Source organism: Vagococcus sp. 211 (assembly GCF_056322705.1).
Genome location: NZ_CM150475.1, coordinates 1,843,416 through 2,074,101 on the forward strand (window position 1 = coordinate 1,843,416; position 230,686 = coordinate 2,074,101).

The following is a 230,686-nucleotide window of genomic DNA, read 5'->3' on the forward strand; positions in this document are numbered from 1 at the left end:
TTCACATTATATTATCTTATGACAAATACTTTCTCAATTAGTATGCTGAGATTGATAACCATTTAACAAAATATTTCTTTATTTCTCCCTACAACGATTGTCTATTAATTAACAATAAGAATTTTTATATTATAATTACTATTCCATTACTCCAAAAACTGTTATAGTACAATTTCATCTTTTTATTTTAAAAAAATAAGTATCACCCTAAAAAATAACTAGTTATTTAACTTAATTCCATAAAACGTTTTTTAATTTTTTTATAGTTTCACAAAAATTAAAGTTAACACTCAATAAAAGGCGCTGATATAGATTTTAAAAAACCGTTACCATTAGGGACATCTTTATTAGTCATATTTAAAAATGTCTATTAACTTGTCTTTTCATACAAAAAAAGAGTAAATGTAAGTGATTAATCACTCACATTTACTCTTTTTTTTGATTGGAAAAATGACCTCTGATACAAATTCATTAGGATCCTTGGTCGTCCAGTAATCTATCACATAGCGTTCATATACATTGGGTCCATAATCATAATCATGACTAATAGCCCAATCTTTCAATCTATTATATGTATCTATTATTTTCTCAGGGTTTCCTATGTGGTAAGCACACAAGAACATATCTCCACCAAATTCTTTTTGCATGATACTTGAGTTCAATCTACCAACAGGTTCTTGCATGATACAAACGGTGCTAGTCTTAAAATTCATACGATCTTCAACAGATCTAAATTCTAAACAAACCGGTCCTGTTATAGAACAACCCTTTTTTTCTAAATGATTGACCCAAGCTATGTTAATGATTGAGTCTTGATAGCATTCATTAAACCTTTGCTCTAGAAAGTAATAATTTTTCCGTTCAAGGTATTTAATATTGATTGTATCTATCTTATTTTCTAGTACCATTGATCCTTCTCTTAATAAATTCAACCAATCCTCTACTGCGGTATAACGATTATTAATTTGAACTCTCTCTTCTTCTAGATCATCTAATTTATAAACAAATTTATTTTCATGATAAAAACGCGATCCCTTTTCAGTAACACCAAGCATTTCTTGTAATTTAAATCCCATTTGCTTATAATACTTAATAATAGGAATTAATAACATCGTATTTTCGTTATAATAGCGATACCCATTTGCCTGACAAACATAATCTGGTTCAATAAGGCCTAATTCTTCATAATACCTTAACGTCTTTTTCGAAATATTACATCTTTTAGAAACTTGTCCAATCGTAAATAGTTTTTCTTCACAGTGTGGCATAAGTTCACTCCTTCACGACGCATCCACACTTATTATTAAATCATAGAGTTCATATTGTCAAGTTATTTTCTCATGTTTTTATCATTTAATTTAATAACTACTGATATCTATTTCATTAATTACCTACGTTAATAGTCTATTATGTAACAAAAAACCCCATCACTTATGATAAGGTTCTCCGTTATTAATTCGAAACGTGCGATACACTTGCTCAATTAAAATCAGTCGCATTAACTGGTGAGGATAAGTCAATCGGCCAAAAGAAATTTGACTATTGCTTCGTTTAACTACTTCTTTGGATAACCCTAGAGAGCCACCGATAACAAACGTAAAATTACTTTTTCCTCTGATACTCTGAGTATCAATCTCATGAGCTAGCCCTTCTGATGTGATTTCTTTGCCTTTGATCTCAAGGGCAAACACATAATCATTATCACCTATCTTACTAAGGATACGTTCTCCCTCTTTCTCTTTCACTTGTAGCATCTCTGTCTCGCTCAGATTTTCTGGGCATTTTTCATCAGGAACTTCAACAATCTCAAATTTACAGTACTTCCCTAATCTTTTTTCGTACTCAGCAATGCCTTGTTTTAAATACTTTTCTTTCAATTTACCAACAGCAATTATTTTTATTTTCATCTTTATCACCTTTCTCACGTGTTATACACATCTATCCACAGAGTTATCCACCTTTAAAACACTCTCATTACAGTTATCAACACACTTACACACAACACTGTGGATAACAATTGTTAATAACTTACTACCATTTCTCTTATTTTTCTCATTTTACTATAAATTAATCTAAAGAAGTTCACTTATTTTTCAAATCTGAGGATTAGACTTAGCTTATAATAATAAATATAATAGATATATACATTTAAAGGAGGCAAGGTGGCGACACCGAATACAATGAGAAAAGATGTAACCCCTAGATCTAAACGTTCTACTCAAGAAAAAGTGATTCAACCTAAAAAATCAGGGAGCGCGTTCGCTCGGATTACCACCTCTTTGATTGCAGGTGCCCTAGGTGGCATGTTAGTCATAGGTGGCTATGGATATATTAATAAAGATAATGCTATCACGTCTCCCACTGAAAAGACAGAACAAAATACGAAATCAATTAGCGAAGGAAAAAATACGGTGAGTCAGATGAAAGTTGACGTTCAAACAGACACAACGAAGGCTGTTGAAAAAGTAAAAGACGCTGTTGTATCTGTGACCACCCTTAGAAAACAACAATCTCAATTATCAGATTTAGAGCGTATTTTCGGTCCTTCTAACAATGAAGAAAAAGAAGGTGAACTTCAAGAATCTGGTGAGGGCAGTGGTGTCATCTATCGTAAAGACGGCGACAAAGCTTATATCGTGACCAATAACCATGTGGTAGCTGGAGCTGATGCTGTATCTATTATGATAAGTAATGGTGAGCGTGTGGATGCTAAAATTGTTGGGACTGATGTTTACAGTGACTTAGCAGTTCTTGAGATTCCATCAAAAAACGTGACTACAGTTGCTGAATTTGCTGATTCAGATGACATTAAAGTAGGAGAACCTGCTTTAGCGATTGGGTCTCCTCTTGGGTCAACCTTTGCTAACTCTGTATCTCAAGGGATTGTCTCTGCCAAAGACCGTATGATTAGCAACAAAACAGAAGATGGACAAACCATTAACAGTAACGCCATTCAAACGGATGCTGCTATTAATCCTGGGAACTCTGGTGGGGCTTTGGTGAATACTGGTGGACAAGTGATTGGTATTAACTCTAGTAAAATTGCACAAGCAGCTATGGGTGTGTCAGCTGAAGGAATGGGCTTTGCGATTCCTAGTAACGATGTGGTATCCATTATTAACCAATTAGAAACAAGTGGTAACGTGATTCGACCAATGCTAGGGATTAGTATGATTAACCTTAACATGGTGAGTGCTGAAGAAAAAGAAAGTGTTCTTGGCATCAAAGACGCTGATTTAGACGGGGTTGTTGTGGGTACCGTAGAAAAAGGCTCTCCTGCTGCGAATGCTGGCATTGAAAAATACGATGTGATTACACACTTAGATGATAAAAAAGTCACATCAAACTCTGAACTTCAAGCCATTCTTTATAACAAAAAAATTGGCGATTCTTTATCCGTTACTCTCTATCAACAAGGTAAAAAGAAAAAGGTGGATGTCTTACTTGATCAAGACTCAAGTAAACTAATGGAGAAAAAAATGCAACAACAAGAAGAAGACTCTTCTAAGAGTCCTTTCTAAAAAAATAACCTAAGACATTACAAAGTCTTAGGTTATTTTTAGTTTGAATGACTTAGTCTTGACCGTATGTTCTTAGCTGTCCGTAAGTACCAAATTTATCGATAACTTCGTCTAATTGTTCTTCATTTAATAACACCGGTGTGCCAATTGATCTTGCTCTGTAATACAGTTTAGCAATAAACTCTATGTCTTTGGCGACAGAAAAAGCATCCGCTAAATCAGATCCAATGGCAAGAGTCCCGTGATTACCGAGTAAAATACCTTTGTCCTCTTCAATTGCTTCAAATGCAGCTTCTGCCAATGCATAGGTTCCAAAGGTTTCATAACGACAACATCTGATTTTTTTCCCCACAGAACCAATAATATAATGAAGTGGTAAAATATCTTCCTGTAAACAAGCAAAGACTGTCGCAAATTCTGAATGAGTATGAACCACACTATTAACATGGGGGGTTCTTTGATAAAAAATACGATGCATGTCATATTCGCTAGACGGTTTTTTATCCCCTTCTAGAATCTCTCCCTCTAGTGTCATTAACACAATGTCCTCTTCAGTGGTTAAATGATAGGCAATGCCACTAGGCGTAATTAGCATCACGTTGTCTTCTCTAATGAAGATGCTTAAGTTGCCACCCGTTCCTGTGGTCAGCTGTTCCTCCATCATTTTTTTACCATATAATACTAATTGTTTCCGTTCTTCTCTGTACTTCATGTTGTTCTTCCTTCCTAACTTACTAATAAAAACGAGTGCTTTCTTTGTCAAAATAAGCTTCTAAATCATAGGCTGAATAGACCCCTTTATCTGTGACAATCCCACTGATTCTTCCAGGAGGAGTGATATCAAAGGATGGATAAAGTCCCTTCACACTCGGTAAAGTATTAGGAATCCCTCGGTATTCTAATACCAATTTCGGATCCCGTTCTTCAATGATAATATCCTCTCTTACAAACTTATCACTGTCAGGAATCCCCGTCACGTAATAAGGTACCCCGTAATGATGGGCCAAAATAGCGATTTGGTTGGTTCCTATTTTATTAGCAATGTGTCCATCTCTTGCGATGGTATCTGCAGCGGAGGTAAACACATCGATCCCTTTATTTTCCATAATGTAGGCAATCATATTATCCGTGACCACTGTGGTAGGAAAGCCTAAGTCAGCCGCACAACTAGATGTTAGTCGAGCACCTTGTAAATAAGGTCTCGTCTCAGCACAGTAAACTTCTAACTCATACCCTTCTTCTTTGGCCGCTCTTAGTAAGGTTCCCACAATCGTCTCACCAAAACATTGTGTCAAAACACGCCCTTTTTTGGGCATTTTTTTTAGCAGTGTACGTCCTACCGTATCCATAATAGTATATCGTCGGTTCAAGGACTCTAAGGTTGCGTTAAAAATAGCCTCAATCGGATCCTCTTCCTTATCGATAGCTACTTTCCCTACCTCAGCACAATTCATGGTAATCTGGCACATTCTGTTAGCTGTTGTTGGCCTCGCATAACCAATGGTGTGAGCCGCTTTATCCAAGTAGTTTTTTTGTTCTTCTTTACTTGCCTCTCTTACTTCATAAGCAGCCAAGGCCATCCCCATCCCAGCAGCTGTATAAGGACCCGCACTTTGTGTCACCATATCACTAATTGCTTGAGCCACTTCTTCATGTCTATGACATTCCACAAACACAATCTCTGTGGGATAAATACGTCGATCTAATATTCTTACCTTTCCCTCTTCGTACCATGCCACGTTTTCATATTGTAACAAAAACGGCATACCATAATCGGCTCTTTCCATATCCACTATCTTCCTTTCTCCCCTTGAATATCCTCACATCTTCTCATTAATTCTGTCCCACTCTTAATATCATGCCTGTTTAAAATAAGTTCTGTCCCTAAAGCTAATACGGCTTGTTCCATAGAAAGACGTGCCGAGCCCATCGGTGCTTCTGAGATTTCTTTTACTTTAGAATCTCCTATGGTACGTCTAATCATCTCTGTCCCAGCATATCCTAAGCTATCTGCCATTACTTCATCAATGTATGCTCTTTTGAAGGATTCTGTTTGGTAAATAGAGAGAGACACTTTCTCTTCAAATGCTTTACCTAGCTTACTCTTTACCAAATCAAATATCGAGACAATCGTTTGTGACAACCATGAACCAAACGCATCATCCGTATCAAAATAAGTATTTTTAATCAAAGGAAAGAATAGATTACCAATCACATTCCCAATGTCATAACCCATAGGTCCATAAAAAGCAAATTCCGGATCAATCACTTTAAGCCCCGTCTCATTGATAAAAATTGAGCCCGAATGAAGGTCCCCATGAACTAAAGCTTGAGCGTAGTTCATGTATTTCTCTCGTAATTTACCGACTTCACCTATTAAATCCTCGTTAGCATAAATCCTTTCTTCTACAAAGGATTGATTGCCTTCTGAGATAATGTTTTGCTTTTTATAATCATTGTAAGGTTCTGTAAAGACTAAATCCTCACTAATGTCACACATATCTACATTAACAAATGCCTTAACTTGCTGTTTTTTGTCCTGACGATTCCAAACCAAATCTGTTGTAGATAACAAGGTTTCTACTAAAAAAGTACTGATTTCCTCAGCTAGTTTTGGAAAGTATTTATGCTCTAATAATTCGTAGCGTAAATTTTTATAATCTGAGATATCTTCCATTATTAAGGCTGACATTGTTTCATCGTAGTGATACACTTCCGGTATAAAATCAGGAACCAATTCATACTGTATCTTAAGAATGTCCGCTTCAATTTTATTACGATTAATATCCAAAGGGCGACCTGATGAACGTAATAATACATCTGCTTGCTTAACCACAATACTTTTTCCTGTGATCGTATCCACCACTTTAAACACATAATTGATGTTGCCATCCCCAATTTCTTTTACTTCCAGTGCCTCTGATGTTTCAAATAACCCTAGGTGATTGGTGACATATTCTTTAATATCCTCATGTGACATTAAGAAATGATTGATAAAACGGTTCATGCCTAACTCTCCCTTCTCTCTTTCAAAGCTATCTGTGTCCTGTTTCAATACCCTTTACCACAATACCACAGACCAAGAAACATGTTAAACGTCTGGCAAAAAATAGCCTCCTAACTATGTAACTGTTAGGAGGCTATTTTTCTGCTACTTATTAATTAAGAATATTTACCATAACTTGTCCTCATTCTAAATTGCAAACAAGTCACATGCTTTATCTGGACTGGTATCAAGCACCTTTAGTGCTCCACCAGCATCAATGTCTCTAGTTCTTAAAGTATGACTCATGGTCATATTAGCCAGTTCTTTTAAATTATTTTCTTTACTCAAATGTCCTAGATAAATACGTTTCGTATTATCTCCAATCACATCTGCAGCCACAATAGCACCATCTTCATTAGATAAATGCCCTTTATCGCTCAATATACGTTGTTGTGTTGACCAAGGGTATTTACCCATACGTAGCATATTAATGTCATGGTTACTTTCTAAAAGGTACGCATCTGCTCCCTTAATAGTTTCCCTAACACGATCGCTGCAATAGCCTGTATCTGTTAAAACAACAAAGGATTTATTATCCTTATAAAACCGGTAAAATTGTGGTTCTGCGGCGTCATGAGAGACTCCAAAACTTTCGATATCAATATCCCCAAGAGTCAATACTTTTCCACAGTTAAAGATGTTTTTTTGATCAAACGTCAGATTCCCAATTAAAGGGTCCATAGCTGACCATGTTTTTTCGTTCGCATACACATCTAATTTATACTTTCTAGCTAACACCCCAACACCATGAATATGATCCCGATGTTCATGTGTTACTAATATGGCATCCAAATCTTCTGGTGAACGCCCTATTTCATTAAGTAAGCCTGTGATTTTTTTACCGCTTAATCCAGCGTCTACTAGTAAACGACGCTGTGGTGTTTCGATATACAATGAGTTTCCTGTACTGCCACTGGCTAGGACGCTAACTTTAAATCCTGTTTCCTCCACAAAAAACGCTTCCTTCCTAGCTTTATACTTTTCTTTATTTACTAACTTCTGACACATTGGATGAAGAAATAATCGCGCTTGTAAAGGCATTAATACGCTCTACTTGAATGTTTCCTTTTCCATTATCTAACCCAATAAACCATGCTGGAATGTAGACATTTTTTCCTTTAACCTTAAAAATCCGAGTGTATCCCAATTCAATCCAAGCAACATCTGTTCCTCCTGGAATGCGGTTATTGGTATACAAGCTAATCATAGCTTCTCTTTCTGTGATAAGGTTTTGAGGCTCACGCAAAGGTTCTACATTCTCTAACATGCTCTGTTCGTAACTATCAATCATGGGATGATTGTCTTGTCCCTTTGCAATACCAATAATTAATTCTGACGTGCTATCAAAGAAAGGAACACCTTCCCATTCTTGATTGTATACATATTTTTGTGTTGGTACTGTTTCATAGGGATTTAAGCGATACTCTTTACCATGTAAGACATTATTACGCTTAGTTATAAAGCGGGTGATTGCTTTTTCTTCTTTTGGGTCGTTAATTTCGTACTCTTTATTATTCGGGTAATGACTGAGCAAACGATTGTCAGATAATTGCCATTCTTGGTTGCTAAGTTCTAACTTAGCATCTTGTAATAAATCTTTCTCTTCTCCTGACAGGTAATACCCTTTTAATTTTTTTTCTGATAGGTCATGAGGGATGTCTATGTCATCTGCTCTAAGACGGGCCTCCAAATTATCAGAAATGGTTCCTGATGTTGTTACTCGTTGTTCATTCTTACCTTCTTGATACACATAAAATAAAAACATATTCAAAAACAAGAAGACAATTAAAAAGATGCCCTCTACTCGTTTAAAGTCCATCTAGCGTCCCCCCTTTTTGCAATACATTTTGCAATTCTGGTTTGGCAATCCATGTGTCTTGATACAAAATATACCATTCAGGAATAAGTTCTATCACCTGTTTTGTTTCTGGGTTCCCTTTCCAACTATATCCTATTTGGATATCTGCTACATCATCTAAATCCACTCCGTCTGCCAATAGATCATCTAAAACTTCTCGTGTTGAGTTTAATACCACTTCTTCTTCTGACGGGATAGGTATTTGAATGGTTTCTTGATTCGTTCTAACAAGGACATTTTTATTTTGGACAGCAACTTCTAATAATCCCCTCATGTCTTCACCGAACACCGGATAGCCCTCAACATAATTTCGATAAACAATGTCTCCATTTTCGGGATTAGAACCAAAATAACGCAGTGTACCTAACGAATTACCCAAACTTTCTACATATTGAAACGAGGTATAGTAATCATTCTCTATGACTTTATTTGTTGGACTTTTAACTTTTCCAAAGTAATTAACTTCCCCAGTTTTGGACTGAATCGTTAATGACTCTCCCTCTCCATTAGACAAGCTAACGTTGCTTCCTTCATTCGAAAAAACATCATTCGATTGGTTAAAGAATGCTTTAGAAAATGTCGTAAAGGATTGCGTTGCTACAATATAGCTATATGTTTTCAATTTTAGTTCTTCCGTTAAATAATAAAGTTGCGAAATATTATCTGGCTCTAAACTGACACTGTAATATTTCTTATTCTCATTTAATATCTTCTCAATCCCATCAAAATTACCTTTAACTTCTGCTTTTGCCCCTTCTTCGAGATTGCGGCTCATAAAATACACCGCCTCTTCCTCAAAAGAAACCAATATTCGGTTAATATTAATGTCGCTCATATCGTCCAATACTTTCGCCTTCAAATGATAGGTATCTGCATACACGGATAACGGTAATTCTTTTGGAAATAAGAGTGATACTGTTTTTGACTGTGTCATTATTTTTTCATTGTCTTCTTTGCTAACCTTTTTTACGGATTCAAAGTCAAAGTCACTGACTTTATTCTGAATATCTGTGATGGTAGACTCTCTGTTGGTATATAAAATGTCATCTTTTGTTTTATGATAAAACAATTTTGTTGGGACGTACACTTCAGCGATGTCCTTTGTTTGAACCACACTTGAGAGTTCCTTTTTGTTAATTAAATCAAAATTACGATTAGTAGGCTTTGTCCAAATTTTCCAAGACAGTAACACACTCAGCCCAATCATCAAGGCTAAACTAATTTTTACCAGTTTATCTCCGATTGTTTTCATTCCCAAAGGTCCTCCTCATATGGTTCATAAGGTAAGGAGATAAAGAACGTTGATCCTTTTCCTTCCTCACTTTCAACCCAAATACTACCTCCATGGGCTTTGATCGATTCTTTTGAAATAGCTAACCCTAGACCGGATCCGCCCATTTCTCTAGACCTTGCCTTATCCACTCGATAAAAACGGTCAAATACTCGACCTAGGTTCTGTTTTGGAATTCCTAGACCTTCATCAGCAATACTGATAATAACGTTTTTGTGAGTCTCTAACAAACGACACGTGATGGTTCCCCCAGCTGGAGAGTATTTCATAGCATTATTTAGAATATTATCAAAGACTTGAATCATTCTATCTGTATCAATTTCAACCCAAATAGAACGCTTCGTAAATTCTCGCTTAATTTGATAGTTTCGTTCACTGTCTTTTATTACCATATCAAACCGGTCCAACACATAATTAAACAGCTCATTTAAATTGACCAATTCTTGTTTCAACTCAATTTTATTAGCGTCCATTCGTGATAATTGAAGCAAATCATTAATCATACGAATCATCCGATTTGTCTCATCCTGAGTTACTTTTAGAAAGGCTGGGGCAATCTCTGGGTCTTGCCACGCGCCTTCTACTAACGCTTCAATGTAGCTTCTCATACTGGTTAAAGGTGTGCGTAATTCATGAGAGACATTGGAAACAAATTGACGTCGTTCTTCCTCGTCTTTTTCTTTTTCCGTTACATCATGTAGCACACACACTAACCCACTAATAAACCCTGAATCTCGGCGAATCATCGAGAATTCTGCTCTCAGCAACATGGCTTTATCTAACTGTTCTGTAAAATCTAATAAGATCTCCTCTTGTTCTTCTAACAACGTTCTAAAAGAGTAATCTTCCTCGATGTTTAACAGCGTAAGAATAGAACTGCCCAAAACGTCTTCTGTTTTAATACCGAGTAGGTTCAGAGCCATATCATTAATTAGTATAATATTACCTCGACGATCTGTTCCAATAACACCATCCGTCATGTGGGAAAGAACACTGTCCAATCGACTTTTTTCTGCATCCATTGTTTCTTGCGCTTCTTCAACTCTTGCTGATAACTCATTAAACGTTAAACCCAATTGACCCAGCTCATCTTTACCATAGACTTCAACCTGACCAGAATAATCCCCATTGGCAATTCGCATGGCTTGTTGCTTCATTTCGCCTATCGGTTTGGTTATGGTTCTAGAGACAAGCAAAGCAATAATCAACGAAAACACAAGGGCAATCATTGATGCATAAAAAAAGATCAACGCAATTTCGTTTACTTGTTGATACTTACTCTCTATGTCACTCTTCACATAAAGAAAGCCGATGACAGTATCACCGGTTGGAGAATACACAGGCTGAATGTTGACGTGTACTCGGTTCCCTGTCACAGGATCTTTGCGTTCTTCTTTCTTTTGGCTGTACACATTAAACATTTCATAATCGTTTTTCTTTCCTACTTCACCTTGTAAGTTGGCATCGCTTGTGGCAATCACAATTCCTTTGTCGTCTACTAACCTCGCTTCTAAGATATCACTCTTAGAAAACTCAACCAAGGTGCGTTTTAAATTACTGTCGTTCTTATTTTCTTGGTATTTCAGCATTTCACTACTTAAATTAGTAGAAAGTGTCTCCACTTGAGAGGACACACTCTCTTCAAAATTTTGAATCGTTGATGATTCCAATTCTCGAATAAAAATAGCCCCGATAATTTCAATTGAAATTAGTAGCAGCAAAACAAAAACTAAGGCAATTTTAAAATGAACAGAAGAAAAGAAACGTATTTTCTTTTTATTCATACCCAAACCCCTAATCTTGTTCTGGGTTTCTTAAGTAATAACCCACACCACGTCGTGTTACTAACCATGTTGGATGACTTGGGTTGTCTTCGATTTTTTCACGTAAACGGCGAACGGTTACATCCACTGTTCGAACATCGCCAAAATAATCATAGCCCCATACAGTTTGTAATAAGTGCTCTCTTGTCATCACTTGACCTGTGTGTTTTGCTAGGTAGTGCAGTAATTCAAACTCACGGTGAGTTAACTCGATTGTATCTCCACGTTTTGTCACCATATAAGCTTCTGGATGAATCGTTAGAGCACCAATATTTAATTCATTGTTTGTCTCTTCTTCTACTTTTGCAGGTGCATTTCCGTGACGTCTTAAGTTGGCTTTAACCCTAGCCACTAATTCTCGATTAGAAAAGGGCTTTGTTACGTAATCGTCTGCCCCTAATTCGAGTCCTAATACTTTATCAATTTCAGAATCTTTCGCTGTGACCATAATAATCGGAATATCATAATTTTTACGAATCTCCCGGCACACTTCTAGCCCATCTTTTTTGGGTAACATTAAATCCAATAATACTAGATCTGGCTCAATCTCTGTGACGGCTTCAACTGCCTCTTCACCATCAAAAGCTGTGTATACCTCATAACCTTCTTTGGTTAAATTGAATTTTACAATATCTGAAATTGGCTTCTCATCGTCTACTACTAATATTTTTTTCATGATTGTCCTCCTATGTATCTTCGTACTTTAAAAGATATCATTTCTATTATACCTTATTTTCAACTAGGACAGAAATGTTTCATTTTCTACCCTCTTTTTCACTCTTTCTTCTTATTATATTCACTCAAAAAAGCGGTTTTACTCTTTTAATACATATCCATATGTAATTTTTGGGAAAAGAGAAACCTTATTTAGATAGCGTTTACCTAGTCTTTTTTCTAAACAAGAATAATTATAATGTTTTACTATTGTCTGTTTTTGAAATATGCTATAAGCTTAATGTATAAATTAATTTATTTAATTTATTCGGCTAATAATTTTTTTGACATTAGATAAGTTTTCCCCTTCCCTTACAAAACTTATCTTTTGTCGAGGTAGAGAAGCAAGGAGCTCCCACTCCTTGCTTTTTTATTTGCCTTATTACATTGTTTTTGACGTTATTTAATTAAAGTATATTTTACTTTATCTACAATAAATCCTCTTATTAACCCTCAACTTGTCCTATAAATTCACTATTTTTCACAAATTATTTCACATAAATCTTGCTTAATCAGTTAATGGAAACACTACTTTTTCTTGATGTGCCAGACCATCTCCTTTTAATAAAACATATTCTTCCATGTCATTTCCTTCATTATCCACATACTCAACATAATCCATTCGGTCGAATCGATCCGTCACAATACCCTTGTTTTGACTCTCATCTGCCGTCATATCTTTTAAATAATCAATTTTTTCTTTATCATACTCAATGGTTTCAATAATCTTAGCACCTTCCGATGTATAGCTAATCAAACTTACTTGAAACGGTTCGTGGTGCTCAAATAAGATGTGCATTTTTTCTAGTTCTTTCGCATATCTTTCATTGTTGTTGACTTCTTCCCCGTATCTTAAACTAATATAATTAATGTAAGGTCTCTTCAATACTCTTTTTTCCTCTGAACCATCTCTCACAATCAGTGCTTTTTCTATCAATTCAAATTGAATGTGTTTACTTTCCTTATCCAGGCTTTTCCCGTAAATAACATTGCCTTCTGTTCGAACAATATCATACCACTCTTGCTCAAATAAAATAGTCTCTTCTCTCAAACGAATCATTGTCTTAGAATCATCTTGCTCTACTGATGGCTTTGTCACATACCACGTACCTAAAATACTATTGATTATCTCTTGATTCACAGCTGCATTCAAGCCAGGCTCTTTTGTCCCTTGTCCTTGACAGCTCATAAACAAAGGTATCGTCATAAAAAATAACATGGCAAGACCGATTTTTTTTATCTTGAGATCTTCCATCCTATCTTGCCCTCCATTTTTATTAATCACCTTAGATATAACTGTTTGTTACTGTATATCATAGCATCCTTAACTTTCAAAAAAGTGGGACTTTCTTTCAATTATCATTTGTTTAATCAAAATATAATACAATAAGATCTTTTAGTTGCAAAAAAAGAACCACTTCCGTCGTTCTTTATGTAATATTAATAGGGTAAATGTGTCTCTTTTTCCGTGTTGTTCTTTGAAATCACTTTTGAATTCATTCTACAGAATAACACCGTAAACTAAAAAAAACGCTGATAACTAAGCATCTAATAAATGCCTACCTATCAACGTTCCTACCGTCTGACGTATGGGTTGTGGGGGGTTCGAACCCTCGACCCACGGATTAAGAGTCCGTTGCTCTACCAACTGAGCTAACAACCCGTTCAGTACAGTATTTATAATAACACTTTTTGTTTTATTCATCAATTGATTAACACTGATTTTTTATCTTAAATGCGAGCGGTTTGTGCAAATTCTACAATATTCCCTTTACCTTCAATAGATCGAGAGAGTTCAAACCACTCCATTAATTGATACAAGCTATCTATCTCTTTCATATTCGACATATCTAAACCTAATTCCTCTCCTAGTAAGAGTATCTCTTCTTCCACACTATCTTTTAATACTTTCTCCACTTCTTCTAGCATTAATGGGTGATAGCAAGCAAGCCCTTCAGATAAACTTAATCCCTCTGTAACGGATTCTTGGTAGTATAAATACAGAAAGAATTGGTTCAGTACAGGGGCAATCATCTCAAAAAAAGATAGATTTGCAACTATTTTATAAGGAAAAACTGATAAAAGTACCTCTTGCATAGCACGCTCATCCCAATTACTTAGGGTTTGTAAGTGGTAGTCAAACATGAATTCACCAAAGTACCGAATAATATCTCTGCTCCCTTGTTGTTCCATATATGTTAATTGTTTATAACCTAGCGTTTTTTCGAAACGATTTATTCTTTCTTCTATTTCCTGCAACATTTCTTTGAACAGTGCTTCTGTTTCAATTTTATCGAACTCTTTATATTCTTGGCTCATCATGTGTTATCACCGTCCACTTTAATTTTGTCGTCTTTTAGCATATCAAATAAACACGCACTCTGTTCAATAAACATACCATGTAAATTTATTTATTGCTACTTCTTTTATTACAACACTCTCTATCCTTATCTATAGTTGTATTATAAAGAAAAACCAATTAAGTTATTTCCTTAAATCCGTCGCCTGATACGACAAAAAAACACCTTTCACTTTACAGTAGTACACGTTTCAATAAAGCAGGTATTTTAATAAAATTTATTTTTTTAAGCTTTCCTTATTCCTCAACCTCTTCCAACCTTTCTCCCTTTTCCTTTCACAAAATGAAAAACAGTGAAAGCTTGATATTATCGACTTGTTAGGCTTTTCATACAAAGGATAGTGGGTCGTAGTAAAAGAGACACTATATCTTGTGTTTTGATTTAATAGGAGGTATACTATTAATTACAAACAACAGGGCAACACGTTGCCCTGTTTAATAGATCAAAACAGGAGTGATTAAATATGAACACATTGACGTTATACACAAAAAACAACTGTCCTCAATGCAAAATGACAAAAAAATTCTTATTAGATAAAGACGTTTCTTTTGAAGAAATCAACTTAGATACTGAACCACAACATATTGATACCTTAAAAGCACAAGGCTTCCAAAGCGTTCCAGTCTTGACAACTGCTGATGAAAAAGTTACGATCGTTGGGTTCCGTCCAGATCAATTAAGAACGTTGGCTGTTTAATATGAAACTAGTCTTCTTTTCTTTAACTGGGCAAACAAGACGTTTCGTAAAAAAGTTGGCTTTACCTGCTTATGAAATTGATGGTACCAACCCTTTCCATGAGCTGAATGAACCTTACTTACTGATCGTTCCTACTTATGACGCCGAAGTCACAGAAGTAGTGAACGATTTTATTGAGTACAAATCAAATCAAGACAATCTAAAAGGCGTAGCTGGGGGTGGCAATTTAAATTTTGCTGACCTTTTTATTTTTACCGCAAAAGACATTGCTCGTGATTACCAGGTTCCTCTGCTTTTCTCTTTTGAGTTTAGTGGAACGGACCAAGATGTAAAAAATTTTAAGAAAGTAGTGGATGACCTTGAATCTTAAACAATTAAAAGATGTTAGTTATTTTGAACTAAATAATGAAATCAATCGTCCTGTGGATGATCAAATCCCTTTATATAAGGATCAAGAAGCCCTAAAGGCTTTCTTTAAAGAAAATGTGGAACCTTGTACTATGACGTTCCCTACTATAGAAGAAAAAATAACTTATTTAATGGAAAATGACTATATTGAAGAAGCTTTCATTGGCAAATACTCAATGACGTTTATCGCTTCTCTTTTCACCTACTTGGATGAGCAGCATTTTACCTTTAAATCGTTTATGGCAGCTTATAAATTCTATTCACAATATGCTTTAAAAACAAATGACGGGACTCAATACTTAGAACGTTACGAAGACCGTGTGGCGTTCAACGCTTTATACTTTGCTGACGGCAATGAAGACTTAGCAATGAGTTTAGCAGAAGAAATGATCTACCAACGTTACCAACCTGCAACACCCTCTTTCTTAAACGCTGGACGTAAGCGTCGCGGTGAACTTGTTTCTTGTTTCTTAGTCCAAGTAACCGATGACATGAATAGTATTGGTCGTTCTGTTAACAGTGCTCTGCAGTTATCTCGTATTGGTGGTGGTGTTGGGATTACACTATCTAACCTACGTGAAGCTGGCTCTCCTATTAAAGGATACGAAGGCGCTGCAAGTGGTGTGGTACCTGTTATGAAATTATTTGAAGATAGCTTCAGTTACAGTAATCAGTTAGGTCAACGCCAAGGTGCAGGTGTTGTTTACTTAAACGTCTTCCATCCGGACATTGAAATGTTCTTATCTACTAAAAAAGAAAATGCGGATGAAAAAATTCGGGTTAAAACACTTTCTTTAGGACTGGTTGTTCCTGATAAATTCTACGAGTTAGCTCGTAAAAATGAAGACATGTATTTATTCAGCCCTTATAGTGTTGAACGTGAGTACGGTGTGCCTTTCTCTTATTTGGATATTACCAAAGAATACGATAATTTAGTGGCTAATCCTAATATTCGTAAACAAAAAATCAGCGCTCGTTACTTAGAGAATGAAATCAGTAAATTACAGCAAGAATCTGGTTATCCTTATATCATCAACATTGATACAGCTAACCGTGCCAACCCTGTTTACGGAAAAATCATTATGAGTAACCTATGTTCTGAAATTTTACAAATTCAAGAGCCATCAATGATTAATGACAAACAACAATATGAAACACTCGGAACAGATATTTCTTGTAACTTAGGATCAACTAACATTGTTAACTTAATGGATAGTCCAAACTTTGGTAAATCTGTCAGAACAATGACGCGTGCACTGACTTACATTACAGATGCATCTAGTATTGATGTTGTTCCTTCGATTAAAAATGGGAATGATTTAAACCATACTATTGGTTTAGGTGCTATGGGATTACATACCTATTTCGCCAAAAATCAAATGGAATACGGTTCTGAAGAATCATTAGACTTTACTAACGTGTACTTTATGTTACTGAACTACTGGACATTAGTAGAAAGTAATAACATTGCTAAAGAACGTCAACAAACCTTTAACCACTTTGAAAAATCAGATTACGCCAACGGTTCTTATTTTGACACCTATATCAACGAACCCATTGCGCCACAATTTGATAAAGTGAAAGACTTATTCCAAGGTGTTGAGATTCCTACAGCAGAAGACTGGAAAGCATTACAAGCCAATGTAGCTGAATTCGGCCTGTACCATCAAAACCGTCTAGCAGTAGCGCCAAACGGCTCTATTTCTTACATTAACGATACAAGTGCTAGTATTCATCCAATCACTCGCTTGATTGAAGAACGTCAAGAGAAAAAAATCGGGAAAATTTATTACCCAGCGCCTCATTTAAGCAATGAGAGCATGCCATATTACACATCCGCTTACGACATGGATATGCGTAAAGTGATTGATGTTTATGCTACTGCTCAAAAGCATGTGGATCAAGGAATGAGTTTAACACTGTTTATGCGTTCTGAAATGCCTGAAGGGTTATACGAATGGAAAGACACGCCAAAACAAACAACACGTGATTTAAACATTTTACGTCACTACGCTTTCCATAAAGGCATTAAATCGATTTATTACATTCGTACATTTACAGACGATGCAGAAGAAATTGGTAGCAACCAATGTGAAAGTTGCGTTATTTAAGGGAGGATCATCATTGTGACATATCAATACTATAAAGCTATTAACTGGAATGCCATGGAAGATATCATTGATAAATCAACATGGGAAAAACTAACAGAACAATTCTGGTTAGATACACGTATTCCACTATCAAACGACTTAGATGATTGGCGTACCCTATCTGAAGATGAAAAAGAAACCATTGGACTTGTTTTTGGTGGTTTGACTCTTCTAGATACCATTCAATCAGAAAGTGCCATTGAAGCACTCAGACCTGACGTTAGAACGCAACATGAGGAAGCTGTATTAAACAACATCCAATTCATGGAATCGGTTCATGCGAAGAGTTATTCATCTATCTTTTCAACCTTAAACACAAAATCCGAAATTGATGAGATTTTTGAATGGACTAACAACAATGAGAGTTTACAAAAAAAGGCTGAAATCATTAACGATATTTACTTAAATGGCACACCTTTGCAAAAGAAAGTTGCCAGTGTCTATGCAGAAACATTTCTTTTCTATTCAGGTTTTTATGCCCCTCTTTACTATTTAGGGAATAACAAAATTCCTAACGTAGCTGAAATCATTAAATTAATTATTCGCGATGAATCAGTTCATGGGACTTATATTGGGTATAAATTCCAATTAGGTTACAATGACTTACCTGAAAATGAACAAGAAGAGATGAAAGATTGGATGTATGATCTTTTATTCAAACTGTATGAGAACGAAGAAACATACACAGAGATGCTTTACGACAAATTAGGTTGGACAGAAGAAGTCAAAACATTCTTACGTTATAACGCCAATAAAGCCTTAATGAACTTAGGAATGGACCCTTTATTCCCAGATACTGCCAATGACGTTAACCCTATCGTTATGAATGGCTTATCAACAGGAACAAGCAACCATGACTTCTTCTCTCAAGTAGGTAATGGTTACCTATTAGGAACAGTAGAAGCGATGCAAGACGACGATTATTTAATCGGTATGGACTAAAAAAAGAGCTACGAAGCGAAAGCTTCGTGGCTCTTTTCTTGTATTCTAAACACAATTTTCTTAGATACGACGTAATTAATCACCGTTGCTAATATTTGAGATATAACAGTAAAAATAAATTCATTCAATAGTAACGCATTTCCCATATAACGATAAGCAAAAGAATTAGCGAAAAAAGGACTGGCATAATTAATTCGCTGCAGCCTCAAAAGGTGGATAAAATAATGATGGTATTTATCAACAAAGAAATAAGCAATGCCTAAATCTAATGCAAACACAAATAAGCGTCCCATGCAAAATTCAAAAAATTGCTGGCATGTTTCTTTAAAACTCGTGCCATTATTTTTAAAGACAAAATATTTATTAGCAAAAAAAGAAAAGACTATGGCGCATACCTGACCGATAATAACCGGGAGCAACACACTGTCAGTCATCCCTTTGGATGTAAATCGAGCAAAAAAGTAAATGACCGTCCCTGTTGTTCCAGCAATAGTATAGAGTAAAAACTCTTTTTTATTAACCATATCTTCCCTCCTAAAAAAATAAAAGAGGTCTGTCATTTGACTGATAGACACTCTCTTATTTATGTCTTATTTAAAGTAATATCTTAATAATTCTATTGCGCTACGTTCCATGATTAATTCACCATATTCATCTAACACATCAGGCGTCACATTCGTTTTATTACTAAATTCATAAAGCAAGGACATATCATTCTTAACTTGGTACTCTGTTGTGTTTTCTAAATAAAAAACAACATGTAAAAAGTAATGATCTTTAAAATGATACAAATTAGTTGATACATTATGTAATCTGATATTTTTAGCTAAACGCACGGCATCTTCAAACTCATCAAAGCTAAAGACCGCATTTTTTTGATCTATCAACGCTTCGTCTATGTAGTCCATTACCTCTTCTATCTCTTCAGCAGATATTTTTTCTGATTTTTCTTGAGAAATCAGTTGATCTTTCAAAAAGTCTGTGAAGCCAGAGTCTTCGATATTAGCTGCCATTTCACTCAGTTCATCTGAACCTGACATGGGTAAATTTTTACTAATAAATAATTCTAATCCATCATGATTGGGTAGCACTTGGAAAGTAACCGAGTCCGTTTCTTGAAATTGTTCTTCTACATCAACTTCTTCTAAAATGCTATAGAAAAAGCTTTCAATTTGTTTTTGATTACCTAATAAGTCTAAGAACGTGATTCCTCTTTCTTCCAAATCCTCGTTACCTATCGATACACGAATCGTGTTCTCGTTAATTCGCTCCATTTCCATATCCGCTACACCTCTTTTCTATATTACTTTCTTTAGCACTATTGTATCTTAATTTATTAAAAAGTAAAGAAAATACCTTTAGCTTGTTTCTTTATCTTTTTCAAAAGATAAAAAACAGCATGATTGATAGTATCTCTCACATGCTGAATACAATATTTAAACAATAGTAGTCATTTTTAGATTCCAGCCATTAGTTGCGCTTGTTTTAATTCAATAGCTCTGACTTCTCTTGGTAAGAAGCGTCTAATTTCATCTTCATTGAATCCTACTTGTAATCTTTTTTCATCAATCATAATAGGACGACGTAACAAACCTGGGTTTTCTTGGATTAATTTTAATAATTCGGGGAGTGGTAACTCATCCAAATCAATATCCAATTTTTGAAATACTTTTGATCGGGTTGAAATTATTTCCTCTGTCCCATCCTCAGTCATTCTTAAAATTTCTTTTAATTCATCTTGAGTGAGTGGTTCTGAAAATATATTTCGTTCAACGAAGGGAATTTGGTGTTCTTGCAACCAAGCTCGTGCTTTACGACAAGACGTGCAACTAGGTGAAGTATATAATTTTAACATATCTTTCTTCACTCCCTTTCAAATTTAATAGTTTAACAGACGTCTACACTGTTTACTACCTTATATTCATTATACTATAACAAGGCCATAATTACTAGGTATTTTTGGTTTTTACGACTATTATTTAGACGCAATAGTTATATAACAAACCTTATAATAACAACGTTTATAACGCTTTCTATTAATATTCTTAATAATTTCACACTTTATTCAAACATTAACAACTAAGTAGTACAGACAAAAAAACTGTACCACTACTCACAATCTATCTTATCCTTTAAAAAAATTCTTTTTACTTTTTTTATGTTTTTCTATTGTTTTTTAGTATAATAGATTTATTAAGTTTAAAAAGGTGGACATAAAAAATGGAAATTATCTTTTCAGGTATTCAACCAAGTGGTATTCCCACAATTGGTAATTATATTGGTGCTATGAAACAATTTACTGAATTACAAAATGAATACAAATGTTATTTTTGTATTGTAGATGAACATGCAATTACAGTTCCTCAAGATCGATTGAAATTGCGCCAACAAATATTACAACTGGCATCTCTCTATTTAGCTGTCGGATTAAATCCTGATAAATCAGCTATTTTTGTACAATCTGAAGTACCTGCTCATGCTGAAGCGGCATGGATTGTACAATGTAATACCTCTATTGGTGAATTAGAACGCATGACACAATTTAAAGACAAGTCTCAAAAAACAACGAAAACATCTGTTAGTGCTGGTCTATTAACTTATCCACCTTTAATGGTAGCTGACATCGTCTTATACAACACAAACCTTGTTCCTGTTGGTGAAGACCAAAAACAACATTTGGAACTAACACGTGACTTTGTAGAGCGTTTTAACAGTCGTTATGCAACACCAAAACAACCCATTTTAACTGTACCAGAAGTTAAAATTCCTAAAAAGAACGACGGTGGACGTATTATGAGTTTACAAGAGCCTACGAAAAAAATGAGTAAGTCAGACGACAATGCAAAAGGGTTCATTTCTATGCTTGATGAGCCAAATGTGATTCGTAAAAAAATTCGTTCTGCTGTCACTGATTCAAGTGGTATTATTGAATATGATCCAGACAACAAACCGGGTATTTCTAACTTATTGGTGATCTATTCAGCGATGTCTGACTTCACCATCGACGAAGTGGTTGCTAAGTATGAAGGCGCTGGCTATGCTGACTTCAAACAAGACTTAGGTGAAGTTATTGTTAATGTATTAGAACCTATTCAAGCCACGTACAAAGAACTACTAGATTCTGATGAATTGCATGACATTTTAGATAAAGGGGCTGCTGAGGCCTCTATCGTTGCTAATAAGAGTCTTCAACGTATGCGTAATGCTGTTGGTCTTGGCCGCAAACCTCGACGTTAATACTACCAAAAAAGGAAGCTAAATAGCTTCCTTTTTTTTAATATAATAAATTAATTAAATCTTCTTTTTCAATGTTACCAAAGTATTTTTTTACATCAATTGAATCCACCGCTTTAACAATCGCTGTTTTTTCGTATTTCACATTCGTTAAGAGTTGTTCCACGTCAGAAATATCCCCTAACCCGAAGAAATCACCAAAAATACGAATGTCTTGCATCGTTCCCTCAGATACATTCATTTTAGCTTCAATAGAACCAATAGGGAATCTTTCTCTTCTTACTAAATCAAATTCTGGCGAACGACCGTAGTTCCAGTCCCAATTACGGTATAGTTTATCTGAAATTTCATTGATTCGTTTCCAGTCGCGCTCTGTTAATTCATAATGATTCACATCAGAAGCGTCCGTTGTTTCAAATATTTTTAATAAGATTTCTTGTCTAAAATCTTTTGTTGACATGTTTTGATGCTCATCTGCCAAGAAAGGTTTAATGTTTGTCACGCGTGAACGAATGGATTTAATCCCTTTTGATTCGATTTTATCTTTACGAACTTTCAACGCCTTAACAACTTCGTTAACATCGCTATCAAACATCAATGTCCCATGAGCAAACATGCGGCCATTAGTTGAATACATCGCGTTTCCAGAGAATTTTTTACCGTCAATTACTAAGTCGTTACGTCCCTTTAGCTCCGCGCCATCAACACCCATGTCATGCAAAGCATTAATAATTGGTTCTGTTACCTTTGCAAAATTTCTGAAAGAATTTCCGTCATCAGGCATAATAAAGCTGAAATTCAAGTTACCAAAATCATGATAAACAGCCCCGCCACCACTTAAACGACGAACCACATGAATACCTTGTTCTTCCACATACTCTGTATTAATTTCTTCGATTGTATTTTGGTTACGGCCAATAATAATCGATGGCTCATTAATATAAAACAATAAGATCGGTTCATCTAATGGCATCTCTTGAACCAGATATGTTTCAATGGCCAAGTTAATTCTTGGGTCTGTTATTTCTTCATTTGATACAAATATCATAGTGTTCTCCCCTACATCCTTATTTTTAAGTGACCTTTTCCTATCACTTAATATCTCCAAACATCTCTTCCAATACGTTTTTTAGTAAACATATCAGCTCGCTCCTTAATTCGGAGGTATCACTATTACTTTACGTCTAACTTGAAAAATAAACAATCAAATTGCTACTTTTCTCTCTTTTTTTTTATTTTCCGATGAAAAAGCAAGGCCTTTCAAAACAATTTTGTTTATTATAGATTGGGTTTGTCTTTCTTCACATACCTGTTTATAATACAACTTATAACCATTTGGAGGTATACTATGAAGAAGTTATTTACAGGCGTTGTAATTAGTTTTATAGCAGTCATTAGTCTTGCGGCTTGTGGTAGTGGAAGACCACAAGGAAAAGAAGCCGCTGAAACATTTATGAATGCTGAATTTTACCAAGGAGACAAAGAACTTTACAAAGACACATTTGGCATTGCTTTAGATAATAGAGAATCCTCTATAAAAAAAGAATATGACCGTACATTTCTTGCTATGGGCTTACCAAAAGAAGCTGCTGATGTCTCTTTTAAGAGTGTTTTAACGGCTTTAACAGATCGAACGAGCTATGACATCTCAGACGTTAAAGAGTCAAAAGAAGGAACTTTAGTGACCCTACAAGTCTATGGTCTTGATACTACAGACTTTGAACAGCACGCTGACACTCTAACTGAACAAAAAATGATGGCCCTTTTTAAAGAAAAAGGCCTACCCATCCAATCTTTAGATGATCTAGCAACCTTAACATCGGATGAAGAATTTGCCATTGCTGAAGATGTGTTATCTGATCAAAAATTAATGGCTAATCTAGCCTCAGATATTCTACCCGAATTAATCAATGGTTTACAAAAAAGTAAAGAACCTACCACAGTAACATTAACTCTTATCACTAACCCTGATAATAAAAAACAATGGACAGTCAAGGACCGAGAAGCTACTATTGATGCCATCATTGATGTTCTCATCCATATATAAGATAAAAAAACTAGACGACCAAGATTAACCCTTGGTGTCTAGTTTTTTATCTTAATAAGTTGTTAATTCTTTAACTTTATCTGCATCTAGGCGTTTCACAACTTCAGTGACTAATTTAACCGTATTTAAATAATCATCTTCGTGAATAATTGATGTATGAGAATGTAAATAACGTGTTGATACTGTAATAGCTAATGATGGAACACCGTTACGTGTTACATGTTGTGAACCAGCGTCTGTTCCCCCACCTGTAATAACTGTATATTGGAAAGGAATATTCAATTCTTCTGCCACACCAATCACAAAGTCACGTAATTTTTTATGTGGAATCATTGACGCATCAAAAATAATGATTTGAGGTCCTTTTCCTAATTCTGAATCAGCCTCTTTAGGTGTCATACCCGGCGTATCTCCAGCTGTTCCTGTATCTAAAGCAAAAGCAATATCAGGATTAACTAAATGTGTGCTTGTTTTAGCCCCACGTAACCCAACTTCTTCTTGCACATTACTTCCTGCAAACAAGATATTTGGGTGTCCCTCTTTCGCTAAGTTTTCTAATACTTTCAATGAGACTGCTGTTCCGATACGATTATCCCACGCTTTAGCTAATAGGAATTTAGACCCATTCAAACGTTGGTATTCAATATGCGGTGTGACCATATCTCCTGGCTTAATGCCCCACTCACTTGCTTCCTCAGCGCTACTAGCACCAATATCAATAAACATATCCGCAATCTCGTAAGGTTGCTTACGTGCCTCTGCTGATAATACGTGAGGTGGTTTAGAACCAATCACACCATGGATTTCTTTTCCTGTTGCTGTTGTGATTGTCACTTGTTGTGCTAACATGACTTGTCCCCACCAACCACCAAGTGTTTGGAATTCGATAAAACCTTTGTCTGTTACTTTTGTCACCATGAAACCAACTTCATCCATGTGACCAGAAATTAAGACACGAGGGCCTTCTTTGTCTCCAATATGGCGAGCATTGATACCACCTAAACCATCATACATGATTTTATCTGCATGTGGTTCAGCGTATTTTTTAAAGACCGCACGCACTTGATCTTCGTTCCCAGGAACACCATTAGCGTCTGTTAATTCTTGTAAAAATAATTCATCTTTTTTTTCTAACACACTCTTCACCTCTATATAATTGTTGTAAGTTTAGTATACCATTATCCCTTGATATTGGGTATCGCTAGCTTTTTATCCCTCTTGCTGAATGGTTTTATAATAGGATGCGGAAGTTCCTAAATAAAACAAGACATAAATAGTGACTAAAAATATCATAGACAGATAGGTCAGTGCCATATCGGTCTTAGCCATTAAAGCATATAGCACCTCAAGAGCAAAAATAGCATGACATAGACTGACGAATAAGGGAACAAAAAAGATAACAGCATTCTGTTTGTAAATGCTCTTTTTGATGATACTTTTAGGTGTTCCTATCTTTCGTAACATCTCATAACGACCCACTTCTTCTTCTGCCTCAGATAATTGTTTGAGCATAATAATACTGCCTGTTGCCAACATAAAGACAACCCCTAAAAAAACGGCTACATAGACAAGTAGTCCCATGTTCATTCGTAACGACTGTTGGTAGGGGTACCGATTAGAAAAAAGGAGCCTGGAGCTGTAATGAGCCGTATCAGGATATTTCTCCTCTAATTCTTCTTTAGGCATCTCTTCCACCGTATCAATCATCCGACCCTTGTCTTCCCGTGTTCTATTATAGACATAGATTCTATCCGTATTTGGAAATAGTTCAGCCAATTTTTTTGCCTCATCAGCATCCGTCATTAATTCCTTCTTAGGTAGATTAATGAGTGAGTAGCCATAGTCATAGTCTGCTGCTAAAGCATGATAAGTCTCATCCGATACCACAACCGTTGGAACAGGAAACCTCATATCTCTAGGGTTTCCAATTTTATCCGAGGTCAAACCGATTAATTGCAACTCCCCTTGATTTCCCAGTAATAGGGTCTCATCTGGCTCCATCATCTCATCCATCGCAAACTGATTGGCCTCATTAACAAGTAACATGACGTCTTTTTTTCCTAATTCAGGAATAGGCGATAGCTGAGGAATGACGTGAGATAATGACTGGTAATTACTCTGACTCATCACATTATGAAAGCCTGTTCGCTTTTCATAGTTGCCGTTAACAAACATTCCTATCACACCACCCACAAATTTAAAAGCGACTGACTCTTCTTCCATCTCTTGCTCTCCGATTTCTTTCACTAAACGGTCCCGGTTATCTAGTGAAACGCTGTAAGACACGGGATTAATCGTATCTACCATTGCTAACGTAAACGATTGAACACTCGCTGCCCCACCAATCGCTGCAATCGCTGTACCGGATAAAACCGCAATTGTCGCTAAAATCCGAGCATTTTTCTTCAATTGAAAACCAAGGTTACCCGCTGTCACCATATTAATGTCGCGGTAATAGAATCTCTTCCATTTCCGAATAAGAACCAAAACAATCAATAAAAAATAGTCGAATAATAAATACGTGCCTACCACACATAACCCTAAAATAATTAACGGACTCACCAGCATAGCCATCACATCCAAACGAGTGTGTGTCTGCATATACATCATAAATGAAATAAAGTGGTGCGCTAGGGTGTAACCTAATCCAAGCAATGATAGACCGAGTATTCCTAATAGCCAGTGATACCACCTTAATCGTAAAGGGGTTTCTATGGTTTCTTCTGCTTTAAATAGCGTAATTAATTTATACCGATACACAACAAAACCAGTACGGATAGAAATAGCTATTAGTATTATGACAAAAACAACCACTGTATGCTTAATCGCTTCTAAGGACACAATGATTGAGGTCGTAACAGCAACATACATCGCCTTCATAAGTAGCATGGCAAATAATTTTGAGAATACTATCCCGAGTATTAAGCCTAACACCAAGGAAAGAAGACCAAGTAAAATGTTTTCTACAAAAAATAAGCTAGCTATTTGTCGCCGTCTCATTCCCAATAAACTATACAGACCGATTTCTCGCTTCCGGCGCTTCACAAAAAAAGTGTTGGCAGACAGCATAAAAATCACAATAAACAAAAGAATCAGCATACTACCTGATTTTAACCCTGCATCAATCCTCATATCCTGAGAAGCTCTAGACATTAAATCTTGATCGTAACTCATAGAAATAAAACTATAATAGACCATCACAGAAAAAGTCATGCTCACCACATACATTAAATAATACCGAAATTGGGTGGTCACATTTTTTATAGCTAATTTAGATAACATCGTGGCCCACGCCTCCCCCTATCATGGCTTGCATATCTATCACCTTTTGAAAGAAATCTTTCTGACTGCCTTGTCGCACAATCTCTGAAAAAATAGCGCCGTCTTTAATAAATAAAATCCGATGACAGTAACTCGCTGTAAAAGCATCATGGGTCACCATAAAAATCGTCACTTGTTCCTCTTGATTGACCTTACTCAAATACTGTAATAACTCCGTAGCTGATTTGGAATCCAAAGAGCCTGTCGGTTCATCTGCTAGAAGTAATGTTGGTTCTGTAATGATTCCTCTTGCCGCAGCCACGCGTTGCTTTTGTCCAATAGATATATCTGATGGATAAGACTCTAACAAATGATAGATACCTAACACTTTTGTTACTTTTTCTAAGCGCGCTTCCATTTCCTTCACAGGCAAACGTTCCAAAGCAAGTGGTAGCACTATATTATCCTTCACATTCAACGAATTCATCAAATTAAAGTCTTGAAAAATAAACCCTAACTCCCGTCGTCTAAAATCACTCAATCGCTTTTCTTTCATTCGTGTGATATCTTGTCCCCCTATTTTAATTCTGCCAAGGGTTGGTTGATCAATGGTGGATAACATATTAAGTAACGTTGTTTTTCCCGCCCCACTCGGGCCCATAATACCAACAAATTCCCCCTTAAACACATCAAAGGATATATTATCTAACACTCTCACAGGGTTTATTTTTTTTCCATAGGTTTTGGATAAGTGATCCACTTCTACAATTGGTGTCATCTCTCAAGACCTCCGTTCTTTTTATCATTACTATCATACCAATTCTTCGTCCTCGACAACATATATACGGGCTAACTTTAACTTACATTATTGTCATTCCCTTATCTCCAACTTAAGTCCTATCCTTTTTCTCTCTGTTCTTGCTATAATAAAGGACAGGCAAACCTGTTAGGAGGGGACTTATTTATGAAAATTATGATTGTAGAAGATGATGATACCGTTCGCGAACTCATAGCCGATTCCTTAAAAAAATGGGGATTTGATACCATTGAAGTGACTGATTTCAAGAAGGTCCTCACTCTTTTTCAACAAGAAGAACCACACCTGGTTTTATTAGACATTACACTGCCTGTTTTTGATGGCTATTACTGGTGTCAAAAAATCAGAGAAGAGTCCAAAGCACCAATTATCTTTATATCAAGCCGAGACACAAACGCTGACTCTATTATGTCCATGAATTTAGGGGGAGATGATTATGTTAACAAACCCTTTTCAATGGATATCTTGATTGCGAAAGTGAATGCCCTTCTTCGCCGCACCTACGATTATTCAAAAGCAGAAAGTGCTGTAATTGAACACAATGGGCTACAACTTAATATGGAAAATAGCACGGCAACAATTGAGGATACGACGATTGAACTAAGCAAAAATGAATTCAAGTTACTTTTAATCCTCATGAAACAGCACGGAAAAATCATTAGCCGTGAAAAATTATTACGTGCACTATGGGACGATGAACGATTTGTTGATGACAACACTCTAACCGTTAATATCAATCGTCTCAGAAAAAAAATAGAAGGAGCAGGGGTATCCAACTACATCGAAACAAAAGTTGGCCAAGGCTACATTATTCCCTAACTAATACTATGACTTTTTTATCCTATCTTAAAGACCAAGCTGCTCTCATTATGACCTGGGTGTTATTCTTTATTCTAACTATTGTTATTCTCTGGTTAACACCTGATCTAAAGCTCAACACTTCTTCTATGGCTTATCTTGCTTTACTTAGCGGGATATTAGTGTCTGTTTTTTTAATCACTGACTATATAAAAAAAAAGAAATGGTGGGAACAACTAGATATTGGCCAGCAGGGCGGGCTAGAAACACCTACCCTAACAGCCGCAAGATCTTGTGAAGAGCACTTATACCAAGAGTATTTAAATGAATTAAGCCGAGAACACTACCAAGAACGCAATGATATCAGCGAACAAGTTCAAGAACAAAAAGACTACATTGATAGTTGGGTACATGAAATCAAAGTCCCACTTTCTTCTTTAACTTTACTAACAGAAGCGATTGAGGACGATATTAGTGAAAAACGCTACACTCAACTACTCAAAAACATCAAAAAAATGGATGATTATGTGGAACAAGTCATGTATTATTCTCGACTGGATCATTTTTCAAAAGATTACCTAATCCAAAGTCATTCTCTGAAAAAAATGATTCAAAAAAACATTAAACATGGAGCAGATGACTTTATTCAGCAAGCTATTTCCTTCCATCTAGAAGGAGAGGATTACACGGTCTTAACAGATGATAAATGGCTTCATTTTATTCTAAACCAACTACTAAATAACGCCTTGAAATATACTGATCCCGGTGGTTCTATTACCATCTCATTATCTGACAATGAGCAAGGAGTCTGGTTAAACTTGACGGATTCTGGCATTGGTATTCCAAAAGAGGACATTCGACGGATTTTTGATAAAGGCTACACTGGACAAAATGGACGAAATGAAGAAAGAAACTCTACTGGATTAGGACTTTATTTAGCTAAATCTCTCACACATAAATTAGAGCATCAGCTATTTGTTACCTCTACGGTTGGGGAAGGAACCACATTCAGTCTTTTATTTCCAAAACTCAATTATTACAACCAAGACAAGCACTCCTTCATTATTTAATAGCTTTTCAAGAGTTTGTATGCCTTCATCACTCGTATCAAGCACAAGAAGATTATATTGTCTCTTACATTCTAAATAAGCGGGTATATTAAGGGAATATGAGTACTTATTAATCACTTTTTAAATTCTTGATTAATATCTTCTTCGGTGGTAGGATGAATTTATCAAACAATTGTTGGGAGATAACTATAATGAGTCGTAAAAAGAATCTTTTTGTGTCCTTTATCATGATATGTTTTATCAGTCTTATCAGCCTTAATAATCAAATCTATTCAGCGGAAACTACCAATAAACAAGTTGACACACTGACCCCGATGAACCAAGATTATTTTTATTATACGTCTGTTTTTGTAGGTAAAAAATTAGAGCCTCAACAGTTCAAAGAAAGCATTGAAACGTTTCACCACTTACAAATAAAGAACATTTCCTTTGCTAAAAATCAACGGGCCAATACTTCTAAAATAGGAACGTATGCCACAACACTAGAAATCACAACCACGGATGGCTCCTTTTACGAGTTAAAAGCACCTTATTTGGTCCAACAAGGAAGTCCTACCATTTCTTTATATAATATTGACTTTCATCCTAGAAAAAAAAGATTGACCTTATCTAGTTCGTCACCAGAAGTGGCCTTGTTTATTTCCGATAATGGGAAAGAACCTGTCTATAAAACAGAATTGACCCACTCGAAAAATTTTGAGACTAAATGGAGCAAACCCTCTGATTATATCCAAATCGTAGCTGCTGATAAAAAGGGGAATTACAGTGATATCATTACCTACTTTATGCCTTCTAGTAAAAAAGACAAACAGCCAATGATTAAAGAAGTGGCTTTTGATCCAAGTACAAAAAAACTCTCTGGAACAACAGAGAGTGGAACAACGTTAGTAGCCACTACCAACAAGGAGAAAAAAGAGCTAAACGTGTCAGGATCTGGAACGTTTGAGATGTCCCTTGCTGAGTGCCAACAACCTCTGACACTCACCTCAACTCGTCTCGATAAAACAGAATCTCATACTTTTGTCCCCGATAACTTAACTAACGATGGCAGTCACCAGTTTAATCAACTCCAAGTTAATGCTAAAAACATCGACTTAGCCCATGAATCCATTGAATTGACACGAGTCCTTCTTGTGATTCTACTGGTTTTTGGTATCATTGTATTCTTTATTATTAAAATTAAACTGGCTTCAAAAAGACAAAATTAAGAGTATTCTTTACTTTAAAGACAGAAATTAGTCATACTTTCGTCACATTTGAAGACTAATATATAAGTATACCAACAAACAACCCAAACAAACTTTTTCATTTTATTTACTCCTCCAAAGTAAATAAAACAACTCCTTTTTGGACCCAGCAGAGGCTGGGTCCTTTTTTTGTTAAAAAAATAAGCGGAATGTCCGCTTATTTGTCATAGTATCGCTCAGCATCCAAACATTTTTCCCAGACAACGGCTTCTCTTTGCTCTAGTGACTTGGCCACGTCCAAAATACGTTGATTACTGCTACCCCTGAATTGTAACGTTAAATCACGACGACTCAGATCAAATCGACCGTCAACTAACACATCAATCTCTTCAAGTAATGCTTGTTTATCTTCTGTATCCATCAATAACTCTTCAAAAGTATAACCTGTCCAAGACCAAATATCTTTAGTCGCACCAAACTCTTGTCTCACACGTTGAACTAATGCTAAACAGACTTGCGTGTTTAAAAAAGGTTCCCCGCCCAGTAGTGTCAACCCTTGAACGTAATCATGACTTAGATCTTCTATTATTTGATCCTCTAATTCTTTCGTGTACAAGGTCCCCATCTTAAAGTTTTGAATGGCTTTATTAAAGCAGCCCTCACAAGCAAACAAACAACCACTCACATAAATGCTACACCGGACCCCTTCACCATCAACAAACATAAACGGTTTATAATCAGCAATCCGTTGTTGACTCCACTCTTCTGCTGTCCACTCTTTCGGTTTTGGTTGTCTCATACTCTCTCTCCTAAAAAAAGAGTAGGAACACAAACGGGTTCCCACTTCTTTATTATTTCATGTGTTTAACACGTGATGCTATTTCTTGATGTCGACCATGTACCATCGGTCTGGCTTGTGGATTACCTAGATAACCACAGGTCCGTTTCACAACATCACAGGTCTTAGGATCTCTGTTGCCACATTGCGGGCACTCAAATCCTCTTTCTGTCGGATGAAAATCACCCTTGTAATCACATTCGTAGCAGTGATCAATTGGTGTATTGGTACCTAAATAACCAACTTTATCGTACGCATAATCCCACACTGCTTCTAATGCTTGTTTGTTTTGTTGTAACACTGGATACTCACAGTAATGAATAAAACCACCGGAGCAATACTCTGCATACTCTTCTTCAAAATCAATTTTTTCAAATGGTGTTGGTGTTTTTCTAACATCGTAGTGAAAACTATTCGTGTAGTAATCTTTATCTGTAATATCAGGCACATTGCCGAATTTTTCTTTATCCAAACGACAGAATCTGTCCGTCAAACTTTCACTTGGTGTTGAATACACACTAAAGTGATAACCTGACTCATCTCCCCAAGCATCTGCATGTTGTTTTAAGTACTTCAAAATAGCTATCGTAAATTGTTTGGCTTCTGGGTTATGTTCCCATTCACCACCATAAAAACTAGACGCCACTTCGTATAAACCAATATAACCCATAGATACAGTCGAGCGTTTATTCTTAAATAATTCATCCACTGAGTCTGTTTTTTTCAACCGCTCACCAAATGCTCCGTACATATAAAGAATAGGTGCATTCTCCGGCGTAGCTTCTTTGCATCGTTGAATTCTAAACATTAAGGCATCTTTCATTGTCACTAGTCGCTCATCAAGTAATTGCCAAAATTTCTCTTGGTCTCCATTCGCTTCTAATGCCACTCTAGGCAAGTTTAGTGTCACAACCCCTAAGTTCATACGACCTGCGTTAATCTCTTCACCTTGCTCATTTTTCCAACCTTGGAGGAAAGAACGGCACCCCATAGGCACTTTAAAACTTCCTGTTAATTCCACAATTTTATCGTAGTTCAATACATCAGGGTACATTCTTTTCGTTGCACACTCTAATGCCAGTTCTTTAATGTCATAGTTAGGGTCTGTTTCTGCTAAATTGACCCCTTCTTTTATTGTAAAGATCAACTTAGGAAAAATAGCGGTTCGGTGTTCTTCCCCTAATCCTTTAATGCGATTTAAGAAGATTGCTCGTTGTATCTCACGCTCAAACCAATTTGTCCCTAAACCAAAACCTAGGGAAGTAAACGGCGTTTGGCCATTAGACGTAAACAAGGTGTTGATTTCGTATTCCAAGCTTTGCATGGCATCATAAATATCTTTCCTTGTTTTCTCTTTAGCATAAGCATCGTGCTTCCCAGTATCCTCAATCCACTCTTTAGCATCAGCCAAATGTTTGTCGTAATTTTTCTTAGCAAAAGGGGCTAAAAACTCATCAATTCTATCTGCTGAACACCCACCGTACTGGCTAGACGCCACATTGGCAATGATTTGTGAGATTTGTGCTGTGGCAGTTTGAATCGACTTAGGTGATTCTACTTCCGCATTCCCAATCTTAAAACCATTGTTCAACATTCCCTCAAAATCAATAAGACAACAGTTCGTCATGGGTGAATAAGGATGGTAATCTAAATCGTGGTAATGAATGTCCCCTTTTTGATGGGCATTAGCAACATGGGCAGGTAATAATTTAAGGCCTATTGATTTCCCCACAATCCCTGCTGTTAAATCCCGTTGAGTGTTAAAGACATTACTATCTTTATTCGCATTCTCATTGATTAGACGACTGTCTTTATTTAATAACTTCCCAATAGTGACATTAATATCTGTTGCTTTACTGCGTTCGAAATCACGACGCGTCCGGTAGTTAATATATTCTTCAGCTAATTGATACGCCCCATTATCGAGAAGTGTGTGTTCTACAATGTTTTGAATTTCATATATTTTGATATTAGTTGCGAAACGTTCTTTAATTTCTGCTTCGATTAAAGTTACCACGTTTTCAATGCGACGAAGAGTGACTGGCGACAGTTCCCCATTAATTTTCTTCTCAGCTTTGATTAAGGCTTCTGTTATTTTAGTTTCGTCAAATTCTACTCTACGACCATCTCTTTTAATCACTTCTAATTTGTGTATCTCTACACTTTCTACCTTTTTTTCTGATGTTACGTCGTTCATTTCAATCACTTCAAGCAACTCCTTGTCTCTTTTATCTCCATTTATCATAGAACATAACACCTACATTTTCAACCATATATAGTGTTTAAATTTTCGTTTTTGCTATTGACATCTATATATAGTGTATCACCATTGACTTTCTATTCATAAAAAATAGCAAAAGTTATTTTTAGTGACCGTATTCACAATTATTTTTATTTATTCCCCTTTTCCCTGTCATTCTAGCTTATCTTAACGCTTGTTTCAGGAAGAAAAAACAACTAATCCTATCCACTTTCCTCTTTCTTTTTGTTTTTTTATACTTGGTTAGTTGTAGAATCAAGTTAACCACTCTAAAATAAATAAAAAACACCGTTCCTTCGAAGAAAGGCAACTTATTGAGTTTTGGCACAATGAGGGTGTTTCTAATAGAGAAATCGGCAGACGATTAGGACGACATCATCAAACTATAGCTAATGAACTCAAACGTGGCACAACAACCTAAATTAAAGAAAAGAGAAAGTCAAAGCTACTCTATTTCGCTGATACAGGACATACTATCTATAAAGAAATCAGAAAACGTTGTGGTTCTAAATCTAAGCTAATAAGTGCATCAGACTTTATTAATTTTGCTTGTAAACAAATCATTGACCTTAAGTGATCACCAGATGCTATTGTTGGTTTCATCAAGTCCCTTGGGACTTGGAAAATCAATTGATCAACGTCCTGATTCTGTTAACAATAGAACATCGTTTGGTCATTTGGAAATTGATCGTGTGATTGGTTCTAAAACAAAAGATGATAACGCTCTACTAACACTTTTTGAAAGAAAAACACGTTAGTAAATAAGGGGTTGAATAAGATAACACTGATATTTAGATGTTTTTACCAAAGTGGCTAACTTATTGTTGCAATTTAGGTTTTTTTATACTTTATTAAATAAGAAATAAAAAAAGCATCTAATCTAAGACTAGTTGCTTTTTCTAATTATTATAAATAAAACAAAATTAAAATCAGAGGTAATACACTGTTCATGAAATTAAATAGCCAATGAACGATAATCGACATCCATATATTATCAAATAAAAGATAAATTAAACCAAAATATACAGCAATAACCATGTAAGGGATAGTTGCTAAAGGATTCCCATTAAAATTAAAGGTATGAATTAAACCAAAAAACACGGCTTGAATAACCAACATGATTAGTTTAATTAACGGGCTTCTCATTCGATCAATCATCACATACCTAAAAAGAATTTCTTCATAAAAAGGGGCCATTAAGGCCTGAATAGCTGGTAATAGCAGTCCGATAACACTAATAGTATAAACGATATCTTCTTCAGTACCGCCAGTGGCCAACCATTCCGGAGGTAATATTGAGCGAGTCACTTGCAACAAACCTATAATTCCACCCATCAAAAAAATGGACAGTATTATTTTTAACCAAAATTTATTTTCCCTAAATCTCGTCCACTCTGTACTTAATTCTTTACCATACATCCGATACAGATTACGAATAGAACACCTAACAAACCTACTATTGAAACAGTTTAAACCTGTTCTTCTAATCTTAATAATTGACTGACAATAAAAGTTCCTACAAAAAATACTATAAACAAGACCGTAAACCAAGTGTCCTTCTTACCCCAACTCGTGGCTACTCCCTGCTTACGCCTATCCATTCTGGATGTATCATTCGTTGGTTATTCTCCTCTCTACAACGTGTGCACATTCATGAAATTCATCGCAGCACCTATTAAATTAGCATCATTGCCAAACTTACACGACACAACTTCAGGTAAAATCGCTTCGACACCTTGTTGCGCCAATAATTTTTCTAACCGCTGACTAATCTCTCGACTAATTTCTGGTCTGGCAGAAATACCACCACCAATGATCACCATCTCTGGATCTAAGGCTACTTGAAGGTTGTATAAGACATGAGCAATATCATCGTACATCGTAGAAACAAGTGCTGTCGCAAGTTCGTCTTGCTCTTCTAAAAGGGTAAAGATGCGTTTCCCATCTACCTTCTGATCCGTTAATTTACTGTATTTATTAGCTACTTTGACCATCGTTCCCTCATTACTTAAAATCTCATGGCGTCGGTTCAACATTAAACCAAATTCACCACCAAATAAATGAGCACCTTTATATAGCTGCCTATTAATAAAAATAGCCCCGCCGACACCTGTACCCAATACAAGGAAAACAGCATGATTCACAGATTTTCCTATTCCTAATTCAATTTCAGCGATTCCCGCACAGTTCGCATCATTCTCAATCGCAATAGGGAGTCCTAACGCTTCTTCTAACGCGTCAAATATAGGAAAGCCATGAAGGTACTTAACCGCACTTAACCCATCAATTCTTCTGGTTACCCCATTCACCACACCTGGTGAACTAATGGCAACTCCTTCTATTTCTCCAGTAATCGTCGTCATTGTCTCCTGCATCGCTGCAACCATCTTTTCAAAACTATCAGGCGTAACAAACTGACCGGTTTGCTCTAATCTCTGATTTTCCCAGTAGCCAAACTTAATCGCTGAACCACCAATATCAAATACCATTAATCCCATCGTTATCCCCCATTACTCTCTATTTATTATATTAATTGTACCAAATAAGTAAATGCAAACGCAAACGTCCTCGTTAGTTATTTGGCCGCACTAAAAAAGCAGTTGTTATCATCACAACTGCTTGTCATCTTGTCTTATATCAAAAGTAAACCGACTAGTATAGTGAACCTGGTGATTTGGTTCTACTACCGGTGATACTTCCCCTTCATTGTTCATCCCATTCGGACAAAATTGCGTTTCCAAACACACCCCACTGTGTTTATGATACATAGCGCCTTTTTTACCGTCAATCGTGTCCAAAAAGTTTCCAGTGTATATTTGTACTCCCGGCATATCCGTTTGAACCGTCATCTCAATTCCTGTCTTACTAGCACTTAATATCACACACTTCTCTGCGTCTTCTAAAACAAAATGATGGTCCAAACCAGTGCCTATACGTAACTGCTCATTCTTTTTAGCTAGTATCTCACCAATGAAGACTGGCTGTCTAACATCAAAAGGCGTCCCAAAAACAGCTTCTCTGTAGCCTAAAGGAACTGAATCCAAGCCTAATGGCATAAAATAATCAGAAGGTATCTGCAAAGAATGCTGATAGATATCCCCACTGTTATGCCCATTTAAATTAAAATAACTATGATTCGTTGGATTGAATAAAGTCGCCTTATCAGAGATCCCTTGATAAGAAATACTTAGCGTATTGTTCACTATTCCGTAAGTAACTGTCATGTCCAATTCTCCAGGAAACCCTTGGTCCAGATGGGGACTATGTAAAGCAAACGTCAGGCTCTCTTCTGTCTGATTGTTAAGTTCCCATATTCTGACATGATACCCGTTCGGTCCGCTATGCAGGTTATTATCTCCCTCGTTGCGTGGTAATTGGTACTCTTGTTCATCGATTTTAAAACTAGCACCTTTGATTCGGTTAGCATTTCGCCCTATGGTTGAACCAAAACACGGGGCATTATCGTCAATATAGGTTCTAGGATTATCATAACCTAAAACAACATCTATCCAGTCGCCTTTATCATCCTTCACCTCTAAAGACATTAAAGACGCACCCGCAGTAGTGACTCTTAATCTAATATAACTGTTTTGTAATGAGTAAGTTTCTATGTGTTGTCCCATCCTCTATTACCCCTATCTTAATACGATTGTCGCACTTCATAAGTTGTTCCAATTTCTAATCGTACGGGAATATCATTTCCTTGTGTTAACAAGGTTAGTAACGTATCAACAGACATTGAGCCCATTTTTTCCGTGTACACTTTTACCGTTGTTAAAGGAGGCGTCATATATTTTGCCACGCTGATATCATTAAAAGAAATAATCCCAATATCATCAGGAACTCGAATGTTTCTTTCTCCCAATGCTCTTAATGCACCAATTGCAATAGCGTCGCTCGAAATAAAAAACACCTCTGGGTAATGTGTTGCTTCTGTTGTATCAAGAAATGTTGCCATTGTGTGATACCCAGACTCTACAGAAAACAAACTTTCTAATTGGTGCGTCACTTCTAGAGATGTTTTTCGAAGTTCAAATAACAAATACTCTAAACGCATGTCTGGTATCGTTGATCCTAACGTTTTGGTTGTTTCTTTTCCTGAGATTAAGCCAATTTTTTGGTCCTTCTTCTCTAAAATACTCGCTACAACCTGTTTCATCCCTTGTTTAAAATCCACAATTAAGGAAGAATGGCCTAAGCTTGTACGGTCATCGTCAACAAATAGTAAAGGAACGCCTTGCTTCTCTAGCTCTTCCACTTCTTCTTTATCGAATTTCCCTAACGCAATGATGCCATCACTTGCCGCAGTTGTCATCTCACTGTATTTTTCTTTCAGTAACGTAATGCCTAATTCTTGCGCTCTTTTTTCAATTCCTAGACGAATCGATAGATAATAAACATCCTCTAGCTCTTCCGTTTCATCAAACCATTGAATCAACTTAATCTGACGGTTCTCTTTTCCCATTTTTTTTTGGTGCTTCGTATAGTTAAGTGTCTCTGCTGCTTCAAAAATACGTCGTTTGGTCTCCTCGTTTATAGATAAACTCGTATCATAATTTAATACTCGTGAGACCGATGCTGACGAGACCCCAGCTAGCTCCGCAATATCTTTAATTGTTGCCATATCATCATCCTTTGTCTTGCAAGTGCTGAATAAATCGAGCCATCCCTTCTTTCCCCGAAGCATCGCGTTTATAAACCCCTGCATCTTTTAATACTTCTAAAAAGATTAATCCTACTTCTGTTTGTACAATATCTGTCACATTGTCTTCAGTGAACACATACCGTTGTTTCATACTCTCTACCCAATCTTTATGACTCTCACAAACTGTTGTTTTATTTCCTAATAAATGTTCTTTAATTTCTTCTAATTCTTCTTTTAATCGTGGCGGTAGAATAGCTAATCCCATTACCTCAATCAACCCAATGTTTTCCTGTTTGATATGATGTCTTTCTTGATGTGGATGAAAGATACCATCTGGATGTTCTTTTGAGACATTGTTGTCTCTTAGCACAAGGTCTAATTCATAAAGATCATCCCTTTTACGAGCAATGGGTGTCACCGTATGATGAGGGACCCCATCTTCAGTATAGGCGATGATGTCTAATTTTTCATCTGAATAATCTTGCCACTGTTGAAAAATAGTATCGGCTGCTTCAATCAGCTCTGATTCCTTTGAGCTACTTAAACGAATCACCGTCATCGGCCATTTCACCACGCCTGCTGCTACATTAGGATATAGTGGTAACTCAAAAGAAAAATCTAAGGGCATGTTTTCAATCGGAAAGTTACATCGTCCAGCTTGGTAATGCTCATGAGATAAAATAGAGCCTCCTACGATAGGCAAGTCTGCATTAGAACCAATGAAATAATGCGGAAACACGTGTAAAAAGTCAATTAAACTTTCAAACGTTTTTTTATTGATAGACATAGGTCTGTGTGTTTCTGAAAAGGCAATGCTATGCTCTGGGTAGTATGCATAAGGTGAATATTGAAAGCCCCAAGGCTCTCCTAATAAATTAAAACGAATCACTCTATGATTGAGTCGCATGGGATGATTAATTCTCCCAGCGTAACCTTCATTTTCAATACATAACATACATTTTGGATAGTTGATTGTCTTTGCTTTTCCCTCTAAAGCAATTTGTTTCGGGTCTTTCTCAGGCTTGGATAAGTTGATGGTTATCAATAACTCACCATACTCCGTACCTACTGGAAATTCTATGTTTTTTGCAATGTGTTCTGTTTTAATATAATCATTTATTCGACTAAGTTCAAAAAAATAATCCGTCGCTGCTTCAGGAGATTCCTTATACCTTTGATTAAATGTCTCATTTAATCTTTTGGGTGACGGGGTTAAGAGGTCCATCAATTGTCCCTCCAACACTTCTCGTTCCCGGCTAGTATCTCCTATGGCTCGGTTCAATACCCCTTCTTGAACCAGCTGTTTCACCAGACATAAGGGAGTCTCTTCCCCGTGACTTTCTGGCAACCCAGCGATTTCTTCTTTTCCTATTAAAAATAACACTCGGTTCGTTAAATACACTCGATCTAATTCATCCCATTGTCCGTAAATAATCCCTTGGTCTACAAAAGCCGTTACAATATGTTTCATGTTATTCCCCTAACGTTTCTTGATCTTCATACCCTTTTGGGTGAGTATAATGCCAGTTCCAAGCTGTTTCAATAATGGACGTAATCTCTGTATATTTAGGGTCCCAACCCAATACATCTTTAGCCTTTTCATTGGATGCAACGAGAACAGCTGGGTCTCCAGCACGTCGCTCTTGAATAACGTAATCAATAGACTCTCCGGCTACTGTTTCAACCGCAGTAATTAGCTCTAAGACAGAAAAGCCTGCATTACTGCCTAGATTGAATACATTGCTCTCATTGCCATCTGCTAAATATTGTAACGCTAAAATATGAGCGTCTACTAAATCAAGCACATGAACATAATCTCTGATACAAGTGCCGTCTGGTGTGTCATAGTCATTACCAAACACACTTAACACCTCACGCTGTCCCAAAGCCTTTTGAATGATAATCGGTAAGAGGTGACTTTCTGGCTGATGATCTTCCCCAATCATGCCATTCGTATGAGCCCCAACAACATTAAAATAACGCAACGAAACAAAGGTCATACCATAGGCTAAGTCGCACCATTTCATCATTTTTTCCATCATTAACTTGCTTTCACCATAAGGACTCTCAGGAGAGGTTTTAGTGGTTTCTTGAATAGGCAACTCAGCAGGTTCACCATAAGTCGCTGCGGTGGATGAGAAGACAATGCGCTTCACATCCTGTTCTTTCATTACCTCAAGAAGGACTTGCATCCCATACACATTGTTATTAAAGTACTTCAAAGGTTGTTCAACAGATTCTCCCACAAGTGAACTGGCAGCAAAATGAAGTACCCCATGAATCTCTTCTTTCTCAAAGACAGAGGTTAAAAAGAGTTTATCTCTGATATCACCTTCATAAAAAGTCGCACTTGGATGAACTGCCTCTTGATGTCCTGTTAATAAATTATCTACCACTACTACTTCTTGTCCCTCTTCAATTAAACGAGACACTGCGTGGGAGCCAATATATCCGGCACCACCTAATACTAAAATACTCATATTTACGCCTCCAATCTATTTTTTCGTTGTACCATCACCGATTTTAGCTTCATAGAAATCAGCAGAGTAACCTATTTTTTCTAAATATTCTTGGCCCACTTTTTCTTTAAATGACGCTAGCATGCCTTCTTTCACCAAAGCAATTCCACAACCACCAAATCCTGCTCCTGTCATACGAGCTCCTAAGACACCTTCTTGTTTTTGCGCTGAGGCAACTAAGGTATCTAATTCGAGTCCTGTGACTTCATAATCTGTCTTTAAAGAGGCGTGAGAGGCATTTAACAAGTGACCAAAAGCCGTCAAGTCACCCTTTACCAAGGCCTCTTTAGCTAGTAATGTTCGCTCATTTTCTGACACAGCATGTTTCGCCCGGCGACGTAAGGTATCCGTTGGCAAGACATGGCTGTGTTGATTAAAGGTGGCTAAATCTAATTCACATAAATAGCTAATTGCCGTCTCTTTTTTCAAATACGATAGTGCTTCGTCGCACTCACCACGACGCTCATTGTACTTAGAATCCGCCAATTCCCGACGTTTGTTGGTATTCATAATAACCACAAGATACTCTTTAAAGTCAGCAGGGACTAATTCATACTCTAAGGTGTCTGTGTTTAATAAAATCGCTTGATCTTTTTTTCCCATACCAATGGCAAACTGATCCATTATACCTGAATTAACACCAATGAATTCGTTTTCAGTTTTCTTGCCTAATTGGATCAACTCTAACCTAGAGACAGACAACTCAAAATTATCTTTTAACATTTCTCCCATCAATAATTCAAGAGAGGCAGAGGAAGATAATCCTGCTCCGTTAGGAATGTTTCCATTAATGTAAATATCTAATCCATGAGTGATATCATGACCTTCTTCTATAAGAAATGCCAACATCCCCTTAGGATAGTTAACCCAAGTATCAGCCTCATCGTAGGACACATCGTCTAAAGATACGTCAATGATTCCTAAATCTGAAAAATTCTCAGAATAAAAACGAAAAAGTCTGTCTTCTCTTTTACAAGACAAGCCATACGTTCCAATGGTAATCGCTGCAGGAAACACGTTGCCTCCGTTATAATCCGTGTGTTCCCCAATTAAATTAATTCTACCTGGCGAAAAATAAGTATCTGTTGCTTCTTTGCCAAACACTTGCATGAATGTTTTTTTCATTTCCTCTACCTCTTCCTTAATTTTAAGTAAAAGTTTTACTAAAACTATTATATAGTAATTCAAGCACTTATTCAATCCATGGTTTCCTTTTTAAACAAAAAAGCATGCGCTTTGGACTAGCTGCTTCTTCTAAAAGAAAGACAACTTAGTCCAAGCCCATGACTTTATGTAGATAGAATGCCTCTTTCTATCTAAGGCTTAATGATACTCAGGCAAATAAGAACCGTGTGCCTCGATTAATTCATCCACTAATGAATGAATGTCATCTAAAGATAACTCTGAGCTAGTATGAGGGTCTAACATCGCTGCTTGATAAATTTTACTTCTATCAAGGGTCAATGCTGCTTCCACTGTTAGTTCTTGTACGTTAATATTGGTCCGATTAAGAGCGGCTAATTGGGTTGGTAAGTCACCTACAAAGGTCGGTTGTACCCCGTTTTTATCAACCAAACAAGGAACCTCTACACAACAATCATTAGGTAAATTCGTAATTAGACCTGTATTCAGGATATTTCCAGCTATCATTGTGGGGTTCCCTGTTACAATCGCATCCATAATATAGGATGCATACTCTCTACTACGCTCATGGGTCAATTCACCATTATTAACCACCTCATCACGCTGTGCTTCCCAGTCTTCAATTTGTTGCTCACATCGTCTTAAATACTCATCAATAGGAATGCCTAATTTATCTATTAATTGTGGGTATTTATCTTTGATAAAGTAAGGATGATATTCCGCATTATGCTCACTGGATTCTGTGATGTAGTAACCAAAATGCTTCATTAATTCAAATCTCACTGCATCAGGATGAGGATTAGACTTGGCTAAGGCTTTTTCTTTAATCACAGGATAAAAGTCGTTTCCATTTCTAGTAATTTCTAATAACCACGCCATGTGGTTAATCCCCGCAATTTTCCATTGGAAGTCATCTAAATCATACTCTTCCTCAATCCCTAAATGTTCAAACAATTCAGGCACGCACACTTGCACACTGTGGCATAATCCCACTGTTTTGATGCTTGTTTCTTTTAAAACAGCCATCGTTAAAATAGCCATCGGGTTAGTATAATTTAATAGCCAGGCATTCGGACAAACTTCTTCCATCTCTTTAGCGAATGCTAACATCACAGGAATCGTACGTAATCCTCTAAAAATACCACCTATCCCTAGTGTGTCCCCAATCGTCTGTTGTAATCCATATTTTTTAGGTATCTCAAAATCGATCACCGTAGAGGGTTTGTAACCTCCTACTTGAATGGCATTGATGACAAAATCTGCCCCTCTTAGAGCTTCTTTTCGATTATCATAGGACTGGATGCTCGCACGTCCTTTATTGACATTCTTATTGATAGTTTTTAGCATCATTTCTGATTCTTTCAACCTAACGGGATCAATATCATACAACGCAATATGTGCGTCTTGTAAGCTTGGTGTCAACATGGCGTCACCTAATACGTTTTTAGCAAAAATAGTACTACCTGCTCCGATAAATGTTATCTTAACCATGAGTCATCTCTCCTATTCTTCAATTGTTGTCATATAAACAAAGGATGTTTCAAAATCACCAAAGGGTTGTTGATGGGTCTTGTTCAGAACATAATACCCCATATTCATCCATTCATCCCCGTAAGCAACACGTCCTTCATCACTTCTATAACGTTTATTTGGATCTAATCCTGTCAGTTGTAACACTTTCAATGAAGGCGATGCTTCAGCTAATACTTCAGCATAAAACACAATCGCTTCGCTTTTATCTGGTGAGACAAACATCCATGAGGTTCTATTGCCTTCAAAAGGAGAATAAATCCTGTGGAATGTTCCGTACTGAATCAACCGTCGGTGCTGTTTGTAAAAAGTAATTTGTGCCTTCATGGCTTCTTTTTCTCCATCACTTAACGTTAACACATCTAACTCATATCCTAATAAACCCGACATTGCCACATCCCCACGCGTTTCAATGTGCGTCCGTCTTCCGTTTTGATGATTAGGAGAAGCTGATACATGGGCACCCATACTTGATACAGGGTAAACCAAACTTGTCCCATACTGAATTTTTAAACGTTCCATCGCATCAGAGTTATCACTAGTCCAAGTTTGTGGCATGTAATACAACATCCCTAAATCAAAACGGCCACCACCACCTGAACAACTTTCAAACAGAATATCTGGAAATGCTTTAGTAATACGCTCCAACAACTCATATAATCCTAACGTATAACGGTGACTCACTTCACCTTGTCTACTAGCCGGTAATACAGTGGAATAAGCTTCTGAAAAATTACGATTCATGTCCCATTTAACATAACGTATGTCTGCACTATTTAAGACATCCGATAGCGTGTCTACTAGATAATCTCTCACTTCTTGTCTTGTGATATCTAAAATATATTGATTTCTTGCTGGGGAAATACCTTTTGTAGGATAATGAAGTACCCAGTCTGGATGTGCTCTGAATAAGTCACTTTCTGGACTCACCATCTCTGGTTCAAACCATAAACCAAACGTCATACCAAGAGATTTGGCTTCATCTGCTAATCCCTTAAGCCCATTAGGTAATTTTTCCTCATTGACCCACCAATCACCAAGACTTGTGGTGTCATCGTTTCTCTTACCAAACCAACCATCATCCAGGACAAATAGCTCAACACCTAAATCTGCCCCTTCTTTCATCAAAGCTTTAATTTTATCCTCTGTAAAGTCCATATAGGTTGCTTCCCAATTATTCATTAGTACAGGTCGTTCAATCCCCTTATAACGAGATTGCACAATATGATGATTCACAAACTCATGCATATGAATCGAATAATCCGTTAGCCCCTTATCTGTATAACTCATCACCACTTCAGGTGTCATAAAGCTTTCCTCTGGTGCTAATTCCCACGAAAAAGTCTCATGGTTGATGCCCATTTGTACCCTCAGTTGATCATAAGAATCTCGCTCGATTACCATTTCGTGATTGCCACTATACATCAACGCAAAACCATAAACGTCACCCATAGTTTCTGTGGTTTCTTTATCAACTAAAGCAAAGAACGGGTTCTGATTATGACTACTCGTACCTCGGCGGCTATCTAAAAACTTAATCCCACGATTAATAGGTTCCCGAACAATCTGTCTTTCAGCCCCCCAGGTTCCTGATAAATGAATCAATTCTTTTTCAGATGCCGCAAAATCTAAACTCAGACTGCTCATTTTATTAAGAGTAACTGCCTCTTTCGATCCATTATAGATGGATGCCTTACGTAATAAAATTGGGCTCTCTGCAAACACGGTAAAATACAGACGTAATTCTAATTGATCCTCTTTATCTTCCAATCGAATTTCTAATGTCTCAGACTTATTCCCCTCTATATCCGTACTACTAGGCATCCCCTCTACTGCTACGACCCCAGAGTGAATGACGTAATCTTTGTACAAGAAGCGGGTATTATTATGTCCAGATATATGAGATGTTACCTCAATACTACCGCTACGATAATCCCCTTGATTGGTGCCAGGATATTCTTGAAGCAGAGAAGCCAAACTTACTCTGTTATCCAGCTCTCCTGGTAAATTAGGAGCAAAAGAACCCCGTGTGTGGGTTGGGTAATCCATTCCCCCAGAATAATTTGATACTTTTTTTCCGTAATACTTATGAACCAATATCCCGTCTTCTACTGAAAAAATATAGCTCATCCATTGATTAGATAAATGAAAAATGCCTTGCGTTTTGTCTACTGAAATTAATGTCATGTCCATTCCCTACCTCACTATAATTTCCCACCAGATGTTGAGATTCCTTCGATGAATTTTTTTTGAAAAATAATAAATAACACAATCATAGGCCATACAGCTAAGAGTGAACCTGCCATAAGTTGTGGATAATTGGTTGTGTATTGTCCTTGTAAATTCGCTAGTCCTGAAGACAATGTCATTTTATCAAGAGACATATTAACAATTAAAGGCCACATTAAATCTTTAAAGGCAAACAAACCCGTGAAAATAGCTAAAGCAATCAATCCTGAACGAGCTAGAGGTAGCATAATCTTAAAGAACGTCTGCCACACATTACACCCATCAAGCTTCGCTGCTTCTTCCAGTTCATCAGGTAGCCCTAAAAAGAACTGGCGTAATAAAAAGGTCCCAAAAGCACTCACAATACCTGGTAAAACAAGGGCTGGTATCGAGTTAAGTAAATTCATTTTTTGAACCAATAAGTACTGAGGAATGATAAACAGTTGCGTTGGTATCATCATCTGTACCAATACTAAGCCAAAGAAAACATTCCGTCCTGGAAATTCTAACCTCGCACAGGCATAAGCAGCCATAGCGCTAAATAATACGGATCCGATAATTCGAAAGACAATCATTAGGCCTGTATTGAGATAAAACGCCATAAAGGGAAGTTTATCTAATACCACACGAAAATTATCCCATTGAAAAGACTCTGGAAAAATTAGCGGTGGCATTTGGACAGACTCTGCCAACGTTTTTCCAGAAGTTAACACCATCCAAACAAAAGGTAAGACCATCAAAACGGCACCAATGATTAACAAAGTATGTACGATTATTTTTCTTTTAGTTGTTAATTGTTTCATGTTTTCTCCTCCTAGTAGTTCACCCATTTTTTCTGAGCTTTCACTTGAATAACAGTAATCACCATGATAATCATGAGTAGTACCATGACAATAGCTGAACCATAACCTTTATCATTCATAATGAAAGACTGTTTATAAAAGAGATAAACAAGGGATTGGGTTTTTGGTAAGGCCGCATTTGTCTTATCGATCATCATAAAAATAAGGTCAAATACTTGTAGAGAATTAATAATCGTTGTTACCATCACAAAAAATAAAGTGGGGGTTACTAGTGGTAAAGTAATCGTGAAAAACTGTCTGATCGGCCCTGCCCCATCAATCTCTGCAGATTCATAGTAATCTCTAGGTATTTCTTGTAACCCTGATAAGAGTAAAATCATGTTGTACCCCACTGTGCTCCAGATACCAACTATGGCAATGGCTAAAATAGCCGTGTTAGGATTGGTCAACCAATTCGGTCCCGCAATGCCTACTTTCGATAATAAATAGTTAATAATCCCGTAATCTCCATTAAATAACCAACGCCAGATCATCGCAACCGCTGCTGGTGTCGCAACCACTGGTAAAAAATAAAGGGTTCTATATACAGAAATCCCCTTGATTTTTTGATTCATTAGTACCGCTGCTAACATTGATAAAATAACAATAAAAGGCACTGCAACTAGCGTATACAATAGAGTATTCCAGATGGCTTGAAGTACCTCTTTATCAGCAAACAGTCGCTGATAATTGGCTAATCCTGCCCATTCTGTTTTTCCAAAACCACCTGATTTTTGGAAGCTTAAAATTAAAGTATCCACTGCTGGTTTAATGTTTAAAACGATTAACCCAATCAAGGTTGGGGCTATTAAAATCAAGCCCCAAAACACTTGCTCTTTTTCGTATTTCTTTTTCCCAATTTTCATAGCCCGCACTCCCTGTTATGTTCTTTCACTTATTTCAAGACATTATTAACGTCTGCTGCAATAATATCTGCTCCTTCTTTCGCTGTTTTCGCCCCACTTAACACATCTGCTAAATTATCCGTTTCAATTGTTTCTACTTTGATTGTCTCTTTAGAGAACGGACGAATCACAGCATAATCTAACATATCAATATACACTTGCACATTATATTCTTTGCTGCTATCTACCCATTTTGTCGCAGTTCCTTCATAAGCTGGAATAGCAGACCCTTCTTCAGCTGAAATAAGATTCGCTTCTTCTGATCCTAAAAATTCCACAAATTTAACCGCTGCTTCTTTATGTTTGGTATCTGCTGCAACAGCATTTCCTAATCCGTTATAAACAGAAGCTTGTACTTTACCTTTTGGCAAGACAGCCACATCCACATTCTCTTTCATGTAATCATTGGCTTTAAAGTCTGCTAGCATCCATGAACCAAAAAGCCCCATCCCTAAGCGACCTGACTGCATAAACGAAACGGGTTTATTTTCCGCCATTTGATCGGCTGTTGGTGATACTTTGTGTTTGGTTATAAAGTCAGCGTAAAATTGTAAAGCCTCCACACTGTTTTTTTGATTGATTTCTGATTTATCATGAGTGCTATTTAAAATAGTTCCTTCATTTTGGAAAATAAAATTCCAATACCCTTCATGCCCATTATTTGGTGCCGCAAACCCATAAATCCCTTTAGATTCGTCCGTTAATTTAATCGACGCTTTCACTAAATCATCCCATGTCCAGTTAGCATCTGGATACTCAACTCCTGCTTCATCAAACAACGTTTTGTTATACCATAAACCAATTGTGTCAATGTCTTTAGGAATGGCATATTGTTTACCTTCTAGGGAATAAAATTCAACAATATCTTTAGGGAATTTCTCTAACTCTACGCCTTCAGCTTTCGTTGTACTATCAGTTAAGTCCAATAACATGTCATTTGACATATAACGATACGCTTCATTTGAATGCATCCAAAAGACATCTGGTAGGCTTTCACCTGTTGCCGCTGCATCTAATTTTGTCCAGTATTGATCCCAAGGTGTTACTTCAACGTTTACTTTCACATCCGGGTTCTTTTCTTCAAATTTTTCAGCCATTTTTTTCATACCTGGCTCTTGATTTGTATCCCAAATAGCATACGTTATCACTTCTTTACCATCTTTTGTCTTGTCACCTGCATCTTCTTTCTTAGATGAACACCCGACTAACATTGCTCCTACTGCTAAGACTGATAACCCACGAAGTAACCAATTTTTTTTCATCCTTGTTCTCCTCTTTTCTTTTTGATAAGACCACTGTAACATGAAGCGCTTTCAAATTGTTTCACATTATTTTAGTAAAGTTTAGCATAATTTTAGATAATTTATTTATCTTTTTATTATTTTTTTAAGTAAATATTACTGTTATTAAGTTTATAGCACTTATTTATTTCATCTTGTTTCACCTTTTTTTATACTATTTTTGTTATTTTTTGTTTTTTCCTTCATAATATACCAACAAAATAAAAGTTTTATCATTATCTGTAAAAAAATAAGAGCCTAACATAATGTTAGACTCTTTCTTATGATCCTTATCTATTGATTGAGCGTGCCATCATAGATACCGTATGACGCATCCCTCTTAATGCTTTGCTCAAAGCAAAAATATTTTCAACAGGAGCAACCCCGCCGTACCCAGCATCCCCTATATGTTGGATATCTACGCCACAAATTTTATTACGAATAGCGAAGTCTCTGATGGTTGCTTCATCAGAACTTTCTTGACTAGTACCAATGGCTGTCATAACCAAACCACCGTGTAAATGAACTTCCTTCACAACAGCTTTCAAATCATTCTCATCAAAACCAGGTACTGTCCCAACCGCAGGAACCAGAATAATATCCGCTCCAGCGGCGATGAATTTTCGAACCGTTTCAAGGTCAACAATCGCTTCGCTTACACCTGCTCCATGCATCTTACCAGCAATGATAAGACCTGAAAAATGTTCTTTAGCTAAAGAAATTGCTTTTTCAATTTCTTTATTCGTGACACCCGTTCCTGGATTCCCTGTTAAACAAACAAAGTCCATTCCCAAGTCTTCAATTTGTTTGATGGTATCAAGATTTAATTGGCGGCCTGTTTCAATCACTAATTTAGTCTCTGCCATGTCCGCTTCTGGATCAACAGGTTCTAAGTTAACCCCCACTGGTCTACCTACTAAACGATGCAATTCGTCTACAAAATTATCATTATTATCTAAGCCAAAAATACTTGGATGTAACACGTCCACACCATTCAGTAAAATCATGTCTGCTCCAAATGCTTTAGCAATTTCAGCATTCGTGATGTCGCCTATAAACGATTCTCTAGGCGCTACATTTTCCGATAAAATAACTCGTCCTTCACTTGCTTTAATACTTTGTTTTAATTCTTCGGCTGTAAAATTTAAAATATCTGAAGCGTTCGCACTAATTAATCTCTTTACCATTTTTATTATCCCCTTCATTTAATCCATTTATGCTAAGCGTTGACTGATTCATCCATTAAGTTTTGTTTTTCAACAGAACGATAGAATGGTAAATAAATCAACACATCCACAATAATACAAATTAGTTGTAAAATAGAACCACTCACGTGACCTGTCGCTAAAAATCCACTTAAAATCGGTGGCATTGTCCAAGGAACCGCTGCACCCGTTGTTAGGTGAACTAAGCCCATACTCATTGTTGTATAAGCAATGACCGCATTAGCAATTGGTGCTAAAATAAATGGTATTAATAATCGAATATTTAAAACAACTGGTAGACCAAACATCGCTGGTTCATTAATATTAAATAGCCCTGGTGTTAATGTCAATGGAGCCATTGTTTTAGTTATCTTACTTGAATGAGCTTTGCTTGCTAAAATCGCGATAACAATGACTAAACCAATAGTAGCTCCCCCACCACCAATATAGACAAAGTTATCCATAAAAGGTTGTGTAATAACATGAGGCAAAGCAGCTGTTTTATCTGCTTGAAAGACCATTCTATTGGCATCAGTGTTCATTAACCAAATCGGTTGCATGACACTGTTAACAACGTTTCCACCATGAATACCCATGAACCAAAACAAACTGTTCAAAGTGACAATAACAATCGTTCCTGCAATCGTTCCTCCCAGTAAACCAAGAGGTCCACCAAGAATAGTTAATAATAAATCATGAATGTTACCAAAACTAGTATTGTCAAATATAGCAAAAATAACTAACCACAACGTAATAATAGCTGAACCTGGAATTAAAGCACTGAAACTTTTTGCCACAGCTGGCGGTACTGTTTCAGGTAATTTAATTTGAATGTCGTGTTTAATGAACCATTGAAAAATCATAGCTGTTAGCATCCCTAAAATCATAGCAACAAACAGACCCTTGCTTCCCATGTAACCAACTGGGATTCCCTCTGCTGGTGCATCACCACCACTTAAAATATTAGGTGTGACAATTAAAAAAGATGATAATGAAATAATACCTGCTGAAATACCGTCTACTTTGTATTGATTAGCTAAGCTATTAGCAATCCCAAAACTTGCTACAAGTCCCATAATACCAAAGCTACCATTGACTCCTTTATTCAAGTAGACATTCATCCCTGAACTTTCCAACCAATTGGTCCATGCATCAACTGGGAAACTCCCAATAATTAAAAACAATGAGCCAATAACGATTAAAGGCATCGCCAATGTGATACCATCACGAATGGCAATTAAAAATTTGTTAGCTCCCAACTTTCCTGCAACCGGTAACATTTTTTCCTCTAAAAACTGGTTAATCTTTTTCACGATTACCCCTCCGTTTTTTTAATTATAAAATATAATTATCTAAAGATTAATAAAGGTAAAACAAACTTTATTAATTATATTTTATTACCAATAATATAGGACAAATCCTGTTATTTGTCAACGAAAACATTATATTTATTTATAGTTTATAATCAATATAGTATAATGATAGAGAAGTTTGGAGGTTAGTACAAATGAAATTAACAAAAAAACAACAACTACTTTATGCCACTGTGTTGGAATTAATTTATACAGGAGGCCCTATCTCTCGTATCGATATCTCCAATCACACTGGAATCACACCGGCAACCGTCAGTGATATCACTGGAGTCCTTATTCAATCAGGCTTAATCCATGAAATCGGAGAATCTCCAACGCATCAAAAAAAATCGGGCAGAAAAAAAATTCTTCTATCCACACTCGCAAACCATAGTTATTATCTGGGTGTAGAGCTCTCAGAAAAATGGATGACTTTTCTTTTAACTGATAATGTGGGGAACGTAAAAAAACAAGAAATGATTCCCTTGACTATGAGTCATTCGGAAACATCTCTTGATCATGTCTTTCTATTAGCTGAATTACAGTCCTTTATCAACCAATGTGACGCTTACCGAATAAGCGCTATTGGTATTGCTATTCCTGGACATTACAATCAAGACCAAAAAAAAATCGATACCAATAACGCCAAATGGAAACATCTTGACATGGCTCCTATTATTGATGCTTTAGATATTCCTATTTATTTTGAAAACAACGTTCATTGCATGACCTTATCAGAACGCTTATTCAACCCAAATATGACCGATAATAACTTTATTCTCTTTCATGTTGGACGAGGCATGTTCAGTTCTTATCTTTATGAAGGAAAACTCTATGGTCTCGATAATTTCTTAGTAGGAGAAATTGGTCATTTAATTGTGAATCCTATGGGCGAGCTTTGTGAATGCGGGCGTCGTGGGTGTCTACAAACTTATTCTAGTGAATCTTGGATTATCAATAAAGCAAGCTTACTCTATGATAATAGCGAGCACACATACCTAAGACAGCTCGCAGCCGAACGGCAAATGATTACGATTGAGACCGTTCTTCAAGCTTATCAAATGGGAGATGAAGGTGTTATCACTATTTTAAATAACGCTATTACTTATTTAGCCATTACGTTAAATAACATTTATATGCTAATTGATTCAAAAAAAATCCTACTTCATGGTCAGCTATTTAGTGAAGCATCCTTGGTTGAATTACTAGAAGAAACCATCAATGCCAATCAGATTCTTTTAGATCAAGTTCACCCAAAAGAAATTCTTATAAAAGACTACTCTATCTACAACGGAGCGAAAGCTGGGTGTGCCTTGGCTATCTCACATACCCTTTTCACCATTGAACGATGGAACAAAAAACGTCACGATTAGATTCGTGACGTTTTTATTATTCCCAAATCAACCAACATCCTAATGACATATCTTTTCCATTTAATCGATAATTTGCTGGCAATTCTGGTCCACAACTATTACTACCAATACCACTCTGAGCAACATCCAAATGAAGATAAATAACCTCTTCTGTTACTAATTCATCATGATGCTTAGCTTCTGTTAACTGCTTATTAGAATAACGGGAGGTCGTAAAACTTATTTTGTCATCACTCACGACGGTTACTTGTTGTTCCTCATCTCTTAAAGAAAGATAACTTGTATCCATATGTTGTCCATTTTCTTGCGGGTTTAAAAATGGTTCAAACATATTCTCAACCGTGTTTTCAAAATAACCCACATAGGTATTTTCTTCCATATCAAGATAGTTAGCTTTAGGCCCTCTTCCCTCATAAGTCACCTTACTTAAGGACTTAGGTAACATCAAACGTAACCCAAATCGCGGTAAAAATGGTAAGTCTGGGTGCTTATTACCTGTAAGAGTGACATGAATGTTACCATCTCCGTAAACATGCCATATTAACTGTCCTTTTACCATAGGTGCACGATACGGTGTTACTAAGGAATAATCGGTCTTAATTTCTACATAGGAAGTCGTTCTAGATAACTCCGTACCATAACATCTCATACTAACATCGTCATATCCTGCAGACATCCATTCGTATTTAACTTTACGATCGTTGTCTGTTGGCGCTCGCCATATACTCACTTCTATTGGGTCATTCAGATACGTTTTCCCTTGAGACTCAACAGATTGAAAGCTTCCATGTCTTTTACTATATACCAGTTGACCATGTGGAACATTCATTAAGAACGTCTCCTCAGTCTCAACAATGGATATCTTATCGCTTTCGTTGTCTTTTCCTACTAACTCAGTCAGCCTTTTATATGGTTTGTTTTCCATAAACTGATATTGTTCTAACCCTAGACTCGTTCCCTTTTCTAACAAGCCGTGATTCTTGGATACTATGTACCTAAAGACAACAGAATCACTCGTGCCTAAGCAGTCCTTACTAACACCTAAGAGATATTCTTTAGTCCTGCCTGGCATTAAACCTTGTACCCCAATCCTGCTTGTTTCTTGCACTTTTCCCTCAACAAGAAAACTAGCCTCCACATCAATATATCTAGAAACGTCTAGAAAGGCTAATTGATTTTTAAATGTTACTGTTCCAGTATCTCTATCCACTTTCTCTAATTTAATTGGAGAATGATTACTTTGGAATGCCCAATACCCACTATGAGGGGTTCTATCTGGAGCTATAATGCCATCTACACAGAAATTACCATCATGGTAACGTTCACCAAAATCACCACCATAACGGAAGGTTGGTGGGTTATCTTTAATGAGGATAGCATGATCGCACCATTCCCATACAAATGTCCCACAAAAAGCAGGATATTTTTCCACAAGAGCTTCGTAGTCTCTCAGACCTCCTGGGCCATCTCCCATAGCATGAGCGTATTCACAAAGCATGAAAGGCTTATCCACACCTTTATCGAGAATCCCCTCTATCTCTTCAATAGATGGATACATGCGGCTAATCACATCTAACCCAGAAAAATCATGTTCCTTCCCTTTTTCTGCATAAAAGGCTCCTTCATAATGTACAGGACGCGTTGGATCCAATTCTTTTGCCAAATGAGACGCCTTTTCAAAGTTACAACCAAATCCGGATTCATTTCCCAAGGACCACATGATAACAGAAGGGGCATTGATAAAAGGAATAATAGAAGAGTCTACTCTATCTAAAATAACAGACTCATATGTTGGATCGTCTGCTATTAGATTGTAGCTATCAAAATACCCTCCGCCAACTAATTCTACGACACCATGAGTCTCAATATCCGCCTCACTCATAACATAAAAACCAACCTCATCACATAGGTCATAAAAATACGGTGCTTTAGGATAATGAGCCGTTCGAATCGCGTTAAAATTCCCTTCTTTCATTAATTTTAAGTCGATTAATGCCTCTTCTGGTGTCACTGCCGCTCCTTTCTCAGGATGACTATCATGATGGTTGACCCCTCTTAAAATAACAGATTCGCCATTAACCAATAACTGATTACCATCTATGGTAATCTCCCGGATACCCACTCTTTCCTTCACAACTTCCGTATCAGTCATTAAGTATAATGTGTATAAATATGGCGTTTCTGCGGTCCAGAGATGGGGATGAGTCACGTCAATGTTGAGCGTATCATTTGTACTCGGAACAGGGCCTCTAGCAATAAGGTTTTCCTCTGCGTCAACTAACAGGTAATCCACAGTTGGTGTTCCCTTTACCCTCAGAATATCTAAGGAAATTGTCGCAAGATTCGGAGATTGTATAGATGTTCTTACTCTATAATCTTCCAGCCGCGCCTTGTGACGCTCTAAAAGATAAACATCTCTGAAAATGCCTGACATTCTAAATTTGTCTTGATCTTCAAAATACGTGCCGTCTGACCATTTAACTACCAGAACGATTAACTGATTCTCACCCTCTGTCACATAAGCAGTCACATCAAATTCTGATATACCATGAGCAATCTGACTATAGCCTACAAATGTATCATTCAACCAGACATAATAAGCTGAATCTACGCCTTCAAAAGTTAAATGATAGTCACGCGCCTCATTATAATTAGTCACTTCAAAGACTTTTTTATATAAACCTGTTGGGTTTTCCACAGGAACATATGGGGGATCAAAAGGGATAGGGTAACGAACGTTAGTATACTGATGTTCATCATAACCAAGCATCTGCCAATTAGATGGGACTATTACGTTATCAAAAACTGTCTCACTTGCTTCTTCTACTGCTTTAAAGGCTAAAGATGGTTCCGAAAAATAAGCAAATTCCCAAGAACCCGTTAAATCATTATACACGTCCTGCGCCTCACGGTTCATCCCTTTTTTAGCCTCTTCTAAATCTCTAAACGGCACATAATAACACCGTCTTTCTAATGTGTTCACATGCTGTGTTTCTAAGGATTCATGATAGTTTATAATGGGCATTTGTGTGTCTCCTCCTTACAAATCTCTTTATTCATGACTCCATCATAAGCCTTTTCATTCTTCTTTAACATAGCTTAATCCGCTTCATACATGGTATAATGTTTCCAAATAAATCATAAAGAGGTTCTATATGACACAATTATGGCACACATACCACAAAGAACATGTGGAAATTAACTTAGATGAATCCGGGGAAGAACAAGTGAGACCTGGTATCTCTTATGAGTACAACGTTGGAAAGCAGGCTGTTATCCACATTGTGGAAAAAGGGACTGGCGTCCTCACTTATGAGGGGAAAAACTATTATCTACGTCCAGGAGATGCCTTTTTACTTCAAGAGGGCATGCCCGTTAAATACACGGCTAGTATGGACGATCCTTGGCAATACTACTGGGTAGGTTTTAGTGGCTCCCATGTTAGTTACTACTTAAGTCAATCTTCTCTCTTAGATCATCCAACATTTCATTGTTCTAAGGACTCACGTATCCCTTTACTGGTGGATACTCTTTGTCAGTTGTCACTCTATCCTTCCGAAAAAAACAATCGATTAAAAGATTTAAAACAAATGGCTCTCTTATATGAATTAATGTATTCTATGTGCGAGGAATTCCCTAAAATAGAGCCACAGCACAGTCAGTCTATGAATCAACCTCACATTCAAAATGCCTTACAATACATCGACGAACATTACATGGAACCTATTAGTATTACTGATATCTCAGAACATATTAATGTCAGTCGAAGCTATCTTTATAAACTATTTATCAAACATTTAGGCCAATCCCCTCAGCACTATCTCATTCATCTAAGGCTTTACTATGGCTCTCTGCTTCTAAAAGATAGCACCTTAAGCATCACTGAAATCGCTCAAAGCGTGGGGTATTCAGACCCCTTACTATTTTCAAAAATATTCTCAAAACACTTTTCCATTGCTCCTTCTCATTACCGTAAAGAACACAAAAAACAACAGAGATGAATCAGATCTCTGTTGTTTTTTTAATTTTGCCCTTTGTATTTTGATGGAGCAATTCCAAAACGTTCTTTAAACGCTCTAGAGAAAGAGGCTAAATTATCATACCCTACCATCATTGCTACTTCTTGCACATTATGCTGACTTGACTCCAAAATGACCGAAGCTTTATGTAACCTTACCTCTTTAAGATAACTCATGGGAGATATCCCCATTTCTTTTTTGATGACTTGGCTTAAATAGGCTGGGGATAAATTCATCGATTCTGAGATACCACGAATACTTAAATCATGGAGATGATAACTATTATTGACATACAGCATAAAGGTATCACTGTATAATTTTTTTCGTTTTTGACTATCATTTGGTAAACTTGGATTATTACGCTTTCCTCCATTTACCCGACCAAAAAGAGTAAAAAACACACCATATAGTGTCATTTTTTCTTGGCTATCAAAATGGTTCGCGTTAATTAAATACTCAAACGATTCTCTTACTTTCTTGTCTTTATCTTCAAACTTCCCCACATACGTTTCGTCTGTAATATTTTGCAAATGCATCAGCTCCCGCACTTTCTCGCCATTAAAACCAAGCCAGTAATACTCCCAAGGGGTTGTTTCATCAGCTTTATAATAGACTTTTTCATTCGGTCGAATTAAAAAAAATTGGCCTTCTGATAGAGTATAACTTTCATCCCCAATATGATACGTTCCATTCCCCATCATAATGTAGTGAATAATGTAATCTTGTCTAACATTCGGTCCGTAAGAATGATTCTTCTGACACTTTTCATATCCCACATTATAAAAATAGATATCCGAAAAAATTTCATTGCTACGAAAGACGTCGCGGTAGTCCCGCTTCCCAATACTTGGCATCCCCATCCCTCATCATCCATCCTTTCCAAGACTCTTCTTCTACTGATTGTAACAGGATTAATCAATCTAGTCATAAAAAAACACCTAACTTATTTAAAGTTAGGTGTTTAAAAGGCAATCAAGGTTATTTACCTTTTATTTTTTATTTCTTTTTACGCTTGTAAATGTAGAACGTTGAACCTATCACAATAACTCCTAACATCATTGGCCAATAGTACACACTTTCACCTGACTGAGGTAATTTCTTTTGTGTTTCTTTTTTATTACCTGGACCTTTGGCTCCTTCTGTACCGCCAGAACCTCCTATTTGAGTACCTTCAACTCCTTCTTTCACATAGGTATTAGTGATAATAATGTTACCTAAATCTTGGTTATTAACACTTGATTGGTACCCATCAACTTTTGTTATTTCTTTTACTTCATACGTCATCTCTTTCCCGTTCACTTCTACAGGTAGATTCTCCCATGTTATAGTCCAGTTGTTACTATCAGATAGTCGCACTTTTTTACCACTTTTTACTCCATCTTGATAAAGTTGAACGCTTATATTCTCTGGGCGCTTACCTGACTTATCATGATGATCATTCCAAAATTTCGTAGCTGTCACATTGGTCTGACCTGGTGTATAGGTATTAATCACATCATATCCTACAATCTTCGTTTGATAGTTATCCACACTATTTTCTGTGATTGTGTAATTAATTTCCTCTCCTAATTCATATTTAGGCAAATGATCAAAAGCATACACCCAATCATCATTTTCTCCACGTCTTACTCTCTCCGATGTATAAGGCTCTCCATTTTTCAACAGATTAATCGTTATTTCCTCTGGACGTTCCAGAGCCTTATCTTCTTTATCATCCCATGTTTTCGTTCCTGAGACTTCCGTCGTTTCTGGTATATGGGTGTTAGTAAGAATCGTATTACCAGGATTATCAGTATTGGTTGTTGTGGTATAACCTGGAACTTTAGTTACCTCTTTCACCTCGTACTGAATCTCTTGTCCATTTTCTTTTTGATTTAAATCAATCCAGTTATATTGCCAATGGTTCCCTTCGTTCAGTGATACTTCTTTACCGATTTTTTGATCGTTGCCATATAACTGAACCTTGATTTCATTTGGTCTTTTACCGTCTTGATTGTTACTATCGCTCCATGCTTTAGAAACAAAATGATTGGTTTTTCCTGGGGTATGTTTGTTTTCTATGTCATACCCTGACACCTTTGGTGTGTAGTTTTCAACATCATTCTCTGTGACAGTATATTTAATTTCTTCACCTTGTTCATATTTGGGTAAGTTTTCAAATGCATATACCCAGTTACTTTCTTCATTAGCTCTTACTTTTTGTGACACGTATTCTTGTCCATTTTTCAAGACATTAATCACGATATCATTGGGTCTCACACCGTCTCGATTGTTATCATCATCCCATGTTTTCGTTCCTGAGACTTCCGTCGTTTCTGGTTCATGGGTATTAGTAAGAATCGTATTACCAGGATTATCCGTATTAACAGCTAACATATAACCTGGAACTTTAGTTACCTCTTTCACCTCGTACTGAATCTCTTGTCCATTTTCTTTTTGATTTAAATCAATCCAGTTATATTGCCAATGGTTACCTTCGTTCAGTGATACTTCTTTACCGATTTTTTGATCGTTGCCATATAACTGAACCTTGATTTCATTTGGTCTTTTACCGTCTTGATTGTTACTATCGCTCCATGCTTTAGAAACAAAATGATTGGTTTTTCCTGGGGTATGTTTGTTTTCTATGTCATACCCTGACACCTTTGGTGTGTAGTTTTCAACATCATTCTCTGTGACAGTATATTTAATTTCTTCACCTTGTTCATATTTAGGTAAGTTTTCAAATGCATATACCCAGTTACTTTCTTCATTAGCTCTTACTTTTTGTGACACGTATTCTTGTCCATTTTTCAAGACATTAATCACGATATCATTTGGTCTCACACCGTCTCGATTGTTATCATCATCCCATGTTTTCGTTCCTGAGACTTCCGTCGTTTCTGGTATATGGGTGTTAGTAAGAATCGTACTACCAGGATTATCAGTATTGGTTGTTGTGGTATAACCTGGAACTTTAGTTACCTCTTTCACCTCGTACTGAATCTCTTGTCCATTTTCTTTTTGATTTAAATCAATCCAGTTATATTGCCAATGGTTCCCTTCGTTCAGTGATACTTCTTTACCGATTTTTTGATCGTTGCCATATAACTGAACCTTGATTTCATTTGGTCTTTTACCGTCTTGATTGTTACTATCGCTCCATGCTTTAGAAACAAAATGATTGGTTTTTCCTGGGGTATGTTTGTTTTCTATGTCATACCCTGACACCTTTGGTGTGTAGTTTTCAACATCATTCTCTGTGACAGTATATTTAATTTCTTCACCTTGTTCATATTTGGGTAAGTTTTCAAATGCATATACCCAGTTACTTTCTTCATTAGCTCTTACTTTTTGTGACACGTATTCTTGTCCATTTTTCAAGACATTAATCACGATATCATTGGGTCTCACACCGTCTCGATTGTTATCATCATCCCATGTTTTCGTTCCTGAGACTTCCGTCGTTTCTGGTTCATGGGTATTAGTAAGAATCGTATTACCAGGATTATCCGTATTAACAGCTAACATATAACCTGGAACTTTAGTTACCTCTTTCACCTCGTACTGAATCTCTTGTCCATTTTCTTTTTGATTTAAATCAATCCAGTTATATTGCCAATGGTTACCTTCGTTCAGTGATACTTCTTTACCGATTTTTTGATCGTTGCCATATAACTGAACCTTGATTTCATTTGGTCTTTTACCGTCTTGATCGTTACTATCGCTCCATGCTTTAGAAACAAAATGATTGGTTTTTCCTGGGGTATGTTTGTTTTCTATGTCATACCCTGACACCTTTGGTGTGTAGTTTTCAACATCATTCTCTGTGACAGTATATTTAATTTCTTCACCTTGTTCATATTTGGGTAAGTTTTCAAATGCATATACCCAGTTACTTTCTTCATTAGCTCTTACTTTTTGTGACACGTATTCTTGTCCATTTTTCAAGACATTAATCACGATATCATTGGGTCTCACACCGTCTCGATTGTTATCATCATCCCATGTTTTCGTTCCTGAGACTTCCGTCGTTTCTGGTTCATGGGTATTAGTAAGAATCGTATTACCAGGATTATCCGTATTAACAGCTAACATATAACCTGGAACTTTAGTTACCTCTTTCACCTCGTACTGAATCTCTTGTCCATTTTCTTTTTGATTTAAATCAATCCAGTTATATTGCCAATGGTTACCTTCGTTCAGTGATACTTCTTTACCGATTTTTTGATCGTTGCCATATAACTGAACCTTGATTTCATTTGGTCTTTTACCGTCTTGATCGTTACTATCGCTCCATGCTTTAGAAACAAAATGATTGGTTTTTCCTGGGGTATGTTTGTTTTCTATGTCATACCCTGACACCTTTGGTGTGTAGTTTTCAACATCATTCTCTGTGACAGTATATTTAATTTCTTCACCTTGTTCATATTTGGGTAAGTTTTCAAATGCATATACCCAGTTACTTTCTTCATTAGCTCTTACTTTTTGTGACACGTATTCTTGTCCATTTTTCAAGACATTAATCACGATATCATTGGGTCTCACACCGTCTCGATTGTTATCATCATCCCATGTTTTGGTTCCTGAGACTTCCGTCGTTTCTGGTTCATGGGTATTAGTAAGAATCGTACTACCAGGATTATCAGTATTAACAGCTAACGTATAACCTGGAACTTTAGTTACCTCTTTCACCTCGTACTGAATCTCTTGTCCATTTTCTTTTTGATTTAAATCAATCCAGTTATATTGCCAATGGTTACCTTCGTTCAGTGATACTTCTTTACCGATTTTTTGATCGTTGCCATATAACTGAACCTTGATTTCATTTGGTCTTTTACCGTCTTGATCGTTACTATCGCTCCATGCTTTAGAAACAAAATGATTGGTTTTTCCTGGGGTATGTTTGTTTTCTATGTCATACCCTGACACCTTTGGTGTGTAGTTTTCAACATCATTCTCTGTGACAGTATATTTAATTTCTTCACCTTGTTCATATTTGGGTAAGTTTTCAAATGCATATACCCAGTTACTTTCTTCATTAGCTCTTACTTTTTGTGACACGTATTCTTGTCCATTTTTCAAGACATTAATCACGATATCATTGGGTCTCACACCGTCTCGATTGTTATCATCATCCCATGTTTTGGTTCCTGAGACTTCCGTCGTTTCTGGTTCATGGGTATTAGTAAGAATCGTACTACCAGGATTATCAGTATTAACAGCTAACGTATAACCTGGAACTTTAGTTACCTCTTTCACCTCGTACTGAATCTCTTGTCCATTTTCTTTTTGATTTAAATCAATCCAGTTATATTGCCAATGGTTACCTTCGTTTAGTGATACTTCTTTACCAATTTTTTGATCGTTGCCATATAACTGAACTTTGATTTCATTTGGTCTTTTACCGTCTTGATCGTTACTATCGTCCCATATTTTTTCAACAGATTGAGTGATTTTTTCATCAATTTTTTCATTGGTTAATACCAAGTTAGCTAAACCTGTCGAAGTCAATCTCGTAACTTCCACAGGGAGACCTTGCCTTAACTCTTCAGAAATTTGATATCCTTCACTAGGTTTCACTTCTTTTAAGAGATAGCCTCTCAAAGGTAGTTTATCAAAAACAACTTGTCCATTTTCATCGGTTGCTCTTTGGCCTAAAGAACGCTGTCCATCTTTTTCAAACAACTCAAAGACAGTCTCTTTCAACGGAATAGCTTCTTCATCTCCGTATACTTTTGATTCCTTATGAATCATTAGTTTACCTAATTCTCCTGTTGCACTTCCTCCACCATCAGATATCTCTATATAGACATGTTCAGATATCTTCTGAGAGACAGTGTCTTTATTCATCCCTTCAATTTGTACATTGTTAATAGCAAATTGATCAGATGGATTTTCTAAAAAGAGGGCTGACTTATACTCTAATAAATAAGCACGTTCAATTTTCTCTTGGTTAAAGGCCACCTTTAAGGTTTGTTCAAACGTCGTCTTATCGATGTCTAATGAAACAACATACTCTGAATCAGGAATAAGTTCTCCCTTTTTAAACTCCCCTCGCTCATCCGTATCTAATGCATATAGCTTAATGGATTCTTTTTGAATAGCCTGATTAGCTGATGGCTTATCCGTAATTACGGGTTTATAGATAGTTGATTGACTAGGGTTCACCATTACTTTCCACTGGACGAATCCCTCTTTATCTTGTTTCCCAGATTTTTCAACAAAGCTATCGCCATGCTTTATTGAAACATCCCCCTCAATTTTGAATTCACCTGATGTCACTTCACTAGCTTCTAAGAATGCTATATTATGATAATCGCTCGCCTTGTGGATAATCTCCCCAGCTAAAGACGTTTTAAATGTGATAGCATACTGGTCGTCTATCCCTACATCTTTAAAAGTCACTTTCAACTCATTTTTTTCTAAAGGATCTACTGGATCAAGGTAGACTTTTTTCACACTAGGCTCTGTTACCGTTACTAACTCTGCTAACTCATCCCCTACTATTCTATCACCGTAAGTGACTTCACCGTTTTCAGAAATTGTATACCTGTAAACATTTAAACTCCCTGGTACAAAGACTTGGTTAGATTGTAATTCATCACGAATAACTACGTCACCCAAGTTTTGTCTGTTGTAATTAATTCCTAATTTCCAATCAATTTCCTTCGTCATTGCGTTATAATTACCATGCTTAAAACCATCTGATTGATCTTCAGGTCTTGGGTAAAAATAATCACTGCTCTCGTTGCTGACTTCTTTTCCTGCTTTTGTTACCCATGTTCCTTTAGCACTATTTGTGAACATCTCTTCACCAGCATCGTGTAAAGTAGGCGTATCAAAAATAGTTTGGTAACTTATTTCAAACACATGATTCGTCTCAGCATAATCACCTTTAAAAAGGATAACAAATTCTTTTGAGCCTTTTTGATACTCAAAAAGATAATCTTCGCCTTCTTTTAAGATTTTTCCTGTTGTGTAATCAACAATCTTCACACTGCTAGGATTATCTGTTATTACCAAACCAGAAGACATTGTGTCATTTAATCTAAAATCAGTCATATCGTATCGATTCGTATTAACACGAATCAACCATTCTACATTTTTAGTCAGGTAATTAATATCTCCATGCCACTTCATTAACGACCTCTGATAAGCTTCGTTTCCTGACTCAGCAATTATACCTGTACTACTGGTCACTTTATTATTATAGTAATGTCCATCTTCAGACCCATGAATTTCATCATCAATCATTGTAGTATATGTCATCGTAACAGCATAGTCCACATCTACTAAAAAGTGAAGCCTAAAACCATCCGATGTTGGTATTAATTCGTAGTCTACGTTATCTCTCAATAGCTCTCTGTTTGGTAAAGGATAGCCATTTTTATCAAATGCTATTTTATATAATTCAACAGAGTCTCTATCCAGAGTCATATTTCCACTAAACTGGTCATCTAAATACGCATTATCTTTTAAAATAGTTGACTCAATATGATTAAAATCAATTTTCCAGGTCATTTTTTGTTTGTCTGAATTATAGCTAATCATTTCTTTATCTAACATTTTTTTATAAGTCGCTGTAATCTCAGCTGTTGCTAACAGGTCTTTTTCTAATTCATTCGATGTCATTTTAGCTTCATTAAAATAAGCAACAGACCCACCTATTTCACCAGGTTTACCTTCATCCTCGATATTGGTTTTATAGTGTAATCTGTACGGACGGTTGATGCTATCTTTGAAGGTCACTTGTGTGCCATCCCCTGTGACTGTGTACTCCGAATCAGGAATAACCCCTCCTTCTCGAATTTCTTGATTAGTACCAACCATCAGTTCTCTAATCTCAATCGATTCAAAGTTAGTACCTTCTGGAAATTTTTCTATTATACTAACATTGTTATGACTCTCATAACCTAAGTTGATATCTACATCCCATTCAATAAATATCGGATTATTTTGTTTATCAAAGTAACCCGTTTTGGTCATTTGATTCCCTATACTATTTTGAAGGTAAATCCCAATTTTAGGCGATTGGTCAACAAAGGGAAAGTCAATCTCATTTTCCCCATATTCTGTCATTTCACCCATTTGTAAACGACTGGTGGCGAAGACATCTCCATGAATGTTTGAACGCTGTTCTACTTGCTCATTAAAAATAATTTCTATTTTACCATCTGTATCTATTGTAAGATCCCCATACACAATCCCTTCTGACTCAAGTGTTGTATGAATAACCGTTGAAATCTTTAACTCTGGTGGTAATTGACTATTATAATAATCCCCTGATTTCATTTCTTTACGTAATGCTTCTGATAGTTCCCAATCCATATTAATCTTGATTTCATCATTAATAATGACTGGTGTATTTTTTCCATCTATCTGAATAAAACCACCATCACCGTCACTTTTTTTCTCCAAATTAACTTGTGTAAAAAAACTTGTGTAATGGTTTAATTCTTCAATATTTTTCGGGCTTCGGTCCTCTTCTTCCGACTCTTCCATTGTTTCATCACTACTTTTTGTATCTTCTGTGTCAGCCACTTCACTCTCTTGAGTATCCTTTAACTTAACAGTTTGCGTCAAATGTTGCTCCTCATAAGACACTCCGATAGTTTGTGTTGCATGTGTGGTATCTTTCAATACGCCATTCAACTCAATATTTTGTATCCCAGTAATAGCCTCCTCTGCATAAACAGAAACGCTAGACTCATCCTGTTTCATCCAACCTATAACAGTTCCTTCTTCGTTCAAAATAGATTCTTTTTCTGAACTAGAAAGGGTAAAACCTTCTAAATGAATCCGATGCTCTCCTTCTCCAGGTGTTGGATCAGCAACTGTTAGCAGCAGCTTAACATTATTCGATTCCAACTCATCACTCTCTAATAACTCCAACGATACAAGCTCAATCCCCCTTACTCCTATTTCTTGCCCCATCACTTCCGCTAAAGCGACTAAAGGTGTTAAGGTTTGCGCTATTAGAATAACTAAAGATAGTATCAACCATTTCTTTCTCATGTTCATCTCTCCTTTTTTATTAATTGTACCTTATTTTAACATAATTATAATAGTAATAGTAACCAATATCTATGTTGTCAAACAAATACAAAAAAACACCTGACTCACAAAGAGTCAGGTGTTTAGATAATTAAGCTTCTAAAGCTGATTTAGCTGTTTCTGCTAAAGCTGTGAAAGCTTCTGCATCATGAATAGCTAATTCAGATAACATTTTACGGTTAATATCAATTTCAGCTAATTTTAAGCCATGCATCATTTTGCTGTAGCTTAAACCGTTCATACGAGCGCCTGCGTTGATACGAGCGATCCATAATTTACGGAAGTTACGTTTTGTTTGACGACGATCTCTAAATGCGTATGTATGAGATTTCATCACTTGTTCTTTTGCTGTTTTGAATAATGTATGTTTTGAGCCATAGTAGCCTTTAGCTAACTTAAGCACTTTTTTACGACGTTGGCGAGTTACTGTTCCACCTTTTACACGTGCCATGATAATTCCTCCTTGAGTTGTTCTCTTTTAATTTCTTTGGATTTTTTAGTCATTATCAGAAACTAAAAAACTATTTCATACGAGTTAATTGTTGACGAATACGTTTGTAATCGCCTTTTGAAACCATACGTGGACGTCGTAATTGACGACGTTGTTTTTTAGTTTTTCCGTGGAAACGGTGACTTGTAAACGCACGGTATCTCTTTAATCCGCCATTACCAGTACGTTTAACACGTTTAGCTAGTCCGCGGTGAGTTTTCATTTTTGGCATTTGGATTTCCTCCTCAAATTGTTTACTGCTTATCTGCTTTAGGCGCCAGCATGATGAACATGCTTCTGCCATCCATTTTCGCTTTTTGTTCTACTGTCGCAATATCTTCTGTTTCAGTAGCAAGACGATTTAAGACGTTCTGACCAATTTCTTTATGGGTAATAGCACGACCTTTGAATCGGATAGAAGCTTTCACTTTATCTCCTTTTTCAAGAAACTTACGAGCATTACGCAATTTAGTATTAAAATCGTTGACATCGATTGTTGGACTTAAGCGAACTTCTTTAACATTGATCACTTTTTGTTTTTTTCGGGCTTCGCGTTCTTTCTTTTGCTGTTCAAAACGGAATTTGCCATGGTCCATAATTTTCGCAACTGGTGGCTTCGCGTTTGGTGCCACTAAGACTACGTCTAGGTTGGCATCTTCAGCTATCTTTAACGCTTCAGCTTTTGTTTTAACACCCAACTGCTCTCCGTCTGCTGCAATTAATCGTAATTCTCTCGCACGAATGCCGTCATTCACCATAATATCTTTTGCTATGGTCATTCACCTCCAAGTTTATTAGAGAAAAACACAGAAAAAAACGAGTCTTTCTATAAAGACCCGCACCAAAATAAATTCCTTCATTGTTTTCACAATAAGATTTATTCTATCTAGCCCAATCACACAAATGATTCAGGCGAGAAGCGGTGCTTCTGCTTTGTTTCTCAACTCCTATGATTATACGCTGTTTTAAGAATTTGTCAACCTTTTTATCCACTTTTTTTATTTTGTTTCCTTCACCTTGATGTGCTACTGTTAAGTTATCTTATATTAACAACTATAAACAGAAATGAGGTTTTACTTATGGCCGTTAAAATCACCCCACCTAAATTACCCAATTCTCTCATTCCTTGTCACGAATTAGAATTATCAGAAGAACTAGATATTGCTCAACGTTCTCTTTCTAACATGACCCTAACCTTTGACAATGATGTTGATTATCTCGCTATTGACACAACCAGCTGGGAACGTGTTACTATGTCCAACCAACACATCAGAACATTGGAATGTAAAGATAGCCTTTTTATTTCGTGTGATTTTTCCAATACTGAGTGGTTAGAAAGTTCTTTTCACCGTGTTGTCTTTAAAAATTGTAAGTTCACCGGAACTAATTTTGCTGAAAGCCATATAGAGAATTGTGAATTCATCAATTGTACATTGGCCTATTCGTCCTTTAATTTTACTAGATTCAAACGTGTTCTGTTTCAAGACTCTCAATTAATAGATACTGAGTTTTGCGACGTTACTTGGCAACATCTCTTATTTGACTCTTGTTTACTGGACCGTAGTTCTTGGCTAAATACGCCTCTAAAAGGACTCAATTGGATGACTTGTTCTTTTGAAACCTTACTGTTTTCTCCAGATTTAATGAGTGGACTGACCGTTAATACAGAGCAAGCTATTACTCTTGCCTTATCCCTAGGTCTTTTAATTGATGAACCCTTGATTTCGTCCTAATTGAGCATTATTTTATCCTAGAATGAAAAAAGACCTTATACTTATCATTAAACTAAACCATCGAAACGGAGTGATTGAAAGATGTCTATTGATGCACAATTATCCATAACCGACGAGTACACCCAATTTCAGACTGAAGCGTGGACCATCACCAGTTATAAAAATACGATGCCCCCTGCTTTAGAAAAAGACGGACTTGTCTATTTATTTTTTAAAGAACGACACCTTATAGCAAGTGGCATAACCCCTGTTTCTAAAGAGAACACAAAGAAAAAATACGACGAATGCACCCTCATCTCTTTTGAAAACAATGAATGGAATGATCTATTCCTACAACAGATAGCTTCAGATAGCGCTAAAGAGCAGCCCATTATAGCCAATACTCTGACTCTATTAGACCGCGTTGGGTATTCTATGACACCTAAAAAAGGCCCCAAAGCTCGGCACAAATGGACCAAAGAGATCAGTACTATGCCATTTTATGTGGACACTCGTTCTAGCACTGCCACTGTGTATTGGCAGAAACGAAATGAAATGCGCATCGAAAAAGGGGCGACGATGATGGCTGAAGCCCCCCTCAACAAGGATGGTTCGGTTGGTTTTAGTGCCAAAATGGGGGACAAAATCCGATCAGAACATCATGATAAAGTGACTGATTGTGTAACAACTGACGACATCATCTTAAAAAGCGTCAACGAGGTCGGTCTATTCCTATACTACGCTGGTACAAACAGTTGGTTAGAACTTAAAAATGACCAAGGTCAAACCATTCATGAATTAACCGTGGTGGAATAAAAAATAACCTAGAGAACTGTTTCTCTAGGTTATTTTTATATGCTTTTATCTGGAACACTGTATCTTTTAACCACACGTTCCACTAACCATAAAGCACCTATCATCAACGCACTTCCAACTAAAATAAAACCAATACGCGTAACAAAGGCCGTTCCTAAAGGCCATGTTACCTGTGCTGCATAGAGAACATTGAACGTAATGAAAACAACTTGAATCAAGTAATCCTCTGCAAAACTGTAAATATAAGTCAACACAAAGACTAAGATATATTGAAATTCAACTGGGATAAGCATCTCAAAAAGAAGAATATAACCTATCATTCCTAATGTGCTTCCTAACAAACGCTTTTTGAACCGTTCTTTACTAACGCTTCTCTCCATTTGAGTTAAAGACATAATCGTCATACAAATCCACATAGCTCTTGGGAAATGAATTTGCTGTTGAGCGAGTAATACAATACTAATACCTAAGCTCATTGTCAAAGAAACCTTCATGAGGTCTGGTTGCCATTTTGCTGTATCCAGCAAGGCCGGTGGTATTGTTCTAGTCTTTTGGTGCTTAACCCAATAAACACCCCCTAAACAAAGTCCCATAATACCTAAACTTACAATCCTTGTCTGTACGTTAAATCCTTCTGCTGGGGTGGTTGCTGCAAAGATGTACACCAAAATATAAGGCATGTAGTGCTTATATTGAAACGGTGTGCCGAACAAAAACATTAACGCTGTGATACTAACCAAATTGACGACAAAAAAAAGAGGCGTTGTTACTATTATATTAAGCGAAGCAATACTACCAAAAATAAAAAAGCCCACGCTTGATGCCAATATCCCTTCTTTAAATGACGTAGGTAAAGATAAATGAAGCCCCATAAGTACTCCTGTTATTCCGGCAACAGCAACAAGTGTTTCTTGTTGTCCAAATACTTGTGTCCACATGGTAATAAACGCAATAATACCTATTGTCTGTATTAAATTTTTTACTAAAGATTCTTTAGTAATCTCTTTCATTATGTCCTTCCTCCTATTTTACTAGTGTAGAGCACTATACCATACTTATAATATAAAATAAAACACAAAAAGAGATGAACCTGTTTCGTTCATCTCTTCCATCAAAACCTATAACTCCAAGAGAATCCTATATCCTATGAATACTTTAGATGCTGATAATTACCACGCACAGGCATCTGTTGCTGCATTTAGGTAATCCAACCATTTATCTTCTTTTATTTTTAATAAGGTAACAGAAATCCCCGCCATATTCGTTGACGTCATAAAATTACCAGCCTTACTATGAACGACTTCTAACCCTTCAAGAGCCATCAATCGTTGTAAATCATTTGCAAAGATATACTGCTCCATCACGGTGGTCGTACCTAACCCATTAATTAACAAAGCAAAGCGGTTAAGCTCAGGGTCTTGGTAATGGACCAGTAATTTGTTCAGTAACTCATTCGCCAAAACCTCAGAAGAGAAGAACGCTTCTGTCCGGTAGCCCGCTTCCCCGTGAATACCAATACCAAACGAAATTTCTCCCGGTCCCAGATCAAACGCCGGATGTTCTTTCCCCAATGTCAAACCACTAGACAAAGCCACGCCTAGCGTATTCATGGACAATACAACTTCAGAACCTAAATGGGCTAATGTCGCTAAGTCCTTTCCTTCTTTCGCCGCAGCTCCGACTATTTTGTGAACCAGTACAGTCCCTGCCACACCACGACGTCTTTTTTCAAAACTACCGGATTCCACTGAACAATCATCATTGACAATCACGTGAGCAACTTGATGGCCTTTTTCTTGAGCCAAACCTTCTGCTCTTAAGAATTCCGTCACATCCGCTTCAAAATTTTTTATCACTAACAAAACGCCTAGGCCTTGATCCATTTGTTCAATCGCTTGAAGAATTTCCTCTGATTTTGGTGGGGTAAACATCGGACCACTCACGCTGGCTCCTAACATCCCGTCACCTACATAGCCAAAGTGTGCCGGCTCATGTCCGCTACCACCTCCACTGATGACTACGACTTGTTTATCTTGTTGTTTTTTATAAGTCATAATACCTGTCCCAGTAATGCGTTCTAATCTCTCTTGATGAATAAAAGCCACACCATTCAAGACTTGAGAAACGGCATCTTTTGGTTTATTAATAATCTGTGTCATTGTCCTCTTCCTCCACTATTATTCACTTTAGTTTAACATAAACAACATGGTTTCAATAGATAAGGAAGTTAAAAAGAAAAAGCTAGAGGTTTTCCCTCTAGCTTAAAACCTATGCTTGTTTATTTTTGTAATCTTTTCCAATCTTATCAGCTGCAATAATTGCTGCTGCCACTTCTTCTTCGACAATTGGGAATGGCATTGAGTGAATTGATTCTTCAGGAATACATGCTTTTTCAGCCACTTCCATTGCTTCATCAAAGGTGATAGACTCAACACCGATGTCTTCAAGACAGACAGGTAAGCCAATAGATAAACTGAAATCAAGAACTTCATGTAGTTCTTCCACAGGTGCATTTTCTAGAACAAGTTGACAAATCACACTAAACGCCACTTTTTCACCGTGGAAATAATGATGTGTTCCTTCAAGAGCTGTTAGACCATCATGAATCGCATGAACACCTGCTAATCCACTACTTTCAAATCCTAGACCTGATAGTAAAATATTGGTTTCCACAATGTTTTCTAAGGCAGGTGTCACTAAGTTATTATCACAAGCAATTTTTGCGTTATACCCATTTTCTAGCAAGGTTTCATAACATACTTTTGCTAAAGTATAGGCTGCAATCGTATTTTTAGCTGGCGGTGTTTCGTGTGTTAAGTAACCATTTGGTAAGCCAGCATTGACATTAGAATAAGATCTTGCTGTCGCGCGTGCTTCAAATAAAGTTGATAACGCATCTCCCATACCTGCTACTAAGAAACGTGTTGGTGCATTAGCAATAATTTTAGTATCCACCATCACCACACTTGGACTTTGCTTAAAGTAAGCATAGTCATCAAATTCACCATCTTCTGTATAAAGAACAGCAGAATGACTCGTTGGTGCATCTGTTGCTGCAATTGTTGGGACAATGATTAAAGCTTCGCCTTCTGCCACACACTTAGACGTATCAATTGCTTTACCACCACCAAGACCAATCACACAGTCTGTTTGGTTTTCTTTTGCGACTTCTTGTAGACGTGCCACTTCTTGCCTTGAACACTCACCATTAAATTGACTCGCAACAATCTTGATACCAAATCTCTCAGCTGTTTCATCTAATTGTTTTTGCACACGATCAATATCATCTTGGTGAGCAATTAGTAAAGCCGATGAGCCAAAGGTTTTTACATAGTAACCTAAATTTAAAATCTCATCTTCTCCTTGAACATACTTAGTTGGACAAATAAATGCTTTTCTCATTGTTAGTTCCCCCGTATTATTTTTTTATTACTTCACCTTTAAAGGTTGTAATTGTTCATTAATAACATCAAATTCTGCTCCTGCTTGAATTAAAGCTGCAGCTGTGTAACTGCTTTCTAAGAGTGCTGTATCGAATAAAATAACTTCTTTATCCGTCATTTCCATGGCCATTTCTAAATTCATTTTGGCGCTTCCTAAATCATAAAAAGCAAGAATAGTGTCTGCCTCATTCGCTTCAAAGGCCGTTAATATTTTGTCAAAACTAGTTCCGACACCGTTTTCTTCCGTTCCACCTGCTAAGGTGATTGAAACATCTTGTGCCACTTCTCTGATTAAACGCTCAATTCCTTGAACCACGTCAGATACGTGGGACACCATTACGATTCCTAAACTCATTATTTCATCACTCCCGCTTCTATCATTGTTTCAAACAAGTAAGCACTTGATACAGAACCTGGATCCATGTGACCAATCGAGCGGTCACCTAAATAGGAAGCGCGTCCTTTTGTTGCTTTGATGTCTTTTGTTGCTTCTGCAAATCCTTGTATTTTTTCAATGGTTAAATCCCCTGCTTTTAGTGCGTCAATCGCAGGTAACCATGTATCAAGCATTGTTTTTTCACCTAATGTTGCTTTACCACGTTTTTGAATGTCTTCTGCACCGGATTCTAAAATCGTTGCCAAGTCATCGGTCTTCATTGATGCTTTCGTCATGCCCATAAACGCTGAACCGTATAAAGGACCAGACGCGCCCCCCACTTTACTAATCAGTGTCATTGCTGCTAATTTAAAAATATCTGTTGGTGTTTCTGGTTGTTTCTCTTTAATAGCTTTCATCATCTCTGTTGTACCACGAGCCATGTTTGCTCCGTGATCCCCATCACCAATTGCGCTATCTAAATCACTTAAATATTGTTTGTTTTCTACCACTTTATTTGTAAATAATTCTAACCATTTTAAAATTGCTGCTGTTTCCATTTCTTTCTCCCCTTACCAAGCAATAGTTGTTACGCTTGTGTTTAATAAATCTAACCAGTCGTCTTCTAAACGAATCATCGTTAATGATAATCCTGTCATATCAATGGCCGTCATCACGTCGCCTACTTTTTTGAATGTGATGTTTAAACCTTCCTCAGCTAGTAACCCTTTAACATCATTCATGAAAATAAATTGTTCCATCAATGGCGTGCTACCTAATCCGTTAACCAGTAAGCCAAAGGTGTCACCTTGTTTCCAGTCAAATTCTTGTTTTAGTTTACCAACAATTTCTTTTGCTAATTCTTTAGAAGGTTGTAATTTTTCTTTACGGTAACCAGGTTCTCCGTGAATCCCTACACCAAATTCAATCTCGTCCGCTCCTAATTCAAATCCAGGATGCCCAACAGCTGGAACCGTCGCACCGGCTAAAGCCAAACCTAATGTTTTGATGTTTGGTACTAATTTATCTGCTAATTCTTTCATTTCTTGAAGCGAGCGTCCCTCTTCTGCTGCAGCTCCTAATACCTTATGAACTAAGACCGTTCCAGCAACGCCTCTACGTCCAGCTGTGTATAAGCTATCTTCCACAGCAATATCATCATCTACAATCACTGTTTCAACATCGATGCCTTCCATTTCCGCTAAATCTTTTGCCATTTCAAAGTTCATCACGTCACCTGAATAGTTCTTAATAATTAAGAAGACCCCAGCTCCTTGATCAGCTGCTTTAATTCCTTCGAGTACTTGATCCGGTGTTGGTGACGTAAACACTTCCCCACATACCGCTGCACTCAACATGCCTCGTCCAACAAATCCTGCATGAGATGGTTCATGACCACTACCACCACCACTGACTAACGCCACTTTGCCTGCTTCTTTATCTTTCTTTACAATGACATCGGTTTCAGCAACACGTTCAACAAGATCACTATAAGCAAATGTTAACCCCTCTAGCATTTCGTTCAAGACATCTTCTGGTTGGTTAATGATTTTTTTCATTAGTAAATCTCCTCTCAATTTGTTGTTCTTTTGATACTCTTATCTTAGTATGAAAAGGCTTTCTAAGGAACGGACAAAGAATTCAATGTGTCCGCTTTCTTTTTTGTGTTTGTTTTTTAGACTAGATATTGTTATTCTTATCTTAAAGAAGAGAAAGGTGGAAATCTTGTGACCTCTAACGGATCATTAATTACCAAAAAAGTCATCGCCTATGCTTTTAAGGACCTTATGAAAACCAAAGAATTTCAAAAAATTTCAATTACTGAAATCATGACTCACGCAGACTATCGTAGACAAACCTTTTACGATCACTTTAGTGATAAGTACGATTTGTTAGAATGGATTTATCAACAAGACATGTCTGAAACAATGGAGCACTTCATTAATTATGACCATTGGACTAAAATTATCCCCAGGCTTCTTAACTACTTTGAAAAAAATAAACTTTTTTATAAAAAAACGTTAATGCTAAAAGAACAAAATTCTTTCGATCAATATTTTGTCAATCATACAGAAAATTTCATCTTAAGTATTTTAGAACAAGAAAAATTAGACTTTAACAAACAAGACGATGATTACATCCAAAAACTGGCTCGTTTCCAAGCCTTTGGGTTGTCTTCTTTTATTACTGAATGGGTCCTTGATGATTGCCTCTCATCCAAAGATGAACTTGGGGATTTTTTAATCCATGTTATCCAAGACTCTTTTCACGGGTTATCTCTACCTACTAAAAAAACGCCTGATACCTCTCTAACAACAGAGTAATATCAAGCGTTTTTATTTTTATTTAATCCATCTCTTTTCTAACCAATCTCTAGCCTCTTTTATTTCCTTCAAATGGATCAAATGACCTCTTGTCCATAAGACCGTTAACTCCCCATTAGACGCCCTCATCATTTCTTCCACACGGTGGCTTTCTTCCACAGAGACAATCTTATCTTCTTCACCAAAGGTTAAAAAGACAGGTAAGCGATGCAAATCCGTTGACTTAGGTGGCATAGGGTATAAGGAGTGAAATAAAATAACCCCTTTAACTGTGATTAATTCGTTGAGCAGTAGGTGAATGGCCATGTTCGCTCCATTAGAGTAACCCACCAATATGATGTTATCCAGCGCAAAACCATATGTTTCACTACAAGTTTTGATAACGTCAACAAGGGCGACCCCTCTATCCCACATTTCCTGTTCGTCATAACCACCTTCAACTAATCGGTGAAAATACCGGGTTCTACCTTCCTCAGAAATGTCACCTTTGATTCCTAACAAGCTTGCCTTAGGGGCTAACTCTTTTCCTATCCCTATAAGAGAGGTTTCATCTCCTCCAGTACCATGAAGTAATACAAAAACTGGGGCTTGTGCTTCACCCTCAATAAAAACATGCTTCATCTCTTCTCCTCCTTGTAGATTCCTTTTCATTTTACTACAACTAACGCACCAAATGAACCTAAAAAAAATCCCTTAACTCATACAGAGCTAAGGGAAATATTTTAATGTAAAATATGACCATCTTTCAAGACTTCACTGACTTTATTGAATAATTTTTCAGCTTTCGGATAAAGGATATACCCCATAATGAAGAAGGCGATGGTGACACCTACTAAAACAGAGATAGCTTTCATTGCAGCTGGCCAGTAAATACCCCCTACAGATTCTCGCAGTAAATTCACCGCATGAGTAAATGGAATGTATGGGTGAATCGCTCTAAAGAATGGCCCAGACATCTCAATTGGGAAGTTCCCTCCACCTGCTGAAATAGATAAGACGAGGATAATAATCGCTACCCCTTTACCTAAGTTATCAAACAAGGCGACGAGGACATACACCATCATCATGAAAGCCAAATCAATAATTAACGCAAAGATAATGTTCCAAATTGGATGAGCCGTATAAGCTCCTAGTAACCATTGATTTCCTAACACTACAATCAAGGCTTGGAAGAAACCGACTGTTAAATAAGTCATCATTCTTCCTAAGAATTGTTGGCGTTTAGTGTATCGTTCTTGTTGGTGTTTGCTTAAATGAACTTTCGTTGACGCAATACTTGAAAACAATACCGCACCTACCCATAAACAAAGAGCTGTATAGAACGGGGTACTTGCTGAACCGTAGTTAGGAATTGGATAAACATCCGTCGTCTTTAACTTAACAGGTCCTGCAAAGAAATCACTTTCCTTATTGGCATCATTTTTTAGAAGTTTAATCACTTCTTCTAAATCCACATCTTCCTCACCCTTACGGATAAGTTCTGCTGAATCATGAATCTTGTCCTTAATTTCAGGCCAATCTTCTTGAATCAAGGTTGCCGCTGATGCCAAGGCATCTTCTAATTGAGGGGCTTTGTCATTCACCATTTTCATGGTACCTTTAACATCCTCTTCAATACCAGGTAAATCTTGTTGAATAAAGTTAGACGCTTTAGTCATTTTGTTTTTTAACTGAGGAAATTCATTCGTAAAGAAACTTGCCCCATCATTAATACCATTCACAATTAAGGTCATGTTACCATTCAACAATTCATTGGCTGAATGAATTTCTTGATGAATCGCAGGCATTTCTTGACGGTAACGTTCTAAGAATTTGACTGCTTCTTGAATGGTTCCTGACGTACTTGTCATCAACGCATCTAGACGTTGAATCAATTGATCATCCACAACACTTCCTGTAATGTTACCAGCAGAATTCAGTACCTCTTGCGCATCCTTAATCAAGATATCTGCCTCATTTCGAATCGCGTCTACATCAACTTGCATAATAAGAGCGCTTATATTAGAAGCGTCTTGACTGATTCTTTCTAACATATCAGCCAATGTTTGCGGGGCATCTTTTAACGTGTCCCAATTATCTAGTATATTAACTACACGTCGATTCGTTCCATCTACTGCTATTTTTACATTTTTAAGTTGCTCTATTTGTCCATCCAAACGATGTGAACCTGTTATCGCTTGTAATTCTTCAAGCATTTTGATAGTAGATTCAAGCATTCTACTCTGAGCTTCTAGACCACTTCCTACTTTCTCTATTCCTGTTTTTATGTCTTCCTGTTGTTGTTCAGTTAGATCATTTTCAGTTATAGATCCTATCATATCTGATAAATTTAAAGCAGTATTACTCGTTGCAATCGATACTTGATAAACTATATCTAATCCCCATTCAATACCATCTGCAATATGGGGCATTGCATTTTTCACTTCTTCTAAGCTATCATTCACTTGAGGGATCATGGTATTAGCAGTCTCTGCTAAATGTTGAACCTCTGGCAATACTTTCTGCGCGTCACTAATAATACCTAAGCCTTTATTGGCTTCCTCAATGGCTTGATCCATCATATCGACCACATCACCAAAGTCCTGATCAATCATCGCTATTTGGCGACCAGCATTTTGAAGTTCTGGAATCTTAGCTTGTAAATCATACACAATGTTTCCTGTTGCTTCAATTTGTGGCATTTTTTTGTTTAACTCAACCACTTTATTAGCCGATTGATTCAATTCAGGAATTAAATCCACAAACTCATTGGCTTTAGATAACTTATCTTTGTATTCTGGCATTTTTTTATTTAACTCTAAGATGTCTTTCGTGTAGCCATCTATTTCATCCATGTTATCATCTATTTCTAAAATCTTACTTGTCATTTTTCTAATAGATGGTAAGTTACTATCTAAGTTAAATCCGATTTCATTCAGAACATCCATCAACGTTTTACTTACAGTATCTATAAATTCTGTTGAGATATTGTCCTTAATGGTCCCTGCTCCCTTATCTGAAATCTTAGGAGCAATCGCATTAATTTTTTGATTGACCGTGTACTCTATCTCTGGATTTTTAATATCCCCTTTAACAAAACTTACTAAGTTCTCTGAGAAATCAGACGGCAAATAAATACTTGCATAATATTTACCATTCTTAACGCCTCGGTCCATCTCTTCTTTAGAATCAACAAATTGCCACGCTAAAGAATCATTGCTCTTCAAATTTTCTATAACATCCTCACCAATCGCCACTTCTTCATCCATGACTGTGGTTGGTTTATCATCTGAATACACGGCAATTTTAATATCCCCTGTATTTGAGTACGGATCCCACAAAGCAGCAATATTAAACCATGCATAGAGCGATGGTATAAACATTAGCGCAATCATTAGCACAAACGTGAGCTTATTCTTAAATATCCTTTGCCAATCTAGTTTAAATATTTCTAATACGTGTTTAAACCCTTGCATTCTTTACGCCTCTTTTCCCACTTCGTATTCGTTCCAATTTCGTCTTGGAATCTCTCCATAATCAATAAATACATCTGCTAACACATCTTGAAGTGTTACAACGCCAAGTGCCTCAGCCCATTTTTTATCTGCTTGTAAAAAAACATTTGAAATCACATGATCACCATTTTGAGCAATCTCATTGTAGTCGGAAAAAGCGCGTTCTAATACCCCAATATGAGGAAATGATTGAAACGGCCCTTCTATTGCCTCTACTACTTCTAACAGAGAGATCTCTTCCAAACTTTTTTCAATGTAGAAACCACCATTATTACCTGACACACCTTCTATGACCTTTGATACTACTAATTTTCGTAATAATTTCTTAACATACGACTGAGACACAGATAGCTTTTGATATATCACATTCGATGATGCTGGAATGTTTTCATCTTGTGTCGCTAAAATCGCAATAATTGCAATGGCTTGCTCGGTTGCATTGGTTAATTTCATGAAAAAATACATTCCTTTCTCTACTTCAAATAGCTATTATAGACTTTCTTTATCCACAATGCAACGAGTTAAAACTAACTTTATACTTTTTTACAAAAAAGGGATTAAAAAAAGAGCTTATATAATAGAAAAAGACAAAAAAAAGAGGCCTCGTGTCATAAAAAAAGCAGAGGAACAAACACCTTGCCTTCACATGCAACCAGTCAACATATCAACACTATTTTACCTACTTATTATACCATAAATAAAGAGAGCTTCCCCTTTTTTTTACAAAAAAATGCCAAGTAGATAGCTCTACTCGGCATCTGTCACTCTATTTTTTTGTTTCTTCTGTTTTTTCTTCTTTTGGTTTTTCAATCATGGCTTTACGAGACGCGTTCACACGGCCTTGTTTGTCCACTTCTGTCACTTTAACTAGGATTTCATCGCCTAATTTAACCACATCTTCTACTTTGTTCACACGTTCGTGAGCAAATTGAGAGATATGAACCAGTGCGTCTTTACCTTTGAATAAGTTAACAAATGCACCAAATTTTTCAATACGAACCACTTTAGCTAAGTAAACTTCATCTACTTCAACTTCGCGAACTAAATCTTTAATGATTTCAATCGCACGGTTAATTTTAGCTTGATCTGAATGAGCGATACTTACGTTACCATCTTGATCAATATCAATCTTAACTTCTGTTTCTTCAATAATCTTATTGATTGTGTCTCCACCTTTACCAATAACATCTTTGATTTTCTCTGGTTTGATTTGAATCATTTCAATCTTAGGTGCGTATTGGCTTAATTCTTCACGTGGTTCAGCAATGGTTGCCGTGATATTACTTAAGATTTCCATACGTGCACGTTTCGCTTGCGCAAGTGCTTCTGTTAGGATAGCTTCAGTAATTCCTTCAATTTTGATATCCATTTGAAGAGCGGTAATACCTGCTGCTGTTCCAGCTACTTTAAAGTCCATGTCTCCTAAATGATCTTCCATGCCTTGAATATCCGTTAAGATAGTATAGTTATCTCCGTCCATCACAAGTCCCATAGCAATACCTGCTACTGGTGCTTTGATTGGGACACCGGCATCCATTAAAGCTAAAGTGCTACCACAAATACTTGCTTGAGAAGAAGAACCGTTTGATTCTAATACTTCCGATACAAGACGAATCATGTATGGGAAATCCTCTTCTGAAGGAATAACTTGTGCAATGGCACGCTCACCTAAAGCTCCGTGTCCAATTTCACGACGACCTGGTCCTCTTGTAGGTCCTGTTGAGCCTACTGAGAATTGTGGGAAGTTGTAATGATGGATGAATCGTTTGCTCTCTTCTATTCCTAAACCATCAATAATTTGGTGCTCACCAAGAGGTGCCAAAGTACATGATGTTAAGGCTTGTGTTTGTCCACGAGTGAATAATCCCGAACCATGAACACGTGGTAATAACCCTACTTCAGAATCTAATGGACGAATTTCGTCAATTTTACGACCGTCTGGACGAACTTTGTCAATCGTAATTAAACGACGTACTTCATTCTTTTCCATGTCTTCTAAAATTTGACGTACTTCTTTCATCATTTTAGCTAATTCAGCATGATCAGCAAATTTTTCTTCGTATAATTCAGTAATTTCTTGTTTTAAGTCGTTAATGTTATCTTCACGAGCTAATTTTTCTTCTGTTTGAATGGCTTCAACCATACGGCCTTTATAAGCGTCATTAATTTCTGTTTCTAAGTCAGCATCTACTTGAAGTAAAGCTATTTCCATTTTTTCTTTGCCGATTTCTTTGGCAATTTCTGTTTGGAATGCAACAAGACGTTGAATTTCAGCATGACCAAATAACAATGCGCCTAACATATCTTCTTCAGATACTTCTTTAGCACCACTTTCAACCATGTTAATGGCTTCTTTTGTTCCAGCTACTGTTAACTCAATGTCCGTTTCTTCTGCTTGCTCTACGGTAGGGTTGATAACGTACTCTCCGTTAATACGACCCACATTAACACCAGCAATCGGACCATTGAATGGCACATCTGAAATGCTCAAGGCTAAAGATGACCCTAGCATTGCTGCCATTTCTGGAGAACAGTCTTGTTCCACACTCATTACAACGTTTGTTACTTGAACTTCGTTTCTGAAGCCTTCAGCAAACATTGGGCGAATAGGACGGTCAATTAAACGAGCTGTTAATGTGGCACGTTCGCTTGGGCGACCTTCACGTTTGATAAACCCACCTGGTACTTTACCTACAGCATACATTTTTTCTTCGTAGTTTACTGTTAATGGGAAGAAATCTACATCTTTAGCTTTTTTAGAAGCCACTGCTGCGGATAAGACAACCGTATCTCCATATCTTACTAACACTGAGCCATTAGCTTGTTTCGCTAATTGTCCGATTTCAACTGATAAAGGGCGTCCACCCCATGTGGTTGAAAATACTTTTTTTTCAGAATTCATGTTTGTATCTCCTTCTTAGCAAAACGCGTCATTACTCTACTAAACAAATGTCAATCACCACGTTTTTGCTTGCTGATTCACATTTGCATAGTAGTCGTTTAGCCACTGTTTCGCTTCTTTTTTTATTTTTTCATTAAAAGAAAAGCGAGATCCGATCTAGACCTCACTTTTCTAATGGTATCATGTGTAATGATTAACGACGTAATCCTAAACGTTGGATTAATTCACGGTAGCTTTGAACATCGTTGTTACGTAAGTAAGCTAATAAGTTACGACGGTGTCCGATTTTTTTCATTAAACCACGGTATGAATGGTGATCTTTTTTGTGCATTTGAGCATGCTCATTAAGTGCGTTGATTTCAGCTGTTAATACTGCAATCTGTACTTCTGGAGAACCAGTATCTCCTTCATGACGAGCGTACTCTTTAATAATTTCGTTTTTGCGTTCTTTTGTAATTGCCATTTCTTTCACCTCTATAAGTTTTTTTCCATATTACTGAGTAAGTCGTTGGTGATTCGAAGAACCTAGTAATAGGACATATTTGTGTTATTCACACATTGTTACTTTACTTGATTTTTACAACAAATGCAAGTAATTATTCCCTAGAATAGGGGTATTTTTAGCCCTTTTTCTTTTTTAAACAAATTCTCTCCTCTTTCTACGCTTTTATGATAAAATATCTTTAGTAAAGAAAGGAAGTGTACTATAAATTATGATTAAAATGGATGATATTATCCGCGAAGGACATCCTACACTTCGTCAAGTAGCTAAGGAAGTTGCTTTCCCTTTATCTGAGGAAGATGCTCTTCTAGGCGATAAGATGCAAGAATTTTTAAAAAACAGTCAAGACCCTGTCTTATCTGAAAAGTATCAATTACGTGGTGGCGTTGGTTTAGCTGCCCCTCAATTAGATATCTCTAAACGCATTATCGCCATTGAAATTCCTAGCATGGACGAACATAGCGATGACCCTTTTTTAAGTGTGGTTATGTATAACCCAAAAATTGTGAGTCACTCTGTCCAACAAGCCTGCTTAGATGAAGGAGAAGGGTGTCTGTCTGTTGACCGTCATGTCCCTGGTTATGTGGTTCGTAACGCTCGCATTACATTATCTTTTCAAGATAAGCAAGGCGAAACACATAAAATTCGCTTAAAAAATTATGCTGCGATTGTCTTACAGCATGAGATTGATCATTTAAATGGCGTCATGTTTTATGATCACATTAACCCAAAAACCCCCCTCATTGCACCAGAAGATGTGTTAATTATTTCATAATAAAAAGGGCAGCCTTACACGGCTACCCTTTTTTATTTTTATTTAATAAGTCCTAATTCTTTCAACGCCTTGGCAATACCATGCTCATTGTTTGTCGCTGTGACATAGTTACTTACCGCTTTTGCTTCAGGTCTAGCATTACCCATTGCCACACCCGTCCCAACATAATCAAGCATTTCAATGTCATTTAGCCCATCACCAAAGGCTACAATGTCCTCTTTAGAGATGCCTAATTGCTTCGCCACACTCTTGATGGTTTCAGCCTTCGAACCATTATGTGGTAAAACATCCAGCCCCACTTCATGCCAACGAACAAAACGAAATTCAGGGAACCGCTCTCCGTATAACGTCATACGCTCCTCATCAATAATAGAAACAATTTGGTAAATATCCTTATCCTCATGGTAATTCGCTTCATAATCAGGAACAAACGAACCAAAGCTCGTCATCACATCATGCGTAATCGGCTGGTAACTTTCTGTGTAGCGCTTGGTTTCTTTTAAACTGTGAAAAATTAAATCAATGTCATTCTCTTGATTTAAAGCAATGAATCGCTCTATGGCCTGTCTGTCTAGGGGGTTACCGTAGACTTGTTTGCCTTCATAAAAGGCTACTGCACCATTATTCAAAATCGTATTATCAAAGCCGACTTCCTCAATAATCTCTTTTGCTAGAGGGTAACTTCTTCCTGTCGCACACATCACAGCGTGTCCTGACTCTTTCAGCTCTTCCAGTGCTTCTTTTGTTGAATCCAATACCTTATGTTCATCTGTGAGTAACGTGCCATCTAAGTCAAATAAGACCAATTTCTTTGTCATCGTCTTCCTCCTTCATAGTCAGTTAATAGTATAACAAATTTAAAGACCTCTGAGTTAGAAAGATAAAAAGATGATAGATTAGTTATTATCCATCATCTTTTTATTATGACCCCTTTGGCAATTTTCCACTATTCTAACAAAAGTGTATGACTACTTCTTAACTGCTCCAAAATCATTTGTTCTAGTCTCCCAAGAATAATTACCTGGATTTTTTGTTGTTGGCTGGATGTAGACTGTCAACCAGTACTCCTCGTGTGATGTGTAATCTATATTTATAGACTTATCTTTTTTGATACCAAGGTTGTCATACTCACCTGTTGTATCATCTAGTTTGTAGCCGACGTATTCATGATACTGAGGGACGATGTAGTTAACTCCATATCCTTTGTAGTCAGAATTGGCTAAAGAAAGACTGTAAAACAAATATTCTGGAGAATCATGTTCACTTTGGGATAATCCTAGAACATGCTGTGTACTAGGACCATACTCCCAAATGGGTTGTTTAACCTTAGCTGTTTTTAACGAAAGATAACCATAATCAGGCAATGGTAATTTTGATTGCTTATTTAATACGACTTGTCTCACATGCAAATCCCCAAATTTAACAGGAGGTTTGTACATAATAACTACCGTTTTAATCATATTATCTATGTCATCAAATGGTATAGATAGGTATATGTTCCCTTCTTTATTCAACGGTTTAATTGAGGTAACATCTACAGGATAATTAAGAGGTGGCAGTCCATCTAAAACATAAAATCCTTCTGCTAATAATTCCCACTCGCTTAGATCTTGTGGACTGTAACTCAAATCTACCCCTTTTTTCACTTCTCTGTCAGGCATATTGAATTCTGTTACCTTATTACCTTCCTCATCGACTCCAACAAAATGTAAATTTGCAAACCCTTTAGGATTTTTTTCATAATAGAAAGAATGCGTATAGTCCTCTCTAACTTTCAATTCTCCCTTACTCTTTGTCCTATCATCATTGTTATCTTTGTCTATTCCATTTAATTCGTACGTCTTCGTGTCACTTTGTGGTAATTTAAATAACCAGTATTTAGAAAGATTCGTTTCTATTGCTTCTAGTTGTTCCTTAGATAGCTTGCTCACTTGAACTTCATCATAACCAAATGTTGGTTTATCAGTAACGTCTCCAATGATCTGATGATTAACATCTAGTGGAAAACCTACTTTGTCAGAGATATCATCTTTCGTTAGTTTCGTCACATTGTCATGATTTTCTTTATAAATGGTTTCTTTTTTTGCTGAATCGTGTATTCCTTCATGCTTTAATTCCATTTCTTGATAGTAATTATCGTATTTTTTTACGGATGTTGTGATTAAATGATTATCATGATCATAAGCAGTGTAATCAACAACTAACCAAACAACAGAATTCTCAGTAACAGAAATGGAAGCGTCAATTTCCTTCCAGTCAACTTCAGAGTGATTGGTTTGAGGTTTACTTACCCCTTCTTTCTCCATTAAATCTATTACTTTATACTTAGGATTTCCCATCGCTTCCACTACATCTTCATGGCTTGGAGTACTTTTTTTCACATTATCATCCGTCACATCGTAAGGAATAATCACAGCGACAAACTCATGCAACTGACTAGAGATGGTTAATCCTAATTGATTTTTAACCATTGTTGGTGGGATTTTAATTGCCCCAGAAACAAGAGATTCTTCTTTTTGTTCATCTCTTTTATAATAAGTCTTCTCCATGTCACTCTTAAATGTAATCGTTGGCTGTGGTAACATTGGTGCACCTCTCATATACATAATTTCATAAGTATATCGGTCAAAGAGACCCATTCGCTTGTTATATGATGGAGAATAATAATCAAATCCCTCTTCAACATCCCAGCCCCAGGCCATCGTACCAGATCCTGTGGTTCCCCACTTATAAATATTACCATCCACGTCGCTCATAACAAAGGATTCATACGATGCAGATATGTGTTCAATTTGTGGGATAGGCTTCCCTGCTAAACTTATCCACGTTCTTTCATCAGGTTTGATACTAGGGACACCTGTATCAGTTGTCACTTTTCCTTGTGAGTCTAACTTATAGAAAAAGCCTGCATAGAGTTTGTTTGAGGTATCGTCAGAAGATTGGTACCGATACTTATTCCCTGAATCATCTAGGTAGTTTCCATCAGAATCCCGCATCATGTATTTATGATCATAGATTGTCGGATGCAGCGCGTCGAAACTATACACCCCATAACTTGAGTAAGGTAGTCTGCCTTTCTCATTCTTAGGATCTGGCGTTGTTAAATATCGAGGCAGCTTTTCATCCTTAGTCGACCTCTGTGTATCTCCATCCCCCATAATATTTGGTAACTGAACCGCTGATGTTTTTTTTATCCTACTAGAATCTGAAGAACCCATATCCGTTCCAAACCCATAAGTTAACCCAGACCCCCATGACCAAGGTCTTCCGTATTGATCAACAAAATAATGTATGAGATGGCCAGAAAATACTTTTTGCGGGATAGGCTGATACTGTTTACTAAAATTAGCATCCTTATCATCCATATCGATAGTTACTATTCTAGGTCTATTTATATATTCTAAGCCCTTTCCGTTAAAATTTCCCCATTGCCACACAGTATGATTATCATCTAAAGCAACTATACTATTAGCTCCTACAGCGATATCTATAACTTTTGACATCCCCTCGGGTCTAACCATCTTTGTAAATTCTGTTACATTAACTGCTATCGGTCCGTTACCTAGCACTCCTCCAGCAGCGCTGCCTGTGTACCATACTTCACCCTCTGAGTCCAAAAGTTGGGTGTGGCTTGATCCACTAGCGATTGACACAATACTAGCTGTTAGATTAGGAATGGTAACCTGAACAGGTTTGTTTTGATTTCCATACCCTATTCCTAATTTCCCAGAACTACCATAACCCCATGCCCATAGTTTCCCTTCTACATCAACTGCAAAATTGGACGCATTACTTGCATTATTACTACTAAAAATCTTAGTAATGTATGGGAGTCCTAGGACTTGAGCTGGAATAGGATTATGCGAAGTATTTTTCCCATTCCCCATCTCTCCCGCTGAACCATTTCCCCACGCATACACTTTCCCTTCATCATCTAATGCTAGATGAGCTCTATACCCGGAAGTAATGTCTACTACCGTAATGTCTTGTTCTGTAAAATACTCAATTCGTCTCATCCCACCAAGATAACCATTATTAGGCACTGTATAACTTAAAGGCGTCCCATCTCCATATTCCCTCACTCCGGATGTTCCATAAAGATTATAACCCCACGACCATACTTTCCCCGAGGTATCTAAAGCCATGCCTCCCATTTCATATGTTAAGGTTTTTTGAAACTTCATCGCTGACAATTGACCGAAACTGGGTGCTAATAGGTCTGAATTAAATTCTTCTGCATGGACAACATCCACATTTTTGTGTGGCAATAATAGCGAAATCCCTTCGACGACACTTAATAAAAAAAGAGTAGAAATAATGGAAAAAGAGAGCCTAGCTATTTTTCTTATCCTGTTATTCATCTTTATCCATTCCTTTCTTACGATCTTTTATTATTTTTTGTAACGTTTCGTCAATGGTTAATAGCGGTTCGTGCAATTGTGGGATATCTCTATCAGCCTGCCAATAAGCTTCACGGTAGGTATTATTCCTAGCATCGATTGTTTCAGCTTTAACTTCTATTTTAAACGAAGCATTTGAATACTCATCTTCTTTTGGAACATCAATTGTTACCGAATCAAACAACAAGGATGTTGCTTCCTTAGGATTGACATACTTTAAATAATAAAAATAACCATCTTTACCGTCTCTCCAATCCACAGTGTTTAAATTTCCATAAGTAATCTGTGTCTCTTCATTAATAGCGAGAGGTACGCCTTCTTCTGATACAAGCACTGGAAATACCATCACTCGTGTAAAAGCAGGAATATCACCTGCATTTCTTACTGATACTTTTTTTGTTACTTTTTTATTTGGTATGAGTTCTATTGGCAACGTAAATTCCTCAACGAGCTCTACCTGATAACTAAACTTACTTTTAAATCGGTTCTCCTTTGCATCTGTTGTAGAGAACCATGCGAAAGTAGACATCGACACCAAAGCAATCAATACGCAAATAAGCGCTGTAATCCCTAACCAGCTTTTACGACGCCACATTTTTTTCACTTTTCGTTTTATCTTTTTTACATTCCATTGCGATTTATTATTATTATTATTGTGTTTCTTTTTCTTTTTCATGTCACACCTCTTTTTGAATAAAAGGGCACATATCTAATATATGCGCCCTTTTATATCACGTTTTAAGTGTCGATTTCCTTTTTGTAGACAAATACATACACATAGAGCGTCCACGCTATAGCTATTATCGCCAAAATAATTAACATATCAGCTTTTTCACCTAATTGAGGTAAATAACCTGGTCGAATCGTTGGTTTATCCAATGGCTTAACGATCGGTACATCTGGGACAGATGGATTAGGTTGAATCTTTGGTGGATCAACCACTTCAATCGGTACACTTTCTGATGGTTCTGTGTCTGATGGTTCTGTGTCTGACGGCTCTGTGTCTGATGGTTCTGGAAATGGTTCCGCCTTAGGATCTTCAATCGCAAGTGCTGCTACTTCCCACCTGACGATCGCCTCGCTCTCTACGTTGATCAAATCTTCAATTGGAATATTTGGACTCACATATAACTCGACATGTAAACGATTGTCAGAATTAGCGGCGATCCTACCTAATTGAATTTCACTCCCTGTTTTAAAAATCGACTTATCTTGACTGGCTAAATTCCCGTCAAAAATAACTTTGTCATTGTATTTAATAACCATATCAATGTTCTTTATAAGATTAATCGGGCCACTTACTTTAATCGGAATTATTTTCATACTTACACCAATCGTAGCATCTCGTTTGTTCTTTATATCAATCTCTCTCGTGATACGATCTCCTGGAAATAATTGTTTCAAATTAAAGAAATAACCTTCTGATTTTGTTAGTGAAATTCCTTGGTCGTCACTAATTAAGACGCCTGCTGGGAGTTGCATATCATTGGCCGCACTAACGGTACGAGGAAAAAACACGAATAACAATCCAAACAGTGTTAAAACATGCCATACTTTAACGATTTTTTTCATGTTATTCTCCTTTCAGCCAAGATAATACATTCCTTATTTCGTTATGCCAGCTGCCAATGCATCATATAATTCTTTGTTTGTTGTCTCAGTAATTCCCCAACTACTCAACGCTTCAGCTGTTCCTTGAACACCTTCTGTTTTTACTGTTAATTTATAATCTAGGAATTGGTAAGTATTGTCTGCTTCTTCTTTCAGTTTTACTGACGCTAAGAAGAATGGTGTAATTTCTCCACCTTTAACTGTATCTAAGTAGTAGAACCAGCCATCTTTATCATTGTAAAACCACTTTTGAGAGTTCGTTAATGTTGTTGTCATATTGCCAGTATGATAACTTAATTCGATTAAGTTTTCAATTTTAGAAATACCTGTTTTATCAGCTGCTACAAATGGTAACTCTGTCCAATTACCTTTAATTTCTGCTGCTTGTGTATAGTATTGGTATTTAACGTCTGTTGCAGTGATTGATTTATTATCATCACCTAATGTAAAGGTCGCTTTGATTGATCCATTGTCTTTAGTTGCTGGTGAATAAAAAATTTGTGTTTTCTCTTTAGATTTAACTTCTCTAACATACAGTTTATCATCAGCACTCAAACCAGTGACTGTGTAATCAGTACCATCAACTAATTTCCAATCTGCTTTTCCTTCCATACTAATCACAGGTACAGCAATGTCACCCTCTTGTTTTTCAGCAACTTTATCATAACCTGTAATTTTTAGTTCTGTTCCTTCATTTTCTAACTTTTGAATAAATTCGTTGAATGACGCACGAACAAAGACTGGTTCGTTACCTAAGTTAGCTACACCAACATCTTTTTGAATGTCTTGTCCAGGTTTCCATTCTTCAGGCTCCTCGAAAATCTCCCATATTTTCACTGAATCTGTAGGGATACCACCTGTTTTGAATTTGTTATCTACTGAATCTGACGCTGTAAACCAAGCAAATGTTGCAGATAGGATCATAATAAACGCCAAAGCAATCGATGTTACCATCACTAATTTTTTATTCTGTTTTAACTTTTTCATTTTTTCTTCCTCCTAGGTTTTGTTTTCTCAATTGATTCAAAATATCCTTTGATAATAAAGATAAGTAAGAAAAGAGCAACAACAAAAACAATACTCGCTAACATATTCTCTCTTACAAATTTTATTCCTTTACCGGCTTTTGGAATAACCAAGATGACTTTACCAATAACGTTTTCCCCATCTACTTCAGGATCCGGGCTATTATTAGCATCACCTTGTGTAACAAAATTAATTTTATCTTTATTATTATCCCCTTTTTCATGGTTTACTTGAATAACTCTATGGGTTAAGTAAGTATCTTCGGATTGAGTATTAGGAACAAAAGTAATAATATCTTTTACTTTGATATCCTTTGGTGGGGTAGATTTAACAATAATCATATCTCCTGAAGTAAAATTACCTTTTTGCTCAGGTTTTGTTTTAACCATAGAATTCGTTAATACGTTGTAAAAACGATAGCCTAAAATTGTTTTATCTTCTTTTTGACTAATCATAAATAGGAATGCACCACTTAACATCACAACAATTAAGATAAGAAAAAGAGCATCGAGTGTTTTTGTTATCACCGTTGATGAGGTCTTTTTTTTCTTACTGCTAGATGTTTTTTTCTTTTGACTGGAGCCCCCTTTTTTCTTCTTTTTTATGTTTGATAAATCATCTTCCTTATTTCGTTTCTCTGGAGATGACTTTCTTTTCTTTTTTTTCTTCTTAACATCGGACATGTGACTCCCCCACCCTTTCCTATTACTAATAAACCTAAATAATAGAGCTCAAATAAAGCTTTCCCTACCTACATTATAGTCAATCTAATCAACTAAAACAACACTTCTTTTTAAAATGATTATAAAATAACGATTAAATTATCTTTATAATCAATTATTTTATATAAGTTCTGTTATTGTATGAATAAAAAAAGGGCATGCCTATGACATACAGACATAACCCTTTCCATTCTTTAATCCAAATATTCTAGCGTTTCATCATTGTTCATCCAAGCATACATTAAACCGATCACTAACCCTCCACCTATAAAATTACCAATAAAGGTCCATACAATATTATGAGCTAACGCTCCCATAGTCATGCCAACAATTGCTCCTCCAGAAGTAAAATAAGCTAATGGAAAGTAGATAAAGTTAGCAATCACATGCTCAAATCCTAAAAAAGTAAAGATAAAAATGACACATAAGATAGACATAAAACGCCCTGCATCTCCCTTAACTTTCATCGACATCAATACGGCTAGGTTAACGATGATATTAGCAAAAATCCCCTCAATGATGGTTTGACTCGTTCCTTTTTGGAATTTACCTTCTACTATATGGGTTAAGAAGTTATCAGCTGGCAATCCTTTAAATGCGCCTGTTTGAGATAAAAGGAAGGCAACAATAAAAGCCCCAATCAAATTAAAAAGAACACAAACCATTAATATTTTGACTGCTCTTGGGATAGATAATTTTTTTCGATAAGCCGCAACCGTCATATACATCATATTGGATGTTCCAAGTTCTGCGTTTAAAAAGATAATAAGTGCTAACCCTAGTCCAAAAGAAAAGGCATATAATAATTTACCTATTGATCCGTCAAATTTAAGACCCAAACCTATTGCTATCGCTGATCCTAAGCTTAGATACAAAGCCGCCATAAAGGACCTCATCGCGTACTTACTAAATTTTTTTTCAATCAATTCATTTTTTTTACTAATCGAAGCATCTAGCTTCATCATCAACTCTGAATTCTGTGCCATCGTGTTCTTCCTCTCGATTATAAAGTTTGCTCAACTTTTCATTAATTAACTGTCGTTACTATACTCAAAAATAACAGTCATTGCAATCCCTATTTTAAGAAAAAAAGGATAAAATACGTCAAAAAAAAGAAATGCTCATTATCCCGTAATAATGATTGACCTATCCTTGTCATCTGTTGTATAATGTAAGATGTGTAAAATAATGCAGCATGAGAATAAATAGCTCGTAACTTAGTTCGTTTGCCTTTATGGGTTCAATTGTGTAACCACGGCTGCTAAGGTGAAGATTGAAGAACAAACTAATCGACTGTCACTATTTTCTGAAGTTATTTTACTCCAAAAAAACATATATATTATTGGAGGAATTATCACATGTCACGTTATACTGGACCAAGTTGGAAAATTTCAAGACGTTTAGGTGTATCATTATCAGGAACTGGTAAAGAATTAGACCGTCGTCCTTACGCACCAGGTCAACACGGACCTAACCAAAGAAGAAACAAATCTGAATACGGATTACAATTAACAGAAAAACAAAAATTACGTCATACATACGGATTAAACGAACGTCAATTCCGTAACCTTTTCGTAAGAGCTGGTCAAATTAAAGAAGGTAAACACGGTGTTAACTTCATGATTTTACTAGAGCAAAGATTAGACAACGTTGTTTACCGTCTAGGTTTAGCATCAACTCGTCGTCAAGCTCGTCAATTCGTTAACCATGGTCACATTTTAGTTGACGGTAAACGCGTTGATATCCCTTCATACGAAGTGGCTGTTGGACAAGTTATCTCTGTTCGCGAAAAATCTAAAGATGTAACTTTCATCAAAGAAGCTGCTGAATCAACTGTTGGTCGCCCAGCATTTGTAAGCTTTGACGCTGAAAAATTAGAAGGTAGCTTAACTCGTTTACCATTACGTGAAGAGTTATCACAAGAAATCGACGAAGCATTCGTAGTTGAATTCTACAACAAATTACTATAAGATTATTTCAATCTTTCAAAACACTTTCCTATTCGGGAAGTGTTTTTTTGTTCCCTTTCATCCTTCCATATTACCCCGATGACATAACAAAAAACAGCCAAGGAGTAATCATTCCTTGGCTGTTAATTATCGTTAATCAGAGATTATTCCATCCCTAATTAAACTTATGATTATCTTTTACGGTAAATCATAACTCCTGCTAGAGTACTTACCATCAGTGTCATAGCTAATCCAACCATTGTTAGAGACGTTGCTTTTTCACCTGTCTGTGGTAATCTTCTACCCTCAACACGGTCACCTTTAGTACGTTCTGTTGGTTTCCCTTGTTTGTTATCCGATTCCGTTTTTTCTGTTGGTTTTGGCTCTTTTGATTCTGTTGTTGGATCTTTTGGATCTGGTTTTGGATCTGGTTTTGGTTTCGGATCTTTTTCAAAAACATCTGGTTCTGTACGTTCTGTTGGATCCGGCTCATTTTCAACCGTTAATTCAACTGTATGTAACGTTTCATCGTTTACAACGATTTCAATCGGACGAACCGTAGCATCTAATAAGTAACCTTTTGGTGCTTTGGTTTCTCTTAATTCGTAACTACCTAATTCTAATGCTCTAACAATCGCAGTTCCTGAACTGTCTGTTACTAATGGGTAACGATCTCCCGTTTTCACTTCAACTAATTCAAATTCGGCCCCTTCTAGAGAACGACCTGTAACGCTGTCTACTTTATGTAACGTTACACCACCGATAGCACGACTTGGTTCAATCGGGATTAACGGAACATTGGCTTCGTTTTCAACGGTTACATAAGTGCGGTTGGCTAAAGCTTTACTCTCAACAACTTCAAGCATCTTAACTGTATTATCCAAAATATAACCTTCTGGCGCTTGAGTTTCTTGTAAAGAATACATTCCAAGAGGTAATCCTTCAATCACTGCTTTACCCGTCGCATCTGTTGTCATTTCGTATCCTTTACCTGTTGCTTCAGATACTAATTTGAAGGCAGCTCCTGCTAATACTTCTCTTGTGTCTTTATCCACTTTAATGATTTCAACACTACCAATTGGTGTGCTTGGTACAAGTGGAATTAATGGTATTTCTGGCATATTACCTACTGTTATTGTTGCAACATTATGTGTTTCTGTATTTTCTTTAATTTCTACATCATAACTTTGTTTATCTAAAATAAATCCTTTTGGCGCGTGGGTTTCTGTTAATTCATAGTCACCTAATGCTAATTGACCAAAAATTAATTCACCCGCATCATTCGTTTTACCTGTAACTTCTTCTCCTGTTTCTTTAGAAATTAATTTAAAGGCTGCATCAGATAAGACATGACCTGTCAATGTGTTAATCTTCGTTACTTTTAATCCCCCAACTGGTGTTGATGGTTCTAATGGGATTAATGGCATATCAGGTTCATTTGCTACTGTTAATTGTAAACCTGGGATACTTGTTTTTTCGTCCACTACCACATCTTTAACAATTTCTACTGTTTGTGGCAAGGTATCTAATTTAAAGCCTGTCGGTGCTTTGGTTTCTGTTAACTCATATGTTCCTAACGCCATCCCTTTGAACACTAAACTACCTGTTTCATCTGTTGTTGCTGTGAACTCTTCACCTGTTGCATATGAAATCAGTTTAAATTCAGCACCTGGTAATAAGTGACCCGTCACACCATTAATTTTATTTATTTGTAAGCTACCTACTGGCGTGCTTGGTTCTAATGGTATTAATGGTTCAATCGGTAGGTTGACTACTGTAATTTGTAAACCTGGTGTGCTTGTTTCTTCATCTACTACTACATCTTTTACGATTTCTACTGTTTGCGGTAATGAATCCAATTTAAAGCCTAGAGGAGCTTTGGTTTCTGTTAGCTCGTATGTACCTAATGCTAAGCCAGAGAATAATACACTACCCGTCGCATCTGTTGTTGCTGTAAATTCTTCACCTGTTACGGGTGATACTAATTTAAATTCTGCCCCTTCTAACAAATGACCTGTGATGCCGTTAATTTTATTCACTTTAAGACTACCTACTGGTTTGCTTGGCTCTAACGGAATCAATGGAATGGTTGGCATATTTAATACTGTTTCTTTCACCGTCGCTTTTCCATCTTTGTTTTCAACAATTTCAATCTTACGTGATGTTGTGTCTTTTTTGAAGCCACTTGGTGCTTTGGTTTCAACTAAGTCATACGTTCCCACTGGGATATTCTTGAAGTAAGCTTTACCTTCTTCATTAGACGTTGTGACAAAAGATTGTTTATCATCTTCAATAGATGTTAACGTAAATTCTGCCCCTTTTAATAAATGACCTGTTAAAGCATTTACTTTCGTTACTTCTAAATCTCCTAGAAGTATCACTGGTGCATTTTCTACTGTTTTAATCATTTGATTTTTTGTTTCTTTGTTTTCTTTAATGACAATCTTGTATTCTTGATCAGATAAAACATAACCTTCTGGTGCGTTTGTTTCAACTAAAACATATTCACCCACTGTTAAGTCTTTAACAACGGCTTCACCCTTATCATCTGTTGTAATATCTGTTGTTGAAAAGACTGGTTTACCGTCCTTTGTCGCAACAGAGGTTAAGCTAAATTTAGCTCCTGATAATGTTGCTCCTTTGTTATCCTTACCGCTTGACGTTTTAACAATTTTTAGACTTCCAAGAATTGGTTTACTTGGTTCTAACGGGATTAAAGGTTGTAACGGTTCGTTTGTAATTGTTGCGACTGTCATGTTTTGTGTTTCTTCATTTTTTGTGATTGTCACGACGTGTTTCTTGTTGTCTAATTTATAATTTTTCGGCGCTTTTGTTTCTTCTAATACATACGTTCCTAAATCTAACTCTTCAACTAACAACTCACCATTTTCGTCTGTTACAATGTTTTCTGCAACAACTTCTGTGGCATTACCGTTTTCATCAGCTTTACTTAATTTGAACTCTGCTCCTGATAAGAATGGTTGTTTAGCTTTTTCCACACTTGTTTTCTTGATGATTTTCAAGCTTCCAAGAATTGGTTTACTTGGTTCTAACGGAATTAAAGGTTGTAACGGTTCGTTTGTGATCGTTGTGACTGTCATGTTATCTGTTTCTTCATTTTCTGTGATTGTCACGACGTGTTTCTTGTTGTCTAATTTATAATTTTTCGGCGCTTTTATTTCTTCTAATACATACGTTCCTAAATCTAACTCTTCAACTAACAACTCACCATTTTCGTCTGTTACAATGTTTTCTGCAACAACTTCTGTGGCATTACCGTTTTCATCAGCTTTACTTAATTTGAACTCTGCCCCTGATAAGAATGGTTGTTTAGCTTTTTCCACACTTGTTTTCTTGATGATTTTCAAGCTTCCTTTAGGTGCATCAGGGATTGGTGTGTTAAAAACCTCTGATAAATAACCACTAGATGGCACTTCAAAATCAATATCTGACTCTAGCTTCTCATATCCTTCTAACGGTTTCACTTCAACTAACTTATAATGGGTATCTAGACTTAGATCACCAATAATAATCTGTCCATTCTCATCCGTTGTATAAATGTCACCTACTTGATTACCTTCTCCATCAATAACTTTAAATTGAACACCTGGTAATAAACTACCTGTTTCGCTGTCTTTTTTAATGAAAACTGCTTTTCCTGGTATCTTCTTACCAACAATACCTCCATCAGCAGCAAGACTCTCTACTCTACCTGGCACGATAATATTTTCAGGTTCTCTTCCTGAAATATTAGTATTTACCTCTACATTGTTATTATACTCACTCACGTTATCATCTAATATTTCAGTATAATAAGTTACTATAAACATGTTGTTTGAAGCAGCACTTGGATGGATACGTAAATCAATCGTTCCATCTTCTACAGACGTAGTCAAGACTGCCGAATAGGTTCTATAGAAGTCTTCTAATTTAAAACCTGCACCACGATCGTTTCCATATTCAGCATAGTCATTACCACTTTTCACTCTGATTGAGATTGTATCTGGTAATAATCTATGAGTCACGTTGTTTCCTACCAACGTATCTCTTAAAACCAATTCACTATAAACCACTTGTTCTGCACCATTCACTATAACATCCCAGTGAATACGACTAACATCATCACTATGAATAATCCCAGACTTTGTTAAAAATCCACCCGGTTGCCACACTCCTCCTCCACTAGTAGGTGGTGTCACAGAAATAGGTTTATTAACCGTTCCTCCTCCGATAGTAATCGTTTCACCTGGTTGAGCGTACTCTGTTACAGATACCTCAGCTTTAAATTCAAACCAACCTTTAACAGAGCCTTTATCATAACTCTCTACTGCACTATTAAAAACAACATGCACTCCTGTAGGTGTTACATTTGCTGTACCCACAGTTGTTCCATCTGGCATAGTTAAAGAAATAGTTCTAGCAAATCCTGTCATAGAAACATTTTCACTCACTGACGGCCATGTTAGATTAAATTCATCACCTGACATAATCTTCTTATTATTATCATTAAATTTAACAGATACAGTTATTCTGTCCCCGTTATTAACTTCCGTCTTATCTATATTTATAGACTCTAAAATCTCATTGGTAATGTCTCGTCCACCTTCTGCATAAGCTACCGCTGTAGTTGCCATAAGTACTTGGGAAAATACCAACAAAAATACCATTACTTTATTAAATATACGTTGCATCATTTCTTCTTTACTCTCCTTCTTTTTTGCTTTCCTTTAGAAATAAAACACCTTGATCTCTAACCTTTGTGATTAACAACACAATGGTTGCATATGACCATAACTGATTATTTTCTCAACAGTTAATAATATATACTAATCAATCTGTCTTATTTGCTCTTTTTTTTCCAAAGTTGAAGCAAAAAAGAAGAAGTTTTTTTATTTAACTACCGTTATTAACGTTAGTTTCTAATAATTTATCATTAATCTTCTGTTTATCATTGTCGCTTGGATAGTCGTTAATTAAAATCGTTTCCATTCCCATTTCACTAATTTTGGAATCGTTTGTAATGATAATATGATTCGTTAGTATCTCTGCTGTTAGGTCTGTTGGAGCCAACGTTTTCAAATACATACCTTTAACAGACACACTATGTGATACTAAATGAATCATGAACTCCGCATGCTTCTCTGACAAATTACTCACAAAATAAACATATTCATCCAAAACGTAATCAAACCATTCTTTATAATACACCTTAAAAACATAATAAAACAAACTATAATACTTAACTAAGTTAGAATTGGTTAAATTAGACAACTTAATCAAAAATGTTTCAACTTTATTAAAAGTATACTCATTCTTATCAGCATCTTCTCTCATAAAATAATCACACATTTTAAAATACAAAGGAAATGTAACGATTTCCTTTGTTTCAGCCATGTATAATACTAAGGTCATGTAATATAAAAACAATGCTTTGTTTTCTTCAATTCCTTTTTGACCCAATTCTTCAAAAATCATCTCTTTCGCTGAACGTAATTTTTCCAACTCATCTTCCTCAAGGTGTTTTTCTTTGGTTAAATACAATAGGATTGCTTCTTTATTTTTTAACGGTTGCTTATTATTAGAAATATAAAAATGCTGGTCTTCCCTCATCGTTGATAAACATAAATAAGTAGTTAAGGACAATTCTAATATATGAATGTAATCAATAATTTTATAAACATAAGGATCAAATTGACGAAGACGTGCTTTGATTCTATCTCGATCATAATAAATGTCATCTAGATAATCATAATCACCTAAAGCCATAAATAAAAGCCCCATAAAGGTCCGAATCTCCGCTTCATTACCTGAGACATAGTACTTATTACTGTTGGATTTAATCTCAATCATCATTTCTTCTAACATATCGTTTAATCGTTTAATTTTTTTATAGACACTGGATACACTCATTTCTAACTTCTCACCATGCTCTTCTACCGACCGATAAGGGAAAAGAAATATGTTTACCAGTAAATTAACAGAAACAGCTTCTCTCAGTAATCGAGATTCTAGCTGTAGTATTTTCTCTGTCCGAGGTTCTACCACACGAACCCCAAATACTTTAGAAATATCTAATGTGACATACTCACTATAATGCTCTCTAAGACGATCTAGGTCAGATGAAATGGTTCTTTTAGAGACCTTTAATACCAAGGACAAGTCATTCATAGTAATCCAACCTGCTTGCAATAACAAGACATCAATTAACGACAACAAACGTTCCTCTTTCTCTTCTAAAATAAATCTCATAACCATCCTCCTTAAAAATGTTCCAGAAGAATAGTATAACCTACTCAAGAGTTAATAGTTTACTTTATTTTACTTACTCTAGAGTAATTTTTGACAATATTTTTAAATAACTAGGGTAAAATCCATTTTTTGTTATTTCTCGTACATATTAGCGGTTTATGAAAAGGCATACAAAAAGAGCTCTGTTCTCTGAGCTCTTTTTGTGTCTTTTATTTAGAAAATCTCACCGCATCTTTAAAGACTTGCATCATGCTCTTATCACTATAAATCAACACCGTCGATTTATACACTCGTGCTGATAAACGTAGTAATAAGACAATACTTAGGACCAGAAGTCCCAAAGATAACCAAACTTCCATCGTTGTTGCTTCATGACTAGCAATTCTTAAAGGCATAGAAAATGAGGAGAAGAATGGAACAAAAGAAAAGACTTTAATCAAAATACTTTGTGGGTTAGACAAACCTATCATCATACTTGGTAACGATGCAAGCATAATTAAATACGTGACAGGTGCTGTTGCTTTTGGTGCATCTTCTGCTTTTGACACGAGAGACCCCATAAACGCTGATAAAATCGTGTAGATGAGTACCCCGAATAACAAGAACAATAAGTTATACCCTAACAGCCCCTTAAGAAGATCTGATAAGGACACTTCGTTCAATATCGCCTGAACAGAATCCAGGTCTTTAGCGAATAAATAACCCACAATGCCTGTCACAAGATAGATACTCACTTGAGTTAAAATAACTAAGAAAATTCCCATGATTTTTCCGTAGAAATGCGTTGCGGCTGTCGTACTTGAAAGAATAACTTCCATAATACGTGTTCCTTTTTCAGAAGCCACTTCTTGTGCCGTAATAGAAGAATACAAGATAACAATCATATACATGGCAAGGACGACAAAAAAGCCGACCATGGTTAAAACTAATTTATTATCTGTATTATCTACAGCCTTACCATCTTTAAATTCCACTTGTTTGTCATTAAATGTGGCTGTTGAAAATAATACTGCCAATTGATCCTCGTTTAAGGATAACTTTTCACTATTTAGACCTATCTGTAACTGATTTAATGCTTGAGTCATGGTTTGAGCGTCCGTTGTTCCTAATGATTGAGTCCCTACGTACTCTCCAGATAGCTGTTGTTTATCTTGTTTGATGACCAAGTAGCCATCTATCTCATCTGCTTCTAAGGCTTTTTCCGCCTGGGCTTCACTCTTGATTGTTTCATCAATGTCGAATTCTTTCTTCGTTTGTTGAATGAACCCTTCCCGTAGGCCATGTTCCTCACTAATAATCGCCACTGAGTTTAATTGGTCAAACTTACTGCCCAAGAATGCCCCTCCTATTGATAACCCAATCATTAAAAAAGGCGCGAGAACCATCATAACAAAGCTAACCGATTTGACATGTTTTTTATATGTTTCTAATGCGACAACCCAAAATTTACTCATGACCTTCTCCTACTTTCATCTTAAATATTTCTTCTAAAGTTGGTGGTTGCTGGTTAAAAATCGGTAAGTAATCAGCCTTTTCTAGGGCCATGTTGAACAGAAGCTCTCCCACTTCTGGAGAATCCAATTGGATTTTGTAGACGTTTTGACGAATCTCTACTACATTTCGCACACCCTCTACTGAAAGTAACCTCTCTTTAGATAACGTCGTCTCGATATCTAATTGCGTTCGTCCAAAAGCTTCTCTAATACTATGCACCGTCCCGTTTAATACCATCTCCCCATGACGCAACATGACCAGATGATCACATATTTTTTCCACGTTTTCCATGTTATGACTAGAAAAAATAACACAAGAACCTTTTTCTTTTAGTTCAATGATACCAGTTTTTAATAACTCTGCATTCACTGGATCCAACCCACTAAACGGTTCATCTAAAATCACAAGCTCTGGCTCATGAATTAATGTAGCAATCAATTGCACTTTTTGTTGGTTCCCTTTAGAGAGAGACTTAACCTTGTCTGTCTTCTTACCCTTCACGTCAAATTTATCCATCCAAAAATCAATCAGAGGGATAATTTCCTTTTTACTCTTACCTCTCAATCGACCAAAATAAATCAACTGATCTTCAATGGTAACTTTCGGATACAACCCTCGCTCTTCAGGTAGATAGCCTATGATATTATAGTCCTTTTCTGTAATAGGACGACCATTCCACATAATGCTACCTTTATCTTGATCTAAAAAATTCAAAATCAAACGAAATGTCGTCGATTTACCTGCCCCATTTTGCCCAATCAACCCTAATATTTGTCCCTTTGGAATTGTAAATGATACGTCATTTAATGCTACCATCTCTCCAAAAGCCTTTGTTAACCCTGATACTTCTAACATATAATCCCTCCTAAATCTGTCTTTACATTACTAAATAACTCATCACAATGGCAATCACTAGTCCGAAAACCCCTCCGATAACCATGGACGCCACCATATCTAACCCGAAGCGTTGTCTCTTCCCGTAGCGCTCTGGTTGTGCATAAAATCTCTCTCGCCTTGGATAGACAAGTTGAAAATAAAGCAACAAACTTCCCATGATTAATGGAACCAGTAAACCAAGCATTAACATAAAGCATACCCCTTTATAAGCGATAGGATGTTCTTTAAAAAATAAACTAGTTGTCTGTTGCTCTAGTAACACAAAAAGAAAAAGACTCAACAATCCTATTGGTAATTGTTTATAGAATAACCACCAACGCTCGTAATGGAATCGAGCTTTATACGTTGCCTCATCTGAATAAACAGAAGGGGCCTCTTTATTTCCTTTAAAAATCTGATACCTTTGGTGCGTGGTAATCATTTCCCAACCACTATACTGGTAAAGGTCGTAATAATCCTGAATCTCTTCTTTCTTACCTGCATAGACATCCATCACCACACGCTTGTCTTCCTTCTCTCCTTTTTCAAGGACGTAGAAGCCCAAAAGAGAAATACGCTTTAAATGCCATCCATTGCGCAATTCTTCTTCTAATCGAAGACTCTCTTTTTCGCTATAAAAAGCTAACCCTTTAGATAGTAGGAACTTGTTATTTTTGATAATCATTATATCCTTCCCTCACTTTCTAAATAGCGAGTTTCACCAGCTAGATAAAAGAGTTTTCGACGTTCAATGTCTTTTTTTAATACCTCTTTGCCACTCTCTGTAATTAAATACACTTTTTTACGGTCAGAATCTTCTTGCAAAGCAATGTGTTCTTGCTTTTCTAATTTCTTAAGAATCGTGTACATACTCGCTGGTCCTACAGAAATCCGGCCTTCTGTAATCTCTGTAATGTCTTTCATAATACCGTATCCGTGCTTTGGCTCAAGCAATGCTAATAAAATCAGATACGTAGAATCTGTTAGGACTTCATCCAATGGTGGACCTCCTTACTATATCATCAACTGATATATCATATAGTGATATAGTATCAGAAGCAGTCAATGAATACAAGAAAAAAAGAAGCAACCGTTATCTCAACGTTTGCTTCTTTTTTTAGACTGACTGCTCATCTTCTTAGACGATGATTGACTTGTTTTTTTGCGACCCTTTTGTTTACTTGCTTTCTTTTTGCCTTTTTTCTTCTTGGCTTCCTTCTCTTTTTCTTTTTTCTTTTTCAACCATAATAAGAATAAGATAATGCCTAAAGGTAGCAAAATAGCTAGAGATAACCACATAATGATTAACCATTTACTCTTCTGGTTAATTTTTTTGATCTCTTTCTTAGCCACATCTGGATCATAGTCTGTTCTTTCTGCCTTTACTAACAAACGATGAGTATTAATCATGTACGGGGTACAGGTCAGTAACGTCATCAAATCTTTGTCATCCTGAATCCGCAGCGCCTTTGTTTCTTTAGGTTCGACCACTTCTGTTGCAAATACTTTATAAGCCAACCGGTCCTCACCAATATCAATGTAAAACACGTCTCCCTCTTCTAATTTAGGGAGGTCTGTGAATAATTTAGCTGTATGAAGTCCCCTGTGTCCTGTAATAACAGCATGAGTACTTGGTCCTCCTGTCGGATTGGAACTCCCCTCTAGAAGACCTGTTCCTCTTTGTAAAAAACGTTCTTCTGTACTGTCATAGATAGGAAGATTCACATTAATTTTAGGAATGTAGATAACCCCTACCGTATGCTCATCATAAAAACTCACTGGTTTCTTTGAATTATCAGGCTTCTCATCGGTTCGTTTAAAAGGATCAGCTGTAGGAGACCCTTTTTTTTCAGCTAATTCTTTGTTTTCTTTTTCCATCTTTTTACGCTGTTTGTCATAGTCTTTCTTTTGTTTTTTTAACTGCTTGTCTTGATAGCGCTGAATAGCGTGTTGGTTTTGGTAGTTATTAATAGCATCACTACAAAAAGGATAGAGTAATAACATGACCCCCGCTAGAATCCCAACTAAAAAAATAATGTCTAACGGTTTCACTTTCACTTTAGAATGGTTGTTTCCTTGACTCGCCTTAGGCGTTACCTTCTTTACGTGTTTTTTATTCGTTTTAGCCATGCTATCACTCCTTTCTTTTTTAGAATAAAAGGAACCCATATGGATTCCTTTTATTTATTGTCATTTAATGATTAAGCTTGAGAACGTTTGTAGAAGTATCCGCCACCTAATGCTGTTAATAAGACACCTGCTGCGATAAAGAAGTAAATTCCTTTACCACCGGTAGATGGTAATTCACCGTCTTCAATATTCGGTAAATTTAAAATTGTTTTATCTTTATAACTCGTTTCAGTTACTTGGAATTCAAAGAATGGTGTTTCTGGTAATTGGAAGCCTTCAGGTGCTTTAATCTCTTCTAAGTAGTAAGTTCCTACTTTTAATCCCGCAAATTCGATGTTTCCGTTTTTATCAGATGTTTTTTCAACGAAAGACCAATTAGAATCAGCTTCGATAGCTGATGCTGTCATCCAGCTGTATTGTTTAACTGAACTACCATTATGTAATGTTCTGTCTTTTTCTGCTCGGTATTCTAATGTATCTAATTGTTGCTCTTTTGTTTTTTTACTATCGTAGCCACGAACTAATCTAAATTCTGCTCCTTGCAATGCTTTTGATTCTTCATACATTGATACTTTTTGGAATTTTTTACCATGGGTTTGAACGCTTACTTTTACTTTTGGTACTTTTGGTTTTTGTTCGTACTCTGTATCAATCTCTGGTAATAATTCAATTTCGTTATCTAAGTTAACGTCAATCTCAGCGCCTTCTACTATTTTCATTTGGTATTTAATTTCAATGTTTTTACCTTTATTGTCTTTTTCACTTAAGGTTTTTAAGTCTGCGTCATTAAAATCAAAGGTTAATTTACGTTTTGCCGCATCATATGTAGGAACGGTTGTTAATTCTGTTGTTCCATCAATTGTTGCTCTAATAGCTGTTGGATCGCCATCGATTTCTAACCCTTTTCCATGAGTATCCACAATCACATATTTTTTATAACTAAACATATTAGCTGGAATTTCAGTCGTTACTTGGTAATCAATTAATTGATCGTAATCAAAACCTGGTTTAACATTGTTGTTATTGTTTGGATCTACCGTTTTGTTAATTTCTGGTGTTTTGTAGTTATAAACCGTAATATTTTCAGCAGGTGTTAAAGAACCATCTTTACTTAAGACTGGTTGAACTGCTGCTACGTTACCATTTACATCAAAGAATGTATACGTATCTTGTGTTGAATCTTCATATAAATCTAATTGTACAACTTTTTTGTAGTTTGAAGACATAATATAATCTTGATAGTCATCTTTTTTACTATTTTCTCTGTTATAATCGATCTCTTCAAAGACGTATGTTCCTGGTGATTCTAAGGCAATACCACCCGTTTGAACAACCCCTTTAATTCCTGTTGCATGACCTTTTGAAGGATCAGCCATTGGATACGTCGATTCTGCACCAGAGGTAAATACAACTAATTCCTCGTTTAATGTTACAGGTCCTTTAACAGGGTCTGATTCTGGTGTAAATTTATTTTTTTCAGAAATATCAAATGTTGGTAAGTAATTTTCTCCTAAATGACCTTCTTCAGTATTGCTGTTAGATGATAAATAGTTACCTGTTTTATCATTTTTCAAAATAAAGTGAATGTCATCTAATTGTGTAGGGTCTTCTCCATTAGCTTCAACACCGTATTTAGTAAACTGGTACTCTTTTAAATTATGGTAGTTTTTAGGGTAAACATGAGCAATTTTTTCATATTCTGTTGTTGAAATCCATTTCCCATTTTTATCTTTTGCTTGCTTGTAAAAAGGTAAAGCAAACATTGTCGGTTCTGTTCTAACAATATTACTTAATGGCGTTGTTTCTACAACAATGAATACAGAGTTTTCTACACTACCTTCAACAACTGTTTCCGTTGGTAATTCAAAATTTGCTACACCATCTTTATCTGTTTTCTTTTCTTTATCGTGTTTCACAAATCCTGCTGTCTCCATTTTTTTATCAATTTCACTTGCTGGACTATTAGCATCTTGAATTTTTTGAACTTCACTCACAATGGCTGTGAACGCTTCTGCTTCTGCTACACCGTCATTTTTTCTCTTATCATGATAGACTTTTGTCACATTGTAAGCAGTGAAACCAACACCTTTCAAAGGAGCTGCATTATTAATCGTTGTGTTGTGCTTGCCTTCATTAGGGCCATTTTCTTTGCTTTCAATGTCCTTCTCAGGATCATAGACATTACCAGTGTTCGTTATTTTTTCATCTTCTTTTAATTCATCTCTGTATAACAATTTATGAATTTGTACAGTCTGGGTTTTATTTTGTCCTTCTCCCTGTGCTGCAAAGGCGGTAACTGGTAATAAAGCGGTAACTGCCATCATGATTAGGGTCATTATTGACACCCATTTAGTTTGTTTCGTCTTCATGTTTTCTCTCCTTGTTGGTCTTATATTTTTTTGACACTAGGTAAATCAGTACCATTCCAATCAATCCTAGTAAAACAGAGGCTTTCTCTCCTGTTTGGGGTAGAATCCCTTTGGGAGGTTGTGTTGGGTTGGTCGGGCCAGGTGGTCGTGTCGGATCTACCGGGTCCGTTGGTTTATCTGGTTCTGTTGGTTTTTCAGGTTCATTAAAGACTTCTAACTTAATTCCTGCTTTTTCAGATAATTCGTAAGAGTAATCATCTATCTCAAAAGGAACGTGTATCTTTCTCAAAACATATCCTTTTGGCGCAACAACTTCTGTTAGGAGATACTCTCCATAACTCAAACCCTTTATTTCAAACTCCCCTTGCTCATCTGAAGTTAGTAATATTAACTCCTTATCAGTCAATGACAGCTTATCAGTTGGTCGCCATTCATAGTTTTGATTGCTATCTGCATACAAGTAATCTTGTTTATCGTTTTGAACAACAAACTTAGCACCAGCTAACGGTCTCGTATTATCTAGCATGTCCAGTTTTATGAAATGGTAACCTCCTGTTCTAACCTTTTTCGTGTCTTTTAAGACGTAATCATTAGCAAAAAGTGTTGCTTCATTAATAATATCTGTATCAGGTATCCCTTCTGAAGATAACCTCATCTGATAATGGATAATCATTTCTTTATCAGCATATTTCTCTAATTTTTCTGGGTCAAACATTATATCAAAACCATGCTGTCTCTCAATAATATCCTTAGTAATATCTTTTACTTCATCCCCATCAATCGTAAATCTGATGCTCTTTTCTTTTAGTAACAATGCAGTGTCTGCTTTATCGATGACGTCATATCTGTCATAATTTCCTATGTCTTTAGGAATATGCATCCTTAACTCATAATTAATTTCTTCACCATAGCTAACTATGTGCCGATCAATGGCTTTTTTAAACGTTAATTCTGGATTTTCGGGGTCAGGACCAGGACTTGGTTTTAACTTTGTATAAATATGAACCAAATCTAGTACCTCACCTAACTCATCTTTCATAGGGAAAACGGCGACAGTATTGACAGCCACTTCTGTTTGGCCTTCATCTGTTTCAACGAACAAGTAAGCTGCCTCACCTTTGTTTTTGTACATAGGTAGTTGAAAGGTAGCAATGCCATCCTCTCCCCCGTCCTTTTGAGTTATAGCTGTTTGTATCGGTTTCCCCGTTACTAAACTTCCCTTAATTGATAAAAATTGCTTGGCTTGATCAGGTGTACTTCCAGCCTCTATTTCTTTGAGATAATCGTCTGTGACGTCATAGGCGGAGAAAGTGAGACCGTTAACCCCTTTTCCTTGGTTTTTTATTATATTTTCTTCAGTCATTCTCGGTTGAGGGATTAGTTCACTTCGTTTATTCCATTCTGATCTATGTAATTTAACCGTTACGTCTTTAACGTTCGTGGGCTCTGCCTCTCCCACTGTTGAAAGTATGCAGAGAGACAAGAGACTCGATAGACCAATCAAGAAAATAATAATGGTTGTTTGTCCTATTCTTTTCATCTAATCACCACCTACTTTCTGATATCTATAGTAGGCGACACTTGTTATAAATAGTAGTAATGTACCAAGGAATAGCATACCTAGAATACCCGTCCCACCTGTTTCTGGTAGTGGTTTTTCTGGTTCGTTATAAAAAGTAAGTTCAATTCGTGTCGCACCTTCTACTTTAAACTCAATGGGTGTGTTATCTATGATATAACCATCCGGCGCTTTGGTCTCAATAAAACGATAGTCTCCAAAGTTTAGTTTCTCTACACTAATCTCACCTTTATCATTTGTAGTAAATTCAGATTTACCATCTATTGATACAGGATCCCAGGTGTTAGTATCATGGTTTTTTCTCTCTAATTTGAATATGGCACCTTTTAATGTTTCTTTAGTAACCTTATCTTGTTTAATGAGTGTGACACTGCCCTGTTCAATCGAATTAATGATAATGGTCCCATCGTAGCTAACTGTGTAACCATCCGGTACTTCTAACTCTACGACAGTGTAATGGAAGTCATGTCCCGTCTGAGGATTTATCTTAGGTAATCCTTCAAACGAATATTTCCAATCTGACTCTTCTGAGACTGTAGTTATCATGTCGTCCATAGGAATATTATCTTGTAGTAACTGTACTTTGATTTCTGTTGGACGATTCACTTCGTATCCCTCATCATGCCACCATTTTTCACCATTAATAGTGATCCGTTGTAGCGTGTTTGTCACATCATAATTTGATTCAGTGATAGTCGTTGTATATCCAGGTACTGCTTGCTCTTTGATTGTGTAAATATAATTTTTACCAGTCTCATCTTTAGCGGGTAAATCTTTAAAACGATATTCCCAATTACTGGCTTCTGTCACTTCTTGACTTGCATGGAGTTTATCGTTTTGATACAATTCGATAACTATTTTATCTGGCAATAATGTTTCAAAATCATCATTTACCCATATTTTTTTCCCCGCTATTTCAATTGGTTTGTCAGGTATTTTGGCATTGTAAACTTTGATAGCTTCTTCTTTACTTTCCCCATCGGATAAATCAATCACTTTTCCTACTCCAAAAATAGGATCTAGCACGTGTCCTTCTGGTGCTTTAGTCTCTTTTAAGAAGTATTTTCCTGGTGCTAATTGATCAAAGACAACTTCACCTACAGTATTACTTGTTTGAATTCCTACCGATTTACCCTTTGAATCAATGCCTTCATATAATGTAAATTCTGCTCCTTCTAAAACCTTTGCTTCACTGGGTTTACTAGATTCACCAGAGTACTTAATGATTTTCAAGCTGACTTCTTTATCTTCAGGATCAGTCGGTTTTACTTTGTTAAACACTTCAATTTCATTTGACAATACCTCACCATCTGACAAATGAGTCACATCTACTACTTTTCCTGACGCATACTCTTCATCTAACTCATATCCTGCCGGCGCCTTTGTTTCCTTCAAGAAATATTTTCCTGGAACAAGCCCTCTAAATTCAATCTTACCTTTAGAATCACTAGTTTTTTCTGCTACCTTTGCCCCTCTATCTGACTCTCCTTCATATAAACTGAAGACTGCTCCTTGCAGAGGAGTTGGTGTATCTCCATTTTCATCTACACCGTACTTAATGATATTAAAACCAACTTTTGGTTTAGGTGGCATTGGGTCTTTACTATTTTCGATAACCAGTCCTTGTGTATAGGGTGGTTGTGGTTTACCATTGCCATCTTTTTCAATGGTTATGGTTTGACCATAGTTAGGATCAGGTAAATCATAACCATCTGGTGCTCTTGTCTCAATTAAGAAGTAAGTATCTGCTGTCAACCCTGAGAATTCAATCACTCCGTCTTGGTTGGAGGTTCCTACATTGACTAATTTTTCTAGACTTGCTTCTGTTCCTCTATATAGAGCAAATTCTGCTCCTTCTAACGCTTTTTTTGAGTCACTATCCTTTTTGATTATTTTTAGATACGTTGTATCACTAGATACAATCCCCTGCCCTGTATTTTTTTGGGTAGGAACCTTAGCTACTTTAGGTCCTAGAATGGTTTTACTGTTCTTAGCACTAACATACACACCATTCTTCACATCAAAGGATTCATTGATATTCAGGTCTTTAGGAACAATAACCCTGCTTCTATATGTTAAATTTATTTTTGCCTTAACGTCATGTTTAAATGTAATCCACATTCCCTGTTCAGCTAATAATAAATCATAATCTGTACCTTCTTGTAACGTTTTTGTTACATTATCAGCTTTATCTAGTTCCTCTAATTTAATAAGACCTCTATCTTCAGGGTCAATCCGTTGATTTTCCCATTCGTTATCTCGAATAACCACATCTTGTAAATGTTTTCTATGAGGGTTCACCTCAACTAACCAGTCAACTGCTTCTAAGTTTTTGGTCGTCTCTTCGCTTTGTTCTACAGCTTTACCACTTTTATTCACGTACATTTCGACTGGCGGTTTCCCATAATCAAAATGCACATAATCAGTTGCTTCTGTATCTGTATTAGCATCTTTATAATAAGCAGTATTGATAATTTCTTCATTCGGCATAATAGAAGGTTTCCCTTCTATTTCTTTTATTTTAGTTTCAAAAGTAAAAACATAATATTTTTTAGATCCTTCTGGGAAGGTGCCGGTAAAAGTGGCTGTTTTTTCATCATATTCAAAGCTCCCATCTTGTTCCTCTGTCGTCGGGTCGTAAGGATTTTTCTTTAATTCTAAACGAGCTGAATTTGGCACATATTCTTGGTCATCGGTAATCGTATCTAGCAATTGACTACTAGCGCCAATAGCGACTTTTTTTGTATTTATACCAATTGTCCACTCTATAGTATCTGTTTTTTCTTTATAAAGGCCTCTCTTATCAATTGTAACAACAGAGTTATGCTCTTCTGGCTTTATTTTAGCTTTAGCTGTATGAGGATCTCCTTTGACTCTGTTTAAAGAATAATTATAGGTAGCTTTGTTCTTAAACTCTTCTGATACTTTATACTCATCAATTCCATAATCATAGGTAATATAGAAAGCACTTCTTGTACTCGTTTTTTCTGGATTTAGCCATGTCAACTCAAAACTATTTCTAGCACCATCAACTTCTAGGTCATAATCCTTCCCTCGTTCAAGCTTTTTTGAACCTGACATGTTTTTAGGATTATCCTCACCATTATAATTCTCTCCTAAATCCCAAACCTCTAAAGTTTCTTCTAGAATATTTCCTCTTGTATAAAGAGTGCTCGCTGATACCTCATCTGAGATACTCCATGCATCAATCTCTTGTCCTCCTGGGACATTTTCTGTGTTACCTATTTTATTTTTAGCATTAATAAATATTTCCCAATTGATTAATTCAGGATATTTCTTTATTGAAACAGACTTAGCAACAGGTGAGTCAGGTTTATCTCCTTCAGGTGGTTCTTCTGTACTTTCAGTTCCACCCTCTCCACCAGAACCTCCAGTGCCTCCAGTGCCTCCAGTGCCATCATCTTCTTTTACATCTGCAACTGCTTTAGATGATATCTTATTAAACTTAATGAAGTTCTCTACTCTATATTTAGGATCATATTTAATAATTTTTGTTTCATATGTCAGTATTAGTTCTTCTGTAATATCTTCTTTAAAGTGAATTTCAAAACCAGTTTCTTTATTTCCATTATCTATGGGTTTAATCTCATAATTCATCGTTCTACCAGATGTTGTTTTGATATCCATTGTCTCTTGGACTAGTTCCAACTCATGATTATTATCATATGTATCAATAAGAACAGCTTCAGATTGGGGAATAGTCCGGCCTTCTTCATTAAACCCTACTTTCCATTTAATATTTTCTTCTGGTGTTACATAACCCTTTGCTGGCTTATCCCACTCTTTTTTTATCCAATCATCTGGTTTCACTAAACCAATGTTACTATTTGCAGTAGCCATTGCTTTTGCCCCATGAAATTCAGCATGGTTATATAAGTAAGCTGTACCTGTTTCGTTAATAAATATTTTTTCTCCCGGACTAATTGTAGTAACTATTGTAAAAACATAGGTGTTATCTATACTCGCCTGTTGAAAAGTGTAAGTCGCATAATCATTATCTAAAACCGGATTATAAATATTGGTATGGAAACCGGTGTCTCCTGTTTCGTATATTTTTTTATCAACACCATAATAACCATGTTGGATGCTATCAATCCTGTATTGAGCTCTTATGGCATCTTTACCATCCTTATCATAACTAAGCCTATCTTTTAGTATTGGGTTCAACACTTCTTTCTCATAAGGGTTAACTAATACTTTCCACGTTACTTCTATTTCTCCAGTCGTTGGGTCTTTAGTCGAACGTATAAACTCTTTTAACACTGCTGTGTCAGGATCAACCCCTGGCATTCCAATATTAATTGTAACATCATGGTTTTCAACATAAGGAAGTTTTACTTTATACGTTCCTACCTTCAGGACTTTTGTTTCATCTACTTCTAAAAAGAATTCTAATGTTCCTTTAATATCACCTTTATTACTTATATTTTGAGGTTGAGTAAGAATCATACGAACCTCACCACTAGGTTGTGTAATAAATTCGCCTATTTCTTTCCCTGTATCTCTTTCATCATATATTTTACCCGTTTGCGATTCACTAACTGGCTTTATACTCGTTTGAGGTAACTCAAAATCAAAATAATCTCCTCTCTTCATATCTTTTGCTAATCCTTGATGAACAAAAAACTCATACTTAGCTCTTATGGGTTTATCTTTTTCTACAACGATGTAATCACCTGGCTTAATTTCAACAGGTTTTCCACTCTGATTATTTTGATATAATTTGACATCTGTGAAAATTGTTTTATTCCCATCTCCATCCACCGGGAGCTCACTTGCTCCTGGGTAATCCAAAATATTTTGACCTTCAGCAGACACTTTTATTGGACAAAAAGATAACAAAGATATAAAAAATATTAAATTAATGATTAAAAATATTTTTTTGTTAATTTTAGTCATCTTATCATCTCCTTTTTTAATATATAAATATTTTTACAGCAACAATGTATCTTAAATTATATTTTAAAGTGCTTTTACACTCTTTTAAAAGGTTATTATTATTGAGCCACACCATCGTATCATATCTTATTATTATTTTAAAACGTACGTTTAATATCGTGGCGATTTATTAATTTATAACACTTTTTATTTATTTCTCAACGGTTTAACCATAGGTCTTTCACCAATAGTTTAAGATTTTATTAAATCATTTAATTATCAATCCATAACATGTGTTACCATCTACTGTTCACCCCTTATCGATTAGTTAAAGGGTTTACCAAATGCTAACTAACATTTATCAATAATTAATTAGTGTTTATATGTTATCTTCTCTACATCTCTATTTAACCAAATATTCGAGCCTATAAATGATTAATTTTGTCTTTTAAAACGACAAAAAAAGAGCAGACACAATTGTCTGCTCTTTTTTAGCTATTACGCTTAGTGATAGTAGTCAAAACGACCTTTTTTAACAAGTGTTTTAGCGTTCCCCACTTCAAGTAATGATTTGTTAATGATGTTTTTCTTCATGATTGATCCGATGTAGCCTTTTACTTCTTTGCCCATCACGTTACCAATCCCTACATTGTTACCAATAGAAGCAACTGTTCCTAAAGGTTCAAATGTAAAGGCTTCTGTTGTACCATTTGCTAATCTTGCAGCTAAATGATCCCCAACATATTCACCTTGTTTTAGTGCGATTTGTGCTGTTGTTGGGAATGGACGGTCTGCCGCTTTATCCATAACACAACTCACATCACCAATCATGTAGATTTCTGGGTGGTTTTCTACTGTTAAATCAGCTTCAACCATCACACGTCCACGACGTTCAGCAAATCCTGAAGCACCTACAACTGTGCTACCTTTAACCCCTGTTGTCCAGATAATTGTGTTCGCTTCAACTTCTTTGCGTTCACCATTTTCTTCATAAACAACAGCGCCATCTTTGATTTCTTTAATTGGTGTGCCAACTTTAAAGTTAACCCCACGACCTTTAAGAACATCAATACCATAAGTTCCTAATTTTTCAGAGAACATTGGTAATAAAGTAGGCATTGCTTCGATACATGTAATGCTTACTTTTTCTTTTGGAAAATTAAGTTTTGATGCTAATTTAGGAATACGATTCGTAATTTCTCCTAAATACTCAATACTTGTAAATCCAGCACCACAAACCACGATAGATAAATCTTTGTCATCTTTAGATGACGCGTAGTTAGCTAAGGTTTTGTCTAAGTGAGCACGTGCTGCTTCTGCCGTTACAATGTTAACAAGTGGTAGTGAGTAATCATCTACTCCCGGAATACCAAATGTTTCAGATTCAAATCCTAAGGCAATAACTAAATAATCATACGTTAATTCACCTTTGTTTGCTAGCGTTACTACTTTATCTTCTTTATTAATCAATGTTACTGTATCTTGAATAAAAGTTACTTTATCTTTAGAAAGCACATCTTCAATTTTGAATGTAATTTTGCTAGCTGGCTCTGTTCCTGCCGCTACCTCGTGTAATTGTGTTGACTCATAGTGATAGTCATTTTTGTTAACTAAAACAATCTCAGCATTAACATTTTTCTTTTGTAATTGCTTAGCTGTTTTTAGTCCAGCATAACCTGCACCTAAAATGACGATTTTTTGTTTTTTCATTACTTTCCCTCCCAAAACATTTCTATACAACTATAGGAGTTCTTACTCATAATGTCAAAGAATTAGCCTATCATTTTGTGATTTATTTTTTATTATTAATGGCCTCGCTTTTTGCCAGTCTAGAAAAGTACCAAATACTTAAAGCATTCACTAAACTCACAAAGGCTCCGTACACAATTAAATGATTCACAAACTTACCACGAGACAGTCCAAAGGCATTCAATTCAATTAAAATAACTCCTAATCCTAGTAAATAAGCACTCATAGTTAATTGGCTCGCATTCGCAAAGATATGGGCATTTTTTTCTGTTTTACGGTAGTGGCTCACTTGTCGGTAGTAATATAACATACTCACAATGATAATGACGAACGCAACGCTATTAATAATTAATTTCATACTATATCCCCTTCATTCAAAAAATACTGATAAATTGTACCATTTTTTTAATCCTTTGACTATGATTCTTCCGAATTAAAATGTTTCCTTATATTTTGTGCCACTGTTTTGGGTAAGCCTATGTTTCTTAACTCTTCTTCTGTGGCTTCAGCAATTTTTTTCACGGATTTGAATTCTTTCAGGAGATGTTGCTTTCTTTTTGGTCCGAGTCCTTCAATATTATCTAATTTAGAGGCAAAGCTTGTCTTACTGCGTGTCGTGCGGTGGAACGTAATCGCAAAACGATGGACCTCATCTTGTATACGTTGCAACAAGAAAAACTCGGGAGATTGTCGTTTCAAAGGGACCACTTCAAGGTCTGGTCCAAACAACAATTCACTGGTCTTGTGTTTATCATTTTTAGCCAATCCCGCAATGGGTATATCTAATCCCAATTGATTATCAAGTACCTCTTGGGCTGCATGGACTTGTCCTTTGCCCCCATCAATTAAAATCAAATCAGGAAGAGGAAGGTTTTCTTTTAATACCCTAGAGTATCTACGGTAGATTACCTCTTTCATTGACGCATAATCGTCTGGTCCGTCTACTGTTTTTATTTTAAATTTACGGTAATCTCTTTTTTGTGGCTTACCATCAATATATACGACCATCGCTGATACAGGGTCTGTTCCCATAATATTAGAATTATCAAAGGCCTCTATTCTGATAGGTGTCGGAATTCCCATGGCATTGCCTAATCGTTCAATGGCACCAACGGTTCGCTCTTCTTTTCGTTCAATTAAACTAAACTGCTCTTTTAAATAGATATGGGCATTCTTATTAGCTAATTCTACTAATTTTTTCTTTTCTCCCCGTTGTGGTTGATACACTTTCGCAGCTACCATAGCCGCAACACTCTCTTTATCGATTGTTTGTGGTATAAAGATTTCTTGTGGCATAAAATGTTGGGCTGATTGATAAAACTGGCCAATAAAAGTTAAAAAATCCATCTCCGCTTCATTATAGAAGGGAAAGTCAAAGACTTGTCGCTCAATTAGTTTCCCTTGACGGACGAAAAAGACTTGAACCACCATCCATCCCTTATCCACAGCGTAACCAAACACATCTCGGTCAACAAAATCTGCATTGGTCATTTTTTGTTTCGTCATAACTGCTTGGATAGCATTGATTTGATCCCGGTACTCTGCCGCTTGCTCAAAGTTCATCTGTTCAGCTGCTTCTTGCATCTTCTTCTCGATTTTCTTCTGAGTCTCCATATACCCCCCACCGTTTAAGAAGTGTTTAATTTCTTCTACCATCTCTTTGTACTGCTCTTCAACGACGTCATTAATACAAGGTCCTAAACATTGGCCCATATGATAATACAAGCAAACCTCATTAGGTAAATTTTGACACTTCCTTAAAGGATACATTCTATCTAACAACCGCTTTGTTTCATTGGCTGCTCGCACATCAGGGTAAGGTCCAAAATAAATGGCATTGTCCTTTAATACCTTGCGAGTAATCAATAACCGAGGGGCTTTTTCGTTAGTGATTTTAATAAAAGGATACGACTTATCGTCTTTCAACATAATATTGTATTTAGGCATGTTCTTTTGAATCAAATTGATTTCAAGAAGGAGTGCTTCGGTATTGGATTCGGTGACGATGTACTCAAAATCCACAATTTCACTGACAAGTCGTTCCGTCTTAGTGTCATGACTTCCTGTAAAATAAGACCGCACACGATTTTTGAGTATCTTAGCTTTTCCAACGTAAATAATCGTACCGTCTTTGTCTTTCATTAAGTAACATCCTGGTTGATCAGGAAGCAAGGCTAGTTTGTTTTTTATTCGTTCATTCATTGATTATCCCCACTTATCACATTATATCTACTTAGTATAGCACTGAATGAAAACAAAAATCACCTGATAGTACCTAACTATCAGGTGATTTAATGGATTATAAATATTTGTTGAATAATGCTTCTAATTGAGGTTTTTGTTGCACGCCAACCATTGTTTCTACTACTTTATCATCTTTTTTCAAGATTAATGTTGGAATACTCATAATACCAAAAGCTTGGCTTGTTTGAGGGTTTTCGTCAACGTTGACTTTCACAATTTTAACACGGTCTTCAAAGTCGTTTGATAGACCTTCTAAGATAGGTGTTTGCATACGACAAGGTCCACACCAAGGTGCCCAAAAGTCGATTAATACTAACCCTTCATTTGTTTCTTCAGTAAAATTAGCATCTGTAATATCTAATACCATAATTATCCATCTCCTTAAGTTATCTAAAGAAATCATACCATAGGGGGTAGTCCATTTCTATTTATTTGCTTACTATTTAAATGTTGCGATGGTCGCACCGTCTCCCCCTTGATTATGAGGGGCATATTCATAACTTGCTACTCGGCGATTTTGTTTCAAGTAATCTTGAACCCCTTTTTTAATCGCACCAGTTCCACGACCATGAACAATGGTGACTTGTGGGTAGTTAGCTAATAATGCCGCATCAATGTATTGATCCAGGTCTGCTAAGGCAGCTTCATACCGTTTACCACGTAAATCAAGTTGTGTGGATACAGCCTGTCTAGCCCCTCCGCCACTGCTTCTGACACCTGTCACACGCATAGTTGATTCTTTCTCTGGTGCGAGTAGGGTCATATCATCTTCATTAATCGTCATTTTCAAAATACCTAGTTGAACTTGCCAATCAGTATTTCCCACTTTTTTAAGAAGGGTTCCTCGTTGGCCAAAGGTTTCGACTTTGACATCGTCTCCTTCTTTAAAGTTCTTTTTCGCTTTCGCTTTTTGAAGGACCTTATTTTTCTTCAGATGGTCTTCTTCATGCTTCAAATCAGACATTTGCGTTTTAATATCAATCAATTCATGCTCTTTCACGACTTGATGATTGTCTCCACGAAGTTGTAATTGTCGAATCTCTTGAATGAGTTTTTCAGCGTCTTTTTCTGCGGAAGCAATAATCTCGTTGGCTTGCTGCTTCGCTTTGCCTAGCTCTCTCTCTCGTTCTGTAAAGAACTCTTGGTAGGCTTCTTTCAGTTCACGATGTAACTCCTCTGATTCTTCCACATGATGACGGACTTCTAAATACTCCGTCTCTGTCATTTTTCGTTGGTTCTCTAAATCAGAAATCATGTCATTCAAGTCTTGGCTTTCTCCGTCAATGATTTGTTTAGCCTGATCAATAATGCTTGTATCTAGTCCTAATCTCTTAGAAATATCAAAAGCATTACTACGACCTGGAATACCAATCAATAAACGATACGTTGGACTCAACGTATCCACATCAAACTCCATACTCGCATTGATGGTTCCCGCACGGTTGTAGCCATATACTTTTAGTTCAGGGTAGTGAGTGGTTGCCATCACATAAGCCCCCTTAGCTCCTACTTGGTCTAAAATAGAGATAGCCAAAGCAGCCCCCTCTTGTGGATCTGTCCCGGCGCCTAACTCATCAAATAGAACTAAACTATTTTCATCTAGATGGTGCAAGATATCCACAATATTCGTCATGTGTGAGGAGAACGTACTCAAGTTTTGTTCGATGGACTGCTCATCGCCAATGTCAGCAAAAATATCTGAAAAAATGCTAATAACACTGTCTTCATGAGCTGGTATCGGCAATCCTGCTTGTCCCATCAATTGTAGTAGCCCTAAGGTTTTTAATGTAATCGTTTTACCACCTGTATTAGGTCCTGTAATGACAATCGCCTGATAATCTTCTCCTAGAATAATATCATTAGGTACTACTTTATCTTCATCAATCAACGGGTGACGGGCTTGTTTTAAAGACACTTTCTTATCTACGTTTAAATGCGGAACAATGCCCTTCATTCCTTTACCAAATAACGCTTTAGCATTAATAAAGTCTAGCTTTCCTAATACAAAGGCATTTTGCAGTATTTCTTGGCGATAAGGGGCTAGTTCATTAGATAATTCGGCTAAGATACGCTCGATTTCTTGGCGTTCTGCGATTTGATGTTGACGTAATTTATTATTAAGTTCTACTACTTGTCTTGGTTCAACAAAGACGGTTTGACCTGACGCACTTTGGTCATGTACTACTCCGCCTAATTGACTACGGTACTCACTCTTAACAGGGATAACATAACGATCATTACGCATGGTAACAATGGTGTCACTTAAATATTTAGCCTTGCTTCCACGTAATATACCGTCTAACTGTTCTCTGACACTTTGTTCAGATTTACGTATGCTTTGACGAATCTGTTTTAATTCTGCTGAGGCTTCATCTGTTACACGGCCGTCTTCCTCGATGGACAAACGAATGGCTTTTGAAATTTCAGGTAAGGCAATCATTTTGTCTCGCCAATCGTATAACCTTTGAAGCTCTATTTCTGCTGCTTCTAAGTCGTCAAAGAAACGTTGGACTTCTGTCACACTACTTAAGACGCGGCCAACTTGAGCTAACTCAAGGCCATTCAACATGGCACCAATCTCAATACGCTTCATGTGAGGCTTAATTTTTTCTAAAACAGGGATTGGAATCCCACCTCTTAAACGCAGCACATCAAAAGCATCTTTGGTCTCTTCTAAACTTTCTTCTATTTTGTCTTCATCACTTGTTGGAACTAAGTGTGTGACGTGTTCTTCTCCCAATTTTGTCACAATGTATTGGGATAATAATTGTTTAATTTTATCAAACTCTAAAATAGTTAAAATCCTACTATTCATCTCTTTGTTCACTTCCCCATCTCTGATCTACTCTGTTGTTAAAAGAAAAAGAACCACGTACTGGTTCTTCTTTACGTTCATCATTTAATTATTTTTGTCACCCACCAAGATTCTAATAAATTAGACATAACTGGCGTATGATTGACTAAATTTTGAGCTAAGTTGCTTTTGCTAAATTGATTCTGAATCACCGGTAACGGAACGGTTGCAAGTAAGGTTAACACAATCGTTAATCCAAACAACATCATCAGTCCACTGACGATACCACCGGCTAAATCATTGCCTTGTTTTAAAATAGGGATAAAGGTCAACGAATAGCTCAACATCCCAACAAATCGGGTGATAAGCCATCCAGCAATCATCACTAATATAAAAGCAAATCCGGCATAAAACACTTGATCCATATCAAACATCATTGAAGAATCAAATAACACAAATTGAGTCTTTGCTGTTGGCGCTGGGTAAGGCACCCATAACTCAAGCATTTTCCCTAATTTTTTGTAATAGTTTTGAGCGACAATAAACGTGATAGTATACCCTGCAACGTAAACCAACTGTAGCACAAGGCCTCTTCTATATCCTGTATAAAATGCCATGGCTAGTAATAAAAAAATCATTATAGTTAACATATATTCAAACCTTATCTTTAGATTTTGTTGCTCGTTGTTTTCTTGTGGTCATTGTTTCTTTGAATTTTTTCTTTGACCTGTTGATTTAATATCTTTTGTACCTCAATGTGATTATCCATCTCTGCCTCTGTTAATTCTCGGTTTTCTTGTATCGCAACTTGTCTGGCTTCTTTCTCACGCTCTTCAATTTTAGCAATTCTATCTTCTAATTCTTTGGTTTGCTTTAGTTCTCGGGTGAGACGCTCAATTTCTTTTCGTTGGTCCAAAATCGTCTCTTGTTGCTTCACCTGAAGCGATAGTGTATTAATTGCTAATAACGTTGCGGCTTGCTCTGTTGAAATATTTGGGGTCTGTTGTTTAATTATTTCTAATTGTTCATTCGCCAAATCATTCACGATATCCATATGATAGTGGCTTTCATTACCGATAATGGTATAAGAATTACCTGCAATCGTCGCTTTGTATCTTTTTTTCTCTTCATGAGATACCATAGTGCCCCTCCTTACCTTGTCCATGATAACATTAGCTTAATTATAACGAAGTTTTGAATAAATGACAATTTTATCCAATAAAATTAGCCGTTTTTTCCTCTTCCTTATTTTCCAAAGCCGCTTTTTTTTGCTAAACTAAGAACCAAACAAAGAAGATAAGAAAGGTCGGAAAAAAACAGTGAGCCAATCCATTACCCTTAAATTAGATAAATCTACCATTACTAAGATGCAAAAACACTACGAAAATAACTTAGGAAAAACGCCACCTTACGCTATATTCTCTGCCAAAATACCAGGAGCAGTGATTACAGCTTACCAGTCAGGAAAAGTTCTATTCCAAGGAATACAAGCAGAAAGTGAAGCAAGTCGTTGGGGCAATGGGTCACCTTCTACGGCACCTAAACAAAATAAAAGTAAAGGTACTACCTTGCCCCGTGATTTTGCTTCTTGGTCTGTTGTTGGCAGCGACGAAGTTGGGAACGGAAGCTATCTAGGTCCTGTTGTGGTGTGTGCCGCTTATGCCACAAAGGAACAACTGCCTCTTTTAAAAGAACTAGGGGTAAAAGATTCTAAAATGTTAACAGATCCAATGATAAGAAAGATTGCAAAAGATATCGAACACGTTGTCTTATTTAAAAAACTGATTGTGACACCTAAAAAATACAATGAGATTCAGCCTAACTATAATGTGAACCGCATGAAAGTAGCTTTGCATAATCAAGCCATTTATTTACTACTACAAGAATTAGCCCCTGTCACACCTGATGGGATTCTTATTGACCAATTCACACCAGAGACCAATTACAGAGAGTACCTCGCCTCTGAACAATACCAAGTGACAGATAACCTCTATTTCGCCACCAAAGGGGAGCAACATCACCTAGCTGTTGCAGCAGCATCGATTATTTGTCGTGCCACTTTTTTAGAAGAATTAGATAAAGCGAGCAAAGAACTTGGGTTTACTATCCCTTCTGGCGCTGGTAATAAGTCAGACCTAGCTGCAGCAAAGATCATTAAAAAAGGCGGAAAAGCTCTCCTTTCAGATTATGCCAAACTTCATTTTGCTAACACTGAAAAAGCGATGACTTTGGCTAACCGCTAATAAAAAATGAGGCCCTCTTAAGGAGAGCCTCATTTTTTTATTTCAAGCCATAAACACTCACACCATAAATTCTAGCCGCAGAATCTGCTCCTTGGGTTGGTTTGTCGATGGTTAACCTCACATATCTAGCTGACGTTGCGCTAAATGTATCCACACTTGTTGCTCCTTCATTGTTGATAACTCGGGTAACTTTTTCAAACTCTTTCCCGTCTTCACTCACTTCAATCGTGTATGCTCGGGTATTCATATCTGGTCCTTCTCCCCCTGCTTCTGCATGATCAAGGTGGACTTCACTAATTGTTTTTGCTTCCCCTAAGTCCAACGTAATAGAGTGAGGTGGTGTTCCTGTTGCACACCATTTGGTATCCAACTTACCATCTACCGCAAATTCTGGTGCTTCACCGTCATTAACAAAAGAAGAGGCTTCTGTATCCACACCCTTAGATACTAAATCTAAGTCTCCCTTAGCTTTATCATCTACTGTTATTAAGGATGTCCTCTCAATCGGTGTTTCTCCTGCTTTATTAATCGCCGTCATTTTTACTGTATACGTTCCGGCTTTTTCAAAGGCTACAACTGGATTATCATCCGTACTTGTTTCGATGTCTCCTCCTTCAAATTCCCACTTCACGCTTTCTGTGTTCGTAGAAGAATTATTAGTAAAGGTTACCTTATCTCCTGGTGCAATCAAGGTACGAGACGCGTTGAAGTCTGCTTTTGGTACACTATTATCAGGCCATTCCATCGTCACACTTTCTGACGCTTTGCCTCGGTTACCAAAATTATCAACAGGGACTACTTCAAAGACGGTTTTGTTTGTCTCATCGTTTCTTTCTAACGCATTAATGTAGTGGTTAGCTGCTGGGGTTGCTCCTAAGAATGACCGGGTCTTATCCCCATTCACTCGGTAAATCTCATAGTAAGAGACCGCGTCTGACTTATCTTCATCCCAGAATAAACGGACACCAGCAAAATTACTTTCTTCTTCATCAAAGATAGCATCCTCAATCGTTAATCCTGCCACAGACATGTTAACTTTCTCTGCTTTTGGTTGGGCTGCCAATTGACCTAGACGCAATTCGTAAGTATCTGATCCTTCCTCTGCCTCGATGTCATAAGAAATCGACGTAATCACTTTTCCTTCTGCCTTTTTCGTGTCATAGGTGATGGTTGTCCACTCGTCCTCCACCTTTTTATCTCCTTTAAACACTTCCGTCGTCTCATCTTCAAAACCTAACACTAAGTTCAGTTCTGTCTCTTCTGACGCTTTGGCGGTAGTCGTAAACAAGATGTCTTTTTCAAGTCTAGCTTCCAAGCCATACAACTTCATTCTACTGGTTTCCCCGTCTGTCATATTCCCTCTTAATTTCAAGGAATTTCCACCATTGTAAGCATCAGCGTAATCCATAGTCACATCCAAACGATTATCCTTACCATGTTCAAAGTTCCAACGATAGGTCGGCATCACATCTTGCATGCTTCGGTTGTTCCAATTCATACTTGATACTTTATCACCATCAATAAAGTAATTATAACCATTTCCTAAGTTAAAGTTTGTTTTAAATGGTAAGCTCGTGATAGCTGTCTGTTCCACTGCAAATGTAGAGATACCTGGCCATTCGTTATCTTTTGGTAACTCACCTTGCGTGGCATCCATCTTACTATTTACCCAAAAAATGTTTTCTCTTGTTTGAAAATCATCTGGATCTCCTGCAGTATCATGGGTCCAACTAGGAACATATAAACCAAGAGATGTGTAAGCTTTTCCTTCCCCATCAGTAAACAAATCCCATTTTACTGGTGTTGAATAACCATTCTCTTGGACATCAATGCCCGCATATAAATCATAAGGGTTTATTTGTAGCTCTTCCGCTTTTTTCTCTGACGCCTTCAATAACTCGTCTTTGGCGTACTTGTCCGTGTTCCACCAAAAGTTTAAGAACATGCTATCAGCTAATGGGTTCATCTCTGCATCAACCATATACGCTTGATTTTTATCTGTTAAGGCATTTTGCCAGTCCATCTCTCCCTCGCTTGTCATAGAGTCATACCACATTAACTCTAAGTCATCCCCCGCTGTTTTTTTGTATTCTGCCATCAACTCTTGCATTAAATCAGCATGTTCTTTAGACAGGCCACCTTCTGTTGCGCCTTCTTTGTCTGATTCTTTACCTTCTTTTACGTCATCAAAACTCGTTACTTCTGTATCAGTTTCTTGATTAATAAACCAACCATCAAAACCATAAACATTAGCCACTTCAATTAACTTATCCACCATAGGGAAGTGTCCTTCTGAGTCTTTTTCTAGGAACGTGTCTAACCATTCAATTTGACCACCGTGAGCTGTTTGCGGGAAAAAGATAGTTCCCAATACAGGTACACCATTTTTATGAGCTGCGTCAACAACATCAGCACTAGGCGGAACAATAATTCCTTCCCCTGAAGACCCTCCCCAATAAACAAGTTGGTCAATATACTGCCAGTTAGAAAAAACATTGGCATCAAAAGTATTACTACCATGAGGTGCATTACCACTGGTACTACTGTTCATAATAGATAAGGCCACAACTTTCATCTCTTCGTTTTGTGTGCCATTGGCTTTTGGTAAGCTTTCTTTTGCTACACGTGTTGCTAGTGGTGTGTGACTAATATTGTATTTAGCATCTAAATCTTTGTCCGCATCCCAAGCAAGTAATTCTTCTGGAAACCAATAAGAGGACTCTGGTTGATTCTCCATCCCTTTGTCTATTTTACTTGCTTCTGTTTCAGAAAAATTAATGTCGCTTTTTCCTGTTTTGATCCCGCCATCATTAGAACATCCTGCCATACCTACAGTCGTTGCCACAAGCAACACTGCTGTAGATGCTTTTCTAAACTCACTGTATTTCATGTATATCCCCCTAATTTTTCTTTTTGTCTACTCAACTGACTGATACATAGGAAGTCTTGGTCTGTTTACACTTCCCCACTAACAAAGATAACGGTTTCATTATCATTTGATAACGAACAAACTATAGGATTAATGAGACAAATTATAGTTATTATACCTTTTAAATAATAATTTATGTTATTTTAAGACTACAATAAGAGGATAGTAATGATAATAAACATCGGGTAGTCAAAGAAAATAAAAAAACTTACCCCCGATACAACAAGGGGTAAGTTTTTATTTATCTCTTATAATTCTTCTTCTGCTTCAAATAGCTTTCACATTTCAGTATGTATTAAATTGTTTGAACATAGTAGAAAAATGTGTTTTGATGGCGTTCAACTATCACTATAAATCAGTAACTATAAAATGAATGGCATTCAATATGGCATTCAGTTAGTAAATCCAATTTATGCGGACGCTATTTTATACATTCTATCTAAAAAAATAAACTATTTAATACAAACCGAAACGGTATATCTGTATTAAATAGTCTATATTGAAGAATAACCAGCCTATAAACAACTTAGCTTATAAGTGATAAACGGTCTCACCGTTTTTTCCTTTGAATAAATCTTATCACTACAAATGATATTTAGCAACAACTTTACAAAAAACTTCATAAACTTCTTTTAATTCTTTTTGCTCACTATAATAAATGTTTCTCTTAGAACATCTTATTTTTAACCTCGACAGTTCTTCTTTTCTATCTTCTTTCATATCCTCGCTGCTTATATACTTCTCGTGTAACATTAAAATACAAATAAAATCATGGATTTTTTTATTGGATATAATTTGTTTTCTTTCTAATTTTTTAACCCCTGCTTTTTCAGCATATTCCGTAACTTCTTGTTTAGGTTTTATTTGTTTTTTTAATGTAATATTTAATAATAACGGTCTACTATGAGCTGCTGAATCTCTAAAATTTTTAGTATATTTTAAAAGATCATACGCTTCTGTAAAAGTATTTTTGTTTGACTTATTGGCTTCATAATAAAATTCTATAAAGCGAATTAACTCCCCAAAGGACATCAATTCTATTAATACCCAAATAGGAGGGTTATTCTTTCTTTTTTCATATAACTCATAATGATAACCTGTTGAATCTTTATTTCTAGACATAATTTTTCTGTCTACTGATATATAATTATTTATATCAAACCTTGGATTTTCAGATAACAACTTACTCCTACAATACTCGTTATACTCACTCACAATCGAGTAACCATCTTCTGACTTAGAGTCTGTTATCGCATTTACCAACAACGCCTTAAGAGAATGTTCTATATCTAAATTTAATTTTATCAATATATATCTAAGATACATATCTATCGTTGCTAAGTCATTTAACATACCAAAATCTAATCCCACGTATGATCCATTTTTTTTATTTATATTTTTTCGAAACGCTGTAACTTTATAATAATACGTATTTTTCGATAGATACTCTTTTGCTTTTTCTTCGTTGATATGTTTAAATTCTATTCCTTTGTACTTCATATATGTTATTTGATCATCTAATGATAATTTACCATTTGCTTGAACAATTTTTAAAACCCTACTTATATCTTCATCATTACTTTCTGTATTAATTAATAACTTAGATGATTTTTTATCTTTTTGTATCTCCTTACCAACCTGTGACAACTTTTTCATATTTTCACTATCAATTTTCATTAGATTGTCTCCTAAAATATATTTTAATATTAGTATACGTTCGATATCTTGATATTTCAATTCATTATCTTTTTTAAAAGCTGTTGATTGATTAATTACATCATCAAATAATGAAGCAGGTTAACAATTGTTAACGTCGCAATCTATAAATATGTTAGCATTAATTCTAATAATCCCCAATAACAAAACTTAGTAATTTTTAGTATTTATTAAAGGGTCGTAACATTATTACGAGCCACAAGATACCTGCGCGAACTATTAGTACCCCCAGCTTCGAAAGGTTAAGAATAATATTCGCACCCTCTAACTTAGCTGATATTTAATTCAGATACCCAAGCCAAAAATGGCTTCGGCTAATAAAAAAGGATACGAATATTGTTCGTACCCTTTGACCTGACCTAAGGATTGTTTACTTCAGCTTTACCCTATCACTTCGAGTGATAACGACTGCACACATAAGCATTGTAAGGCTTTTAAATTAGTATAGCTGGGTAAATACCTGGAGTAAGGATTGCTTACTTCTTCTTTCTCCACTTGTGGAGAATAAACTTTGATATCGTTTTGAACGACAATTAACTAGTAAGACATGCTACCCGGAGGAGATTTACCTTGGGCTTAACAAAGCCAAAATTGGCTCGGTTGATGTTACGAGCACACAAAAGTGTGGTGTCATATACGAGTGGTAAGGTAGCATAAAATTATGCCACCCTGCCGATTATTCGGCTACCCTACCGCTTAACGCTAAATTGCGTTATCCTCATGCATGTTACACCTCAATAGATGATACAAATAATACTTGTACCAGGTACTACCTAATACGTAAATAGTACAGGTTAGATAAAAACATACTCTAATAATTACAGTTTTGAGGGTAAAAAGGGATGATTGCTTTTCCATTTATATAATTGACTATTTGTATATTTGTATATTTGTATACAGAGCTTCTATTACTATCTACAAGCTTTTATCCAATTTATGAATAGTATATGGTTCGTTATTTTTGTTATAATTTATAAGTTATAAGTTATAACTCTATACCTTATCAAACACTACAATTAATGATTTCTAAAAAAGCATTTAAACAACAAAAGAAAAAACCACTAATTAAAGTGATTTATCCAATTCATTAATTCTTCCATCTAGTTTAGTTGTATCCAGGATATATTCTATACCTCTAAAACTTTCACCCCCCACTTCTCCTGCTACGCTTTCCATAATACCCAACACATCACTAGGAACAGCATCAATCGTGTATACCTTACTTTCTTCGTATTGATCTTTAAAAAGTGTCGCAAACTCGGTTTTTGTTGTCCAGGACATACCTACGCTTAAGTTTGGTAAACTTCCACGATATAAAGTTATAGGCTTCAAGTCTTCCTGCTTAATCTCTGTATTCGTTACATAACCGACTTCTTTAAACTTATCTTCCCACCAATTATAACCAACGAGTATCGCTGACCCTTTACCTAGCCAAGCAGACATGAGATATTTTTGTTTATCTTCTAGGTTAAGATGTTTCCACCATTTCTCCAACATAGCCGGCTTATCATAGGGAAACGCTTCTGTAATAGCATACTCCGGACTATTACTATACCAACACCATTCACGTTGTTTTCTAGCTTCATCCCAAAACAATTCTTCTTGGTATTTAGAAAGCTTGTCTATGCCGTATTGCCTTCTAAAAATATCCCAAAACACTTTTATATTGTATTCTTCGTTCGTCATCGTCATAGCTCCTCCATGAAATATTTTTATATAATCAAAAAGCCCACTAATTAAAGTGGGTTTTCATTTATTGACACAGATTGTCAAGATCGTATCGACTAATCAATCCTAATGGTTCAGTAACTTTTTTATTGCCTAAGACTTCCCTTGCTACGCCAGTGAAATTATTTGTATAAGATAAAGTAACTTTTTCAAGACTAGAAATATTCAAGTAATTACTATAATCATCATGTACTTGACTTTCAAATTTATCCAACGCTGATTCTAATTCATTATCACTAGCTGTAATTGTCGTCTGTATAGCCGTTAAAACTTCTTTAATAGATTGTTCTATCTTGTTCCTAGATTCATTTTTAACGTCGTTTACATAGCTCTTTTTAACATCGTTTAATTCCTTAGCCAGACCTTTACTGATACTATCAACAAGTTCTGTGCGTTCTTGTTCGGCATCTTTCAAAGCTACCTCAAAATCACTTAATTCTGATTTCCTTTTAATAGTTGATTCAATGGATTTTTTATTTAATCCATCTTTTTTTGTCACATCAATTTTATATTCCTCTACTAAGTCAGATAAAATTTTTATACGTGTGTCTAGTTCACTAAATTTTCCAGTCGTTTCAATAAATAATTGGTTATATTTTTTATTCATTATATTCCTCCTAGTAAGAATCCGTAATTCTATATTTATTTAAATCTTGAATATCTTTTCTTTGTTCCATATTAGATCGTTGTAATTCTAATAGATTATCTTGGGCATATTTTTTCGCCACGCCCTCCTGTTCATCAAGACTGTATAATTCAATTTTTTTAGCTTGATTGTCATCCAATCCATATTCTTTACTCAATAATTCTGCCATTCTTTTTTGTACTGGATCAACCTTGTGTTCATTCATTATTATTTTCCTTCTTTCTTTTTATATTATTTTGGTCGTAATACCAACACTCATCCGGTTCTAATAGCTGAAGTAACTCACAGTAAACATCGTCCGTTACACGCTCACCTTTAGCCATCTTAGTGCTGATTCTTTTAACTATCTTATTACTTTGTTGCTCCTCAATTAAACCTGTGTAGTAAGTAATCTTAGCTCTTATTTGATTAAAGGCTTCATCGTTGACTTCTTGACTATAACGTCCCGATGTCCTTCTCAATAACTCTATATCAATCGTTATAAACGTTAAATCCATTGCAATAGCTTCAAAAAATTGATAATTATCATTCGTAGGCTCTAACTCTTGTTCTAATTGCTTTAATCTTTTCAGTAACATCTTGTTATTCATTACTCTTGCCCTCTTATAACTTCCTCGATACCCTCAACACGTTCTTGAATATCATCTATATCAATAGAACGGTACGCCATTTCTAGCACTGTCTTAGCTGATTGAACCCTTGCGCTCGGTGTGGAGTTCTCTTTATCATGCATAACGTCCTCTAGCACCTTTACCGCATCATCTGAAGCTTGTTGAAGCTTACCTGTAACCTGTTGCATTAGTTCACGCCTAATGGCTCTATACTCTTTAATAAAGGTTTCGTCTTTCATGTACTTAAAACCTGTGTTCTTATTAATACCTGCTAAAGCACACGCTTTTTCAATCGTATCTGTTTCAAACAAAGCTTTTAAAAACTTTTCTTGTCGTTGGTTTAATAACTCCGCCACGTTATCACGTCCTTTCATATACTTGTTTTTACTACCTTCCACTATTCAAAGTCGGATATATCATCAATGAATACCACTTGATAGCCGTTATCTTTAACGTATTGATCTAATTGTTCCTCGTTAAATCTCCACGGCCCTATTGTTCCATCATCGTTTAAATCTGTTATAAGTACCGGGTTAATCGGTTTCACTAATTTCTTTTCTATATTTGTAATTCGGTCCGATAATGATTTTCTATAATAATTAGGCATGTTATAGCTCCTTTCCTAACAAAAAAAGAGGACACAAGCCCACCACTCGATTAAGAGTAATTTGCTTATGCCCTCTGGTTTTTCCAGTCAGACTTGTATCTATATGTTATCTATATTATAACACTTTATAACGTTTCGTACTACATTTACACGCTTTTTACTACGTTTTATTAGGCTAATTTTTGACTTGTTTTAGTTTCTAGGTACATTACTTTACCATCTTGAACAACAATTCTAACCTCACCATACTTTGGTAACTCTACCACTGTATTTTTACCTTTTGAATCGATGTATACTTTATCCATTATAATTTCCTCCTAATTGTTTTTAGTTGTTAAACTGCCGTTACTATTAGTCTTTTTTGACTATCCAATAACTAGCTCAATCTCTCTAACTCACTGACGCTTAAAGCTTCACGCTCAAAACCATATTGTTCTAACTTCAATACGCCTTGTTTTACCACATCATCCGATAAATCAAAGACTTGTTTGTCATTGATCCCGATACTTCCTGTTAACCTAATATCACTCACTTCAACATGACCTTTAAGAAAAACATCTTCTTGTATCTCAACGTGTTTAATATATAAAAAGCGATTAATCTTCAGATATATCTTTTCTTTGCTATGAAGTAGCTCATGCCCCACTTCTAACATAACATCCTCTAGTCTTCCCTCTGCTAGCCGCCTATTGGCTCCATACTGTTCTATGGTTACATTCTCATGATAAGCTCTCACTTCGTCGTTAATTGGCATACAGGACGTATACACACCCCTGGTCTTATCAAAAGAACATGTTTTGTTTGTATCGTAATATTTAGCTTTTAACAGACTTAAATCGTCCTCGTTTAACTTAGGCAAGCTATTAAACAATATCTTGGCATTATCCAGCTCACAAGGTTTTAAATCATTCACGTTTTCCTCTAACATCTTCCAACGTCTTAGGTAATATTGAACCCGGACTTTTTTAGTCACTCTATCCCTCCTAAATGGCGAACAAGTCGCCTAGCATCGTTAAATTATTATCAAAATCTGCGGTTAACTCAATTCTCGGCAAGGTTTCCGGTACGTCTATCCCTTCCCTTAAACAGATACACACTTCTATCTCGTTAATTTCATCTAACACGCCATCTTCTAGCCCTTTATCTATCCTCACATCATGACTGTACATAAACCGCTTGTATAAGCTTTGTCGGTCTGTTTTAGATAGACTATTTAAGTACTTGATGAAATAATCACATCTAACTAAGTTGCGTTCTAATTGCTTATCAATGACCTCTAAAGCCATTTGATGTTCTATCACCATCTTTTCAACTTTGAACGCCCTGGCCTGTATACCTAATTCACCATAATCTATCCGTGTAGCCATATTTTGAAGATAGAACGCATGATCAATCATCTTTTTCTTAGCCGTTAACTCTTTGATTTTTTCCGGTAATCTGAAATACTTCTCAATCAATGATAATGTATCAAGCATGCGTTCCTCTCCTTACTTAACCTCGTAAACTATTATTATTTTAACTTGTATTCATATTCTCTTTTATCAGTAATTCCGTTAAAGTCCATTTTTAGCATATTACTCTTTATCCTAGATACGATACGTCCATCCAGTATTGTTTTTAATTCATCCAACGTTAGATTACTAGTAAATAAAGTCGTCTTGCTCTCCCTGGCATTTAAAATACTGTAAAGAATACGGGAGCTAAAGTCTGACGCTTGTTTATTCGTGTTCATCGATAATTCCCCGCCTATATCATCCAATCCTAAAACGTCAGCACTAGCTAACAACTCGATATAGTCGCCCTCACTCATTCCATCAGTATAGTTACTGTCGTAAGATTTCCGAATTAATTCATATAGTCTAGGTACTGAAACAAACAAGCATTTTTTCGAGTTATCCAGCTCATTAATGTTTTTAAGCATTCCTATCATGAGATGTGTTTTCCCAACTCCTGGAGATCCAACCATAAATACATTACGATTGTTTTCTAATACTTCCTTAACGACTTTATGTGCATCACTTTTTATTCTACTCTCATTGTCACTTTTATTAACAAATCCTCTAACCCCTTTATCAAACAGTTTCTTATCATGCATAATACTGTGACGATATAAATATTGTCTTCTACCTTCTGCAGTAGCGTTAAACTGTTTTTCTGTTTCTTTTCGCTCAAATTCATTGTTTTTTCTTTCAACCGAGCAAGCGGGACAAATTATTTCACCATTAAAATGCCATAACTTGCATCTCTCATGCCCTTTTTTATCACATAGTTCCTCCAACTCAATAAATCCAGTACGCTCAATCTGGCTCTCAGGTATTTTAATGTTTCCTAATTGCATGTTAAATCTCCTTTCTTAAAAAGGTAAGTCCAATAGATCATCATCACTAACCGTAAATTCACCAGCACTAGCGTATTCCTTAGCCCATTCAGGAGGTATTTCCTCTGCTTGTTGTACTTGATGTCCCTTTTTGTTAGGTGTCGTTATAAACTCGTCTAAATAACAACGTTGATTGAAGAATGTACTTCCATTTTTTACAAATTGTATTTCAGTTCGTTGCATTTCAATCTGCTTCTTATAATCTTCAATACCTTTTATTATCTGTTCATCCGATATACCTTCTTTAATAGCTTTCTGATACGCCTTGAAAGAATTGTCTTTACCTTGCTTCTTTGGATATAACTTCCAAATTGATTCAAAAGAATTTTTAAGATTAACTTTGTCAGCTTCTTTAGAAGGTGATTGATTGTCTTTTCTTATATTCTCTTTACTTGTATTAACTTCTCTTAACTTACCTTTACTTATGCCGACTTTTGACAGCCCACCGTCTGACGTTTGACTGTCATCTGGCGGACTAACTAACTTTTTTAAAGATTTTCTTACCTCAACATCAGGTAAAACTTGTAATAGTAGAGGTAAGTAGATACTATCTACTTTTCTATCAGCTCTAATTTTATTATGCTCTAACCAATCGATAACATAAGTTACCAAATCTTCATTTAGAACTACAATAAACCCCTTACTTACTAAAATTTTTAAATCGTCCTCATTTGCTCCAACTAATCTCATAACTGAGAAACCCTCTGTTATCCCATCATCATCAGCATTCATTATTAAATGAAAATATAAATTTTGAGTAGAAGGAGGCATTTTTAAAAACTTAGCTGAACTGATTATAGTTGTGCTTATTAACCTTCTAGCCATATCTTAAACCTCCAATTTTTTGGTAGTTATAAATCAAATCTCCGTTCCAATTAACTAGATCAGCAGATTCAATAACTAATAGTTCTTTTTCCATATAGCTACCTAATCCAAATCAGGACAAATGCTATTAGATACCTCAACTATTGTCTTGTTCACTTGGTTTAAAGTATCTTCTATTCTTTCTAATCCTTTTGTCTTAAGAAAATACATCAAAGCGAATTCATCTCCTTTTGAAAGTAAATAACCTTTGTCTTCTAACACCATAATAGTTAGCTCCAATATCTCGCTTAATTTTATTAGCTCATTTGAAGCATCCAGTAATTTTTCTTGCGTCACAGCTTCCCCATCTATTAATAATTGATTGTTTATCATTACTCTTTTCCTCCGATTTAATTGATTGTAATGTGTTTTTCCTTTACAATAAGAGGTAAATAGTCTTTCGATATTCTATTTACCTCTGCGCCTTAACGATTACAGTCGTTCAGGCGCTTTTTTTGTGTCCTTTTATAGCTTGCTTCCTCAAACATTAGATAATTTAAAACAATTATCGGTATTGCTATGACGATAATCAAATCACTGTTTATCGAATTAATAAAAGCACCTAATAAGAATATTCCGATTAACACGCTTAACCTCCTAGCGCTGTACATTACTTTCACCTCCTTTATTCAAACTATAAACACCTAATTTTTTCAACATTTCAACCACTCTTAACATGCGCCCACATATTATTTATTTTTGGTGTTGTAATAACCATTCTGTTATCGCTTTTTTGCTATATAAAACCATTCCTGAATCTAATCTTATTTCCGGTGCTCCTTGAATAATCCAGCTTTTAAAAGTATTTACACTTACGTTAAACGCATCTGCACAATGTTTCTGTTTTAAAATATCTTGATCTAATCCTGCATTTTTTCTAGCTTCTTCAATACTTTCTTTCGTAATTCCATAGATATAGCTTTTTAACTCATTGCTTTGTTCTTCTGATAAGAACACTTGCACGTTATTCATGAAAACTTCCTCCCAATCATAAGTTAACTACAGATAACTTTAAACATATAAATGTTACCTACAAATAACATACATCATTACACATCAAATTGTCAAATGAAAATAACAAAATAATCAATTTTGTTATCTGTATACATCATTTAATTTATATGATAGTATTTTAGCAAGGAGTGATACGCATGATTAAATGTAATTTAAAAGACTTCATGGAGTTAAGAGGTATAAACTTCAGTCAGTTATCAAAAGAAACTAAAATTTCAAGGCAAGCATTAACTTCCTTAGCAAACAACGAAAGTTCAGGTATCCAATTTTCTACATTAGATACTTTGCTTCGCTTCTTCAATGCGCCTATTGAAGATTTTTTTACTCAAAGTGCAATGGATTTTGGAATATATATACATATTCCAAATGAAAATAAATTTGATTATATCGAGTTATGCATACTGTATAACGGAGATGAAATTAGTATCCCGTATAAAATTGATTTCTTCACTAATAAATCTGGGAAACTAGAAATTATTGAATACTCCGATTGTAGTGATAAATCTAGATTAAAGAATAATTTTTATATATCTGAACCGTTTGTTATGTTAATGTTGAATAAAATTAGTCAAGGTAGATTCGATGAGTTCGGTTTCTTCTTAATAAAAAAATTACTTCCATTATTAAAAGAGTTATACTCATTCAATGACGTACTTAGAGTTAATTTTGATTTACATTATTCTTTTAGAACTGCATACATAGATATAGATAATTATCAAAATCCTATATTTCCAGAACCGTCTGAATTTAATCCTAACGATTCTGCGATCGACTTAATAGATACTCTTTAGTATCCCTCTTCCCAACATGCGCCCGCATAAGATAAGGGAGAGTTAAACAATGGCAACATTCAAGCAATACGACAAAAAAGACGGTTCTAAGGCATGGCAATTCCAATCTTACTTAGGTATCAACCAAGCGACTGGAAAGCCTGTAAAGACAACACGCCGAGGTTTTAAGACAAAAAAAGAAGCCCAACTAGAACTTAATCGTTTACTAGTGGACTTTGAAAAAGGCGGACTTAAAAAAGATAATAACGACACCTTTAAAGATGTCTATGACCTGTGGTTAGAAACATATAAAACAACCGTAAAAGAAGTGACACTACTTAAAACTGAAATAAAAATCAATAAATGGATATTACCAGTTTATGGTGATCTACAATTGAAAAATATTTCAGTGAAGTATGCTCAGAACGTTATAATCGAGTGGTCAAAAAAGACGAATCAATACAAAACGTTACACGCTACCGCAAGCCGTATCTTTGCGTATGCGGTTAATCTTGGTGTAATTGATTCTAACCCATTAAGTAAGGTTATCGTGCCTAAACAACACGTTAAGAAGCAAGACAAAGAAGTTAAGGTATACACCAAAGATGAGTTACAAAAACTATTCACTTACCTTAACAAGCAATCTAGTTCTTACAGTAACGACTTTAATAAAACACTGCTAAGGACCATGTTATATAGCGGTTGTCGTGTTAGTGAGTTACTGGCTCTCGAGTGGAACGACATTGATTTCAATAACAATACAATCAGCATAGATAAGACTTTAAGCCAAACTAAGCACGGTTACAAGGTTTCAACACCTAAGAATGAGAGTAGCTACGGTGTGGTAAACATGGATGCGCAGACCATGACAGAATTAAAGAAATGGCAAGTAAACCAAAGGAAGTACATGCTTTCTGTCGGCATAACCAATCCCACTACGTTATTTTGTGGTATCTATAAACAAGTAACGACACACCATGCTATTTATACAAGGCTTAAAAATATCACCAGTAAAGCTGACGTTCCATTTTTAGGTAACCATGTATTCCGCCATACTTGTGCAAGTATGCTATTAGATTCTGGCGCTACTATGAAAGATGTGCAGGATCGTTTACGTCATTCATCAATTACAATTACCATGGACACGTACGGACACCTTAGTAAAGAAACCAAAGAAAAAACGGTAGAATTATTAGTAAAACACCTTAATTTTTAGTAGATGGCATTCAATATGGCATTCAAAGAGCAAACAAAAAAAGCTAAACCCAATCATATCAAGGGTTTAGCTTATGTTTATCTCTTATAATTCTTCTTCTGCTTCAAAGGCATTGAAAACTTCTTCAATCATGTCCCACTCAGCGTCTGTTTCGATTTCTGTTAAGCGTCCTTCTGCTTCGCCTTCGTTTTGCTCGTAAGCGTAAGCTAATAATTCCACTTCATCTCCTTCTGGAGTTGCTGCATCATATAAAAGAACGTAATCTTTACCGTACTCTTCTTGACCGTCGATTGTTAAATGGATTCTAAAAAGAACCTCATTGCCTTCGTCGTCAATTAACGTGATTAAATCGTCTGCTTCATGCTCATGGTTATGTTCGTGATTATCTGTCATTGTCTATTCCTCTTTTCTTTGAATATGAGTTCCAAATTCATTATACAAAAAAAAAGATAAAAAGGCTATTAAACCTTTTTATCTAAGTAATTTTGTAGAATCATCACTGCGGCAACTTTATCAATGACTTTCTTACGTTTCGCTCTAGAGGTGTTGGCTTGTTCTATCAACATACGCTCTGCTTGCACCGTTGTCAGACGTTCGTCTTGATACTCAACAGGTAAACCGAAGAGCTCAATCAATTGATCTCCGTAAGCCATAGAGGCCTCTGCACGTGGGCCTATACTATTATTCATATTTTTAGGTAAACCAACAACAAATTTAGTGACGCCATATTCTGAAATCAGTTCCTCCACGCGTTTGAAGCCAAATTCACCATTTGCTTCATCAATACGGATAATTTCAATCCCTTGAGCCGTCCAGCCCATAGGATCACTCACTGCGACACCTACTGTCTTAGAACCAACATCTAATCCCATTATCCTCATATGATATCAATACCATGGTTAGATAAATAACTCTTTACCAATTCTTCCATAATTTCATCCCGTTCATGACGTCTGATTAAATTACGAGCATCTTGATAACGAGGGATATACGCCGGGTCTCCTGATAGTAAATAACCTACAATTTGGTTAATCGGGTTGTACCCTTTTTCATCAAGTGCGCGATAAACAATCGCCAAGGTTTCACTTACTTCTTTTTTATTGGTATCACCAAAATCAAATTTCATCGTTTCATCTGTAAAAGTCATAACGTTTGCCCCCCATTTCTTATCTTTATACTTCTATTTTACAAGAACGCTCTCAAAAGTACAATTAATATTCGTTTGTAGAAACATTAAAAGTAAATTCTTCGCCTGTTTTAGCTTCTTCTGGTAATTCAAGAATACCTTTTTTCTCAGGTGCATTCGGTAAATGAAGTTCCTTAGCTGAGCATACCATACCACTACTTGCCACACCACGTAATTCACCTGGCCAAATAATTAAGCCGTTTGGCATCATCGCGCCAACTTTAGCTACAACAACCTTTAACCCTTCACGTATGTTTGACGCACCACAGACAATTTGTAATACCTCGCCATTGTCTACTTCGATTTCAGTCACATGTAAATGATCTGAATCCTCGTGTTTAACACATGTCTTTACATGTCCTATGACAAACTTAGGTGCATTATCTAATATTAACTCTTCTTCAAACCCTGCTTCTTTTAATGCGTGATTAACTTCTGTCATTTGAGAAGGAGTTAAATTAATTTGTCCGTCCCCTTCTAAATGCGTCACACTGTGAGATGCCTCAAAAATATTCCAGCCCACAATTTCTCCTGTGTCTTCTCTTTTTACACAAGCTACGTTACCCAGACGTGTTGCTGAAACGTCTGTCCCTTCACTATTTCCAGTAATTATTATCAGGGTATCACCGACACCTTTTACATTATAACTTACAATCATTGTTGAATTCCTTTCTAGTCAAAAAGAAAGGAAGGACCTAAAGTCCTTCTTTCTCGTGTTATTTATTTTTAGTCTTCAGGTCTTACTATAAGTACATCGCAAGGAGCTGTTCTGATAATATGATCACTCACACTTCCCATAACTAGTCGTTCTACTGCATTTAGTCCTGATTGGCCTACCATAATCAAATCTGAGTTGTAACGTTCTGGCAAGTCACGTGACATCATTACTTTAGGCGAACCGTATTCTAGGACTGTCTCGATAGCATCGTATCCTAATTTTATCGCTTCTGCTTTGTACTCATCTAGTAAAGCTCGCGCTTGATCTGATTCTTCTTGTACTAAATCTGGGGCAAATGTTGAAAATGACATCGTGCCACCGTACATTTTGTTTTCGATAATATGAGCAACTACCACTTTACCATTGTTTCGTTTTCCTACAGCAATCGCTTTTTCAAAGGCTAATTTTGCTTGATCGCTACCATCTGTTCCAACTAAAATTGATTTATACTCTTGAGATTCAAACATACGCTTCCCTACTCTCTATATATTTTTAATAAACTCACTAATCTCTTCTTTTGTTTTTCTGTCTTTACTGACAAAACGGCCTGTTTCTTGCCCTTCATCCAATGCAATAAAACTAGGAATCCCCATAATGTTCCATTGTTGACAAACTTCAATAAATCCGTCTCTGTCTACTTGAATAAATGTATATTCTGGAAATTCTTTTTCTAGATCAGGCATATGAGGTTTGATGAACACGCAGTCTCCACACCAATCAGCTGTGAAAAAGAGCATGACTTTGCCTTTCACCATTGTTTCTGCTAATTCTTCATACGTCTTAGGTACTAACACAAGTCTGCCTCCTCTTACTTACCGTAGATAATGCCATCTACCGTTTCACGGTCTAAGCTGGTTAACAAAGCCATAACCATAGCTTTTGCTGCTTCATAATCTTTAATACTAAACATGGTTTGATGCGTATGGATGTAACGTCCTGGGACACCAATCACGGCACTTGGCACGCCGTCGTTCGCTAGATGAGCAGCACCGGCATCTGTTCCACCTTTAGAAACAAAGTATTGGTAAGGAATTTCATTCACATCTGCTGTGTCTTGGATATAATCACGCATACGTCCTAACATAATCATCCCTGGATCAAATATACGTAACAAGAAACCGTCATCTAAACGACCATTAGCGTCTTTTTTACCATCTAAATCATTGGCTGGTGAGCAATCCACTGCAAAGAATAAATCTGGTTTGAATTGATTGGTTGACACTTTAGCACCACGTAAACCAACCTCCTCTTGAACGTTAGCTCCAGCAATTAATGTATTAGGTAAGTCAACGCCTTGTAACTCTTCTAACACATCTAAAACTAAAGTACAACCATAACGGTTATCCCATGCTTTACTAATAATACGTTTCCCATTAGCTGTTTTAATTGTTTCCACATCAGGAATAATAGTATCTCCTGGACGCGCTCCGAATGATTCTGCTTCTTCGCGAGAGGTAAAACCAGCATCAAATAAAATGTCCGCTATATCAATGGCCTTTTGACCACCTGCTTGTCCTCTTAATAAATGAGGAGGAACTGAAGATGAGATAATTGGATAGTCTCCTTGTTTGGTTTGTAATGTAAAGCGTTGCGCAGAAACCACATAAGGGTTCCAGCCTCCTAAAGGAACGACTCTAAACATACCTGTTTCGAGGATTTGAGCTACCATAAAACCAACTTCATCCATGTGAGAAGCTAACATGATACGTGGCGCATTGTCTACTTTTGATTTCTTAATACCAAACACGCCACCTAAACCGTCGTGTTCAATTTTATCAACAAGTGGTGTCATTTCTTTGGTCATAACCTCACGGATATTTCCTTCAAACCCACTTGTACTTTGAATTTCTGTTAATTGTTTAATACGATTAAATAATTTATCTTCCATGATTATCTACACTAAGGTAGACTCCACCTCTCTTTCCTCTTAATTATAGCATAACTTTAGCCCTTCTAAAGACATTACTCTATATTTTTAAAGGTATAAAATACCAACATTTTTCTTTTTATTTGCCTCAATTATGCTACAATGAAAGCATATAAATGACCGAGGAGGTAAGAAAACATGCTTCAAAAACGTAAAAACAACAAAGAGTTTTATCAACATGGCTTATCAACAGGTATCGGGATAGGGGTAGCCATTGGTGCAATATGTGGTATGACTGCTTCTTATTATTATAAAAAAAACAAAACCTTATCTGCAGACGATATTTTAGAACAAGTCAAACATGAATTTTTACAAGAGGGACCGATTGAAGGCTCTTGGATTCACTTCAAAAAAGAACCTATGCAAAAATTTGCTATCAAATCTAAAATTTATACTGGGGGCATTTCTCGTATTGAAGACGGTGAACTGGTTCAGTATGAATTTGTCGCAGATGCCTACACAGGAAGTATTGTAGATATTTACCGACTATAAAATAAAAAAAGCTCATGATGAGCTTTTTTTATTTTATTTATTTTTTCCATTGAAAATAGCTTCAACACGGTAAATAGGTTGGCCTTTTGCTGAAAATTTCTCTTCATATTCTGTCATAATATTGCCTTCATAGCTACTAGCATGTAAGTCTAGCCATACTTGCTTCAACGTCATACCATATTGAGATAAACTACCTAAAGAATATTCAAACAATCCTAGGTTATCTGTTTTAAAATGTAACTCCGCTTTTGGTTTTGCGATAGTCTCATACGTGTTTAAAAACGTTTTGAACGTTAGACGACGTTTTTCATGGCGGGTTTTTGGCCATGGATCAGAAAAGTTTAAGTACACTTGATCCACTTCACCCTCATCAAATATGTCAGTTAATTCTGCCCCGTCTACAAGTAATAATTGCAGGTTAGGTAACTGTTCTTCCATTTGCTTTTCTAAAATAGAAATAATGGCATTTTGTTGAACTTCAATACCGATATAGTTAATCGTTGGATGCGCCTTAGCCATATTTACTACAAACTGACCTTTCCCGCTTCCCACTTCAATATGTAGGGGCTGATTGGTTTCAAATCGCTCTTGCCAACGTCCTTTATAATCTGTTCCATCCGTCAAAATATAATGAGGATGAGCCGCAATGGCTTCTTTTGCTCCTGGTTTGTTACGTAATCTCATAACTCTCTCCTTCTCTAAAATAGCCCCTTGGTTATAAATAACCAAAGAGCCTACCTTTTAGTACGTGTATATTTTTTTCAACAATGAAATATAATGATTCATCTGTGACAACTCATATCGTGCGTAAGAACGCTTGATTTGAAGCAATAAATTAAGTCCCGCATACCAATAAATACGGTCCATTAAATTTTCGGTAGCTTCTTCACCGTAAGCTTCTACCCAATGTCTCCAATATTCTTTGGGAACATATTGGCCTAAAATCGTTCCCAAATCTAAGGCTGGATCAGCAATAACAGAATAATCCCAATCCACTAAGTATAGCTCCTCACTATGAGATAATAACCAATTATGATGCGTTGCATCTCCGTGACATGCTGTGTAGTACACAGGATGAAAGGATGGCAAATGATCTTCTAAGTATCGAAACACACGAGTCAAATAAAAATTATTCTTTAAATCTTCTGGTAAATCAGTGGCATAGTCCTTTAAAAAATCAAAGGCTGATTTTTCTCCTCCATCCATGCGTTTCAACATGGATTTCAAGGATTCTGATTCATGAAGATGGCTTAATATACGAATCACGTCACCGCTTTGACCTATTTCTTCTGGTCTAAGTTGACGTCCTTCCAACCATTCTTGAGCGGTTAAAATGTCACCATTACCTGTTCGTTTTGTCCAAAGTAACTTAGGAGTTAACCCTTCTCGTGACAAAGCTGCAAGGAATGGTGTTGAATTTCTTTTTAAAAAGACGCGCTCACTGTCTTTGATGCCTTTATATGCTTTTCCAGTATCTCCCTTAATTGGTTGGAGATTCCAGTTTTTATCAAAATTAAACATTACTATCTTTTCTCCTCATCCAATGTGTTAAAGAATTACTGACGGAAAAATTCACCAAAGCGACAACTTTTATAGGAATTAGATGATTAGTATAACATATTCTATCTTTAGAATCTTTTTAAAATCGGTTTTTTTCCATTTTTTTTATACGGTTAGTTAAATACAATTTTGTGAAAATAAACCACTCAACTAAGAAAGCGCCTACCATCAGGGCCCCTTCTATGAGATTTCCATGTGTTCCTAAAATAATTACCATAAAGAGTGTTATGACTAAAAGTAATAAGACACTCACTAATCGTTCGACGGCTTGGCCTTTTTGTTTTTTATCTAGCGGATACAAATTAGCCATCAACATATAATCAAATTCACTGTAAATAGGAATTAACTGGAAACCAATAAGGTATAAAAACAAACACCCAACCAATACACCTAGCCATAACTGCTCAGTAAAACCTAGAATCAAGCCACCTATAACACTCAACCTCAAGACTAAGCCACTGTATTCTGTACCTCTTAAAAAGACACGTGTATAGAGGTAGTAAAAAGTATTGCCTGGTACCTTCTTCACTAAGTTTAGGACCCCATCTAAATAACGACGACGCTTCACTGTACCTGATAGACCTGGGACATCTGTGAATAAATTAAAGAAGGAATACATTTTTTTCATGCGTTTGTTTTCGATACGAATGGCCTTTTCCCAGTCTAATCGCTTCTCTGAAGCTAAACGCCGGCTCGCCTTTTTAACATACCAAAGAGTCAGAATCATCGGTATCCCTCCCAGAAGTGGGTGGAAATAAAGAGCAACAATCAGACTAATCAGACTGCCGACAAACCAAACAACTCCTGTTATTTTTCTACTTTTTTCTCCGTCTAAAAATAGGGTCATAAGTTGAAGTAATAATTGAGCGTATTTCAATCCCCACAAAATCAGAGCAAAATAAAAAAAGTCTGTGAAAGCAATACTCTTAGAGGTTGCTACCAAAACAGGCATTGTCATCCCTGATAATAAGGCAATCACAACAAAAGGAATCAGCAAGGAATGCTTTAAGCTCGAGGATAAATAGTCTCTCATTTGGTGTTCTTTAGGTAGTAAAAACACCTTGTCTGCTTCCAATAACAGTGTGGCTAATTTCCCAATAGCTAGTAGGGTTAACCAGATGACAATAACAATCGGTTTAACTAAGAACAAATCCTCCTCTAATCCCTTAATAAACTCAGAGTAATAAAACCCCAGTCCACCTATTCCAAACATAGAGACTAGCATAAAGTGATCATTTAATACGTATTTCAAGTAGCGTAGCATCTTTTTTTGATGCTTTCCTAAGCGTATGCGGTAAAAAGCTGTCATTCTCTGTTACGCCCCCTCTGCTACTGTTAAGGAAACGTAAATGTCATCTAAAGATGACCCTGGCATATCAAATTCTTGTTGCAACTCTTCAAGCGTCCCCATAGCACGGACTTCTCCGTTGTGTAACACAACAAAACGATCGCAATATTTTTCAGCTGTAGCTAGAATGTGCGTTGACATTAAGATCCCCGCTCCTTGATGCTTCATATCATTCATTAATTCTAATAAGGCATTGATAGCCAATGGATCCAATCCTAAAAAGGGCTCATCAATGATACACAAACTAGGGTTAGGTAAAAAGGCACAGAGTACCATCACTTTCTGTTTCATCCCCTTAGAAAAATGAGCTGGAAACCAATCTAATTTATTTTCTAATCGAAATATTTTTAGTAACACATCTGCTCTTTTTTGAGCTTCCTCCATGGGAATATCATAAGCCATGGCCGTTACTTCAATGTGCTCTCTAAGTGTTAACTCATCATACAAAATTGGACTTTCTGGGATATAACCTATTTTTTTCAAATACGTTTCAGAAGACTCTAGAATCGTTTGACCATCTACTGTTACCTTGCCTTTTTGTGCCTCTAAAAGACCAATAATGTGCTTAATTGTCGTGCTTTTGCCAGCACCATTTAGACCGATTAAACCGACCATTTCACCTGATGCTACGTCAAAAGTAATATCTTTTAATACAGGAATATGGCCATAGCCCCCTGTTAGATGTTCTATTTTTAAACTCATGTTAAAATCCTCCATTTTATATTAAGATAATTATAGCATACCTTTCTTATTCCGCTCTTTCCCGTGTAGAGTTTTCTTTCAATTTTTTGTTTTTTTGTGGTAAGGTTATTAATAATAATAAAGGAGGTTGTTTTGATGACAGATTGTCTGTTTTGTAACATTATAAACCGTGAAATTCCAAGCTATACTGTATATGAAGATGATGAGGTGTATGCCTTCTTAGATATTACCCAAACAACCAAAGGGCACACACTAGTCATTCCTAAACAACACGCATCAGATATTTTCGAATACGATGAAACCTTAGCTGCCACCGTATTTTCACGCTTACCAAAAATTGCTCGGGCTATGGAACAAGCATTCCCTGATATGAAGGGCCTTAATATGCTTAATAATAACAAAGAGATGGCTTATCAAACCGTGTTTCACTCACACGTCCATTTAATCCCTCGCTACAGCCAAGAGGATGATTTTAGTATTACGTTTGCCAATAACAGTGACGCTTACTCTCAAGAAGACATGGCGAGTATCGCTCAAAAAATAAAAGAGCAGGTGAAATAACATGACAAAGAAAAAGTTTTCAGGGAAAAAATTTGTTAAAGGGTTACTCGTAGGAGGCGCTATTGGTGGTACGGCAGCGTTATTATTAGCTCCACGTTCTGGTAAAGAAACCCGAGATAACATTCAACAAGAGATTGACGACACCATTCAAATGTTTCTCAATGTCAAAGACTCGAGTGAAGCCGTGGTCTTCAACGCCCAACATCTTAAAGATTTAACTGAAACCATGATACCTGAATTTACAGAAGACATTGAAAAGAGTATCGAACGCTTCCAATTCAAATCCAAGTATCGTATCGAAGACATTAAACAACAATTGGCAAAAATTCAGAATGAAATGGACAATTTTAAAAATTCTATTGAATAATTGACTATTTAGCGCACATTTATATCTATTTGTGCGTTTTTTTCTAGCTTTTTTTCCTTATATGTGAATTTTCTTTGAATTTCGTTTTCCAATCGTTTAATTTAAAATCATAATATGTTATAGTAATAACCGTGATTGTCTTTAAAATCAAAGGATTTTAACATAAATATAAAGAATGGACGTGTCTCAATGAAAAAGAAATCATTTAAACTAGCGGCAGCTGCGCTTTTAGCCGTTATTACTCTAGCAGGTTGTTCAAGCAACCAAAACGTAGCAACCTTAAAAGGAGCTAAAATTACAGAAGAAGATCTTTACAAAGAACTGAAAAAAGATCCTCAAACAAGCCAAGTATTAACAAACATGATTATCGGTAAAATCGCTGAAGAGAACTATTCTAAAGAAGTAGATGACAAAGAAATCGACCAAAAGTTCAAAGAAGTTGAAGAACAATACGGTGGTAAAAAACCATTTGAAGATATCTTAAAACAAAATAATTTAGATGTTAAATCATACCGTCAATCAATCAAGGATCAATTGACGTTCCAAAAAATGATGGAATCTCATGTTGAAATCAAAGATGAAGACTTAAAAAATGTTTGGTCAACTTTCCATCCAGCAGTTGACGTTCAAATGATGATGTTTGACGACAAAGAAGCAGCTGAAAAAGCCTTAGCAGAAGTGAATGATAAAGGTGATTTCGCTAAAATCGCTAAAGAAAAATCAATGGATGAAACAACAAAAGCAGACGGTGGTAAATTAACCTTTGACTCTACTTTTACGACAACTCCAGAAAATGTTTACCTACCAGATGATATCAAAGCAAGCGCTTATGAATTAGAAGATGGTAAAGTATCTGAGTTATTAACATCAACTAATATGCAAACAGGTCAAGAAGTATATTACATCGTTAAGATGGTTAAGAACCAGAAAAAAGGAAATGATTACAAACCATTCAAAAAAGAATTAACTGAAATTGCAACACAAGCTAAACTACAAGACCCTGCTTTCCAACAAGAAGTCGTTGGGGATGAACTAGTAAAAGCTAACGTTAAAATCGAAGACAAAGACTTTAAAGACATATTAGCACCTTACCTACCTCAAAAAGAAGAAAAAACAGATGATAAAAAAGCTGACGACAAAAAAGAAGATACAACTGAAACCTCTAAATAACAAAAAAAGTTAAGAGCCTAGCTCTTAACTTTTTTTTATGTCTTCTTTTATACGATTTAACCAGTAATCAGTGCCTTTTTCTACTAACTCATAAGTAAGATCAAAGTCTCCTGTATAATAAGGATCTGGTACTTCTTGGCGATCACTTTCTGCCATATCTCCTAAAAATAAATGCAATTTTTCTAGCAAGTGAACGTCTGGGGCTAACCCCTCTAGGTCTTTCATGTTATTTTGATCCATACCGATAATATAATCATACGTTTCAAAATCAACAGACTCTATCTTTGATGCATACATGCCTTCGTAACTATAACCATAACGGTCCAATATTTCTTTCGTGCCACTATAGGGCTCGTCTCCTAAATTCCAACTACCCGTTGCCGCAGAAGATACATGGATCATCCCCTCTAACTTTGCTTTTTTTACTTTGTCTCTAAAAATAGATTCTGCCATGGGTGAGCGGCAAATATTCCCTAAACATACGAATAAAACGTTAATCATCATTTCCTCCTTAGATAAATAATGGATGACAAAATAAAAAGCCTTAATTCCATTTCAATTAGGCTTAGTATTTCCTTATCCAAATAATGGTTCTTCGTCGCCAAATTGAACTTCTACAGCATTCGTTAAAATATCTGTATAGCTATAAGACACACGTTCAAAAGCGTTTTCGTCTTGATCAAGATCTACTACAAAAACAGATGGATATGTCTCTGACAATACTCCACTGCGTTCAGTTTGTCTTTTACGACCACTTTGGGCCACAAGAGTAATGCGGCTACCAAGTTTGTTCTCTAACTCTTCTTTAATAGCTCCAATACTTTTTACCATACCATTCACCTCTGGCCACCATTATACCATATTTTTAAGAAAAACACAAATTTTACCATAAGTAGTAGGTCAAAAGCAACTTATTTTTTATTTTTTTAATAATTCACTCATCTTTAAATGACAGGAAGAAGGTTAGAAACTTGTTAAGCCGCTAAACAATTCTTAATTTTAGATTTAGCTCTATTTATAGCATAGGTTGCTGTTTTGAGTTCGATGTTTAATGTGTGACAAATATCCTCTACTCCATTGCCAGACATATATAATCGTAATGTCGCACGCTCTAGCTCAGATAAACTATTACCAATAGTCGTAATCTGATCTCTTATATAAATATAATTGACACTCGCCTCAGCTCGTTTGTCTTCCGTCACATTATAATATTCCAAGCTCTCGGATAAACCAACGCGACTATCAAGAGAGGTAACGTATTGTTCTCCACTCCGTTTTTTTGCTTGTTGCTTACGAATCAGCGAACATATATGCCTGTCAAAATTTATTTTAAAATACAAACCAAACGTCACATTCTTACTACAATCAAAGGTTAGTATGGACTGATAGCATACATATCTACCTTCTTGTAGCCAGTCATCTAATTCATAACTTTTCAAATAATATCGACTTTTCGTCTTCAACACAATTGGGCTATATTGGCTAAATACTTCTTCAAATGCAGCATGATTACCGTTCTTAACATCTATTACTTTCTGATTAATACAATCATTCACAAAGAGTTCCTTCTTTCTTTAACTCTTCTTCCTGTTCATAAACCATACCATTAAAAATAAGAATAAGGAAAGAAAACCATTGTTTTCTTTCCTTATTCTTTACATATCATCAAAAAAAGCTTGTAAATTGGTTAACTGTTCGGATGTCCATGGGGAATTCCTTCGGATATTTTGGTACTTATACCCTTCAGCATCTGCCAATATTTGTTTTTCAGAATCATGAATGCTTTTGTACAATTCTCTCGCAGAAACCCTTAAAGCTCCTTGTGAAAAAATCACCCATTGTTCAGCCATATCACTAGTAGCTACTCTTACGTGGGTCAATGGATTAATAAAGGCAGCTGCTTCTCTTTCGATGTAAGTATCTGCTGTTTCTTCCTCTTTAGTAAAAATAACCGTTAAGCCGTATTCATGATACGTCTGCTGAACGCCTGGCACTAATTGGGCATCAAATACCACATAGATATCAATGCCTTCATACTTAGCATAGTTGGATAACATGAAGAGCAATAAGTCTCTTGAATCTCCAAGTTTGTCTTGTTTTTTCAATTTATTAAGCTCTGGCCAAGCACCAATCATATTATACCCATCTACAAATAGCACTTGCCGCTTCATCTTATTTCCCTACTTTCTAAGGTCATTATGATAACCGATTACGATACACTTCGTACATCAATAAACCTGCAGCCACTCCGGCATTTAGACTTTGTACATGTCCACCCATTGGGATAGTAATCAACTCATCCATCTCTTTTTTAAGAGCTGGGCTCATGCCTTTTCCTTCATTGCCAATCACTAAGGCAATATCTCCCGTGACGTTCCAATGACGATAATCGGTTCCTGCCATATCTGTTCCAAACACCCAGATATTGTCCTCTTTCATCTTCTTAACCGCTTGACTTAGGTTTGTCACTCTAGCTACCGGAATGTGCTCCACTGCTCCTGTGGACGTTTTAACCACTACTGGTGTAATCCCAACTGCACGGTGTTTAGGTATAATTATACCATCCACTTGAGCTGCGTCAGCTGTTCTTAGAATAGAACCGAAGTTGTGAGGATCCATAATACTATCTAATATTAAAAAGAAACGATTGTCTTTTTCTTTAGTTGAGGCTAATAACCCCTCTAATGTAACGTATTCATAAGGTGTTGTCTTAAGAACAATCCCTTGATGATTTTCTTGATTCGTCATCTCATCTAATTTTGATTTAGGTACCCATTTAATTGACACAGCTTGGACTTGTGCTGCTGCTTTTAATTCTTCTACTTTTTTTCCTTTTAAATCTTCTTGAATAAATAATTTGTTTCCGCGTTTTTGTTCTAAAGCTTCTAAAGTCGCATGACGACCAAATACCATATCATCTACTTCTACTTCTGCTTTCTCTATATCAGGTGTTCTTCTATTTTTTTGTTGTTTCATTTTTTTCTCCTATCTTTTGAATAGACCAATCAATTATCTCTTCTAAGCGATTTTGTTGCTTTGTTAAGTGTAAATATCCAATCAAGGCTTCAAACCCTGTAGACGAACGATAAATCTGGATAGAGGTATTTTTTGCACTAGTGTGACTCTTAGCATTACGCCCTCTTTTATAAATCCCTTGTTCTTCTTCTGTTAGTAACCCATCTTCAAACATTAACTCAATTAAATAATGTTGTGCTTTAGCTGACACATAATGCGTCGCCATTCTATGCAACTGATTAGGTCGTGTTTGGCCTGTTCTAATTAAATAATCTCGCACATACACTTCATAAATAGCATCTCCTATATAAGCGAGAGTTAAACCACTTAGTAAGCGGTAATCTTTTTCTTGTTCTCCATTTGTCATTACATTCTACTCCATCTCGTCCCTTGTGAGGTATCATTTAATATAATACCTTGGGCTTTTAATTCGTCACGAATTTCATCACTACGGGCAAAGTTTTTATCTTTTCGCGCTTGGTTACGTTCGTTAATCAAGGCTTCAATCGTGTCATCTAACAAGACTTCTTCTCCTAGTTCAATCCCAAAAATGAGCATCAATTCTTTCATAACGCGTTGTACTTCCGTGATAACCGCCACTGATACCCTTTCTTGAGCCAAATAAACATTCAACCATTTGACTAAAGCGTAAATTGAGGTAATACCATTGGCTGCATTAAAATCGTCATCCATGCTCAGCATAAATTGCTCTTTAAATTCAGCTAAAGCTTCTAATTGATCCCCATCATCTTCTAACGTTTGTTCTGCTTCTTTCAATCTGAAATCAGCTGTGCTATAAGCCCCTTTAATACGAGCTAAATTCGTTTCTGCTTCTTGTAAGACCACATCATTAAAAGGCATTGGTCGACGATAATGCGTTGTTGATAAAGCAAATCTTACTACTTCGGGAGCATGCAACGTCATTAAATCATGAGCTGTTACAAAGTTTCCTAGGGATTTACTCATTTTCTCTCCCGTATCTCCTACGGTTAAGTACGCATTATGCATCCAGTAATTGGCAAAGGTTTTACCTGTTTTTGCTTCACTTTGAGCGATTTCATTCTCGTGGTGTGGGAATTCTAAATCTTGTCCTCCACCATGAATATCAATGGTTTCACCTAAATGTTTGTTAACCATAACCGAACATTCAATGTGCCATCCAGGACGTCCCGCTCCCCATGGGGCTTCCCAAGATACTTCCCCTTCTTTAACTGCTTTCCATAAAGCAAAATCTAAAGGATCTTCTTTCTTATCTTGTTCTGCTCCGGTTCGTTGACTCGCCCCAACTTCCAGCTCATCTAAGCTCTTATTACTTAATTGACCATATGTTGCAAAGTGACGGGCACGGTAATAAACATCGCCTTCAGAAGCATAAGCATACCCTTTTTCGATTAAATCAGCAATAAATAGGATGATGTCATCAATGTGATCAATCACGCGAGGGTGATGACAAGCTGGTTGAACGTTTAATTTCCCTGTATCTTCTTTAAATGCTTCAATGTACTTATCCGCTAACGCTTCAATACTCATCTCTTGCTCATTAGCCGTACGAATGATCTTATCATCCACATCTGTAAAGTTCGACACATAATTCACATCATAACCTCTAAACTCTAAATAGCGACGAATAGTATCAAAGGATACCGTACTTCTCGCATTTCCAATATGGATATAATTATAAACCGTTGGTCCACACACATACATTTTTACCTTACCTGGTTCTAATGGCTTAAAGGGTTCTTTTTGTCTGGTTAGGGTATTGTATATTTGAATACTCATGTATTTCGTCCTTTCTTTATGAACCAAAAAAACGCCCTTTAGCAACTAACATTGCTAAAAGACGTTAATACGTGGTCCCACTTTTATTTGTAAGCCTGTTTAAACAAGCTTACCTTATGCAATAGGGTAACGACTATTACTCGTTTTTAGTTACTTCTAAAAGGTTCACCAAAACTACTCCGAGGGGCATGTTCGACTAGATAGGTCATCTGTTTTCACCAGCCACAGACTCTCTGAACACCTTATCTATTCTACTTCTCTCATCAACGTATTTTATTTCATTGATTGACTAATATGATCTAAAACTTTTTCTTTTCCTAATAACATAATGGTTTCAGCTAATTCAGGCCCGTGCATTTGTCCACTGACTGCCACACGAATCGGCATGAATAAGTTTTTACCTTTAATGCCTGTTTCTTTTTGAACTGCCTTGATAGTTGCTTTAATGTCAGCAACTTCTAAAGTATCCATCTCTTTAACTTTATCAGCAAATGCTCCAACAACAACAGGAGCTGTTTCAGCGCTTAATACTTCTTTCGCTTCATCATCTAATGATAATGTGTCGTTAAAGAATAAACCTGATAACGCAACGATTTCACCAGCATAGCTCATTTGTGGTTGATAAAGACTTGCTACTTCTTCTACCCAAGCCATTTTTTCAGCTGTTGGATTTTCTTCAACTAATCCTTCTTTAACTAAGAATGGTAAGACCATTTGACCCATTGTTTCACGGTCCACTTGTTTCAAGTATTGGTTACTAATCCACTCTAATTTTTTGTTATCGAATGCTGCTGGAGATTTACCTAAACGATCCGCATCAAACATCTTAACGAATTCTTCTTGGCTGAAAATTTCATCTTCTCCCACTGGAGACCAGCCTAATAAACTAATAAAGTTAAACATCGCTTCTGGTAAGTAGCCTAAGTCACGGTATTGTTCGATAAATTGTAAAATCGTTTCGTCTCGTTTACTTAGTTTTTTACCTGTTTCTGTGTTAATGATTAAAGTCATGTGACCAAAAATAGGTGCTGGCCAATTGAAAGCTTCATAAACCATTAATTGTTTTGGTGTATTAGCAATATGATCATCCCCACGTAAAACATGAGTGATTTCCATTAAATGATCGTCCACTGCTACAGCAAAGTTATAGGTTGGCATACCGTCACGTTTTAAGATGACAAAATCGCCACCAACACTATCAGATTCAAAGGTAATATCTCCTTTAACCATGTCATTGAATGTGTATTCTTTGTTTTTGGGTACTCTGAAACGTACGACTGGTTGAATGCCAGCTGCTTCTTTTTGAGCTTGTTCTTCTGCAGATAAATGAGCACATTTTCCGTTATAACGTGGAATTTGGCCATTAGCGCGTTGTTGCTCACGTTCTGTTTCTAATTCTTCTTCGGTACAATAGCATTTGTAAGCTAAGTTACTTGCTAGTAATTGGTCAACCAATGGTAAATAAATATCTTTACGTTCTGATTGACGATAAGGACCGTACTTACCTGGTTTTTCTGGTGACTCATCCCAGTCAATGTTCAACCACTCTAAGTTTTCTAACTGGCTTTTTTCGCCACCCTCAATATTACGCTTTAAATCAGTATCCTCAATTCTAATAATAAAATCTCCACCGTGATGTCTAGCATATAAATAGTTGAATAATGCAGTTCTTGCATTACCGATGTGCAAATGCCCTGTTGGACTTGGTGCGTATCTGACACGAACTTTGTTTGTCATGAAATTACCTTCCTTATTGTCTTATTCAGCCTTAACTGTATTAGTTAGATTTTACCTCCTAAACCTTAATTAGTAAAGGAGAATTCTAATAGTTATAACAGTTGCTATCTTTCTGTGATACTTGTTTGTGAATGAGACGGCTTCGCAAAAATCATTCGGCCGGCTGCTGTTTGTAAGGCACTTGTAACAACCACATTGATTTTTTCATGCATAAAATGCTTGCCATCTTCTACAACGACCATGGTCCCGTCGTCTAAATAAGCTACCCCCTGCTGACGCTCTGTCCCGTCTTTCATGACTACCACATCCATGGTTTCCCCAGGTATAACCACTGGCTTCACCGCATTAGCTAAGGCATTAATATTAAAGACTGGTACATTTTGAAACTCGCTTACTTTATTTAAATTGTAATCATTTGTTACGACTATTCCATCTAATAATTTGGCTAGTTTAATTAACTTGCTATCCACTTCTTGGATGTCATCAAAATCACCCTCATACATCTCGACCGATATGTCGTCTTCTTTTTGCAGCGCATTTAAAATATCTAAACCTCGTCTGCCTCGAACACGTTTCAAACTATCTCCCGAATCAGCAATGTACTGTAATTCATATAAAACAAAGTTAGGGATAAGTAGCGTGCCTTCTAAGAAGCCTGTTTTTGCCACATCATAAATACGACCATCAATAATCACGCTGGTATCCAAAATTTTATATTTATGATAATTCTCATCTGCACGACGTTCTAACACATCTTCTGCTGCTTTTTTAGTTTTGGGACTAAATAATTTTTTCCACTCATCAGTCTTAGTAGTTCCTACTCTAAAACCAAAATAACCTGAAATAATCATCACTAAGGTTGGAATAATAATATTTAAATAAGCTAATCTAAACGAATAAGCTGGGATAGATATTAAAGCCCCCAATAACAGACCGATAATGGTACCTATACTTCCAAACACAATATCTGTTAAGCTTTGTTCACTGATCATTTTCTCCACACGCTTAATAAATGTTTGAAAATAACCAAAGAAAAATTTAGAAATAATAAAAATAATAATAGCGCCAATCACACCATTGGTTATGTCATTATTTATTAAGTTATTGTTGACTAATTTTGTCATCATCCACACACTTGGCATCATTGTTGCACCTAAACTGAAACCAATTAATAGCATGGCAATTGTAAATAATTTTTTCTGCAATTGAAATTCCTCCTTTCCTATTTGAACACTTTATACAACGCTTCAGAAACGGTCGCAACACCAATAACTTCAATGTCAGCTGGAATAGTCCAACCTTGTACATTGTTCTTAGGAATATATATTTTTTTAAAGCCTAGCTTCTTCGCTTCAAGGACCCGTTGTTCAATTCGGTTAACCCGTCGAATTTCGCCCGTTAACCCAATTTCTCCAACAAAACATTCAGAAGGAGACGTTCCTTTGTCTTTATAACTCGACGCAATTCCTACTGCAATAGCTAAATCAATGGCTGGTTCATCTAACTTCACTCCACCTGCCGCTTTAAGGTAAGCATCTTGATTTTGTAGCAATAGACCTGCTCGTTTTTCTAAGACTGCCATAATTAAGGACACCCTATTATAATCAAGGCCTGTAGCTGTTCGTTTTGCATTACCAAAAACAGAAGGTGTGATAAGAGCTTGTACTTCAGCCAAGATAGGTCGCGTACCTTCCATGGAACACACAATCGCGGAACCTGTTGCTCCATCTAATCGCTCTTCTAAGAACGCTTCTGAGGGGTTAGTAACTTCAACTAAGCCTTCCGTTCTCATCTCAAAAATACCGATTTCATTGGTTGAACCAAATCGATTTTTTACTGCTCGCAATATACGGAAGGTGTGATGACGGTCCCCTTCAAAGTATAAGACAGTATCTACCATATGTTCTAACATACGCGGCCCTGCTAATGCCCCTTCTTTGGTGACATGGCCTACAATGAAAATAGCAATATGATTACTTTTAGCAATTTGCATTAACTCAGCCGTGGTTTCACGAACTTGACTGACACTTCCAGCCACACTGTCTAGGTCCGGGTGAATCATGGTTTGAATCGAATCAATCACCACATACTCTGGGTTTAACTGTTCTATGGTTTGTTTCACTCGAGACATATCCGTTTCTGCATAGACATAGAACCCATTGTCCGTATCATTCAAACGTTCTGCACGCATTTTGATTTGCTGGGCACTCTCTTCCCCTGAGACATACAAGACATCTCCCTCTAACTTGCTTAATTGTTGAGATACCTGTAATAGCAGCGTGGATTTACCGATTCCTGGATCCCCACCAATCAATACAAGAGAACCTGGCACCACACCACCACCTAAGACCCTGTTCAATTCTTCCATCTCTGTTTTCACACGTTGTTCTTTTGTTGTTACAATTTTATTCAATTTTTCAGGCTTAGCCGCTTGTCCTGTTAGACTAATTCGACTATGTCTGGTTTCTTTGGCTTCTTCAAACTCTTCTACTAAGGTATTCCATTCCCCACAGTTTGGGCAACGACCTAAATATTTGGGAGAAATATAGCCACATTTTTGACAAACAAATTCACTCTTTTTTTTCTTAGCCATGTTATCTTCCTTACTTTTTGACATATATGTTCATTTTATCATAAATACTCCCGAGTGTTTGAAAAAAGGTTGACTTTTTAGGTCAACCTTTACTAACTTTTAATTTCCAGAAGAACCAAAACCACCTGTTCTCTCCGTATCACTCGTATCCCCATCCGCTTTTAAGAAGGGTAAAAAGATTCCTTGACCCACGCGTTCCCCTTTTTTAATTGTTACATCTTTCAAGCCAAAATTAAGAAACTGGAACATAATATGCCCTTCATTGTTATCGTTATTGTAGTAATCACTGTCAATAACACCCACACCATTCCCCAATAATAAAAAGCGTTTCAACGGATTACTTGAACGATTACATAACTGTAAAAATTCTTCATCTCCCATATAAGCTTTTACTCCCGTTGGTACTAATACTGGTTTTACCTCTTTTAACAAAGCATCCTCTAGTAAAGCTTCTTCCTTTTTAAAAGCTGCCTTAAGAGCTGTGGCAATCCCTTGCTTCCAAATACTTGGGACTACAACATCTTCTATCGCCTCAAAATCATACCCTGCCGCCGCTTTGGTTGCTCGTTTTGGTAAATTCACCTCACCAAATGATTCAATAGCTTCAAAACCTCTTATTTTTGTCATTTTCTTCACCCTAACTATTTTAGTTTCTATATTATCCTAACTGATTATAAAAAAAATAGAAAGTCACACTCCTAAATTTCAATCTTTATGGGGGAATCTTACAACAATTCAAGCAAATCAGCATAAAGAGCCTAAACATCTGCCCTTTTATGTTAAAATGTGTAAATGAATAAAACAATCTAAAGGATGGGAATTTATGAAAAATCGTTCGCTTCAATCAGTCAAACGTCTTGTTGTCAAAGTTGGGACTAGTTCACTCATGCTCCCCAATGGGTATATCAACTTACGCTCCATTGATCAATTAGCCTTTGTCTTAAGCACTCTTAAAAATCAAGGATATGAAATCATTCTGGTTTCTTCTGGCGCAATTGGCGTTGGAATGAGCCATTTAAATATGACAGAACGACCTAAAACAATCGCAGAACAACAAGCGGTTGCAGCGATTGGTCAATCAGAATTAATTAAAATTTATAACCAACGCTTTCAATATTACCACCAAATTGCGGCCCAAGTATTACTCACTCGCGATGTTATCGACTTTCCAAAAAGTCGCACTAACGTGATTAATACGCTAAATACGTTACTTGAAATGGGAACGATCCCCATCGTTAACGAGAATGACAGCGTAGCAGTGGACGAGCTGGACCACCAAACAAAATTTGGTGATAATGATCAATTATCAGCGATTGTTTCCGTTCTTTCTGAAGCGGATGTCCTGATTATGTTATCAGATATTGACGGATTTTACTCGGCCAACCCTAGTACAAACCCTGATGCGACCTTGTTTCACAGTGTCCAAGCAATAACACCTGCTATTGAAGCTGCAGCTGGTGGTGAAGGGAGTATTTTTGGTACCGGAGGAATGGCAAGTAAGTTAAAAGCCGCCAGACGCATGTTAGACAATAACAGTCAAATGGTTCTAGCCAACGGGAAAGAGCCTAGCATTATTTTTGACATTTTAGATGGACAAACCATTGGGACTCACTTCTCAGCAGCACAATAACAAGGAGGGATTAGAATGACGACACTCATTCAATTAGGACAACAAGCAAAAGAAGCCAGTAAAGAGCTTCGTTTACTTAGTACTGCTCAAAAAAACAACGCATTATCAAGCATCATTCAGCACATTAAGAACACTATACCAGCTATCTTAGAAGCCAACGCAACAGATATTAAAAATGGGAAAGAAAATGGTCTGACAGAAGCTTTATTGGACCGTTTACTCTTAACAGAAGAACGTTTATTAACAATGACATCAGACATCCAAACCATTATTGATTTACCTGATCCCATTGGTTCTGTGGATAAAATGTGGAAAAATGAAAACAATTTAACCATCGGGAAACAACGTGTTCCTCTAGGTGTTGTTGGGATGATCTACGAATCCCGTCCTAACGTCACAACAGATGCGGCGAGTCTTTGTTTTAAATCTGGGAATGCTATCATTTTAAGAGGGGGAAAAGAAGCCATACATTCTAATACTCTACTCGTAAAGGTGATGCAACAAGCACTGGTATCACAAAATTTATCTCCTTATTCTATTCAATTAATCACTGACTCTTCTAGAGAAGTGGCCAAAGAATTTATGCAATTAAATCGGTTCTTAGACGTCCTTATCCCTAGAGGTGGGGCAAATTTAATTAAAGCCGTACTTGAAACTGCTACCGTCCCAGTTATTGAAACGGGAACAGGAAATTGCCACATTTATGTGGATAAATCAGCACAACTTGATATGGCGACAAGCATTATTGTTAACGGAAAATGCCAGCGCCCTTCTGTCTGTAATGCCACTGAAACAGTCTTGGTTCACGAAGAGATAGCAGATGTGTTACTACCAAAAATGGCAGAGGCTTTGGCACCTTTTAACGTAGAATTACGCGCCTGTCATCATGCTATTTCTTATTTACCTAAAGCCATCAGCGCCACCAAAGAAGACTACGCAACAGAGTTTAATGACTACATTCTAGCCGTTAAAGTCGTTCGTTCCTTAGATGATGCATTGCAACACATTGAAACCTATAGTACAAAACATTCAGAAGTTATTATCACTGATAGCTATCCAATATCGCAACGCTTTTTACAAGAAGTAGATGCGGCCGCTGTTTACGTGAATGCTTCTTCTCGTTTCACTGATGGTAGTGCCTTTGGTTTTGGGGGAGAAATTGGTATTAGCACACAAAAATTACACGCTCGTGGTCCAATGGGGTTAAACGAGTTGACGACGACTAAATACATTGTATTAGGAGAAGGACAAGTTCGTCCTTAAAATAACAGGAGGATAACAATGAAACAAGCCATACAACATTTTTTAAAAAAAGAAGGAAAATATGCTCTTAGTGCCTTCTTTATTCCATTTTTTATTATGTTCTTTGCCTATCTCAGTATTGGTATCTACTGGGGAAGCTCACGAAGTGTTCTTGCTAGTGATGCTTTTTCCCAATTTTCCAATTTTCATGCTAGCTTTAGAAATGTCTTACACGGAGAGCAAAGTATTTTTTACACATGGAATGCCTCTCTGGGCTTAAATTATTGGTCTTTGATTTCATATTATTTGGGTGGCATTTTCACCCCCCTTGTTTTCTTTTTTAAGAACGAATCCATTCCAGATGCTTTGTATTTGTTAACTTTACTGAAAATAGGCTCTGCTGGTTTAGCTTTTTGGGTGTATGCCAAAGAAACTTTTATTAAAAATAATCCTTGGTTAAACGTTGCTTTAAGTGTGTCTTACTCACTTATGTCATTTGTCACTGCTCACTCAGAACTCATTATGTGGTTGGACAGTTTTATCTACTTACCTCTAGTGATTTTAGGTATTAATCAGATTCTTAGTAAGGGAAAATCTGTGTTACTCTTTGTCTCATATTTACTACTCTTCCTTTCAAATTTTTATTTTGGGTTTATGATTGGTGTTTTTTCAGTTCTCTATTACGCCGCTCGTGTCTTTATTGAGTGGCCGAGTACAAAAAAAACAATCATCCCCTATTTCACAACGTCTTTCTTAGCTGGGATAAGCTCCATGATTATGATCTTACCTGCTTACTTAGATTTGAAAACAAATGGAGAATCCTTAACAGAAATTACTAAGTTTAAAACAGCTGCGACTGGACCTTGGGATATTATCGCCAAAAATATGATTGGGGTCTTTGATACAACAAAATATGGTTCTATTCCCTTTATTTATGTAGGTTTAGTCCCATTCCTATTCTGTTTGTATTATTTTATCACCAAACAAACTCCTTGGCGCAATAAAATAGCGTTTGGTAGTATATTCCTAGTATTAATCGCAAGTTTCTACATTGATCCCCTTAATTTATTTTGGCACGGAATGCATGCACCAAACATGTTTTTATTTAGATATAGTTTTCTCTTTTCTTTCCTAGTCGTCATGCTAGCTGGATATGGATTAGAGACCTACTCTAAACATGACCCTGGAGATTTTATCATTGTATCACTTCTATCTGCCTTACTTTTCATTCTGTCCTTTACTATCTCTGGGAAACAATATAAAGACTTCATTAACTTGCAGACCTTAGTCATTACGTTGTCATTTGTTCTGATTTACTTATTAGCGATTGCGTTTTTCCAACTCAATAAACTTTCAACTTCTCGCTTAGCCGTTGTCTTGTTATTACTAATGTCTGGAGAAGCCTTCGTTAATACAACCTACATGGTTAATGGTATTTTAGACGACTGGAACTATGCCTCACGTAGTCTTTATTCTGCGCCATATACTGATTATAAACATTTGGTGGACAGTGCTCAGATTAGCAATAAGAAGGACTTTTATCGATTAGAATCTCTTGCACCTGTTTCTAGTAACGATGCTTTTAATTATGGTTATAGTGGGATAAGTATGTTCTCCTCTATGCGGAATAGACACTCATCAAGCTTGATGAACACCTTAGGGTACCGTTCTAGAGGAACGAACCTTAATATTCGTTACCAAAATAATACTTTGTTCATGGATAGCTTAATGGGGATTAAACATAACATTAGTGATCAAGACGTTAAAAAATTCGGGTTTAATCAGGTTGATAGTGCTGGTAAATATCAACTCTATGATAATCAATATGCCTTACCTCTAGGCGTGTTAACAGATAAAGAGTTATATGGTATTGAATTGGACTCTGCTGACAACCTAGGTTCACAAACTGCTGTTATTAATCAATTAGCACAATTAAATGAGTCTTATTTTTCATTTGTATCGCCTCAATTAGCAGATTCAAAAAACACGACCATTGTAGATAAACCAAATAATCGTGTCTCTTACCAAGAAATCAAGCCTAATATCGCTAAAGAAATAACCTATGACGTGTTTATTCCTGCTGGTAATCAGGCGTACGTCAGCTTATTTCCTGATAATTTTAATCAGCTGAAGAGTTCAACTGTTACTGTTTCTAGTAAAGGGACTTCTTACAAGACACAACTAAATATCACCGGACAATACCATAATTTGGGCTATTTTGATGAAGATGCCACTGTAAGATTTACTTTATCTTTTTATGGTACCAAAGACCTTGATTTAATTAACCCGACTGTTATGTTGATGGATACCCGCCTCTACCAAACAGCCATGAGGGATATTCAGGGACACAGTGTGGATTTTAAGGTTGATAAAAGACAAGTAACAGCCGCGGTTGCTATACCTGAAGACCAAACCATCCTCACCACTATTCCTTACGATAAGGGTTGGTCAACCTATATTGATGGTAAAAAAGTGCCTACCACACAATTTCAAGATGGCTTAATCACCATTGATGTTCCGAAAGGAGAGCATCATATTAAACTCTCCTTCCTACCTCAAGGCCTAATACTTGGTAGTCTATGCTTTGTTTTAGGTATTTCTGGTTTTGTTGGTTACTATGTCTTTGCATTAAAACCAAGTCATCGCACAAAGAAAAAAAGACATTCTAAGTCCTCTTAGAATGTCTTTTTTTCTTTATATATCCATCAATTTGTTTAAACTTAGAGCAATGCCATCACAATCTGCGCTCTCAGTTACAGCTGAAGCCAGTTCTTTTAATTGATCCGTCCCGTTGGCCATCGCAACAGAATACCCTACAGCTTCAAACATCGCTATGTCATTGTCTCCGTCGCCATAAGCTAGAGCATCTTCTCTAGACAGACCTAGGTGTCTCAAGACATGTTCTACTGCCTTTTTCTTATCAACACCCTTTACTGCAATTTCGCCGCTCTGAGGGCCATATAGCGGCACTGTAGAATGATATAAATGAAATGATTCCTGATATTTATCGTGAATATCTGAAAAAGAAAGCGTGTTATTAATAAAGGATATTTTGTTCACTCGATTATAATCTAAGGTATCAAACTCATAACTAGCAATAAGCTTGTAAAACCACGCCATTTTTTGATTCAACTGATTAAAAGGAACCTTATCACGACGTGCAATATTAGCCACTTCTTCCTCAATTTTACGTTTAACATTAGCACTACCAAATAAACCATCATTAGACTCTAAGTAGTAACCGATATCATGACTATCAAAGTAAGAGACAATCTCTCTTACTGCGTCTTCAGGCATGGTTTGATGTTGAATCACTGTGTCACCAACAGTAATATACCCTCCGCCGGCTCCAATAACACCATCAAATCCTATGTCTAGTATGCTATCTAAAATTTCTGGTTTAGACCGACCCGTACAAACATAGGCTAAATTCCCCTTCTCTCTGAATCGTTGTATCGCCTGCACACTTGACTCCAGTACTTCACCTGAACTATTACATAATGTCCCATCTACATCAAAAAAGGCAATTTTGGGCATGTGTTATCCTCCTCATTATTTAAGCTTATCTGTGGCTTCCGTTGTCACTCGATCAATCATATTAGCCATCTCTTCTTCATATTCCGCTCTATCTTTGGTGCCTGTCATAAAAGCAAATAATAATTCGCTGATTTTATCATCTTGATTAGCAGCTAATTGCCATTGACCTTTTATTTTTTCGAAGACCAATGATACTTCTACAGTACTATCACTGACAGGTGTTTGTTTAAGGGCTTCATAAAAAGCCTTAATAATAAATTCTTTAGAAGCTTCTCCACTAGGTTCAATAATATCCTCATTCAAAATCGCCTCAACGATTCCTAGCATGGTTTGATGAACGACCTCGCCATAATCCAAACCGTGAATATGATAATTAACGTCTATTTCATTTCCTTTTTCATTCGTTGTTGTGTCTACATCATACGTCGTTTTACTGTGGATATTCTCCATTAGCTGATGCGATAAATCCATTTTTTCTTCAACTGATATGTCTTCAACAACAGTATCAAAGACACTAGAAAAATGATATTGAACTTCATTCATCATAACCGTTAAATGTTTTTCCAACATATCTCCATCGACAAATTGCTCCACAAACAACTCTTTATCTTTGTCATAAATAAAATTATCGACAAACAATGGGCCTACCGCCTCTGGTTCTATTTGATTTTTCCTAGAACAGCCGGTAAAGATTAACAGACATAGCATTGCCACTAACCAACTGGTTTTCTTTCTAACAGTCATTGTAGTTACTCCTCTTACTTAATATTCTTCCCACTTAAAATTATAGACAATTTTACGCGTACTTTCTATATGAAAGGTGGAATAAACCGATGTTTCTTATTATTTTTTACTTTGGAGCGATACTAGGTTCGTTTCTAAGCGTTCTTGCCTATCGTCTTCCCATTCATAAACCTGTCACCTTGGACCGGTCTCGTTGTCAATCTTGCCAACACACCTTACCTATTCAGGCTCTGTTTCCTATTTTTAGTTATTTAGCCTATCAGGGTACCTGTCAGTATTGCCGGTCACCGATTCCTATTTATCACTTTTTCATGGAAATATTGACTGGTAGTGTAACCGTCTATGCTGTTTACTACGCGCCACATACACCAGATTACCTCATATTTTATTTACTACTACTGATGTCCTTAACTCTTAGTTTAACAGATATTCTGTACTGGATCGTAGAACCTAAGTTATTATATCTTTTTACAACCATCACTTTACTGGTTTCTCTTTATTACATTGGTTTTCAGTGGTTGAATTTAATCAGCCCTCTGATTGTCTTATTCTTTTTTTCTATCCTTGATACTATTCAAACCAATTCAATTGGCGGTGGCGATATTAAGTTATTACTTGTTTACGCCTACTTTCTCTCCCCTATTCATTTAACCTTTCTTATTTTTTCTGCTTCCTTTTTAGGTATTCTATTCATTACCATCTCTCCTCTTTTCACTCATAAAAAAGTATCAAAAATACCTTTTGTTCCCTTTTTAACGATTGGTTTTTTCTTAACTCTTTATCTTTTATAAATAAAAAAGAACCTAACTAGACATTCCTAGTTAGGTTCTCGAATCGACAACTATTTGTTTTTCAAAGCATCTGCTGCTGCCATTTGTGCTTCAATATCACTGATACTGTAAACATTCTCGCTAGCAACGCCAACTTCCTTAGGTTCCATGTTACGGTATTTAGCCATACCAGTACCAGCTGGAATGATTTTACCGATAATAACATTTTCTTTAAGTCCAAGTAAGTGGTCTTTTTTACCTCTAATCGCAGCATCTGTTAGGACACGAGTTGTTTCCTGGAATGATGCAGCTGATAAGAAGCTGTTTGTTTCTAGAGACGCTTTTGTAATACCTAGTAAGACTGGGCGACCTGTTGCAGGTGTTCCACCTGTTACTAATGTATTGTAGTTACGCTCTTTGAACTCACTAATATCTAATAATGTTCCTGGTAAGATGTCAGAGTCACCTGGATCCATAACGCGAACCTTACGTAACATTTGACGTACCATTACTTCGATATGTTTGTCCCCAATTTCTACCCCTTGCATACGGTATACTTTTTGGACTTCTTTTAGTAAGTAGTTTTCTACAGTTAACACATCTTTTACTGTTAATAATTGTTTTGGATCAATCGATCCTTCTGTCATTGGTGTTCCACGGTCAATAACGTCGCCTTCAGCCACTTTCATGCGAGATGTAAATGGTACTGAGTATGTTCTTGTGTCCGTTTCACCTTTAACAATAACTTCTTTCGTACGGTCTGATGGATCTTCTGTAATTTCGATGATTTCACCAGCAACCTCAGAAATAATCGCTTGTCCTTTAGGATTACGCGCTTCGAAGATTTCTTGGATACGAGGTAAACCTTGAGTAATATCATCTCCGGCAACCCCACCCGTATGGAATGTACGCATTGTTAACTGAGTACCAGGCTCACCGATAGATTGAGCGGCAATTGTACCAACTGCTTCTCCAACTTCAGCTTCAGAACCTGTTGCTAAGTTACGGCCGTAACAGTGTTTACACACACCATGTTTCGTGTTACATGTAAAGACTGAGCGAATCGTAATTTGTTCGATACCCGCTTCAACAATTTGTTTACCAATGTCTTCTGTAATAATTTCGTTTTCGCCAATGATAACAGTGCCTGTTTCAGGATGTGTCACTGTTTTACGAGTGTAACGTCCTAACATACGTTCTTCAAGAGTTTCAATGATTTCATTGCCCTCTTTCATTGCACGAATATTCAATCCACGGTCCGTTCCACAATCTGTTTCACGAATGATAACATCTTGAGCAACGTCTACTAAACGACGTGTTAAGTAACCTGAATCGGCTGTCTTAAGGGCCGTATCCGTCATACCTTTACGAGCACCATGGGTAGAGATAAACATTTCTAAGACCGTTAAACCTTCACGGAAGTTAGAAACAATCGGTAACTCCATGATTCGTCCGTTAGGAGCGGCCATAAGTCCACGCATACCTGCTAACTGTGTAAAGTTGGAAATGTTACCACGGGCTCCAGAGTCACTCATCATGAAGATCGGGTTACGGTCATCTAAACTTTCCATCAGTTTTACTTGGATACTATCTTTCGTTGCATTCCAAATCGCAATAATGCGTTCATAACGTTCGTCATCTGTAATCAGACCACGACGGAATTGTTTCGTAATATTTTCTACTTGCTCATGAGCTTCCTCAATCATTGCTTGTTTTTCATGTAAGACTACGATATCCGCAATCCCTACTGTCATACCAGCATAAGTAGAATGTTTGTAACCTAAGTCTTTCATTCTATCTAACATTTTAGATGTTTCAGTAATTTTGAAACGTTTGAAGACTTCGGCGATAATGTTACCTAAGTTTTTCTTCTTGAATGGTCCTACAAGTGGTTGTTCTTTAATAAAGGCTGGAATATCTGTTCCGGCTTCTACAAAGTACTTGTCAGGTGTTTTAACTGTTAAGTTAACATCTGTTGGTTCATTCAAGTAAGGGAACTCTGGTGGCATGATTTCATTGAAAATAGCTTTACCAGCTGTTGTAATCAATGTACGTTCTCTTTGCCATTCAGTGAATGGTTTTTCTGGCATCGAGCTTGTTTGTAAGCCGATACGAGTATGTAGATGAACGTAACCATTTTTCCATGCTAAAACAACTTCGTTTAAGTCACGGAAAATCATTCCTTCACCAATTTGTCCATCTTCTTCCATTGTTAGGTAATAGTTACCTAAAACCATATCTTGAGATGGTGTAACAACTGGTTTACCATCTTTAGGGTTCAAGATGTTTTGAGCTGCTAACATTAAGATACGAGCTTCTGCTTGAGCTTCTTCGTTTAATGGAACGTGAACCGCCATTTGGTCCCCATCAAAATCGGCATTATATGCCTCACATACTAATGGGTGAAGACGAATCGCGCGACCTTCAACTAAGACAGGCTCAAAGGCTTGGATACCAAGTCTATGTAGCGTAGGTGCTCGGTTAAGTAATACTGGATGTTCTTTAATAACATCTTCTAAAACGTCCCAAACAGCGTCTTCTTGACGTTCGATTTGGCGTTTAGCGTTTTTAATGTTGCTTGCAATTTCACGTTTCACTAATTCATGCATAACGAATGGTTTGAATAACTCAATCGCCATCTCTTTTGGTAAACCACATTGGTACATTTTTAAGAATGGCCCAACAACGATTACTGAACGACCAGAATAGTCAACACGTTTACCAAGTAAGTTTTGACGGAAACGTCCTTGTTTACCTTTAAGCATGTGAGACAGTGATTTAAGTGGTCGGTTACCTGGTCCAGTTACCGGACGGCCACGACGACCATTATCAATCAACGCATCTACTGCTTCTTGAAGCATACGTTTCTCATTTTGAACAATGATACCAGGTGCGTTTAAGTCTAATAAACGTTTCAAACGGTTATTACGGTTAATCACACGACGGTATAAGTCATTCAAATCACTTGTTGCAAAACGTCCACCTTCTAATTGAACCATTGGACGTAAATCAGGAGGAATAATTGGTACAACATCCATTACCATCCAGCTTGGATAGTTACCTGATGTTCTAAATGCTTCAAGAATATCTAGACGACGAATCGCACGTGTTCTTTTTTGTCCTTGAGCAGATTTTAATTCTTCTTTTAATTCAGCGACTTCTTTTTCTAACTGAACATCGTCTAACAAGCGTTTAATGGCTTCAGCACCCATCCCAGCTTGGAATCCTTGTCCATATTGTTGACGTTTTTCGCGGTATTCGCGTTCTGTTAACAATTGTTTAGCTTCTAATGTTGTATCACCTGGATCAGTAACAACATACGAAGCGAAGTAGATGATTTCTTCTAAGGCACGAGGACTCATGTCTAACACTAGTCCCATACGACTTGGAATTCCTTTAAAATACCAGATGTGAGTTACTGGAGCAGCTAACTCGATGTGTCCCATACGTTCACGACGAACTTTAGAACGCGTTACCTCAACACCACAACGGTCACAAACGATTCCTTTATAACGAATACGTTTATATTTTCCACAAGAACATTCCCAGTCCTTGGTAGGACCGAAAATGCGCTCGCAGAAAAGACCATCACGTTCGGGTTTTAAAGTACGGTAGTTGATTGTTTCTGGTTTTTTAACTTCACCGTAAGACCAGCTTCTTATTTTTTCAGAAGAAGCTAGGCCAATTTGCATACTTTCAAATTTATTTACATCGATCAAAAGATGTCCCTCCGTTTCTTTATCTATCAGAATAACTCTTGGTCTTTATCTCGTTTATTCTTTACCTTCTTGTGCATCTTTCAACGATTTTTCAGCTTGTTCTTGAGCATATTTAGCTAAAGCATCCACTGTAATTAAATCGTCATCCTCATCATCCATATCACGCAATTCGATTTCTTCATCGTCAGCGTCAAGAACTCGCATGTCTAATCCTAATGCTTGTAATTCTTTTACTAATACGCGGAATGATTCTGGTACACCAGGTTTTTGGATTGGTTCACCTTTAACGATTGATTCATATGTTTTCACACGACCAACAACGTCATCGGATTTGTAAGTTAAGATTTCTTGTAATGTGTAAGCAGCACCATATGCTTCAAGTGCCCAAACTTCCATCTCACCAAAACGTTGTCCACCAAATTGAGCTTTACCTCCAAGTGGTTGTTGCGTTACTAATGAGTAAGGTCCAATAGAACGTGCATGTAACTTGTCATCAACCATGTGAGCAAGTTTCAGCATGTACATAACCCCTACAGAAATACGGTTATCAAATGGTTCTCCTGTACGGCCATCATAAAGAACAGTCTTAGCATCTCTTGCAAGTCCTGCTTCTTCTACTGTTGCCCATACATCTTCCTCGTTAGCCCCATCAAATACTGGTGTGGCAACATGAATACCTAATGAACGAGCAGCCATACCTAAGTGTAGCTCTAATACTTGTCCAATATTCATACGAGAAGGCACCCCTAATGGGTTTAACATGATATCAACTGGTGTTCCATCAGGTAAGAATGGCATATCTTCCTCAGGCATAATACGGGATACAACCCCTTTATTACCATGACGACCGGCCATTTTGTCCCCTTCGTTGATTTTACGTTTTTGTACAATGTAAACACGAACTAACATATTAACACCAGGTGCTAACTCGTCGCCGCCTTCACGAGTAAAGATTTTAACATCATGAACAATACCGCCACCACCATGTGGTACACGTAGAGACGTATCACGAACTTCACGTGCTTTTTCACCAAAGATAGCGTGTAGTAAACGTTCCTCAGCAGATAATTCAGTTACCCCTTTAGGCGTTACTTTACCTACTAATAAGTCACCATCACGAACTTCAGCACCAATGCGAATAATACCCATTTCGTCTAAGTCTTTTAGTGCGTCTTCACCAACGTTTGGTAATTCACGGGTAATTTCTTCAGGTCCTAATTTTGTATCACGTGCTTCTGATTCGTATTCTTCAATATGAATAGACGTGTATACATCATCTTTCACGAGACGACGACTCATAATGATCGCATCCTCGTAGTTATAACCTTCCCATGTCATGAATGCTACTAATGGGTTTTGGCCTAATGCCATTTCCCCTTCTTCCATAGATGGTCCATCTGCTAATGTGTCCCCAACTTCAACGATTTCACCTACGTGAACGATTGGACGTTGGTTATAACTTGTACCAGCATTTGAACGGTGGAATTTAATGATTGTGTATTTATCTAATGCACCATTGTCACGACGAACGCGAACTTCACGAGCATCAACAAACTCAACGACACCATCATGTTTACATAATAGAGCGGCACCCGAGTCATGAGCTGCTTTGTATTCCATCCCTGTTCCTACAATTGGAGAACGTGGTTGGATCAATGGTACTGCTTGACGCTGCATGTTGGCACCCATAAGTGCACGGTTAGAGTCATCGTTTTCTAAGAAAGGAATACAGGCTGTCGCTACCGCAACTACTTGTTTAGGAGAAACATCCATGTAATCGACTTTTTCTACAGATACTTCTAAGTTTTCACTTTGAATACGAGCCATTACTAACTCTTCTGCAAAAGATCCGTCATCATTTAATGGTGAGTTCGCTTGCGCTACCATGTAATGATCTTCCTCGTCTGCTGTTAAGTAATCAATATGCTCTGTTACCACACCTAACGAACGATCAACACGACGATAAGGTGTTTCAATGAAGCCATATTTATTTACTTTCGCAAAACTTGATAAACTGTTGATTAACCCGATATTTGGTCCCTCAGGTGTTTCAATCGGACACATACGACCATAATGGGAATAATGCACGTCACGCACTTCATATCCAGCACGGTCACGCGTTAAACCACCAGGTCCTAAGGCTGATAGACGACGTTTATGAGTTAACTCACCTAATGGGTTTGTTTGGTCCATGAACTGTGATAGCTGAGAAGAACCAAAGAATTCCTTCATTGATGCTACAACAGGACGGATGTTAATCAATTGTTGTGGTGTTAATGTTTCAGTGTCTTGGATAGACATACGTTCACGTACCACACGTTCCATACGAGATAACCCGATACGGAATTGGTTTTGTAGTAATTCACCAACAGAACGAATACGACGATTACCTAAATGGTCAATATCATCTACGGCTCCGATGTCTTCTTTTAAGTTTAAGAAGTAACCCATTGTTGCAATAATATCTGCTGGACGTACTGTTTTCACATCGTCAGCTGGAAGATTATTACCAATAACGTTAACCACACGCTCTGGGTCTTTTGGAGAGAATACTTTAACTACTTGAATGGTCATTGGTTCTGTTACCACTCCATCTTCTGATGGGTAGAAAGTAACACTGTTTAAACCATTGTCTAAGTGATCTTCTAAAACATCCATAACAGAACGTGTTACCACTGTTCCTTTTTCAGCTAAAATTTCACCTGTTTCAGGATCAACTAATGTTTCAGCTAATGTTTGATTTAAAAGACGTGTTTTCAAGTTTAATTTTTTGTTGATTTTGTAACGACCTACAGCCGCTAAATCATAACGTTTTGGATCAAAGAAGCGAGAGTTCAATAAGTTACGAGAACTTTCTGCTGTCTTAGGTTCACCTGGACGTAAACGTTCGTAAACGTCTTTTAATGCTTCCTCAGTACGTGAATCACCTGAGTTTTTGTGAACGTCTTTTTCAATTGTTAATTGTAGACTTTCACTCTCACCGAAGATTTCAGTGATGGTTGTATCTGAACCAAAACCTAAAGCTCTAACAACAACGGTCATTGGAATTTTACGTGTGCGGTCGATACGAGCGTATGATAAGTTCTTAGCGTCGGTTTCTAATTCTAACCATGCGCCACGGTTAGGAATGACTGTTGTACCAAATCCTTGTTGGCCATTCTTCTCTGTTTTACCGTTAAAGTAAACACCAGGCGAACGAACTAACTGAGATACGACAACGCGTTCTGCACCGTTAATGATGAATGTTCCCATTTCAGTCATTAGTGGGAAATCTCCAAAGAAGACTTCTTGAGATTTAATCTCACCTGTTACTTGGTTATCTAGACGTAACGTTACATGGATTGGCGCTGAATAGTTAGAATCGTGTGCACGTGCTTCTTCAACTGTGTACTTCGGTTCCTTCATTTCATAGTCAACAAATTCTAATGATAACTTCTCACTAAAGTCAGTGATCGGCATAATGTCTTCAAACATCTCTCTAAGTCCTTCATCTAAGAACCACTTGTAAGAATCCGTTTGAATTTCAATTAAGTTTGGCAGCTCTAATACTTCACTAATTCTTGAATAGCTGCGTCTTTCTCGGTGTTTTCCGTATTTTACTACGTGTCCAACCAAATTAGTCACCCCTCTGAGTTTTCTTCAAAAATAACTTTATATTACAATTGTTAAGAATAGATTACAATTTGATGTGCAACCTATTTTTAAGTAAAAAAAAACCAAAAATAGATGGTGATCATAGTTTATATGTTCAATCTATCTTTGTTTTCCTATAAATTCAAGGATATGGACAATATTTCATACCCCTTTTTCAATCAAAACATAAAGTATTCTGCAACTAATCACTTTACCACTTATATGGAGTGATGTCAACAAAAAAAAGAGACCCATCATATAGGTCTCTTCCCCTTGATTCTTTTTCTCTTACAAAAAGAATCTCTGTTGCTAAGTAAACTATTATCTAACTAGTCTTCCGTTCCTACACTATGCCCCAACATAAAAGAATAGATAGTCTTCTTTCGATCAATTGTTTAACTGCATTATTCCCCTTCAGATCCAAATACTCCCCTTACCTAGTATTAAGACCCTTTCAATCACACATTAAACGCTTTATAAATCCAAAAATCTATTCCCCCGGCAACACTAGCCAGTATCAAGTTTTCTACTTAGACCAAATTACATTATTCAGTATACATAAAAAACTTCAGTGTTTTTTTTCTCATTTTGCTTATTGATATGAAATTAATGGGAATATAGGTCCAGAAGTCTTTTATTATAAGCTTACACGTTATTTAATTTTTTTACTATATAAAATAGAATAGCCTTTATCTAACTTTAATGTCTCAACATTACCAAAAATATCAGCCATTTTTTGTTTGGCACTTGGAGCCCCTTGTTTTTTTTGAATCACAACAAACAAGCCGCCTTCCATTTTAAGATGCTCATAGGCTTCTTCAAGAATTTGATGCACCACGTTTTTCCCCGCTCTAATGGGTGGGTTCGTTAAAATAGCCGCATACTCGTGATATGTCACCGATTCATAGATATTAGAAAGAAAAGGGGTCACCCCTTCGACGTGATTAAGCACAGCATTTTCTTTTGCTAATGCCACCGCTCGCTCGTTAACATCTACCATGTCAACTTCACGTCCTGTATGATGTGCTAAAGATAAACCAATCGGTCCATAACCACAGCCAACATCTAACAGTTTCCCTTCAGGAACTAGTGAATCATCATACTGTTCAATCAGCACTCTCGATCCATAATCAACCGTCCCTTTCGAAAAAACATTGCTATCGGTTATAAATGAAAATTCCTTTCCTAATAAATCAAATTGCCATTTCTTACGGTCGTGAGCCACTTCAGGCTGATTTGTGTAATAATGATTCCCCATTGTCGTTCCTCCTATTGTATCTCTTCTATAATTAATCTTGCTAGTAATTGATACCCTTCCTCTGAAAAATGAAGACCATCCTCTTGTAAATAACTGACCTGATTGTCATCCACCAACATCTCAGTTAAGACATCAATGAACGGCACTTGATACTTCTCAGCAACAGCCTTAGATACGTCGTTAAAGCGACGTAGCCGTTCTTCTGAACGTTCTCCCTCATGCACTGACTGATTTGCATAAGGTACTCCCAAAAGAATGACACGACTGTCAGACAAGCTTCTGACAAGAGTCTCTAAATTCTCCTGAAACTCGTGTTCTGTTATACCAGAATAAAGCCACGCATCGTTCGCACCGAAAAAAACTGTCACCACATCAGGACAATAAGCCACCACATGTCGCTCAACTCGGTCCAAAGCCCCTCTCGTTGTATCTCCAGGAATTCCCGCATTCTGAATCAGTATATCAGGTAGTTTTTCATTTATTTTATCATTTAAAATCGTGTCAATCTCACCGTTTTTGTAACCTGCAGTGATACTGTCACCAAATAATATTATTTTTTTCATTTCTCTAACCTCATTGTTTTATCCTTCTCTTATTTATATGCTATAATCATTAGGACTTTATAATCATAGCATGAAATAAGGAGTTGTACACATGTTTATCCCGTTACCAAAAGAAAAAAAATGCCGTGAATCAAGAACGATTCAAACCAATCTTGTTTTCCCAGCAGATAGCAACACCTATGGCGCGTTATACGGAGGGCGTTTGATGTATATGATCGATGATGCTGCTTCTATCACCGCATCAAAACACGCTCGGAGACCTGTTATGACAGCTTCTACTGACAAGCTTGATTTTTTACATCCTATATTAGAAGGACATTCTGTTTGTATCGAAACCTATGTCTCTGGTACTGGCAAAAAATCAATGGAAGTCTTCGCCAAAGTCTTAGGCGAAAACATCCACACAAACGAACGCTATTTAGCAGCCACTTGTTTTATGAGCTTCGTGGTTGTCAAACACGAAGAAGGATTCACTGGTATTCCAGAGATTATTCCTGAAACAAACGAAGAAATCATGATTCATAAAGGTTATGCTAAACGACGAGAATACCGTCTATCTGAGTTAGAAAGTAACAAAGAGTTAGCACAACACATTTCACTGTCCCTTCCATGGATGGATGATCACTAGATTACTATTATATATAGGAGCTTAACAATGGATGAGAGATCAAACTACTACCGATTAAGTCGTGAAGAATGGCAAAATTTCTATCGAAATGGTGTCGCACCTTTGAGTGATGTGGAATTGCAACAAATAAAAAGTTTCAATGACCGCATTTCTCTACAAGATGTCCAGGACATTTACATTCCTCTGACTCATTTAATTCATATTTATATGAAGGAATATGAATCTTTGCAATTAAGCAAAGGATTATTTATGCAAAAATTTGTCACACCATCACCCTTTATCATTGGCGTTGCTGGAAGTGTCGCAGTAGGTAAAAGTACTACCGCTAGATTGTTACAAATGATGTTGTCTCGCGTCTTCAAACGACGAAACGTTCAACTCATTACAACAGATGGTTTTCTTTACCCCACAGATTATTTAAAAGAACATGGTATTTTGGATAAGAAAGGCTTTCCAGAAAGTTATGATATGGAACGTTTATTAAATTTTTTGAACTCAGTAAAAAATGGGGAAGATAACCTTAAAATACCTGAGTATTCTCATGAAATTTATGACATTATTCCAGACAAATATCAGTCCATTGAACAGCCTGATATCCTTATAGTAGAGGGCATTAACGTCCTTCAATTACCTGCAAACCAACAGATTTATGTCAGCGATTTCTTTGATTTTTCAATTTATGTCGATGCTGACTCAGATTTAATCGAATCATGGTACTTACAACGCTTTGAAGCATTGTTAGACCTTGCAAAAGACGACGAAACTAATTATTATTATGAATATGCGAATGGTCCTCGAGAAGACGCGTTGGCTTTTGCCAAACAAATTTGGCAATCTGTCAATCTAACGAACCTAAACGAATTCATCTTACCGACTCGTAGTCGGGCTGACGTGATTTTACATAAAACAAAAAATCACGACATCGATGAAGTTTCCTTGAGACGATTCTAATAAACCAAATACGAAGAAAGATAGGGTGAAGCAAGTGACAAACACGTCAGATTTTAAAGACATGGAAAAAATCATTGTATTAGATTTTGGTAGCCAGTATAACCAGTTGATTACACGACGCATTAGAGAGTTCGGAGTTTTCTCTGAATTAATGAGCCACAAGATAACTGTAGAAGAAATTAAGGAAATCGCACCAAAGGGAATTATTTTCTCAGGTGGTCCAAACAGTGTATATGACGAAGAAAGTTTCTCAATTGACCCTGAAATTTTTGAATTAGGCATTCCTATTTTAGGTATTTGCTACGGTATGCAATTAATGACTCACAAATTAGGTGGCGTTGTTAAGAGTGCCGGTGCTCCTGAATACGGTAAAGCGATGTTAGACATCTCTGATTCATCAACTAAATTATTCAAGGAATTACCAGAGCATCACCAAGTATGGATGAGCCATGGTGACTTAGTAACAGAAGTTCCTGCTGGATTTGATGTAGTGGCAACAAGCGCTAACTGCCCTATCTCAGCTATGGAAAACCATGAAAAAGGCTTGTACGCTGTTCAATTCCATCCAGAAGTCCGTCATTCTGAACATGGTAATGACATGCTACGTCATTTTGCCTTTGACATTTGTGGCGCTACAGACGACTGGTCAATGGAAAACTTCATTGATGTAGAAATCAACAAAATCCGTGAACAAGTAGGCGACAAAAAAGTCTTACTTGCTTTATCTGGTGGGGTTGACTCAAGTGTTGTTGGGGTTCTTTTACAAAAAGCAATCGGCGACCAATTAACGTGTATCTTTGTTGACCACGGTTTACTACGTAAAGACGAAGGCGATCAAGTGATGGATAGCCTATCTGGTAAATTTGGCTTAAACATCATCCGCGTGAATGCTAAGAAACGTTTCTTAGACAAATTAGCGGGTGTCTCTGACCCAGAAACAAAACGTAAAATCATTGGTAACGAATTTATCTATTTATTTGATGACGAAGCAACTAAATTAGAAGGCATTGACTTCTTAGCTCAGGGAACACTTTACACAGACGTTATCGAAAGTGGAACTGACACAGCTGAAGTGATTAAATCACATCACAACGTTGGTGGGTTACCAGATGACATGGAATTCGAATTAATCGAACCATTAAACACATTATTCAAAGACGAAGTACGCGCATTAGGAATCGAATTAGGAATGCCTGAAGCTTTAGTATGGCGTCAACCATTCCCAGGACCAGGTCTTGGTATCCGCGTTCTTGGTGAAATTACAGAAGAAAAATTAGAAATCGTTCGCGAAAGTGACGCGATTTTACGTGAAGAAATTGCTAACGCTGGTCTTGACCGCGATATCTGGCAATACTTCACAGTGCTTCCTGGCATCCGTTCAGTTGGTGTTATGGGAGACGGTCGTACGTATGACTACACAGTTGGTATTCGTGCCATCACTTCAATTGACGGTATGACAGCTGACTTCGCACGCATCGACTGGGATTTACTACAAAAAATCTCTGTTCGTATCGTTAACGAAGTGGATCATGTTAACCGTATCGTGTACGATATTACGAGCAAGCCACCTGCAACTGTTGAGTGGGAATAGAATATAAATACAGTCCGTTGAATAGGGGAATGAATACCTAAAACAGGACCGTTAAAAAAACTATGCGATTACTTTTTTCCATTATTCAACCGGAGACAAGTAATCGTATTTTTGTTGAATTCTTTCTTTATTATAATAGTTGGTGAAACGATTCTATCGAAGAATTAACTACAGGTATCTCTTTTCTAGCATACTTTTAATAATGTTTTTTTCTTTTGTTCCTTGATAATAAGACCGTATTTCGCTCTGAATAAAGCGTCTATTTATCTAGGAGACTAAGTAATTGATTTAAAGTATCTAAAACACATGCAATATCCTTTTTGTCACTAATTATGTATTATGGATTTCTCCATTGAATCCATCCACGATACTATATATAGGCTTTTCCATAAGTTTATCATTTCCCTACAGCCGAAGAGAATCGATAAGATTCTCCATTTCTAAATTATTTACACTATTTTTTTCACCTGTAGCTTATTCCGAACATTGGGTCTGTTTATATTTTATAGATTTATTCAACCTTCGAATTTCATTTTATAGCTTCTTCTTTTACTTCTACTGTGAAGCCAATTCTTTTTATCATAAAAAAAACCGTTTACTTCATATAAAATGAAATAAACGGGAATTTTTATTTGCCTCACATTTTGTAATCAGTTCTAGACATCTTCAATGAGGCTTTCTTTCTTCATTTATTACTCTACTCTTGGTTCCATTTCTTTTTTCGCTTTGTTTCCTTCTCGTTTCAAGGCTTTGTTCGCTTTTTCAGCTTGTTTAGATGTGAACTCACTTGTACTTTCAAAGGCGTCTTCTGCTTTATCTTGAACCGTTTCAGAGTCTTCTTCATGTTGAGCTCTCGTTTTTACATCCACTACGTTAACATTCACTTCAATAACGTCTAAACCTGTCATTCGATTAACTTGTTCTACAATGACTTCTTTCATACTATTAAAGATTTCTTCAATATTACGGCCATATTCAGCCACAATATCTAAATCGACTGCTACTTGTTTTTTACCTACTTCTACGTCAATACCTGACGTTACATTGTCAGTATTCACTAATTTATCTGTAATACTAGAGAAGAAACCACCATTGATTGATAGTAAACCTGGAACACTGTCTAAAGAAATACCAATAATTTTTTGGATGACTTTGTCCTCAAATGTCAATTCACCTTTAACCGTTACGTTCACTGCGTCTTGTCTTTGATTTGTTTTGTCCATTATAAATTCCTCCTAATATTTTTTCTTCTATCATTCTGGAAAATAACCACTATTCTTCATATAGATTCCCACGAGACACCCTAGAGATGTCAATACTAAGAGAATCAACGTTTTGAAAAAACCTAAGGTAAAGAATAATATCCCCAGTAAACACCCTAATAGCGCCCCTATTATCGGCCATTTATAGTAATTCAACCATGTTTTCAAATCCATTTTATCCCTCCTATACGACTCTTCTCTTGTTTTTCTTAGTGTCTGATGAGAGCTCTTTAAAAGCAACCTGTACGTTAATTTCTTTATCGATCCCTAATAAGTTCATTAGGTCCTGTCTAATTTGTTCGGCTAATTCATCCGTTCTCCCTAATAAATTACCAGTACGTTTGATTGAACCTACTATCTTAACTTTAATGCGTCGTTTCGTTGTACTTACTTTCACTGTAGGGTGGTTCATTAAGTCGTCCAAATCAACCGCAGACTTAACACATCCTTCAATGGCTTTTTTATGTAACACCAAGCTCCCTCGATTTTCTTTTAATAAGATCTCAGGCTTTTTGCGTGGTGCAAAGATAATCACTAATAGAACAATGACACTCAAAGCAAGTAAGATACCACTTCCCCAAAATAGAAACTCAATAAGATAGGGATAAAATGACATATGTTGCATAGTAATGGGTGGAACATAGCGAATCATCGTGAGTGGTCCAAATAAAAACATCACACTTAGAAATAAGCCCATACTAAGGATACTTAAGATAATAAGTAATATTTTTTGCCATCTGGCCATCATCATTCCTCCTTCTTAACACACCATTCCTAAAGAGACTGTCTTGTTTAGGCTTTTCTACCTAAGAAGAAAGAAACAACAGCAACTAAAATAACTGCTCCTAAAATAGATGGTACAACTGCCATACCTGCAACCATTGGACCCCAATCACCTAGTATCGCTTGTCCGATAGAAGAACCAATTAGACCTGCAGCGATGTTAGCAATCCATCCCATGGACTCACCCTTATTGGTAATCGCTCCTGCAATAGCACCGATAACTCCGCCTATAATTAATGACCATAGTAAACTCATGTTGAAAACTCCCTTCAAACTATTTTTTTGTTTCTTAACTACACACATAGTATATTACTGTTACGTGTCTCAAAACAAAGGAAAACCCTTAGGATAACAGACGTAAAAATCTCTTTTCATTATTATTAAAGGTCGTTATTAAAACAAAAATATCCAAGTAGACACCAAAAAAACTCGATACATCAAGACTGATTTTTTCTATCTTTTTTATAAAACACGTCTTAAAAAAACAGGGACGCACCTTGATTTTTTATATTAAATAACATTTAATATTTTTATAAATAAAATAAAATAAAACATCACACCTATCTATGTGTAGTTTATATAGACAACAAACAGCTTATAAATCATCCGAATAAGACAATCAACATTATAAAATAATAATCCATCTTTATTTAATAACACTTACTATATTTTTTTTGAAAGTTAAATGACTAAATGCCCTCACATCCCTGTCACTCAAAATAAAAAGACAGAATTTCTCTGTCTTTTGTTAGTTAGATAAACAATTACGTTTATGTTTTCATTATCTGATAAAGTATTCGCTGTTTATTATACATAAACAGATCTACTATTTAACCGCTTGATTATTCATTTTAACTTTTTAACGATTTTTTCTCTCGCCATTTATTGTCTCTAATAATATAATCATGTTTTTGTTACTAATACAAAGATTACATCATTAAATTCTTTCTAATAAAAAATCTTCATTGTCTAGCTATTCTTTTGAATTCTTTCGATGACTTCCAAGTTATAATAAGACATTGTTTTAGTTATTTCTTTGACGAGATACTCTTTAATATGATTAGGGGAGATTACTTTTACCATATGGCCTTGGCCTAGCAACCACATTTTAACTCCATAACCATCATTTCCCCTCAATTCAATTCTAAAACTACCGTCAACATTTTCCTGTACAATCCTAGATTCTGGAAATCGATCTAAAACATAGATTGGGTCGTAATAAAAATCGATGACGAGTAATATAGGGTTACCTAAAAAAGGAAATGGTGTTTGTCCTCTAAGGATCCCCCCTTCAAACTTGTCTTTACGTGACACTTTATTACATGTGGATACCATTTTAGCATCATACATATTATTAATTCTAAATTTATTGAGTGTCTTGAAGTCTCGATCGTCTTTTGCTGTATGTGATGAGCAAATCATGAAAAAATACATGTCTGAATAATAAATAGCGTTAGGTACTCTTCTAAATATCTCTGTCTCACCATTTTTAGTATAGCTAAATTCCAACATACCGTGGCAACGGATAGCATTAGCTATAAATGATAAACGTGGAATCATATTATCTACAGATATTCCTTGATAGTAAACATATTCATTGCCAACACATTGTTCTAATCCTTTTCTATCTTGCGACATCGTCAACAATTTTTCAATTAGTACCGTCATCTCTTGCTTATTAAATATTCTGGTTGATAGAAGTATTTTCAATATAATAAACAAATCATCATCTGTTAAGTGACCAAGTTGACCTATTTTATCAAGTCCTTGTAAGTGGTAGTTACCTTTATGATCTCTTATTAAGGCTGCCTCTTTTAAGATACCAGTACCATACATGCTGTCTTCTAATACTGATTCAATATGCGAGATATCTCTTTGTATGGTGGATTCTTTTTTATCGAAGATGGCCATTAAATCAAATTTATTTATTTTTTCACCACTTAATAACTTAATAAATATGAACAACAATCGTTTTTGACAATTCACTTATTTTCACTCCTCTTCCTGAACATCATCTCTTAACAATAATCCTAAAACACATCCATTTTGCCATATGATACTTCTCACTGTTTGTTCTATCCTCAAAAATTGTTCGCTATGACTATTAACCAATACACTAATAACATAATAACATTTATTAAGATATAAAAAATACCAAAAAAATAAATTAGTTCATTTAAATGTGTTTTTCAAATTATTAAACGTAATAATACCAAACTAATTACATGTAACGTTAAAATTTTACTATCTATAATACATTTATACCGCTATTATATAATGATATAAATGAATTTTTTCTTATTTAAATTGTATTACTACAATAGTTTAATATGCTTATCTTTAACATGATATGATACTGTAAGAATAGAATTTTATATAAAAAGGAGATAGTAATAATGCATAAACATGTTATTTTTTTCGATTTAGATGGAACCTTATTTACCGATAATGCTTTAACTGTCACACCTATTATGAAACATATGATACATGATCTTGTTAAACAAGGTGGTCTTCCTGTCATCGCTACGGGACGAAATTACTATGAAGTGAAACATCTCTTAGATGAACTGGACATCACTAGTTATATTCTATCCAACGGGTGTTACGTCGTGCATGATAACCACCTCTTACAAGATTTACATTTTACTCACACCGAAGTCAGTAACTTTTTAGATTTAGCCAAAGAACAAGGACATAGCATTGGTTTTTTTAACCAAGAAGGGTATGCTATTTCCACTATGACTGATACTGTCAAACAACACCTAGCACATATGAATATGGACATTAGAGATGTGCCAGTTGATCCAGACTTTTATAACAATCAAAGAGTAACCTTCTTGAATTTATATGCGCCAAAAGAAGAAGAAACCATCTATCACGATGCTTTATCTAGTACCTATGATTGGGTTCGCTTCACTCCCCTAGGTGTGAACATCTTACCTAAACATGTCTCAAAAGCACTAGGTATGACAACTTTATGCGATCACCTGGGGTTAGCTCACGTTCCTACCTATGCTTTTGGTAACGCTAACAATGATATCGAATTATTCAAAGCTGCCCAATATAGCGTGGCTATGGCTGATTCCCCAAAAGAACTACAAGAGGTAGCTACTTATGTGGCCACTTCTAAAGACGGCGTTCAAGAAGGGCTACGCTATTTTGACTTATTATCTTAATCGGACTGTTCTCGTTCTTACTAGTTTGTTATACTCAAGTCAAAGAAAATCATTATAACTGGAGGAGTTTATATGAAAAAGAGCCTGCAACACGTTATTAACATTGTTTTACTCAGTTTATTTTTCTCCGTAGGTATCATTGGTCTCGCAGAAGAAGAAACTAGTAGTAGCAGCTTAAGTACCACAGACCTAAGTGCCACAGAAATCAGTACCTCAGAATCACAAGAAGAACTCGTCCCACCTTTAAGCACTGACAATCAATTAAAACAAACTAAGACCTTTACCCCTTTCATTTATGGGAGTATCACGGTAACGCAAGGCGACTACTATGCTGTACAACAGGATGTGGAAAAACAAGCTAATGGCCTACCTATATCGGTCTTATCCAATCAACTAATCACCATCGATTCAGAATGGCAATTAGACAACCTAGACAGCTATTATCACTTCACTACACCTGATAATATGTCTGGTTTTATCTTACATTCAGCCGTACAAACGTCTTTAGTCTACAAAGACACCTATCTCACTTTGGCAAATCAAGACTCAGATATTAAGGTATTCAAAGATGGTTCTCTAACGACTACCGTTGATAAAAATATTCTTCACAATCACACGTTCAAAACACAAGCAACCATTAAAGTGAACAACCATAGCTACACGCCACTATTAAACGGTAAAGATGACTTAATAGGTTTGGCAGAAGATATCTCAACAGGCATCACGGATCAACCACAAGGACGTTACGTGTCTTTTAAAAAATACGTATCAGTGACAAGTGGCAATGATTCTATCTACAGTAATTTCACAGGTGGGGTAAAAGATACCACCAAAAAATGGATGAACCAAACACTTTATGCTAAAGGCACGTATTACCATATAAATGGAACCCAGTATCTTTCTATCTACGATAATAAAGACAAATGGATCGGCTACGTTCCAAGCTCTTCAGTGACTATAGCTACGGGAAAAAGTGGTGCTTACATCCCATATAACCAATACATTACTTTCACACGCTCATCTTACCCTATTTACAGTAATTTTAATTGGAAACAAATTAATCATTCAAAAAATGAAATGAACCAAACTTACTTAGCAAAAGGGCGCTATCAACATTTTAATGGGGAGTCTTATCTCTCCCTTTATACCAATAAAGGACAATGGGTAGGTTATGTCAATGCCAAAGCAACAACCCTTGCTGATGGGGCTCAAGGGATTTATCAACCGTATAATAAATACGTGACTTTGAAGCAATCAAGTTATCCTATTTGGACCAACTTCAATTGGTCTAATCAAAGAAACAGCGCAACATACCAAGGTCGAACTCTAAAAGCAAAAGGACGCTATCATCATATAAATGGTAGTACCTATTTATCTTTATACGATAACAAAGACAAATGGGTTGGCTATATAAATCAACAAGGAGCTTCTGTGGCAAATGGGCCTGAAGGACGTTTTCAAAAAACAACACTTTACCTTAGCATGGCTAATAAAAACCAACCCATTTGGCAAAATTTTAATTGGACGAAAAAAAACAACGCTCTAAACCACCAAAGAGAAACTTTGGTAGCAAAAGGGATGTACCAACATTTCAATGGACAAACCTATTACTCTCTTTATAACAATAAAAATCAGTGGATAGGCTATATTAATAAGCAAGGAACACTTCTAGCTGATGGAAAACAAGGAATCTACTATAGCTATGGAAAAGACGTTACTTTCTCCAGCAATAGTTATCCTGTTTGGCGTGATTTTAATTGGAGTAAACAACGCTCTCTAGATGTTAAAGGTAAAAAATTCAAAGCAAAAGGAATGTATTACCATTTTAATGGTAGTAACTATTATTCAATTTATGATAATAAAAATAACTGGTTAGGCTATATCAATGCCAAAGCAGCCACTCAATATGATATGTCTAAATTAATCCCTAATCAGGATAGCTTACTTGCTGTTCATCATGTGGTACAGCAAAAAATTCTCGACACATCGAATAATCGAAATAGTATTATTAACAATGTATTAAACATGCCTGTGATTTCTAGAAATGATATCACATTTGATGGCAACCACTTTATTGTAAGGTTAACGCAAAAAAATCTTGGCATGTCTCAAGTTACTCTTACCTATCAAGATTTGGTGGGTGCTGTTGATGATCGTCTCTTCCCTCAAGAAGAAGTGAGAAAAGCGGTTAAACCTCTTAATAAAAATAAAAAATACGTGGCTTTAACCTTCGATGATGGACCAAGCCCTGTGACAACACCACAACTACTAAGAACATTAAAGAATAAAAACGTGAAAGCGACCTTCTTTATGCTTGGTAATAGTGTTAGAGCAAACCCAGGTGTGGCAAGACAAGTCAAAAATGACGGGCATGAAATTGGGAGTCATAGCTACTCACACCCTCAATTGACTTCTTTATCGAGCCAACAAGTAACACAACAAATGAAGGATGCGGATAGAGAAATTGTGAAGGCAACAGGCGTTTTACCAAAAAGTTTCCGTCCGCCATACGGTGCCGTTAACTGGACCGTATCGAATGCTGCTAGAAAACCATCTATCATGTGGAGTATCGACACTCGTGACTGGGAATCTCGTAATCCTGTAGCAATCAATCAAGTAGTTAATCAAAACATTCATAATGGTGCGATTATTTTACTCCATGATATCCATCAACCTTCAATTAATTCTGTCCCTCAAATGATTGATAATTTGAGACGTCAGGGCTATGAGTTTGTCACTGTTGATGAACTGCTACAAATGCAGCAAAAACCAAATAACCAGTACTATAGCCGTTACAATCAGTCTCGGTTCTAATAAAAAGACGTTCGCCATTCTCTTAGAATGGGAACGTCTTTTTAGTTATTTTTGGTAGGCAATATAAGCTTGCGCAATTTGAACGGCGTTCGTAGCTGCCCCTTTTCTAACTTGATCGCCGCAACACCATAAAGCTAGGGCTTGTTGTCCTGCAACACGCTGCTCTCTGACTCTACCCACATAGACAAGATCCTGTCCTGTAGTATCTAGCGGTGTAGGAAAATCACCAGACTCTTGTTCATCCATAAACCGAACCCCTGGTGCATTGGATAATAGCTGTTTAGCTAACTCTAATTCTAATTCTTCTTCGAAAAAAAGGGTAATCGCTTCTGAGTGAGAGCGCATGACAGGAATACGGACACACGTGCAACTAACGTCTAACTCAGGCTGATGTAATATTTTTCGTCCTTCATTTTGTAATTTCGCCTCTTCACTGCTGTCTCCTTGCTCAGAAAACCCACCAATTTGAGGGATGACATTGTAGGCAATTTGTCTTGAAAACACACGAGGAACGACTTCTCTTCCTTCTTCTAGGGCTGTTACTTGTTCCTCTAATTCAGCAATGCCTTGAACTCCTGCACCTGACACGGCTTGATAGGTCGATACTACCATGCTCTTAATCCCCACTTCTTTATGAAGGGCCGCTACGGCAGTTAAGGCAATAATAGTGGAGCAATTAGGATTAGCAATGATTCCCTGATGAGTTAAGATGTCTTCACCATTGACCTCTGGAATGACCAAAGGCGCCGCATCATCTAAACGATAGATGCTAGAATTATCAATCACTAGGCACCCGTTTTTAACTGCTTCAGGTAAGTAAATAGCTGCAACGTCATCTTCTAAGGCAGACAAGACAATGTCTAACCCCTCAAAAGACGAGGAAGTTAATTCTTCAACCGTCAAAACCTCACCTAAAAATAATACCTCTTTTCCTACACTTCTTTTTGAAGCAAACACACGCAATGAAGCAACAGGTAACTGTCTTTCTTCTAAGACCTTCAACATCTCTTGTCCCACAGCCCCTGTAATACCTAAAATACCAATATTATACTGTTTCATCTCTCTTTTCTCCTTCAAATTCATCGTATATCGCTTGAATGGTCTCTTCATAGCGGTCATTATCTACTCCTAAAATAATGTTCATTTCGTCACTTGTTTGAGAAATAAAAGCGATGTTTATTTCCCGTTCCCCTAACGTTTTAAACAATCGGCCACTCATCCCTGTTTTATTTTTCATAAACCTAGATACTGTGGTAATAAGCGCTTTTTCATGTAAAACAGTTACTCTGTCTATCTGACACGTATCATATAAGTGATGTACTATTTCGTGGTACAACGGTTTTAATAGCCTCGTTTGAATCACAAAAGAAAAGGTATCAATCCCTGTGGCGATTTGTTCTACTGGAATATGGTAATGCTCTAATACATCTAAGGCTTTTCGTATCGTCCACACGTCTTTAAATAAATGTTCTTTAACCATGGTTAAGATAGAAAAGTCCTTCTTACCTGCTACACCTGTAATCATGCCACTGGTCTCGGTGTCCACACTATTTAAAATAATGGTTCCTTGATTATTCGGTTCATTCGTATTCAAAATATGAATCGGAATGTTTTTCTTTTTAATCGGGTACACAGCTTCTTCATGTATCACTGAAAAACCCATATAAGACAATTCTCTGAGTTCTTCATAACTGATAACATCTATTTGTTTCGGGGTAGGGACAATACGAGGATCCGCTTTTAAAATGCCAGAAACATCCGTCCAATTTTCATAACGTTCCGCATCTGACACATGCGCTAAAATACTCCCCGTGATATCACTACCACCACGCGTCATTAAAGAAATACTACCATCTGGTAACGCACCATAAAAACCAGGAACTACCATACGAGGATGCTCTTCTAAAGCTTTTTTGAAAGCAGCTTCTGTTTTCTCTTCATCTAGTTCTTTGTCATATCTAAAGAAAATAATGTCCTTAGCATCCACAAAAGTGTAACCTAAATAGTCACTTAATAATTTAGCTGTTAGGTATTCTCCCCGGCTAACTAGTACCTCTCGCTCCATTCCTTCTAAGATACTCTGATATAATTCATCAAGTTCACTTTCTATATTTGGTGCCAAAGATAATTTTTTGGCAATGGTTGTTAACTTAGATCTCACTAAATCAAAAATAGGATCAATTGTCATGCCATATTTTTTATGTTCATAACATAAATACAATAAATCTGTTATTTTATGATCTTCTTTATCGACTTTTCCACTAGCACTTGTTACAACAATACGTCGTTCTGGATCAGCAGTTATAATGTGTTTCACTTTTTGAAATTGTTCCGCATTTGCCACACTTGACCCACCAAATTTGACTACTTTTACCATACTATTCCCCCTCACCAAAATACTTAATCACACGAACCGAAGAGGATAATTTTTTTATCACAGCTTCTAAGGTATCAAAAGTCATGGGTAAGCTATCGTAATAAGCACCCTCTTGATGCACAAACCAATCGGACTCAATGGCTTCCTCCGATATCAAAATAAACCGATGCTCTCGGTGGTCATTCCATACTAAAGATGAATAAATCACCTTATTTTCTTCTGATTTTTCTCGTATTTTTTCGATGTCTCTTATCATAGCTTGCGCTGTTGGGTATTTTCCCGCACCTTGACCATAAAAGGCCATTTCGCCACTGATTGAACCTGTTAAGAGTCCCATATTATTATTTTGTGAGACATTGGCTAAAAGATGCGTGTTTGGAACAGCTTGTAGCATAACGCTTCCTTCCCACGTTCCTTCGTCTCTTACAATTTCTCCTACATATTTCAATACATAGCCTAATTTTTTAAAATAGCTAATGTCTTTTGCCGTCACATGCCGCATACTATGCTCCACAAGATCTCTCATTTGTATGCTACGATTAAAACCCACTTGAGCCGAAATAACTAATTTATTAATGCTGTCCATCCCGTCCACATCTGCACTAGGGTCCGCTTCGGCATAACCTAGTTTTTGTGCGTCTTGTAAGGCTTCCCTAAAATCCATACCGCTTTCTGTCATATTAGATAAGATATAATTCGAGGTTCCATTAAAAATCCCTCTAATACATCTAATGTCTTCAGATTGTTTTACTTGTTCTAGGCTAGTAATCCAAGGGATACCACCCCCTACACTTGCTTCGTATCGACACTGTACTCCATTTTCTTCAGCTAGTTGCTGAAATTCTTCAAAGTAAGCAGCAACCACTGCTTTATTCGCTGTTACTACATGTTTACCTTGAAGCAAGCACGCCTTAATCAGCTCATAAGCAGGATGAATACCATTTAACGTTTCGACGACACATTGAATGGTCGTATCTTGAATGATGGTATCTACCTCTTCACAATAAAGAGGGATGTTTTTCGTAGGATTGGGCCGATTCCAAACACGTACTACCTCAATTTCCTGATTCTTTGTTTTATTTGTTTCTTGTAATAGTTCATACACACCGGAACCAACTGTTCCATAACCTAGAATACCTATTCTCATTTTTGTCCTCCTGTGAAAAACACTTGTATTTATAATGTGGACATTGTATCATAAGACTACACGTAAGACAAGGAGTGTTTATATGACAACTAATTATCAAAGCACACGCAATAATCAGACACACGTAACAGGAACAGAAGCGATATTGACAGGTCTAAGTCCTGATGGTGGGCTTTTTGTATTACCAACTATCCCTGACGGTTCTGATATACTCATGCATTTAAAAGAATTATCTTATCAAGACATCGCAACACGCGTACTGACTTTATTTTTCCCTGAATTAACATCCGAGCAATGCAAACAATGTGTTGGTAACGCTTATGATCATAGCTTTAGTCACTCAAAAGTAACCCCTCTGGTTACCGTTGGGGATCGTTATGTTTTAGAATTGTTTCACGGTCCAACCAGCGCCTTTAAAGATGTGGCTCTCTCGCTACTACCACAGCTGATGGCAACCGCTGCTTTGATTCAAGGCATTGAACAAAAACTATTAATATTAACGGCAACAAGTGGAGACACTGGAAAAGCTGCTCTAGAAGGATTTAAAGACAACTCTCTCGTTGATCTGCTGGTCTTCTACCCAAGCGAAGGTGTTTCAGTGATTCAAAAACAACAAATGCAAACCCAAGAAGGACATAATCTCGACGTGATTGGTATTTCAGGGAATTTTGACGATGCTCAAAGTGGCATCAAAGAATTATTCCATGATCATGACATACTGGAAGCCTTAGATAAAACCAATTATCAATTATCTAGTGCAAACTCTGTTAATATTGGTCGTTTGGTACCACAAATTGTGTACTATTTCCATGCCTATCAGCAACTTTTATTATCAGGAAAAATAGCTAGTAATGATGCGATAGACGTGGTTGTTCCCACAGGAAATTTCGGCAACATTTTAGCTGGGTATTACGCGAAAAAAATGGGCCTCCCTATTAGAAAACTAGTGTGCGCTTCTAACCAAAATCATATTCTCGCTGATTTTATTGCAACAGGTGTCTATGATATCAGACGAGACTTTGTTAAAACGAGTTCTCCAAGTATGGATATCCTTATCTCTTCTAACATGGAACGTCTCTTGTTTCATATTAGCGGGAACGATACCGCTTATGTGGCGGAATGCATGGATCAGTTAAAAACAGCAGGTATGTTTACCTTACGTCCTGATTTGTTATCTATCATCCAAGAAGATTTTATTGGCGGTTTCGTGACAGATGACCAAGTCTCTAAAACCATACGCGAGACTTTGGAAGAGGAAGACTATCTACTTGATCCCCATACGGCTGTGGCTTATCACATGAGTACCAAACTACCAAAAGACCAGGTACCAAAAATAATCCTTGGTACTGCGTCCCCTTACAAATTTATCGGCAGTCTCATCGATGCTTTGCCTCAGTTGCCAAATGATTTGGATGACTATTCTGGTATGGCTGCGGTGGAAAACTTAACAGGTGTGCCGATACCTAAACCTTTGGCTCAGTTAAAAGACAAAGAGATCTATCACCCAACCATGATTCTAAAAGAAGACATGAAAACGTTCCTACTTAAACAACTGGAGGTGCGCGCGTATGATTCATATTAGTGTTCCAGCAACGACTGCCAATTTAGGTGTCGGCTTTGATACATTAGGGATGGCTCTGACCATGAGAGCCAACTTTTATGTGTCTTATCATGAGGAACTCGACATCTCTGGTTGCCAAAAAGAATTTCAATCAGAAGATAACCTAGTCTATCAAGCTTATAAAAAGGCAATGAATCAGCTAAATTATCCCATTAAGCCACTCAAATTGAGGATTGATAGCCCTATTCCCCACGCAAGAGGGTTAGGCAGTAGTGCAACATGTGTGGTTGCTGGTATATTAGCTGCTTATGCACTAACCAATACTCCTATCAATCAACAAGACATTTTGGCACTCAGTACTGAAATTGAGGGACACCCAGATAATGTGGCGCCCGCTATTTTAGGTGGCTTAATTGCTTCTACCAGTGTTGATGGCTACGTACACTATCAAGAGTACCCTGTACATCCGTCTTATGCATTTGTCGCTCTTAGCCCAGACTTTACTTTGTCTACAGAAATAGCAAGGAAAAGTCTTCCTGATACACTGTCCTTTAAAGACGTGGTCGCACAACAAAGTCGTCTACTCTTTTCTTTAAAAGCACTTGAAACAGGAGATACCTCCTTATTATCCCTTATGCTAAAAGACATTTTACACGAACCTTATCGCGGGCCTTTGATTCACGATTACGATGCTCTGGGCGATATTCTAAGAGAAAAGGGAGCAGTTAGCCATGTTATTTCAGGGAGCGGTCCAACTGTGTTAGCTCTTTTTAAAGAAGAGGTTCCTGAACCATTCTTAACTGATAAATCCATTGAATTAAGTTATAATTGGTCTTGTACGGTGTTAGACATTGATACAAAAGGAGCCATAATATGCTAAAAAATTATTTGATTGTGAATGAAGCGATTTTACCTGAGGTGTTCTCTAAAGTCGTAGAAGTGAAAAAACTGTTAGATGCTGGGGAAGTAACGCAAATCAATGACGCTGTCAAACAAGTCGGGGTCTCTCGAAGTGCTTATTATAAATACAAAGACCATGTCTTTGCCCCTAGTCACATGGACGTTGTTAGAACGGCGTTGATTTCCTTTGTCCTTTCAGATATCAAAGGGGTATTATCAAGAGTGTTAAACGATATCTCTGATCATGGAGGGAACATTTTGACAATCAATCAAAACATCCCCATTCAAAATAAAGCAAACGTTATTGTGAGTATTGATATTAAAGGACTCACAACGCCCATCAACCAAATGTTAGATGATATTGGTATGATTGAAGGGGTTAGCCAAATAAACTTACTTTCTATGGAATAAAAAAAGCTTTAAGCATTTCTGCTTAAAGCTTTTTTAGTTACATGATTGTGTCATTTTCCATCACACGTTTTAAGTCTTGCAATGAGACAGCTAAGTTCATTTGAAACGCATCTGTCATTTCTTTTGATGCTTCTAATTTTTCTAGTTTTCTATTAATTATTTCAATGCTTGTTAACGTTTGTGTTAACACATCTAATATTTTATCTTCTGTTGTCATCTTTCATCTATCTCCTTGAAACTGTTTAGTAGTTTTTCTTGTAATATAATTTATATAGAATCGCGCATAATAAAGCGATACATCCAGATACGATGTACAACCCTTGGAAAGACAATACGCTGTGCAATTCGCCTAATAGGTAAGGTCCTACGCCTAATCCTAAATCCAACCCAATAAAATAAGTGGATAATGAAATACTAATTCTATGACTGTCGCTCGTTTTTAAACACACGGCTTGACCATTCGACATAAACGTCCCATAACCTAAACCAATGAACGCACCTGATAGTAATAACATCCAACCCGTCGTGGTAACACTAAGTAAAAATAAACCAAACCCTAAAAATAAGTAACTAGGATACATTACATACCCTTCTCCTTTTTCATCAAAAATCCTACCTGACAAAGGACGTGTCAACGTCACTGTCACCGCATAGACCACAAAGAAGAATGAACTAACAGATACTAAATCCAGCACTTCAGCATAAGAAGATAAGAACGAGAGAACACTTGAATACGATAAGCCCATTAAAAAAGCAATAAAAGTGATGAATAAAACTTTTTTCTCAATAAAACTATCTAATTTCCATGTTTTTAATAGCTCACGATGTTCCGATGTTAAAATGATATTTTTAACTGGAAAGGCAAAACACGCTAACGTTGTCAATGCAATGAGAACAATCGAAAAGAGGATAATCGTATAAAAACTAGTTGTATTCAACAATACCATCCCGATAAATGGACCGATTGCTGCAGCCAAACTTGTACTCAGACCATAATAATTAATCCCTTCACCATGTTTTGATGGTGGTATGTAAGATGTGACAATGGCATTGGTTGCTGTGGATACCGTTCCATAACCAAACCCATTTAATAAACGCACTAAGAACAGGATACCTATCGAAGGTAAATGTAAATAAGCGATGGTTGTGAGTAAATAAAAAACAACCCCATATCTCAATACTTGTTTACGCCCGATAAGTTCTAGCCATTTCCCCATAAATAGACGTGCAATCAACGTTCCTATTATATAAATACCCGAAGCAAGCCCAGCCTGTCCTAGCGTGGCATGTAACTCCTTTTGCGCAATTACTGCTATAATAACCATTAATAAGTAATAAACCAAATACACAATAAAATTAATAAGAGTAATACCAATAAAACCTTTATTTAATAATGTCTCTTCCGATGATTTTTTCAAAGGGAGTCACGCTCTTTTCAATGTAATTTTCTGAAACCTCCCTTATCATAACCGTTTATCATCGATAAAAAAATTGACTTTGTAAACAAAAAAACGCATTATTAAAAGGTATAAACAAATAATATTAACATTTGTTATTGTTTTTTCATCACATATAGATAAAATGATTGAACACTTTATTAGAAAGGAGCCCCAAAAAGATGAACAACGACGTTTTACAATCCTATTTAGATAGTAAAGACTTCCCCGTCATTAAAAAGCGAAAAAAAAGTTACCTCACTTACGAAGGGGTTCAAGACCGCTATTCTTATATTCTGAAGAGTGGGGTCATTAAAACAAGCGTCATCTCAAAAGATGGACGTGAATTTAATTTAAGATATATTGCCAACTTAGAAATTGTTTCTCTGATGAAAGATGAGTATTCTCATTTTATCGATGCTCCTTTTAACATTCGCATCGAATCTGATATCGCTGAACTCTATCAAATCGAACGGGTCGCTTTTTGGAAGGATATTAACCAAGATCCTGCTCTTCAAGCTTATGTTAAAGACTACTACCGAGACCGATTGCTTCATTCTATGAAAAAAATGCAACAAATGTTGATGAATGGAAAATTCGGTGCCGTGTGCACCCAAATATATACAATGAGTGAGATTTTCGGTGTAGAGACTCCTGATGGTCTGTTAATTGATTTCGTAGCAACCAATGAGGAAATAGCCCATTTTTGCGGTATCTCATCGGCCAGTAGTGTGAACCGTATGATGCAGCAATTAAAAGAATCAGAGGCTATTAAAATAGTTGACCGTAAGATATTAATTACGAATATGGACATTATCAAAGACAACATTATTGTTTAAATAAAAACACACCTTGTGCTTACAAGGTGTGTTTTTATCTTATTGATTCAAATGTTTTTTATCGAAGTAACGGTAACCTCCGATTAAACCGACTGCAGCAATTAGTAACAAACCAAAGGCCACAAATGGTTCCATTTTTTCTCCTGTTTGTGGCAAACGTGTTGCTTTTGACACAGTTGGTTGTTGACTATTTTGATGCTGATATTGCCCTCGCTTTTGTCCGTTGATTGTTTCAGAGGGCTGATTATTTGGTCTTGGTTTGTTGGTAGTTACTAGGGGCTCTCGTGTTACTTTATCCCCTTTTGTTTGCTCTGTTGGTTTAGGATTTTTTGGCTTTTCTTCCCCGTCAGGTAACTCTTGTTTTTCTTTTCTTTTGTTTTCAATTGTTATAGTTGTGATGTAATCAGACTCTTCCTTTTTCACGATACTCACAGTGTGACTTTTCCCATCCAAAACATACCCCTTTGGTGCCAAAACTTCTGTCACTTCATAGTCACCTAGTTCTAAACACGTCACTTCTGCTTGACCATTGTCATCTGTTGTTACTTCATAACTATCCCCTGTTTCTTTAGACGTTACTGTAAAAACAGCACCTGATAATGCTTCTTTTGTTAGGTAATCCACTTTCTTAATTTGCAATCTTCCAATAGCAACACCTGGTTCTACTGGTAATTCTTCTGATTCTTTTTTATTAGAAATAACTATATGTGTTTCGTTATTTAATTCTTTATTATTCGTTATCTCTATCTCTCTTGATGTGCTGTTTAATACATAACCTTTTGGTGCTTTTGTTTCTGTTATTTGGTAGCTCCCCATTGCTAACCCTTTAAGCCTTATCGTTCCAAACTGATCAGTGACAAGGTGGTATTCAGCCCCTGTGCTATCAGATACGACTGTAAATTCTGCGCCTGCTAGGTTCTCTCCTGTTTCAGCGTCTACTTTAGTTAAAATTAAGCTTCCCACAGACACACTTGGTTCTAATGGTGTTAATGGTACTTCTGGTTCATTTGTAATCATCACCGTTGTTTTATTACCCATCGCTTTATTAGAAACAATATGAATAGGCCTTGTTGTTTTATCTAAGACATACCCTTTCGGTGCGACTGTTTCCATTAATTGATACTCCCCTAATGGTAAATCTTTGATAACGCCTTTACCCATCGCGTCTGTTGTTACGGTATAATGAGCCTCGGTTGTGTTTGATACTAAACTAAACATTGCTCCGGGTAGTACTCTACCTGTGATATTATCTGTTTTAGTAATCTCTAATTGGCCTATTTCTTTACTTGGTTCTAATGGAATCAACGGCATGTCTGGTGCATTGTCTACCTCGATTGTTACCATTTCTTTTCCATCACTACTTGCTAACACTTCCACATCTCTGATTGTTTGATCTAATACATAGCCTTTTGGTGCCTTGGTTTCTTCTAGCCCATACTCTCCCACTGGTATTTTTTCGAATAATCCTTCTCCATCGGCATTAGTTGTCACAGTGTAGTTGTGTCCTGTTTCTTTAGATATTAATTTAAATTCGGCTTTTTCTAATCGTTCTTTGGTTCCTGTTGCTTGTTTAATGACTCTGATATTCCCTACTTCTTCTGTCGGTTCTACTGGTACCCACGGGAAGTCTGGTTCGTTCATCATGGTTACCTCTGTGATGTTCTTTTTCTCACCATTTTTCACTACATCCACGCGGTGACTACTACCATCCAACTTATAACCTTTAGGGGCTTTGGTTTCTTTTAATAGATATGTCCCCACTGGTAAGTCTTTGATAATCACGTGCCCTGTTTCATCTGTGGTCACAGTCTGAACTGACCCTGTTACTTCAGACATTAATTCAAAGGTTGCGTCTGGTAATAGATTACCTGTCATACCATCTATTTTTGTCAAATGTATTTGTCCTACTGGTGTGCTTGGTACTAGAGGCGTCCATGGGACTGTTTTTGTATTTTCTACAGTGATCAAGGTGCGATTATCAAGCCCATGATCCTTAACAATCTCAATGTCTCTTACCTTTGAATCTAAATCATAGCCTTCAGGTGCTTTGATTTCCTTCAAGGCATAGTCACCTAATGGTAAATCCATGATAACCCCACGTCCCTCATCATCTGTTATTACTGTGTAATCATGGCCTGTTGCTTTTGATACTAATGTGAACGTCGCTCCGGCTAACCCTTCCTTAGTCTGGCGACTAATTTTATTGATTTGTAAACTTCCCAGTTCCTTCTTCGGTTCTTCAGGTATTGTTGGGGGTTTTTCATCATTTAGCACCGTAATGTTTGTACGATTACCTGTCGTTTCATTTTTTTCTACAACAACACGGTGAGTCTTTTGATCCAAAATATAGCCCATAGGTGCTTCAATTTCCGTTAAGTCATAGTCACCTAATGGTAATTCTTTAAAAATAGCTTTCCCTTTATCATCTGTGACAGCCTGTGCTTCTTTCTTTGTCTCAAGTGATACTAATTTAAAGGTCGCTCCTTGTAATGTCTCCCCTGTTAAACTATCAATTTTCGTCACGACTACTTGACCTATCGGCGTACTTGGCACCAAAGGAATTAATGGGATGACTTTCTTATTCGGGATAGTCATAGTTACTTCATTATTACCCTCTTGTTGCTTTTCAATCGTCACCGTTCTTGCTTTTTTATCTAAGATATAACCTTTTGGAGCTTCTGTTTCAACTAATGTATAGGTCCCTAATGGTAAATTTTGGACACGTCCTATCCCTTTATCATCTGTGACAACAGTATAAGTTACCTCTGTTTGATTGTTTGTTAATGTGAATTTGGCACCAGATAAAGCCTCTTTGGTCTCCTCATCTACTTTCATTAACTCTAAGCTACCTAATATAACTTCTGCTTTGTTTTCAACTGTAATCCGTGTGTCATGTCCTTTTGTTTTTGTCCCTGTTATTTCTACTTCTTTCACTGTAGCATCTAAAACATAGCCTTTCGGCGCGGCTATTTCTTTTAAAGAATAGGCTCCCAGCGGTAAATCAGTAAACTCAGCCATCCCATTCTTATCTGTTGTTACTTGACGTGTGCTCTTGTCCTGCACAGAAGTCAACTCAAACTCAGCACCACTTAGTGCATGCTTCGTGCTAGCGTCAATTTTAGTTACTAGTAAACGACCTAATACAGGGATTGGCTGATTTTCTACAACAACCGCTACTTCAGGTCGGTCAATGTTAACCGTCACCCCTTCTTTTAAACGGTCAAAACCTTCCGGAGCAGCTATTTCTTCTAACACATACTGTCCTGGTTTAAGGCCATTGACACTAATATGGCCGTTAGCGTCTGATTCTAATTCTTCTCTGACAACAGTACCTTCCATATCTTTTAACACAAACTTAGCGTGTGACAAGGGTTCTTTTGTCACAGCATTTTGCTTAGTAATCAATAATTTCCCCGTTTGATTTCCAGTCCCCCATGCACCGCTATTGGCATTTTCAGCCGCACTGTTAATCGTTACTTGTTTTGCTTCTTCGTTGTAAACTTGGTAAGCCACACTTAGATCATTGTAAAGCGTTTTTTGACTCTTATCTAATAGTTCTGTGTTGTAAGCAATACGAAAACTTGTCCCGTTTGCTGTCCCTTGTGGAATGGAAACATGAATGTTTCCTGTTTCCTCTGAATAATCAAATGAGGCTTGAAAATCAGACATGAAGGCTTGAACGCCTGCTACGCCATGATATGTTTGATTTTGACTTGGTCCTTTTGCCTCAATATAAAAAGTATCTGGTAATAAGGCTTGAGTACTGCCAATTCCCTTGATTGTATCAATCATATTAATATCTTGTACAAGTATCGCATTATTACTGTTTAAACTAATATCCCAAAAGACGTTATCAGGTTTTTCCGCGTAGATTACACCTGCTTTACTGCTGAAATCCCTTGTTCCAACTGGTCCTGTGTACTCTTCTTTCGTCACCGAAATTTCTTTTGTCACATTGCCTGCTACAATATTAATAGTCTGTGTAGATGATCCTTCAGCTAGATTTCTGACTGTGGCTGAAAAATGAATCCCCCCTCGGACACTTCCCTGGTCGAATTGCTCCACTGACTCATTAAACGTAATACTCGCACCATCAATACGAATATCTGCTTGACCAATCACTACACCACCAACTTCTATTGGGTAGTTGCTCTTATAGGCTTTGAGTGTAGCACTGTTAATTTCTGGCCATGTTAGAGAGATAGTATCCCCTGATTTTATTTTCCCACGAGCATCACTAAATTCAGCTGATACCTCAATCGTATCCCCATCTCTTACTGCGTCTTGACTCACACTAATATTGTCTAATAACTGTGCTGTCACATCTTGCATGTCCGTTGCTTGAACGACACTCGTTCCAGCAACTAGGACTTGTGTTGTTACTAATAAAAACACCATCATTTTATTAATGATATGTTGTACTTTCATTTTTAAATCCCCCTTAAACTTACGATTTAAAACGAGTATACACGCATTCGTTTCATTTTTCCCTCCATTAATTTCACAAGTATGTGCAATTAAGGTGAAAAATACTTATAAAGCCTACGGGGGCTGACTTCTCGTTTTATTAAAGGAGTATTAGAGAACATTTAAATAAACACTTACTATATTAAAGTTATATAAACGTTGTTTTATCAACGAATTAATCAAAAAAATAAGTTAACAAGTTATTTTTATTCTCTATTCTACATTCTGTTTTAACCTGTTATTGATGAACATATCCTTAATAACGCTTACAAAAAAACATTCATTTTTCACAAAGAGATTCGATAAAAGTCAAACAAAATGCTTAACCATACAAAATAAAAAAAGACCCGTTAAAAAACGAGTCTTTTGATAACTTAGTTTAAACATATCCTAAGAATTTACCTAGTCCAAATACCACACAACAAATAATTAATGTGTACATGGCACAATATTTCATGGCTTGTTTTAAGATATTTCCTTCTTCACCTACAAGACCTGTTGCACCTGTGGCAACCGCAATGCTTTGTGGTGAAATCATTTTACCCGCTGTTGCTCCTGCCATGTTAGCACCTGCTAACCAATAAGGATTAACATTTAAGCTGTCTGCTACTTGTACTTGTAATTCTCCGAATAATACGTTGGCAGACGTATCACTACCTGTAATGAACGTTCCTAATGTTCCAATAACTGGTGCCATGAATGGATAGAATGAGCCAGTTAATGCTACTAAACTGACAGCAATCGTATCAATCATACCACTGTAGCCCATAACTTTAGACAAGGCAACAATGGAACCAACCGTTACTACTGTTTTACCCATTTGTTTCATAGTACTGAATAAAATCGAGAACATTTTACCAATACTTAGTCCTTGAATGGCTCCACCAATGAAAGTCGCTAACAAGATCAACGTTCCTGGTGTTGTTAGCCAGGCAATTGTATATGGCTTGGCACCTTCACCAATATAAATTGGGAATTGTGTTTTGACACTATTCAAAGCATCATGTAGTACTGGGAAAATAGATGAACTTAGCATGATGAAAATGAAAACTAAAATAAAGGGTAACCATGCTTTAAAGCCATCTGCTGCACTTACTGATTCTTTTTCTTCTGCGTCTTTGTCTTGTGGCATCATTTTGGCAATGATGACTGTTACAAAGATACATACCAATGAACCAACGATTGATGGTAATTCTGCACCTAAATATTTAGCCACGATAATTTGAGGAACCCCAAAAGATAACCCTGACATTAATGTAATGAAGAACACACCTTTTAATGATTTGAATCCTTTATTTTCTGTTAAGGCAACTAAAACAAAAGGAATCAAGACAATCAATAAGAATAATTGAATCGATACAATGTAAGATAACTCTTTTACTTCTAATCCTGTTACTTGCGCTAAGGTTGAAACAGGTAATCCAATAGCTCCAAAGGCTGTTGGTGTCGTATTAGCAATTAAACAAATCACAGCTGCTTGAACTGGTGACATACCTAATACGGCTAAGATACTTGCTGGAATAGCTACGGCTGTACCGAATCCGGCAACAGCTTCTAAAAAGCCGCCTAATCCCCAAGCTAATAATAATACTAACACTCTCATGTCACTTGAAATAGATGTTAACATCTTCATGATGTTGTCCATTCCACCTGATTCTTTGCTGACGTTATAAATAAATACGGCAGAAATAATAACAAAAACAATTGGCCAAATAGCCATAACTAGCCCTTCCGCTGCTGCTGTTAAACTATGCATCACTGGGAAATCAAAACCGATAATACTCAACACGATCGTTAATGCTAATCCGATCATACACGCGATGTCTCCACGCATCTTAAATACCCCTAGTGATAAAATCAACCAAACAATCGGGATAATTGCTAAAAGCGTTCGTCCTACTTCCATTCTACCTACCTCCATTTAATTCGCTCATGATTAATTATTGAGCGTTATAAGTACAACCATTATAATAATCATAAAAATAATTCCTGGCAAATGTTTTTTTTTTCATTTATGAAAGGGTATTCTTTTATAACTCTAATTAGTTAACAATTATATTTAATAATGCATTTTAAAAATCACAAATATTACAAAAAATATAAATAAAGCACTACATGTTTATTTTTTTTACTACAAAAATATTAGGATAAAAAAACAAGAATGACTAAATAAGCCAAAAACATCACAAGGCATGTCTTTGGCTTATCTTCAGACAGAAGCATCTGGTTGTATTTCTGTGTTTAATAATAACCCTTTTTCTTTGCTGTCTTTTTTTACCCAGTAATCTAAAATACTTGCTATGCACAAGCATAGAGGGGCCTGTTCGGCATCTTGCACAACGATTTCACACATGTCATGTTGGCCCATTCGGCATTTACGCATAGACATGATTTCCTTGTTCAATCGGTAAATACCATAGGTTTGGTTTGGTATGTCACCTACAACCACCCACTTGAGGCCTTTAATCCAGTAAAAATCTTTGGTAAAACGAAACACTCGAGATAACACGCCCACTTTTTCATGGTTCATATATAACTCAAATCGACTTTGTATCGTAAAAGAATGCTGTTTTACATGCGCTAACATCTTTCCATCAAGACTAAAAATAGACATGACATCTCCCTTAGTCCCCCACTTACCTACCAGTAAAAAAACAGGGTTCCCTTTCTCATCTTTGATCACCGTTCTGACCTTAGATGACAACAAATGTTCGTTGATATAATAAGTTGGCATACTTTCAGCTTCTTTCTTGCTTATAAATCTTCCGCTATTGCTCGTCTAATCGCTTTTCCAACGCCATCATTAACATTTAAATCTGTTTCGTATTTTGCTACCTTTTTAACGCCTTCCTCTGCATTGCCCATAGCAAAGCTAACACCCGCTTTAGCTAACATAGACACATCGTTATAATTATCTCCAATAGTCATAACTTCTGCCATATCAATGCCTCGCATCTTAGCAATTCTCTCAACAGCAATCCCTTTTTGGGCATCTGCATGATTCACTTCAAGGTTATTTGAAAAAGAAGACGTAATAGCTAATTGACCTAATTGACTGATCTGCTCGCCAATTGGTTGCAACACTTCTTGGCCTTCTTCACAAAACGTAATAATTTTAAGAATCTCAATGCTGTCATCTTCCAAAAGACTCATGTAATCTTCAACATAATTGATAGTTAGTAACTCAATTTGAGTCGATGCCATAGCAATAGCCATCTTGTAAGTGATGTGAGGTATTTGTTTTGCCAAAAGTGTTGCTAATTTTTCCAACCTTTCTGGACGACTTTCAGAATAAACACCATTGGTTGTCATCATTTCAAAATATAAACCATTAGCTCTTAACACAGCCATAATTTCTTTGATGGTTCCCTTATCAATAGGAACTGTAAACAATACATTCCCTTCCTCGTCAAAAGCTTGGGCCCCATTACCTGATATTAGCGTACACTTAATTCCTGCTTCCTCAAGTACGGGAGTCGCTTCAGCAATCGCACGTCCTGTCGCTATCATAAATTCAATGCCTTGATCTCTTGCTTCCTGAATTGCTTGCTTATTTAATTCTGAAATGTCTAAATGAGACGATAACAGTGTCCCATCCATATCTGATGCTATTAATTTAATCATTGTTTTCCTCCTTGTACTATTAATCCCTTATATTCTAACATTTTTACCTCTAGAAAGACATTATTCTCCTATGCTCCCAATATGGTAAACTACTAAAAGAGGTGATAACAATGAAAGAATTAATTCATACAGATTGGCAACAACAACTAAAAAAAGAACTTGATGCACCGTATTTTAAACAACTAGAAACATTTATTGATACTGAATACCAAACACACACTATCTATCCAGAAAAAGATCGGTTATTTGAGGCCCTTAATCTCACTCCCTTTTCTGAGACACAAGTGGTCATTTTAGGGCAAGACCCTTATCATGGCCCAAATCAAGCACATGGTTTAAGCTTTTCAGTCTTGCCTGGAAATACCCCACCCCCTTCCTTAAAAAATATTTACAAAGAACTTCAGGAAGATTTAGGTATCATACCACCTTCTCATGGTTACTTAGAGCCTTGGGCAAAACAAGGTGTTTTAATGCTCAATACTATCCTAACCGTGAGGCAAGGTGATCCTTTTTCTCATAAAGGCAAGGGGTGGGAAGTCTTTACTGATAAAATAATTGAACAACTTAATGAAAAAGACACTCCAGTTATTTATCTTTTATGGGGCAAGCCGGCTCAAAAGAAAGAGACTTTAATTGATACAAATAAACACATCATTTTGAAAGCCCCACACCCAAGCCCTCTTGCTGCCTATCGAGGCTTTTTTGGCTCCAAACCCTTTTCAACCATCAATCAGTTATTAATTGAGCATGGAAAAACAGCCATCGACTGGTCCTTATAACTTACTGTCCTATAACATACAAAAAAACTGTGTTATTAAAAAATGTAATTTTTACCAAAAACAAGGTAACACATCATTTTTTATATAAAAACAGGATTAAATACTGTTTTTTTCCATGGTTTAGTTGTATGATATAAGAGTGGTAAAAAAGTATATAAAGTGGAGGGTTTCATAAGTGGAACTATTTGAAAGTTTAAAAAATAATGTTAGTGGTAAAAAAGTAAGCATCGTTTTCCCAGAACCAACTGATATCAGAGTTTTAGGGGCAGCTGTCCGTTTAAAATCTGATGACTTAGTTGATCCAATTTTAATTGGTAGTCCTGAAAAAATCGCTGAAGTAGCTGAGTCAAGAGGATTATCTGTTGAAAACATTACAATTATCGATCCTGCTAATTTTGAAAAATCAGACGAAATGGTAGCATCATTCATCGAGCGTCGTAAAGGTAAACCAACCGAAGACCAAGCTCGCGAAATGTTATTAGATGAAAACTATTTTGGTACAATGTTAGTTTATATGGATTTAGCTGATGGCTTAGTAAGTGGTGCCGTTCACTCAACAGGTGACACAATTCGTCCAGCTCTACAAATCATCAAAACAAAACCAGGAATCAACCGTACAAGTGGTGCATTCTTAATGCTTGGTAACCGCGATTCAGAAAAATACATTTTCTCTGACTGTGCGATTAACATTAACCCTGACGCTCAAGCCTTAGCTGAAATCGCTGTAGAAAGTGCTAAAACAGCTGAAATTTTTGGTATTGATCCTAAAGTTTCTCTATTAAGTTTCTCTACAAAAGGTTCTGCTAAATCAGAAGAAGTAACAAAAGTCGCTGAAGCTACTAAAATCGCTCAAGAATTAGCACCAAACTATGCGATCGATGGTGAGTTACAATTTGATGCGTCTTACGCTCTTGATGTAGCACAACAAAAAGCACCAGGATCTGACGTTGCTGGTCATGCGAATGTCTTTGTTTTCCCAGAAATTCAATCAGGAAACATTGGCTACAAAATTGCTCAACGTTTAGGTAACTTCCAAGCGATTGGACCTATCTTACAAGGTTTAAACAAACCAATTGCTGACCTTTCTCGTGGATGTAATGAAGAAGATGTCTTTAAATTATCAATTATTACAGCATCTCAAGTATTACAAAACAAATAATTCGTTAAAAGCTGTGCCTCATGGCATGGCTTTTTTTTCTTTCTCTCGTTATAATCATAGTGAGAGAATTAGGAGGTTATCATGGAAACAATTGTATTTAAAAACGAAGAACAAACAAAAGCATTTGCTTATGATTTAGCTAAACTGTGCCAAATCGGGGATATTTTTCTATTAACGGGAGATCTCGGAGCTGGCAAAACAACCTTTACTAAAGGATTTGCTGCAGGTCTTGGTATCACACAAATGATTAAAAGTCCTACTTATACCTTAATCAAAGAATATGACGAAGGAAACATCCCTCTCTATCATATGGATGTTTATCGACTAACAGAAGGTGCCAGTGATCTCGGTTTAGATGATTATCTTGAAGGAGATGGTATTTGTCTCATTGAATGGGGAAGCATGATTAAACAAGAGATATTCACGCCCTACTTTGAATTGTTTCTTAAAAGGACTCCTAACAACGATAGAGAACTTTCTATAGAAGCCTCAACACCGATGCTCACAGACCGTCTTAATGATATACTGACGCTAATGAGACAACATCAGGAGGCATAAAATGGAGATCACGTTACGAGAAGCAACACCTCAGGATGCTTCAGCTATTTTAGCCTTAATTGAGACCTTAAATGAAGAAACCTCATTTGTCTTAATCAACTCTCAGGCTATTAACATGTCTGTTGCTACTATGGCGGGAGAAATTGAAGCTATCTCAGAGTTAAAGAATCAATTACTATTACTAGCGACAACAGAGGATAGCGTTGTTGGACTTGCAACTGTCACAACAGACACAGACCCAGCGATTGCTCACATTGGAGAAATTGGTCTGAGCCTCTTAAAAGACTATTGGGGACTAGGCCTTGGAACGACCATGCTTGAGGAATTGATTCTTTGGAGCAGAACCTCGACTGACTTAATTCGACTAGATATTAAGGTACAGTCTCACAACGAAAGGGCTATTGCTCTTTACAATAAAGTGGGGTTCTCTTATGAAGGAACGTTGAGAAGAGCAGTATTGACTAAGGACAATACTTTTGCAGATGTGGATATGATGGGTTACCTTTTAGATGATGATTTGGCACCAAAAAACGAAGCGAGTGACTAGCTTCGTTTTTTGTTAGCTAACTTAGGCATAGACTGAAATATAATGACAGATAATATAGGCTGATACCATACACTGAAGCAGTACTCCTACCCCTTTATTTATATCAACATATCGATTAGCCCAGACACCTATAACCCAGATAACACAACCTAATACAGGTGTGATAAAGAAGAAACTAGGATTCCCTCCAGAACCAAATACCAACCATCCCCAAAACACAAGTAAAGCATCACTAATAATTAATAGTCCACTCAGTACATTACTAATGATAACTAGCCGTCGGATACTTTTAGGGACGGTAGAAAAATGTGGGTGAGAAGGACGGCACCAAGGTCCTAATATCATATTAATCACAATTAATAAAAGATAGCTGACAATAAATAACTGACTGACATTGTTAGGCAGAAACGTCGGAACATCTAAAAATAAAGGTAACGTATAGCTAACGCTAAGCAGAGAAACTAGACCATGAACAACCAATAGCCATGGGAATCTAGCTACCAATACTTTCTTTTTCATAAACAAGTAATTATTAATAATTATCCCAATCGTTAACCCAAACCATATTATAAAAATAATTCCCCCATCACGTAATCCTGCTACATCATCCATCATAACAAGAGGCACTAACGTTAAAATAAGATGAAGGACTGATACAATAAATAGAATACGTAACACCCACTGACGTTGTTTAAACGTTGTATAAGATAGTTTGTTCCCTACTTCCTGAGCCGTACCGAAATCACTCACGACTCTCTCCATCGCTTCTGTTTCAGACAAGCCTCTTTTCAGATACCCTGCTCTAGAAGTTTCTAATTTTTCTTCTAATTCACCTTTTAGTTTATCCTTCTCTTTTACACTGCCTTCTATATAAGTTAGAACATGATCAATGTACTCCCCAAACATTCAAACTCCCTCCTTGATATAAACTCCCTCAAAAACAACCGTTCTCTCTTATTTCTACTCTTTATCTTATACCCATCCTATAACGTAACCACTTAGAACTCAATACTTTATGAACAAATAAATGAAATAGGAACATAAAAAAAGACAAACCTTATGAGTTTGCCTTCTAATCTTTTTCTATTTTTTCTTACGTTTCTTCTTATTACCTGTTTTAGTCCCTTTATGCGAAGAGGAGTCTGATACTTTCTTATTGCTTTGTCCTTTTTTCTTATGTCCTGTAGAACCCTCATGTGATTTTTTCTTTTTCTTTTTTGCACTTGATGTTTGTTTAGAACCTGGTGCTTTTTTCACTGAAGTAGAAGTCGTAATCTCTTCAAACACATCGTCTGGGTCTCGTTCTGATTTCTGTCTTGATTTTTTCTTTTTCTTTCTAGCTGCCTCTTGCTCTTCTTTCGCTACTTTTTTCTTATGAAGCAACCAAGCGACAAGGGCTACCACTGCCGCACCAATGATAGATAATAATGTCCATAGCCACACCAAACTTCTCTTAACTTCTTTTGTTGGAGATTCTTGTGTGTTTATGCTAGTAGATGTATCACTTTGAGTGCTATCTAATTCACCTGATACATCTGTATTTAGTGCACCAGCCTCTTGTTTAGCATCAGATGTGTCCGGTACTTTTTCTGTGTTTTCTTTTTTATCTTCCTCTTTTTCATCTTTAGCGTCGCTGTCTTTTGTTTCTTTCTCCCCTTCGTCTTGTGACTCTTCTTTGTGACTCTCCATGGTGTTTTTTTCAAAGTCATAGTTCACATCTGTTGAATCATTTCCCTCAGCGTCTAAAACAAAAACAATGGATTTTTTGGTGCCCTTTGGTATAGGAACTTCAAAGTCCCCACTATCAGAAGCAACAATAGAACTAGCTACATTGTCTAAATAAATGTTAGCATTTGGTGCTGTTTTACCAACTAATACCTTACGTTCCTCATCGTACTTCAATTCTGTAATTAAAGGTTCCTTTTTCTTGCTTTTACTTTCAGCATGACCTAGTATCGGAGCACTTTGACATAACATCAATGTGACTAATACGGCTAGAATCCCTTTGATTTTTTTATTCATTCTATCACCTTCCATTAGTGTAATTCCAACATAACCGGACAATGATCACTGCCTAATATATCGCTTAAAATCGAGGCATCAGCTAATTTTGGCACCAATGTTTCTGACACACAAAAGTAATCAATCCGCCATCCTGCATTGTTTTTACGTGCATTGAATCGGTAACTCCACCAAGAATAAGCCCCTTCTAAATCAGGATAAAAATAACGAAATGTATCAACAAAACCTGAGGCTAATAATTGGGTCATTTTTTCTCGTTCTTGGTCAGAAAATCCCGGATTTTTACGGTTCGATTTATCATTTTTTAAATCAATTTCACGATGGGCAACGTTCAAATCACCACATAGTATCACTGGTTTGGTTTCTTCCAATTGGTGAAGGTAAGCTTTAAAATCTTCCTCCCATTGCATTCTATAATCCAAACGCTTTAACTCAGCTTGAGAATTAGGTGTGTAACAATTGACAAGGTAAAAGTCTTCGTATTCACAGGTAATCACACGACCTTCTTGATCATGCTCCTCTATCCCAATACCATACTTTACAGATAATGCTTCGGCTTTACTAAATACAGCCGTCCCAGAATAGCCCTTCTTCACGGCATAATTCCAATATTGATGATACCCTGGTAAGTCTAAGTCTATTTGACCTTCTTGTAATTTGGTTTCTTGTAAACAAAAAATATCAGCATCTTGCTCATTAAATATATCAACAAACCCTTTTTTAACAACAGCTCTTAGGCCATTAACATTCCACGAAATAAGTTTCAAGAGACAATCCTCCAGTTTCTTTAATTAACATTACTCCTTGTATTTTAACATATCTTTTATTTAATAGGGGATTTGATGATGAAAATTAGATTGAGGCACTGTAAGTAGTTTACTCATTCTCTCTTATTTGTGGTAGAATAACCATGTATTATACCTATAGAAAGGGATTTATCACGTGAAAATAACTCAACTAAAACAAGATTTAGCACACATTAAATTATTAACCAATGAAGCCTTGTCTCATTATACCTACACCAAAACCGGTGGACCTGCTGATATCCTTGCTTTTCCAACATCAAAAGAAGAAGTCAAAGAACTTGTAGACTACTGCCAAGCAACTGACTATCCTTGGTTATGCCTAGGTAATGCAAGTAACTTAATCGTTAAAGACGGCGGCATCGACGGCATGGTGATTATGCTGACTGATATGAACCAAGTAAGTGTGACTGACACACACATAACAGCTGAAGCCGGAGCCAAACTTATTGATGTTACCTACCAAGCATTAGACCACCAATTAACAGGTCTTGAATTCGCTTGCGGTATTCCTGGAAGTGTTGGAGGGGCAGCTTATATGAATGCTGGTGCTTATGGCGGCGAGCTTGTTGATTGTTTTGAAGAAGCAACGGTCATTTTAGCTAACGGAGACATCCAGACCTTCAAAAAAGATGACATGGCGTTTTCGTACCGACACAGTGCCCTGCAACAGATCAAAGGGATTGTCTTAGATGTTACCTTCTCTTTAGAGAAAGGGGATGTCAACCTCATGAAAGAAAAAATGAGAGAATTAACAGAACTTCGTGAAGCCAAACAACCTTTAGAGTATCCTTCTTGCGGGAGTGTTTTTAAACGTCCTGATGGCCATTTTACTGGTAAATTAATACAAGATGCTGGTCTTCAAGGATTGGTTTGGGGCGGTGCTCAAATTTCAGAAAAACATGCTGGATTTATCGTTAATATCAATCAAGCAACAGCCACAGATTACGAGGAATTAATCCAACATATTCAACACGTTATCAAAGAACAGTTTTCTGTTACGCTAGAAACAGAAGTACGAATTATCGGCCGAGACATTCAAAAATAAGCAAAATAACGACACCCTTTGCCTTTGGTGTCGTTTTCTCTTTTTATTTTTTTGCCTAAAGATGCTTTTTTTAGTAATATGAGGCTAATCATTACATTTATAAAGGAGGGATTACCATCGCAAACTCAAAAAAAGTGGTCATGCCTAGATACCAACAGATTGCCATTGAAATGGCTGAGAGAATTGCTAATAATCGCTATGAAGTAGGGCAAAAAATCCATGCAAGATCAACCTTAGCTAGTACCTTCGGCGTATCTCCAGAGACTGCTAGAAAAGCCGTTAATGTGCTTGTTGATTTAGGTATTATGCAAGTCAAACACGGTAGTGGTGTGTTTGTTGCATCGAAAGAAAAAGCCGAAGAATTACTGAAACAACATCAAGATGTGCAATCTATTGATGAATTGAAAATAGAAGCCATTGATAGTATTAAAAAACAACAAGAAGAATTACAACAATTGACTGATATTATCGATACCCTTATTGTACAAACCAAGAAAATGAATCACACTAATCCTTTTATCCCAGCTGAACTCATCTTAACTTCAGAGGCAGAACATTTGGAACAAACCGTCAGTGATTTGAATCTTTGGCACGAAACCAGTGCAACAATCATCGCTATTTCTCATGACAATGAACTCTTATTGTCTCCTGGACCTTATGCAAAAATACAAGCTAATGACACCCTCTTCTTCATTGGAGATGAGTTAGCTAAGCAAAAAATGTATAATTATTTTTACCCTCACAAATAGCGTTGTAACAGACTAAAGCCAGCTTTGGCTTTTTTTTATTCAAGTCTCCTCCTTTGACAAAGTGACCACACGATGATATTATGTTGTGGTCACTTTATTTTCTGTTTGTTTTCAGAAAAGATAAAAGTCAAAAGGAGAGATTTATTAATGGTCAAAGTTCAAGTCAAGCACTTGACTAAGGTCTTTGGAAAAAGACATCAAGCTGCTTTAAAAATGATCGAAGAACAAAAACCAAAAAATGAAATATTTGAAAAAACAGGTGCAACTGTTGGGGTTTATGATGCAAACTTCGAAGTCAACGAAGGGGAAATTTTCGTTATTATGGGATTATCAGGAAGTGGTAAATCAACCCTAATACGCTTAATTAACCGTTTAATTGAACCAACCTCTGGGGATATTTTCATTGACGGTCAAGATATTGCAACAATGAATAAAGAAGAATTAAGAGAAGTCCGTCGTCACAAAATGAGTATGGTCTTCCAAAACTTTGGATTATACCCACATCGTACTATTTTAGAAAACACTGAATTAGGGTTAGAGCTACGTGGTGTATCTAAAGAAGAACGTACTAAAAAGGCAGAACAAGCTTTAGATAACTCAGGCTTATTATCTTTTAAAGATCAATTCCCTGACCAACTATCTGGCGGGATGCAACAACGTGTTGGTTTAGCTAGAGCCCTAGCAAACGATCCACAAATCCTATTAATGGACGAGGCTTTTTCAGCCCTTGACCCGTTAATCAGACGTGAAATGCAAGATGAGTTGCTTGATCTACAAGCCAACGTTCAAAAAACAATTATCTTCATTACCCATGATTTAAATGAAGCCTTACGTTTAGGTGATAGAATTGCTCTAATGAAAGATGGTAAAATCATGCAAATTGGGACTGGTGAAGATATTCTAACCAATCCTGCAAACGATTATGTTCGTGAGTTCGTGGAAGATGTGGACCGTTCTAAAGTCTTAACAGCTCAAAACATCATGGTGCCAGCTTTAACAACTAATCTAGATATCGATGGACCTAACGTTGCTTTAACGAAAATGCGTAGCGAAGAAGTGAGTATGTTAATGGCTGTTAACCGTAAACGTGAACTTCAAGGAATTGTCCATGCTGATGATGCTGTTAGAGCTCGTAAAGAAGGTAAAGCTTTACAAGATGTCGTCACGACTGATGTTATCACTGTTGATAAAGATACCTTAGTCAATGATATCTTCACCTTAATTTATGACTCACCTACCCCTCTAGCAGTCGTTGAAAACGGCCGTTTACTGGGTGTTATTATTCGTGGTAGCGTGATTGAAGCACTAACAGACACATCTGATGCGTCAGATGATAATCAAAAGGAGGCTAACTAGATGTTGAACCTCATATTACTTGCTCAATTACCTGTTGCTGATTGGGTAGAAAACTTAACAGAATGGATGACAAACACCTTTTCAGGTCTGTTTACCTTCTTCCAAACAACGGGACAAAGTTTAATGGATGGGATTACCAACTTTTTCATGTTTATCCCACCTCTTGTTTTTATCGCTTTAATTACTCTTGCAGCCTTCTTCATTTCTAATAAAAAGTGGGGACTGACAGGTTTTACTCTTGTTGGGTTATTATTTATCTACAACCAAGGGTTATGGTCTGATTTAATGAGTACATTAACCTTAGTATTAATTTCAAGTTTAGTATCGATTGTCATTGGTATTCCTTTAGGGATTCTCATGGCTAAAAGCGATACCGCTCAGAAAATCATTACACCTATTTTAGATTTCATGCAAACAATGCCCGGCTTTGTTTACTTAATTCCTGCGGTTGCTTTCTTTGGTATTGGTATGGTACCTGGGGTATTCGCCTCAGTTATCTTCTCATTGCCTCCAACTGTTCGTTTTACTAACTTAGGTATTCGTCAAGTACCAAAAGAATTAGTCGAAGCCACAGATTCATTTGGTGGTACTGGCACGCAAAAATTATTTAAATTAGAATTGCCTTTAGCTAAAAGCACCATATTAGCTGGGGTTAACCAAACAACCATGTTATCACTGTCTATGGTCGTTATCGCCTCTATGATTGGAGCTCCTGGTTTAGGTCGTGGTGTATTATCTGCCCTTCAACGTGCCCAAGTCGGAAATGGCTTTGTTAACGGTGTAGCCCTAGTTATTCTAGCGATTATTATTGACCGCTTTACACAGTATGCGAACAAACCAAACAGTAAAAAAACAAAAAAAACTGCCTCTGATACCAATAAAAAACGTCAATGGCTTGTTGGCGGTATCGTAGCTGCTTTAATTATTGGAATTGCTGCTAGTAGCTTGTTTGCAACTAAGAGCGACAAAACAGCCATCAATTTATCTTATGTTGAATGGGATACTGAGGTAGCTTCTACCAACGTTATTGCTGAAGTATTAAAAGAGCAAGGTTTTGATGTCTCTATTACCCCTCTAGACAACGCCATTATGTGGGAATCTGTTGCTAGTGGAGAATCAGATGCTATGGTTGCTGCTTGGTTACCGAATACTCATGGTGCTCAGTATGAACAGTACAAAGACAAGTTAGACAACTTAGGTCAAAACTTAACTGGAGCTAAAGTTGGTTTAACAGTTCCCTCTTATATGGATGTTGACAGTATTTCTGACTTATCAGACGAAGCTGGTAAAAAAATTACTGGTATCGAGCCTGGGGCTGGTGTCGTAAAAGCTGCTGAAAACACAGTGGATCAATACAGTAACCTAAGTGACTGGTCTGTCGAAACATCTTCTTCTGGTGCTATGACCGTTGCGCTAGGTCAAGCATACAAAAAGAAAGAACCTATTGTTATTACTGGTTGGTCTCCTCACTGGATGTTTGCTAAATACGACTTAAAATATTTAGAAGATCCTGAAAATGGTATGGGTAAAGAAGAAACCATTAATACAATGGCTCGTGAAGGTCTAAAAGAAGACGCACCAGAAGCTTACCGTATTTTAGAAAAATTTGAATGGACCAAAGAAGATATGGAAACGGTGATGTTAGCCATTAACGGTGGACAATCTCCTCAAGAAGCTGCAAAAGAATGGATTTCTGACAATCCAGAGCTTGTATCTGAATGGACCAAATAAAAAAAAGCTACCAAATTTTGGTAGCTTTTTTCTTTTTACTATTTAATCCTCTAACCTTAATTGTTTACTATAGATAGACGTATTACCATTGATAGTATAGGCCGCAACCATTACAATAAAAAAATAAGGTAACCATTGAAAACCGAATACCTCTCCGCCGATAATGATTGGAGCTAAGAATGTGTTTGTCGCACTACCAAAGACGCCCACGTAACCTAACGCTGCGACAAATTCATAAGGCAGCCCAATAATAGGTGCTATAACGGTTCCTAAAGTACAACCAATCACAAAAAGCGGTGTCACTTCGCCGCCTTGGAAACCAACAGATAAAGTTAGAACCGTTAAGAATAATTTCAATATAAAATCATAAGAATAAACCGTGTCTCCAGTTAAACTTGCGACAATAAGAGGTGCTCCAATACCAGAGTATCTACCTTGATGAAACAGAAGCATAGCTAAAACTAAGAGAACCCCCCCAATAAAAATACGATGATAGGCATTAGGTAACATTGTTTGAAACCATCTCTTACTTCTATCCAATGATACGGTAAATAATCGACCAACTAAACCAAACAATGCACCTAATAATAGTAGATAAATGATTAGTCTAGTATCCATTGTCGGTACTCGTGTCAATGCAAAATGAAAACCGGGTAAATGTAATAACTTAGATACAGTAAATGCCATTAACGATGCGATTGATGCCGGTAATAAGGAACGATAATCCAAACGTCCAACCACCAATACTTCTAAAGCAAAAAAAATGGCCGCAATAGGCGTCTGAAATAGGCCTGAAAAACCGGCAGATATACCTGTTATCACTGCAATTCGTGACCAATTCAACTCACTATCTAACCATCTCTTACTTTTTTGACTCATCCAATGAGAAAAGGTACTACCTATTTGTACAGCCACACCCTCTCTTCCTGCACTCCCTCCAAATAAGTGAGTAAGCCATGTACTGATCACAACAATAGGAATTAACCGTAAAGGTATGTCATTCTTATCCCCATGAGCTGTGGAGAAAATCAAAGACATCCCTTGCCTACTAACCCCTCCAAATCGCTCAAACAAATATTCAATGACAAGCCCTGCAAAGGGTAAAAAAAACAATAAATATAAAAAATACGTTTCTCTAAGTTTAGTCATTTCAATTAATCCCTTACCGAAAATGACTTCTATGACACCAACACAACTCCCTACAACAAGCCCAAATACAATTAATTGGACCCTTTGATACATTTTCTCTTTAACCAACCTCAAAACTCCTTTTTATGAGAACATAGAAAAACTTCTACTTACTTAATCATTCATTAAATAGTAGAAGTTATCTTTCTTTCATCTTTACTATCATTAATAATGACACCAAAAACAGAAGGACCTATGTCCTTAACTTTCTTTTAGTCTACTCTTTTATCCCATCTTTGACAACGTACCATCCCAATCTTATTTGGTAGTGCTTACCCTCTGTTATCCGTCTTAAAAATCTCTTATCATACACCTATGTCACAACCTTATTTAAAAACAGCTTATTAAATAGACAACACTATTTCCCATATTTTTTTAATCACCTACAATAAATAAACAATATTATTTACAAATTCACAATGAATAAACCTGTCACATCAACATCAAAAGCCTCAATCTGAAATAAAAGCTATTTTTTTATTCAACAATAAAAAATGCGACATTTTATAAAAATATCTCTTATTGATAACATCATCCCTTTCATTTTTTCAGAAAACATACGGTTACAGTCTTTTTACCTCTTTATTATCCTTTAGATCTCCATTTCAATTAAATAACAAGTTACAGAACAGGTTCATAAATAGGTATGATTATTAAATTTTTTTAATGTTTCCGATTTTCACTTTTAAATAACGCCGGTTCTTTGTATTATTAATCTATAAGATATGTTTTTTAAGTAATTTAAAAGACATAAATAACATTTTTAAAATTTGAATAGTAACATTCGTTATCATTCAAGAGAGAAGGTGTCGGGTAGTTTAAACACATTATTATAACTTTAGTTCAATTGCAATTATTCACGTGTACTTATTACAACCAATTAGGAGGAATACTATGTTTTTATTATTATTAGAAATTGTTATCATGGTTGCTACTATCATTTATGGCTTATCTAAAGGTGGAGCGTTAGGCTCTGGCGTTTCTTCAATCGTTGCCCTATTCATTATGTTGTTCATCTTCAAATTACCACCATCATCACCACCCGTTACCGCAGTCTTAATTATTATTTCAATTGGTATTGCTAGTGGAGCCTTACAAGCTTCTGGTGGTATGGACTACATGATCTCAGTTGCCACTAAAATTATTCGTAAATACCCTAAAGCGATTACTTTCGTTGCACCACTTGTTTGTTTCTTATTCGTTTTTGGTATGGGAACTGCCATGATTTCTCTATCATTAGAGCCAATCATTGCTGAAACTGCCATTAACTCAAAAACAAACCCCAGAGGTGCTCTTGTAACAAGTGTACTAGCATCAAACATGGCTCTACTTTGTAGCCCGGCATCATCATCAACAGCTTATGTTGTCACATTATTAGCCGTTTATAATATTTCAATGGCTACTTACTTGGCCATTGTATTGCCAGCAACATTAATTTCAATTGTCCTTTTAAGTGCTATCTTAACTATTACAAACAAACGTGTCGAATTCGATGAATCAACACTTGCTCCTGTTGATATGGAAGAAACAGAAACAGTTGAATTATCATCTACAGCAAAATTATCAACTTATGTATTCTTAGGTTGTGTGTTCTTCATTATCTTATTCGGTCTATTCCCTAAATTCTTACCAACATATATAGTAGATGGTAATACAGTAAGCATTGCAACAGCTGACTTAGTTCAAATGTTCATGTACTTATCTGCTGCGATTAACATCATGCTATTCAAAGTTAACTCTAAGAAAATCCTTAGTGCTCCTGCTACAATGAACTCATTAGGTGCTGCTCTTGTTGTACTAGGGCTAGGATGGGTTGGATCAACAATCTTTGGCGCTCCAGCTAATCAGGCTACACTGATTACAAATGTAGGTGGCGTTTTAGCTCAAGCTCCTTGGGTATTAATCTTAATCTGTAGCTTTGTTGCTATGATTATCGGTGCTCAAACAGCAGTTGCTGCTATTATTTTCCCATTAGCATTACAATTAGGTATCTCACCTATGTTCTTAGTTATTATTGTTCAATGTCTGAACTTTAACTTTATCATCCCTGCACAACCAACCTTACTATTAGCATGTGAAATTGACCGTACGGGACGTACTAAGACACAAAGTTTCATTATTCCAGGTGTCATCATCACTGCTTTATCAATCATTATTTCTTACGGATTAACTTTTATCGTCTAATTTAAAACTTTCAGGAGGAATATATTATGTTTAAACAAATCGAACAATTAATTGAAGGTAAACAAGAACAATATTTTGAATTAAGTGACCATATTTGGGACTTAGCTGAAACAAAATTCCATGAACATGAATCTGCTGAAGTCATTATTGCGGCATTAGAAAAAGAAGGCTTCACGATTGAACGCAACATCGCTGACATCGACACAGCCTTTATTGGAACGTTTGGTTCTGAAGGTCCAAGCATTGGTTTCTTAGGAGAGTATGACGCTCTTCCTGACTTAAATCAAAAAGCAAACTCAACAACCAAAGAATTAAATCCTGGACAAGAAAGTATGAACGGGCACGGATGCGGACATAACTTATTAGGAACAGCTTCTTTTGCAGCAGCTGTTGCTTTAAAAGACTACATCACTGAAAACAACATCAAAGCACAAGTCAAATACTTCGGCTGTCCTGCTGAAGAAGGTGGATCTGGTAAAACATACATGACACGCGCTAATGCTTTTGATGGCTTAGATATGGCTCTTTGCTGGCATCCAGCAACAGATAACGCTATCTTCGGTGCACCAACATTAGCTAATATCCAAGCAGCTTTTGAGTTCAAAGGTAAAACCGCGCATGCTGCTAACTCTCCAGAAATGGGACGTAGTGCCTTAGATGCTTGTGAGTTAATGAATGTTGGTGGTAATTACTTACGTGAACACGTAACATCAGAAGCTCGTTATCACTACTCATACTTAGACGCTGGCGGACAAGCACCAAGTGTTGTTCAAGACCATGCTAAATTACTTTACTTAATCCGCGCACCTAAAGGACATCAAGCTAAAGAAATTTTTGATCGTCTTTGTAAAATTGCAGAAGGTGCTGCTCTTATGACCGAAACAGAAGTAACGGTGCACTTTGACAAAGCATGTTCTAACTACGTACCAAACACTGTTTACTCTCGCTTAATGGGTGAATGTTTAGTAGAATATGGCGCACCAAAATTTGACGAACAAGATTGGGCATTTGCTGAAGAATTACACGCAACGCTATCTGATGCTGAAAAACAATTCCGCATGTTCCCACCGTTCAGTCCAATGGAGAAAAAAATCGCCATGGAAAACAATGGTAAAGTCTTAGCTGATTTTGTTTATCCTTATAACGAAGCCATGAAGAACTTAACTCTCCCTGGATCAAGTGATGTAGGTGATGTTAGTTGGGTAGTACCTACAGCTCAATGTATCGTAGCTACTGAAGTTCAAAACACTGCTCTACACACATGGAGATGGGTAACAAACGGTAAATCCGGCATTGCTAAAAAAGGCATGCTGCAAGCAGCTAAAATCATGGCTGCTACAGCAATGAAAGCTATTGAAAATCCAGAGTACATGGAACAAGCCAAAGCAGAATTAGATGCAATGACGGCGATTACACCTTACGTTAATCCAATTCCAGCTGACGTTAAACCAAATAGTTTAGGATTCTAAACATACAAAAAGACCATTGTCCTCATATAAGGACGATGGTCTTTTATCTTTATTACATTATTACATTTTAATTAATGTTCTTCCCGAATGTGTCCCCTCTAACAATTCCTTCACCACATCAGCAGATGCTTCTAATGACTCCTCACGACTGCTAATAACATCATAGACGTCTTCAGATAAGGTCTTCTCTAATCGTTCCCAGATTCCCATTTTGACGTCATTGCTAAGTTGAACTGAATCTACACCCAGCATAGACACTCCTCGTAAGATAAACGGCAATACCGTTGCTGATAATTTAATACCACTAGCATTGCCACACAGTGCAATGGCACCACCATAACTAATTTGAGGTAAAATAGCTGTTAGCATATCGCCACCTATCGTATCAATAACATAATCAAATTGTTGTTTTGCTAAAGGTCTTGGCTTATCAAAGCTAATTTCTTCTGGTTTAACCACTCGAGAGACACCCAGCGCTGTTAAGTAATCATTGTTGTCTTTTCGAGATAAAGCAACGATGTTTTTATACCCTAAACCATGTAAAAAGGCTATAGCAACACTTCCCACACCACCTGTGGCACCTGTTACTAAAATCGTCGCGTCTTTGTTGTCTTTCAAGCCAAACATTTCTAATTTTTGAACAGCTTCAACAGCTGTTACACCAGCTGTTCCTAAAGTTGCTCCTTGTTTAGGTGTCATATCTTTTGGTAAAGGTAGCACCCAGTTTCCTGGAACACGCACCACTTCACTAAAACCACCCGTATGGCTCACGCCTGTTCCATTTCCAGTTACCACGACTTTGTCTCCTGCTTTAAAACGAGCATCCGCCGATTCGATAATTTCTCCTGTCAAATCAATCCCTGGAATCATAGGATAATTACGAACCACGCCACCCTTTTTAATCGTTGCTAAGGCATCTTTATAATTCACAGCTGAGTACAACACTTTGATTAGTGTGTCCCCTTCTGATAACTGATCCACAGACCATTCTGTGACTTGCGCCACCACATTCTCTTCATTTTCAGACACAACTAATGCATTAAATCTTTTTTCCATCAATATCCGTCCTCTCATGTACTATTTATACACTATCATTATATAGTATTTCTCCTTAAAAATCTTGTCGAAAAAGATTGTCTTTTGACGCAACTCCTTGTATAATTCCTATTTGAGTAAACTATTTGTTTACAGTGAGTAAACTTAAAGGCGAGGTGATTATCTGTGACAATTGGCAAGAAAATTAAAAATTTAAGAGTACAAAAAAACCTTACTCAGGAAGAACTGGGTGAACGAACAGACCTAAGTAAGGGCTATATTTCACAACTAGAAAGAGATTTAAGTTCTCCTTCTATGGAAACTTTTTTTTCTTTATTAGACGTCTTAGGTGTCACACCTAAAGAATTTTTTGATGACAAAGAACACGTGCAACAAGTCATTTATACAGAACACGATTACACCCTTTCTATCAACGAAGAACAAGCTTATGAAGTCCAGTGGCTTATTTCAGACTCTAACGAGAACGAAATGGAACCCATTTTGCTTAGCTTAGATAAAGAAGGCGAATACAAAACCTTCCAACCTTCCCTCTCAGAAACATTTGCTTTTGTTCTTGAAGGAGAGGTCTGTGTTGAAATTGGCTCCGATAAGTACTACGCTAGAAGCGGGGAATCTATTTATTACAAAGCCTTCAAGGAACACCATATCAGAAACAACCAAAAAGGACTTAGTCGTATTCTTTTGGTAGCAACTAATTCGTACTTATAACTAGATAAAGAGGTGGAAACATGGGAAACGCAATCATTCGTTTTGAAAATGTTGTCAAAGAATTCGATGACAACGTGGTATTAAAGAATGTCAGTTTTGACATAGAACAAGGAAAATTTTATACATTACTCGGCCCTTCTGGCTGTGGTAAAACAACGATTTTACGACTTATTGCTGGTTTTTCAGAACCAACAACAGGAAACATCTATTTTAAGGACAAACTCATTAATAAAATTCCAGCCAATAAACGTAAGGTCAATACGGTCTTCCAAGATTACGCCTTATTTCCACATATGAACGTGTTTGATAATGTGGCCTTCGGTTTAAAAATTAAGAAGACACCAAAAGAAGACATTGGTACCAAAGTAAAAAATGCTTTGCGCATGGTTCAACTATCTGGGTTTGAAGAACGTCAAATTAGTGAAATGTCTGGGGGGCAACGTCAAAGAGTGGCTATCGCCCGTGCTTTGGTGAACGAACCAGAGATTTTACTTCTAGATGAGCCCCTATCAGCCCTTGACTTAAAACTAAGAACGGCGATGCAATCTGAGTTACGTGAACTTCAAAAACGCTTAGGTATTACCTTTATTTTCGTTACCCACGATCAGGAAGAAGCCTTGGCTATGAGTGACGAAATTTTCGTTTTAAATAATGGGAACATTGAGCAAAGTGGGTCACCTACTGATATCTACGATGAGCCTATTAATCGTTTTGTAGCAGATTTCATTGGTGAAAGTAATATCATTAAGGCCATTATGTTACGAGATAACTTAGTTCAATTAGTGGGACATGAATTCGAATGTGTGGACAGTGGAATGAGAAAAAATGAACCTGTTGAAATTATCATCCGACCAGAAGATATGACTATCGTCCCTGTTTCAGAAGGTAAATTAAAAGCAACGGTTGATACTGTTCTTTTTAGAGGGGTTCATTATGAAATTTTTTGTTTAGACAAAGAAGGCAACAAATGGATGATTCACTCCACTAAGCGTCCTCAAGTAGGACAAGAAGTTGGCCTTTACTTTGAACCTGAGGATATGCACGTTATGCGTTTTGGCGAGTCAGAAGAAGAATTTGACGCTCGTTTAGAAAGCTACGAGGATTAGAAGGAGGATTGTTATGACCACTAATCGAAAAATCTATGCGGTTCCTTATTTTTTATGGATTTTATTGTTTGTTATTATGCCTGTTTTACTTATTTTTTATCAGTCTTTATTTGATGTTAACGGGCAATTAACTTTGGCAAACTACCAGCAGTATTTAACCAGTAGTACGTATTTAAAAATGACTTTCAATTCCGTGTTCTACGCAGGATTAATCACACTGTTCACTTTAATTATTAGCTACCCAGTGGCTTACTTTTTAGTCCAAACAAAACACAAGCAATTGTGGCTCATGATGATTATTTTACCTACGTGGATCAACTTACTCTTAAAAGCCTATGCTTTTATCGGGATTTTTAGTGCCCATGGGTCTATCAATACCTTTTTAGACATGATGGGAATTGGGTCTAGGCAGATTTTGTTTACTGACTTTAGTTTCATTTTTGTTGCAACCTATATCGAAATTCCTTTTATGGTTATCCCTATCTTTAATGCCTTAGAAGAAATTAATCCCTCTTTAGTGTTTGCAAGTAAGGACTTGGGAGCAAATGCGTTAGAAACCTTTCGACGTGTCATTTTCCCTCTTTCTTTAAATGGCGTTAAAAGCGGGGTCCAGGCTGTTTTCATTCCATCCCTTAGCTTATTCATGCTGACCAGGTTAATCGGTGGTAATCGCGTGATAACATTAGGTACGGCCATTGAACAACATTTCCTTGTCACTCAGAACTGGGGGATGGGGTCAACCATCGGTGTTATCTTAATTATTGCCATGTTTATTATTATGTTCTTTACAGGAGAAAAGAAAAAAGGAGGTAAGAAGAAAAAATGACACAGAAAAAAATAAAATGGTCTAACCTTTACCTTGTCTTCATCTTTTTACTCCTATATCTCCCTATTTTTTATCTCATTTTTTATTCATTTAATGATGGCGGTAATATGACGTCATTTACAGGATTCACCTTAGATAATTACCGAGCGGTCTTTGAAGACAAACGCTTGATTGGGATTGTGTTTAATACCTTTTTACTTGCTTTCTTGTCCGCCTTAATTGCGACAGTTATTGGAACACTAGGTGCTATGGGTATTCATTACACAAAAGAACGAGGCGTAAGAAACGCTCTACTCAGCTTAAATAATATACTTATGGTCTCACCAGACGTTATTATTGGAGCAAGCTTTTTGATATTCTTCACTTTCCTTGGTACTTGGTTTGGTTTTAAATTAGGCTTTATGTCTGTTTTGCTTTCCCATATCGCATTCAGCATCCCTATTGTGGTACTCATGGTGCTACCAAAAATCAAAGAAATGAATGAATCGTTAATCGATGCGGCAAAAGACTTAGGCGCAAATAACTGGCAAGTTTTGTACCAAATTATCTTACCATACATTACACCAGGTATTATTGCCGGTTACTTTATGGCTTTTACCTATTCACTGGATGACTTTGCTGTGACTTTTTTTGTAACAGGTAACGGATTTAGTACCCTATCTGTTGAAATTTATTCTAGAGCACGACAAGGAATTAGTTTAGAAATTAATGCGTTGAGTACCCTACTCTTCTTATTCTCTTTCCTTTTAGTCATAGGCTATTATTTCATCAGTCAAGACAATCGGCCCAAACGAAAACAAAAAAAGAAAGCATCATAAGGAGCGAATCAAATGAAAAAACTAAATTCACTCATCATTGGGATTGTTTTGATTGTTATCTTATTAGGTGTGAGTTCTTACCGATTAGAAAAAACAGCTGGCAATGCCAATGCTAAAGTATTAACTATCTACAACTGGGGGGACTATATCGATCCTGCTCTATTAAAGAAATTCGAAAAAGAATCTGGTTATAAAGTCATCTATGAAACCTTTGACTCTAACGAAGCCATGATAACCAAAATCGAACAAGGTGGAACGGCTTACGATATCGCTATTCCCAGTGAGTACATGATTCAAAAGATGATGAAACAAGAGTTACTTATTCCGTTGGATCACTCTAAAATAAAAGGGTTAGACAACTTAGACAGTCGTTTTTTAGACATTGACTTTGATCCAGGAAACCAATACTCCATTCCCTATTTTTGGGGCACATTAGGAATTATCTATAATGATAAAATGGTCCCTGAAGGAAGCATTAATCATTGGGATGATTTATGGCGGCCTGAATTGAAAAACAACGTGATGCTCATCGATGGCGCAAGAGAAGTCATGGGACTCGCTCTAAACAGCGATGGGAACTCTTTAAACAGCAAAGACGACGCTTTACTCGATATCGCTTCAAACAAGCTCACAGGTCTATCTAAGAACGTTAAAGCCATTGTAGCGGATGAAATTAAAATGTATATGATTAATGAGGAAAGTGCTGTAGCTGTCACCTTTTCAGGTGAAGCTGCAGAAATGCTTGATAATAACGATGCCCTTCATTATGTTATCCCAGAAGAAGGCTCTAATCTTTGGTTTGACAACATTGTGATACCAAAGACCGCCAAAAACACGGAAGGTTCCTATGATTTTATTAATTTCATGCTAGATCCTGACAACGCAGCAGCAAATGCTGAATACATTGGTTATTCTTCTCCTAATAAAGAAGCTATCAAAAAAATGCCGAAAGAAATAACCGAAGACCCTCAATTTTATCCAAGGGATGATATCATTGAGCATCTCGAAGTATATCAGGATTTGGGAACGGATTACTTAGAAATATATAACAACCGATTTTTAGAATTCAAAATGTATCGCAAATAAAAAGAAGCAACAGTTAAGTATTATTAACTGTTGCTTCTTTTTTACGGTGTATTTTCAAGTATTAAGTTAAGAGTTGCTGTATAGTCACCATCACTAGGTATTTCAGAATAAATATCTAAGAACAAACCTTCTGTGTCGTCTGAATTTTTAAGTGGAATCTTAGTATATAACGTATCATCTCCTATTAAATTTTGACTATAATCGGAAATAACATAACTTTGCTTAGATTCATCTACTAATACTAATTGTGAGTTTAACATGATGCTTCCATTAACAAATTTTGACGCATAAGCTGTCAACTTCCATTCATGATTTTCTTCAGTATCAATGATTTCAATCGATTCATCTAAATAGTCCTTACTTAGAGGGTACCGATTTTTCACACCCTCTCTAACACTATGATGTTCACCAAAATCTAATGACTTTGGTACATTGAGTCCTGATAAAGAATCATAATAATAGATAATATCAAAATCTTCTATGGGTATTTTATCATCTTCTATTTTTTTACCATTGTGAACAACCTCATATCCTGGTTGTAGCACATAGCCGTCCACTTCAAGTTCAAGTTTATTCTTTTTCAGCAGTTCTGCAATACTCTCATTCACTTCCGCTTCTAACGCGACTGCCTCTTTACGTTTTTGTTTATCGGAACCTTCTCTAAAATTTTCAAAAATAGGTTGATTTACTTTGTTCTCATCTTCTTTTTTATATAAGAATTTAACATTCGCTGTTACTGTTTCAGGTTTCCAATTAGCTAGTAATTCCATATTACCAACATAGTTATCCCGTTCTATTTTTTGACCGGGTTTAAATGCATGTTTACCATCTTTTGTTATCCAACCACCCAAAATGAAACGATCATTAGAAACACCCTTACCATCACTTAATTTAATCGACTTATCTAATGCTGAATAATTTAATTCTTTAATAGGTTCTCCTTTTCCACCATTAAGGTCATAAGTTATCGTGTATGATATTGGATCATATAAAAGCTCGTGTAGTTTAATAGCTTTATGATCAGGATATATCTTTTCATTCTTCGGCGCGACATAATGGTTGACTTCTTTAACCGGATAATCATTAGCTTTGTTACTTATAATCGGTTCTCCTAGTATTAGGTTCTCAGTTAATAACTCTTCGTATAATTTTTCTCCGTTGATATTCTTTCCTCTTGCTCTAACTTTATGGGGCATATAAGCAGAAGTCACGGCTATCCTTGGGTCATCTGGATCGAACTCATTACTTGTTCGCGTGCCAAAATAAAACTTTATTTCTGTCGGTATGTCGATGTCCTCTATCACTTCAAATTCAAGTTTGTTCAGATACCTTTCTAATTCTGACTGCGTAAACGGCATTCCTCCTTTTGTATATGAACGTCTGTTACCAATATTAGTCGGTTGCGTCCAATAAAGAGGAACATCAATACTTGATCCATCAGATTTTTTCGGCTCTATTAATTTTATATGTTCTGGCACTTCAATAATCATTTGTCTGAATCGCTGATTTAAATCCTCTGATTCTTTAAAATCATAAAAATTAAAGAAGTCATCATTTCTTTCGAATCGATAGCTAAATTTTGTAGATTCTGCAACACGCACGTTCACATGATCATCTCTCGTCACTTTAAATAGTTCACTAGTCAACTGCACATCTTGCGAGTATATTTTTCCCAACTCAGTAAAACGTTGCGTGTTGCTCCTTTGTTTAACTATGATTGTATCTCCTGGATAAGAGCTTTCATAATTATTGGACATTTCTTTATAATCTAAATCAGAAGAAGTCATGTTTGGTTGTACAAAGTACATCTTGCTATCATTTATTGTACTAATACTCGGCTTATACTTAACATATGTATCTTGAACGTTAGCCACATTCCTTACCTCTAAAATATCTTTATAAGCATAACCTACCGTTGTTTTAATTTTGAATCCCTCTTGTCCAACAGTCGGACTATATCTTTCTATTAATTTTTCATCCCATGGTAGAAGTGTTTTTTGTTTAATCACTAAAGTGTTTCCCAATTTACTTGTTTCAGAAAAGTTGGGCATCATTAATAACTCTCTCTTCAAGATAAATCTTATGGTACTTTCATCTATATAATCAATACTTACTAGTTCATCCACATCACCTATATCACTTAAGGAAGTTAAATGACCTTTACCATCCTCTAAATAGTAACTAAAATCCGATGTGCTCATTTCTGATAATTTCAAATCATAAGAAACTTCTAACTTAAAAGCTTCAGAATAATCGTCATTTTCAAATGGATAGAAAGACTCATTCTGACCAAGCTCTAGCAACGGCTGTATAATATCAACTTCATAATTTAAAGATTCATGGTTATCAGTCTCCTCCATCCTTTCATCAATATACGGAGATAGATAGCCATCTGGCAATGGTGAAAAAGCCTCAGGATCATTTAAATAGATAACTGTCGTTGACGCGTGTGTAGATCCGGGCACGCTTCTATCAGCTAATCTTGGATTCACGCTTATGTCTAAAGGAGCCTCTGACTTTTGTAACAAAGAAAAGTTATAATATGGTGTATTACTCGGCTGTTCTTTTCCTTTTATAGGACTAAACCTAATCTCATTCCAACCGTTCCAATACTCAAATTCAGCATTCAAATAGGGATGAGCTTCATCATTAGCCATTAAAAAATTATCCACCGATGTCTGTGGCCACTTAAACCTGTGACTATACTGGCCCCTTGGATTTAATCCGTAATAATCGTTAGTAGCTCCCCAATAATTTAATGTAGTTGAAATATAGGCATCCTTTATCTGCTCTCCGTTATCTTGATACTCATACCAAACATAAGGTACTTCAAACCAATCACTCCCATAAGGATACCAAACTTGAGGACGACGGTGGAATTTCAACCGGCCATTCCTTTGTATTGTTAACATATCAAACCGGTTCCCTGAGTACCCATCTCTGACACCTTGGTTGATGTCCACCACCTGTCGAATAACACGGCCATTGTAAACCCCAACATCTGGAAAAACTAATACGGAACTTTCACTTTTACTAGAGCTATTTCCCGACGCCTTGCTGGCATGCTCTCCCCAATAATTGGGTTCATTATTTTTATTAGCGTAGTTTGTATTGATCTCCCAATTTTCCCAGTAACTAGGAAACGACTCAGCTCCTCGCCAACGCTTATATTGCCCATTTCTGTCTTTAACCCTACCATCTGTTAAATATAACTTATTTCTATCGATAGCGTTCAAACGGATGATTGGTGAGCCGTAGGGTGGTAATCCTCGTCTAATTTCCTCGCTATCTTCAATAACTCCTGTAGTAGGTGAAATTAAACCTGTTCTACCCTCTCTATCTGAGCCAAAAGGTGACCAAGCTTCTGCTCTATTCGTACTTATGGTTATAGAGAATAAACTCAAACAAAGCGTCCAAAATATTCTCATTTTTTTTATATCTTTCATTTTAAAATAACCTCCTCTTAAAAAACTTATTTTTTAATAAAAAAATATTTATATACCAAATAGACACTTGCTACGACTAAACATACCAACAATGAAATAATCAATATAAACCCTATCGATATTGATTGTGTCAAATCTTTTTTCTCAGTAAATACCTTTTGTTGTTTATTAAAATAACTAACATCTTTTTTTGTTAAGATAAAATCTTTTGTCCAAACTCTTTTTTCCCCTTCCCTAGTTGTTACTCTGACCGTAGAAGTATACTCTCCATCTTCCATATCATCACCCTGTAAACTAACCGGAAAATCGATTTTGGAATTTGGTGACATCTGGACATTCTTTTTCTTATTTCTGTACACTTTATTGTTTAACCCTTTTTTTGTAATCTCGCTATCTATTGTCAAATCATCAATAAATAACGGCTTAACATTTGCAAGTGATACTAAAAATGCATTTTCATAATCAATAAAACCAGGTTTTATTGTACGAAGTTCAAATTCCGGCGTGATTTTTTTATCATTTTGACTAATAGTCATCCCTACAATATAACTTAAATCCATAATAACCTCATTATTAGTTTCCTTGGGCTGTCCTCTATCGCTATGACTAAATTGAATACCTCCAGAAATCACACCATCAAAAGCTTTAGATGGCATACGCAATTGAGTTTCCACTTCTAATACTTCTCGAGGTTTTAATAACACTTCTTTGGGTCCACTAACTATTTCGTTAAACTTAACTTTTAAAGATGCATCATCTTCTAATAATTGATTATTAGTATAATCTCTAATACTATTGCTATTAGTCTTAGCATTATTATAATCAATAGTAATTGGTAATTCTTGATCCGTATAATTTTCAACAAGTGTAACAATCGTCTGTTCTTGATCCGGTTTTGTTCTTAAATCATAATACGACACCTGTTTATTCTGTTGATTTTTCGGTAAAACAGGGGTAACTGAAAATAACATGTCTGATTTATTATCTGTTGCTTCAACCTCTTTTATATACAAAAAGGGGTAACAAAAAAAGATAAAAATAACTATAACCATGGGAATAATTTTACTATTTTTCATAATTCCTCCACCTATAAAAAAAAGGATACTCTTACTAAGTATCCTTAAGCATAAATAACTTTTAGCAATAACTTTACATCCAATTTATCTACAAAAGGTCTATGTAGCAATTTTATTACTTGTTTTAACTTTAATTAAGTGTTAAATTTATTTTACTGGTGCGTTAGACAGTTTCCAAACTAAGTTACCGTTATAACTTTTACCTGCTTTAGCTCCAGAAATCAATTCTAATTTAACATCATCTATTTCTACACCATACGCTTTATGGTGTAGATTTTTTTCATTTGCTGCTGACATTACCATTGTTGCGCCTTCAGCCCCAGCTTGTAACCTCGTAACGCTATCTACAGCAGTTCCTAACGTAAGTCCTGCTACAGCTTCTGTTTGTGACTTAATGACATCTGCACCTGCTTTTGATAAATCTGGAATAACATAGTCGTTATCAACAATTGTTCTATCAATTTCAATTTCAGCCAAATCAACAACTTTATATAAAATGTTTGCAGTTAATTCATCTTCTCCATCTTTCAATGCACCAAGTTGGGCTGTTACATGCCAACCATCTGGTTCGTTTTGAGAACCTTCTAATCTATCATCTGAAACAGCAATAAATTGTTTACCTGTAGCACCTTTTTTATCGCGATCATAGATAGCAGTACCATTAGTCGGTACTGTTAAATCTTTACCAAAATCCCAAGCTAAATTTGGAGTACCTAGAAATCGTAAGTTTCCTGGTAAACCTGTTTCAGGTGGTGTTGTCTCACTGTCTGAAATAAAGCTAATACTTGCTTTAGTATTTCTTGATGATTCAACCGGTTGTGTTTTCACATCATCTGCAAAAGCCGTAGTCCCTGCCGCTAATAACATCGTTGCTGTTAGTGTTGAAAAAATAATTGTTTTCTTCATTTTTAAATATCCTCCTTTTTTTTTAGATTTTTGCAGATAAACTGGAGAGAGTTATTGTTAGAAGTTATTTATGTTTAAGTAAGTAATCACCTAACCCTTTAATTGGCATAGCTCAATGCATCTATTTGATTTTTTACCATGATAAAAAGATAGATAATTAAACTAACATCTACAACTGATCCCACTAAAAGTAAAAAATTAATACTTAGAACCTGTTTCTTTTTCTTCAATTTTTTTACCAAAAATAAATCTCTTGAAAAACTAACAATAAAGAAAAATAGTGATATGAATGCTATCGCTCCTATTATAAAAACCCATAAATAATTTTTCATCTTATTACATCACCAACCTTTCAAAAATATATATTCTCCTTAAGTAACTGATTCCCAATGTAATAATCAATACTGAAATACCTAGAAGCACGACAATAAAAGATGAAATTAACTCCCCTGTTTTAGGCAGTAGAGAAGGTCGTATACTAGGTTTAACTGGTGGTTCATAAATATTCCCTGGTAGATTGACTGGAGGAATAACCTCCGCTTCATCCTTAAATTGGACTCCAATATCAGTTTGATTACTATTTGTGGCTTCTGCAACATTACTGAAATTAACAATAGTCAGTACAACTAAGCATCCCAATAGTACCAACCAGACACGTAGATTACCGTGTGCTTTATTTCCCACTAATATCATCTCCTTAATTAGTCTAACCTACGTCCTATCCCTACCTTTTTTCCTATCTCTTTTTCGTCGTTTCTTTCTATCAATCTGTTCTTTTCTCCATGCTTTCTCCATAGACTTACGTCGAATAGCTAAGTAACTAATTTGTATGACTACAATTATTCCATTTGCAACAGCAAATAGTTTTATCCATCTTGGCGTGACTATTTCAAAAGCACTACTGCTATTTATTTCATTTGCCTCTTTACTTGATATATTAAAATCTTCTGTAAAAAACCATTCTTCAAAATCATTATGACCTTTTAATTCAAACGTAAAACTTCCAGTAGGGAGCTGAGCTAATCCCCATTGGAACTCCAAATTTGTATTACTATTTGGCGCTAATGAATATCCTTTATAGTCGTTTTCTTTAATTATCTTCCCTGATTTTTTTTCTTTAATTGTTGCAACCATATCAACGTTTTGAAGTACTTTAGAGTCAGGGTTTTGAATATTAGCTAACACCATTCGTTGTGACCTTACTAATCCAGGCTTTACTGATATCAGATTTAATTTGGTACCATTAGTGAACTCTTCGCCACTTTCTGATAAAACAGTTCCTATTTCATAGCCCTGAGATACCCCTACAGGTGAGCCTTCCACTCCACCTCCAATAGAGAAAAATAAAGCACCCATAATAACTCCATCATAATTTTCTTTGGGAGGGGTTAAAGTAATCTCTACTGTTTTCTTTTCAAAATTCTCAACAGTGACTGACTCGGGACCAGTTACTAATGTCTCAAAGGGGTATTTTAACGTCGGGTCCACAGTTAATTTGTCATCTTTTTCATCTGATACATTGTAATACATAGAACCATTACTACCAGAAAAGGCATTTAAGGCTTCAATTCTTACTTCTACCGGTTCTTTTTTTGTACTTGCAACGACAACCTCAACCGTTTGGGGTATACCTGGTTCCGTTTTTAAATAGTAAAAACCACTTTCTGGATCTATCTGCTTCGAGCTTGGCAAATGATTGACCGAAAAACCTAAACCTTCATCATTGGCTTCAACTGTATTTTCTATAGAGACTAATCCTATAACAAAGAGCAATGTCATTATGATATATCTGACTTTCTTTTGCATTAATTCTATATTCTCCTAACTATATTTTTAATTTTTTTCAATATACATCTCTATAAAATATTGATTATCTAAATTATGAATCATATATAGAAGATTAAATTGCCTTTTTTTAAAGTAGTCAGATTTCTTTCTGAGTACTTCTTCTGCGTAACTAATTGCTTCCTTTTCATTCTTAAATGGGCCTCTATTCTCAAATAAATCTTGGTCTTCATAAGTGATAATATTATCAACTACTGAATAAATAATGTAATTTATAACAAAGGAGAACACCGTCACTAATAGCATTATCATCCACAATTTATTAACTATAAAAAGGCTGATAAGAATGAGCGTTGTCACGCATAGTCCTTTTACGTGTATGCTCATCTTTGATTGTTGTTTTCCTCTTTCTTCAAATCTCAGAGTAACAATTAATAATATGTTTAAAGTGGCAATAATAAAAAATAAAATGATAACTACCATTAATTCTTTCCCTCTATAATTGAACATTTCTAATAATTGAATCTCGATTTTAGCATTTTCTGTAACAAAATCACTAGCGTCCCTATATACTGATAAGAAACTATAAGCAAATGCTGACCAACATAAAAGGAACAATCCTTCTATAAAAATATATTGTTTTCCTGTTTTTAATCTTTTTATCATTATTGATTTAACACCCCTAACATCTATCTCTGTTTTATTAACGTCATTTTTATGTACTATTTTTCTATAAAACAACCTTATCATCTTTTTAAAATATTTTCAACATCTTTTCTTCTTATTTTATTCTTTTAATCTTAATATTGAGCCATATTTATACTATTTTATGTTTTTTTTAAGAAGATATTATTGACTAATAGACAAAATGAAGGCAAAGAACAAGCTTGTATATTTAACATATGTTACTTTTGTTATTTCCAAAGAGGTAACACCTTCACAATACTCACCCAAAACATAGAATCACACTCCTTTTAGCCTCTTCATTTATTTATTCAAAATAATCAGACTTTCATGTATAATAAATGAAAAGTACTTCTTAGCTGAAAGGAGGGATATCATGGAAATTATCGAAAAAGCTCCCGCCAAAATCAATCTAGGTTTAGATGTTCTCCATAAACGTTCCGATGGTTACCATGAACTAGAAATGATCATGGCCAGTGTGGATCTATCCGACCGCCTTATATTCAACACTCTAGACTCACAAGAGATTATTATTGAAACAAATAGTGGCTTCTTACCTGTAGACCGTAAAAATAATATCTATCAGACTATCGAAATCATGAAAAAGAGATATGGTTTTACTCAAGGCATTCATGTTCATCTCAATAAACATATCCCTGTAGCCGCTGGTCTTGGCGGTGGCAGTAGTGATGCCGCTGCCACCTTTAGAGGAATTAATCGCCTCTTTAACTTAGGAGCTGATATGGAAGAAATGGCACAGTTATCCATTCCTGTTGGAACAGACGTCCCTTACTGTATCCATGGAAAAACAGCTCTTGTCACAGGAATCGGTGAAAACGTTCAACCATTAGCACATCCTATCCCTCAATGTTGGGTCGTTCTAGTCAAACCAAAGATTAGTGTCTCGACTCCCCGTGTTTTTTCAAAATTAGACGTGGGTGATGTCTATCATCCAGATATTAAATCATTAGAGAGAGCCATTAATCAACAAAATTACGACGAAATGATCCGACATTTAGGAAATTCTCTTGAATCACATACCATGAAGAAATTCCCTATCGTCAAAACCATTAAGGACAAAATGTTGCATTTTGGTGCTGACGCGGCGGTCATGAGTGGTAGTGGCCCTACAGTATTCGCTTTGTGCCGTAAGCATTCTAGAGCGGTTCATGTAGCAAACTCTTTAAAAGGTTTTTGCGATGAGGTCTATGTCGTTAGAACATTGAATCAATAAAGTGGCTTGCCACTTTTTTTATTTTGTCCGCAACTGTATCTCTTGCATTATCCTTCCCACCATGCTATTCTATTCTTTGTCTAAAACGTAACCTTTAC

Annotated in this window: 198 protein-coding genes, 1 tRNA gene, 1 pseudogene and 2 other annotated features; of the genes and pseudogenes, 54 read left to right on the forward strand and 146 right to left on the reverse strand. The window is 36.4% G+C overall.

The window, feature by feature from the left end:
* Positions 1-416: 416 nt before the first annotated feature.
* Together ACVWM0_RS08890 and rlmH are read right to left on the reverse strand one after the other, a co-directional pair.
* Positions 417-1,268 carry a MerR family transcriptional regulator gene (locus ACVWM0_RS08890; RefSeq protein WP_476472285.1) on the reverse strand — a complete coding sequence of 284 codons (852 nt, stop codon included), beginning with the start codon at positions 1,266-1,268 and terminating at the stop codon, positions 417-419.
* Between the two features lie 159 nt (positions 1,269-1,427).
* Positions 1,428-1,907 (reverse strand): 23S rRNA (pseudouridine(1915)-N(3))-methyltransferase RlmH, encoded by a 480-nt coding sequence (rlmH, locus tag ACVWM0_RS08895; protein ID WP_476472286.1) that lies wholly within the window; start codon positions 1,905-1,907, stop codon positions 1,428-1,430.
* 255 nt (positions 1,908-2,162) lie between these two features.
* Between rlmH and ACVWM0_RS08900 the strand changes: the two genes are divergently transcribed.
* Positions 2,163-3,521, forward strand: a complete 1,359-nt coding sequence (locus ACVWM0_RS08900; protein WP_476472287.1) for a S1C family serine protease — start codon at positions 2,163-2,165, stop codon at positions 3,519-3,521.
* A gap of 52 nt (positions 3,522-3,573) precedes the next feature.
* Here ACVWM0_RS08900 and ACVWM0_RS08905 read toward each other — a convergent pair whose 3' ends face one another.
* The 11 genes from ACVWM0_RS08905 to ACVWM0_RS08955 form a co-directional block, all read right to left on the reverse strand.
* A complete protein-coding gene (locus tag ACVWM0_RS08905; RefSeq protein WP_476472288.1) occupies positions 3,574-4,233 on the reverse strand; it encodes an L-fuculose-phosphate aldolase in 660 nt (219 codons plus the stop codon).
* 22 nt (positions 4,234-4,255) lie between these two features.
* Positions 4,256-5,308 (reverse strand): S-methyl-5-thioribose-1-phosphate isomerase, encoded by a 1,053-nt coding sequence (locus ACVWM0_RS08910; RefSeq protein WP_476472289.1) that lies wholly within the window; start codon positions 5,306-5,308, stop codon positions 4,256-4,258.
* Between the two features lie 5 nt (positions 5,309-5,313).
* Positions 5,314-6,528 carry an S-methyl-5-thioribose kinase gene (gene mtnK, locus ACVWM0_RS08915; RefSeq protein WP_476472290.1) on the reverse strand — a complete coding sequence of 405 codons (1,215 nt, stop codon included), beginning with the start codon at positions 6,526-6,528 and terminating at the stop codon, positions 5,314-5,316.
* Positions 6,529-6,714: 186 nt separating this feature from the next.
* Entirely contained in the window at positions 6,715-7,518 is an 804-nt protein-coding gene (locus ACVWM0_RS08920; protein ID WP_476472291.1) for an MBL fold metallo-hydrolase, read from the reverse strand.
* Between the two features lie 34 nt (positions 7,519-7,552).
* Positions 7,553-8,386: a two-component system regulatory protein YycI gene (locus ACVWM0_RS08925; RefSeq protein ID WP_476472292.1), complete on the reverse strand. Its 834-nt coding sequence runs from the start codon at positions 8,384-8,386 to the stop codon at positions 7,553-7,555.
* Positions 8,376-9,677: a YycH family regulatory protein gene (locus ACVWM0_RS08930; RefSeq protein ID WP_476472293.1), complete on the reverse strand. Its 1,302-nt coding sequence runs from the start codon at positions 9,675-9,677 to the stop codon at positions 8,376-8,378. The genes ACVWM0_RS08925 and ACVWM0_RS08930 overlap by 11 nt, the downstream gene beginning before the upstream one ends.
* Complete coding sequence (gene walK / locus ACVWM0_RS08935) at positions 9,674-11,500, reverse strand: cell wall metabolism sensor histidine kinase WalK (RefSeq protein ID WP_476472294.1); 1,827 nt, start codon at positions 11,498-11,500, stop codon at positions 9,674-9,676. Before walK ends, ACVWM0_RS08930 begins: the two co-directional genes overlap by 4 nt.
* Before the next feature lie 10 nt (positions 11,501-11,510).
* Positions 11,511-12,215 carry a response regulator YycF gene (gene yycF, locus ACVWM0_RS08940; RefSeq protein WP_476472295.1) on the reverse strand — a complete coding sequence of 235 codons (705 nt, stop codon included), beginning with the start codon at positions 12,213-12,215 and terminating at the stop codon, positions 11,511-11,513.
* A 546-nt stretch (positions 12,216-12,761) separates the two neighbouring features.
* Positions 12,762-13,508: a DUF4362 domain-containing protein gene (locus tag ACVWM0_RS08945; RefSeq protein ID WP_476472296.1), complete on the reverse strand. Its 747-nt coding sequence runs from the start codon at positions 13,506-13,508 to the stop codon at positions 12,762-12,764.
* A gap of 335 nt (positions 13,509-13,843) precedes the next feature.
* Positions 13,844-13,916: transfer RNA gene (locus tag ACVWM0_RS08950), tRNA-Lys, on the reverse strand.
* Positions 13,917-13,984: 68 nt separating this feature from the next.
* Complete coding sequence (locus ACVWM0_RS08955) at positions 13,985-14,575, reverse strand: hypothetical protein (RefSeq protein WP_476472297.1); 591 nt, start codon at positions 14,573-14,575, stop codon at positions 13,985-13,987.
* Positions 14,576-15,076: 501 nt separating this feature from the next.
* Between ACVWM0_RS08955 and nrdH the strand changes: the two genes are divergently transcribed.
* The 4 genes from nrdH to nrdF are packed head-to-tail and all read left to right on the forward strand — an operon-like array spanning position 15,077 to position 18,810.
* Entirely contained in the window at positions 15,077-15,310 is a 234-nt protein-coding gene (gene nrdH, locus ACVWM0_RS08960) for a glutaredoxin-like protein NrdH (RefSeq protein ID WP_476472298.1), read from the forward strand.
* Between the two features lies 1 nt (position 15,311).
* Positions 15,312-15,680 carry a class Ib ribonucleoside-diphosphate reductase assembly flavoprotein NrdI gene (nrdI, locus tag ACVWM0_RS08965; protein ID WP_476472299.1) on the forward strand — a complete coding sequence of 123 codons (369 nt, stop codon included), beginning with the start codon at positions 15,312-15,314 and terminating at the stop codon, positions 15,678-15,680.
* Positions 15,670-17,829 carry a class 1b ribonucleoside-diphosphate reductase subunit alpha gene (gene nrdE, locus ACVWM0_RS08970; protein WP_476473698.1) on the forward strand — a complete coding sequence of 720 codons (2,160 nt, stop codon included), beginning with the start codon at positions 15,670-15,672 and terminating at the stop codon, positions 17,827-17,829. The genes nrdI and nrdE overlap by 11 nt, the downstream gene beginning before the upstream one ends.
* Positions 17,830-17,844: 15 nt before the next feature.
* The gene (nrdF, locus tag ACVWM0_RS08975) at positions 17,845-18,810 is read left to right on the forward strand and encodes a class 1b ribonucleoside-diphosphate reductase subunit beta (RefSeq protein WP_476472300.1); all 966 of its coding nucleotides are present in this window, start codon (positions 17,845-17,847) and stop codon (positions 18,808-18,810) included.
* Between the two features lie 8 nt (positions 18,811-18,818).
* Here the strand turns inward: nrdF and ACVWM0_RS08980 are convergent, their stop codons facing one another.
* The 3 genes from ACVWM0_RS08980 to spxA form a co-directional block, all read right to left on the reverse strand.
* Complete coding sequence (locus tag ACVWM0_RS08980) at positions 18,819-19,334, reverse strand: GtrA family protein (RefSeq protein ID WP_476472301.1); 516 nt, start codon at positions 19,332-19,334, stop codon at positions 18,819-18,821.
* Between the two features lie 66 nt (positions 19,335-19,400).
* Positions 19,401-20,090 (reverse strand): adaptor protein MecA, encoded by a 690-nt coding sequence (locus tag ACVWM0_RS08985; RefSeq protein WP_476472302.1) that lies wholly within the window; start codon positions 20,088-20,090, stop codon positions 19,401-19,403.
* Between the two features lie 176 nt (positions 20,091-20,266).
* Positions 20,267-20,665: a transcriptional regulator SpxA gene (gene spxA, locus ACVWM0_RS08990; RefSeq protein ID WP_476472303.1), complete on the reverse strand. Its 399-nt coding sequence runs from the start codon at positions 20,663-20,665 to the stop codon at positions 20,267-20,269.
* A 365-nt stretch (positions 20,666-21,030) separates the two neighbouring features.
* On the opposite strand from spxA, the gene trpS reads away from it, so the two are divergent.
* Positions 21,031-22,047 carry a tryptophan--tRNA ligase gene (gene trpS / locus ACVWM0_RS08995; RefSeq protein ID WP_476472304.1) on the forward strand — a complete coding sequence of 339 codons (1,017 nt, stop codon included), beginning with the start codon at positions 21,031-21,033 and terminating at the stop codon, positions 22,045-22,047.
* Positions 22,048-22,084: 37 nt separating this feature from the next.
* On the opposite strand, the gene ACVWM0_RS09000 is transcribed toward trpS, so the two are convergent.
* Positions 22,085-23,092, reverse strand: coding sequence for a lipoate--protein ligase (locus tag ACVWM0_RS09000; protein ID WP_476472305.1), 1,008 nt, complete (start codon positions 23,090-23,092; stop codon positions 22,085-22,087).
* A 300-nt stretch (positions 23,093-23,392) separates the two neighbouring features.
* Here ACVWM0_RS09000 and ACVWM0_RS09005 point away from each other — a divergent pair, with 300 nt between their 5' ends.
* Entirely contained in the window at positions 23,393-24,091 is a 699-nt protein-coding gene (locus tag ACVWM0_RS09005) for a hypothetical protein (RefSeq protein WP_476472306.1), read from the forward strand.
* A 51-nt stretch (positions 24,092-24,142) separates the two neighbouring features.
* On the opposite strand, the gene ACVWM0_RS09010 is transcribed toward ACVWM0_RS09005, so the two are convergent.
* The 3 genes from ACVWM0_RS09010 to ACVWM0_RS09020 form a co-directional block, all read right to left on the reverse strand.
* Positions 24,143-25,228: a M42 family metallopeptidase gene (locus ACVWM0_RS09010; RefSeq protein WP_476472307.1), complete on the reverse strand. Its 1,086-nt coding sequence runs from the start codon at positions 25,226-25,228 to the stop codon at positions 24,143-24,145.
* A 72-nt stretch (positions 25,229-25,300) separates the two neighbouring features.
* Entirely contained in the window at positions 25,301-27,373 is a 2,073-nt protein-coding gene (locus tag ACVWM0_RS09015) for an ABC transporter permease (RefSeq protein WP_476472308.1), read from the reverse strand.
* The gene (locus ACVWM0_RS09020; RefSeq protein WP_476472309.1) at positions 27,363-28,130 is read right to left on the reverse strand and encodes an ABC transporter ATP-binding protein; all 768 of its coding nucleotides are present in this window, start codon (positions 28,128-28,130) and stop codon (positions 27,363-27,365) included. Before ACVWM0_RS09020 ends, ACVWM0_RS09015 begins: the two co-directional genes overlap by 11 nt.
* 186 nt (positions 28,131-28,316) lie before the next feature.
* Here ACVWM0_RS09020 and ACVWM0_RS09025 point away from each other — a divergent pair, with 186 nt between their 5' ends.
* The 3 genes from ACVWM0_RS09025 to ACVWM0_RS09035 all read left to right on the forward strand — a co-directional run bounded on the left by ACVWM0_RS09025 (position 28,317) and on the right by ACVWM0_RS09035 (position 31,245).
* Entirely contained in the window at positions 28,317-28,988 is a 672-nt protein-coding gene (locus ACVWM0_RS09025) for a response regulator transcription factor (protein ID WP_476472310.1), read from the forward strand.
* An 8-nt stretch (positions 28,989-28,996) separates the two neighbouring features.
* Positions 28,997-30,037 carry a sensor histidine kinase gene (locus ACVWM0_RS09030; protein ID WP_476472311.1) on the forward strand — a complete coding sequence of 347 codons (1,041 nt, stop codon included), beginning with the start codon at positions 28,997-28,999 and terminating at the stop codon, positions 30,035-30,037.
* Between the two features lie 191 nt (positions 30,038-30,228).
* On the forward strand, positions 30,229-31,245 hold the full coding sequence (locus ACVWM0_RS09035; RefSeq protein WP_476472312.1) for a hypothetical protein: 1,017 nt from the start codon (positions 30,229-30,231) through the stop codon (positions 31,243-31,245).
* Between the two features lie 196 nt (positions 31,246-31,441).
* On the opposite strand, the gene nrdG is transcribed toward ACVWM0_RS09035, so the two are convergent.
* Positions 31,442-32,023, reverse strand: a complete 582-nt coding sequence (gene nrdG, locus ACVWM0_RS09040; protein WP_476472313.1) for an anaerobic ribonucleoside-triphosphate reductase activating protein — start codon at positions 32,021-32,023, stop codon at positions 31,442-31,444.
* A gap of 52 nt (positions 32,024-32,075) precedes the next feature.
* Complete coding sequence (nrdD, locus tag ACVWM0_RS09045) at positions 32,076-34,259, reverse strand: anaerobic ribonucleoside-triphosphate reductase (protein ID WP_476473699.1); 2,184 nt, start codon at positions 34,257-34,259, stop codon at positions 32,076-32,078.
* A gap of 337 nt (positions 34,260-34,596) precedes the next feature.
* On the opposite strand from nrdD, the pseudogene ACVWM0_RS09050 reads away from it, so the two are divergent.
* Positions 34,597-35,077 (forward strand): annotated as a pseudogene (locus ACVWM0_RS09050) (transposase); the annotation flags it as partial.
* A 151-nt stretch (positions 35,078-35,228) separates the two neighbouring features.
* Here ACVWM0_RS09050 and ACVWM0_RS09055 read toward each other — a convergent pair.
* The 14 genes from ACVWM0_RS09055 to celB form a co-directional block, all read right to left on the reverse strand.
* The gene (locus ACVWM0_RS09055) at positions 35,229-35,630 is read right to left on the reverse strand and encodes a lysostaphin resistance A-like protein (protein ID WP_476472314.1); all 402 of its coding nucleotides are present in this window, start codon (positions 35,628-35,630) and stop codon (positions 35,229-35,231) included.
* A gap of 326 nt (positions 35,631-35,956) precedes the next feature.
* Entirely contained in the window at positions 35,957-36,820 is an 864-nt protein-coding gene (locus ACVWM0_RS09060) for an ROK family protein (RefSeq protein ID WP_476472315.1), read from the reverse strand.
* A gap of 111 nt (positions 36,821-36,931) precedes the next feature.
* Positions 36,932-37,945, reverse strand: a complete 1,014-nt coding sequence (locus ACVWM0_RS09065) for an aldose epimerase family protein (protein WP_476472316.1) — start codon at positions 37,943-37,945, stop codon at positions 36,932-36,934.
* A 17-nt stretch (positions 37,946-37,962) separates the two neighbouring features.
* A complete protein-coding gene (locus tag ACVWM0_RS09070; protein ID WP_476472317.1) occupies positions 37,963-38,946 on the reverse strand; it encodes a LacI family DNA-binding transcriptional regulator in 984 nt (327 codons plus the stop codon).
* A gap of 4 nt (positions 38,947-38,950) precedes the next feature.
* Positions 38,951-40,438, reverse strand: a complete 1,488-nt coding sequence (gene galT / locus ACVWM0_RS09075) for a UDP-glucose--hexose-1-phosphate uridylyltransferase (RefSeq protein ID WP_476472318.1) — start codon at positions 40,436-40,438, stop codon at positions 38,951-38,953.
* A gap of 1 nt (position 40,439) precedes the next feature.
* A complete protein-coding gene (galE, locus tag ACVWM0_RS09080; protein WP_476472319.1) occupies positions 40,440-41,447 on the reverse strand; it encodes a UDP-glucose 4-epimerase GalE in 1,008 nt (335 codons plus the stop codon).
* Between the two features lie 15 nt (positions 41,448-41,462).
* Positions 41,463-42,611: a galactokinase gene (locus ACVWM0_RS09085; RefSeq protein WP_476472320.1), complete on the reverse strand. Its 1,149-nt coding sequence runs from the start codon at positions 42,609-42,611 to the stop codon at positions 41,463-41,465.
* 198 nt (positions 42,612-42,809) lie between these two features.
* Positions 42,810-44,120, reverse strand: coding sequence for an alpha-galactosidase (gene melA / locus ACVWM0_RS09090; RefSeq protein WP_476472321.1), 1,311 nt, complete (start codon positions 44,118-44,120; stop codon positions 42,810-42,812).
* Between the two features lie 12 nt (positions 44,121-44,132).
* Positions 44,133-46,352, reverse strand: a complete 2,220-nt coding sequence (locus tag ACVWM0_RS09095; protein WP_476472322.1) for an alpha-galactosidase — start codon at positions 46,350-46,352, stop codon at positions 44,133-44,135.
* Positions 46,353-46,363: 11 nt separating this feature from the next.
* On the reverse strand, positions 46,364-47,191 hold the full coding sequence (locus ACVWM0_RS09100; RefSeq protein ID WP_476472323.1) for a carbohydrate ABC transporter permease: 828 nt from the start codon (positions 47,189-47,191) through the stop codon (positions 46,364-46,366).
* An 11-nt stretch (positions 47,192-47,202) separates the two neighbouring features.
* Positions 47,203-48,096, reverse strand: a complete 894-nt coding sequence (locus ACVWM0_RS09105; protein ID WP_476472324.1) for a carbohydrate ABC transporter permease — start codon at positions 48,094-48,096, stop codon at positions 47,203-47,205.
* A gap of 29 nt (positions 48,097-48,125) precedes the next feature.
* Positions 48,126-49,397 carry an ABC transporter substrate-binding protein gene (locus ACVWM0_RS09110; RefSeq protein ID WP_476472325.1) on the reverse strand — a complete coding sequence of 424 codons (1,272 nt, stop codon included), beginning with the start codon at positions 49,395-49,397 and terminating at the stop codon, positions 48,126-48,128.
* Positions 49,398-49,705: 308 nt separating this feature from the next.
* Positions 49,706-50,602, reverse strand: coding sequence for a DUF7916 family protein (locus ACVWM0_RS09115; RefSeq protein WP_476472326.1), 897 nt, complete (start codon positions 50,600-50,602; stop codon positions 49,706-49,708).
* A 32-nt stretch (positions 50,603-50,634) separates the two neighbouring features.
* The gene (gene celB, locus ACVWM0_RS09120; protein WP_476473700.1) at positions 50,635-51,924 is read right to left on the reverse strand and encodes a PTS cellobiose transporter subunit IIC; all 1,290 of its coding nucleotides are present in this window, start codon (positions 51,922-51,924) and stop codon (positions 50,635-50,637) included.
* Between the two features lie 203 nt (positions 51,925-52,127).
* On the opposite strand from celB, the gene ACVWM0_RS09125 reads away from it, so the two are divergent.
* Complete coding sequence (locus ACVWM0_RS09125; protein ID WP_476472327.1) at positions 52,128-53,345, forward strand: ROK family transcriptional regulator; 1,218 nt, start codon at positions 52,128-52,130, stop codon at positions 53,343-53,345.
* A gap of 16 nt (positions 53,346-53,361) precedes the next feature.
* On the opposite strand, the gene ACVWM0_RS09130 is transcribed toward ACVWM0_RS09125, so the two are convergent.
* On the reverse strand, positions 53,362-56,370 hold the full coding sequence (locus tag ACVWM0_RS09130) for a glycoside hydrolase family 2 TIM barrel-domain containing protein (protein ID WP_476472328.1): 3,009 nt from the start codon (positions 56,368-56,370) through the stop codon (positions 53,362-53,364).
* 130 nt (positions 56,371-56,500) lie between these two features.
* Between ACVWM0_RS09130 and ACVWM0_RS09135 the strand changes: the two genes are divergently transcribed.
* Positions 56,501-57,346: an AraC family transcriptional regulator gene (locus tag ACVWM0_RS09135; protein WP_476472329.1), complete on the forward strand. Its 846-nt coding sequence runs from the start codon at positions 56,501-56,503 to the stop codon at positions 57,344-57,346.
* Between the two features lie 20 nt (positions 57,347-57,366).
* On the opposite strand, the gene ACVWM0_RS09140 is transcribed toward ACVWM0_RS09135, so the two are convergent.
* From ACVWM0_RS09140 to infC, 5 genes are all read right to left on the reverse strand, one after another.
* Positions 57,367-58,224, reverse strand: coding sequence for an AraC family transcriptional regulator (locus tag ACVWM0_RS09140; protein ID WP_476472330.1), 858 nt, complete (start codon positions 58,222-58,224; stop codon positions 57,367-57,369).
* Between the two features lie 136 nt (positions 58,225-58,360).
* On the reverse strand, positions 58,361-66,361 hold the full coding sequence (locus ACVWM0_RS09145) for a Cna B-type domain-containing protein (RefSeq protein WP_476472331.1): 8,001 nt from the start codon (positions 66,359-66,361) through the stop codon (positions 58,361-58,363).
* A 130-nt stretch (positions 66,362-66,491) separates the two neighbouring features.
* Positions 66,492-66,851: a 50S ribosomal protein L20 gene (gene rplT / locus ACVWM0_RS09150; protein WP_476472332.1), complete on the reverse strand. Its 360-nt coding sequence runs from the start codon at positions 66,849-66,851 to the stop codon at positions 66,492-66,494.
* Between the two features lie 70 nt (positions 66,852-66,921).
* On the reverse strand, positions 66,922-67,122 hold the full coding sequence (gene rpmI, locus ACVWM0_RS09155; protein WP_476472333.1) for a 50S ribosomal protein L35: 201 nt from the start codon (positions 67,120-67,122) through the stop codon (positions 66,922-66,924).
* 22 nt (positions 67,123-67,144) lie between these two features.
* Positions 67,145-67,669, reverse strand: coding sequence for a translation initiation factor IF-3 (gene infC, locus ACVWM0_RS09160; protein ID WP_476472334.1), 525 nt, complete (start codon positions 67,667-67,669; stop codon positions 67,145-67,147).
* Between the two features lie 23 nt (positions 67,670-67,692).
* Positions 67,693-67,830, reverse strand: a sequence feature (ribosomal protein L20 leader region).
* A gap of 139 nt (positions 67,831-67,969) precedes the next feature.
* Between infC and ACVWM0_RS09165 the strand changes: the two genes are divergently transcribed.
* Positions 67,970-68,623 (forward strand): pentapeptide repeat-containing protein, encoded by a 654-nt coding sequence (locus ACVWM0_RS09165; RefSeq protein ID WP_476472335.1) that lies wholly within the window; start codon positions 67,970-67,972, stop codon positions 68,621-68,623.
* Between the two features lie 81 nt (positions 68,624-68,704).
* Entirely contained in the window at positions 68,705-69,418 is a 714-nt protein-coding gene (locus tag ACVWM0_RS09170; RefSeq protein ID WP_476472336.1) for a hypothetical protein, read from the forward strand.
* Between the two features lie 35 nt (positions 69,419-69,453).
* Here ACVWM0_RS09170 and ACVWM0_RS09175 read toward each other — a convergent pair whose 3' ends face one another.
* From ACVWM0_RS09175 to dhaK, 6 genes are all read right to left on the reverse strand, one after another.
* Entirely contained in the window at positions 69,454-70,428 is a 975-nt protein-coding gene (locus ACVWM0_RS09175; RefSeq protein ID WP_476472337.1) for an FUSC family protein, read from the reverse strand.
* A 159-nt stretch (positions 70,429-70,587) separates the two neighbouring features.
* Positions 70,588-71,577, reverse strand: coding sequence for a DhaKLM operon coactivator DhaQ (gene dhaQ / locus ACVWM0_RS09180; protein WP_476472338.1), 990 nt, complete (start codon positions 71,575-71,577; stop codon positions 70,588-70,590).
* A gap of 109 nt (positions 71,578-71,686) precedes the next feature.
* Positions 71,687-72,820, reverse strand: coding sequence for a glycerol dehydrogenase (locus tag ACVWM0_RS09185; RefSeq protein ID WP_476472339.1), 1,134 nt, complete (start codon positions 72,818-72,820; stop codon positions 71,687-71,689).
* Between the two features lie 27 nt (positions 72,821-72,847).
* Positions 72,848-73,216: a dihydroxyacetone kinase phosphoryl donor subunit DhaM gene (gene dhaM / locus ACVWM0_RS09190; protein WP_476472340.1), complete on the reverse strand. Its 369-nt coding sequence runs from the start codon at positions 73,214-73,216 to the stop codon at positions 72,848-72,850.
* Positions 73,216-73,797 (reverse strand): dihydroxyacetone kinase subunit DhaL, encoded by a 582-nt coding sequence (gene dhaL / locus ACVWM0_RS09195; protein WP_476472341.1) that lies wholly within the window; start codon positions 73,795-73,797, stop codon positions 73,216-73,218. Before dhaL ends, dhaM begins: the two co-directional genes overlap by 1 nt.
* Positions 73,798-73,809: 12 nt before the next feature.
* Positions 73,810-74,796 carry a dihydroxyacetone kinase subunit DhaK gene (gene dhaK / locus ACVWM0_RS09200; protein WP_476472342.1) on the reverse strand — a complete coding sequence of 329 codons (987 nt, stop codon included), beginning with the start codon at positions 74,794-74,796 and terminating at the stop codon, positions 73,810-73,812.
* A 168-nt stretch (positions 74,797-74,964) separates the two neighbouring features.
* Between dhaK and dhaS the strand changes: the two genes are divergently transcribed.
* On the forward strand, positions 74,965-75,561 hold the full coding sequence (gene dhaS, locus ACVWM0_RS09205) for a dihydroxyacetone kinase transcriptional activator DhaS (RefSeq protein WP_476472343.1): 597 nt from the start codon (positions 74,965-74,967) through the stop codon (positions 75,559-75,561).
* 18 nt (positions 75,562-75,579) lie between these two features.
* Here the strand turns inward: dhaS and ACVWM0_RS09210 are convergent, their stop codons facing one another.
* From ACVWM0_RS09210 to rpsO, 5 genes are all read right to left on the reverse strand, one after another.
* Complete coding sequence (locus ACVWM0_RS09210) at positions 75,580-76,182, reverse strand: alpha/beta hydrolase (protein ID WP_476472344.1); 603 nt, start codon at positions 76,180-76,182, stop codon at positions 75,580-75,582.
* Positions 76,183-76,283: 101 nt separating this feature from the next.
* A complete protein-coding gene (locus ACVWM0_RS09215) occupies positions 76,284-79,016 on the reverse strand; it encodes a YhgE/Pip domain-containing protein (RefSeq protein WP_476472345.1) in 2,733 nt (910 codons plus the stop codon).
* A gap of 3 nt (positions 79,017-79,019) precedes the next feature.
* Positions 79,020-79,508, reverse strand: coding sequence for an Rrf2 family transcriptional regulator (locus ACVWM0_RS09220; protein WP_476472346.1), 489 nt, complete (start codon positions 79,506-79,508; stop codon positions 79,020-79,022).
* Between the two features lie 313 nt (positions 79,509-79,821).
* A complete protein-coding gene (pnp, locus tag ACVWM0_RS09225; RefSeq protein WP_476472347.1) occupies positions 79,822-81,957 on the reverse strand; it encodes a polyribonucleotide nucleotidyltransferase in 2,136 nt (711 codons plus the stop codon).
* A gap of 193 nt (positions 81,958-82,150) precedes the next feature.
* Positions 82,151-82,420 (reverse strand): 30S ribosomal protein S15, encoded by a 270-nt coding sequence (rpsO, locus tag ACVWM0_RS09230; RefSeq protein ID WP_476472348.1) that lies wholly within the window; start codon positions 82,418-82,420, stop codon positions 82,151-82,153.
* Positions 82,421-82,670: 250 nt separating this feature from the next.
* Here rpsO and def point away from each other — a divergent pair, with 250 nt between their 5' ends.
* Positions 82,671-83,234: a peptide deformylase gene (def, locus tag ACVWM0_RS09235; protein ID WP_476472349.1), complete on the forward strand. Its 564-nt coding sequence runs from the start codon at positions 82,671-82,673 to the stop codon at positions 83,232-83,234.
* Positions 83,235-83,272: 38 nt separating this feature from the next.
* Here def and ACVWM0_RS09240 read toward each other — a convergent pair whose 3' ends face one another.
* From ACVWM0_RS09240 to ACVWM0_RS09270, 7 genes are all read right to left on the reverse strand, one after another.
* Positions 83,273-84,052, reverse strand: a complete 780-nt coding sequence (locus ACVWM0_RS09240) for a Cof-type HAD-IIB family hydrolase (RefSeq protein ID WP_476472350.1) — start codon at positions 84,050-84,052, stop codon at positions 83,273-83,275.
* 150 nt (positions 84,053-84,202) lie between these two features.
* The gene (locus ACVWM0_RS09245; RefSeq protein WP_476472351.1) at positions 84,203-87,595 is read right to left on the reverse strand and encodes an RCC1 domain-containing protein; all 3,393 of its coding nucleotides are present in this window, start codon (positions 87,593-87,595) and stop codon (positions 84,203-84,205) included.
* Positions 87,588-88,310, reverse strand: coding sequence for a hypothetical protein (locus ACVWM0_RS09250; RefSeq protein ID WP_476472352.1), 723 nt, complete (start codon positions 88,308-88,310; stop codon positions 87,588-87,590). The genes ACVWM0_RS09245 and ACVWM0_RS09250 overlap by 8 nt, the downstream gene beginning before the upstream one ends.
* A gap of 62 nt (positions 88,311-88,372) precedes the next feature.
* The gene (locus tag ACVWM0_RS09255; protein WP_476472353.1) at positions 88,373-89,206 is read right to left on the reverse strand and encodes a hypothetical protein; all 834 of its coding nucleotides are present in this window, start codon (positions 89,204-89,206) and stop codon (positions 88,373-88,375) included.
* Between the two features lie 33 nt (positions 89,207-89,239).
* The gene (locus tag ACVWM0_RS09260; protein WP_476472354.1) at positions 89,240-90,232 is read right to left on the reverse strand and encodes a BsaA family SipW-dependent biofilm matrix protein; all 993 of its coding nucleotides are present in this window, start codon (positions 90,230-90,232) and stop codon (positions 89,240-89,242) included.
* The gene (locus ACVWM0_RS09265; protein WP_476472355.1) at positions 90,229-90,954 is read right to left on the reverse strand and encodes a signal peptidase I; all 726 of its coding nucleotides are present in this window, start codon (positions 90,952-90,954) and stop codon (positions 90,229-90,231) included. Before ACVWM0_RS09265 ends, ACVWM0_RS09260 begins: the two co-directional genes overlap by 4 nt.
* Before the next feature lie 233 nt (positions 90,955-91,187).
* The gene (locus ACVWM0_RS09270) at positions 91,188-91,979 is read right to left on the reverse strand and encodes a formate/nitrite transporter family protein (protein ID WP_476472356.1); all 792 of its coding nucleotides are present in this window, start codon (positions 91,977-91,979) and stop codon (positions 91,188-91,190) included.
* 372 nt (positions 91,980-92,351) lie between these two features.
* Here ACVWM0_RS09270 and rpsD point away from each other — a divergent pair, with 372 nt between their 5' ends.
* Positions 92,352-92,963, forward strand: a complete 612-nt coding sequence (rpsD, locus tag ACVWM0_RS09275) for a 30S ribosomal protein S4 (RefSeq protein WP_476472357.1) — start codon at positions 92,352-92,354, stop codon at positions 92,961-92,963.
* A gap of 170 nt (positions 92,964-93,133) precedes the next feature.
* Here rpsD and ACVWM0_RS09280 read toward each other — a convergent pair whose 3' ends face one another.
* The 17 genes from ACVWM0_RS09280 to zapA form a co-directional block, all read right to left on the reverse strand.
* Positions 93,134-97,636 carry a SpaA isopeptide-forming pilin-related protein gene (locus tag ACVWM0_RS09280; protein WP_476472358.1) on the reverse strand — a complete coding sequence of 1,501 codons (4,503 nt, stop codon included), beginning with the start codon at positions 97,634-97,636 and terminating at the stop codon, positions 93,134-93,136.
* A gap of 199 nt (positions 97,637-97,835) precedes the next feature.
* On the reverse strand, positions 97,836-99,191 hold the full coding sequence (locus ACVWM0_RS09285) for a helix-turn-helix domain-containing protein (RefSeq protein WP_476472359.1): 1,356 nt from the start codon (positions 99,189-99,191) through the stop codon (positions 97,836-97,838).
* A 209-nt stretch (positions 99,192-99,400) separates the two neighbouring features.
* Complete coding sequence (locus ACVWM0_RS09290) at positions 99,401-100,645, reverse strand: ABC transporter permease (RefSeq protein WP_476472360.1); 1,245 nt, start codon at positions 100,643-100,645, stop codon at positions 99,401-99,403.
* On the reverse strand, positions 100,638-101,540 hold the full coding sequence (locus tag ACVWM0_RS09295; RefSeq protein ID WP_476472361.1) for an ABC transporter ATP-binding protein: 903 nt from the start codon (positions 101,538-101,540) through the stop codon (positions 100,638-100,640). The genes ACVWM0_RS09290 and ACVWM0_RS09295 overlap by 8 nt, the downstream gene beginning before the upstream one ends.
* A gap of 22 nt (positions 101,541-101,562) precedes the next feature.
* Positions 101,563-102,246, reverse strand: a complete 684-nt coding sequence (locus tag ACVWM0_RS09300; RefSeq protein WP_476472362.1) for a DUF2812 domain-containing protein — start codon at positions 102,244-102,246, stop codon at positions 101,563-101,565.
* Complete coding sequence (locus tag ACVWM0_RS09305; RefSeq protein ID WP_476472363.1) at positions 102,246-102,560, reverse strand: PadR family transcriptional regulator; 315 nt, start codon at positions 102,558-102,560, stop codon at positions 102,246-102,248. The genes ACVWM0_RS09300 and ACVWM0_RS09305 overlap by 1 nt, the downstream gene beginning before the upstream one ends.
* A gap of 99 nt (positions 102,561-102,659) precedes the next feature.
* On the reverse strand, positions 102,660-103,691 hold the full coding sequence (locus tag ACVWM0_RS09310; protein WP_476472364.1) for a class C sortase: 1,032 nt from the start codon (positions 103,689-103,691) through the stop codon (positions 102,660-102,662).
* A gap of 71 nt (positions 103,692-103,762) precedes the next feature.
* On the reverse strand, positions 103,763-106,060 hold the full coding sequence (locus ACVWM0_RS09315) for a SpaH/EbpB family LPXTG-anchored major pilin (protein ID WP_476472365.1): 2,298 nt from the start codon (positions 106,058-106,060) through the stop codon (positions 103,763-103,765).
* Positions 106,041-107,600: a pilin N-terminal domain-containing protein gene (locus tag ACVWM0_RS09320; RefSeq protein ID WP_476472366.1), complete on the reverse strand. Its 1,560-nt coding sequence runs from the start codon at positions 107,598-107,600 to the stop codon at positions 106,041-106,043. The genes ACVWM0_RS09315 and ACVWM0_RS09320 overlap by 20 nt, the downstream gene beginning before the upstream one ends.
* Positions 107,601-112,559, reverse strand: a complete 4,959-nt coding sequence (locus ACVWM0_RS09325; RefSeq protein ID WP_476472367.1) for a SpaA isopeptide-forming pilin-related protein — start codon at positions 112,557-112,559, stop codon at positions 107,601-107,603.
* A gap of 483 nt (positions 112,560-113,042) precedes the next feature.
* A complete protein-coding gene (locus ACVWM0_RS09330) occupies positions 113,043-114,248 on the reverse strand; it encodes an NAD(P)/FAD-dependent oxidoreductase (RefSeq protein WP_476472368.1) in 1,206 nt (401 codons plus the stop codon).
* 82 nt (positions 114,249-114,330) lie between these two features.
* The gene (locus ACVWM0_RS09335; RefSeq protein ID WP_476472369.1) at positions 114,331-114,645 is read right to left on the reverse strand and encodes a hypothetical protein; all 315 of its coding nucleotides are present in this window, start codon (positions 114,643-114,645) and stop codon (positions 114,331-114,333) included.
* A 59-nt stretch (positions 114,646-114,704) separates the two neighbouring features.
* Positions 114,705-116,489 carry an excinuclease ABC subunit UvrC gene (uvrC, locus tag ACVWM0_RS09340; RefSeq protein WP_476472370.1) on the reverse strand — a complete coding sequence of 595 codons (1,785 nt, stop codon included), beginning with the start codon at positions 116,487-116,489 and terminating at the stop codon, positions 114,705-114,707.
* 97 nt (positions 116,490-116,586) lie between these two features.
* Complete coding sequence (gene trxA / locus ACVWM0_RS09345) at positions 116,587-116,898, reverse strand: thioredoxin (protein ID WP_476472371.1); 312 nt, start codon at positions 116,896-116,898, stop codon at positions 116,587-116,589.
* Between the two features lie 72 nt (positions 116,899-116,970).
* A complete protein-coding gene (locus tag ACVWM0_RS09350; RefSeq protein ID WP_476472372.1) occupies positions 116,971-119,346 on the reverse strand; it encodes an endonuclease MutS2 in 2,376 nt (791 codons plus the stop codon).
* 80 nt (positions 119,347-119,426) lie between these two features.
* Entirely contained in the window at positions 119,427-119,975 is a 549-nt protein-coding gene (locus tag ACVWM0_RS09355) for a CvpA family protein (protein ID WP_476472373.1), read from the reverse strand.
* 17 nt (positions 119,976-119,992) lie between these two features.
* Positions 119,993-120,466 (reverse strand): cell division protein ZapA, encoded by a 474-nt coding sequence (zapA, locus tag ACVWM0_RS09360; protein ID WP_476472374.1) that lies wholly within the window; start codon positions 120,464-120,466, stop codon positions 119,993-119,995.
* Between the two features lie 178 nt (positions 120,467-120,644).
* Between zapA and rnhC the strand changes: the two genes are divergently transcribed.
* Complete coding sequence (rnhC, locus tag ACVWM0_RS09365) at positions 120,645-121,568, forward strand: ribonuclease HIII (RefSeq protein ID WP_476472375.1); 924 nt, start codon at positions 120,645-120,647, stop codon at positions 121,566-121,568.
* Positions 121,569-121,605: 37 nt separating this feature from the next.
* Here rnhC and ACVWM0_RS09370 read toward each other — a convergent pair whose 3' ends face one another.
* The 15 genes from ACVWM0_RS09370 to ACVWM0_RS09440 form a co-directional block, all read right to left on the reverse strand.
* The gene (locus ACVWM0_RS09370) at positions 121,606-124,458 is read right to left on the reverse strand and encodes an endo-beta-N-acetylglucosaminidase (RefSeq protein ID WP_476472376.1); all 2,853 of its coding nucleotides are present in this window, start codon (positions 124,456-124,458) and stop codon (positions 121,606-121,608) included.
* 621 nt (positions 124,459-125,079) lie between these two features.
* Positions 125,080-126,174, reverse strand: a complete 1,095-nt coding sequence (locus tag ACVWM0_RS09375) for an Abi family protein (RefSeq protein ID WP_476472377.1) — start codon at positions 126,172-126,174, stop codon at positions 125,080-125,082.
* A 1,104-nt stretch (positions 126,175-127,278) separates the two neighbouring features.
* Complete coding sequence (locus ACVWM0_RS09380) at positions 127,279-127,899, reverse strand: hypothetical protein (RefSeq protein WP_476472378.1); 621 nt, start codon at positions 127,897-127,899, stop codon at positions 127,279-127,281.
* A 67-nt stretch (positions 127,900-127,966) separates the two neighbouring features.
* Positions 127,967-128,548 carry a hypothetical protein gene (locus tag ACVWM0_RS09385; RefSeq protein WP_476472379.1) on the reverse strand — a complete coding sequence of 194 codons (582 nt, stop codon included), beginning with the start codon at positions 128,546-128,548 and terminating at the stop codon, positions 127,967-127,969.
* 10 nt (positions 128,549-128,558) lie between these two features.
* The gene (locus ACVWM0_RS09390; protein ID WP_476472380.1) at positions 128,559-128,792 is read right to left on the reverse strand and encodes a hypothetical protein; all 234 of its coding nucleotides are present in this window, start codon (positions 128,790-128,792) and stop codon (positions 128,559-128,561) included.
* The gene (locus tag ACVWM0_RS09395; RefSeq protein WP_476472381.1) at positions 128,785-129,177 is read right to left on the reverse strand and encodes a hypothetical protein; all 393 of its coding nucleotides are present in this window, start codon (positions 129,175-129,177) and stop codon (positions 128,785-128,787) included. Before ACVWM0_RS09395 ends, ACVWM0_RS09390 begins: the two co-directional genes overlap by 8 nt.
* Entirely contained in the window at positions 129,177-129,554 is a 378-nt protein-coding gene (locus tag ACVWM0_RS09400) for a phage replication protein (protein WP_476472382.1), read from the reverse strand. The genes ACVWM0_RS09395 and ACVWM0_RS09400 overlap by 1 nt, the downstream gene beginning before the upstream one ends.
* Positions 129,555-129,595: 41 nt before the next feature.
* Positions 129,596-129,805, reverse strand: a complete 210-nt coding sequence (locus tag ACVWM0_RS09405) for a hypothetical protein (protein ID WP_476472383.1) — start codon at positions 129,803-129,805, stop codon at positions 129,596-129,598.
* Positions 129,806-129,975: 170 nt separating this feature from the next.
* Complete coding sequence (locus ACVWM0_RS09410; RefSeq protein ID WP_476472384.1) at positions 129,976-130,110, reverse strand: DUF2292 domain-containing protein; 135 nt, start codon at positions 130,108-130,110, stop codon at positions 129,976-129,978.
* A gap of 71 nt (positions 130,111-130,181) precedes the next feature.
* Positions 130,182-130,778 (reverse strand): hypothetical protein, encoded by a 597-nt coding sequence (locus ACVWM0_RS09415; protein WP_476472385.1) that lies wholly within the window; start codon positions 130,776-130,778, stop codon positions 130,182-130,184.
* A gap of 10 nt (positions 130,779-130,788) precedes the next feature.
* The gene (locus ACVWM0_RS09420; RefSeq protein ID WP_476472386.1) at positions 130,789-131,280 is read right to left on the reverse strand and encodes a hypothetical protein; all 492 of its coding nucleotides are present in this window, start codon (positions 131,278-131,280) and stop codon (positions 130,789-130,791) included.
* A gap of 35 nt (positions 131,281-131,315) precedes the next feature.
* Positions 131,316-132,143 carry an ATP-binding protein gene (locus ACVWM0_RS09425; protein WP_476472387.1) on the reverse strand — a complete coding sequence of 276 codons (828 nt, stop codon included), beginning with the start codon at positions 132,141-132,143 and terminating at the stop codon, positions 131,316-131,318.
* A 15-nt stretch (positions 132,144-132,158) separates the two neighbouring features.
* Positions 132,159-133,007 (reverse strand): hypothetical protein, encoded by an 849-nt coding sequence (locus tag ACVWM0_RS09430; protein ID WP_476472388.1) that lies wholly within the window; start codon positions 133,005-133,007, stop codon positions 132,159-132,161.
* Positions 133,008-133,109: 102 nt separating this feature from the next.
* On the reverse strand, positions 133,110-133,379 hold the full coding sequence (locus ACVWM0_RS09435; RefSeq protein ID WP_476472389.1) for a hypothetical protein: 270 nt from the start codon (positions 133,377-133,379) through the stop codon (positions 133,110-133,112).
* A gap of 360 nt (positions 133,380-133,739) precedes the next feature.
* A complete protein-coding gene (locus ACVWM0_RS09440) occupies positions 133,740-134,018 on the reverse strand; it encodes a DNA-binding protein (protein ID WP_476472390.1) in 279 nt (92 codons plus the stop codon).
* A gap of 179 nt (positions 134,019-134,197) precedes the next feature.
* On the opposite strand from ACVWM0_RS09440, the gene ACVWM0_RS09445 reads away from it, so the two are divergent.
* Together ACVWM0_RS09445 and ACVWM0_RS09450 are read left to right on the forward strand one after the other, a co-directional pair.
* Entirely contained in the window at positions 134,198-134,851 is a 654-nt protein-coding gene (locus ACVWM0_RS09445) for a helix-turn-helix domain-containing protein (protein WP_476472391.1), read from the forward strand.
* A gap of 49 nt (positions 134,852-134,900) precedes the next feature.
* The gene (locus ACVWM0_RS09450) at positions 134,901-136,046 is read left to right on the forward strand and encodes a tyrosine-type recombinase/integrase (protein ID WP_476472392.1); all 1,146 of its coding nucleotides are present in this window, start codon (positions 134,901-134,903) and stop codon (positions 136,044-136,046) included.
* 84 nt (positions 136,047-136,130) lie between these two features.
* On the opposite strand, the gene ACVWM0_RS09455 is transcribed toward ACVWM0_RS09450, so the two are convergent.
* The 7 genes from ACVWM0_RS09455 to pepA form a co-directional block, all read right to left on the reverse strand.
* Positions 136,131-136,439 carry a DUF1292 domain-containing protein gene (locus ACVWM0_RS09455; RefSeq protein WP_476472393.1) on the reverse strand — a complete coding sequence of 103 codons (309 nt, stop codon included), beginning with the start codon at positions 136,437-136,439 and terminating at the stop codon, positions 136,131-136,133.
* A 68-nt stretch (positions 136,440-136,507) separates the two neighbouring features.
* Positions 136,508-136,927 (reverse strand): Holliday junction resolvase RuvX, encoded by a 420-nt coding sequence (ruvX, locus tag ACVWM0_RS09460; RefSeq protein ID WP_476472394.1) that lies wholly within the window; start codon positions 136,925-136,927, stop codon positions 136,508-136,510.
* Complete coding sequence (locus ACVWM0_RS09465) at positions 136,924-137,193, reverse strand: IreB family regulatory phosphoprotein (RefSeq protein ID WP_476472395.1); 270 nt, start codon at positions 137,191-137,193, stop codon at positions 136,924-136,926. Before ACVWM0_RS09465 ends, ruvX begins: the two co-directional genes overlap by 4 nt.
* A 64-nt stretch (positions 137,194-137,257) precedes the next feature.
* Positions 137,258-137,890, reverse strand: coding sequence for a YtpR family tRNA-binding protein (gene ytpR, locus ACVWM0_RS09470; protein ID WP_476472396.1), 633 nt, complete (start codon positions 137,888-137,890; stop codon positions 137,258-137,260).
* 68 nt (positions 137,891-137,958) lie between these two features.
* Positions 137,959-138,417: a universal stress protein gene (locus tag ACVWM0_RS09475; RefSeq protein WP_476472397.1), complete on the reverse strand. Its 459-nt coding sequence runs from the start codon at positions 138,415-138,417 to the stop codon at positions 137,959-137,961.
* A gap of 15 nt (positions 138,418-138,432) precedes the next feature.
* Positions 138,433-138,744 (reverse strand): thioredoxin family protein, encoded by a 312-nt coding sequence (locus ACVWM0_RS09480; protein ID WP_476472398.1) that lies wholly within the window; start codon positions 138,742-138,744, stop codon positions 138,433-138,435.
* A 14-nt stretch (positions 138,745-138,758) separates the two neighbouring features.
* Positions 138,759-139,838 carry a glutamyl aminopeptidase gene (pepA, locus tag ACVWM0_RS09485; protein WP_476472399.1) on the reverse strand — a complete coding sequence of 360 codons (1,080 nt, stop codon included), beginning with the start codon at positions 139,836-139,838 and terminating at the stop codon, positions 138,759-138,761.
* A 177-nt stretch (positions 139,839-140,015) separates the two neighbouring features.
* Between pepA and ACVWM0_RS09490 the strand changes: the two genes are divergently transcribed.
* Positions 140,016-140,369, forward strand: a complete 354-nt coding sequence (locus tag ACVWM0_RS09490) for a PepSY domain-containing protein (RefSeq protein WP_476472400.1) — start codon at positions 140,016-140,018, stop codon at positions 140,367-140,369.
* Positions 140,370-140,402: 33 nt separating this feature from the next.
* Here ACVWM0_RS09490 and trmB read toward each other — a convergent pair whose 3' ends face one another.
* The 4 genes from trmB to ACVWM0_RS09510 all read right to left on the reverse strand — a co-directional run bounded on the left by trmB (position 140,403) and on the right by ACVWM0_RS09510 (position 143,979).
* Positions 140,403-141,053 carry a tRNA (guanosine(46)-N7)-methyltransferase TrmB gene (gene trmB / locus ACVWM0_RS09495; RefSeq protein ID WP_476472401.1) on the reverse strand — a complete coding sequence of 217 codons (651 nt, stop codon included), beginning with the start codon at positions 141,051-141,053 and terminating at the stop codon, positions 140,403-140,405.
* A gap of 57 nt (positions 141,054-141,110) precedes the next feature.
* Positions 141,111-141,896 carry a phosphotransferase family protein gene (locus ACVWM0_RS09500; protein ID WP_476473701.1) on the reverse strand — a complete coding sequence of 262 codons (786 nt, stop codon included), beginning with the start codon at positions 141,894-141,896 and terminating at the stop codon, positions 141,111-141,113.
* 112 nt (positions 141,897-142,008) lie between these two features.
* Complete coding sequence (locus tag ACVWM0_RS09505) at positions 142,009-143,238, reverse strand: ABC transporter permease (protein ID WP_476472402.1); 1,230 nt, start codon at positions 143,236-143,238, stop codon at positions 142,009-142,011.
* Positions 143,239-143,244: 6 nt separating this feature from the next.
* The gene (locus tag ACVWM0_RS09510) at positions 143,245-143,979 is read right to left on the reverse strand and encodes an ABC transporter ATP-binding protein (protein WP_476472403.1); all 735 of its coding nucleotides are present in this window, start codon (positions 143,977-143,979) and stop codon (positions 143,245-143,247) included.
* Between the two features lie 135 nt (positions 143,980-144,114).
* Here ACVWM0_RS09510 and ACVWM0_RS09515 point away from each other — a divergent pair, with 135 nt between their 5' ends.
* The 3 genes from ACVWM0_RS09515 to ACVWM0_RS09525 all read left to right on the forward strand — a co-directional run bounded on the left by ACVWM0_RS09515 (position 144,115) and on the right by ACVWM0_RS09525 (position 146,077).
* Positions 144,115-144,540: an HIT family protein gene (locus ACVWM0_RS09515; protein WP_476472404.1), complete on the forward strand. Its 426-nt coding sequence runs from the start codon at positions 144,115-144,117 to the stop codon at positions 144,538-144,540.
* A 1-nt stretch (position 144,541) separates the two neighbouring features.
* The gene (locus ACVWM0_RS09520) at positions 144,542-144,907 is read left to right on the forward strand and encodes a YtxH domain-containing protein (protein WP_476472405.1); all 366 of its coding nucleotides are present in this window, start codon (positions 144,542-144,544) and stop codon (positions 144,905-144,907) included.
* Between the two features lie 189 nt (positions 144,908-145,096).
* A complete protein-coding gene (locus tag ACVWM0_RS09525; RefSeq protein ID WP_476472406.1) occupies positions 145,097-146,077 on the forward strand; it encodes a peptidylprolyl isomerase in 981 nt (326 codons plus the stop codon).
* A 24-nt stretch (positions 146,078-146,101) separates the two neighbouring features.
* Here the strand turns inward: ACVWM0_RS09525 and ACVWM0_RS09530 are convergent, their stop codons facing one another.
* The 11 genes from ACVWM0_RS09530 to ACVWM0_RS09580 all read right to left on the reverse strand — a co-directional run bounded on the left by ACVWM0_RS09530 (position 146,102) and on the right by ACVWM0_RS09580 (position 155,828).
* Positions 146,102-146,581 (reverse strand): low molecular weight protein-tyrosine-phosphatase, encoded by a 480-nt coding sequence (locus ACVWM0_RS09530; protein ID WP_476472407.1) that lies wholly within the window; start codon positions 146,579-146,581, stop codon positions 146,102-146,104.
* 72 nt (positions 146,582-146,653) lie between these two features.
* On the reverse strand, positions 146,654-146,908 hold the full coding sequence (locus ACVWM0_RS09535; RefSeq protein ID WP_476472408.1) for a Veg family protein: 255 nt from the start codon (positions 146,906-146,908) through the stop codon (positions 146,654-146,656).
* Between the two features lie 143 nt (positions 146,909-147,051).
* The gene (locus tag ACVWM0_RS09540; protein ID WP_476472409.1) at positions 147,052-147,633 is read right to left on the reverse strand and encodes a sigma-70 family RNA polymerase sigma factor; all 582 of its coding nucleotides are present in this window, start codon (positions 147,631-147,633) and stop codon (positions 147,052-147,054) included.
* 99 nt (positions 147,634-147,732) lie between these two features.
* Complete coding sequence (locus tag ACVWM0_RS09545) at positions 147,733-148,248, reverse strand: NYN domain-containing protein (protein WP_476472410.1); 516 nt, start codon at positions 148,246-148,248, stop codon at positions 147,733-147,735.
* A gap of 25 nt (positions 148,249-148,273) precedes the next feature.
* Positions 148,274-149,053, reverse strand: coding sequence for a 23S rRNA (guanosine(2251)-2'-O)-methyltransferase RlmB (rlmB, locus tag ACVWM0_RS09550; protein WP_476472411.1), 780 nt, complete (start codon positions 149,051-149,053; stop codon positions 148,274-148,276).
* Positions 149,034-149,459, reverse strand: a complete 426-nt coding sequence (locus ACVWM0_RS09555; protein ID WP_476472412.1) for a Mini-ribonuclease 3 — start codon at positions 149,457-149,459, stop codon at positions 149,034-149,036. Before ACVWM0_RS09555 ends, rlmB begins: the two co-directional genes overlap by 20 nt.
* Positions 149,459-150,871 (reverse strand): cysteine--tRNA ligase, encoded by a 1,413-nt coding sequence (gene cysS / locus ACVWM0_RS09560; protein ID WP_476472413.1) that lies wholly within the window; start codon positions 150,869-150,871, stop codon positions 149,459-149,461. Before cysS ends, ACVWM0_RS09555 begins: the two co-directional genes overlap by 1 nt.
* Before the next feature lie 54 nt (positions 150,872-150,925).
* Positions 150,926-151,147, reverse strand: a binding site (T-box leader).
* The gene (gene gltX, locus ACVWM0_RS09565; protein ID WP_476472414.1) at positions 151,145-152,608 is read right to left on the reverse strand and encodes a glutamate--tRNA ligase; all 1,464 of its coding nucleotides are present in this window, start codon (positions 152,606-152,608) and stop codon (positions 151,145-151,147) included. Its footprint overlaps the feature before it by 3 nt.
* A gap of 104 nt (positions 152,609-152,712) precedes the next feature.
* Positions 152,713-153,813 carry a PIN/TRAM domain-containing protein gene (locus ACVWM0_RS09570; protein ID WP_476472415.1) on the reverse strand — a complete coding sequence of 367 codons (1,101 nt, stop codon included), beginning with the start codon at positions 153,811-153,813 and terminating at the stop codon, positions 152,713-152,715.
* Between the two features lie 17 nt (positions 153,814-153,830).
* A complete protein-coding gene (gene radA / locus ACVWM0_RS09575) occupies positions 153,831-155,201 on the reverse strand; it encodes a DNA repair protein RadA (RefSeq protein WP_476472416.1) in 1,371 nt (456 codons plus the stop codon).
* A 99-nt stretch (positions 155,202-155,300) separates the two neighbouring features.
* The gene (locus tag ACVWM0_RS09580; RefSeq protein ID WP_476472417.1) at positions 155,301-155,828 is read right to left on the reverse strand and encodes a dCTP deaminase/dUTPase family protein; all 528 of its coding nucleotides are present in this window, start codon (positions 155,826-155,828) and stop codon (positions 155,301-155,303) included.
* A gap of 196 nt (positions 155,829-156,024) precedes the next feature.
* Here ACVWM0_RS09580 and proB point away from each other — a divergent pair, with 196 nt between their 5' ends.
* From proB to ACVWM0_RS09595, 3 genes are read left to right on the forward strand one after another with little or no spacing between them, the layout of a single operon-like run.
* Positions 156,025-156,831: a glutamate 5-kinase gene (gene proB / locus ACVWM0_RS09585; protein WP_476472418.1), complete on the forward strand. Its 807-nt coding sequence runs from the start codon at positions 156,025-156,027 to the stop codon at positions 156,829-156,831.
* A gap of 15 nt (positions 156,832-156,846) precedes the next feature.
* Entirely contained in the window at positions 156,847-158,094 is a 1,248-nt protein-coding gene (locus ACVWM0_RS09590; protein ID WP_476472419.1) for a glutamate-5-semialdehyde dehydrogenase, read from the forward strand.
* An 18-nt stretch (positions 158,095-158,112) separates the two neighbouring features.
* Positions 158,113-160,752 carry a YfhO family protein gene (locus tag ACVWM0_RS09595; RefSeq protein ID WP_476472420.1) on the forward strand — a complete coding sequence of 880 codons (2,640 nt, stop codon included), beginning with the start codon at positions 158,113-158,115 and terminating at the stop codon, positions 160,750-160,752.
* Positions 160,753-160,767: 15 nt separating this feature from the next.
* Here ACVWM0_RS09595 and ACVWM0_RS09600 read toward each other — a convergent pair whose 3' ends face one another.
* Both ACVWM0_RS09600 and ACVWM0_RS09605 read right to left on the reverse strand, forming a co-directional pair.
* Complete coding sequence (locus tag ACVWM0_RS09600; protein ID WP_476472421.1) at positions 160,768-161,610, reverse strand: Cof-type HAD-IIB family hydrolase; 843 nt, start codon at positions 161,608-161,610, stop codon at positions 160,768-160,770.
* A gap of 15 nt (positions 161,611-161,625) precedes the next feature.
* Positions 161,626-162,354 carry a hypothetical protein gene (locus ACVWM0_RS09605; protein ID WP_476472422.1) on the reverse strand — a complete coding sequence of 243 codons (729 nt, stop codon included), beginning with the start codon at positions 162,352-162,354 and terminating at the stop codon, positions 161,626-161,628.
* An 89-nt stretch (positions 162,355-162,443) separates the two neighbouring features.
* Here ACVWM0_RS09605 and ACVWM0_RS09610 point away from each other — a divergent pair, with 89 nt between their 5' ends.
* Positions 162,444-163,145 carry a prepilin peptidase gene (locus tag ACVWM0_RS09610; protein WP_476472423.1) on the forward strand — a complete coding sequence of 234 codons (702 nt, stop codon included), beginning with the start codon at positions 162,444-162,446 and terminating at the stop codon, positions 163,143-163,145.
* Between the two features lie 50 nt (positions 163,146-163,195).
* Here ACVWM0_RS09610 and rpoC read toward each other — a convergent pair whose 3' ends face one another.
* From rpoC to ACVWM0_RS09630, 4 genes are all read right to left on the reverse strand, one after another.
* Positions 163,196-166,843, reverse strand: a complete 3,648-nt coding sequence (rpoC, locus tag ACVWM0_RS09615) for a DNA-directed RNA polymerase subunit beta' (RefSeq protein ID WP_476472424.1) — start codon at positions 166,841-166,843, stop codon at positions 163,196-163,198.
* 54 nt (positions 166,844-166,897) lie between these two features.
* Positions 166,898-170,458, reverse strand: coding sequence for a DNA-directed RNA polymerase subunit beta (gene rpoB, locus ACVWM0_RS09620; RefSeq protein ID WP_476472425.1), 3,561 nt, complete (start codon positions 170,456-170,458; stop codon positions 166,898-166,900).
* A gap of 670 nt (positions 170,459-171,128) precedes the next feature.
* Entirely contained in the window at positions 171,129-171,734 is a 606-nt protein-coding gene (locus ACVWM0_RS09625; RefSeq protein WP_476472426.1) for a class I SAM-dependent methyltransferase, read from the reverse strand.
* Between the two features lie 11 nt (positions 171,735-171,745).
* Positions 171,746-172,297: an SGNH/GDSL hydrolase family protein gene (locus tag ACVWM0_RS09630; RefSeq protein WP_476472427.1), complete on the reverse strand. Its 552-nt coding sequence runs from the start codon at positions 172,295-172,297 to the stop codon at positions 171,746-171,748.
* A 91-nt stretch (positions 172,298-172,388) separates the two neighbouring features.
* Here ACVWM0_RS09630 and ACVWM0_RS09635 point away from each other — a divergent pair, with 91 nt between their 5' ends.
* From ACVWM0_RS09635 to guaA, 3 genes are all read left to right on the forward strand, one after another.
* Entirely contained in the window at positions 172,389-172,925 is a 537-nt protein-coding gene (locus ACVWM0_RS09635; RefSeq protein WP_476472428.1) for an acyl-CoA thioesterase, read from the forward strand.
* 27 nt (positions 172,926-172,952) lie between these two features.
* Entirely contained in the window at positions 172,953-173,876 is a 924-nt protein-coding gene (gene coaA / locus ACVWM0_RS09640) for a type I pantothenate kinase (RefSeq protein ID WP_476472429.1), read from the forward strand.
* Between the two features lie 61 nt (positions 173,877-173,937).
* Positions 173,938-175,467, forward strand: a complete 1,530-nt coding sequence (gene guaA / locus ACVWM0_RS09645) for a glutamine-hydrolyzing GMP synthase (protein ID WP_476473702.1) — start codon at positions 173,938-173,940, stop codon at positions 175,465-175,467.
* A gap of 692 nt (positions 175,468-176,159) precedes the next feature.
* Here the strand turns inward: guaA and ACVWM0_RS09650 are convergent.
* The 5 genes from ACVWM0_RS09650 to ACVWM0_RS09670 form a co-directional block, all read right to left on the reverse strand.
* Positions 176,160-176,690, reverse strand: a complete 531-nt coding sequence (locus ACVWM0_RS09650) for an Asp23/Gls24 family envelope stress response protein (RefSeq protein ID WP_476472430.1) — start codon at positions 176,688-176,690, stop codon at positions 176,160-176,162.
* A gap of 30 nt (positions 176,691-176,720) precedes the next feature.
* Complete coding sequence (locus ACVWM0_RS09655; RefSeq protein WP_476472431.1) at positions 176,721-176,903, reverse strand: DUF2273 domain-containing protein; 183 nt, start codon at positions 176,901-176,903, stop codon at positions 176,721-176,723.
* A 10-nt stretch (positions 176,904-176,913) separates the two neighbouring features.
* Positions 176,914-177,474 (reverse strand): alkaline shock response membrane anchor protein AmaP, encoded by a 561-nt coding sequence (gene amaP, locus ACVWM0_RS09660; RefSeq protein ID WP_476472432.1) that lies wholly within the window; start codon positions 177,472-177,474, stop codon positions 176,914-176,916.
* A 47-nt stretch (positions 177,475-177,521) separates the two neighbouring features.
* Entirely contained in the window at positions 177,522-177,767 is a 246-nt protein-coding gene (locus tag ACVWM0_RS09665; protein ID WP_476472433.1) for a GlsB/YeaQ/YmgE family stress response membrane protein, read from the reverse strand.
* A 714-nt stretch (positions 177,768-178,481) separates the two neighbouring features.
* The gene (locus ACVWM0_RS09670) at positions 178,482-179,498 is read right to left on the reverse strand and encodes a helix-turn-helix transcriptional regulator (protein ID WP_476472434.1); all 1,017 of its coding nucleotides are present in this window, start codon (positions 179,496-179,498) and stop codon (positions 178,482-178,484) included.
* Positions 179,499-179,908: 410 nt separating this feature from the next.
* Here ACVWM0_RS09670 and ACVWM0_RS09675 point away from each other — a divergent pair, with 410 nt between their 5' ends.
* Positions 179,909-180,688, forward strand: a complete 780-nt coding sequence (locus tag ACVWM0_RS09675) for a Cof-type HAD-IIB family hydrolase (protein ID WP_476472435.1) — start codon at positions 179,909-179,911, stop codon at positions 180,686-180,688.
* Positions 180,689-180,760: 72 nt separating this feature from the next.
* Positions 180,761-183,502: a polysaccharide deacetylase family protein gene (locus ACVWM0_RS09680; protein WP_476472436.1), complete on the forward strand. Its 2,742-nt coding sequence runs from the start codon at positions 180,761-180,763 to the stop codon at positions 183,500-183,502.
* A gap of 45 nt (positions 183,503-183,547) precedes the next feature.
* On the opposite strand, the gene ACVWM0_RS09685 is transcribed toward ACVWM0_RS09680, so the two are convergent.
* The 3 genes from ACVWM0_RS09685 to ACVWM0_RS09695 are packed head-to-tail and all read right to left on the reverse strand — an operon-like array spanning position 183,548 to position 187,026.
* Complete coding sequence (locus tag ACVWM0_RS09685; protein WP_476472437.1) at positions 183,548-184,561, reverse strand: aspartate-semialdehyde dehydrogenase; 1,014 nt, start codon at positions 184,559-184,561, stop codon at positions 183,548-183,550.
* Complete coding sequence (locus ACVWM0_RS09690; RefSeq protein ID WP_476472438.1) at positions 184,548-185,879, reverse strand: aspartate kinase; 1,332 nt, start codon at positions 185,877-185,879, stop codon at positions 184,548-184,550. The genes ACVWM0_RS09685 and ACVWM0_RS09690 overlap by 14 nt, the downstream gene beginning before the upstream one ends.
* 1 nt (position 185,880) lies before the next feature.
* On the reverse strand, positions 185,881-187,026 hold the full coding sequence (locus tag ACVWM0_RS09695; protein WP_476472439.1) for a homoserine dehydrogenase: 1,146 nt from the start codon (positions 187,024-187,026) through the stop codon (positions 185,881-185,883).
* An 82-nt stretch (positions 187,027-187,108) separates the two neighbouring features.
* Here ACVWM0_RS09695 and thrC point away from each other — a divergent pair, with 82 nt between their 5' ends.
* Genes thrC through ACVWM0_RS09710 form a run of 3 tightly spaced genes read left to right on the forward strand, consistent with a single transcriptional unit; the run spans position 187,109 to position 189,898 of the window.
* The gene (gene thrC, locus ACVWM0_RS09700; RefSeq protein ID WP_476472440.1) at positions 187,109-188,608 is read left to right on the forward strand and encodes a threonine synthase; all 1,500 of its coding nucleotides are present in this window, start codon (positions 187,109-187,111) and stop codon (positions 188,606-188,608) included.
* Positions 188,595-189,467 carry a homoserine kinase gene (thrB, locus tag ACVWM0_RS09705; protein WP_476472441.1) on the forward strand — a complete coding sequence of 291 codons (873 nt, stop codon included), beginning with the start codon at positions 188,595-188,597 and terminating at the stop codon, positions 189,465-189,467. The genes thrC and thrB overlap by 14 nt, the downstream gene beginning before the upstream one ends.
* Complete coding sequence (locus ACVWM0_RS09710) at positions 189,461-189,898, forward strand: ACT domain-containing protein (protein WP_476472442.1); 438 nt, start codon at positions 189,461-189,463, stop codon at positions 189,896-189,898. Before thrB ends, ACVWM0_RS09710 begins: the two co-directional genes overlap by 7 nt.
* 37 nt (positions 189,899-189,935) lie before the next feature.
* Here the strand turns inward: ACVWM0_RS09710 and ACVWM0_RS09715 are convergent, their stop codons facing one another.
* Together ACVWM0_RS09715 and ACVWM0_RS09720 are read right to left on the reverse strand one after the other, a co-directional pair.
* A complete protein-coding gene (locus ACVWM0_RS09715; RefSeq protein WP_476472443.1) occupies positions 189,936-190,115 on the reverse strand; it encodes a hypothetical protein in 180 nt (59 codons plus the stop codon).
* A gap of 25 nt (positions 190,116-190,140) precedes the next feature.
* Complete coding sequence (locus ACVWM0_RS09720) at positions 190,141-191,316, reverse strand: MFS transporter (protein ID WP_476472444.1); 1,176 nt, start codon at positions 191,314-191,316, stop codon at positions 190,141-190,143.
* Between the two features lie 200 nt (positions 191,317-191,516).
* Between ACVWM0_RS09720 and ACVWM0_RS09725 the strand changes: the two genes are divergently transcribed.
* Positions 191,517-192,173 (forward strand): Crp/Fnr family transcriptional regulator, encoded by a 657-nt coding sequence (locus ACVWM0_RS09725; protein WP_476472445.1) that lies wholly within the window; start codon positions 191,517-191,519, stop codon positions 192,171-192,173.
* 39 nt (positions 192,174-192,212) lie between these two features.
* On the opposite strand, the gene ACVWM0_RS09730 is transcribed toward ACVWM0_RS09725, so the two are convergent.
* The 4 genes from ACVWM0_RS09730 to ACVWM0_RS09745 form a co-directional block, all read right to left on the reverse strand.
* A complete protein-coding gene (locus ACVWM0_RS09730; protein WP_476472446.1) occupies positions 192,213-196,601 on the reverse strand; it encodes a SpaA isopeptide-forming pilin-related protein in 4,389 nt (1,462 codons plus the stop codon).
* 418 nt (positions 196,602-197,019) lie between these two features.
* Positions 197,020-198,546: an L-lactate permease gene (locus tag ACVWM0_RS09735; protein WP_476472447.1), complete on the reverse strand. Its 1,527-nt coding sequence runs from the start codon at positions 198,544-198,546 to the stop codon at positions 197,020-197,022.
* Positions 198,547-198,849: 303 nt separating this feature from the next.
* Positions 198,850-199,374: an LURP-one-related/scramblase family protein gene (locus ACVWM0_RS09740; RefSeq protein ID WP_476472448.1), complete on the reverse strand. Its 525-nt coding sequence runs from the start codon at positions 199,372-199,374 to the stop codon at positions 198,850-198,852.
* Positions 199,375-199,394: 20 nt separating this feature from the next.
* Positions 199,395-200,264, reverse strand: coding sequence for a Cof-type HAD-IIB family hydrolase (locus tag ACVWM0_RS09745; protein ID WP_476472449.1), 870 nt, complete (start codon positions 200,262-200,264; stop codon positions 199,395-199,397).
* Positions 200,265-200,374: 110 nt separating this feature from the next.
* On the opposite strand from ACVWM0_RS09745, the gene ACVWM0_RS09750 reads away from it, so the two are divergent.
* The 4 genes from ACVWM0_RS09750 (at position 200,375) to ACVWM0_RS09765 (ending at position 203,307) form a co-directional block, all read left to right on the forward strand.
* Positions 200,375-201,043: a uracil-DNA glycosylase gene (locus tag ACVWM0_RS09750; RefSeq protein WP_476472450.1), complete on the forward strand. Its 669-nt coding sequence runs from the start codon at positions 200,375-200,377 to the stop codon at positions 201,041-201,043.
* A gap of 175 nt (positions 201,044-201,218) precedes the next feature.
* Complete coding sequence (pta, locus tag ACVWM0_RS09755) at positions 201,219-202,202, forward strand: phosphate acetyltransferase (RefSeq protein WP_476472451.1); 984 nt, start codon at positions 201,219-201,221, stop codon at positions 202,200-202,202.
* Positions 202,203-202,283: 81 nt separating this feature from the next.
* Complete coding sequence (gene tsaE / locus ACVWM0_RS09760; protein ID WP_476472452.1) at positions 202,284-202,760, forward strand: tRNA (adenosine(37)-N6)-threonylcarbamoyltransferase complex ATPase subunit type 1 TsaE; 477 nt, start codon at positions 202,284-202,286, stop codon at positions 202,758-202,760.
* A 1-nt stretch (position 202,761) separates the two neighbouring features.
* Positions 202,762-203,307, forward strand: a complete 546-nt coding sequence (locus ACVWM0_RS09765) for an N-acetyltransferase family protein (protein WP_476472453.1) — start codon at positions 202,762-202,764, stop codon at positions 203,305-203,307.
* A 21-nt stretch (positions 203,308-203,328) separates the two neighbouring features.
* On the opposite strand, the gene ACVWM0_RS09770 is transcribed toward ACVWM0_RS09765, so the two are convergent.
* The 3 genes from ACVWM0_RS09770 to ACVWM0_RS09780 all read right to left on the reverse strand — a co-directional run bounded on the left by ACVWM0_RS09770 (position 203,329) and on the right by ACVWM0_RS09780 (position 206,096).
* Positions 203,329-204,213 carry a permease prefix domain 1-containing protein gene (locus ACVWM0_RS09770; RefSeq protein WP_476472454.1) on the reverse strand — a complete coding sequence of 295 codons (885 nt, stop codon included), beginning with the start codon at positions 204,211-204,213 and terminating at the stop codon, positions 203,329-203,331.
* A 177-nt stretch (positions 204,214-204,390) separates the two neighbouring features.
* Complete coding sequence (locus tag ACVWM0_RS09775; protein ID WP_476472455.1) at positions 204,391-205,329, reverse strand: hypothetical protein; 939 nt, start codon at positions 205,327-205,329, stop codon at positions 204,391-204,393.
* A 14-nt stretch (positions 205,330-205,343) separates the two neighbouring features.
* Entirely contained in the window at positions 205,344-206,096 is a 753-nt protein-coding gene (locus tag ACVWM0_RS09780) for an exodeoxyribonuclease III (RefSeq protein ID WP_476472456.1), read from the reverse strand.
* A 175-nt stretch (positions 206,097-206,271) separates the two neighbouring features.
* Between ACVWM0_RS09780 and murB the strand changes: the two genes are divergently transcribed.
* The 4 genes from murB (at position 206,272) to ACVWM0_RS09800 (ending at position 211,016) form a co-directional block, all read left to right on the forward strand.
* Positions 206,272-207,180 (forward strand): UDP-N-acetylmuramate dehydrogenase, encoded by a 909-nt coding sequence (gene murB / locus ACVWM0_RS09785; protein ID WP_476472457.1) that lies wholly within the window; start codon positions 206,272-206,274, stop codon positions 207,178-207,180.
* Positions 207,181-207,320: 140 nt separating this feature from the next.
* Positions 207,321-207,929 carry a cation:proton antiporter regulatory subunit gene (locus ACVWM0_RS09790; RefSeq protein ID WP_476472458.1) on the forward strand — a complete coding sequence of 203 codons (609 nt, stop codon included), beginning with the start codon at positions 207,321-207,323 and terminating at the stop codon, positions 207,927-207,929.
* A 147-nt stretch (positions 207,930-208,076) separates the two neighbouring features.
* On the forward strand, positions 208,077-209,285 hold the full coding sequence (locus ACVWM0_RS09795) for a quaternary amine ABC transporter ATP-binding protein (protein WP_476472459.1): 1,209 nt from the start codon (positions 208,077-208,079) through the stop codon (positions 209,283-209,285).
* On the forward strand, positions 209,286-211,016 hold the full coding sequence (locus ACVWM0_RS09800; RefSeq protein WP_476472460.1) for an ABC transporter permease/substrate binding protein: 1,731 nt from the start codon (positions 209,286-209,288) through the stop codon (positions 211,014-211,016).
* 42 nt (positions 211,017-211,058) lie between these two features.
* Here ACVWM0_RS09800 and ACVWM0_RS09805 read toward each other — a convergent pair whose 3' ends face one another.
* The gene (locus ACVWM0_RS09805) at positions 211,059-212,258 is read right to left on the reverse strand and encodes a chloride channel protein (RefSeq protein WP_476473703.1); all 1,200 of its coding nucleotides are present in this window, start codon (positions 212,256-212,258) and stop codon (positions 211,059-211,061) included.
* Positions 212,259-213,098: 840 nt separating this feature from the next.
* Here ACVWM0_RS09805 and ACVWM0_RS09810 point away from each other — a divergent pair.
* The gene (locus ACVWM0_RS09810) at positions 213,099-214,388 is read left to right on the forward strand and encodes an anaerobic C4-dicarboxylate transporter family protein (RefSeq protein ID WP_476472461.1); all 1,290 of its coding nucleotides are present in this window, start codon (positions 213,099-213,101) and stop codon (positions 214,386-214,388) included.
* Between the two features lie 26 nt (positions 214,389-214,414).
* Positions 214,415-215,857 (forward strand): amidohydrolase, encoded by a 1,443-nt coding sequence (locus ACVWM0_RS09815; protein WP_476472462.1) that lies wholly within the window; start codon positions 214,415-214,417, stop codon positions 215,855-215,857.
* Positions 215,858-215,917: 60 nt separating this feature from the next.
* Here the strand turns inward: ACVWM0_RS09815 and ACVWM0_RS09820 are convergent, their stop codons facing one another.
* Positions 215,918-216,913 carry an acrylyl-CoA reductase family protein gene (locus ACVWM0_RS09820; protein ID WP_476472463.1) on the reverse strand — a complete coding sequence of 332 codons (996 nt, stop codon included), beginning with the start codon at positions 216,911-216,913 and terminating at the stop codon, positions 215,918-215,920.
* Between the two features lie 165 nt (positions 216,914-217,078).
* Between ACVWM0_RS09820 and ACVWM0_RS09825 the strand changes: the two genes are divergently transcribed.
* The 5 genes from ACVWM0_RS09825 to ACVWM0_RS09845 are packed head-to-tail and all read left to right on the forward strand — an operon-like array spanning position 217,079 to position 221,457.
* A complete protein-coding gene (locus ACVWM0_RS09825) occupies positions 217,079-217,621 on the forward strand; it encodes a helix-turn-helix domain-containing protein (protein ID WP_476472464.1) in 543 nt (180 codons plus the stop codon).
* Positions 217,622-217,641: 20 nt separating this feature from the next.
* Positions 217,642-218,727, forward strand: a complete 1,086-nt coding sequence (locus tag ACVWM0_RS09830; protein WP_476472465.1) for an ABC transporter ATP-binding protein — start codon at positions 217,642-217,644, stop codon at positions 218,725-218,727.
* Between the two features lie 13 nt (positions 218,728-218,740).
* Complete coding sequence (locus ACVWM0_RS09835) at positions 218,741-219,553, forward strand: ABC transporter permease (protein WP_476472466.1); 813 nt, start codon at positions 218,741-218,743, stop codon at positions 219,551-219,553.
* Positions 219,550-220,371 carry an ABC transporter permease gene (locus tag ACVWM0_RS09840; protein WP_476472467.1) on the forward strand — a complete coding sequence of 274 codons (822 nt, stop codon included), beginning with the start codon at positions 219,550-219,552 and terminating at the stop codon, positions 220,369-220,371. The genes ACVWM0_RS09835 and ACVWM0_RS09840 overlap by 4 nt, the downstream gene beginning before the upstream one ends.
* A gap of 12 nt (positions 220,372-220,383) precedes the next feature.
* Complete coding sequence (locus tag ACVWM0_RS09845) at positions 220,384-221,457, forward strand: ABC transporter substrate-binding protein (protein ID WP_476472468.1); 1,074 nt, start codon at positions 220,384-220,386, stop codon at positions 221,455-221,457.
* A gap of 41 nt (positions 221,458-221,498) precedes the next feature.
* On the opposite strand, the gene ACVWM0_RS09850 is transcribed toward ACVWM0_RS09845, so the two are convergent.
* The 7 genes from ACVWM0_RS09850 to ACVWM0_RS09880 all read right to left on the reverse strand — a co-directional run bounded on the left by ACVWM0_RS09850 (position 221,499) and on the right by ACVWM0_RS09880 (position 229,336).
* Entirely contained in the window at positions 221,499-224,903 is a 3,405-nt protein-coding gene (locus tag ACVWM0_RS09850) for a hypothetical protein (protein WP_476472469.1), read from the reverse strand.
* A gap of 26 nt (positions 224,904-224,929) precedes the next feature.
* A complete protein-coding gene (locus ACVWM0_RS09855; protein ID WP_476472470.1) occupies positions 224,930-225,979 on the reverse strand; it encodes a WxLIP family cell surface protein in 1,050 nt (349 codons plus the stop codon).
* Positions 225,980-226,126: 147 nt separating this feature from the next.
* Positions 226,127-226,885, reverse strand: coding sequence for a WxL domain-containing protein (locus ACVWM0_RS09860; RefSeq protein WP_476472471.1), 759 nt, complete (start codon positions 226,883-226,885; stop codon positions 226,127-226,129).
* A gap of 98 nt (positions 226,886-226,983) precedes the next feature.
* Complete coding sequence (locus tag ACVWM0_RS09865) at positions 226,984-227,217, reverse strand: hypothetical protein (protein WP_476472472.1); 234 nt, start codon at positions 227,215-227,217, stop codon at positions 226,984-226,986.
* Positions 227,218-227,221: 4 nt separating this feature from the next.
* The gene (locus ACVWM0_RS09870; RefSeq protein ID WP_476472473.1) at positions 227,222-227,569 is read right to left on the reverse strand and encodes a hypothetical protein; all 348 of its coding nucleotides are present in this window, start codon (positions 227,567-227,569) and stop codon (positions 227,222-227,224) included.
* A gap of 27 nt (positions 227,570-227,596) precedes the next feature.
* A complete protein-coding gene (locus ACVWM0_RS09875) occupies positions 227,597-228,691 on the reverse strand; it encodes a WxLIP family cell surface protein (RefSeq protein ID WP_476472474.1) in 1,095 nt (364 codons plus the stop codon).
* 27 nt (positions 228,692-228,718) lie between these two features.
* On the reverse strand, positions 228,719-229,336 hold the full coding sequence (locus ACVWM0_RS09880) for a hypothetical protein (RefSeq protein ID WP_476472475.1): 618 nt from the start codon (positions 229,334-229,336) through the stop codon (positions 228,719-228,721).
* A gap of 394 nt (positions 229,337-229,730) precedes the next feature.
* Here ACVWM0_RS09880 and ispE point away from each other — a divergent pair, with 394 nt between their 5' ends.
* Complete coding sequence (gene ispE, locus ACVWM0_RS09885) at positions 229,731-230,588, forward strand: 4-(cytidine 5'-diphospho)-2-C-methyl-D-erythritol kinase (protein ID WP_476472476.1); 858 nt, start codon at positions 229,731-229,733, stop codon at positions 230,586-230,588.
* The last annotated feature ends 98 nt before the right edge of the window (positions 230,589-230,686 follow it).

Coding starts and splice junctions, on each gene's coding strand:
- ACVWM0_RS08890 (WP_476472285.1), bottom strand. CDS start 1,268: ATGCCACACTGTGAAGAAAAACTATTTACGATTGGACAAGTTTCTAAA.
- rlmH (WP_476472286.1), bottom strand. CDS start 1,907: ATGAAAATAAAAATAATTGCTGTTGGTAAATTGAAAGAAAAGTATTTA.
- ACVWM0_RS08905 (WP_476472288.1), bottom strand. CDS start 4,233: ATGAAGTACAGAGAAGAACGGAAACAATTAGTATTATATGGTAAAAAA.
- ACVWM0_RS08910 (WP_476472289.1), bottom strand. CDS start 5,308: ATGGAAAGAGCCGATTATGGTATGCCGTTTTTGTTACAATATGAAAAC.
- mtnK (WP_476472290.1), bottom strand. CDS start 6,528: ATGAACCGTTTTATCAATCATTTCTTAATGTCACATGAGGATATTAAA.
- ACVWM0_RS08925 (WP_476472292.1), bottom strand. CDS start 8,386: ATGGACTTTAAACGAGTAGAGGGCATCTTTTTAATTGTCTTCTTGTTT.
- ACVWM0_RS08930 (WP_476472293.1), bottom strand. CDS start 9,677: ATGAAAACAATCGGAGATAAACTGGTAAAAATTAGTTTAGCCTTGATG.
- walK (WP_476472294.1), bottom strand. CDS start 11,500: ATGAATAAAAAGAAAATACGTTTCTTTTCTTCTGTTCATTTTAAAATT.
- yycF (WP_476472295.1), bottom strand. CDS start 12,215: ATGAAAAAAATATTAGTAGTAGACGATGAGAAGCCAATTTCAGATATT.
- ACVWM0_RS08945 (WP_476472296.1), bottom strand. CDS start 13,508: ATGGAAGATCTCAAGATAAAAAAAATCGGTCTTGCCATGTTATTTTTT.
- ACVWM0_RS08955 (WP_476472297.1), bottom strand. CDS start 14,575: ATGATGAGCCAAGAATATAAAGAGTTCGATAAAATTGAAACAGAAGCA.
- nrdH (WP_476472298.1), top strand. CDS start 15,077: ATGAACACATTGACGTTATACACAAAAAACAACTGTCCTCAATGCAAA.
- nrdI (WP_476472299.1), top strand. CDS start 15,312: ATGAAACTAGTCTTCTTTTCTTTAACTGGGCAAACAAGACGTTTCGTA.
- ACVWM0_RS08980 (WP_476472301.1), bottom strand. CDS start 19,334: ATGGTTAATAAAAAAGAGTTTTTACTCTATACTATTGCTGGAACAACA.
- ACVWM0_RS08985 (WP_476472302.1), bottom strand. CDS start 20,090: ATGGAAATGGAGCGAATTAACGAGAACACGATTCGTGTATCGATAGGT.
- spxA (WP_476472303.1), bottom strand. CDS start 20,665: ATGTTAAAATTATATACTTCACCTAGTTGCACGTCTTGTCGTAAAGCA.
- trpS (WP_476472304.1), top strand. CDS start 21,031: ATGGAAATTATCTTTTCAGGTATTCAACCAAGTGGTATTCCCACAATT.
- ACVWM0_RS09000 (WP_476472305.1), bottom strand. CDS start 23,092: ATGATATTTGTATCAAATGAAGAAATAACAGACCCAAGAATTAACTTG.
- ACVWM0_RS09005 (WP_476472306.1), top strand. CDS start 23,393: ATGAAGAAGTTATTTACAGGCGTTGTAATTAGTTTTATAGCAGTCATT.
- ACVWM0_RS09015 (WP_476472308.1), bottom strand. CDS start 27,373: ATGTTATCTAAATTAGCTATAAAAAATGTGACCACCCAATTTCGGTAT.
- ACVWM0_RS09020 (WP_476472309.1), bottom strand. CDS start 28,130: ATGACACCAATTGTAGAAGTGGATCACTTATCCAAAACCTATGGAAAA.
- ACVWM0_RS09025 (WP_476472310.1), top strand. CDS start 28,317: ATGAAAATTATGATTGTAGAAGATGATGATACCGTTCGCGAACTCATA.
- ACVWM0_RS09030 (WP_476472311.1), top strand. CDS start 28,997: ATGACTTTTTTATCCTATCTTAAAGACCAAGCTGCTCTCATTATGACC.
- ACVWM0_RS09035 (WP_476472312.1), top strand. CDS start 30,229: ATGAGTCGTAAAAAGAATCTTTTTGTGTCCTTTATCATGATATGTTTT.
- nrdG (WP_476472313.1), bottom strand. CDS start 32,023: ATGAGACAACCAAAACCGAAAGAGTGGACAGCAGAAGAGTGGAGTCAA.
- nrdD (WP_476473699.1), bottom strand. CDS start 34,259: ATGAACGACGTAACATCAGAAAAAAAGGTAGAAAGTGTAGAGATACAC.
- ACVWM0_RS09060 (WP_476472315.1), bottom strand. CDS start 36,820: ATGGGATTAATGGTATTTGATATTGGTGGTTCAGCGATTAAGTTTGGC.
- ACVWM0_RS09065 (WP_476472316.1), bottom strand. CDS start 37,945: ATGGGACAACACATAGAAACTTACTCATTACAAAACAGTTATATTAGA.
- ACVWM0_RS09070 (WP_476472317.1), bottom strand. CDS start 38,946: ATGGCAACAATTAAAGATATTGCGGAGCTAGCTGGGGTCTCGTCAGCA.
- galT (WP_476472318.1), bottom strand. CDS start 40,438: ATGAAACATATTGTAACGGCTTTTGTAGACCAAGGGATTATTTACGGA.
- galE (WP_476472319.1), bottom strand. CDS start 41,447: ATGAGTATTTTAGTATTAGGTGGTGCCGGATATATTGGCTCCCACGCA.
- ACVWM0_RS09085 (WP_476472320.1), bottom strand. CDS start 42,611: ATGAAAAAAACATTCATGCAAGTGTTTGGCAAAGAAGCAACAGATACT.
- melA (WP_476472321.1), bottom strand. CDS start 44,120: ATGGTTAAGATAACATTTATCGGAGCAGGTAGTACTATTTTTGCTAAA.
- ACVWM0_RS09095 (WP_476472322.1), bottom strand. CDS start 46,352: ATGGACATGACATTAATTTCAGTAGACAAAACGCAAGGCATTTTTCAT.
- ACVWM0_RS09100 (WP_476472323.1), bottom strand. CDS start 47,191: ATGAAACAATTAACAACTAAAAGAAAAATAATCGTACATACTTTGTTA.
- ACVWM0_RS09105 (WP_476472324.1), bottom strand. CDS start 48,096: ATGAAAATTGGGAAAAAGAAATACGAAAAAGAGCAAGTGTTTTGGGGC.
- ACVWM0_RS09110 (WP_476472325.1), bottom strand. CDS start 49,397: ATGAAAAAAAATTGGTTACTTCGTGGGTTATCAGTCTTAGCAGTAGGA.
- ACVWM0_RS09115 (WP_476472326.1), bottom strand. CDS start 50,602: ATGGTAAAGAGATTAATTAGTGCGAACGCTTCAGATATTTTAAATTTT.
- ACVWM0_RS09125 (WP_476472327.1), top strand. CDS start 52,128: ATGAAATTAACAAAAAAACAACAACTACTTTATGCCACTGTGTTGGAA.
- ACVWM0_RS09130 (WP_476472328.1), bottom strand. CDS start 56,370: ATGCCCATTATAAACTATCATGAATCCTTAGAAACACAGCATGTGAAC.
- ACVWM0_RS09135 (WP_476472329.1), top strand. CDS start 56,501: ATGACACAATTATGGCACACATACCACAAAGAACATGTGGAAATTAAC.
- ACVWM0_RS09140 (WP_476472330.1), bottom strand. CDS start 58,224: ATGGGGATGCCAAGTATTGGGAAGCGGGACTACCGCGACGTCTTTCGT.
- ACVWM0_RS09145 (WP_476472331.1), bottom strand. CDS start 66,361: ATGAGAAAGAAATGGTTGATACTATCTTTAGTTATTCTAATAGCGCAA.
- rplT (WP_476472332.1), bottom strand. CDS start 66,851: ATGGCACGTGTAAAAGGTGGAACAGTAACTCGCCAACGTCGTAAAAAA.
- rpmI (WP_476472333.1), bottom strand. CDS start 67,122: ATGCCAAAAATGAAAACTCACCGCGGACTAGCTAAACGTGTTAAACGT.
- infC (WP_476472334.1), bottom strand. CDS start 67,669: ATGACCATAGCAAAAGATATTATGGTGAATGACGGCATTCGTGCGAGA.
- ACVWM0_RS09165 (WP_476472335.1), top strand. CDS start 67,970: ATGGCCGTTAAAATCACCCCACCTAAATTACCCAATTCTCTCATTCCT.
- ACVWM0_RS09170 (WP_476472336.1), top strand. CDS start 68,705: ATGTCTATTGATGCACAATTATCCATAACCGACGAGTACACCCAATTT.
- ACVWM0_RS09175 (WP_476472337.1), bottom strand. CDS start 70,428: ATGAAAGAGATTACTAAAGAATCTTTAGTAAAAAATTTAATACAGACA.
- dhaQ (WP_476472338.1), bottom strand. CDS start 71,577: ATGACACAGATTATTAATAAACCAAAAGATGCCGTTTCTCAAGTCTTG.
- ACVWM0_RS09185 (WP_476472339.1), bottom strand. CDS start 72,820: ATGAGAAAAGCATTTATTTGTCCAACTAAGTATGTTCAAGGAGAAGAT.
- dhaM (WP_476472340.1), bottom strand. CDS start 73,216: ATGAGTTTAGGAATCGTAATGGTGTCCCACGTATCTGACGTGGTTCAA.
- dhaL (WP_476472341.1), bottom strand. CDS start 73,797: ATGGAAACAGCAGCAATTTTAAAATGGTTAGAATTATTTACAAATAAA.
- dhaK (WP_476472342.1), bottom strand. CDS start 74,796: ATGAAAAAAATCATTAACCAACCAGAAGATGTCTTGAACGAAATGCTA.
- ACVWM0_RS09210 (WP_476472344.1), bottom strand. CDS start 76,182: ATGAAGCATGTTTTTATTGAGGGTGAAGCACAAGCCCCAGTTTTTGTA.
- ACVWM0_RS09215 (WP_476472345.1), bottom strand. CDS start 79,016: ATGCAAGGGTTTAAACACGTATTAGAAATATTTAAACTAGATTGGCAA.
- ACVWM0_RS09220 (WP_476472346.1), bottom strand. CDS start 79,508: ATGAAATTAACCAATGCAACCGAGCAAGCCATTGCAATTATTGCGATT.
- pnp (WP_476472347.1), bottom strand. CDS start 81,957: ATGAATTCTGAAAAAAAAGTATTTTCAACCACATGGGGTGGACGCCCT.
- rpsO (WP_476472348.1), bottom strand. CDS start 82,420: ATGGCAATTACAAAAGAACGCAAAAACGAAATTATTAAAGAGTACGCT.
- def (WP_476472349.1), top strand. CDS start 82,671: ATGATTAAAATGGATGATATTATCCGCGAAGGACATCCTACACTTCGT.
- ACVWM0_RS09240 (WP_476472350.1), bottom strand. CDS start 84,052: ATGACAAAGAAATTGGTCTTATTTGACTTAGATGGCACGTTACTCACA.
- ACVWM0_RS09245 (WP_476472351.1), bottom strand. CDS start 87,595: ATGAATAACAGGATAAGAAAAATAGCTAGGCTCTCTTTTTCCATTATT.
- ACVWM0_RS09250 (WP_476472352.1), bottom strand. CDS start 88,310: ATGAAAAAGAAAAAGAAACACAATAATAATAATAATAAATCGCAATGG.
- ACVWM0_RS09255 (WP_476472353.1), bottom strand. CDS start 89,206: ATGAAAAAAATCGTTAAAGTATGGCATGTTTTAACACTGTTTGGATTG.
- ACVWM0_RS09260 (WP_476472354.1), bottom strand. CDS start 90,232: ATGAAAAAGTTAAAACAGAATAAAAAATTAGTGATGGTAACATCGATT.
- ACVWM0_RS09265 (WP_476472355.1), bottom strand. CDS start 90,954: ATGTCCGATGTTAAGAAGAAAAAAAAGAAAAGAAAGTCATCTCCAGAG.
- ACVWM0_RS09270 (WP_476472356.1), bottom strand. CDS start 91,979: ATGGCACAGAATTCAGAGTTGATGATGAAGCTAGATGCTTCGATTAGT.
- rpsD (WP_476472357.1), top strand. CDS start 92,352: ATGTCACGTTATACTGGACCAAGTTGGAAAATTTCAAGACGTTTAGGT.
- ACVWM0_RS09280 (WP_476472358.1), bottom strand. CDS start 97,636: ATGATGCAACGTATATTTAATAAAGTAATGGTATTTTTGTTGGTATTT.
- ACVWM0_RS09285 (WP_476472359.1), bottom strand. CDS start 99,191: ATGAGATTTATTTTAGAAGAGAAAGAGGAACGTTTGTTGTCGTTAATT.
- ACVWM0_RS09290 (WP_476472360.1), bottom strand. CDS start 100,645: ATGAGTAAATTTTGGGTTGTCGCATTAGAAACATATAAAAAACATGTC.
- ACVWM0_RS09295 (WP_476472361.1), bottom strand. CDS start 101,540: ATGTTAGAAGTATCAGGGTTAACAAAGGCTTTTGGAGAGATGGTAGCA.
- ACVWM0_RS09300 (WP_476472362.1), bottom strand. CDS start 102,246: ATGATTATCAAAAATAACAAGTTCCTACTATCTAAAGGGTTAGCTTTT.
- ACVWM0_RS09310 (WP_476472364.1), bottom strand. CDS start 103,691: ATGGCTAAAACGAATAAAAAACACGTAAAGAAGGTAACGCCTAAGGCG.
- ACVWM0_RS09315 (WP_476472365.1), bottom strand. CDS start 106,060: ATGAAGACGAAACAAACTAAATGGGTGTCAATAATGACCCTAATCATG.
- ACVWM0_RS09320 (WP_476472366.1), bottom strand. CDS start 107,600: ATGAAAAGAATAGGACAAACAACCATTATTATTTTCTTGATTGGTCTA.
- ACVWM0_RS09325 (WP_476472367.1), bottom strand. CDS start 112,559: ATGACTAAAATTAACAAAAAAATATTTTTAATCATTAATTTAATATTT.
- ACVWM0_RS09330 (WP_476472368.1), bottom strand. CDS start 114,248: ATGAAAAAACAAAAAATCGTCATTTTAGGTGCAGGTTATGCTGGACTA.
- ACVWM0_RS09335 (WP_476472369.1), bottom strand. CDS start 114,645: ATGAAATTAATTATTAATAGCGTTGCGTTCGTCATTATCATTGTGAGT.
- uvrC (WP_476472370.1), bottom strand. CDS start 116,489: ATGAATGAACGAATAAAAAACAAACTAGCCTTGCTTCCTGATCAACCA.
- trxA (WP_476472371.1), bottom strand. CDS start 116,898: ATGGTATTAGATATTACAGATGCTAATTTTACTGAAGAAACAAATGAA.
- ACVWM0_RS09350 (WP_476472372.1), bottom strand. CDS start 119,346: ATGAATAGTAGGATTTTAACTATTTTAGAGTTTGATAAAATTAAACAA.
- ACVWM0_RS09355 (WP_476472373.1), bottom strand. CDS start 119,975: ATGTTAACTATAATGATTTTTTTATTACTAGCCATGGCATTTTATACA.
- zapA (WP_476472374.1), bottom strand. CDS start 120,466: ATGGTATCTCATGAAGAGAAAAAAAGATACAAAGCGACGATTGCAGGT.
- ACVWM0_RS09370 (WP_476472376.1), bottom strand. CDS start 124,458: ATGAAATACAGTGAGTTTAGAAAAGCATCTACAGCAGTGTTGCTTGTG.
- ACVWM0_RS09375 (WP_476472377.1), bottom strand. CDS start 126,174: ATGAAAATTGATAGTGAAAATATGAAAAAGTTGTCACAGGTTGGTAAG.
- ACVWM0_RS09380 (WP_476472378.1), bottom strand. CDS start 127,899: ATGACGAACGAAGAATACAATATAAAAGTGTTTTGGGATATTTTTAGA.
- ACVWM0_RS09385 (WP_476472379.1), bottom strand. CDS start 128,548: ATGAATAAAAAATATAACCAATTATTTATTGAAACGACTGGAAAATTT.
- ACVWM0_RS09390 (WP_476472380.1), bottom strand. CDS start 128,792: ATGAATGAACACAAGGTTGATCCAGTACAAAAAAGAATGGCAGAATTA.
- ACVWM0_RS09395 (WP_476472381.1), bottom strand. CDS start 129,177: ATGAATAACAAGATGTTACTGAAAAGATTAAAGCAATTAGAACAAGAG.
- ACVWM0_RS09405 (WP_476472383.1), bottom strand. CDS start 129,805: ATGCCTAATTATTATAGAAAATCATTATCGGACCGAATTACAAATATA.
- ACVWM0_RS09410 (WP_476472384.1), bottom strand. CDS start 130,110: ATGGATAAAGTATACATCGATTCAAAAGGTAAAAATACAGTGGTAGAG.
- ACVWM0_RS09420 (WP_476472386.1), bottom strand. CDS start 131,280: ATGCTTGATACATTATCATTGATTGAGAAGTATTTCAGATTACCGGAA.
- ACVWM0_RS09425 (WP_476472387.1), bottom strand. CDS start 132,143: ATGCAATTAGGAAACATTAAAATACCTGAGAGCCAGATTGAGCGTACT.
- ACVWM0_RS09430 (WP_476472388.1), bottom strand. CDS start 133,007: ATGGCTAGAAGGTTAATAAGCACAACTATAATCAGTTCAGCTAAGTTT.
- ACVWM0_RS09435 (WP_476472389.1), bottom strand. CDS start 133,379: ATGATAAACAATCAATTATTAATAGATGGGGAAGCTGTGACGCAAGAA.
- ACVWM0_RS09440 (WP_476472390.1), bottom strand. CDS start 134,018: ATGAATAACGTGCAAGTGTTCTTATCAGAAGAACAAAGCAATGAGTTA.
- ACVWM0_RS09445 (WP_476472391.1), top strand. CDS start 134,198: ATGATTAAATGTAATTTAAAAGACTTCATGGAGTTAAGAGGTATAAAC.
- ACVWM0_RS09450 (WP_476472392.1), top strand. CDS start 134,901: ATGGCAACATTCAAGCAATACGACAAAAAAGACGGTTCTAAGGCATGG.
- ACVWM0_RS09455 (WP_476472393.1), bottom strand. CDS start 136,439: ATGACAGATAATCACGAACATAACCATGAGCATGAAGCAGACGATTTA.
- ruvX (WP_476472394.1), bottom strand. CDS start 136,927: ATGAGGATAATGGGATTAGATGTTGGTTCTAAGACAGTAGGTGTCGCA.
- ACVWM0_RS09465 (WP_476472395.1), bottom strand. CDS start 137,193: ATGACTTTTACAGATGAAACGATGAAATTTGATTTTGGTGATACCAAT.
- ytpR (WP_476472396.1), bottom strand. CDS start 137,890: ATGATTGTAAGTTATAATGTAAAAGGTGTCGGTGATACCCTGATAATA.
- ACVWM0_RS09475 (WP_476472397.1), bottom strand. CDS start 138,417: ATGTTTGAATCTCAAGAGTATAAATCAATTTTAGTTGGAACAGATGGT.
- pepA (WP_476472399.1), bottom strand. CDS start 139,838: ATGGAAGATAAATTATTTAATCGTATTAAACAATTAACAGAAATTCAA.
- ACVWM0_RS09490 (WP_476472400.1), top strand. CDS start 140,016: ATGCTTCAAAAACGTAAAAACAACAAAGAGTTTTATCAACATGGCTTA.
- trmB (WP_476472401.1), bottom strand. CDS start 141,053: ATGAGATTACGTAACAAACCAGGAGCAAAAGAAGCCATTGCGGCTCAT.
- ACVWM0_RS09505 (WP_476472402.1), bottom strand. CDS start 143,238: ATGACAGCTTTTTACCGCATACGCTTAGGAAAGCATCAAAAAAAGATG.
- ACVWM0_RS09510 (WP_476472403.1), bottom strand. CDS start 143,979: ATGAGTTTAAAAATAGAACATCTAACAGGGGGCTATGGCCATATTCCT.
- ACVWM0_RS09515 (WP_476472404.1), top strand. CDS start 144,115: ATGACAGATTGTCTGTTTTGTAACATTATAAACCGTGAAATTCCAAGC.
- ACVWM0_RS09520 (WP_476472405.1), top strand. CDS start 144,542: ATGACAAAGAAAAAGTTTTCAGGGAAAAAATTTGTTAAAGGGTTACTC.
- ACVWM0_RS09525 (WP_476472406.1), top strand. CDS start 145,097: ATGAAAAAGAAATCATTTAAACTAGCGGCAGCTGCGCTTTTAGCCGTT.
- ACVWM0_RS09530 (WP_476472407.1), bottom strand. CDS start 146,581: ATGATGATTAACGTTTTATTCGTATGTTTAGGGAATATTTGCCGCTCA.
- ACVWM0_RS09535 (WP_476472408.1), bottom strand. CDS start 146,908: ATGGTAAAAAGTATTGGAGCTATTAAAGAAGAGTTAGAGAACAAACTT.
- ACVWM0_RS09545 (WP_476472410.1), bottom strand. CDS start 148,248: ATGAAGCGGCAAGTGCTATTTGTAGATGGGTATAATATGATTGGTGCT.
- rlmB (WP_476472411.1), bottom strand. CDS start 149,053: ATGAAACAACAAAAAAATAGAAGAACACCTGATATAGAGAAAGCAGAA.
- ACVWM0_RS09555 (WP_476472412.1), bottom strand. CDS start 149,459: ATGACAAATGGAGAACAAGAAAAAGATTACCGCTTACTAAGTGGTTTA.
- cysS (WP_476472413.1), bottom strand. CDS start 150,871: ATGAGTATTCAAATATACAATACCCTAACCAGACAAAAAGAACCCTTT.
- gltX (WP_476472414.1), bottom strand. CDS start 152,608: ATGACAAACAAAGTTCGTGTCAGATACGCACCAAGTCCAACAGGGCAT.
- radA (WP_476472416.1), bottom strand. CDS start 155,201: ATGGCTAAGAAAAAAAAGAGTGAATTTGTTTGTCAAAAATGTGGCTAT.
- ACVWM0_RS09580 (WP_476472417.1), bottom strand. CDS start 155,828: ATGACAAAAATAAGAGGTTTTGAAGCTATTGAATCATTTGGTGAGGTG.
- proB (WP_476472418.1), top strand. CDS start 156,025: ATGAAAAATCGTTCGCTTCAATCAGTCAAACGTCTTGTTGTCAAAGTT.
- ACVWM0_RS09590 (WP_476472419.1), top strand. CDS start 156,847: ATGACGACACTCATTCAATTAGGACAACAAGCAAAAGAAGCCAGTAAA.
- ACVWM0_RS09595 (WP_476472420.1), top strand. CDS start 158,113: ATGAAACAAGCCATACAACATTTTTTAAAAAAAGAAGGAAAATATGCT.
- ACVWM0_RS09600 (WP_476472421.1), bottom strand. CDS start 161,610: ATGCCCAAAATTGCCTTTTTTGATGTAGATGGGACATTATGTAATAGT.
- ACVWM0_RS09605 (WP_476472422.1), bottom strand. CDS start 162,354: ATGACTGTTAGAAAGAAAACCAGTTGGTTAGTGGCAATGCTATGTCTG.
- ACVWM0_RS09610 (WP_476472423.1), top strand. CDS start 162,444: ATGTTTCTTATTATTTTTTACTTTGGAGCGATACTAGGTTCGTTTCTA.
- ACVWM0_RS09625 (WP_476472426.1), bottom strand. CDS start 171,734: ATGGGGAATCATTATTACACAAATCAGCCTGAAGTGGCTCACGACCGT.
- ACVWM0_RS09630 (WP_476472427.1), bottom strand. CDS start 172,297: ATGAAAAAAATAATATTATTTGGTGACAGTATCACTGCAGGTTACAAA.
- ACVWM0_RS09635 (WP_476472428.1), top strand. CDS start 172,389: ATGTTTATCCCGTTACCAAAAGAAAAAAAATGCCGTGAATCAAGAACG.
- coaA (WP_476472429.1), top strand. CDS start 172,953: ATGGATGAGAGATCAAACTACTACCGATTAAGTCGTGAAGAATGGCAA.
- guaA (WP_476473702.1), top strand. CDS start 173,938: ATGGAAAAAATCATTGTATTAGATTTTGGTAGCCAGTATAACCAGTTG.
- ACVWM0_RS09650 (WP_476472430.1), bottom strand. CDS start 176,690: ATGGACAAAACAAATCAAAGACAAGACGCAGTGAACGTAACGGTTAAA.
- ACVWM0_RS09655 (WP_476472431.1), bottom strand. CDS start 176,903: ATGGATTTGAAAACATGGTTGAATTACTATAAATGGCCGATAATAGGG.
- amaP (WP_476472432.1), bottom strand. CDS start 177,474: ATGGCCAGATGGCAAAAAATATTACTTATTATCTTAAGTATCCTTAGT.
- ACVWM0_RS09665 (WP_476472433.1), bottom strand. CDS start 177,767: ATGAGTTTACTATGGTCATTAATTATAGGCGGAGTTATCGGTGCTATT.
- ACVWM0_RS09675 (WP_476472435.1), top strand. CDS start 179,909: ATGCATAAACATGTTATTTTTTTCGATTTAGATGGAACCTTATTTACC.
- ACVWM0_RS09680 (WP_476472436.1), top strand. CDS start 180,761: ATGAAAAAGAGCCTGCAACACGTTATTAACATTGTTTTACTCAGTTTA.
- ACVWM0_RS09685 (WP_476472437.1), bottom strand. CDS start 184,561: ATGAAACAGTATAATATTGGTATTTTAGGTATTACAGGGGCTGTGGGA.
- ACVWM0_RS09690 (WP_476472438.1), bottom strand. CDS start 185,879: ATGGTAAAAGTAGTCAAATTTGGTGGGTCAAGTGTGGCAAATGCGGAA.
- ACVWM0_RS09695 (WP_476472439.1), bottom strand. CDS start 187,026: ATGAGAATAGGTATTCTAGGTTATGGAACAGTTGGTTCCGGTGTGTAT.
- thrC (WP_476472440.1), top strand. CDS start 187,109: ATGACAACTAATTATCAAAGCACACGCAATAATCAGACACACGTAACA.
- thrB (WP_476472441.1), top strand. CDS start 188,595: ATGATTCATATTAGTGTTCCAGCAACGACTGCCAATTTAGGTGTCGGC.
- ACVWM0_RS09710 (WP_476472442.1), top strand. CDS start 189,461: ATGCTAAAAAATTATTTGATTGTGAATGAAGCGATTTTACCTGAGGTG.
- ACVWM0_RS09715 (WP_476472443.1), bottom strand. CDS start 190,115: ATGACAACAGAAGATAAAATATTAGATGTGTTAACACAAACGTTAACA.
- ACVWM0_RS09725 (WP_476472445.1), top strand. CDS start 191,517: ATGAACAACGACGTTTTACAATCCTATTTAGATAGTAAAGACTTCCCC.
- ACVWM0_RS09730 (WP_476472446.1), bottom strand. CDS start 196,601: ATGAAAGTACAACATATCATTAATAAAATGATGGTGTTTTTATTAGTA.
- ACVWM0_RS09735 (WP_476472447.1), bottom strand. CDS start 198,546: ATGGAAGTAGGACGAACGCTTTTAGCAATTATCCCGATTGTTTGGTTG.
- ACVWM0_RS09740 (WP_476472448.1), bottom strand. CDS start 199,374: ATGCCAACTTATTATATCAACGAACATTTGTTGTCATCTAAGGTCAGA.
- ACVWM0_RS09745 (WP_476472449.1), bottom strand. CDS start 200,264: ATGATTAAATTAATAGCATCAGATATGGATGGGACACTGTTATCGTCT.
- ACVWM0_RS09750 (WP_476472450.1), top strand. CDS start 200,375: ATGAAAGAATTAATTCATACAGATTGGCAACAACAACTAAAAAAAGAA.
- tsaE (WP_476472452.1), top strand. CDS start 202,284: ATGGAAACAATTGTATTTAAAAACGAAGAACAAACAAAAGCATTTGCT.
- ACVWM0_RS09765 (WP_476472453.1), top strand. CDS start 202,762: ATGGAGATCACGTTACGAGAAGCAACACCTCAGGATGCTTCAGCTATT.
- ACVWM0_RS09770 (WP_476472454.1), bottom strand. CDS start 204,213: ATGTTTGGGGAGTACATTGATCATGTTCTAACTTATATAGAAGGCAGT.
- ACVWM0_RS09775 (WP_476472455.1), bottom strand. CDS start 205,329: ATGAATAAAAAAATCAAAGGGATTCTAGCCGTATTAGTCACATTGATG.
- ACVWM0_RS09790 (WP_476472458.1), top strand. CDS start 207,321: ATGCCTAGATACCAACAGATTGCCATTGAAATGGCTGAGAGAATTGCT.
- ACVWM0_RS09795 (WP_476472459.1), top strand. CDS start 208,077: ATGGTCAAAGTTCAAGTCAAGCACTTGACTAAGGTCTTTGGAAAAAGA.
- ACVWM0_RS09800 (WP_476472460.1), top strand. CDS start 209,286: ATGTTGAACCTCATATTACTTGCTCAATTACCTGTTGCTGATTGGGTA.
- ACVWM0_RS09805 (WP_476473703.1), bottom strand. CDS start 212,258: ATGTATCAAAGGGTCCAATTAATTGTATTTGGGCTTGTTGTAGGGAGT.
- ACVWM0_RS09810 (WP_476472461.1), top strand. CDS start 213,099: ATGTTTTTATTATTATTAGAAATTGTTATCATGGTTGCTACTATCATT.
- ACVWM0_RS09815 (WP_476472462.1), top strand. CDS start 214,415: ATGTTTAAACAAATCGAACAATTAATTGAAGGTAAACAAGAACAATAT.
- ACVWM0_RS09820 (WP_476472463.1), bottom strand. CDS start 216,913: ATGGAAAAAAGATTTAATGCATTAGTTGTGTCTGAAAATGAAGAGAAT.
- ACVWM0_RS09830 (WP_476472465.1), top strand. CDS start 217,642: ATGGGAAACGCAATCATTCGTTTTGAAAATGTTGTCAAAGAATTCGAT.
- ACVWM0_RS09835 (WP_476472466.1), top strand. CDS start 218,741: ATGACCACTAATCGAAAAATCTATGCGGTTCCTTATTTTTTATGGATT.
- ACVWM0_RS09840 (WP_476472467.1), top strand. CDS start 219,550: ATGACACAGAAAAAAATAAAATGGTCTAACCTTTACCTTGTCTTCATC.
- ACVWM0_RS09845 (WP_476472468.1), top strand. CDS start 220,384: ATGAAAAAACTAAATTCACTCATCATTGGGATTGTTTTGATTGTTATC.
- ACVWM0_RS09850 (WP_476472469.1), bottom strand. CDS start 224,903: ATGAAAGATATAAAAAAAATGAGAATATTTTGGACGCTTTGTTTGAGT.
- ACVWM0_RS09855 (WP_476472470.1), bottom strand. CDS start 225,979: ATGAAAAATAGTAAAATTATTCCCATGGTTATAGTTATTTTTATCTTT.
- ACVWM0_RS09860 (WP_476472471.1), bottom strand. CDS start 226,885: ATGAAGAAAACAATTATTTTTTCAACACTAACAGCAACGATGTTATTA.
- ACVWM0_RS09865 (WP_476472472.1), bottom strand. CDS start 227,217: ATGAAAAATTATTTATGGGTTTTTATAATAGGAGCGATAGCATTCATA.
- ACVWM0_RS09875 (WP_476472474.1), bottom strand. CDS start 228,691: ATGCAAAAGAAAGTCAGATATATCATAATGACATTGCTCTTTGTTATA.
- ACVWM0_RS09880 (WP_476472475.1), bottom strand. CDS start 229,336: ATGATAAAAAGATTAAAAACAGGAAAACAATATATTTTTATAGAAGGA.
- ispE (WP_476472476.1), top strand. CDS start 229,731: ATGGAAATTATCGAAAAAGCTCCCGCCAAAATCAATCTAGGTTTAGAT.